Genomic DNA, 230,686 nt, shown 5'->3' with positions numbered 1-230,686 from the left:
CCATACACCTTCTATGCGCTGTCGACCCGTCCTACGCGTTGCCTCCCGGTTGCGAAAGCGGTGTCGCGCCCGATGGCCTGATCTATCCGCCAGCACATGTGCAGACATCTTTCGCGCAATCCGTCCTGGCTGCGGGCGCCGCACAGCTTGCCGGCCGGAATCTCACGGTGGAGCAGCACTTCTGCGCGGGAAATCTGGCCGACGTCGTCATCGAACAAGCCCAACTGCTGACTGCGGAGGTCATTGTGATGGGACATCACCATTTGTCACGCATACGCCGCTGGGCCAACCCGTCGACCTGCGGCGAAGTCATTGAACGGTCGCGCTGTGCGGTACTGATCGAAACCCGGGACAAGCGCTAACGGGCTAAGCGCACCGGCCATCCGGCCGCGGATGGCCTGGATTTAGCGGATTATTTCCTGAAGGAACGCGAGAAGATCCCGGTTCACCTCATTGCGGTCCGTGATGCCGATAGCGTGACCGCTCCCCGCATATTCGATGTAGCGGGCTGCCGGAATCATGCGCGCCGCGACATGCGCGGTGATCTCGGGCGGGACGTTGACATCGGCACTGCCGTGCATGATGAGGGTGGGCACCGTTATCGCGCTCATGTCCGGGCGGAAGTCCGTATCCGACCAGGCACGCGCGCAGGCTAAGGTTGCCCGCAGCGACGCCTGGCTCGCCACAATCAGATACCAGTCGAGCACACCGCGCGACACCGCCCGATCGGGCGAACTGCCGTTGAAAAAGCCTTCACGAAAGTCCGAGAGAAAGCCAACGCGATCGGTCTCGAGCGCCTTGATCAAGCCGTCGAAAACCGACTGGTCGATGCCGCCAGGATAGTCGTCTTTCTTCTTCAGCAAAGGTGTCACCGCTGACATCAAAACGGCCTGGGCCACCCGCGCGGTGCCATGCCTCGACAGATACCGCGCGACCTCGCCGCCGCCCATTGAAAATCCAGCTAGCGTCGCATCATGAAGGTCGAGATGCGTCATTAGCGCGTGGAGATCGTCGGTGAGCGTATCGTAGTCGTATCCCGACCAGGGTTGATCGGAGCGGCCAAATCCCCGACGGTCGTACGTAATCACGCGGAAACCGTTCGCGGCGAGAAAAGTGGATTGCGGCTCCCAGAAGTCTGCGTTAAGCGGCCAGCCGTGTATCAATACGACCGGTCTGCCCGTGCCCCAATCGTTGTAGAACAGCGATACGTCATCCGCTGTTTTGAAAAATGGCATGATGGGTGCTCCGTTATTGGCGCGCGACCGCGAACGGGTCATTCACGTCCGATACGCCTTGCAGATCGCGGAACATTTCGAAGGCCGAGCGCTCAACCCAGTTGCGTACGAAGCGTCCTTGCGGGCCGACATGCCAGATTGCATTGCCAGTGAATTCGATCGGGCGTTGATCGGCGGGGAAACCCATCATGCCATTGTTCAGGCCGCTAATCCGGAAGCGCGCGGACACACACTTGCCGTCCGCGGACTGGAACGTATGGACAATGTCGAATTTGAGCTCGCCAATCTGCGCCTGTAATTCCCGGACCCAGTGCTTGAATGCCTCGCGGCCGACGATCTCTCGCCCGCCAGTTGTGAGAACAAACTCCTCGGCGACAAACTTGTCGACTGCGTCGACGTTATTGGGTGTCTGCCAGACTTCTTTCCAGAAAGTCTCCATGAGTTCGACAGAATTTTGCATAACCATCTCCATTATTCGATGACGACGCCGTGCCGGTGTCGGTTTTTAGATAAAGACGAAAAGTGTAATTTGCGAAGGGAAAAAGAGCATTCGCATCCAGTAAACTGTATTTCTCGTTCAGGTAAAAGGTTGCGGTGAATGTTTTTCGCTGCTGGATTTCTCGACAGATCGACGATTGCATGCATCGGGACGGGCTCGCTGACCATGCATCAGTTTCGGTATCGTTCAGTCGATAGTGACCCGCGGTAAGCCTCGACCAGTTGCCGCAAGTCGGCATCGCGATTGTGGTCACCGGGGGGCGCAAACTGCGGCTCCGGATGAGCGGCAAGGTTGACCACGATGAGATTCTCGGCACGGTTGATATAGATGCGCTGGCCGCAATGACCCATGGCGATCATCGAACGGTCATCGGTCAGCCACCAGCTGTATCCATAGCCCGTCACGCGAAGAGCGTTGTGACCCTGGTGCATTTCTTCGGGCAGTTCGAACGCGCGGCGCTGGGCCTCGTCGACCCAGCCGTGCGGCAGGATTCGCCGCTCGCCGACGATGCCATCGTTCATGACGAACAGTGCGAAGCGGCCGATATCGCGCAGTGTCATTCCTGCGCGGCTGCCGCCGATTTCCTGGCCTTCGTCCGACTCGAGGGTATAAAAGGCGTCGAATTCCATCCCGCATGGCTTCCAGATCTTCTCCGACATATAGCTGGCGAGGGTTTGTCTGGTTGCCGCTGAGACGAGGGCGCCCAGCAGGTACGTATCACCCGTGTTGTAGTTCCAGACAGTCCCAGGCGCGTGCGCGCGGCGAAGCCCCTTCATCAGCTGCAATACCCCGCCTGGCACCTTGTTGGCGAGCGAACGGCTGTAGTGATTTACATGCGAATGAGGATCCGGATAAACCTCGACCCATTCAACGCCAGACGACATGGTGAGCAGATGGCGGACGGTTACGTGCTCATAACATGAGCCTTCGAGCATGCCTATGTAATCGGCGACCCTGTCGTCCAGGCTTTCGACGGCTCCGTCCTGTAGCGCGGCGCCGACGAGCATCGCGGTCATCGACTTCACTGTCGACATGGTGCTCCAGCGGTCGCCCGGTGCCAGACCAAGGCCGTACCGCTCGAGAATGACGTGTCCGTCCTTGATGACGAGAAGCCCGACGACGTTATTGCGATCCATATAGTCGCCGACGGAGTATCGCTGCCCGTCCACCTCGTAGTTGGGCTCCACTTCGGGTGCACGCGGCAGGTCAATGATCTTTTTCCCACGTTCAATGGTGCGGGTCGCAAACAATTGATCGACGATGCGATAACCATACGACTGAAGGCACGGCGGCCACATCAGGAAATGCTCGGGATTCGGTAGATGCACCTTCGGCTGGGCGAGGGGACGCTGCGCCTGGTCGTTAAACATAGTCATTGAGCAACGGGTAGTCGTTGTAGCCGCTTTCGTCGTCTGCGTAGATGGTTTCCGGATTGACCGCATTGAGCGGCGCATCGCGTCGAAAGCGCGTCACCAGATCGGGGTTGGCGATAAAAGGACGCCCAAACGCCGCCGCGTCCGCCTCGCCGCGTTCGATAGCCCGTTCCGCGCTCTCCCTCGTCAGCCCTTCGTTGAGAATGTAGGCCCCTTTGAAGATACGCCGCAGGTCACGGCCGATGCGATCGTCGCCGCGTTCCAGCGCCTCGCGCGCAAAGATGAAAGCGATGTTGCGCGCGTTCAGTTGCTCGACGACATACGTGAACAGGGCACGTGGATTCGAGTCGCGCATCGAGTGTGAACTCGACATCAGGTTCAGATGCACGCCAACCCGGCCCGCGGGCCAAACCGTAAGCAACGCATCGACTGCCTCCAGCATGAAGCGCGCGCGGTTCTCGATCGAGCCGCCGTAAGGGTCGGTTCGCTGATTCGATCCGTCATGCAGGAACTGATCGAACAGGTAGCCATTTGCCGCGTGAAGCTCGACGCCATCGAAGCCAGCGCGTTTTGCGTTGGCGGCGCCGACCCGGAAACTCTCGACGATGCCGGGAATTTCCTCGGTCTCCAGCGCCCGCGGTACGGTGTACGGACGCTGAGGCCGCACGCGGTTAACGTGGCCTTCCGGCGCAATGGCGCTGGGGGCGACCGGAAGCTGGCCGTCATGGTAGACCGGGTCGGAAACTCGCCCGACGTGCCACAACTGGGAGACGATCAGGCCACCCGCCTCGTGTACCGCCGAAGTCACCTCTTTCCAGCCGGCAATCTGCTTCTCGGTCCAGATGCCCGGCGTGTTGGGATAGCCAATGCCCTGCGGCGTGACCGAAGTGGCTTCGGTAATAACGAGTCCTGCGCTCGCACGCAGCGCGTAGTGCCGCGCGTTGAGCGCACCAGGGCTGCGCCCGGCGAACGCGCGCATGCGCGTGAGCGGCGCCATGACAATGCGGTTCGACAGCTTCAGCGCGCCAATCTGGATAGGGTCGAAGAGTGTGGACATCTGCCGGCCTCTCATTTCGGTCATGAAGATGGAAGGACGTGACGCTGTGAAAGGACTACAAGGTAGATAGTCGAAACGGTTGCCACGTATAAAAAGATGCGAACACCGAGAATAAGCTTGATAATTGTGTTCAACAATCCACCTGTAGCTACAAGGCCTTTTGAGAGAAATTCATCAATGGCGCGTCCCGGTATTTCAGAACTGTCGGCCTTCGTTGCCATTGCGCAGCATCGCAGCTTTAGCGCGGCCGCGCGCACGATGGGAGTGACGCCATCTGCGTTAAGTCATGCAATGCGCGGCCTGGAGGCGCGTCTCAACGTCCGGCTGTTTACCCGCACTACACGGTCCATGGCGCTGACCGACGCAGGTGAGCTCCTGCTGCGGCGCGTCGCCCCCGCCATCCGCGATCTTGAAGACGCGGTGGATGACGTCACGTCTGCGCAGCACCGGCCCTCGGGCTCAATTCGCATCAGTTGTTCGGAAAATGGTGCAAGACCGCTTATTCAGCATTTCTTGCCAAAGTTTCTCGAGACCTATCCAGACATCGATGTGGAGTTCGTCGCTGACACGCGGCTCGTCGACATCGTCGCGGGTGGATTTGACGCGGGCATCCGAGTCATGGAGGACGTACCGAGGGACATGATCGCTATCCGGTTCGGACCTGAAATGCGTTTCGCCGCTTTTGCCTCGCCGGCGTACATCGAGCGGCACGGCATGCCTCAAGTCCCGGATGACCTGCTGAGCCACCGCTGTATCCGGTTTCGCTTCGAGAGCGGTGCGCTATTCCGATGGGATTTCGAACATAAAGGCAGGCGTGTCTCGCTTGACGTCGACGGGCCCATGACCCTTGGCAATCTGAATCTGATGGTATGGGCCGCTCTGGCGGGAATCGGCATTGCGTGGGTACCTGAATCGCTCGTTAGCGAGCTGGTTGCAGCAGGCCTGCTGATTCACGTGCTGCCCGACGCGGGGCCGTCATTCGGAGAATGGTGTCTTTATTACCCGGCGAACCGGCATACTCCGCCGGCACTGCATCTTTTCGCGAACGCGGTGCGCGAGTGGTCCCGCAACCAGAATGAGCATGGCGCATCGGCCGAAGAGGCCGCGGCTCGATAAGCGTGCGGCCGGCGAAAGCGAACGCTGGTGTTGCTCAGTCTGCCGCAGCAAAATGCGCCAACTGGTCTGCGTGTGCCTTCACGAAGGCCGGACGGGCTGTGGCGCGCGCGAGATAGTCACGACAGGCGGGATATCCCGCCAGCCCATCGAACCGGTCGATAGCGTCTCCATCAGTTGGCGCCATTATATGGCCGCATTCCGGCATGCCGGAATGCGCGCCTGCTGACCGACATAGATCGTGTGCCGCACCGGTTCGCTTTCCGGCCCCCTTAGAAGCGCGTGCGCAACCCGACCGTGCCGACTACCTGGTTCGCCGTCGACGACGCGCCACCCGACGTATTGATGAAGGCGACCACGTTTTGGCCGATTGCGTGCTGATACATGCCTTCAGCGTAAACATCCGTACGCTTGGAAAGCGCATAGACAGCTTGCAAGTTGACCTGATTCCACTTCGGATCCATGCCGTACTGCGTACCGCCCGCATTGAACGCGCCTGACAGATGGGCATCGGTGTACGTGTCGGTGATACCCAGCGTAATCGCCGGCGTCAACGTGTACTTGGCGTTCAGTTCATAGTTGTTGAAGCGCTGCGAACCGTTGTTCAGGTTGAACGATTGCGTGCCCTGATAGAAGCTGTTTGTATACACGAAACCGACCACTGCCGGGCCGAAGGTGTAGTTCAGACCCGCGCCGATCGTGCGCTGAACGTTCGCCCCGAACCTGAAGCCAGCCGTCTGGGCAGGCGCTTCGCCGAGGTCAACTGCGCCGCCGGCGTTCGCCTGGGGGACGGCGCCGTTGCCGTTGATCTGCAGGTAGCCGGCGGCCATCCTGAACGGGCCATAGTCGAAGCTTGCGCCCGCGCTGTAAGCACGGTTCTGCGCGAAGTCGGTGTTGTTCGAGAACGCGTAGACGCCACCGAACTTCAGGCCTGAATAGTTGTTGCTCATGTACTTGACTGCATTGCTCAACCGCAGCGTGTGGTTCAGGTTGTCGTTGTCGAACGGGTGCGCGAAGCCCGTGTCGCCGAACGTGCCGGCCGTGCCGGACAGCGGTGCCACGAAGTCCACCAGCGAGTCATACTGGCGGCCCAGCGTCACCGTACCGAACTCGCTGCTGTTCAGGCCGACAAACGCCTGACGACCAAACAGCCGGCTATTCTGGCCGAGTTTGCCGCTCTGCACGTTAAAGCCGTCTTCCAGCACGAAAATGGCCTTCAGGCCGCCACCGAGGTCCTCGGCGCCGCGCAGACCGAACCGGCTGCCGTTAATGGTGCCGCTGGTCGCCTGAACAAGGCTGCCATGCGAAGTGGCGGAGGTCTTGACGTTGTTGGTATACATCAGGCCGGCGTCGATCAGGCCGTACAGCGTGACCGAACTCTGTGCATGGGCGGCCGATGCGGCGAGTGCAGCGGATACGGCGAGGGCTACGGGGATCTTCTTCATGAATTAACTCCAGCGGATCGGGATACAGGCGGAAAACAGCGGCGCGAGTATAGAAGGCCGATAGTGTCGTTATGGCGTTTACGAGCCGGATTACACTGTTCCGTTTTGCAGAGGTAATTCGTCACCAATTCGACATAATCGTGGGGAAGTCCCTGCCAGAAAAGGCGCGGCGCCGTCTTTCATCCGATTTGGGACGCATCCGGGACGCGCCGACGTTGCATGGAAGCGACGGCATGAGAACGGACGGCCAGATGCGGCCGCATCCAACGTTTGTTCTCAGCGAAGCAGGATCAGTTCTATCACCAGGATCACCGATGCCGCCATGGCGACGCGTGTCACGCTCGACTCGAACCGGTGGCGTTCTGTCTGGGTGAATGCGTATATCTTTCCCTCACAACAGGCGAGGAAATGTACGCGCTCTGAAGTCGCGCCGGGGGGCCGCTTACGATCGCGGAATTTGGCCATGATTCGAGCCTCTCCAATTCCGTACATCATCATACGAAGTGTGGCGCGTCCGGCGTCGCGGCGCGGAAAATAGCATTCACCAGGCGCGGGCCAGGAAGCCTTCAATCTGCGCCACCACGCCCGCGCCTTCACCCACTGCCGAAGCGACACGCTTGGTCGATCCGGAACGAACGTCGCCGATTGCAAAGACACCCTCGACGCTCGTCTGCAACGGCATCGATTGCACGCCGGCTGCCGCGGCGAGATCGGTGCCCGTCAATACGAAGCCTTTGCTGTCGAGCGCGACGCCGCACGTCCTGAGCCACGCAGTATTCGGTTCTGCGCCAATGAACACGAACAGGTGGTGGGTCGTCATGCTGCCTTCAATGCCGCCGGCACCGCGGTAATGCACACGCTCGAGACGCGTATTGCCTTCGAGCGCGGTCAGTTCGATGCGGGTATGGACCGTCACGTTCGGTAGCGATATGACGCGTTCGATCAGGTAATGCGACATGCTGTGCTCAAGGCTCGCGCCTCGAATGAACAGATGCACATGCTCGGCGTGCGACGCCAGAAACACCGCTGCCTGCCCTGCAGAATTGCCCCCGCCAATCAGCAACACTGGCTCCTTGCGGCACAGCCTTGCCTCGAGCGGTGTAGCCCAGTAGTAGACGCCGCAGCGTTCGAAACGCGCGAGGTCCTCGACGGCAGGTCGCAGATACTCTGCGCCGCTCGCAATGACCACCGTGCGCGCGGTGATGCGATGGCCGTCGGCAAGCTCCACGACATGCGGTTGCCTGTTGCAATACAAGGCCTTGACCTCGCACGGGATGCCGATATCCGCACCGAACTTCTGCGCCTGGATAAACGCGCGGGCCGCAAGATTGTGACCCGTGATGCCGGTGGGAAAACCCATATAGTTCTCGATGCGCGCGCTCGTACCGGCCTGGCCGCCGGGTGCGCGACAGTCGAGCACCGCCACCGACAATCCTTCGGAGGCAGCGTAGACGGCCGCAGCCAGTCCCGCGGGCCCCGCTCCGACGATGGTTACATCGTAGACATGCGCCGGGTCGAAGTCGGGAATCAGTCCGAGACACGCTGCGAGCTGTCCCGCATCGGGGTTGCGCAGCACAGTGCCATCCGGACAAACGGCGAGCGGAAAGTCGTCGGGTTGCGGCGTCAGGCGTTCGAGTAGCAAGGCAGCGTCAGCGTCCTTCTCCGCATCGAGCGTCGTGTTCGGAAAGTTGTTGCGGCGCAGGAAATTCTGCAACGCGAGAAGTTGAGCGTTGCCGGAGGAACCGACAAGCACAACGCCGGGCACGCGCTCGATCACCATGGCCCGCCTCAGAATCAGGGCGCGCATGATCTTTTCGCCAAGATCGGCTTCACTGATCATCATGGTGGTGAGATCGTCGGGCCGCACCAATAGCGCTTCGACATCTTCGAGGACATGCGCGTCCACGACCGCGGGCTTGGGCGAAAGCTGGCCGACATCCGAGGTGAACTCGCCACGCTGGGTGTAAGTGTGAATGATCCGTTCGAGGCCGAGACCATTGCGGGCGATTATCCGGATCTTGCCCGACAGCATGACGAACACACCCGGACTGCGGATTCCCGCACGATAAAGCATGGTGTCTTTGGCGTAACGGGACAGGCTTCCGAAGCGGCGCAGTCTGCCGAGTTCGGCCTCGGTGAGGACCGGAAACATGTGGTGGTAGCGTGGGTGGCCGATCACGTATGGGTCGTCGTCGGCCATGTCGTCGTCGACGCTATTCGCATCTTCTGCCGGCTGGGACGACGGCGTACTGCCGTCCGGTATTGACTCGTTGCTCATCGCTAATCTCCTCCAGCAACAAGGCGGCGCCACCACCGCCTGGTCGACTGTCGGCTTTACCGGCGCGGCGAGAAACCTTGTAGCGCTGGCCTAGCCCACGAGCTGGCCAATGTAATATCCGAGCCGATTTTCGACATCGCCAGGCTTGTGGAACCCTTGCGCGAGCAGCGCCTTGATATTCCCCTGCGCGGCGGGCCGCCCTAGCGACGCGATGCACGCATCCCATCCGGCGCCGAGTTCGACGTCCGGTGGCAGGCTGGTGTTGACGAGGCGCTTGGTGTTGGCGATGGCCCACTTGTCAAACCTGGAGATCCGCGTCGCGAGTGCATCCACGAATGCGTCGAGCTCGGCATCGGGCAGTGAGCGGTTCACGTAGCCGAAGGCCTCGGCCTGGTCGCCACGGATGTCTTCCGAACTCAGGAGCACCTCCAGCGCGCGGTTACGGCCAATCAGCTGGGGCAGCCGGGCCATCGGACCGCCGCCGGCGACCATGCCCACGCCCACCTCCCACTGCGAGATGATGGCCTTTTCCCTACTGGCGAAACTCATGTCGCAGGCGAGCGTGATCTCGCTGCCATTGCCCGTCGCGCGGCCGCGGATGAGGGCGATCGAAACAACGGGCGCACGTGTCAGTCGCACGAGGAAGTCCGGCCACTGCGGCAAGCCCGTGGGGCCGGGGGGCAGGGCGGTCAGATCATCGAGCCCGGCATCAAAATCCGCGTGATTCAGGAAGTAGCCGTCCACCATGCTGTCGAAGACCACGACCTTGACCTGTTCGTCGGTTTCGAGGGCGTTGATGAGATTGTGGAATTCGCTGACCATGGGCGGGCCCATCACATTGATCGGCGGGTGGTCGATCGTGACACGCCAACAGGCCGGGGAGTGCCGTGCAACCTTAAGCTGACTGGGGGTTGTCGTCGCATTCATGAGGGACTCCTATCGCCGACAATGCGCGCGGGCGTCTTGCCCGCGCCGGAAGAGAACTAGGCCTGCAGAACCTTGAGCAGTTCCCTGGCAGTGGGACCGGATGAGGCTGGGTTCTGGCCGGTGATCAGCCGCCCGTCGACAATGGTGAACACGCCCCAGTTTTCCACTTTTTCAAAGTGACCACCCAGGCGCTTGAGCTCATCCTCGACGAGGAAAGGCATGACCTTGGTCAGGCCCACGGCTTCTTCCTCGTCATTGGTAAAGCAGGTGACGCGCTTTCCCTTGACGAGAGGCTCTCCCTGGTAGGTCGCCTTGAGGAGAACACACGGGCCGTGACAGACAGCGGCGACCGGTTTGCCGGCGTTGTAGAAAGCCTCGATCAGGGCGATCGAGTTCTTGTCATTGGTCAGATCCCACATCGGGCCGTGGCCACCGGCGTAGAAGATCGTGTCGTAGTCGTCCGCCTTGACGTCAGTGAGCTTGACGCTATTGGCCAACACCTTCTGGGTTTCCGGGTCCTTCTTGAAGCGTTGCATCGTGTCGGTCTGATTGTCTGGATCGTCGCTCCTGGGATCGATCGGTGGGTGGCCACCCTTGGGTGAGACCACTGTGACCTCGGCCCCGGCATCGGTGAACGCATAGTAGGGAGCAGTGAACTCTTCCAGCCAGAAGCCGGTCGGCTTACCGGTGTCTCCAAGCACGTTGTGCGAAGTCAAAACCAGCAGAATTTTCATTGCAGTCTCCGTTCATTGAGGCACAAAACAAAATGGGGGCATTGCCGGGAGGGATTCTCGAAAGGCGGCGTTACTCAGATCAGATGTTTGCGGTCCTTACCTTGGGGCACGATGAAGAGGACGCTGTCATCGGGGCTCCTATCACCGGCACGTTCGATGACCACTCATATTTTCTTCCGGATGCCGTGCCGTGCCATAACACCATGGTATTGCCCTGACCATGCAATGGTATGCGCGGGGGTTCGCCGTTCGCTCTGGCGGCACTTCCACGCAACGCCGGCCGCGTCGCCCTCTTGTGCCGGAATCAATGCGGCGGATTGTGTCGTCAGGTGCTGTGTCTTCAGGGTGCGTTTTCACATATTGTGTTTTCACATACCCGAAGCGGTGAGCGGGAAACCTGTAGTCACGACATCGAGGGAGCCAGAAATGGGCAATATTCCTAAGCAAAGCGATCAGGCGGTTGAGCCCCTCGGTGCGCTCCCGTTCGACATGACGCTTGAGATCGTCATCGTTCCTGTCTCGGACGTGGATCGCGCCAAGCACTTTTATCGCGCGTTGGGTTGGCGGCTTGATCTGGACTTCAAGGGAGACGAATACCGGGTGATCCAGTTCACGCCGCCCGGCTCCGGATGCTCAATCATGTTCGGCTCGAACATGACGACGGCTGCGCCCGGCTCAGCGCAGGGGCTTCACCTGGTCGTCTCCGACCTGGAAGCCGCTCGCACCGAACTGCTCCGTCGCGGCATCGAGATCAGCGAACCATTCCACGACCCGGGCGGCGTGTTCCACCATGCCGACGGGAAAGGCGTCGTCAGCGGCATGAATCCGACCCGACAAAGTTATGCCTCGTACGCTTCGTTCAGCGATCCAGACGGCAATGGCTGGGTGTTGCAGGAGATCACCGCGCGATTGTCCGCAGACCTCAAGGTGGGCGATCCGAGGTTCACCACTGAGGTGTTGAAAGCGATCTTCAGTACGACCCCTGATTAGGCATCGCGGGATGGAAGACCGAAATCTAGAATGTCAGCGAGTGGAGTTTTCGCACCTGTTCAAGTAGCCATTGAAACGTGGACTGTTCAGAAGCAGGGGACTGCGGGACCTCTGAAGACAGCTTGCCCAGCGTCGTGTCCTGCTGCGACAACATCCGGCACATTCGTTCCGCGACCTCGGGGTTGTTCTGGAGGATGGGCGTCAGGTCATCTTTGTGGAGTTGATACGCGGCACATCTTGTGAGGGCGGTGATCTGCACTTTTGACGACAGACCAGCGAGCAATCCCGCTTCACCAATCGCGTCGCCCGGGCCGAGACGTGTCACTTCAACTTGGCCGGAGGTCTCGTCAGCTGTCACGGACAACACGCCCGAATCCACGATGCTCAACGTATGCGGCGCGGTGTCTGTCGCCGTGAGTACCTGGCCGCGATCGAGGTCCCGTCGCTTGAGCCGGGCTGCCAGTTGCCTGATGTCATCGTCCTCAAGCGCTGTGAAAAGATCGACATTGCGAAGGAGGCGCTCCCTGGAATCAGTCAGACTGCGGGACGGCCCTGTCACGCCGAGCGGATGTAGATCGATGCCCGCTGCCGCCAGATGTCGATAGCAAAGGTCGTATAGATCGTTGGAAACAGGGCGTTTCCTGGCCAGATCGTCGACATAGGCCGTGACCTCATACTGAATCGAATTGACACTTGTCTTTTTGACCTGAGCGTAGGGGGCCGGCGTCTGCAAAATGAAGCAGGTTGCCGCCAGCGCATTGTCGAGTGCAGCAAGAACGGTCCTGGGGCGCTCTTCAGGCGATATCTCCAGTAACACACTCACGGCATGCAACGCGGGCGGCCGGTTATGGTTCATGATCTTTGTCTTGGCAGCCAGCGCGTTTGGCACGATGACCACGTTGCCCTCTGCCGTCAGAACATGGGTTGCCCGCCAGTTCATCTCAAGCACCTTGCCTTCAACGCCGTCGACAGCAATCCAGTCGCCCACCTGATACGGCTCGGTCGTGTTAATGACAATACCCGCAAAGACATCACTCAACGTGCTCTGGATCGCAAGGCCAAGAACGATAGCCAACGCCCCTGAAGTTGCGACCACGCCCCTTATTGGCAAGTCCAGGACAAAGGCGAGGGCTGCGACAATCGCGGCAAGAAAAACAACCGCCCCGAACACATCCTGAAAGAGACGCTGCTTACGCCATCGCTTCGGTAACAGTAGTGCGTCGAGCGCGAGTGACAAGAGGCGCGCCCCATTGAGCCACCAGATTATTTCAAGAACCTGTTCCGCGACATGCTGAGCAGATGAAGGCGCATCGGGTGCTTGTGAAACGGGACTCAGGCCCGAGGTGAAAAGGAGCAGGGTCAGCAGAGCGAAAATAGATAGCCGAATGAAAAGCCGGACGTTTTCATTCTCTGGAAGCGTGAATCGCCAAAGTAGCATGTCAACTATTACGAGCGCGTACCCCGCGAGCAATGGATGGTTCATGGCTTTGGCTCTCTGCTTATGTGAAAGGCACCAGCTCACGACTTTTGCCGTGCGCGCATTGAGGTCCGTCGGAACATCCCAGCACCCGGGAACCGACGAACACCCATAGGTTAGCGTCGAAGTAAGCTACCACCTTCGTCATGAGCGAGCAAATCAGGAGGGGATTTGCCGTTCCCTGCCACCCTGCGAATCGTCTGCTACACTGAATTGGACCAGGGAGAAAAGGGCTTGGGATCGCTATGAAACAGTTAACCGACTCAACTATGTTGACGTTTTTTCTGTGCATGGACCTGGCACCGGAATCGCACGCGCAAGCGTCGGTGCCTCGCCGCCGGGCACGAGATAGTGTGGCGGTATCGCCATGATCGAGCCAGCCGATTTTCAGACCAGAAGGATCGCGCTTGATCACGGAGGCGGTCGTATCCCCGCGCTCGGATTTGGCACGCTGATTTCCGATGCAGCGACTACCATCAGTGCCACCAAAGACGCGTTGATAACTGGATATCGACACATCGATTGTGCCGAGCGTTATCAGAACGAGCGTGAGGTGGGCGAGGCCCTGAAAGTAGGGCTTGCTGCTGGTGGGATCGCGCGCGAAGACATCTTTGTGACCACAAAATTGTGGAACTCCAATCATCGTCCGGAGCGTGTCGAACCGGCTTTCGAGGCGAGTCTTGGCAGGCTCGGACTCGACTATCTGGATCTCTATCTCGTTCACACTCCGTTTGCGTTTCAGCCAGGAGATGAGCAGGATCCGCGCGATGAAAAAGGCGATGTCATCTACGACAACGGCGTGACTTTGCTCGACACGTGGAGGGCGATGGAAGATCTTCTCGAGCGTGGCAAGTGCCGCGCCATCGGATTGTCTGACATTACCCTGGACCGATTGCGGCCGCTCTACGAATCGGCACGCATCAAGCCGGCGGTGGTGGAGGTCGAAGCGCATCCATATCTTCCGGAAACGGAACTTCTGGAATTCTGCAAAGAGAACAGGATCGTGTTTTTGGCCTTTGCGCCATTAGGTCACGGAATAAGGCCAGGGCCGCTTCAGGACCCCGTCATTGCGCAGATTGCCGCGCGAACTGGCAGGACGCCCGCACAGGTACTGCTTGCCTGGGCGCTGCAGCGTGGCGGGGCTGTGCTTACCACGCCCAAGACTGCGGCCCGCGCGCAAGAAAATTTCGACGTTTCTCCGCTTCCAGCAGACGCGTTCGACGAGATCAATCGAATTCAGACCAGGCATAGGTTCAACGAGGTCGTCAAGACCGGCAGCGGGGGCTTCCTCCCGCAAAGCAAATGATTGCGAAACGCGAACTGCGTGCGGAGGCGGTCGATGCAGGAAGAAAAGATACGTGAAGCCCTGAATGCGCACTGGCATGCTTCGGCAGCCGGGGATCTCGACGCGGAACACGATATTTACGATGACAATGCCATCTGTGACTATCCTCAATCCGGTGAACGGATCCTCGGGCGCAGTAATTTGCAGGCATTGCGGGGTCATCATCCAGGCAAGCCATCGGGCTTCGATGTCAAGCGAATCCAGGGAAAAGATAATCTCTGGATCACGGAATACACGATCACCTATAACGGGCGCGTGGCATACACGGTGAGCATCATGGAGTTCCGCGACGGTAAGGTCGTTCACGAGACCCAGTATTTTGCGGACCCTTTTGAGGCACCGGGTTGGCGGAGTCAATGGGTGACGCGCATGACATGAGGTCGCGTTGCGGCGAGATACTCGCAGACCGCTTTGCGGGACTGATTGAGCCTTGCCTTGCAACCCCGCCACTCGCGTGTATTCAAGGCGCAGTTTGAGCCGGATAGATCAAGGTGCCGTCCGGTTGCGGCTGCGCGCCCGGTGTCATGGTGGCAGTAGTGGTGCGTTGCATGTTCATGATGTGCAGCACGGTCTCGCCACGCCATAACAGATAGTCCGTGATGATCCGCCGGTGGCATCGCCACCACACTGCTTCGGAGCACATGATCGCGCATGCGTGGCGATGCCCGAGCGCGAGCAGCTGCTCGAGGCCGTCGCGAAACGCATCGCTCATCGCGTAGTCCGCATAGCTGCGAAACGCGGGATGCGTCCAGTAAGCGTTGGGCGAGGGCGTATCGCCTTTGCGTGTGCTGCGGCGTCCGCCCAGTTCAGCCAGATGCACATAGCCGATATGAGCCGGCGCGAGCGACTGGGGCAGCGTGTCGCGATTAAACTGAGGATTGGTGCGCGAGCGCGGAATGCTGCGCACATCCACCAGGGTCTCGATCTCCGCCCCGTTCAGCAGACTGATGAATTCGGGCAGCGGGTGTGTCGAATGGCCGATCGTGAAAAACGGACGAGTCATGGTTCATTTCGCCCCGTGTAGCTGGCTGCGTGCTTCCGCCTCGGTCTCGAAGATGTAGGGCGCGAGCTTGCGGCGCGATAGTGCTTCGCCGAGCTTCGCCCTCATGAAGGCGCTCGTGGTAAAACGCGTCACACCCAGGTACCAGGTTTGCACAGCCTCGCTGGCCATCTCAACGAAACGTTCTTCCACATCGCTATCCAGCACGAAGCCTTCGTAGTTCACCACGGTATGCACGCGCTTTCCGAGCGGCTCGCAAATCGAGCGGACCTTCGCCAGTATCGCTTCGACCATATCGAGCGACTTGACCTCGAGGCGCTCGAAGTTCAGGTACAACACGTTCTTGTCCGGGTCGTAGGAAAAGCGCGTGTCGAATGGAAGGCACGTGAGGCGTTTGCGCAGATCCATCGTTTCGTCGCGGAAAATCCGCGCATCCATCAGCCGCGGCCCCTGAATACGCGGCCTGAATGTCATGTGCGCGAGTACGTCACGCTCCAGGTCGACGCCCGGCGCGATTTCTGTCAACACCAGTCCGTCCTTGCACAACTCGAACACGCAGCGCTCTGTCACATAGACCACTTCCTGACCACGCTGCGTGGCATATTGCCCGGAAAAAGTGCGATGCTCGACCTCGGTCACGAACTTCTGCGTGGCGCCGTCCGCCTTAATATTCAGCGCGCCGTCACGCACTTCGATATCGAAGCGCCCGGATGTGAATGTGCCGGCGAAGACCACCTTTTTCGCGCTCTGGCTGATGTTGATGAAGCCGCCCGCACCGGCTAGCCGTGGCCCGAACTTCGAGACGTTGACGTTGCCCTCGGCGTCTGCCTGCGCCAGGCCCAGAACGGCGACATCGAGACCGCCGCCGTCGTAAAAGTCGAACTGGTAGGGCTGATCGATGATGGCTTGCGCATTGATTGCCGCGCCAAAGTTCAGACCACCGGCCGGAATGCCGCCGATCACGCCGGGCTCCGCTGTCAAGGTGAAGAGGTCGGCAATCCGCTCTTCCGCCGCCACTGCAGCGACGCCTTCCGGCATGCCGATGCCGAGATTCACGACGCTATTCGCGCGCAACTCCATCGCCGCACGGCGAGCGATGATCTTGCGTACATCAAGCACCGTGGGATCGAAGATATCCGCCGGCACGCGCATTTCGCCTGCATAGGCGGCGTTATAAGCGGTAGCGAAGGTTTGCTGATGGTGTTCCGGCGGCGCGATCACCACGCAATCGACCAGGATGCCAGGAATCTTGACCTGGCGCGGACTCAAGGCGCCTCGCGCGGCGATCCGTTCGACCTGCGCGATCACGAGGCCGCCGCAATTGCGCGCGGCCATCGCAATCGACAGCGATTCGAGCGTCAAGGCTTCGCGCTCCATGGTGATGTTGCCGTCCGGATCAGCGGTTGTCCCACGGATAATCGCCACATTGACGGGGATCGTCTTGTAGAAGAGATATTCCTCGCCATCGATCGGCATGAGCCTGACGAGATCGTCGACGGTGCGCGCGTTGAGTTTGCCGCCGCCAAAGCGTGGATCGACGAACGTTCCGAGCCCGATGCGGGTCAGGTGGCCAGGTTTGCCCGCCGCGATATCGCGGAACAGATGGGCGATGACGCCCTGTGGCAAGTTGTAGGCCTCGATCTGATTCGTGACGGCGAGATGCTGCAACTTCGGCACGAGCCCCCAATGCCCGCCAATTGCGCGTTTGACGAGGCCGCTATGGGCGAGGTGATTCAGTCCGCGCAGCTTGCCGTCGCCCTGACCGCCGGCGTAGATCAGGGTGAGGTCGCGCGGCTTGTCAGCGGCGGGATAGGTGTCGTCGTCGGTCAGATACAGCGATTCGAGGGCCACCGCAATCGCCTCGGCGAACCCGATGCCGACGAAACCACCGGTTGCGATCGTATCGCCGGGGCGGATCAGGCGCACTGCGTCGATCGCGGAAACCACCTTATGGCGCTGCTCGTCGAGCAGCGAGTCCATTCTGGCATTCACATCCGTCTCCTCGTCAGCGCGGTCCGGCCGCGTCTTGTCGTACACATTGCGGGCCGGCAGCACGGTTGCGCGGCACTCTCCGAAACCAATCCGGCGGCAGCGTTCGCCTTCGCCTTCGTACCCGCTGCGCCGCGCCGCGCCGGAAATCAGCCATTTACGCTGCAGGTTGTCCGCAACCAGCATGGCAGGCATTGGACGGACCGTCAGGGCGATCACAATGACGAAAGGATACAGCAGGCTCCTTGCCACCGTAATACCGTGCCCGATCAGCAGCTTGGGCACCCAGTTGGCGAAGCCGTAGTCATCAGACGGGAGCGGTACGCGCCTGCGTTCGGGTATCGGACGACGCGACCGACGCAAGCTCCGTCGTCATGACGCGTTGCATCACTGTCTAGACCCGGTATGTCCCGTGGCCGTATTACTTTTCAGGCCGCTGCCCGGCCGGTCAGGCGAGCGAGGATTTCCTGCGTATGCTCGCCGACACGGGCCAGCGCCTGGCGCACACCTGGCCGGCGTCCGCCCATTAGCAGCGGCAGGAGCACGACCTCCGTCATACCGTCTTCGGTGTCCATCGGCGCGAGGCCGCCGCTGGCTTTCAGGTGAGGGTCGTCGAGCAACTGGTCCGGTCTCACGATCGGTGCGTAGGGAATCCCTGCCGCTTCAAGTTTCGGCGCGAGCTCACCGGCGCGGTGATGCTTGAGGATTTCGCCGAGGCGCACCAGCAGTTCGGGTCGCACCGCCACCCGCAGCGCATTGTTCGCGAACTGCGGTTCTGCGGCGAGATCGGGCCGTTCCAGCACGTCGCATAACGTAATGAACTGCTTGTCGCTTACCGCACCGATAAAGAGTTGTTCGTTGTCGGCAAGCGTGAAGACGTCGTAGACGCTCCAGGCCGAGACGCGAGAAGGCATCGGCGGCGGCGGTTCTCTGGTCATCGCGTATTGCTGCATGTGCTGAGCGCTGAGGAACACGCAGTTCTCGAACAGCGCGCTTTGCACCTCCTGACCACGGCCCGATGAGTCGCGCTCGCGCAGTGCCGCCAGCACGCCAATCGCGCCGAACATGCCGCCCATAATGTCGTTGACGGACGTGCCCGCGCGCAGCGGCCGGCCGGCCGGTCCCGTCATATATGAAAGGCCGCCCATCATCTGCACGACTTCGTCGAGTGCGAGGCGTTTTTCATACGGGCCGGGCAGAAACCCTTTGTGCGAGACGTAGATCAGCTTCGGATAGATCTTCGACAGCGCCTCATAGTCGAGACCGAGCTTCGTCATCAGACCCGGCCGGAAATTTTCCAGCATCACATCGCACTGACCGATCAGTTCGACGGCGGCCGCGTGTCCATCGGGGGTATTGATGTCGAGCACCACGCTCTTCTTGTTGCGGTTGAACGAGCGGAAGAAACCGATGCCGAGACCCGGCAGCTTGCGGGTCTTGTCGCCGCCCGGTGGCTCGATCTTGATGACTTCGGCGCCGAGATCGGCGAGGATCATGCCGCAGGTCGGGCCCATGACCATATGAGTGAACTCGATGACGCGCACACCTTCGAGGGGAAGCGGATTCGGGTTATTCATTGTGACCTCAGGCGTTGAGTGTTGCGGACGAAGCGTGCGCGAACGTGTCCGGCAAACCCGACGGCCACAAGGCGCCCTGAAGCGCTTCGCTGGACAGCCATTGCGCGACCTTTTCCCGCTGGCGATGTTCGCACTTTAGACTTTCCGCGTTCAACATAGAAGTATGTCGGAACCGATACGATTCCAATGTGGAAAGTGACAGGCAGGTGAGGAGACAGGAATGCGAGACATCAGTTTCAAGACGCTGCACCAGTTCGTGGTGTGGTTCCGCGATCTGGAGGCGTTGCAAGCGGCGGCCCGGCGCATGGTCGAGCATCTTGCGAGCCGGGCCGGGGGCCAGATTTTAGAGGTTGCCTGAGACTCTGGCCTTTGCCCTTACCTTTGCCCTTGCATGCGAGCGGACCCGTTGTCGATCTGGTCGAACATCCAGAGCAGACGCATCACGCGCCGGGCACCATCTGGAAGCAATGCCTGCTCTGTTTCCAGCGCTGCGATGCGGCGCTGCCAATAGACGAGTCCTAGCGCGCTGTCAGCGACGAGGTGCGGGACGATGCGTTCAAGATGACTAAGATCCTGTTCAAGCTGATGATGCGACACGTCGCTCCCATGTAGAACATCTGAAGCTCCTGATGCATGAAACTTCAGTCAATCTCGCGGCCAATCCGTCCGTCACCACATCGACGATTGTCAAGGGGCGCTGAGCGAGTTGCGTGTACCGACTGTATACCCATCGAGCCGTGCACGCACGCTTTCCTGCCGGTACGGCACCGTACCGACTTTCGGCCGGAGCGCGCGCATGGTCGTTGCAAGCCATTTATTTTTCATTGGACCGATTACGCGCATCGCATTGTCACGCAGAGCGCGGCACGGGCCCCGTCACTAACCGAAAAGTACTCGTCAAGCGCGTATGAAAGCGTGCAAGGGAGACGATATGTCAACCACTGATTCGATTCTGGAGGAACCGCAAGCCTTCCTTCCGCACGCCAGTGTCGCGGCTTTCGCCGCGATCTCAGGCATGGAGGCCTATCGTGCGCTGGTCGCCGAAGCCGAACACGACTACACGGGATTCTGGGCGCGGCGCGCGCGAGAGATGCTGCATTGGCACACGCCGTTCTCTTCAGTTCTCGATGAATCGCACGCACCGTTCTACGAATGGTTCAAGGACGGCACACTGAACGCGTCGTACAACTGCCTCGACCGTCACGTCGAAGCCGGCAACGGTGACCATGCTGCCGTGATCTTCGAAGCGGATGACGGTACCGTCACACGTGTGACCTATCGACAGTTGCTCGAGCGCGTGTGCCGGTTCGCTAACGCATTGCGAACCCGCGGCGTGAAGAAGGGCGACCGCGTGGTGATCTATATGCCGATGTCGATCGAGGGCATTGTGGCAATGCAGGCCTGCGCGCGGATCGGCGCCACGCATTCGGTCGTGTTTGGCGGCTTCTCGTCGAAGTCGCTCAACGAACGGATCGTCAACGTGGGCGCGATCGCGTTGGTCACCTGCGACGAACAGATGCGCGGCGGCAAAGCATTGCCGCTGAAGAACATCGCGGACGAAGCGCTCGCGATAGGCGGTTGCGACGCGGTGAAGAGCGTCATCGTCTATCGTCGCACGGGCGGCCACGTTGCGTGGCACGAAGGGCGCGACCTGTGGATGCACGAACTCGCGCAAGCCGAAGAAGGCATTTGCGAGCCGGAATGGGTCGGCGCGGAACACCCGCTTTTCATTCTCTATACGTCCGGCTCGACCGGCGTGCCGAAGGGGGTGCAGCACAGCACGGGCGGCTTCCTGATGTGGGCCGCGCAGACCATGAAATGGACTTTCGACGCGAAACGCAGCGACGTGTTCTGGTGCACCGCCGATATCGGCTGGATTACCGGCCACAGCTATATCGCGTACGGTCCGACCGCAATCGGCGCCACCCAGGTCGTATTCGAAGGTGTGCCGACGTATCCGAACGCAGGACGCTTCTGGGACATGATCGCGAAACACCGGGTGACGGTGTTCTATACGGCGCCGACCGCGATCCGCTCGCTGATCAAACTCGCTGAGTCCGATCCCGAGGTGCATCCGGACCGTTACGACCTGTCGACGTTGCGACTGCTCGGCACGGTTGGCGAGCCGATCAATCCAGCCGCGTGGACGTGGTTCTACGAACACGTCGGCCATAGCCATTGTCCTGTCATCGACACATGGTGGCAAACCGAAACCGGCGGCCACATGATTGCGCCGATGCCGGGCGCCACGCCGCTTGTGCCAGGATCGTGCACGTTGCCGCTGCCCGGCATCATGGCCGCGGTGGTCGACGAAACCGGGCAGGCTGTGCCGAACGGGCAGGGTGGCATTCTGGTCATCAAACGGCCATGGCCATCGATGCTGCGCAACGTATGGGGCGATCCGGACCGCTACAGGAAGAGTTATTTCCCCGAGGAGCTTGGCGGCACACTGTATCTCGCGGGTGACGGCGCGGTGCGTGATGAGGACACGGGCTACTTCACGATTACCGGACGGATTGACGACGTGTTGAACGTATCGGGCCACCGGCTCGGCACGATGGAGATCGAGTCGGCGCTGGTCGCGAATCCACTGGTCGCGGAGGCCGCGGTTGTCGGCCGCGCTGACGAAACGACCGGCGAAGTGGTGATCGCGTTCGTGGTGTTGAAGGGCGCGCGGCCAACCGGCGATGTGGCGATCAGAATCGCCAGCGAACTGCGCAACTGGGTCGGCAAGGAAATCGGGCCAATCGCAAAGCCGAAAGAAATCCGCTTCGGCGAAAATTTGCCGAAAACCCGCTCGGGCAAGATCATGCGCCGCCTGCTGCGCTCGCTTGCGGCCGGCGAAGAGATCACTCAGGACGTATCCACGCTGGAAAATCCGGCGATTCTCGATCAGCTCGGGTGATTTTTCGCGGAGGTTGCGAGGTCACCGGAACGCTTTTTATCTTCAGGAGCAGGCCATGGCCAGCGCACCGATCCGAACCACACTAGCGAACCCCGCGCCACTGGGTCTCGCTGGCTTTGCATTGACGACGTGGCTGCTGAGCATGATCAACGCCGGCTGGTTTTCGGGCGAGTCGATGGGGATGGTGCTCGCCTGCGCGCTGGCCTATGGCGGCACGGCGCAGGCGATAGCCGGCATCATGGAGTTGCCGCGCGGCAATACCTTTGGCGCCACCGCTTTCCTGAGCTACGGCGCGTTCTGGTGGTCGTTTGCGCTCTTCGTACTGTTTCTGCACGACAAGGTGCCACCGGCGTTCGTCGGCTGGTATCTGTTCCTTTGGGGTGTCTTCACGTTCTATATGTGGCTGGCCACCTTCCGTTCACCGCGCGCGTTGCAGTTCATCTTTCTGGCGCTGTGGATCACGTTTGGCCTGCTGGCTGGGGGAGAGTGGACTGGCTCGGTGCTGGTGCGGATGGCGGGCGGATATATGGGGCTCGTCACGGCGGCTCTCGCGTTCTATCTCTCCGCAGCCGATGTGATCAACGAAGTGCACGGGCGAGTTGTTCTGCCAGTGGGCGAACCGAGGGTTTTCAGCCGGCATGCCGTGGCGCTCTGATCGATCGCCACCATGCTCAAATACGCGCGCTGAAGGTGATCAGCGCGCGGCCCAACCTGCGCGGCGCGGCCTACGCGGCCCGGCCTACGCGGCGCGGCCAATCGCCACAAAATCATCGCGATGATGTCGCCGCTCTAGCGCGGCAGTTCGTACATCGCGGCGGCTATGTCGGCGTGCCCCGGCTTCGCGACGTGTGCATGCTCTGTCTGCGCCTGCCGGCCCGGAACCAGCAGTACCGGACAGCACGCACTCCGCACCACCCGCTCGGCGACGCTGCCGAGAAACAGGCGTCGGAAACCGCGCCGGCCATGCGTGCCGAGCACCAGCAGGTCCGCGTTGAATTCGGTCGCCGTGATCCGGATACGCTCCGAGATGTCTTCGCCGACCGGATCGACATCCACGATCCGTGGCGAGCCTGCGACGTTTTCGTGCTTCATTCGCGCCAACGCATCAGCGAGCAGCTTGCGGCCTTCTTCGACGAACGCGTCGCGCAGGATCGTCGGATCGTAGCCGAATGCGTCGTAAGCCATCAACGGGTTGTCGATGACATAAAGCGGCTGCAATTGGGCATCGTTGTCGTGTGCGAGTTGCAAGGCGGCGTCGAAGGCATGTTCTGACGTGTCGCTGCCGTCGATTGCTACCAGAATGCGCTTATACATGTCGGCCTCGTAGAGTGTGAAAAGTCTGCGTGTCTTCACTCGATCCTACGCCCTGGCACCGGGGTAAAGCCGTCCGCCACCGTACCGACTTCCACGAATTCGGCGCGCGCTGTGTGTCAGCGCGCGGATGGGATTCATATCGCTTTCAGATCGGGCAACAGGCGGTCGAATTCCCGCCTCACCACGTTGTAGCACTCGCATACACGCGCTTCCAGTCCGGGGCGATTCAATACCTGTATATGGCCGTGGCTGTAGCTAATCAGCCCCGCGTCCTGCAGTTTCAAGGCGGCTTCCGTGACCCCGGAGCGCCGCACGCCCAGCATGTTGGCGATCAGTTCCTGGGTCATCGTCAATTCGTTGGACGGCAGCCGGTCGATGCTGAGCAGCAGCCATCGGCAAAGTTGCTGGTCGATCGAGTGATGCCGGTTGCACACAGCCGTTTGCGCCATCTGCGTGATGAGCGCCTGGGTATAGCGGAGCAGCAGTCGTTGCACCGGGCCGGCACGGTGAAATTCTTCTTTCAGGATGCGCGCGTCGAGCCGGTACGCGTGGCCGGCGCTTTGTACGACCGCGCGGCTAGGCGTCGTTTCGCCGCCCATGAACAGCGCGATACCGATTAGCCCCTCGTTACCGACAATCGCGATTTCAGCGGATGCTCCGTCCTCCATGACGTAGAGCAGCGAGATGATTGCGGTGGTGGGGAAATAGACATGGTCCAGCCTGTCGCCCGACTCGTAGACAACTTGCCCCAGCGGCATATCGAGCGAGACGAGGTGAGACCCGATGCGGTCCCATTCAGACTGGGGCAGCACAGAAAGCAGATGATTGTCTTCCGGTTGACGTGTGATCGACATGAGTCATCTCCCGAAGTCCTGCAAGATAATGGGTTCTGGTTTCACAGAATTGACCCGAAGAAGACTCTCACCGTCCACGCGGGCCGAATGTGACATCGACGAAATTGGGGGCTCGGTGAGCATACGGGTTCGTCGACACCGCAAAGCGGACCATAGCACGAGTAAATTATAGTTCGTGCCAGCCCTGACATTGACCGCGACGCAGTGCGTTTTTTTAGTTTGAAAGCGCGGTGCGCAATCCGCCTGTGGCTCCGCGGCATCACGCTCACGGGGTCTGCAAAGCCGTACGGCACCGTACCGACTTTCACTATCCCCACGCGCACCGTGGTCATGGATGGGTCGAACCTCGACTGTCCACCACATCATGACCGCACCTCCACGGCCACTAAAGGCGCCGGGCGGTTGGCCCAGCATGTGCCTGACCACCGGTATCGGTTTTGCCAGGGCGCTGGACAGTTTCCTCGTGTCGTCCCATCGGCCTGTCTTCGAAATGAAATACAAGGACTATTACGTGACGCTGGGATTGTCGCGCAGCGCGACACAGGACGACATCAGGCGCGCCTATCGCAAGCTCGCCCGCAAATATCACCCGGATCTCAGCAAACTCGACGACGCAGAGGCACGCTTCAAGGAACTCGGCGAAGCGTACAGCGTGCTCAAGGACACGGAAAAACGCGCGGCCTACGACCGGATGGGTGATCAGTGGAGCAACGGTCAGGACTTCCAGCCGCCGCCACAGTGGGACGAGGGCTTCGAATTCAGCGGTGCGGACAATCAGGCAGGGGACGAAGCGCGTTTCAGCGAATTTTTCGACGCGCTATTCGGCGGAGCGCGTTCCGGCGGCGGCCATGCCTCGCCCGGACGAAAACGGCAGACCGCGAGTTCCGGCCACAGTGCGGGAATGGCGCAGGATCTGGAGGACGCTTACAGCGGTGGGCCCTATTCAGTGCCTGGCGATGACCACCACGCCAAGGTCGTCATCGATCTGGAGGACGCGTATTGTGGCGCCCAGCGTTCGATTTCTCTGGATACGCCGGTGCTCGACGCGAGCGGCCACGTCACGACGCAATCGCGGACGCTGAACGTCTCCATTCCGAAGGGCGTGTACGGCGGCCAGCATTTGCGGCTGGTCGGCCAGGGCGGGGCCGGGTTCGGCGACGGGCGCGCGGGAGACCTCTATCTCGAGATTCGCATTCGCGAACACGGACGTTTTCGCGTCGATGGCCGCGACGTAACAATCGACGTGCCGGTCGCCCCCTGGGAAGCCGCGTTGGGCGCCAGGATTACCGTGCCGACGCCCGACGGCGCGGTGGAATTGACGGTCCCTCAGAACTCCGTCGGCGGGCGGCGCTTGCGCCTCAGAGGCAAAGGCATCCCGGCAAGTGGTCCGACTGTCGTGCCGGGCGACCTCTATGCGCAACTGAACATCGTTCTGCCGTCGGCCGAGAGCGATCAGGCACGCGCTGCCTACGAGACGATGCGGCAAGCGTTCAGCTTCGATCCGCGAGCGCATCTTTAAGGTGATCCGTCATGAAAAAATCGAGCACTGCCTGGTTAGACGGCCTGATTGTTGAAGAGCAGGTGGAATTCACTGCGTTCGAGTTGTGCCGGGCCACCGGCACCTCCGAGCATCAGTTGGCCCTGTGGATCGACCAGGGGGCCATTGAGCCGAAACGCGTCAACGGGGACGTGGTGCCGTACTTTGACGGCGTATCGCTGCGCCGTGTCCGGACAGCCCGACGCCTCGCCCGCGATCTCCAGATCAATGCCGCGGGCATCGCGCTCGCGCTTGATCTGCTCGATGAACTCGAAGTCTTGCGCGCGCAACTACTCAGGCGATAGCGGCGGACTCAACGCGGTTATTTTTACCGACTTGAACGCCACCGTACAGACGTACTGCGTCGATCCGTGGGATCGTTCTCCTGGAACCTGCGCGTACCAGTGATTTTCGGCTCACTTTCGCGAGGCAGGTATCGGCGAACAGCCGCTTATGCATCCGTCGCGGCCGACAGGCCGCGATCTGGAGATTGACATGTCAGCTCAACCAGGGTCTTTCCGGTGGTCAATTGTTACGCACAAGGCACAGCGCATAAATGTGCCGGACGAGATGATGGAATTGCCGCAGCAACGGCCCTTCATCGCCTTTGCCAATCATCGCTCGTCTGTGCCTCGTGATATTGACGCGCTGCGACTCAAAGACGAAATTCTTGCGATGGTGGCGCACGAGCTTCGCGGACCGTTATCGCCGATGCAACTCGCCACTCATCTCATCCGCAGGGCGTCGTCAGATCGACCGGAAGTGCTGAGGTCGATCGACATGATTGACCGGCAAATCGCACAGATTGCCCGATTTGCCGAGGATCTGATGGACGCAATCCGCGTCGACCATGGTGCGCTGCGGGTGAACAAGGTCCCTGTCGATATCGTGGCGGTGCTTGCCGCTCCGCTGAGCGCGGCTGCACTGGCCGCAGCGCAGCGCAGCCAGGCCTTCAACATCCAGATCGCCGACAAGGCGCTGCGCGTTGAGGGCGATCCGGTGCGCCTCGCACAGGCCGTCAGCAACCTCCTGAATAACGCGGTGAAATACACGCCCGAATACGGTTGCATCAACGTGAATGTGCTCGCCGATCACAACACTCTTGTCGTATCCGTGAAAGACGATGGCCTGGGTATATCGGACGCGCTCCTGCCACATATCTTCGACCTGTTCGCTCAATCCAGCAGAACGATCGCGGCGAGTGCCGGCGGCCTGGGAGTCGGTCTCGCTGTCGTAAAAGCCGTTGCCGAGGCGCATGGCGGGACGGTGTCGGCAATCAGTGCCGGGCCAGGTGCCGGGAGCGAATTCATGCTTCGACTGCCCATCGTGGTGGAATAGTGCCCGGTGCGGGTTAGCGTGATGCCCGGCATGCTATCTGTTGAATGACGTAGGGCCGCTGATTGCAACTAACTCGCCACGCAGCCGCCGCAGCCAGGTCGCGCGTGGCTATTTTTTGTGGGTTGTGTGATCCTCGAATGCGGCGACGATGCCTTCGATCATTGCGGCGATGCGCGCGGTATGCCGAAGGTCCTGATGCGTGACGAGCCAGACTTCGTAGACCGCCCCACGGGCGGGTTCCGGCCATATCTGCACGAGGCCGTCGTGTTCCGCCAGATGGATCGGAAGCTCACCAATGCCGATGCCGGCCTTTACCGCGGTACGCAGCATGAGGCTGGAATTGAAGGTCGATACGATGCGCCCCGCGTGTACCGGTTCGCCAGCGAGAGTAGGTGATCGATTACCGGTCCAGTTTCCCTGATAGACGACCAGATCGTGGCCCGCGAATGCGGAGCCAGGTTCAGGCTTGCCGTACTGCTCGAGATAAGCATTCGATGCAAAGAGCGCCATGGGCCAGCGAGCCAGGCGCCGCGCGACAAGATCGGGATTGTCCGGTCTGACTGAGCGGACCGCGATATCCGCTTCGCGCTTTGCCAGATTCAGCATGCGTGTCGACGTGTCCAGCAGGACGCGCACTTCGGGATGCGCAGCATGCAGGCGTTCGATGGCGGGAAGCAGGAATTCGAGCGCAATCGAGTCGGTGCTGGTGACTCTTACATCCCCCGCAAGCCGAGTATCCGTGCCTTGAGTTCGTCTGACGAGTTCGTGCGCGGAATGTTCCATTTTCTCCGCCGATTTCAGCGCCGCCTCGCCTGCGGTGGTCAACGCATAACCCTCAGACGTGCGCAGGAAGAGCGTTGCGCGCAGCGCGTGCTCCAGTGCCGCAATCCGCCTGCCGACCGTTGCCTGATCGAGATTGAGCGTTCTGGCCGCTCCACGGAGCGTTTTCTCGCGCTCCACCGCGAGAAACACTCGCGCGTCGTCCCAGTTCATCGTGCCACCCTCCTGATGCAAATTTGCATTCATAAACGCGAATAATGCTGCACATATTCATCAGTGTCGAGACCTATACTTCAATGCAGGAGTTCCTCGTTCAACGGTCCGCCCGGATCCAGCGAGCCTCACCCATAGAAGGAGTGGTATCCATGTCTGCTTCAACTTATCGTGTGCCGTCGTCCATGACCGCCATTGAAATCACACAGCCCGGCGGTCCTGAGGTCCTGGTGCCGACTACGCGCCCGGTGCCGACGCCGGCCGCCGATCAGGTTCTGATCCGCATCCACGCAGCTGCCGTGAACGGCCCCGACGTTTTCCAGCGCAAAGGGCTGTATGATCCGCCCCCCGGCGCTTCGGACATTCCAGGGCTGGAAGTGGCAGGTCAAGTGGTTGCCGTCGGCGCCGACGTGTCCGAATTCCAGATCGGCGAACTGGTGTGTGCATTGATTCCTGGCGGTGGCTACGCAGAATATGCCGTCGCGCATGCCTGCAACACGATGCGTATCCCCAAAGGCCTGACGTTGGTGGAAGCGGGGGCCATGCCCGAAACGTTTATGACGGTATGGCTGAACCTGTTCCAGCGCGGCAAGCTGGTTGCCGGCGAATCGGTGTTGATCCATGGCGGTGCGTCAGGTATCGGTACCACGGCGACCATGCTGGCGAAGGCATTCGGCGCTGCGAAAATCATCACGACAGTTGGCTCGGAGGCGCATCGCGAAGCCAGTCTGGCGCTAGGCGCGGACGTCGCGATAAATTACCGCGACGACGATTTCGTCGCCGAGACAAAGCAGGCTACCGATGGAAAAGGGGCCGACGTGATCCTCGACATCATTGCCGGCGACTACGTGGCTAGAAACTACGACGCCGCAGCCATGGACGGACGGATCCTCCAGGTGGGCGTGATCAAGGGGCCGGCGAAGGATCTTAACCTCGTGCCGATGCTGACGAAACGTCTGACGCATATGGGTTCGACATTGCGATCGCGCACATCCGCGGACAAGGCAACCATCGTCAATGAACTGGAGCGGCAGGTCTGGCCGCACATCGAGAGCGGCAAGATCAAGCCCATTGTCTACAAGACCTTTGCGCTGGCCGACGCTCGCGGCGCGCACGAGCTGATCGATTCCGGCACCCACTTTGGCAAGATTGTCCTGACGACAGGTGCCGATCTGATTGACTGAAGCGTGGCCCTCGGTGGCACAAATTGTGCGCTGGAGACCCTTGCATCCGCCGATAAGCCAATTGGCCGCTCGGCGGTATGGACGCTGCGCACGCTGTGCTAGATCGCTACGGTGAGTATGGGCGCGGCGCTGATTGCGCGGTTTGCCTGCGAGGTGCTTTCGTGAGTCATGCTTGACGGCCGCACTACCACTTCCGGTGCAGGTCCTGGAATCCCGACACCAGGGCGTCAAGCAGATGCCGGACGGCCGGAACCATGCCGCGGCGCGTGGGGAAAATCGCGTGGACGAGGCCTGGCGCCGTGGCCAGACCTGCCAGCAAGTGCTGCAACCGGCCGGCCTCAATATCGGCGTCCACCAGCCCGTGGGGCAGCATGGCCACCCCTACGCCTTGCAAGGCGGCAACCCGCAGGCTGGCCAGGTCGTCCGTAGCCAGACGAGGCTGATGCGCCCATGACGTCGGGCCACCCTTTGCGTCCACCAGGTTCCAGACAAAGCGCTCACTGCTGCTGGACATGGCAAGGGTCGGCCACTCCTTGAGCGAGTCAAGGGAACTGGGCACAGGATGGCGCGACGCCAGCTCTGGACTGGCGACCAGAATCTGAACAGAGATGCCCAGTTGCCGGACTGCGAGGTCAGTGTTTTCAAGCGGAGGAAGCCTCACCCGGACGGCGAAGTCCAGACCTTCCTCGATCACATCCACGCGACGGTTGGTGGCATCGACCAGGACCTGCACTTGCGGATTGTCCTGGACATACTGCGCAATGATCGCGGCGATGCCGGAGTTCAGCAATCCTATGGGGCAGCTTATCCGGATGGTGCCCTGCGGTGTTGAACGCGTCTGGTCCACAAAGTCCCTGGCGGCCTTCGATTCCGCCACGAGAGCAAGGCAATGCTGGTGGAACCGCCGGCCGGTTTCCGTCAGGGACAGGCTCCGGCTGGTGCGATTGAGCAGACGAACGCCAAGCTCCTCCTCCAGTGCGCGTATCCGCCGGCTGAGTTTCGACGTCTGTACGCCCAGGCTGCGCGCCGCTGCCGTGAAGCTTCCGTGCTCGACGACTTCCGCGAAGAGCCGAAGATCATTGAGGTCTGTGATCTGGTCCATCGACTGGCCTCAGTTAGGTTTTATCTTTCTACCAGAAGCAACGATGCTTTGCAATTCTGGAGATATGCGCACGATCGTTGTGGATTTAGCATCGTTTCAAGGCCCAAACCATTGCTGATTTCTGTGGGCCGTTGATTTCCCGTCGTCCCATTCGGGGTGATCGGAAGCGAAGGCGGGCATGCTCATATTACTGGCCAGGTTCCAATATTGGCAGTCCACCTAACTAAATTCATTTCAGGAGTTCGTGATGGAAGGTTACAAGTTTCTGCCGCTGTTAGGTCGTATCCTGCTCGGCGCACCGTTTGTGATGAGCGGGCTGAGCAAGCTGGGCGCGTACGCCGCGACAGTCGGCTATATCGCGGCCGTTGGTCTGCCAGTGCCGCCGCTGGCGTTCATTATCGCGGTGGTCATCGAGCTGGGCGGTGGCCTGCTGCTGTTGTCGGGCTACCGGGTCCGCCTCGCATCGCTGGTAATGGCGGTGTTCTGTGTTGCGACGGCGGTGTTCTTCCACCACAACTTCGCCGACCAGAACCAGATGATTCACTTCCTCAAGAACGTGATGATGGCCGGTGGTCTCCTGCAGATCACCTACTTCGGTGCCGGCGCGTTCAGTCTGGACGGGCGGGCAGCCTCACGTGCGGGGTCTCTGGCAGCAAGTCTCTGACGGCGAGCTGGAGAAACGGATCCGTCGAGGCGACGACTCGCCTGACCGGATGGAGGATCGTCTCGTTCAGGTCGTTCCTCTGTCCGACGCCGGAGCCGATATGGCATTCCGTCATCTTGTCCGGGCTACCGTGTCGGTAGTCCGGAAACCTCATTTGTGGCGATAGCAAAAGGAAGTAGAGATGCTTGTACATCGGCGTTGGGATTCACTCGGTCGTGCGGATCTGGGCTGGCTGACCGCGAGACACCATTTTGCGGTCAGCGCCGCGGACGATCCTTCACATGAAGCGTTGGGCCCACTGATTGTGTGGAACGACGATGAAATCGCCATCGGCAGCGGTTTCCCCATGCACGGGCATCGCAACATGGAGATCATCACCTATGTCCGCCAGGGCATGGTGGGGCATCGCGACACTTTGGGATCCGAAGGAACGACTCACGCGGGCGATGTTCAGGTCATGAGCGCCGGGACAGGGATACGCCACATGGAGTTCAATAGCGGTGATGTCCCGCTGAAGCTCTACCAGATATGGTTGGTCCCTCGTGTTTCCGGTGGCGAGCCGCGCTGGGCTACCAGGCCGTTTCCCAAGGGCGATCGCTCCGGCCGCTTTGTGGTGCTTGCCAGTGGCTATGATTCCGATGAAGGTGCGCTTCCCATCCGTGCCGACGCGCGGCTGCTTGCAGCAACGCTTCAGGCGGGAGAGAGCATCCATCAGGAGTTAGGTCCATCACGGCGAGCCTATCTTGTAGTGGCATCGGGACGAATCGAAGTGAATGGCGAGCCCGTGGGACCCCTTGATGGCATTGCGATGACGAAAGTGGCGACCGCCCAGATATCGGCTCTCGAAGACGCTGAACTGGTGATGGTGGAAGTCAGTTAAGTTCCTGTTTCGCGGTCCACCGGGGCAATCACCGTAGTCGAGGTTCCGTACTATCCCAAAGCGGTGCGAGTCCGCGCGGATCGACGATCCGACTGTCTGGCTGCGCCAGCGCATGAACGGCTGCCATGTCCGTAGGGCTCAATTCAAAGTCGAAGATTGCCATGTTTTGCCGCAGTCGCTCCGCCTGCGAGGTTCTTGAAAGTGCCACGATGCCTTGCTGCTGAACGAGCCATCGCAGAACAACTTGAGCGATAGTCTTGCCGTAGCGGACCGCTATTTCTTTCAGTGTGTTGTCCGAGAAGACGCGGCCCACCGCCATGCCGCAATACGCGGTCACGGAGAGCCCGGTCTGACGCGCACTTTCGATAAGCAACGACTGATCAAGATACGGGTGGTATTCGAACTGATTGGTGACGAGCGGAGTCTGCGAGAGTCCGATAGCTTCCGCCATGAGTTCCCGGTTGAAGTTGCTGACACCGATATGACGAACCTTGCCGGCCTTCACCGCCGCGTTGAGTCCTTCGATCTGTTCGGATAAAGGAACGTCTGTGCTGGGCCAATGCAGCAAGAGGAGGTCAATGTAACTCGTCTTCAGCTTGCGGAGGCTCTCATCGACCGACGCTTCGAACTTCCGGGAATCGTAATTGGAGACCCAGACCTTTGTCGTGATGAAGACTTCCGCCCTCGGGATTCCCGAAGCAGCGACGCATTCGCCTACGCTGGCCTCATTCCCGTAAATTTGTGCGGTGTCGATATGACGGAAACCAGCCCGAAGTGCTGCGGGGAGCAACCGATTGATTTCACCGTGGCTCATGCCATAAGTGCCGTAACCCAAGGCCGGAATCACGGCGTCACCCACTTGTACGCTTCGCATTGAAAATTTCCAGGGAATCGGGTGTGTGGAAAAGTGAGCCGCCAGCTTTATTCCAGGGCTCACACGAGTTCGAAAAAGCGTTACCTGATACGACCGGCGCGTCGGAGTTGTTCTCCTATCTCCACAATTCTATTTTCGCCGGCACGCAAAGCCTCCTGCGAGGTATGCACGGAGTAGTATCCCAGCACGAGTTCGTGGCGGTGCGCGATCGCGGAGCCAAGGACAAACTCCGAGTCTTCGTGGGCGATGAAATCCAGAACGTCCTCCGATTCGCTGAATACGACAAGCTCGGCGCCAATGCGGTGGTCCGCGACCTGAAGCGCGCCGCGCTGAATGCCAAGCCATGCGATGACATGGCCGGCTGGTGGCGTATATCGCCAACGCTCGCCCGCCGAAAGCCGCACGTGCAGGTAGTTGATACCTTGAGGCGCCGATACAGGGCTCTGGAGATTTTCGTAGTGGCCCAGAATGATTCTGGCTGGACCGGTTTTGGGAATCGCGTGGGCAGACAGATACTGGCTGTTGGGTTCACCCAGCTCAAGCTCATCCGGCAACGCCGTCCATAACTGATAGCCGCGCACGCGCGCACGGCCTTCCGGGTAGCCGTCATGCCACACGCCACCACCCGCGTTCATCCATTCGACACTTCCAGCCGACATGACGCCGGATGCGCCGGTCGTGTCTTCATAGCGAACTTCACCTTCCAGCAGGATCGTTGTAGTCGCGATACCGGAATGCGGATGCATGGAGAAGCGCGTTCCTGAATGCGGCGAAACGTCGAAATAGTCGAGAAAGACGAAGGGCTTGAGCAGTCCGCCAAGATCACCGGGACTGAACAGGCGGTTAACCGGACCGTGTTGCCTGCCCGCTGTGCGGGTGACAATCGTTCGCGTGGCGCGAATCGGACTCGGGAGACGGTCCTCGCCATTCTCTGAAAAAGATTCCACGTGGTTTTCCGACGTGGCGGATTCGCCTGTACGATAAGACATGGTGCCGTGCGTTCCTCAAATCTATTGACGTGGAAGAAGATTAAGAGTTGGCATCGATCAGGGGAAGCCTATTTATTTCGATGCGATCCATCGTGAGGAGCGATATATGCTAGATGGGGTTTCCCTGGATCAATTGCGGACATTTATTGCGGCAGTCGATGAAGGAAGTTTCTCTGCTGCGGGCCGCAGTCTGCGCAGAACGCAGTCGGTGGTCAGTCAGACGCTTGCGAATCTCGAAGCGCAAACAGGAATACAACTGTTCGACCGTAGCGGGCGCTTTCCGCGGCTGACTGCCGGAGGGGCCGCTCTGGTCAGCGAGGCCCGCGCAGTGATGCGCGGCATGGACGGATTCAAGGCTCGAGCCCGTACCCTCGCAGGGGGACTCGAGCCCGAACTGGCAATTGCCGTCGACGCGTTCTATCCGATCGAGCGAATGACTGCCGCGATGCGGGAATTTTCTGTCGAGTTTCCAGATACGCCGTTGCGCCTCTATGTCGACGTATTGGGTGGAGCGACGAAACGGATATTGGACCGTGTCTGCCGACTCGGCATCATTGGTTCAATGCCCGTCGTTCCGGAGGGCATACATGCCGAAAAAGTCCTGGATGTCAGCATGGTCACTGTCGTCGCCCCGACGCATCCGTTAGCAGCTTTTGCGCGTGTCATCGGAATGCCGGAGCTGGAAAGACATGTTCAGCTGGTCTTGACTGACAGCACGGATTTGACGGAAGGGACAAACTTCGAAGTCTTTTCGCCGCTCACCTGGAAACTGGCAGACCTGCATGCGAAGCACGAGTTTCTGCGAGCCGGTTTTGGGTGGGGGCACATGCCGCTTGCGATGGTAAAGGGCGACATTGCTTCTGGCGCGCTGCACCGGCTTCGCCTTGATAAATTTGAACCGGCGACGCCTTCGATTCCGATGTTCGCCGCGTATAGAAAGGACACGCCGCCTGGTCCCGCCGGCAGCTGGTTCGTCAAGGCTCTGAAGGCAGGGCCTGCGGCTATGTAGATGTAGTTCCTGGCGTTCCGATCATTCGCGCTTGCGCGGCGAGCGCGGCGTGCTTTTGGCTCGCGGCTTCGGCAATGCATGGTCGGGTTCTTCAAGACCCGGAAGTACCAGTTCTTCCATTAACGCCAATGTCCGCAGGCAGAACTCATTGCCCGCAGCGCGCTCTGCTTCAGAAAAGTGTGCAATCGCCGGCGCGATCGACGACTCATTCGCAAGCTTGACTATGGCCTTCTCAACGATGTCGAGGCCTTTCCTGGTCAGATGAACGATGAATCCGCCGCCGTGGCCGGGGTCAGGCAGACGCTCCACCATGCCGAGGCTCGCGAGGCGGTCAATCTTTTTGGTAACCGCACCTGAGGTGACGAGAAGAGCCCGATACAGGTCAGTCGGGCGCTTCGCGTACGGGTGGCCGTTGCGGCGCAGTGCCAGCAGCACACGCATATCCGACCCGCTAATACCACATAGGCCCTGGCACATTTTGTCAAACGCCTGTTCCACGAGCGTGCCTAGCCGCATGAAATAGATCGCGAGCAGGAAGTTTGAGAGATCGAGTTCGCTGTGTTCACGTTGCCACTGCAGCGTGATGAATTCAATGTGGCTGCTACCAGGAAGAGTCGGTTTTCTCGCGGGCCCGGGCTGTTCGACTGCCGCGTTCTTGCGGGCTCGGGTAGGCGCGGGTCGCTTTGTGGCGGCGATGCTCATCTCGATGACTTCCCTGGAAGGATATTCGCTCCGGTCGATTGTAGCGGGAGTGAACGCCCCGAGTCCATACCGGCGCGCGGCCGGGGCGCGGCACGACGATATCGAAGGCCTGACGGAGGCATCGCCGGTTTCAGGGAGTCGGGGTTGCTGAGGGGGCGAACGTAATGGGCGGAATGGCAGCAAGGACGCTGAGGCCGCCATCGACGGTGATGATTTCACCGGTCATATGGGCACTCAGGTCGGAGGCAAGGAATAACAGGTGCCCCGCGATTTCTGCCGGCGTGGCGGCGCGTCCAATCGGAATCGCGTTCCCGCCAAGCACCACGAAGCCGCGACCGTCGAGTCGTAGCAGCGACAAGTAGTCCGTCACATTGCTATGGGTGTTGTTGGTCACGCGAGTACCCTCCTCAGGCTGCCACTGCCTGGCGATGCGCTGGCAGCAGGTCTTGCCAGGCTGCACCATCTTCGAGCTGCCGGTCGCAGGCGCTCACGCCCCGCAGGTCGAGACCGAGCGCCGGCGGTTGCTGGTTCTCCATCACACGCCTGATCGATGCCAGGAGCACACGGCGCACGCGCACGACGGCCTGGTCGGCGGGTACCAGATGCTCGCGCGAGCGGTCGTAGAGGGGCCCCTGCGACAGCCCGATCGTTGCATCCTCCACCTCGACGCCGCGCAAGCCGGTCCAGTTTTCCTTCATCAGTTGGCGGTTCTGGCCGAAGCTGTCCGTCCAGCTAGCGGTGAACGTGCAATTCTTGCGGTCATAGCAGGTGGGGTCGTTCAGTCCGAGCAGCTCGATGATCTTCTCTTCGGTCACCGGGGCGTCGCCATGCACGACGATGTAGGTGCTGGTGTGCGTGTCGTCTTCGGGGACTTCGAGGACGGTGAACTGAAACGCCGGGGCAGGGATGATGCGGCCGTATGGAACGATAAACGGGACCACACGTGCGTTGCGGACTCCCGGCTCATCCGTCTTGCGCAGAGCGACATAATGGAACCCGAAGGCTGTTTCTTCGATCTTCAGAGCCGGTTCCAGGTCATTGGATGCAAGCGCAGCGGGATTGACTACGTCAGGGTTGCGCGTGAACTCGTCGTCTTTCCAGCCGGGGCGCGCCATGTTGGTGTGCAGTACGCCGACATGCGAGCTGTCCTCGCCACCCTCGACCAGCTGCAGATAGTTGCAGGCGACGTTGACGCGCAGCACGACCCGATGGTTCGGTGCGGAGTCCATGAAGGCGTAGCGCGAAAACGCCGGAAGCAGTTCGAGGGGGCCGACGTACGTCCAGACGATGCCGCCTTCTTCGCGCACTGGAAAGGCGGGTGCCTTCATCCGTGCCGCGTACTTCGGATCGGCGTGGTTCGGCGTTTCCAGCACGGCACCAGAAGCACTGAACTTCCAGCCGTGATAGAGGCAGCGGATGCCGCCTTCTTCGACTCGCCCAAGCGCGAGCGATGCGCCCCGGTGCATGCACAGCTCTTCCAGAAAGCCGACCTTGCCCTCGGTATCGCGGAACGCGACATAGTTTTCTCCGAGCAGACGAACGCGCAGCGGCGCGCAGTCCGGCTGCGGCAACTGGGCGGAGGTGCACACGGGGTGCCAGAAGCGTCGCATCAGGGTCCCGCCCGGGGTGCCCGGGCCGACACGGCAAAGAATCTCGTTGTCTGCGTGGCTCAACATTTCATGCTCCTTTCCTGACTTGAGTTATTGACTGCGCTCTGCGCGTACACCGTGGGACGAAACGATTCGATGGTGGGGAACCAGGGTCCGCCAGTCCTCGCCGAGGCCGATCTCGCCGGACACGCCAATTGCGCTGCCGGCGTCGGCTCGCACAGCGGCTATCTCCTGCTGGTCACGGGCCGCCCGGGCGTATGCCAGCAGGCAGCGCTGAAGACGGCTGATCGCGATGTCGGCAGTGGATAGCAGCTCCTGCGAGCGGTCGCGAATCGCGCCGCTCGACACGCTGCACGCGGCGTCTTCCTGCGTGATGCTGTCAAACCCAGTGAAGTGGCCGTTGCGCTGCTGGCCGCGGTCCTGGCGGTAGCCATTGGCAACGGACATCGCCGCCGACGTGTCACAGGTGTCGGCCGTCATGCCGTACTTGCGCAGCGTCGGCTCATCGAGGCCCACGAACGTGAGTTGTTCACTGCGCAACGGCTCTTCGCCCACGCGCTTTTCGGCATCCCACCACACGTGGTACAGGTTGCAGCGTTCGTCACTAACAGGGACGATCGCAAGCCATACATCCCCGTTTGCATTGGCGACGAAGCAGGGTGCAATGAACGCTGTGACGCGAGCAATGCGCTTGCCGCCGCTCTGGCGGATTGCAACGTAGTGGAAGCCGAAATCCGTCTCGTCTGCTTCGATCTCCGGGGCTGCGTCGAATTGCATATGCGAAGTCTTCTTCGCATAGTCGAGATTGGAGTCATTCGTCCGGGCCAGTGCGGAACTATGCAGAACGGTCAGATGCGATGAGTCGACGAGTCCTTCGATTACCTGAACAAAATTGGCGTTGACGACAGCGCAGGCGTTGATTCGATTCGAGTCCGGCTGGTCCATAAAGGTCCAGTGCGGGAAGGGCGGCGTTTCACCCTTTGGCCCCAGATAAGCCCAGACAATGCCGCCCGCTTCCTGCACCGGGTAGGTTCGGCCCTTGATGCGCTGTTTGAATTTCGGATCCTCGATGTTTGGGGTGTCGAGCACCGTTCCGTCCACCGCAAACTTCCAGCCGTGATAGATACAGCGCAGGCCATCGCCCTCGGCGCGCGCCAACTGCATTGACGCGCCCCGGTGCAGGCAACCTTCTGCATAGACGCCGGGCCGACCCTGCTGGTCGCGCCACACAACAAAACGCTCACCCAGCAGCTCTATCGTGCGTGGTTCTCCATTCGCCTGTGGCATGTCCGAGGACTGGATCACGGGCAGCCAGAAGCGGCGCATCGCGTCGCCCATGGCTGTACCCGCTCCGGTACGGCACATCAGTTCGTTATCTTGCTTGCTCAACATGGTGATCCCCTCGCTACAGTCTTTGGCAGTGGGTAACCGGTGGCCTCAAAGATCGAGCACCAGCCGGGAAGTCTTGGCGCGCGAGCAGCACGGCATGAAGCTGTCGTTGCGTGTGCGCTCTTCGTCCGTCAGATAAAGGTCCCGATGGTCGGGTACGCCGTCCAGCACCTTCGTCATGCAGGTGCCGCACACACCCTGCTCGCAGGACAGGGGCAGGTCGAACCCGGCGTCGAGCAGGGCGTGCGCGGCACTTTGATCCGCGCCAACGGCGATGACCTGGCCGCTGCTGCGGATTTCAATGTCGAACCGTTCGTCTTCGGAGGAATCGATTGGCGCAGCCGCAAAATATTCGCGGTGCAGGTGTGCCTCGTCCCAGCCGAGTTCGCGTGCGGTCCGCAGGATGTGGTCCATGAAGCCGGTGGGTCCACAGACATACAGGTGCTTGTCGGGCGACGGCGCACCTATCGCGGAGCGGGCATCGAGTTGCTGACCCGGGGCGCCGTCGTCGACGTGCACGTGCACCTGCGACTCGTCGCCAAATTGCGCTGGTTGCAGGCGGTCGACGAACGCCATGCGCGACAGCGTTCGTCCGCAATAGTGCATCTCGAAGGGACGGTGCTCGTGCGCCAGTTGCTGCGCCATGCAGAGGATTGGCGTGATGCCGATGCCACCCGCGAACAGGATCGAACGGTCTGTTTGACCGTTGTGCAGCGCAAAGTGGTTGCGCGGGGCGCTGATCGTGAGCGTGTCGCCCGCATGAACGTTCTCGAGAAGCTTCACGGATCCGCCACGCGATTCGGGGTCCCGCAGCACGCCGATTCTGTAGCGCGGAGATTCGCCCGGCAAGTCATACAGGGAGTACTGGCGCACGGGACCACCCGGTACGTGCAGGTCGATGTGTGCGCCTGCTTCAAAGGCAGGCAGTTCGCCGCCCGACAGCGGCGACAGCTCGTAGCCGGCAATGTCGTCCGCGAGCCAGATCCTCGCGGAGACTTTGACCTGCAGCGAGGCGTTCATTGGGATCGAGTTGTTTTCCATGGGGATATATGCCAAAAGAGGGGAGCCTGTCACGCGGCGACGTGAAGCCGACGCCGGATGACCACTGGCGAGCCGCCCAACTGTCGCTGAACCAGCCAGCGCGCCAGACCCTGGTCCATCACGCGCACATGCTCCGGAAACCAGTCCATCAGCGCTCGGGCAAAAGAGCGGACGACATCAGTTCGTCCATCAACCAGCATGGCGCGTACATCGTCGAGGGAGCGGAGCACGGCAGCGTGCTCGTCGATATGGCAGCCCGCCGAGCCGTAGGCTGTGTCGCGCATCGACGCGTCTTCGTCGGCAAAATGGCGCTGCGCATGGTCGGCAAACGCTTCGAGTGCGTTCTCAAGATCGTCGTCTTCCGTCGTCAGCAGCGCATGTACGCATGCGACAAACTCCTGGTGGGTCTCGTCCATCGTGTGATGTCCGAGGGCATAGTCGTCGCGCCAGGCGAAACCAGGGAGGACACGATCCTTCTCCCTGACATGGTTCATCGACTCGTCCATTGACGACCCAACGGCTGGGCTCGGCGATGGTGCGGTACCGCGACCGTGAATTGTCCGTTGGACTTCCAAATCTCTCATTTGTCGACGCACTCCTGCTGAACTGATCACGTTGATTCATTAAATCTTCCATGGAAGATAAAAGTTTGCGCGCAGGGTGTCGAGTTAGGGCAAACGCCGATATATCTGAAAATCTGGAGATCTGCTGCGTTTTTCCGTCCGTCACGCTTGCGACACGGGGTGGTCATGAGATGCGCGGGGTTCGATCGGGGTAACTCCCAACCGTAAATTGTTTGACAAGGAAGATTATGAAAATTTATCTTCCATGGAAGCAACTAACCAACGGGAGACAGATACATGAGTTCGCGGTCGAATCGGTCGGGGTATGGCTTCTCGTGGCGTCAGGCGGTCTGGTGTGGGCTCTCGTCGCTTGCGGCATGTGCGTCGGGCGCAGCGCAGGCGCAAAGCTCTGTCACCCTCTATGGGATTATCGATACCGGCGTCGAGTATGTGACCAACGTCGGCCCTCACAAGTCCAGCGTGGTACGTATGCCGTCGCTCACTGGATCGATACCTTCAAGGTGGGGCTTGCGTGGCAAGGAGGATCTGGGTGGTGGTCTTAGCGCGGTCTTCGTACTGGAGTCGGGCTTCGCGCCGTCACAGGGCACACTGAATCAAGGTGGCCGTCTGTTTGGTCGGCAGGCATATGTCGGGCTGTCAGGACGATGGGGGACGTTATCGCTCGGCCGGCAATACTCCCAGATCTATTGGGCCATCCCGGGTGACACGATGGGACCGAATGTCTATGCCGCGGCCGATCTGGACCCGTACCTGGCCCAACCGCGACTCGACAACGCGATCGCCTATAGTTTCACGTCGTCGGGACTGACTGTCGGCGTCACGTATTCGCTCGGGCGTGACGCGGTGGATCCAGCGGAGGCCGGAGGGTGTGCCGGTCAGTCTCCGACCGACTGGCGCGCCTGCAAGTCAATGTCTGCCATGATGAAATACGATGCGACGGCCTGGGGCGCAGCGGCGGCTATCGACCGCAACTACGGTGGCGGCGGCACCGGCTCGCCGCTGCCGGTTAGCTCGCAAACCGATACCCGTGCCGTCATCGACGGCTACGTGAAGTGGGGTGCGGCGACTATCGGCGCGGGGTTCCTCCATCGGATCAATCACGGGGCACAGACGCCGACCGTTTTCGACGCAGTCAGCAACTACTGGTGGCTTGGCGGGACCTATCTGCCCATTCCGTTCATCGCACTCGACGCCCAGTTCGGCCATCTGTCAGTGAACGGCGGCAGCTCCGCGGGAGCCTCGGTGATCGCGGCACGCGTGACGTACCTGTTGTCCAAACGCAGTTCGGTGTACGTCACCGCGGGGCGTGTGTTCAACCAGCGCAACTCGGCGATCACAATTGATGGTGGCGTGATTCCACCCGCCTCTTCGCCATTGCCTGGGGTGAATCAAACGGGTGCGATGGTGGGTATTCGCCACCAGTTCTGAAGGGTCTGCGGCCACCCGATGTCACAGCGTGTCAGCTTGACATCTCATTGGAAGCTTGGTGGCTGGCCGCAGACCTCATGCGCTCACGTGCCGTTCGGGAATCATCTGCTTGTGCGAGGTGCTTGATCAATAAGGCAACGCAAGCGAGTCCTCCGGCAAAGGCAATGATGGTGAAGACACCTGCGAACGTAAAATGCCGGCGTACGAGTTCTGCCACAAGAAACGAGCCGGCGATTCCGCCAAAGCGGGCGATGCCAAGCATGCACGCGACACCCGTGGCACGTCCTGCAGTAGGATAAAACGCAGCCGCTAGCGCATTCATGGAAGCCTGTGCGGTGTTCATCAGCACGCCAGACACCAATACGATTGGCACTAGCAGCACGACATTTCCCACCGTCTGGCCGATACAGAAGAGGCTGATCGCGGCGAGCGCATAGCATCCGGCTATGACGAGATTCGCATTGAACCGATCCATCAGCGCGCCGCACACTACCGCGCCGACACCACCTAGCGGGAATAGGGCGGAGATCAGCGTTGCACTCTTCGCATTCAGGCCTGCGTCCGTCAGCAGAATCGGCATCCAGTTGATGGATGCGTAGAAGATGACGAGACCCATGAAAGCCGCGAGCCACAGCATCAACGAACCGACGATGTATGAGCGTGACACCACGAGACCCAGCCCTTTGTGGTCCGTCTGCGGCGTGCTCTCGGTCAGCGCGAATGCGCGCGCGTAGTTTGCTTGCTGAGAAATATGGCCGAGGACCGCGCGTATGCGCGAGACGGGCTTTCTGTTTGCAACCATGAACCGAACCGATTCCGGCATCTTGAGCAACAGCAGGGCGCTGTGAAGCAGCGGTATCGCCCCGCCCAGCACCAGAACGCTACGCCAGCCTGCGTGGGGAATCAACCAGGCGGCCAGCATGCCGCCCAACGCGGCACCGAGTGGAAAGCCGCAGCACATCAGGCTCGTCACCGTGGCGCGGCGTCGGGTCGGGCAGAACTCATCCATCATCGTGACGGCGTTAGCCATCGCTGCACCGAGGCCGACGCCCGTAATAAAGCGCAGCACGGTCAGCTGAGCCATACTCGTCGAGAAGCCCGATGCGAGACAGGCCATACCGAAGAGGAACACGGACCCGACGACGATGGCACGTCGCCCGAAGCGATCGGACATGGGGCCGGACACGAGTGCGCCGAACGCAAGGCCGAACAACGCGGCGCTCAGGACGGGGGCGAGGGCGGGTCTGCCGATATGCCACTCGGCAAGCAGCGACGGAGCGATGAAGCCGATCGCTGCCGTGTCGAAACCGTCCAGCAGGACAATCGCGAAGCACATGAAAAAAATGAGCCGCTGGAACCCGCCGAATGGATGCTCATTGATGAACGTCTGGACGTCGACGACTGAAGCACGTTTCATCGATTGTCTCCTGCCGGGTACGAGGCGGGCCAGTGGCCGCGCAAGTCAAAAGTGATCAGGCGAGTTTGAGGTTTTGTTCAGGCGATGAAGTCACCGCCGAATTCCCGGCGCCTTCGGCTTGACTGCGCTTCACGAGGGCCATGGCGGCAAGGTAGCCGAACGTCAATGCCGGTCCGAGCGTAATGCCCGCGCCGATGTAATGGCCCCCTACCGGCGAGTTCATGTCGTTGCCGCAGGCATATAGCCCTGGAATCGGGTGATTATCACGGTCGAGAACTTCACCGTGCGATCCGGTCACGAGTCCACGGCTAGTGCCGAAATCGCCTGGCACCAGCTTGACTGCATAGAAGGGGCCTTTCTCGATGGGCCCAAGGCAAGGATTGGGCGAATGGGTCGGGTCACCTTTGTAGACGTTGTACGCAGACGATCCCTTGCCAAAGTCCTCGTCGATACCGGTTGTCGAAAAGTGATTGTTGCGCTGGACGCTTCGCTCCAGTCCGCTCGGGTCGACGCCGATTTTGCTGGCAAGTTCAGCGAGCGTGCGGCCACTGGACAGGTAGCCGGTCTTTTCATAGCGACGCAATGACAGACTGCCGGGCAGGATGACGCCAATTCCGTACTTCTTTATGGTCGCAGCGTCTGCGATCAGATAGGCCGGAATGGCACCTGCGTCGAACATGCCAAGGGTAAAGGCATGATATGACGCTGCTTCATTCGTGAAGCGTTTTCCGTCCTTGCCTACGGCAATGAATCCGGGTTTGGGGCGGTCGAGCATGAAGTGCCCCCATAGGTCTTTCTCGCCTGCGTTTTTCGAATAGACGGACAGGGGAACGTAGAATCCGGTATCCCTGCCATTGCGGTCGAGTCGACCGCCGGCCGATTCACCCAGGTGGATGCCTTCGCCGACGTTGCTGGGGAGCCCGAGTCCGAGTTCGACCGTGGGTTTGCGTGAATGCTCGTCGCGCATGGCCTGGTTGCCGGGGTAGCCGCCGGTGGCAATGACCACACCGCGACGCGCGCGTACACGGATTGTGCGACCGTCCCGAACCACTTCAGCGCCCGTCACTTCACCGCCATCCGTGATCAGCTTCGTCGCGGACGCGCGCAGCCAGATGTCGATTTTCCGATCCAGCATGGTTTTGTACAGACGGCCTGTCAGGGCATTGCCACCGACGAGCCGGGTGCCGCGATGGTAGTTCAGCCGATCCACGCCATAGCGCGATAAGCGCTTGAGTACATGGAAGAACGACCGCGCCGATCGCGTGAAGGACAGGAAGTGGAGCAGGTCGACGAGATCGAGCATCATCCCGCCGAATGGCGCGAAGGCTGGAAGCGGCGCACGTAGATTCCTGAAGTGCTCGCCGAGCTTTCGCCCGTCGAATTCGAGCGGAGCATGAGCGCGGCCGAACATCCCACCCTCGAGTTCGGGGCTGTAGTCCGGATACTCGAGCGCCATGACCTCGAGTTCCGAGTGACGCAACAGATAATCGAGCGCGACACGGCCCTGCGAGATGTACGCTTCCTGCAGCGAGCGGTCGACACTGGTCCCAACCGTGGCAGCGAAATATTTTCGCGCCTTGTCGAACGAATCCTTGAAGCCGGCAGCCTGCATGGGTGCGCTGTCAACAAACCACATCATTCCCACCGACCACGCGGACGTGCCGCCAATCTGGTCGGTCTTCTCGAGAACGAGCGGCACAAGGCCCTCGTTCTTTGACACGATTGCCGCCGTCATGCCAGCCGCGCCTGCTCCAATGATGATGACGTCGACCTCGCGGTCCCAGTTCTCCGTCGTAGCGGTGTTCATGGCGTGTTTCCTGATGTAAGGGTTTCCGTCAGACTTTCCCGATATCGTTCTATATCGAATCATGTGTCTTGGAATGAACGTTGTCAAGAAACTCCAGGGAATCCCCTGGCAGGCGCGTCGCCAACGGGGATCGTCTCCGGAATTTCTTGACACAGATAATCCCATGCAAGATCATTCGATATAAATCGAATACGTCAATTTGCCGATGACGATGAAGGTTGGCTACGCAAGGCATCAACCTGCAAGGGTTGCATTTTCAGTCACGGTCAGGAGAAACAATGAGCAAGCTTCAGCTTTCCATCGCCGTAGGCAACTACGACCGGATTCGGCCATTGGTCGATGGCGAGGTGCAGATCGAGGGTGTCGATCCGGTTTTCATGCTGCAGGATCCCGAGGAGATATTTTTCCGCGCTTTCCGACATGCTGACTACGATATTTGCGAACTCTCGCTTAGCAGCTATTCGGTGAAGACCGCAGCGGGGACTTCACCGTACATCGCAATTCCGGTGTTTCCGTCGAGAGCGTTCCGGCACACTTCGATCTATGTGCGTGCGGACCGTGGCATCAACAGCCCGGAAGATCTGAAGGGCAAGCGCATCGGCGTGCCCGAGTATCAGCTCACCGCCAACGTCTGGGTTCGGCTCTTTCTTGAAGAGGAATATGGGCTGAAGGCTTCCGACGTGACGTGGGTGCGCGGCGGCTACGAGGACGCGACCCGAGTCGAGAAAATCACGCTGCAGCTGCCGGATGATGTGAAGCTGGAGAATGCGCCGGAAGGGGAAACCATTTCCAACCTGCTGGCAGAAGGGAAGATCGACGCGGTCATTGGTCCGCGCGCGCCGTCCTGTTTCGACCGTGGGCACCCTCAGGTCAAGTATCTTTTCGACGATCCGCACAAAGCGGCCGCCGAGTGGTATTCACGCACGAAGCTTTTCCCCATCATGCATACGCTGGGAATCCGCAAGACGCTCGCGGAGAGTCACCCGTGGCTGCCCGGCGCAGTGATGAAGGCGTTTGAGAAGTCCAAGACGCTTGCCTTGGCGCGCCTGAGCGATACGTCGGCCACCAAGATCACGTTGCCGTTCGTCGAGGATCAGTTGCGCGCTGCCCGGAAACTGATGGGCCACGACTTCTGGTCGTACGGTTTCGCGAACAACGAACATGTCGTCGATCGCTTTCTCGCACGTCACTATGCGGAGGGACTGTCGAGCCGCCGGCTGGAAGCGCGGGAGCTATTCCATCCGGCAAGTCTCGAGAGCTTCGCGATCTGATCGGGGCAGGGCAGTCGGCCGCGAGAACGCTCGCGGCCGATACGCGTGGTGGGATCCGCGGTGGGACCGCCAGCGGCAGCGGCCCCACCAGACGTCAGGCATTAGTACAGCAGCGTGCCGAGGTTAACGCTTCCTGAGCGCTCTCGCGTGGCGATGACTTTCTCGCTACCGTCCTTTCTGACCCGCAGCTCGATTGTCGACGTCTGCTCCGTCAGACCAGAAAACCGGAAGTCTCCAAAAGTATCTGTCGTTGTCGTGCGTTCTTCCCCGTCGGCGGAATCGTGCAGTACAACTTCAACGCCTTCCAGGTTTTGCAGTCGACCGTCACCGGTGGCTTCGCAGACATTGCCCGCGACGAGGTGGCTCAGCGCATCATCCAGGTGCCGGTAGAAAACGCGCGGCTTCGTGCCGAACTCCGGATGGATGACCGATAAGTTTTCCTTCCTGACCATCTCTTGCAGTGCCTCGTCCGGCATATCCAGCGCGCGAATTGCCCTGGTCGGGCAGGCCTGCGCGCAACGCGGCTCTTTCCATCCGGCGTCGAGCAGATGTGCATCAAAGTTCCAGTTCTGTGGCACCTGTTCCTGTTCGTTCCATTCGATCATGCCGTATGGGCACGTCTTGACCAGATCACGCCGGCCGCGTGACTTCACTGGATCAATCATGACGACGCCGTCCGGGCGCTTGTAGATCGATCCATCTGCTGCCGCCTTGACGCACGGCGCATTGTCACAGTGATTACACATCGTCGGAACGTAGGTGACATCCACGAGCGCACCCTCTCCCCGCACGTGACGTTCGACGCGGATCGTTTCCAGACCCTCCGGAGGGTGAGGGGCCGAGTAACCGGGGAACGCGTTGCCGGTGTACTCGTCTTTGGTCGAGAGCACACAATTTCTGCAGTTGATGCAGAGCGAAACGTCGACTACCAGTGCCCAGCCGGTCATGCTGCCTTCTCCATTGTGGTGTTCCATTTCTCTACCTCCACCCAGCAACTGTTGGGAACAATTCCGTCTGCGGTCGGGCTCATCTTTCGCCCGGGAGTCAGGAGGTTGAGACAACCTCCGCGATCGACGACACCGACTGAGGTCTGGATCAGATCGAGTTCGCCGCATGATTCGTTGCCACGCGCAACGCCATCCTTGACGAGTTGCGAGACATCGATTGCGCAGATGACCGACGCCTGGGCGTTGAAGACCCGGACCAGATCGCCCGACTGCAGGGCGCGCGCCGCAGCATCTTTGACGCCCATTCGCAGGACCCAGTACCGATAGCCCCCGACGTTCATCCGATGCTCATTGATCGTGCTGATGAGGCTATTCTTGCCATCAGCCTGGGTATGGAAGCTGTAGACCGGATGATTGGTCACGAGTTGTAGCGGGAACCTTTGCTTCACACCGCTCTGGCTGTTGATATATCGGTTGACCGCCGGCCGCGCGGGATCGATTTGCTCGATACGACGCAGGCTGGACGGAACAAACTCGAATTTGCCCGATTGCGTTGGAAGTCCCTGGCTGAATCCAGTCGAATAGACACCGGGGAGGGGATTCGCTTCCGGTAAGTCTTTGGTGCGGCCCTCGGCGAACCAGCGCATGTCCACCGGCTGCCTGTCATCGTCCTTGGGAGGCGGCACGACGTGATAGCCCTTCTTCAGGAATTTCTTCCAGGTGGTCTGTTTGGGTAGGTCCGTGGAGTTGAATATCCGCTCGCACCACGTCAGTTCCGATCCGCCGCCTTCCGAGTACATGCCGCCGTAGCCGAGTCTTGTGAGGATATCCAGGAAAATCTGATAGTCGGACCTGGATTCGCCGAGAGGCTCGATACATTTGTGCTGCATGATCATCATGCGGTGATTGAGCTGGCTCTGTGCATGCTGGATGTAGCCGCCGCAGTTTGCCCATTCGGAAATGTCGTCACGTTCGAGAGCGGTGCACGCCGGCAGAATGATGTCCGCGAACTGCGCTTCGTTCTCCATCCATACCGACTGATTGACGACGAACTCGAGCGATGCATGGCGATACGCTTCGATCAGCCTGTTCGAGCCCGGGACCGTGCCGAAAGAAGACGAGCCGTAGCGGTACAGCATGCGAACCCGCGAATGGCCCAGCTTGGGATACGAGTATTGACCAAATTGTCCTTCAGCCGAGAAGCCGTCCCACAAGTAGCCGTCCGCCGTGCCTTGAGTGATTGCCTCGGCAAACCGTTGGCGAGGGATGGACTGCTTCACCGGATTGATCGTGATGATGTGAGGCATGCGGCAATAGTTGTTGGCCGCACTCGCCGTGTAGTTCAGGTCGCCCGAGATGCCGCCCTCGGCGTAGCCGGGAAAGTAAAAGTTCAGGTCCTGGGGGGCGCCGATCTGCAGATTGCCAAAGTTGATCCCCGGCTTCCCCCATCCCTGCATGGCCATCATCATGACGAGGCTTCGTGTCCATTGGGCTCCCGCCTCGGTGCGGCATGCTCCGCCAAAGCCTGCGCCGAGGCCTCCTGCAGCGAGGTAGGTCTTCTTTGACGCCCACACCTTCGCGAGGCTGCGGACATCTTTCGCGGGAATACCGGTTTCGGCTTCCTGCCACTCTGGCGTCTTCGGCGTGCCGTCCTCTTCACCGAGAACATAAGCACGCCATTCGGCGAAGCCCGTCGTTTTTGATGCTACGTATTCCTGATCGTAGGTGTCGCTGATCATCCATTCATGCATGATGGCGATCGCGAGTGCCGAATCGGTGCCGGGCTTGATCGGTAGCCATTTTCCACCGAGCAACTGGGCGGATTGCGTCAGGTAGGGATCGATGTGAATGAACTGTATCCCGAGCTGCCGGGCCCACAAGCGGCGCTCGGTGCCCTCGAATCCGGCGTACACGCCATTGGTCGATTCCGGATCGCTCGACCAGAAGACGATCACCTCTGCGTGCTCAAGACAGTCCTGCGTCGTGCCGTAAAAGCTCGGCGTGCCCAGGCGCAGGCTGTTGCCGTAATGATGCATGGCACCCCAGTACCAGCCTTCCCAGCTAATCGGGCTCATTTCGACGCGGGTGTAGCCGATCAGGTTACCGAAGCGCTGCATGGCGCTCAGGTAGTAGTTGACGTTTCCCCACTGATGATGCGCACCCGTGGCCATCGCGATGGCACCGGGACCATGCTCCTGCTTCATACGGCGAATTTCGCCGACGACAATGTCGAGCGCTTCGTCCCAACTGATCCGCTCGTAGCCCGACTTGCCCCGGTTCTGGAGATTGCGTTCGCCCTTGGGGTCGAAATCGACCCGCTTCATAGGGTAAAGAATTCGCTTGTCGGAATAGACGAGGGATTTGAGCGAGAGTGCGTGCGGACTGACGGTTGCGCGTCGTGCAGGCGAAAACCGGTGACCGCGTGCGCTGATGGTCCAGCTGGGTCCGTCCTCCTCCGCCAGATCAATGGGTGTTGTGCGGATGATCTTGCCATCCTTGACGAAAACAAAGACCGGTCCGCCATTGGTGAGCGTGACGTAACGGGTGGTGCCATCCTTCATCGGGGTACCCGTGCGCCAGGAGGCCGTCTTCATCGTGTTCACCAGTTGCCCGAACCAGACCAGCGCCCGATCACTGCCGCCTTGCGTGATCTTGAAGTTCTTGAGCGCATCAATCAGGAACGCGTGATCGGTCGTGGGCGCAAGCATCTGACGTGCCGTGGCCACGTCCATGAAGACAAGCTCGGCATCGGGCTTGGGGTTTACGCCCCACCGCGCGGACACCGTGCCGTTTGCGAAATGGAGTTGCCTCGCGAGGCTATTGTCCCGTAGCCGAAGCTGGATGACCCAGTGTCCCGAGCCGAGATGTTCACGGACGGACGGAAACTTCCGCGCCGCCATGCGTAGCGCGAACGGCATCAGCCACAGTATGAGGACGAGAATGTGTCTTTGCATGGAGTCGCTCCTGAGCTCACATGCGCCCAGTGCTGGGCGCGATAACCGATCCGGGACGTTGACGCTGACGGAACCCGCCGGACTACCGAGCCCGGCTCATGGCTCGTGTTTGCCGTACCGCACCATAAGAGGCTTTGCGGATTTGGACGGATGCGTCAGCACCTGTTGTATGATCTTCCTCGCGACGGATTATCTGCGCAAAGATGATTCCATCTAAGATAGATTTATATCGAATGATGTGATTCAGGATGAACAAAGTCAAGGTCCCTTAGGGAATCCCCTGGCAGGATGCCTGCAATCGTCGTATTTTTGCCAATCGGCTCCGCTCCGACTGGCCACCTTTATGTCAAGGAATGAGCGAATGCCCAAGCCAAACTCTACTGCGGCCAAATCAGCGATGAACGTTGCTGTGCGACCGGGACCGGGAGCGAAAGAACCTTCTGACGTATTCGATGATCGCGGCAGGACGGTGCCGTGGATGGCGCGAACGGTGCACCGGCTCTACGACGCACAGGCGCAGAAGATCCTTGACAGGGAGAACCTCGCTATCGCGTACTGGTACTACCTTCGTGTACTGGCAGAGCGCGGTGAACTGAACCAGCTGGAGCTCAGCAAGCGGGTGGGCATTGCCTCCACCACGGCGGTGCCTGCGCTGGATAACCTTGAAAAGCGTGGCCTCGTGCAGCGAACCCGGGACCCGAATGACAGACGAAAGTACTTTGTCGCGCTGCAGGCGGAGGGCAAACGGCTGGTAGATGAGATGCTGCCTGAACTGACCGGCATGATTTCGGCGTCACTCGAGGGTATCACCCAGAAGGATATGCGCACTTTCTGGAAAGTGATGCATCAGATCGAAACGAACCTGAACCAGTCGGCCCAAAACGACTCAGTCGTGGATTGAACTGGCGGTAGCGTCTGAGGCTTTAAGCGGTGTGCCATTCTTTCATGTGGGGGTCCGCGAAAGCGCGGAGACTTTCCAATGCCATGGCCACCGCTGAGCGATTGATGTTCTCGGCGTGCCAGTAAACCGACACTGAGCCAAAGCCCTCGAGTTGAATGGGCAGAATACCCAGCGCCTTCAACTGCTCGAAGCGTAACGCGGCACGATGCGAGGCGACGCCCACCAGATCGGTGTTGTTCAGCAGCGTGAGATTGAGAATCGACGAATTCGATTCGACGCAGTGATCGGGCAGCGTGCGTCCCGCCGCCGCGAGTGCCGTCTCGAGCGCATTGCGCACGGGCGTGCCCTGCGGCCAGACGATCCACGAATACGCGAGCACGTCGTCCCAGCCGAGCTTCGCCTTTTCCGTAAGCGGATGATCGTGCCGTGCGACGAAATTGATCGGCTCCGTATACAGCGGCGCGGTCTGCAGTTGCGGATCGTCGTACTGCTGACCCGAACGGCCGACGACGATATCGAGTTCCCCGCGCGCAAGCTGCGGCATCAACAGATTCATCGTGCCTTCGACAAGCCGCACCTGCGCGCGCGGGATACGTTCGAGAAGCCGCGCCACGGCGAGCGGCACCGTGTCCGCCGCCGATACCCCCGACGTCCCAATACTGACCAGACCGCTGCCGCCCGCGCGCAGTGCCTGCATGTCATCGCGCGCAAGGTCGAGATGCGCTTCGATCCGGCGCGCGTGCTCGATCAGCGCCTCGCCGTACGACGTGGGCCGCAGACCGCGTGCGTGCCGCTCGAAGAGGGGCAGGCCGACGTCTTCTTCCAGTTCCTTTAGCCATTTCGACAGCGCCGGCTGGGTCGTGTTGAGCGCCGCTGCCGATTGGCTGAGGTTGCCCGTGCTCGCGAGGCTCAGCAGTACCTGCAAGTGCCTCAAACGCAGGCGGTAAGTCCAGTCCATGGCGAAGCCCTCCAGTCACGGTTTGTCGCACATCCCGCTCGCAGGTATATCCAAAACCGTATGGATCAGATGATTTCACCATTTTACTGGGCATAGCACTGTCGCATATAAATATCGTGCGGGATCCATCAAGGCGTCGCGATCAGCAATTAGCGCGTTCGGCCCGCGAGACACCACACAGGAGACGCGAATGTCGAATAACAATCCGGGCGGATCGCGCGCGGCTTATTACGAGCAGATTGCCCAGCAGCGTATGGCCCCGCTTTGGGAGTCGCTGCACAATCTCGTGCCGAAAGCGCCGCAACCGAAAGCGCAGCCCGCGATCTGGAAGTACGCGCAGGTGCGCGACCTGGTGATGCAGGCGGGTTCCGTGATCAGCGCGGAAGAAGCCGTGCGCCGCGTGCTGGTGCTCGAAAACCCAGGCCTGCCCGGCAAGTCGAGCATGACGCCGAACCTCTACGCCGGGCTTCAGTTGATCCTGCCCGGCGAAATCGCGCCGAGCCATCGTCATACGCAGTCAGCGCTGCGCTTCATCGTCGAAGGCAAGGGCGCGTGGACGGCCGTCAACGGCGAACGCACGACGATGCATCCGGGCGACTTCATCATCACGCCGTCGTGGACATGGCACGACCACGGTAATCCTGCCGCGGAAGAGGGCGGAGAGCCCGTGGTGTGGCTCGATGGCCTCGATATTCCGCTCGTCGCGCAGATGGACGCTGGTTTCGCCGAGAACTACCCGGAGATGACGCAGCCCGTGTCGCGCCGCGAGGGCGACAGTTTCGCGCGCTTTGGCCACAACATGGTGCCGGTGCGGCATCGCGTGTCCGATCCCACGTCGCCGATTTTCAGCTACCCGTACGCACGCAGCCGTGAAGCGCTCGACGCGCTGTACCGCAGAGGCGAACTCGACGAATGGGACGGCGTGAAGCTCCGTTACGTGAATCCGGCAACGGGCGGCTGGCCGATGCCGACCATTGCGACCTTCATGCAATACCTGCCTGCGGGCTTCAAGGGCCGCACGTATCGCAGCACCGATGCAACGATCTACTGCGTGGTCGAAGGCAAGGGCACGGTCAGGATCGGCAACGACGAATTCACGTTCGAGCCGCACGACCTGTTCGTCGCGCCGTCTTGGACGCCCGTGCAACTGGCGGCGTCGGCGGAAAGCGTGCTGTTCAGCTATTCGGATCGTCCTGTGCTCGCCGCGCTGAATCTGCTGCGCGAAGAGCGTAGCTAGACGCGTCACTTTGTTTCCTACGCACCGCGTTTGCGCTGCGTGATCAATCCTTTATCTATCGAGTCGAACTCATCATGGCTTTTGTTTTCCCGCCCGAAGCACCCGTCGCTATTCCCGTCGCCGGCAGCGACGCTCAATTCGCGGTGCGCCGCGTCTATTGCGTGGGCCGCAATTACGCGGCGCATGCGCGCGAAATGGGCTTCGATCCCGATCGCGAGCCGCCGTTCTTCTTCTGCAAGCCGACCGATGCCATCGTGCCCGTCGCGTATGGCGAAACGCTTGAGCTGGCTTACCCGTCGCAGACACAGAACTACCACTACGAAGCCGAACTCGTCGCCGTGATCGGCAAGAGCGGCGCGGATATCCCGCTCGAACAGGCACTCGATCACGTATGGGGTTACGCAGTCGGCCTCGATATGACGCGCCGCGATCTGCAGATGAAGATGCGCGAGATGGGCCGCCCCTGGGAGATTGGCAAGGCGTTTGACCGCTCGGCGCCGATCGGGCCGATTCATCCGGCAAGCGAGGCCGGTCACTTCGAGAACGCCGGCCTGTGGTTGACCGTTAACGGCGAGACCAAACAGAAGAGCGATGTGTCGCATCTGATCTGGTCGGTCGCGGAGACGGTTGCGTATCTGTCGAAGTTTTTCCGCCTCGAACCGGGCGATGTGATTTTCACGGGCACGCCCGAAGGCGTCGGAGCGGTGGTGAAGGGCGACACGATGAAGGTCGGCGTCGAGCATCTTGGGGAAGTCACGGTGCACGTGGTCTGAAATACGTAATCTGCATTGATCGGAGATCTACCCGTGCAACTTCATAGCTTCTTCAACAGTTCGACGTCGTACCGCGTGCGCATTGCGCTCGCGCTCAAGGGACTCGCGTATGAGACGCTGCCCGTCAACATCCGCGTCGGCGAACATCGCGAAGCGGACTATGTGGCGAGCGTGAATCCGTCCGCGACTGTGCCTGCGCTGGTCGACAGAGATTTCAGACTCGGCCAGTCGCTCGCGATCATCGATTACCTCGATCAGAAGTACCCCGAGCCGCGGCTGATTCCGCTCGAACCGGGACTGCGTGCGCGCGTACTCGAATTGGCTTCGCTGATCTCGTGCGACATCCATCCGGTGAATAACCTGCGGGTGTTGCGATATCTGGAAACGGAACTCAAGGTCACGCCGCAGCAGAAGAGCGCGTGGTATCGGCACTGGATCGCAGAGGGCATGGCAGGCGTCGAGCGCATGCTCGAACGCAGCAACGCAGGTGCGTGGTGCTTTGGCGCGCAACCGACGCTCGCCGACGTGTGCCTCGCGCCACAGATCGCCAACGCGCTGCGCATGGACTGCGATCTGAGTCCGTACCCGCGCAGTCTCGCCGTCTATGCACACGCATCGAAACACCCGGCGTTCGACGCCGCGCAGCCGCAGCGCCAGCCCGATTACATCGCCTGATTGCAGTATTGGAGAGTGGAGACAGTCATGAGTGAGACAAAAAGCAAAGACCGGCGCGTACTCGTGATCGGCGGCGGCATTGGCGGACTGGCCACCGCGCTGGCGCTCGCGCGTCAAGGCATTCGCGTGCAACTGCTCGAACAGGCGCCTGAGATCCAGGAAATCGGCGCGGGGATCCAGCTGGCCGCCAACGCGTTTAACGCACTCGACGCGCTGGGCGTCGGCGAGGCGGCGCGCAGCCGCGCCGTATTCACGGACTACCTGAAATTGATGGATGCGCTTGATGCAAAGGAAGTGATGCGGATCGATGTCGGCGCTCCGTATCGGGCGCGCTTTGGCAATCCGTACGCGGTGATTCATCGTGCCGACATTCATCTGTCGATTCTCGAAGCGGTGAAGGACCATGCGTTGATCCAGTTCCGCACCAACACGCAGGTCTGCGAGCTCGACCAGACTGCAGACGGCGTGACTGTCATTGATCAGAACGGCGAGCGGTACCACGCGGATGCCGTGATCGGTTGCGATGGCGTGAAGTCGGCGATACGCAAGGCGCTGATCGGCGACGAGCATCGCGTGACAGGGCATGTCGTGTATCGCGCCGTCGTTGAAGCCGAAAACATGCCGGAGGATTTGCAGATCAATGCGCCTGTGGTGTGGGCCGGTCCGCATTGCCACCTCGTGCACTATCCGCTGCGCGGCGGCCGCCAATATAACCTCGTCGTCACGTTCCACAGTCGCGAGAAGGAGGAATGGGGCGTGCGCGAAGGCAGCAAGCAGGAAGTGCTGTCCTATTTCGAAGGCATTCATCCGTTGCCGCATCAGATGCTCGATCGGCCGACCTCATGGAAGCGCTGGGCCACAGCAGACCGGGACCCCGTCGAGCACTGGAGCTTTGGACGCGCGACGGTGCTCGGTGACGCCGCGCATCCGATGACGCAATACCTGGCGCAAGGCGCCTGCCAGGCGCTCGAAGATGCCGTCACGCTGGGTGCGGCTGTCGCTGCGACGGACGGCGATTTCGAAGCGGCGTTCAGGCTCTACGAGACCGCACGCATTCCGCGCACGGCGCGCGTGCTGTATTCGGCACGTGAGATGGGCCGGATCTATCACGCGAAGGGCGTCGAGCGACAGGTTCGGAATTCCCTTTGGGTCGGCCGCAAGCAGGAGCAGTTCTATGACGCACTGCAATGGCTGCACGGCTGGCGCGCGGAAGAATGTCTGAAGGGTGCTGTCTGAGGTGCGACGGAGTACCAGGCGCAGGCGCAGCGAGATGGTACGGTCAGCTTCACAGCCTCACTCAACGAAGGACGCGTCCTGTCAGGCGGTGGAACACCACCCGGAGGACGCGCAGATTGAGGGTAGTCGTGACTCGCTACTGCTGGAGCACCGCTTTCAACTTTTCGGGCGGGAGTGGCGACGACAGGTCGGCATCAGGCGGCGCAGTGGGGTCGCACCTGGGATCAAGACCCTTGGCACTGTCCGCAAAAGGGAACGGCAGAACGGCTGAAGACTCGTGATCCGCCGTACCCTGGTAGGCAGCGATCGCGCGTCGCGCGGCGAACCGTATATAAGACGTCGTGCCGTCGAGCGTGAAATAGCGGAATCCTTTCCCAGACTTCTCTGCTGCGATGAAGCGGCAGTTAAGTTCGTTGTTGCTACCGATGGTTACGATCGCCGGCTCCGGAAGGTTCGCCTGCTCAAAGGCCTTGGCGGCGGCGAGCGCCGTGACACCATAGTCTGTCACGATCGCGTCGATGCGCGGATATTTTGCAATGAGTCCCGCGGTCGCCTTTTGCGCGTCTGCTGGATTCCAGTTCGTCGCGATGAACTGATCGTTCAATAGCTTAAGGTCAGGATATTTTTGCAGTCCGGCCTTGAGCCCGTCCATGAAGTTCTGCGACGTGCTGGCGCCTGCCGTTCCGCCCATGAAGATCACGTTGCCTTTCCTGACATTCGTGCCTAGCCAGTCGGCCCAAAGGAGTCCAACTCCGTGCGAGTCCTGCGTGACGTTGTCGACCCAGTCGTGGCCGGCGGTTCCCGGCACCCGTGCAATATACGGCACGACAGCCACGCCTGCCCTGGTGGCGGCTCTGATGGCAGGAAGCTGTGCGGCACCAAAGTCGGGAACCATGACCAGCACGTTCACGCCCTGCGCAACCATGCTGTTGATGTCGGAGTTGGCTTTCTGCTGATCGCCGTTGGCGTTGGTGTAAATGAATCGGGTCACGTTCCTGCAGTGGCTCAACTCGTCTTTGAGTTCGGCAAGCGCGGTCTTGCGCCATGTGTTGCCACCGTATCCATCCGCCAGACCGACCACCATCGGCTTCGTCCCGCACATTGCCCCAATATCCGCATGGTGGTTTGTCACTGAGTTCTCTGCCGGGAATGCGGATGCACAAACCAGGCTCGTCGACACGAGTAGTCCGGCACTTCGAATAGCTTTCCGGGCGCTTTTGCTTTCCATGTTGTCTCCTTGCTTTCGTTGAATACCCGCTGTGTGCGACCGTTCGCGCTTCGACGACGCCGCACTGTCTTCCGCATCATGCTGCATCGAATCGATTTATATCGAATGATGTGTTTAGGAATGCCTGATGTCAAGGAAACTTGGGGAATCTCCCTGGTGCCTTGACTAAAGTCATTCCTGGAAGCATTATTCGATATAGGACGATATGACATAGATCAATCATCAAATTCGTGATGGCTTTGATCAGGGTTTCTATCTGAACTGGGAGACACAAATTGGATTCGAAGAGTCAGGAACTTCAGGACAAGGCGGAGATTCGCGAGGTCCATACGCGCTACTGCCGGGGCATCGACCGCATGGACTTCGATCTGGTGCGGTCGTGCTACCACCCGGATGCAATCGACCGGCATGGGGCTTACGAAGGGGGAGTCGAAGGATTCATCAAATGGGCCGGAGAAGTTCTACCGCTCTTCGAGACCACGATGCATTTCACCGGCAACCAGTTTGTGAAAGTTGAAGGCAATGTGGCTTTCGCGGAGCATTACGCGCAAGCCTTTCACCGAACGAAACCGCTAGATGGCAAGCCCGCTGCGGACTGGATTGTGAACGTGCGATACGTGGATCGGCTGGAGAAGCGTAGCGACGAATGGCGTATTGCTGACCGTATTGTTGTGTACGACTCGGAGCGAACGATTCCAGTGAGCTCCGATGCGGCGCCGCTGGGCGACTGGAATTATGGGCGGCGCGACCGCGATGATCCGTCGTACAAGTACGGTCTCTGATACAGAATAGCGCTTCGGCGGCGCGGCTCGCCAAAGCGCATCACGCTCGAGGCAACTGACCATGGATAAGCGATTTCGCGTCGGTATCATCGGATTGAGCGCGGGCCGCGGCTGGGCAAGTGCGGCCCATATACCCGCGCTTCGTGCCTTACCTGACGAGTTCGAAATTGCAGGCGTTGCCAATACGAGCAAGGCGAGCGCCATGGTCGCTGCGGCGGCTTTTGAACTGCCACGAGCCTTCGCGAATGCATCGGAACTCATCAATTCTCCCGATGTTGATGTCGTCGCTGTGACGGTAAAGGTCCCACATCATCGGGAGTTGGTGCTTGAAGCGCTTCACGCGGGTAAGAGCGTCTATTGCGAATGGCCGCTCGGCAACGGGTTGACAGAAACTGTCGAACTCGCAGAGCTGGCAACTGCCAGCAAGCTACTCGGGGTGGTAGGCATCCAGGCGATTGCATCACCCGAAGTGGAACACGTCCGCAAGCTAGTCGCCGAGGGGTATGTTGGAGAGGTTCTTTCATCCACGTACATTGGATCCGGACTGACCTGGGGAATCGATGTTTCACAGGATGACGCTTATGTCATGGATTCAAAAAATGGCGCGACCATGCTTTCCGTGATCGGCGGTCATGCGATTGGCGCCGTGCAGAGTGTGCTCGGACCGATCGAAGCGGTCGGCGCGATGATGGCACGACGCCGGCAAACTGTGCGGGTAATCGAAACGGATGAAATGATCCCGATGAACACGCCGGACCAGTTAATGGTTAATGCCGTGCTTCAATCCGGTGTACCGCTATCGTTCCGACTTCGCGGCGGTCTGCCATGCGGAACACGTCTGCTATGGGAAATCAATGGAACGGAAGGGGATCTCCGCCTGACAGCCACAGCCAATGAGATCCCGGTGATCAATATTTCACCATTACGCGTGGAAGGAGGGCGTAAAGGCGAGGATGGTTATCGTGACCTCCTGCATCCGACAGCCCAACACGCAGGGCCCGAAGGCGCTGTCATGGCGCGCAATGTCGCGGGCATCTACAGGTTGATGGCCAACGATCTACGTCACGGAACTCGAACTGCGCCGAACTTCGACAATGCGGTCGATCTTCACAGGACGCTTCGAGCAATAGAGGAGTCGGCTGAAATCGGCAGACGTATACGAGTCGTTTGAAACACCAGCCCATTCAGGCCAGACATTGCGTTTGCCTGGCGGAGCCGCAGCGGTGCGCGACGGCGACTTGAATTTCCGTCGTGGTCGGCATGGTGCGGACCTAAGTGGGCAGTTGGTACGACATGAAGCGCTGCCCGTCTTCTGTTTCGATCTTGTCGATCCACTTCGGCTTGCCGGCGCCAATCGTACCGGACACCCATGTTTGAAGGTAATCCAGCGAGAACGTGACGCCTTGCTCGCAGAGCGCAGTCGCACAACCAAGCCCGGCAAGCGTCATACGCACGCTAGCGTCCATGTATCGATTGGGGTCGTCCACACCTTCCATGATTGCATGGATGCAACGCGCCGATGCTCCCCTCAGGAAATCGCTTACCGCGTCGATTCGCTCGTAGTGAAATTGACCGGATGCTTTGCCATTCTGAAGATCAAGTGCCATGTATCTCCCGACCAACGCGTCGTGAGGCCAGGCGTCAACTCGCGTGACGTACGCAGCCCAGGTCTGATCCAGAAGAGCTCGTAACAGGAAGAGCCGAAATCCTACCGAAATGCGTTGCCACGGCTCCGCCAGCACACTGTAGAGGGGGCAGATATCCGTAGTCATCTGATTGCTTAACTCTTCTCCGATAGCAGCCATCACTTCGTCAAGTGAGTTGAAATGGTTGTAGAACGTTGCTCGGGCTACTTTCGCCTCACGAATGACGTCATCAATCACGGGCCTCGGTCCGCCTCGCCGGACGTAAACACGCATCGCGGCATCCAGTAGCCTGGTTCGCATCAGAAAGCGCTTGCGATCAGATGTTCTGCTTCGAGGGTCCATGAATTTTCCTGGCCATATGGAGAGAGCGTTTGCCGTTTTGACATTTCGTCATAATGACAAAGACGATGATAGAAAACCCGTACATCATCCAGTTCAACTTGCTTGGTGCGCGGCGAGTATCCCACTCCGTTCAAGGAGGAAGTCGCGTATCGCGCCGCATTCGGACCGGTATCGTCTATCCTCCTGATAGGTCCGCAGTTGGGCATCGGCCACGCCGCGCTGAAATACGTGATCGAGAAAGCACCTCAACGAGCGATCGCGTACACCTCGTTCACCAGGCAGACTGATTCGACAGTATTCCAGGTGCAGGTAGCGGAGGCGGCGCTGAAGATCGACAGCGCACATTTACGGGCTTTTCGTGCTGCGGATGACATCGACGCTGCGGCCCGCCGCCGTGAGTTTCCAGACTACATCACACGCACTCGGGTTCGGGCCGACACCGGTGTCGTAGCGACTGACATCACTGACGCTCTGAACACGCTGATATTTGCTCACGGCGCGGGAAGCTTCGCCGAAGCGAGTCCGATGCAGCGCTGGTGGCGCGATTCGAATACTGCGGCGCGTCATGCGATTGTCCTCCCGGCAATTGGAGCAGAGCTCTACGGTAAAGCTTTACTGAACGTGGAGAATACGGTTACGCCGCTGGTATAGTGATGAACCTCCTGCTCCTTCCTGTCGACCTGCCCGGGTAACGACACGTCCCGGGGCGAATGCCAGCTCCGGGACTCAAACTCCGCTCTGATTGTGGACAACGCTATGTGCGAACGCCGGGAGTACGCGTGTGTGCGACGGGCACCATAGATGTGCAGGGCGCCTGTACTCCGTCAAGCCATCAGTTAGAAGAAGTGCATGATGCCAAAGTAGCCGCCTTGCTGATTATGGCCGGGCAACGGTTGCGAGTCGGCCGTTTCAACCGGGAACGCTGATGGCTTTCCATTGAACATGGCTCCGACCGTCAGGTAGAGGAATGTCCGTTTGGACAGGTTGTAGGTTGTGCCGAGGGCAGCTAGATTTCCGGTGCCGCCGCCATGGTTCACGTTGCCGTGATACCAGCCGGCTTGCAAGGCGAGGGCGGGGGTTGCCTGATAAGAGGCACCAATCCACTCCTGCTGGCTCCGCGTTGCCGCGTAGGGGTTAAAAGCGTCGGCAACCGTGTCCTGCCCTGACGAGACAAGTTGCTGATAACCCGCGTAGAACTTCAGCCCACCCAACTGGTAGGTGGCGCCCGCCATATATTCACGTGACGCGGTGTACAGGCCGGAGAACTTTCCGTTGGCGTCGCGGAGTTCTTCGTACACTCCGTACGCAGCAAAATTGACGAGGGTGTACTGTGCGCTCACACTGAACTGACGTCCGCCCCGGAAATTGCCTGCCTCGTTGCCAAAACCGTCTTGCACCCGGAACGAGAAGCCAGCCCAGGTAGGCGAATTGTAGGTGACAACATTTGATCGGGGACCCCACGCTCGCCCGAAGGCGAAGTTACCGACGCCTACGCCCACCTGTTCCCCTAACGGGTCAATGTACCAGCCGGTTTCATCGGTTAGGCTCATGGCCCGTCCGAACCAAATACTTCCATAGCTGTCGTAAGACAAACCCACATACGCATCACGGGTAAAAATCGTGTCAGGCGGAATCTGACCCGTTCCGGAAGTGAATAGGCTTTCAAGTTTAAAGACAGCGTGCAGACCTCCTCCGAGATCTTCGTCGCCTTTCAGGCCGAACCAGCTGTATCCATACTGGTTGCTGCCGAACCTGAAATTGTTTTTCGACTGGCCGTTCGGTGTCGCCACGTTGGTGACAAAGTCAATACCCGATGCGACGCGTCCATACAGGGTCACGGTGCTCTGCGCGTAACTATTGCAGACGCCGCATGCCATCAGGGCTGCGCAAGAAACTATCTTTTTCATTTCGGTATCCTCACTTTAAAAGAGTCTCCAGAGATCGCGTGGCGACCTCTTCCGGGTCGCTGCAATCGGCATGCAAAGTCAGGTCGGCCGCTTTGATGCAATTCGAACCGATCGGACGTTCGGTTCTGAATCCACTACGAGCGTTTGCGAAACGTTCTTACCGCTGTCGGCAGATGGCGCACGGTGGTGGCGAGCAGAATCGCGCACGCCTGCACCAGCAACTGAACGGCGGGCCCCGCACCAAGTGCCAGCACGAGTTGGCCGAGCTGCGCCATGAACAACGCCGCGACGGCGCTGGCAATAACGCTGCCTTTCCCGCCAGTGAATGGCGTGCCGCCTACAACTACCGCCGCAATGGCGGGAAGCAGGTAGTCGTTCCCGGACGTCGCTGAAGCGCTACCAATGAATCCTGCAAGGAGCATTCCGGCGGCAGAGAAGCACGCCGCAGACGCGACGTAAGCGCCGATCCTGTATTGCAGGACCCTCACCCCAGCAGCTTCCGCCGCGCGCGGATTGACACCCACAGCGACAAACCGGCGTCCGATCGCGGTTTTCCGGGTGATGAACCACGCCGTTACCACGAAAGCGAAGGCGAACAGTACATTCGCGGGCAAACCAATGAACTGGGCGTGTGAGATCGTCTCCATGATGGTCGGAACGTTGACTGGAACATTGCCGGTTAGCGAGCGGACGCCGCCAATGAGCAGCGCGTTGACTGCCAACGTTGCAACCAACGGTGTAATGGCGAACTTCGAGACCAATATTCCATTGCCGATTCCGATAATCGCCCCCACGCACATGGTGAATATCACGGCAAGGATGATGGAATCGAAACCAGATCCGGTCCGCGCCATCACCACGCCGGCAAGTGAGACCATTCCGATGGCGGACATGTCGAGCCCCCGTTGCTGGATGACGAGGGTCTGGCCCGTTGCGACAATGGCGAGGATGCCGGCGAACGGAAGCATGGCCAGAATCGAACCACGGGTCATGGTGCCTGGCGCGACCACTGAACTGACCGCGAAGAGAAGTATCAATCCGACCCAGATCCAGGAGAACTCACTGAATGCGGGGCCTCTAACTGACCTCGACTTCGCGGTCAGCGAGCGTAAGAGATCCAGAACCACGTCCGTTTGATTGTTCATGACCTTTCTCATTTTGCCACCGCCATTTCTCTGCTCTTGGAATAGAGGGCGACAGACGCGAGGATCATTCCGCCCAACAGATACGACTGCCACGAATCGCCAATGTCCAGAAATGAGGTGACCACATTCACCTGGATGATGAGAAGGGCGCCGAGCAGGGAGCCGACAAAGGACCCGCGTCCACCAAAGAGGCTTGCTCCGCCGATGACGACGGCAGCGATGCTAGCCAGCGTGTAGTTGATGCCCGCACTCGGGTCGCCGGATCCCACCTGCGCCATCATCGGCACAGCGGCGACGCCCGCGAGGAGTGAGCAACCCACATAAGCCGAAAGCAAGGTCAGTTGCGGGCGAACACCGGCCATGCGGGCAGCTTCGAGCCGTGAACCCACGCCACGAAACGTAAGACCAGGCCTGGTCCTGAATAGAGCAAACTCAAGCGTGACTGCGAGCAAGATGGCAATAATCGCGATAACCGGTATGAATCCGGCCTGCATACCGATTGTCTCGACCACCGAATCAGCGATCAGGCCGCCCGGAACGGGGCGTAACAGCAGGGAAACCGCTTGCAAGGCCATGTAGGTCGCCAGCGTCGCAACCATTGGGTGCAGTCGGAACGGCCCGACCAGGACCCAGTTCACCAGCCCGACGGCTATGGCGACGAGAAATACAATGACCCATCCCGACAGTTGATGTCCCAAAGGGGATCCATCGTTCAGGAAGAAGGACTGTATAACGACCATTAAGCCCATCAGAGGACCGACAGACAGATCGATACCCCCAACGAGCATTAGCGCCTGCTGCCCATATGCGACGATGGCTAGCGTCGCCACCAGTGCCAACATCCCGCTCAGGTTTCGTGTGGACAGATAGGTTTCGTTGACATGCGCTGCATAGAGACCCAGCGCGCAGATTGCCAGTGCAAGCATGAAAAGAGGGGCCCAGTCTCCCGCAGCCCACTTCCAGAATCGAGAGATGCTTGCCGACCCCCTCTCACGTTCGGTGGTCGCGGTCAGCACCGCAGAGGTGATGTTATTTTCGCTGACGGCCGCGTCGCGCAGTTCCTTTACGATGTGCCCACGAGAGAAAATCAACACGCGGTCGCACAGACCCGCTACTTCCATCGCGTCCGAGGAAACGACAATGACAGCGGTGCCGGTTGCAGCCGCCTGGCGAAGCACTTTGTAGATTTCCATCCGGGCGCCAATGTCGACACCTTGCGTCGGTTCGTCGACGAGGAGGACCTCGGGTTTGCTTGCGAGGACACTCGCCAGGACCAGCTTCTGCTGATTGCCTCCCGACAGGGAGCGGATTGGCGTCTCGACGGACGGCGTCTTGACGGCGAAACCGGCTACTGCCAGTTTGGTGCGCCTTGCTTCACTTCGCTGGCTGATCCAGCCTTTGATGGAGTCAAACGGAAGACTGCGAATCGAGAAGTTCTCGCGCACGGATAGGTCACCGAAGATGCCTTCCCTGTGCCGGTCACCCGGAAGGCAGCGAATACCTGAAGCGGCGGCAGCCCGAGAGTTCCGCAGCTTTGCAGGCTTCCCGTTCACGGTGACGTTGCCGCGGCTTCGGGCCAGACCGGCAAGGGCGCGCATGAACTCGCGCTGGCCATTGCCGTCTATGCCAGCCAGGCCCACGATTTCTCCCTCCCGGACCTGAAGCGATACATCGGTGAAACCCGCACCGCGTAGCGACGCCACATCGAGAACCATGCCGACGCCGTCATTTCCGGCTTTGGCGGGGAAATCCCGGTCAAGCGTCCCGCCGACGATGAGTTCGACGATCTGCTGCTCACTGAGGCCAGTCGCGTCGTAAGTCCCTTGCCCTTGTCCATCACGGAGCACGGTAAGACGATTGGCGATTTTTTGTACTTCGCGAATGCGGTGCGAGATATAGACGACCGAACAGCCTGACGCAGTGACTTTACGAATGCGTTCAAAGAGACGGTCGACGTCCTCCGCCAACAGATGTTCGGTCGGTTCATCCAGGACCAGAACCTTAGGTTTGGCGGCGAGTGCCTTAACGATCTCGACAATGAAGCGTTGTTCAGGGTTTAAGCTCAACACGCGCTCGCTCGCGTCAATCGAGACATCGTCACTCCATTGCTGAAGGAGTTGGTGTGCCCATTCGCCCGTTCGCATGAGCGACGGACGTTGCTCCGCAGGTACGCCGAGGTAGAGATTCTCTGCGACGGTCAGATCGGGCATTAAAGCCGGTTCCTGACGCACGATCGCCAATCCGAGTCGCCGCGCCTCGTCGGTATCGCCCCTGGTTTCCACACCATTGATAACGACGCGTCCCGTTTCGGGGACGAGCGCGCCGGACGCAACCGCCATGAGTGTGGACTTGCCCGCGCCGTTCTCGCCAACGAGACCGTGTACTTCGCCCGCGAGCACTGAGAACGTGACGTCGTCGAGCGCCCGCACACCGGGGAAGATTTTGGTGACGCCGTCAATCTGAAGCAATGTGTTCTGATCGTTCATGATTTATCTCGAGCTATTACTGCTCAAACACTGCCTTGAGCTTTTCTTGGGGGAGCGCTGAGGAAAGGTCGGCATCAGGCGGCGCTGTTGGGTCGCACCTGGGATCGAGACCCTTGGCGCTGTCGGCGTAGGCGGAAGGAAGGACGGCGGGCGACTCGTTGTCTGTCGTCCCCTGATAGGCCGCGACCCCATGGCGTACGGCAAAGCGCACGTATGTCGTCGTGCCGTCGAGCGTGTAGTAGGGGAAGGCGGCTCCAGACTTCCTGGCCGACAGGTAATGGCAGTTCAGCTCGTTGTCGCTTGCGATCGTTACGATGGCCGGCACCGGAAGATGTGCCTGTTCGAACGCTTTCGCTGCAGCGAGCGCTGTCACTCCATAGTCCGTGACGATGGCGTCAATCTGCGGGTACTGTGCAATGAGGCCTGCCGTCGCCTTTTGCGCGTCCACCGGGCTCCAGTTCGTAACAACGAACTGGTCGTTTAGCAGCTTCAGGTTCGGGTACTTCTTGAGACCGCCCTTCAGACCGTCCATGAAATTCTGGGATCCGGCTGCACCAGGCGAGCCGCCCAGGAACACTACGTTTCCTTTCTTGAGAGTTGTGCCGAGCCAATCGGCCCACAGCACACCAACCTGCTTTGTGTCACCCACTACGTTGACAACATAGTCGCGTCCAGTGACTCCCGGGATCTGGGCCGAATACGGCACAACCGCTACGCCAGCTTTCATGGCCGCCCGCATGGCCGGGAGTTGCACGGCACCAAAATCCGGCAGCATGATAAGGACGTTAACTCCCTGTGCGACCATGCTGTTGATGTCGGAATTTGCCTTCTGCGGGTCGCCATTTGCATTGCTGTAGATGACCCGTTTGACGTTCTTGCAGCGGCTTAGCTCATCCTTGACTTCGGCAAGGCCTGTTTTGCGCCAGGTATTGCCGCCGTAACCGTCAGACACGCCAACAATCATCGGTTTTGTACCGCAGAGCGGGGTGATGTCGCCCTGGCGGCTTGTGTGGGAGTCTTCTGCCGCAACCGCCGCAGTGCAGATCAGACCTGTTGAAATAAGCAATCCGAGCTTGCGAAGAAAATCCTGGACTACTTTTCGGTTCTGCATCTTTGACGCCGCAGCTTGCCGGACTCGGAACTTGTCGAACATGGCGATCCTCGAATTGGATGATGAGTTTGGATTCAATCGCAGCGCCTGGGCTGGACCCGGCCGGGGAATTGTTCGACCGGCAAACACGTGCTCTTGCCCGATACGATTTCGGTTCCAGAAGCGGTTTCTCATGACTTCACCTGCCTGTGGTTACATCGTCAGCTTGCGAGCGCAAGTGACGCATGGGGCCAATGTTCGAAATTCCTGATTCGGAAGCGTCGCTACGTAGTCCTTTGTTATTTGCGTGGTCCGATCAAATCATGCGAACTCGCTATAAGCGGAACGGGCAAGAATCGCCCGATCGCCACTCCTCTATGGTTCATTTGATGCGAGATCGTGCTACATCAAATCGATTTACATCGAATAATGTGTTTCGGGACGACCAAAGTCAAGAATCCTGGGGAATCTCCCTAGCGATGGGGAAGCGCGCCGCGTTTCAGACGGGCGTGGGATACGCAAAATGCGCAGTTCGACCGCTCCTGCGCCGGGAGCGAGGCGGCCGAACCCGTGCCGGCCGATTGTTGACGCATTTGCAACGGAGAATTGGAAAAAGTAGTACTTACCCTGGTGATTCTTACCCTTTAAACTGGGTTCAGTCGTGGCAAAGACGTTCCTTTATAGCGCCACTAACAAGAATCGTTGAGGTCTGTCATCATGAAGTCGTTCACCAAGATGGTGTTTGTTGCTGCCCTTATTGCAGCACCCGTTGCATCGTTCGCGCAGTCCGGTCAGGGGGCAAGTCGTGCACAGGTGCGCGCTGAACTGGCGCAGCTCGAGAAAGCTGGCTACGACCCGCACGACTGGATTCACTACCCCGAGAACATTCAGGCCGCTGAAGCAAAAGTCGCGGCACAGAACGCCACAGCCCAAGCTGCTGTTTCGGGATACGGCGGTGCTGTCAACGGAACGTCCCGTTCGGGCACGGAAAGCGGTATGTAATATTCGGCGTTGACTCGCCGGTTTCAAGAAGTACGCAGTTTTCGGCTGAGTGTTTCCCGCCTTTATCGGCAGGAAACCTCAGCCGTTTCGTTTTTATGTGCGTCTGGCAGCGTTATTCCTGATGCCAGGCCTCGCTCACGGCCGCCGCCGAGGCGTGCCGGTTCTTGTAGACCGTCTCTTGCACCGAAGCGTGCTCTCTTCAAAGCTCTGATGCGCTCGGCACAGACACTAGCCGGCTAATCGACGACGGTATCTTCGTTGGACTTCTCTGAGAGGTTCTGCGCGATCTGGTGCAAAACCTTCCAGAAAATGAGCATCTCGTCAGGGTCCACGCCATCAAAAGAGCCCGAGATCATGCGGATGATCTCGGGCATCATTTCATCGACCAGACGTTTGCCATCGTCAGTGAGGCTAACGTAGTACTTGCGCCGATCCTTCGGATCGCGAGTCCTCTTCACCAGACCGCGCTTTTCCATGCTGTCCAATGCCGGCACCGCGGTTGTCGAAGCGATGCCAACGCGTTTGCTCAACTCCAGTTGATTCAGTTCGCCGCGTTGGGCCAGCACCCGCAGGTAGTACCAATGCGCAATGGACACATTCTCCCGAGCGAGGACCCGCTGCGCTTGTGCGTCGTAGAGCCGGTGCAACGTTCGGGTCATCCACGGAACCGTTCTGCCCCGATCGTCGAAGATATCGGGCGCTTCCTTTCCCGCTGAGCCGCAAGACGGCTCAATGGCATCCAGGGTCGTATTGATTGCGGTGGGGTAGGAGTTAACCATTCGCTCATTCCTCGGCATATAGACCCGACTCGGCGGCTAGCCGCCGAGTCGGGTCGCTCAAACAAGGTGTGCACTCAAAGCGCTCCCTGGGGGATTCCCTGGTGTACTTGACTTTGTTCAATTCAAAACACATCATTCGATATAAATCGATTTTGCATGAAATCATCTTAGCACAAATGATCCAATTGCGAGAGCGATAGACCTGTCGTGTGTTACGACTTTGTTCCGAGGTGGGGGCAACCTCCGCGTCGTTTTGTATTGGAATAGCAGTGCCAACAAATGGATTGTGCTGGAAGCAATTCATCCATGAGATGCCAGCCCTGACGGGACACTTATTGCCAGTCTGATTGCCGTTGGTTCGGAGCCATTCGAACCCTTACTTCACCACCTGTGTCGAGGATTATCATGATTGAAAAACTACCACTTTGGGAAGCCGCCAAGCGCGAAATGGAGGAGTACCAGTTTCTCGCTGGCCCCGAGTTGCAGCCCAAATGGGACGTTCCGCAAAAGATCGCAATCAACGCGGCTGTGTCGGGCCGCTTTGAAACGACCACGTCATTTCAGGAATACGTGGATGCAGCGTCCAGCGTGATCGAGGCCGGCGCATGTGGCGTTCACATCGACTTTTCGTGGATGACCGACGCGCAGGGCCGACGACTCGACCGGGACATCCCGCCTGTCGAAGCCTATTCTGCTGTTCTGGAACCGCTCAAGGCGCGTTTTGGCAACGACTTCGTCCCGAACCTGAATGTGCTCCACGGAACGACCTTCGATATGTGCATGAGTCCGGCGCGCGAAGGGCTGACTGAGGTAGCGCCGTGCGCGCCAGGTCACCCGGAAGCCTTCATGGTGCCGGCGATCGAGGCGCTCGAGGCCGCTGGTGTCAAACCGGAACTCGCAATTCATAGCTCTGGAGAAATTGAACTTGCGAAGCGAAAGCTCATTGATACAGGCATTCTCAAGAAGCCCTACAACTGGCTGATTCTGTACGGGTTGCCGTTCAACGTTGGTCGCACCCTGGTGTCCGGCACCTGGGTCAGCAACGCTCAGGACATGACCCGCCACATGTTTCTGATGGTCGACCAGATTCGCCAGATTGACCCAACCTCCGTCATCAGTGTTTGTGCGGCGGGGCGCGCAAGTCTGTACATGACGACGCTTGCCACGATGATGGGGTTGCACATTCGTATCGGGACGGAAGACACGCCGTGGAAGTACCCGAACAGCGACGAACATCTCAAGGACAACCTTGAAATGTTCAATATGGCGCGCGACATCGCAGGCTTGCTCGGACGCACGCCGGCAACTGCGAACGAGTACCGGGCGCTGGTCGGAAAGCCGGCCCGCTAACAGCCCTTAACGGCGGTGATGCCGCTTTGGCGGCGTCACTTGCATACGCGGCTGTTCGTCCGACAAAATGTGCGGTTGTTCGTGTCGTGACAAAGGCTGAGCCGTTCGAGCAGAAGGACAGTAATGGGGCGGTCGAATCACCCAAGGGCAGGGCTAGGGATTTTGCATAAGATAGATCTCGTGAACGACAGGACTCGTTTGTGACCTTCCGGGGAGGCACACCTGTTTGTGTATGTTTGACGATGAAGGAGATTGACAAATGAGTGACAAGACAAATGGCGGAGAGCCTCCTGTGCAACTGTGGACCAGGGATGGGTTCATGGGCGCACTGTCTGTCGTTACCCGATCGACATACGCGCCAGACTACCTTGCTGTTGAAGGCCCGCATGCACCGCGACGAGCTGTTCTTGATCGATTGATCCCTGACGATCAGGACGATGCGCAAGCGCTTCCGACCACGGTGGCTACATCCAGGCTGGGTGTTAAGTTGCTTGTGTCCGGTCGCCGCAAGCCAATGCCGTATGTGGTTCGAAATGTGGAAGCAGACGAAATTCATTTCATTCAATCGGGCAATGTCAGATTCGAAACCGATGTGGGCTGTCTGACGGCCGAGGAAGGTGACTTTGTCTGTATCCCACGTGCGATAGCGTATCGATTCGCGCCGACCGGCGACGCTATGCGCAGCATCATCATCGAAAGTCCGTCGGCTTTGAAACTCTCGCCTCCAGCGGCTTCAGGAATGCTCAACGTCTCGCGAGATGTGAAGTATGCCAAAGTTAGTCCCGAGATTCCCGTGGGCGGACCGACGAAACTGATATTGAAGTCCTCCGACGGTGAGAACACGGTGTTCACCATGCCGCACGACCCGCTCTCTCTGGGTCTGCAACTGTCGGAGTCCGTTCCCGTGTGGAAGCTGAATCTGAACAGGATTCAGGTACTGACTTATCTGCCCGATGGCGGACCTCCGAGTCAATTTCTATCGTCCAGCACGGGAGACGTGCTGCTGTTCAACCTTAGTTCGCGCCTCTCGAGTCGACCGCCCATTCATATCAATGCGGACTTCGATGAGGTGATCTGTTATGTGCGCGGACCCGGTGTCTGGGGAGGGTGTTCGGAGCCTGGCACGCTGACCTGGGTGCCAAAAGGGGTCATTCACCACGGCCCTCCCGAGAACGTTCCAGAGACCTATCAGGCGTGGTTGCTGGAAACGCGTGCGACGCTTCGCTGGACGCCCAGGGCGATTGCGGCCTCGCAGTTGATGGAAACAGGCGAATACGGCCCGCACCCGAGCGTGAGCAAATGAATCCGGCGCACATGCGCTTTTGAAGGTGGCGTGCGGTGTGAATTATCAAAAGGAGACTACCGTGGAATCGCGGCTTCAACAGTTTCTCGACGAGGCAGAGATCAAGCGGGTTCATATCCGCTACTGCCGGGGTATTGACCGGATGGACTGGGATCTCGTGCGCTCGTGTTATCACCCGGATGCTATTGATCGTCATGGGGCCTATAACGGCGGGGTGGAAGGGTTCATTAAATGGGCTGCGGAGTTGTTGCCGGCCTTTGAATGCACACAGCACTTTACCGGCAATCAGTACGTGCAGGTCGATGGCGATGTGGCGTACGCAGAGCACTATGCGCAGGCATTCCACCGGACGAAGCCTGACCACGACAAGCCCGCCGTGGACTGGGTCGTGAATGTCCGGTACGTCGACCGGATGGAACGGCGAAACGGCGAGTGGCGCATCGCCGACCGGGTCGTCGTGCTCGATTCCCAGCGTTCGGACCCAGTCCCCGCCGATTTGGCGCCACTTGAGAACTCCAACGTTGGGCGGCGCGATAAGGAAGATCCATCGTATAAGTACGGGTTCGTCTGAAATACGAGGGCTTGACGTTCTTGCAGGTCCTGACGGTCAGGATGAAGTCACTAACAGTATTGAGGAAGCAATGGAAAAGCGTTTTCGTGTGGGCATCGTCGGTCTGAGCGCCGAGCGGGGTTGGGCCACTACGGCTCATATTCCAGCACTGCGTGCCCTGTCCGATGTCTTTGAAATCGTCGGCGTAGCAAACACCAGTCTGGCGAGTGCGCAGGCCGCCGCGGCTGCTTATGACATTCCGCACGCATTCGAAAACGTGGCGGAGCTCGTTGCTTCAGCCGAAGTCGATGTCGTGGTGGTAACAGTAAAAGTTCCATACCACAAGGAAGTAGTCACGGCCGCGCTTGAGGCCGGAAAAAGCGTTTATTGTGAGTGGCCGCTTGGAAATGGCCTTGCCGAAGCGACTGAGCTCGCTCAACTCGCAAACGGGAAGGGGGTACTGACCGTCACTGGAACCCAGGCGATTGCGTCACCTGAGGTGGAATTCGTGCGCAAGCTTGTTGCGGATGGGTACGTGGGAGATGTGTTGTCGTCAACGTACCTCAGCGCCGGGTTTAGCTGGGGCGAAGCAATACCGCGCGGCGACGCCTACGCCATGGACTCAAAAAACGGCGCGACTCTGCTTTCGGTCATCGGCGGACATGCGATTGCGGCGATTCAAAGTGTACTGGGCCCCGTCCGGGAAGTTGACGCCGTGTTGTCGCAACGTCGGCAAACTGTGAGCGTCATCGAAACGGGGGAGAGCGTCCCGATGAGAACGCCCGATCACGTGATGATCAACGCCATCCTTCAGTCTGGAGCGCCTTTGTCGTTGCAGCTTCGTGGAGGGTTGCCGCGTGGAACCCGCCTGTTGTGGGAAATCAATGGAACCGAAGGAGATTTGCGCATTACCGCGTCGATCGAGCAGGCACCCGTAATCAACATTTCCCCGTTACGCGTCGAGGCTGGACGTAAAGGGCAGGACGGTTACCATGAGCTTAAGGTTCCGCAGTCGTATTACTTCGGCCTCGAGGATGCCGTGACTGCCCGAAACGTCGCAGGAATCTACAGGTTGATGGCTAACGATTTGCGTCTTGGAACCCGCACGGCTCCCGACTTTGGCGATGCGCTCGCACTCCACAAGATTCTTCACGCTATTGAGCAGTCTGACGAGACGGGTCAACGGGTGCGAGTCGGCTGATTTCGTTCGCATCAAAGAGTTTGAATGACGACATGGTCGTTTTGAGATTGTTTGCCTGTTCCTCAAGCAGTCGGGCTGCAGACGCAGCCTGCTCGATGAGCGCCGCGTTAGCTTGCGTCATCCTGTCCATTTGAATCACGGTCTGATTGACCTGTTCCAGACCATGACTCTGTTCAACAGAGGCCGCCGTAATTTCGCCGACCATTTGTGACGCATGCGTAATGGCGGACTTGATGTCAACCATGGTGGTATGCACCTTGATGGCTTGCTCGGATCCTTCGTGAACGATAGCAACGGATGACGCAATCAGGCCGTCAATTTCTTTTGCGGCGGAGGCACATCGCTGAGCCAGACTACGCACTTCGGCCGCCACTACTGCAAAGCCTCTTCCGTTTTCGCCAGCTCGAGCGGCTTCCACTGCGGCGTTAAGGGCGAGGATGTTGGTCTGAAATGCAATACCCTGTATGACGCCCGTGATATCGGAGATTTGGCTCGAGCTTGACTTGATTCGCTCGATAATCGACACCATGGCCTGAACGATATCGTTGCCCGTGTCAGCGATATGCGTGGCATTCGAAACGAGTTCATTTGCGCGGCGCGCGTTGTCCGCATTCTGCCGCACGGTTTCGGTAATCTGCGTCATCGTGGAGGCGGTCTCCTCTAGTGAGGCGGCTTGCTCTTCCGTGCGCAGCGAAATGTCAAAGTTGCCGGCGGCGATTTCACGCGTGGCTGCCGAAACTGACTCTGTGGACGAGCGAACGGAAGCTACGGTCTCCTGGACGCGATCCATCAGCGTATCGAAAGCTAAAGCCGCACGGCCAAACTCGTCCTTGCGCGGGCTGGACGATCGCTTTGACAGATCAAGCGTATTCGCAACCGACTCGATGCCCCTGGTCATGCGGATCAAGCCGCCATACACGATGCGATGAATGTGGCGCCAAAAACAGATGGCGGCAAGGGCGCCGATAAGCGATAGGGCGATTTCGCTTAGCAGAAAGGCTCGATACGGTTGGAATACGTCTCTACTCCCAATGCTCAGAAAAATTTGCAACCCTGTTGCACCAAACATTAGCATCAGGGTGGTCCATGTTCCGAATGCCAGTGTGATTTTATGCTTGACCGTAATAGATGATTTCTTTTTCACATCAATTCCCCGGGGGCCAGCAAGAGCCTTCGTCATATTGCATTGCTAAAACAAATGCTGGATACCAACCGAAACGCCGGTCGTGGACCGGCCGGATGCCACGCCTGCGCCCGTGAGCGAGGCGAGACTATTGGCACCCGACGCGTGTTGGTAGGTCACCTGCTGGTAGACCGTAGTTCTTTTCGAAAAGAGGTAAGAGTTCGAGATGGTCAGGGTCTTCCAGTTTCCGCCGTCGAGATTTTCCACCCATCCGCCAATCGCGAGGACGTCATAGGGCTTGATCGTCCAGTTCACACCGGCGTCAACTGTGTTGGCGTTACCCTCGCCAGTCGCCAATGTGATGCGCGACTGCGTGAACGTGGCGTGCAGAAGCACATCTTTTAACTGATACGATGCCCCGAGCCCCCAATTGACAAGTTTCCTGGCAACTACGCCTTCGCTTTGAGGAAGTGGGGTCCCAAACAGCGACGGAAGACCAATAAAGCTGGAAAGTTCCAGGAAGCGATCGTTCTCATTCGCGTACGTGGCTGCCAGACTCAGCGGTCCTCCCTTGTACTGGACAAAGAAAGAGTAGTCCCTGCTTGCGCTGAAATTGCCGGGTACATTTCCAAATGCAAATTCTGCACCGGAGGAGAAACCGCCCAGGGTCGGGCTCACATATTTCACCGCATTGTTGAACTGGTAGAAGTTGGCAATCTCATCCAGGTTGCCTTCGTGAAGCGAGAGAATGTTGCCGAGGAGCAAAGGCGTTTGATAATTGGACAGAACGTCGTACATGAAACTAGGTTGGTGACCCAGCGTCAACGTGCCATAGGTGTCCGACTGCAGCCCAACATACGCCTTCCTGTTGAATAGCGTTCCGGGAACAAGTTGCCGGCCATTGTTTAACAGGTACTCGTTCTGCAGATCGAAGATGGTGCGTAGTCCGCCACCAAGATCCTCCACTCCCTTCAAGCCGAAAATGTCAGGGGAGTGCGTGTTTTCTTCCTGATACAGGGCGTGCCCCCCGACGTTGCTGATGTACTGTATCGCAGTGTCCGCAATTCCATATAAGGTAACGCTGGATTGCGCGTTGGCCGCACTGGTCACAGAAAGTGCGACGATCGTGCCTGCTACCGTACGTCCAAAAATCGCCATGCATTGTCTCCGATCCGGTTGTTACTCTTCCGAAGAAGTTTTATGAATAAAAGCAATAGAAAAATCCGTACTACTGATGAAATGAAACACTAGATTTAAAACGTTTGATCCGGTTGCTCGTCTCTCTCGGATCACTCCAGTTTGCTGCTGTTGCATTCAACAATAATGAATGGCACAATGTATGTTGAACACTATAGGGGCCACCCCCTGGACGTGTCAACATGGCAACCGTCCGTGGAAACCCGGGGCGGTGATTTTTTATGACTTCCATACGGCTGAAAAATGACCAATGTGACTGCGAGGCGCGGCATTCAGTCTGTCGAGATTGCGTTCCGAATCCTCTCGGCATTGCAGACGAGTGTGCGAGCACTGCCTCTCAAGGAGATTGCCGCCCTGTCCGAGTTGTCGCCGAGTGCGACGAGCAACTACATGATTAGCCTGGTGCGGACCGGGCTTGCGTCGACGGATGAAAAGCCAGGGTGCTACAAGCTCGGGCCCGCGTCGCTTGCTTTGGGTATGAGTGCGATCAACCAGTTGGACGGATTCGATATCGTTCGTCGGGAGGTGATCGCTTTGCGAGAAGCAACACTGAGTGGCGCGGCCGTGACCGCATGGACCGAAGATGGACCGGTTAGTCTCTTTAAGCAGGAGGGGCAGACGCGCAGTATTCTCGAGCTGAGAACAGGCCTGATTCCGCTGGTTACGACGGCGGCGGGAAAGCTGTTCATTGCCTGCCTTCAGCCTGACCGCACCGACGATCTCATCGGCCGCGAACTGCCTGCGGGACAGGAAGGGAGTGCGGCCTCCTTGCGGGAAGAAGCGATCACTGAATTGCGCAACTGTGGCTTCACAACGGTTCATCGCGGGGACATGGGTTACGTGTCTGTTGCGGCCCCCATCTGGGACAGGGACGGCGATCTCCGATTTGCCATCAGTCTGATCGGATCGCCCGCAACGCTGAACACGGAAATCGAAGGTGAACAAATAAAGGCGCTACTCGATAGCGCGGTTCGAGCTACGGTCGCACTGGGCGGGAAGGCACCCAGCAGGATTGGATAGAAGCCAGGCGCTCGATACCGACGCGCGCCATCCGTTTCGGCGAGCGATCGCAACAGGTTCTGATGGGAGGCCAGCGGCTTGCGCCGTGGCCTCCTCATGCATTCATCGTTCGGTCAGTCTTTCCCGGCTGTCGCAGCTGCCAACACGATCGAATTGAATGCCTCCGGTGCTTCAAGCTTCGGCATGTGGCCGATTGCATCGAGTACGTGGAGTGTCGAACCGTTAGCAGCTTCGTGAATCGGCCGGGCATGGTCGTCGATGGGTGCGACGCGATCCAGCTTGCCGACAATGACGGAGATCGGCGCCCGGATCGAAGCAACCACGGATGGCGTATACGTCGAGAAGAGCATGTCGACGGCGTGTTCCCAACCCGTAGGGGTCACCGCGTCTCTCAGCCGGGATACGATCGCGCGAACCGGAGGGCCGGCGTCCGGAGCGAGCAGAGCGTTCACTACAGCCGCGCGTGCCTCGACCGATTGTGCCGTTGCGCTTCGCATCAGAACTTCTCGCGCTGCGTCGCGCTCCACACCGGAGAGATGTCCTCGTGCGACATTGGGCGCGCTCAATACGAGGGCGCCTGTAACCGACGGGTACCGCGCCGCGAACGTACTGGCAATGACACTACCCCATGAACTGCCTACGACGGTTGCACGCGCTATGCCGAGCGCAGACAGCAGCGCCATGAGCGCATCCGCATAATCCGTGGCGGCTGGCGTGGCGGTCGTAAATGCGCTGCTTTGTCCATAGCCGGGGGCGTCCCAGGCAATCACCCGATGGTTCCTGCCCAGTGCGGCGAGCTGCGCGCGGTATCCCGCCGAACTCGAACCGATGCCATGCAGCAGCACGATGGCGGGCGCGCGCTCGTCGCCGGCAGTTCGATACGTGATGATCCCTTTGCCGCCGAATGTGGGGAGATTCAACGGTACCTGCTCGATAGCGGGCAACGAGGATTCAATGAGCTGGCGATCTGTTTCAGTCATGATTGGAGTTTGGCCGATACATCAGCCGCCTTAAGTTGGGCAATTGCCAATTCACGCTTCTCTCAATGCAGCGGAGATCTCATGCGCGGCGGCCCTGAGGGTCTCGGCACAAGGGCCGTCAGCCGCGGCATCGAAATGCTCTGCCGGGCCGATCGCCGTCAAGGCCAGCGCGGCGAGTCCGCGCGGGGAAAGAATGGGCACACTGATGGCGTTGGCGAGCTTGCGGTCGTCGTAAAACGGCGCGGGGCGCCTCGTCGCGGCATGCGACGCCCTGACGGATTCAAGCACGCTTGCGAGTGATTCCGCGGTGCGGAGCAGTTCGCCCGACGCCTGGCGTTCGTTGTCACGCAACTCCGCCGCCACGAATCGATCGACCGCTTCGGGTGGAAGGAATGCCGCCAACGCCAGGCCCGAAGCAGAGGAGGTCACGGGTAGCACGAGCCCCAGCGGCAGGTTGGCGGCCACAGGCGTTGTACCGGCTTGCCACGCGATCACCGTGGGACCGTGATTGCCCCACGCTACCAGCGCAAGCGTCTTGTCCAGTGTGCGCGCGAGCCGCAACATGGCGCGGCTTGCCAGCCGGACAGCGTGTGGCTGCGATTTCATCGCGCCCTCCGTTCCGACCGGCGCGAGGCCGAGGTCGTGCGGGTCGGCGACCAGATACTGCCCGCCGCCGAATACCAGTGGCCGCCGCGTGCTCTGGCGAATGCAATCCACCGACCCGACATAAATCACATGGTCTCCGCCGGGATAGCGGGAGACCACATTACACTCCAGCCACGCGCTGCAATCGCGCAGTAGCGGCAGCCCGTCGACCCCAAGGTCATAGTCGATGCCGGAGAATTTATCCGGCGACCGGGTAGCAAAATGATTGGCGAGCGCGTATTGGTGCTCAGCCAGGATGTTGATGGTGAATCTCCCGGCATCCTTGAACGCCGAATGGCTTCCCGCCGAGGTCGCCTGGCTCCATAAAACAAGCGGAGGATCCAGCGAGACCGAGGAAAACGAATTGGCGGTGAGGCCATGCATTTTTCCCTCGCCATCGAGCGTGGTAACCACGGTGACGCCGGTGACGAAGGACCCGAGTACGTCTCTCAATTGACGTTTGTCGAACGTTCTGATCGCGGGACGCTCCTGATCTAACGAAGTGCTTCCGGTCATGACAGAACCTTTTGCGCCTCGCTGAACGCGGGCATGATGGATTCGTGAAACAGACCGATCGACGTCTTTGCTTCGGAGACCGACATATCCCCGAACATGAACGTGCCGATCAGATAGTTGAAGCCGCCCTCGTGCGCCTGCTCGAGCAGCTTCTCACGAACGGTTTCCGGCCGGCCCACTACGGCGAGGCCCGATTCCACGAGCGGTGCGATCGTCGGCGGGAGCTTCTGGTTGACCGGTTCCGTCCCGTGCTTCTTCCAGAGCTTGAAAAAGTTCGGATAGAAGACGGACCATGCCCGTGAGGCAATTTCCATGGCCTCCTGATCCGTTTCCGCGACAACAATATAGCGATTCACGCCGATAAGCGGCTCAGGGGAGGAGGGGTGCCGTTTTGCGAATTCTTCGTGATATCGCTCGGCAATGGCTCTGACTCGCTGTATCGGGCCTCCGCATACGATGTTCATCTTTTCCTGGGCCGGCCATACCGTCGACTCTGGCGATGCCAACGCGTACCAGGTTGGAGGCGGCGTCTGCAGTGGCTTGAGTTCGATCGGCATGTCGTTGAATTGCCAGAACCTCCCCTGATAGTTGAGGATATCCGAGCTCAAATACCGCTTGATGATTTCATACGACTCGATGTATCTGGCCTGAGCCGTAGCCGGATCGATACCGAGTGCCTCGATTTCGTGGGGCGACGCGCCTCGGCCCACACCATACTCCAGGCGGCCGCCGCTTAGATTGTCGAGCATGCAGATTTCTTCAGCCAGACGGACGGGATGGTGGATCGGGAGGATGTAGACCAGCGGAGACAGGCGCAGTTTTTTGGTGCGCTGCGCGGCGGCGGCAAGAAACACGCTTTGCGACGGGCAAGCGCTCAGCGTGGTCGCATGGTGTTCCGACATGTGATAGGCATGGAAGCCGAGCCTGTCGTAAAGCTCGATAATTTCCATTCTGTCTTCGTACTGCTTATGAATTGGCAGCCCATTGCGATCGTTTTGGTCAAATATACCGAATTTCATCGATTTTCCAGTATGGTGTGAATTGATTGATCTTCTGACTTAGCGTGCCGAAGATTTGCTGAATACCTGAAAGATGTTTTCTTCCGGATCCTTGTAGGTGGCAACAACGCCGTGTGTACCCATATCACGCTGTGCGAGTAGCTGGCCGCCCGCGGACAGGATCTTCTGCCGGAGCTCGTCCTGGGTTTCGCCGGCAACCTGGAAGACGGGCACGGCCCCGACGGCTCCCTCTGCCGCTTCCTCTACCGAACTCAGTGCAAATGCGCTGCGCTGCCGACGGAATTGAGTCCACTTGTTCTCGTCGCGAAACTGGAGAGGCATTCCCAGCGCCGATACATAGAAATCTTCCAGGCGGGCAAGATCCTTCGCGACTAGATAGACGGTTTGTATGTCAACTTCTGCCATGACGGCACTCCGGTAAATTTTTGATAACGGCGTTCAGGTGATCTCGTCGCCGGGTAGCGTCACGCTGTGCGCTGCTCTTTCAGTCCAAGCTCGTCGCTCATGATTTGCCGAATCAGGTACTTCTGAATTTTTCCCGTCACGGTAGTTGGAAACGAGTCGACAAAGCGGATGTATTTCGGGACCTTGTAATGAGCTATCCGGCTCTTGCAAAAGTCGCGGACCGCGGCGTCGTCCAGGGCTGTCCCCGGATTGACGACGATCCATGCGCATAGTTCTTCGCCGAAATGTTTGTCCGGTACGCCGACCACCTGCACGTCACGAACACCCGGGCATGTGTACAGAAACTCTTCGATCTCGCGGGGATAAAGGTTTTCACCGCCGCGGATGACCATATCCTTGATTCGCCCGACGATATTGACGTAGCCGTCCGAATCCATCGTGGCGAGATCGCCCGAGTGCATCCAGCCTTCGGCGTCGATTGCCTCGCGCGTCCGGTCGTGCTGGTTCCAGTAGCCACGCATGACCGAGTAGCCACGGGTGCAGAGTTCACCGGTCTGACCGCGCTCCACAGTCCGCCCGGTGAGCGGGTCGATAACCTTTATCTCGAGGTGAGGCAACACCTGGCCGACCGTGGCTACCCGCCTCTCAATCGGGGTATCGGTCACGCTTTGGCAGCTCACGGGGCTCGTTTCCGTCATGCCGTAAGCGATCGTAATCTCGGGCAGATGCATTTCGCCGACAACCCGCTTCATGATTTCGATAGGGCAAGGCGAGCCGGCCATGATGCCGGTGCGCAAGCTGCTCATATCGAACTCTGCAAAGCGCGGGTGGTTAAGTGCAGCGATGAACATGGTCGGCACCCCGTACAGCGCCGTGCATTGCTCTGCCTGCACGGTCTCCAGAACGGCTTCGGCGTCGAAGCGCTCCGCAGGGTAGACGATTGTCGAGCCATGCGTCAGGCAAGCCAGATTGCCCATGACCATGCCGAAGCAGTGGTACATCGGAACCGGGACGCATACTCGATCCGCGTGGGTGAGCTTCATGCACTCGCCCACGAAAAAGCCGTTGTTCAGGATGTTGCGATGACTCAGCGTAGCGGCCTTGGGAAGCCCTGTCGTCCCGCTGGTGAACTGGATGTTGACGGCGTCGTCCGGGCGCACGGTACGGCGTACCCGCTGAAGCGCTGCGCTGTTTGCATTGGCGAAACGCAGCAGGTCGGAAAAGCGTTGCGCGCCAGCTTCGTCCGGGCAGTCAGCCTCGTCTATCCACCAGATCGTCTCGAGGCTCGGCAGCCTTGCTTTTCCCAACTCCCGCAACATGTTCAGATACTCGCTCGACCGGTATCGGACCATCGTCACGATGGCCTTGCACCCCACCAGGTTGAGTGCATGCTCCAGCTCCGAGGTCCGATAGGCCGGGTTGATGTTGACAAGTATCAATCCAGCTTTCGCGGTGGCTAGCTGCAATAGCAGCCAGGCGATGTTCGTGTGCGACCAGATGCCGATCCGATCGCCCGGTGAGAGCCCTGAGTCAAGAAGCGCAGCCGCAAGCCGGTCCGACTTTTCGCGAAGCTCGCCGTAGCTTAGCTGGACCCCTTCATGCCGGCTGACGACCGCAACGTGTTCGCCCATTTTGTGGGCGATCTCGTCGAATGAATCGCCGATGGTCTTGTCGATCAGTTCCGGGAAATGTGCTCCGCGCTCATATGAAAGTGTCTTCATCGGTATGTTCCACGCAATTGACTTGTCTGAAGGCTCATTTACCGAGAAAAACGACCGGCGCCGGCTCTTCGCCACGGGCGACGGCTTCAGCGCGTGCGGTTCGTCCTTTCCTGGCGTCTTCCGTCATGTGCAGCCCCATGGTGAGGTCGAGGACCAGCGCGTCGGCACCGGGCACGCCGCCGCCAGACCATGCCTTGAGGAGGGCGCGAATGGCGCCGTACGAGCGCGTAGGGCCGTTCGCAAGCTTGATCGCAAGATCCTCGGCGTCACGCTCGACCTGATCTTCGCCGACGACGAAGGCGGCAACGCCGAGCTGACCGGCGGTCGCGCCGGACATGGGTTCGCTCAGCATGACGTAGCGCGCGGCAAAGGCGCGTCCCGCTCGATCCGCCAGCCGCTGCACGCCCCCCGCGACAGGCGCCGAGCCAACGGACGCTTCAATGCATCGGAACGTTGCGTTCTCCGCTGCGACGATGAAGTCGCAAGCGAGAGCCAACTCGAATGCGCCACCGAATGCTGCGCCGCGCACGGCGGCAATCGTCGGGATCTGGAGAGCTTCGATTGACCGATACGTATGGTGAATCTGCGAAATGAACGTCCGCCAATCGTCGAAACCTTTGTCAATGAAATCGAGAACGTCGCCGCCCTTGCTGAAATCGGGGCCCTCTGCACGGATCAGGAGCGCCCGGATATCGGCCTTGCTGGCTTCCCGGACGGATTTCTCGAGGCAGTCAGCGAAATCAGCCGCGATGAGATTCGAGGGGGGATTGGCCAATACGATATGGCCCACGTTCTCACGACGTTCAAAATAGATGCTTTCCATTGAAAGAAATCCCTAATAAATGATGGCGGACCTGGAACCCCGGCGTCTCCTGCCGGATGTGATGCGTATATTCAACAATAGTGAATGCGTACATCATTGTTGTATATTAGGATGTCGGCAGAGGCGTGTCAACCTGTTCGCTGATGACGGCAAGCGCGGGCTCGGACCTCGGGCGCCCCTGAGGCGCGCAAGCAAAAGCGGCGCTCAAGTTCTTGCCGGACGTGCGTGCAGGGCGGAGTTGCTGGTTGCTAGCGATACGAACGCGATGCTCATGCGTGTAAATGAGCCAACGCTATCGCTTGAACGTAGAGGGGAATGATCGGGAGTCCGAACCGGCTTTCGAGCGCGATCCGGAGGTTCATTGAATCATGGCAGTAGGACAACACCCGCCTAAGGCAAATTCTTTCTGAAGCGCAACGGGGTTGTGCCTATCCGTTCGGAAAAGAGGGCCGTCATATGCTGTTGCGAGGAAAATCCGCAAGCCGCGGCGACTTCGCAAAGTGGCGCGGCAGTTGTGCGCAGCATCTGGGCGGCCGCGCTGATACGCTTCTCCAGCACAAAGCGATACAGCGAGTATCCGCTGCGGGCCTTCACGCCGTCGAAAACCACGCGAACAGGTAAATCGAGGGTTGCCGCGATATCCGCGCAGCTCAGGTTGTGCTCGAGATTGTCCGCGACATACTGTTCGAGGCGGGAAAACTCGGCGTCGGAAATTCCTGGTTTGCGCTTGTCCGCAGTGTTTTCCAGGTGCCGCGTCGTTTCGATCCATGCGAGCGTCGCGAGACACTCGATCTCCCAGGAATCGACCCGCCGAGCGCGTTCCGGAGGCACCTTCAGGCGCGCGTAGCGCACCAGATGCCGGATCGCATCGGCACCGAGGTTGCTACGGTTGCCCCTGCGGCGCAGTGCGTCCGTGCACCGGTCGGTGGTGCGGCGCTGAAATGTGTCGTCATAACGAAACGCGATGAAGCCGTGGCGAACCAGCTGCGCGTCGATTTGCATGCGACCGCCGCGCGGATGAAACGCCGCCGTCTCCGCCCGGAACGTGAGCGGGAGCATCGGACCATTGTCGTAACGCGTCTGCGAATCGATCGTGCCAAGCAGCAGGCAGATCATGTCGGACGGGGTGTGAATTTCGAGGGTATAGGGCTGCGCACCGGAGATGCAGTATTCGAGTCCGGGTGCACCGGCGACCGCACTGAATCGCTCGATCCGCGTGTTGGCGGATGGCTGGACAGTTCCGCTCATCATCGTCTCCAATTGCCTCGATGGCGCGCTTTTCCGCGCTCCGATGTCGTTCAGATGCCGCTTTTTTCGCAAGTATAGACGCGCGTGCCACAACCATGACGCTTCGATGGGTCGCCGTTCGCGAACGCTGCGTGCGCAAATTTCACCCTGGTACTCACCCTGATATCCGCGGAAGAGCAGGAATCTGTAAACCGCGAAACGTGAAAGACCCGCTCATTGCGTCACCGTACTGTGCGTCCATGCCCAAGCGGCACACGACACCAAAACACGGAGACGACGATGGGAACACAGCTGGCGCGGATCAGCATCCAGGGCTTGCGGCATCGATTTCGGCGGCGCGAAGCGATGATGCTCGCCTTGCTCGGTACAACCTGCACGCTGCTGCCAGCGGGTTCGGCGCACGCCTCTGGCATTCCGTTCGCCACCGACCGCCCTCAGACCTGGCAATTCAGCTCGGATTTCGAAGGGACATACGATTCGTTCGGCCAGAACATCGAATGGAATCACGACAACCGCGCGTTCGATTCGCACGGCGACCAGGTAGCCGGACCGGGCACGAACACGTTCGTTGGGCTTTCGACGTTCATCCATTACTGGAAGCTGCCGTCGTTGCCCCATGTTGGTTTCAACGCGAGCATCACCGTACCCGAGATCCGCACGCAGGGCTCGCACTTTTCGGCGAGTGGTATCGGGGATCCGTTGATCGGTGGACTGGTCTGGTACAACCCCGCGCCCGCGACGACGCTCGGCTTTCAGGCGTACGCACAGGTACCGATCGGACAGAACAGCGTTTCGACCAATACGTGGTCGTTCTGGCCTTCGGTCTTTTATGACGACTGGTACGGGCATGTGAACGTGGACCTGCTGGTTGGCGGCATTCTGCGCGGACGCACGCTGCGTTCGGGTCAGGACGACCTGAGCCCCGGCAACACGTTTCATCTCAACCTGCGTGTGGGCTACAGCATCGCCCCTCCCGACAACCCATTCGCCATCCCTTTCATCGGCTTTGACTGCCAGACGAGCGGCGGCGCCTTCAATCAGACGACGGACGCCGCAGTGGCGAACAGTGCGAGCCGCGAGACAACGGTGGGCGCTGGCGTGCTGTTCCAGTTCAAGCCGAACAGCCTGCCATTCGTGCATCAGAAGATGTACGACCAGCTTTCCATTCAATACCAGCACTCGGTGTCGGGCCGCAATACCACGCTGACCAACGGAATTCTGCTTCAGGCGTGGCACTACTGGTGAATGCCTTCCCTCGACGCATCGATCGAAAACGAAAACCCCGGAGACGAACATGACTGACGAGAACAGATCGCCCGCAGCATCGCGGCGCAACTTTATCAAGGCGGCGGGCGCCGGCACTGCTGCCGCGGCTTTTGGCGCTGTCACGCTGCCCGCGAAGGCCGCCGGCCAGCAGAAATTCGACGCCGAGTATGACATCGTCGTATGCGGTGGCGGAGGCGGCGGCCTGCCTTGCGCGCTCTTCTCGCGCTGGCTAGGGAACCGCGTCGCGATCCTGGAGAAGGCCGGCAGCGTCGGCGGCACGGCCGCGAAAGCCGCGTTCTGGTACTGGGTGCCGAACAACGAGCCGATGCGGCGCGCCGGCATCGCGGATCCGAAGGCGGACTATCTACGCTACGTCGCGCGTTTGTCGCGGCCGGAGCAATACGATCCGTCGCTGCCGAAGCTCGGCCTCTCGGATTGGGAGTACGAGATGTGCGAGGCGATCTACGACAGCGCGTCGCCTGCTGCCGAACTGCTTGCGAGCAAAGGCGCACTGCCGTACCGCCATGAGGCGTCGGTGCCCGACTACTGGGCTGAACTGCCAGAAGACAAGGCGCCGCGCGGCCGCGTGCTGTTTCCAAAGGACGGCCTGCCGAGCATGTCGGACGGCGGGCGCGTTGCGATTCGCACGATGAGTGCGGCGGCGCGCCGCGACGGTATCGATATCCGCACGGGCTATCGTGTGCAGAAGGTCCTGGTGGATGAAAACGGCGCGGTGATCGGTGTCGAGGCGCAGACCGAGGAAGGCACGCTGTTTCGCGCCCGGGCGAAAAAGGCCGTGGTGTTCGCGACCGGCGGCTTCACGCATGACCCGGAATTGCGCAAGAACTTCCTGCATGGCGCGGTCTACGGCGGTTGCGCGGCGCCGACCAACGAAGGCGATTTCGTGCGCATTTCGAGCGCGCTCGACGTGCAGCTGCGCAACATGAACTACTCGTGGATGGCACCGATCTCGCTCGACAAGGCGCTTGCGAAGGACGGTTCGCTTTCGGGCATTTTCACGCCGACCGGCGATTCGATGGTGTACGTCAACAAGTACGGCAGGCGTGTCGTCAACGAGAAGCTGGCCTACAACGAAGTCTGCGCGACGTTCTCTCAATGGGATGGCGCGAAGGGCGAATATCCGAATCTTGCGCTCATCTCGATCTGGGATCAGCAGGCGCAGGACCACTGTGCAAGCGACGATTACGGCAGCCTGATCGTGCCGGCCGGTTCGAACGATCGCCACGTGATGCGCGGCAACACGCTGGCGGAGCTTGCAGCGGCGATCCGCGAAAGGCTTGCGAAGGTCAGAAGCGCGGTCGGTGGACTGGATCTGAGCGACGACTTCCTGCACAACCTCGATGCGACCATCAAGCGCTTCAACGGCTTCGCAAAGACGGGAACGGATGGCGATTTCCATCGCGGCGAGCGCATCGTCGAAAAGCTGTTCAACGGGCCAATCGGGAAAAAGGCTGATCAGAAGAACGAAACGATGTACCCGATCAGCGCAAAGGGCCCGTACTATGCGGCGCTGATCGTCGCCGGCAACCTCGATACCAAGGGCGGACCCAGGACCAATTCGCATGGACAGGTGCTCGACGTAAGTGACGCGCCAATCAAGGGACTGTATGGCGTCGGCAATTGCGTGGCATCCGCCTCGGCGCGCGCGTATTGGGCCGGTGGCGGCACGCTCGGACCGATCCTCGCATTCGCGTATCGGACAGCGAACGCTGCACACGCGGAACCCGCTTCACGCACCTGACAGGAGCCAGACCATGAATCGCATTTGCACCCTTTCGAAGATCCTGGCGGCTGTACTGACGCTGGCGAGCAGCGCGGGCCACGCCCAGGACGCGCAGGACGCTATAGCGCTGGGCAAGAAGCTCACGACTAACAATTGCGCCGTGTGCCACACGTTCGGCAAGGGCGAGCCGAACGGGCAGGGGCCGAACCTGTTCGGCATTCTCGGCAGGCCGCTGGCCTCGGAGCCGGGCTTCAAATATTCGGCAGGGATGAAAGCCGCCGCGCCAGGCAAGGTGTGGGACGACAAGCTGCTCGACGCGTGGCTTACCGACACGCAGACGGTCGCACCCGGCAACGCGATGACCTACTTTGAAGCCGACGAGGCTCGGCGCCAGAAGATCATCGCCTATCTACGCACGTTGCATTGAACGACACCTTTCCGCCATTCACTCATGAGGCACGATATGGAAACCACTACGATGACCGACGAGCAACGCAAGACGCTAGCGCTCGAATATCTGCGCCGGCTCGACCGCGGTGCGCCTTTCTTCGATCTCTTCGACGACCACGCCGAAGTTTTCTTTCCCAAATGGGGCATTGCGTCGGGCCGCGCGTCGTTCGAGCAGCTGTTCGCCGATCTTGGATCGATCGTTTCGAAGTTCAAGCACGACCTTGCTTATCTCAACGTGATCCAGCAGGGTGACACGGTGGTCGTCGAGGGCACCAGCTACGGCACTAGCAAAGGGGGCGTGGAGTGGCGCGCAGGCGTGACCCATGCGGGACGCTGGTGCGATGTGTTCGAGATTCGCAACTTCAGGATCCAGCGCTGCTTCATCTATCTCGACCCCGACTACGAGGACTCGGATACAACGCGCTATCCCTGGCTTTCTCGGTAAAGACCCGGCGTCGGCGGCTTTAGTCGCCGACGCATGGTCGCGCGCGATACAAGGCTTGCGTAAAAGCCCATGCGCCTTGCGCTGCCGAACTTGCCGACGACTCGCACGCTAGCGCCAGCCACGTCCGTAAGCGCAGCCATCCGTTACCAGGGAAATCCTTACTGATCTTCGGTTTGACTTGATGGGAGCGCTAACAGATACTTATTGAAAGTAGCGCTACCATTGACGGGCGGATCAGGAGATACGAATGGGTGTTAAATCTGCAGTAAAAGTGGCAACGACAATCGCAATGTTCGGTGCCGCCGCATGGCACGGCTCTACCTACGCGGCAACCTATTACGTGAGTTCAATTGGCAACGATGCAAACAACGGGACCTCTGCAAACGCGCCATGGCAGACACTCGCAAAGGTAAGTGGCGCCACTTTCATTGCGGGAGATCAGATCCTTTTTCGCTGCGGCGATACGTTTTCGGGCCAACTGAAAATATCGAGTTCTGGTAGCCCCGGGAACCCCATTACCTTCTCGTCCTACAATCCCGGTACGTCCAGTTGCACGCTGCCTGTCCTGGCAGGTGCGACCGGGCAAACGACATGGCTCCAGGCAGCCGTCCTCGTGCAGGATCAGGACAACCTTTCGTTCTCGAATCTGCATATCAGCAACAACAACACGAATATCCCTGGGGCGAGCCTTACCAATGTATTTGGCATTCAGGTCTTGGGCACCGGGCAGGCGGGTCGGAATCTGTCTTATTACCGGTTCCAGAATCTACTGGTCGATCAGGTAACGACTTACAAGTGGAATGGCAATCTCGACGCTATCTATACGGCAGGCATCTCCGTAATGAACACGTCGACCAGTTACCCGATTAGTGACATCGTTGTGAGTAACAGTACCTTCACGAACAACGGCAGGTACGGGGCAATCTTTGCCGATAACTCTACAGTCCCCAACTACGATATAACTAATCCGATCCTTGGCGTCCAGAACGTCGGTGTTCTGAACAATACCTGCACCAATAACGGCGGAAGCTGTTTCATGGGGCAACGGGTTCAGAACCTGCTGATTCAGGGGAACAGCATTGTCAATTCCGGCGCTGCCACACCGATCAATACGACGGCGGCCGTCAACATGTACCACCGAGGTAGCGGTGCATGGTTCGTTGGGAGCCAGCACGTCGCGGTCGAAAGCAACTACGTCTCGGGTTCATACGGACCGGATGACTCATCGAATATTCACGTCGACGCAGCGAATAGTGATGTGGTCGTTGAATACAACACCTATTACGGCAATTTCGGTGCCGGCTTCGAAGTGCTGGGCGGAAATCATCATGTGATTTACCGGTTCAATTACAGCGCAAATGACGGGCAACGGAGTCAGCCCGCTAACTTTCACACGGGCGTGATATATTCGAGCACCTATGTTCCGGCGACGATGGGTAATTATACTAGCGGTGTCTACAGCGACGATGTATGGATTTATAACAACACGATCGTCGCGAGCAACAACACAAACAGTCAGGCGATCTCGCTTGCTGCTACCAATATGCATGTCTATAACAATATTTTTGGTTCTTTCGGTGGCCCAACGATTTTTCTTTACGCTCATTCCCTCCCGAGCGGCGGCGTTGCTCCCTCGTGGTCGAACAACGTCTTCTACGGCGCAGCCGCTTCTGCCTACCAGAACGACCACTATGCAATCCTTAAGGATCCAAAATTCGTCGACGAATCCGCTGCGGCGTTCACAGCTACGCCATCCTATGTGAACAACTTCAAGCTGCTTTCGGGTAGCCCGGCACTCTCGGCGGCGTATATGGGCTTTACTCAACCGGTGTTCGAGGCTGCGGGAACAGGTATCTTTGCCAACATTTCGCCAACAGCAACCAAGGGTTTCTTCGGGCAACCTATCCAGAGTACTACGTGGAACGTCGGCCCGTACCAGTGGACAGGCGAACAGTAAGTCCGAAATGGATTTGGGCAATCGAATCTGATTGCCACGGTCAGGTGTTGTGCGTAATTCATTCTGACATTCCGCAGGCGGGTGTGCGCGATGCGACGCATCGTGGCACCCGCCTTCCACCGCGCGTTACCGGACCTTTGGCGGCATCTCCATGTGTATCTCGCCGAAGCCATCGCACCCTCACCGAGTCATCACAACCCTCCCGCCTCTTGCCGGCAAAGCAGAATGAGCGAACAGTGGCCGCCTGCATGCCGGGAACAATGCGGGGTTAATGCTATTTGTCCAGCGCTGTGACGAGCAGATAATGGTCAATTTCGACTATGTCAGAGTTCGAGATGCGCGACCGAATCGACGAAGAGATCACTTTTCGCAAGCTGGAAGTCCTGCTGGCATTCATGGAAACCGGGAATCTGTCGAAGGCGGCGGAGGCCCTCGATGTGAGCACGGTCAGCGTGCATCGTGCGCTGCATTCGCTCGAGCAAGGCTTGCGATGTGCGCTCTTCCGACACGAGGGGCGCAACCTGAAGTCAACGGAAGCTGCGCAGATGCTCGCCGATGTCGCGCAGGAGGTGCTCACGCTGATGTCCGATGGCATTCGCGCAACGCGTGCGGCCGCGGGCTACTCGTCCGATCGTCTGAAGATAGGCTCGCTGTACTCATTGACCATCAAGACCGTGCCCGACATCGTCGTCGATATCAAGGTGCGGCGGCCGACGCTTCAGGTTGAGCTCGTGCTCGGGTCGAATGTGGAACTGCTGGAGAAGCTGAAGCAGGGCGTAGTCGATGCCGCCCTGATGGCATTGCCGGATGCCGAGTCCGAAGTTGAATCGCTTCCGCTTTTCGTGGATGACATCTACTTCGCGGCACCCGCCGGATCGCCCTACGCGAATCAGAAAGCCATCGATCTGAAGGACTGTCGCGACGAGACTTTCGTGTCGCTCGGCGAGGGCTTCGTCACGTTTCGCGGCTTTCTGGAGGCGTTTCGCGTCGCGGATTTCACGCCCAACGTCACCATGCGAGTCGGCGATATTTTTTCGCTGATGAACCTGGTCAGTGGCGGGGTCGGCTGCACACTGTTGCCGGGTCGGGTGCGCGGCGTGTTCGGTGACAAGGTTCAATTCATTCCGCTCAAGCCACAATACCGGATGCGGCAGAGCATCGGCGTCAGCTTTCTGCGGGCACGCGAGCGCGATCCGAACCTGCTCGCGCTCATGGCCGTGTGCCGTCTTCGTCAGAGAAGCGCCAGTTGATCTCCCTGCATCACTGGCGCGCCCGTTCGCGCTCAATGAGCGCGCCGAGGTCCGGCAGTGCGGTCTCGCTGCAACTCAGCGCGATCCCCTCCGTGAAAGTCGCGCTGCTCAACCTGGTCAGCACATTGCCGGGCGGCATCTCGATGGCGATGCGTGCGCCCCGTTCCCACGCGAGCCGCACGGTGTCGTGCCAGCGTATTTGCCGCGCCATGTTACCGGCGAGATCGGCCGCGATACGAGGACCATCGAAGAGCGGGCGGGCGACACTACCACTCAGATACACGATCCGAGGCGCGTGCACGGTGACCGCGTTGAAGGCATCGGCGAGCGCGGCCGCGGGTGCGTCGAGCAATGCGCAATGCGAAGGGACCGCCACGTCGAGCCGCTCGCAGCGTTGCGCCCCGTGTTCACTCGCTAGCGTTGCAAGACGTTGCATGGCCGGATCGCTACCTGCAACCACCATCTGCGTCGGGGCGTTGATGTTTGCCAGAAAGACCGGCATGGCCGTGCTATTCACTTCCGCTATCAATCGTTCGAGCGCGTGCTGCGTCAGGCCGACGATCGCAGTCATGCCGTAACCGCCTGGGTAGGCACGCTCCATCAACTGGCCGCGCAATGCAACGAGCCTCACGGCGTCGGCGTATTCAATTGCGCCGGCGATCACGGCGGCGGGATAGGCGCCGATCGACAACCCCGCGACCATGTCCGGCCCGTGGCCACCGGCACTCATCACCCGGGCTTGAGCGACACCCGCGATCAGCAAGCACAGTTGAACCGCGACCGTGGAGCGCAGCGCATGGCTATCGTCTAGTGACCGGACATCGTAGCCCAGCGCGTCGCTGGCCTCTTCAAGCGCGCGCGCCGCCTCGACGTGCTCCGGCAGCGCGTGCAGCATGCCGACGCGCTGTGCGCCCTGGCCGGGGAAGGTAAAGAATACGCTCATGATCCGTCGGCCGCCCATGGGTCAGCCACGAGCACAGGGCCGTGGTTCGTCTTCAGCAGAACGCGGTCTGCGTTGCCGGCCCACTCCGCGAGCGCGAAGCCGCCGCGCCCGGTGTCGACCTGCATGTCGATGCGAGCGGGCGCGGCCTGCAGCATCGAGAAAACCGTGCGCGCTTCATCGCGCGACAGGGGGCACTCGGCACGCAGCAGAAGATCCAGATCGCTGTCTGGACGTAGCGTGCTCACGCCGCTCGCAAGCGCAAAACCGACGCTGCCGGTAATGCCCCACGTCAGCCCAAGCCGGTCGAGTTCGGGCGCGACGCGGCTTAGTGCGCGCATGCAGGGCAGGGCCGAGAGTGCGGTGCTTGCGCGCCAGGCGCGCGCCTGCGCGAGTGCTTCGGGCGTGATGTGGCGCCGGATGCTGCCGCGCGCGACATAGGCGGCGAACCGCTCGCTGCGTGTGCGTCCGCGCAGCCCGACCGGCACCTTGCCGTGCGCCGTGATCGCTTCACGCCGCACGACCACCGGCGCGAGCACCAGCCACTCTCGTGACGCCCAGGCAGGTACTTCTGCTGTCGCATGCAGGTCGTCCGGTCCGCCTATCCACAGAAGATCGTGCGGGCGGACCAGCCCGCCGATGGTTTCAGTCTCTGGCAACGGATTCAGGGGATGCAAGGGATTCTCCTTCGCGCAGCGTATGCGGGAACGGCACGCTCAGCCGGTGGTCAGCGCTTTGGTCGCAAAGAACAGCACCGACGGTCCAAGCAGGCAGCCAACGCCGGTGTGAAACGTCGCGATCAGCGCACCATAGGGGACGAGACGGCGGTCGGTCGCGGCGAGCCCCGCACTGACGCCACTGACTGTGCCGGCGAGTCCGCCGAAGATCATCGCGGAGCGCGGCGTCTTCAGTCCCATGAAGCCGGCTGCGAGCGGCGTGCCGATCATGACGATGATCGCCTTGATGAGGCCCGTGGCGATGCTGAGGGCGATTACATCGGAGCTTGCGCCGATCGCCGCGCCCGTCACCGGTCCCACGATGTAAGTGATCGCGCCCGCGCCGATGGTCGTCATGCTGACGGCGTCCGTGTAACCGAACGCATGAGCGATGCTCGCGCCGACGATGAACGGCAATACGGTCCCGAGCAGCAGCGACACGACGCCGATGAGCCCTGCCTTGCGGGCTTCCGTTGCCTGCACCTCGAACGCGGTCGCGACGATCGCGAAGTCCCGCAACATCGCGCCGCCCATCAGGCCCACGCCGGTGAAGAGCGGAAGGTCGGCGAGTCCCTTTTCTCCACCCGTCAGCACACCGCCGAAATAGGCGAGGGCGAGTCCGATCACGATGGCGATGGCCGAGCCGTGCACGCGTCCGAACGTTAGCTTGCGCGAAATCAGCGACGACACCCACATGATGAGGCCCACCAGCGCGAACGAAGTGACGAGGCCATTCTGGATCAATATCTTATCGAGCATATGCAACATGACAGACCTCGGCTTCAGATTTCTTCAGGATGCGGAGCGTTCACGAACGACGTGCTGTCGCGACCGGTGCGGGAAAGAACAGCGATGCAGCATGCGCAGACCGCCGCGGCGGCGAATGCGGAGAGCAACGCGACGGGGCCGCCTTTGAGCGCGGCCACGACGTTCTGGTTGGCGGCCATCGCCACCACGACGGGGATGTACATCGCGCCCCAGAAGGCGACGCCTGCTTCCGTCTCCTTCGGCAGCAGGCCCTTTTTATGCAGATAGAGACGCAGGAAGATCAGCAGCAGCATCGCGATGCCGACGCCGCCAACATTCGTTTTGACGCCGATCGCAACCCCGAGCAGGTCGCCGAGAAAGAGTCCCGCCAGATGGCAGAACGCTAGCAGTGCAGTGCCGTAGATGATCATGTTGTGTCTCCTGTCATAGCTTTATCGGCATGGGGTCTGCCGGATTTTTCGCGCCGTGGGCAACGACGCGTCAAGGCTGATATCGCGGCGAGTTCACCTCCATTCTTCGCGCAGCTTCTGGCGCACTTTTACCGAGGCCGCGCGGTGCACGCTGCCGAGGCGGCTGCCCAGGCCGCGCGACGGGTCCGCGCGAATGTCATCCAGCGCGGCTTGCAGCGCCTTCTCGATGGTCGATTGATCGGCGTCGGTCGGCGCATCCGCGTTGTTCACGCTCAGAAGCTTCCAGAGCAACCCGAGCGACGCATAGCTGTCGATGTCGTAGGCCATCGGCGGCACCCTTGCGGCGAATGCTTCGAGATCGCTGACCGAGCGCAGCGTGACCCGCGCGGCGGACTCCTTGCCCATCGCGTGAACCATGACCTGCGAATCGGCGAGCGCGATCAGGCGGTTCGCCTGGTAGCCATGTCCGAGAAACGCACCCGACATCGCACGCCCGACGATCAGGCCGATCACCGGATGGCCGGCGAGGCGTGCGCTCGCATAGGCGTCAGCGGCGCCGGCCAGTGCCTGATGGATACCGTAGGCTTCCTCGTTGCGTCCATACGCCTGACTCGCGACATCGATGACCGCGACGATTGCGCGCTTTTCCTCACGTGCTGCATCGGCATCGACGACTTCACGCACCGCGCGCGCAACCTCCCATGCCTCGACGAGACCGACTTCGCCGCGGCGTACGCGCGGAAAAGGATTGTCCGGGTCCGGCACCACGGCAATAAAACGCGCCGGCGTGTCGCCGAGATGCGCATCGGCGACCCGCACCGAAGGCGGAAAGCCCGCCTGCAACGGCGCGCTGTATGTGAGCGCGTCGAGCCAGACGGCGCCGCGCTTCGAAAGCTGTTGTGTGCTCATGATTGAAATCCTTTGCCGTAGATCGCGACTGCCTTTTCCGGGGTGGCCTGCTCACCCGGATCGATTTCGGAGAGCCTTTGCAGAAAGGCTGTGGCACGTTCGCTGCGGCACGCTTCGGGACGTCCCGCGCGAAAGCGCTCGATCGTCGCGGCGCGGATCGCATCGGCGTCGTCGCTGGCATACACATCGACCAGTCCCGCCCGATACCGCTGTTCGCCGCCCGTGAAGCTCCAGATCATCGGACGGTCGCGTGAGTCGAATTCCGCGATGCCCGCTTCCTGCTCGATCACAGCCGGTCCGTTCAGACCGAGGCGCGCTTCGCGGGTCGCGATCAGATAGCTGCACAGGCCCGCTGCGATCGACATGCCGCCGTAGCAGCCGATCGGACCCGCCGTGATTCCGATCACCGGCTGGTAGCGCCGCAAATCGACGATGCCTGCGTGGATCTCCGCGATGGCCGCGAGCCCCAGGTTCGCCTCCTGCAACCGGACGCCACCCGTCTCGAAGAGAATCACGGCGCGCGTCGGGATGCCGTTGCGGTTGTCCTCGGCGGCGAGTTCAAGGGCGCCGGCGATCTTCGCCGCCGACACCTCGCCCATGCTGCCGCCCTGGAATCCGCCATCGATGCCGAGCACGACCGCGGGCTGTCCGTCGATTGTCCCCCTGGCGACCACGGCGCCGTCGTCGGCCTGGGTCACGATGCCCTGGCGCGCGAGCCACGGCGAGCTGATGCGCTCGAACGGATCGAGCAGTTCGGTGAAGGTGCCTTCGTCGAGCAGCTTCTTCGCACGGCTGCGCGCGCTGAGTTCGATGAAGCTTTCGCGCTCAAGCAGTTCCTGTGTATCCATGACTGTCACGCTCCGCGGGTTGATTTCAGTGCTTCGAACACTTGCCCGATGCGCATTCGCACGACACCCGGCGTCGCGCCGGAATCGTTGATTTCGAGCTTTGCCGCAGGCAGTGAGCCGTCGCCGAAGATGCGCTCGAGCACGGATTGCCAGACGCGGTCCATGCCATCGACGGAAGTCGTGATGTTCACCACGGTGCGTTCCGCCGTGTTCGATTCCAGCAGTACTTCGAGGTCTCCGGATGCAACCACGCCCGCCCGGGCGCGGCCTTGTGCGGGCTGCCCCGCCGGGAATTCAAGGAGGATGGTTTCCATTAGCTTTCCTATACGTTCATCGTTTGACAGGTTTCGTGTTGAAGCCTGTCGACAAAAAGGGCCGCGGCGAGCAGATCTGCCGCGCCGCCGGGCGATACGTGCAGCTCGACAAGGCAGCGGTCCAGTGTCTTCAGGTGACGACGGCCAGCCAGCGCCGCGGCGCCGCCGTGCTCCAGCACGCGCCGTGCGCCGTCCTGCGTCCTCGCGAGCGCGCTTCGTCCGCCGCGCGCGAGCACGCAGGTGTCATCGAGACTTGCCATGACCGCGAGCAGCGCGTTGAGGCGGGCCGCCGTTTCGGTGTCGCCGCGCAGGCGCGAGCGCGAGAGTTCCGGCAGCGCCACGTCGACCACGTGCGGAAAGCCGGCCTGCGCCTGGCCTCGCGCGCCGCCAACGTTGTAATCGAGGCGCGCCTGTTCGCCTTTGTGGCCGGTGAGGGCGGGTGCGAGGCGGTCGGGCAGACGCGCGATCGATCCCGCGCGCGAGGCTATGCCAGCCGGGCTGAGATCCTGCGGTTCCCGTGCTGCTGCGGTCACGAGCAGTCCGAGCGCCCAGATCGCACCGCGATGTGTGTTCACGCCGTGCGTAGCGTCCAGCATGCGAACTTCGCCGACCCGTCCGATTGCACCGATGCGCTCGCGCAGCGTCAGCAACGGGCTCGTTTCAAAGCCCGCGCGCGCCATCTCCGCGAAGGTCGGCCCGAGTACATAGGCGGACGTACACATCAGATTCCAGTCGAGATCGTGATGCGCGCCGCGGCTGCGGATATCGACGAGCCCTGGTTTCGGCGCGAGCGTGACTTCTTCGATCAGCGCCGCCACCACGTGTTCGCCGAGGCGATCGGCGAGGTCCGGTGCTTCGCGTCGCGCCTGCGACGCGGCTGTTGCGAGGTTCTCGCGCATCACCAGCTCCGGAAACGTGCGGGCGGCTCATACAGTCCGTCCGACCAGTCGACGAGATCAGCGACGCTTTTCGCGGCCAGCAGCGACCGGGTCGCTTCGCTGCGATGAATGCCGAGGTCTTCGGGCAACGCGACGAAGCCGTCGCGACGCAGCGCCGCGAGCTTGTCCGCGCTGCTCGTGAGGCCGATGGGCGTCACGCCCGCGACCGCCGCGATCATCTCCTTGCGATGTTCGAGCGAGCGCGCCTTGTACAGATAGGCGATGCCTTCCTCGGTTAGCACGTGCGTGGAGTCGTCGCCGTAGATCATGACCGGCGCGAGCGGCATGCCGGATTCCCGCCCGACCTCGACTGCATCGAGCGACTCGACAATGGTCGGCTGACCGCCCGCCTGAAACGTCTCGACCATCTGCACGACGAGCTTGCGGCCACGTTCGAGCGGGCTATCGGTTTGACGCAGATCGAGCCAGGCAGGCGTGGCGTGGCGGCGGCCGTGCGGATCGTGCCCCATGTTGGGTGCACCGCCGAAGCCGGTCAGGCGGCCGTGCGTCACAGTCGACGAATTGCCTTCGCCGTCCATCTGCAAGGTCGAACCGATGAACATGTCGACGCCGTATTGCCCAGCCATCTGGCTCATCGCGCGATTGGAGCGCATCGACCCGTCGCGGCCCGTGAAGAAGACGTCTGGCCGTTGCGCGACGTAGGCTTCCATACCGAGTTCGCCGCCGAAACAGTGCACGCTCTCGATCCAGCCGGTTTCGATCGCGGGGATCAGCGTCGGGTGCGGGTTGAGCGTCCAGTGCCTGGCGATCTTGCCCTTGAGGCCGAGCTTCTCGCCATAGGTCGGCAGGATCAGTTCAATCGCGGCCGTGTTGAAGCCGATGCCGTGATTGAGCGACTGCACCTGATGCCGCTCGTAGATGCCGCGAATCGCCATCATCGCCATCAGTACCTGGATCGGCGTGATAAGGCGCGGGTCGCGCGTGAAGAGCGGCTCGATGAAAAACGGCTTGTCCGACTGGACCACGAAGTCGATCCACGAGCCGGGGATGTCCACGCGCGGCAGGTCCTTGGGATCGTCGACGATCTCGTTGACCTGCGCGATCACGATGCCGTCACGAAACGCGGCGGCTTCGACGATCGCGGGTGTGTCTTCGGTGCTCGGGCCCGTGTACAGATTGCCTGCGCGATCGGCTTTGTATCCGGCGACCAGCACGACGTTGGGTGTCAGATCGACGTAGAGGCGCGCGTAGAGTTCGATGTAGGTGTGGATCGCGCCCATTTCGAGGATGCCGTCCTGCAGGAACTGGGAGATGCGCAGGCTTTGCGCTCCCGCGAAGGCGAAGTCGAGCTTTCTGGCGATGCCCCGCTCGAAGAGATCCAGATGTTCCGCGCGGCTGACGGCCGGAATGATCAGGTGCAGGTCGTGGACGATTTCCGGATCGACCTTCGCGAGGGAGCGCGACAGAAAATCAGCCTGCTTCTGGTTGTTACCTTCGACAACCACACGGTCTCCCGGTGCGATCAGGCTCTGCAGAACGTCTACGATGCGCTCGGTGGGCAGCACCACGCCATCCACGATCGATGCGACACGCGCGAGGCGGCGATGTTTTTCCGCGCGGCGCGTGGCCCAGCGGGATTGGGAGTGGCTTTGGCTTGACATGGGGGCTCTCGTTCAGGACGTGAGGCCAGTCTAGGGAGCGAGCGGCACCGGTTCAATCACGCCTGGAGCGAGTTCGTTATCCCAAGGGTAATGATCCTTCCGGCCGTTGCACCGCCGGAAACGGTCATCGCGTTGAGACCGGTCCGTCAAAAGCGGGCCGCGGCGTGGCGGATGACGGTCACTTGCATTTCATAGACGCTCGGTCTATTATTATTTTCATGAACACGCCAACCACCCAGCGCCGTCGAGGGCGCCCTCCTAAAGAGCTAGCCGGCTACAGCGAAACGCGGGAATCCCTGCTGCGCGCCGGAGTGGCTACGCTCACGGAAAAGGGCTTCTCGGCGACCGGAATTGACGAAATCCTGAAGAGTGTGAACGTACCAAAGGGCTCCTTCTACCACTATTTCGGCAGCAAAGAGGCTTTTGGAGCAGAGTTGATTGACCGATATGCGGCCTATTTCGCGAGGAAGCTGGACCGGATATTGGGCAATGCAAACCGCTCGCCGTTGCAGCGAATGCATGACTTCACCGCTGACGCGGAGGCCGGTATGCGTCGTTATGGGTTTCGGCGTGGTTGCCTGGTCGGTAATCTGGGCCAGGAAATGGGCGCGCTTCCCGAAGGCTACCGCGACAGGCTTCGTCGCGTGTTTGACGACTGGGAAGGACGTACCGCGAAGTGCCTGCAGGAAGCACAGCAGCTTGGTGAGATTTCTCCTGAAAAGGACTGCAAGGCATTGGCGACGTTTTTCTGGATTGGATGGGAAGGGGCCGTGCTTCGCGCCAAGCTTGATGGCGACCCAATGTCATTGCGTATGTTTGCAGAGGGTTTTTTTGCCAGCGTGAAAAAATAGCTCTTTTTTTTGCCCGGTTGTAGACAATCGGTCTAATTAAACGAAGGCAACGTAGTAACAGGAATTTTGATCGAGGGCGTCATGTTTTGCGCCGGTTTGTTCTTCGGAACCCGACTGGCGAACAACTGCCGGAAGAAATATGAACACATCTCAGTTTGACTACATCGTGATTGGCGCCGGATCCGCTGGCAGCCTGCTCGCAAACCGCCTCAGCGCAGACAGGACGAAGAATGTCCTTCTGGTTGAAGCCGGCGGTCCCGACAACTACATGTGGATTCACATACCGGTCGGCTACCTGCACTGCATTGATAACCCACGCACCGACTGGCGCTTTCGTACCGAGCCGGACAAGGGGCTCAACGGCCGGCAGCTGATCTATCCACGCGGCAAGACGCTGGGAGGCAGCTCAAGTATCAATGGAATGATCTACATGCGCGGGCAGGCGCGCGATTACGACCAGTGGGCAGCGATGGCTGACAGTCCGGAGTGGACGTGGGAGAACTCCCTCAAGGACTTTCTGGCTCATGAAAGTTATTACAAGCTCGATCCCGACATTCGAGCGTCGCTTGGCGGACGTGCCGATGCGATTGCCAAAGTGCACGCGAATGGAGGGGAGTGGCGCGTGGAGAAGCAACGGCTGCGGTGGGACATTCTTGATGCGTTCGCACAGGCGGCGGCACAGGAAGGCATTCCGCTCATTGACGACTTCAATACGGGCGACAATTTCGGCGTCAGCTACTTCGACGTCAATCAGAAGGATGGATGGCGTTGGAATACGTCCAAGGCATTCCTTCGACCCATCAAGGACGTGCGTCCTAATCTGACGATCTGGACGCATTCGCAGGTCAGGAAACTCATCATCGATAGCAATCCGGATGGTTCGCTGCGCTGTTCGGGTGCTGAGATTGTACGGGGCAGGGAGTGGGTCACCGTCCAGGCTACACGCGAAGTCATAGTGAGTGCCGGTTCAATCGGTTCGCCGGCGATTCTGCAACAGTCGGGCATCGGGCCTTCATCGCATCTGAAGAAGGCAGGTATCGATGTCGTGCAGCATACGCCGGGCGTCGGTGCGAATCTGCAGGATCATTTACAGATCCGGGCGGTCTGGAAAATTCAGAATACCAGGACACTGAACGATCTCGCCTCCAGCATGGTCGGTAAAGCGAAGATCGGGCTGGAATATGCGCTGCGTCGTTCCGGACCCATGAGCATGGCCCCATCGCAACTGGGTGCGTTTGCGAAAAGCGACCCGTCGCAGAAATACGCGAATCTGGAATATCACGTTCAGCCACTGAGCCTGGAAGCGTTCGGTCAGCCACTGCACACGTTTTCCGCTTTCACGGCGAGTGTCGCTAATATCAATCCCACTAGTCGGGGTACGGTTCTCGTCAAGAGTGCGAACTTTGAAGACGCACCGGCGATATCTACAAACTATCTCAGCACGTCCGAAGATCAGAAAGTGGCTGTGGATTCGCTGCGACTGACGAGACGCATCGCAAATCAGCCTGCGCTCGCCAAATATCTGCCGGACGAGTACAAGCCTGGCCGCCAGTTCGACTCGGATGCGGAGTTGACCAGGTTGGCGGGTGAGATAGGAACGACAATTTTCCATCCGGTCGGCACCGTCAGGATGGGAAGTCTCGCCGACCCCATGGTCGTGCTCGACAGCCACCTTCGCGTGCGCGGTATCGCCGGTCTGCGGGTTGTCGACGCAAGCGTGATGCCCACCATCACAAGTGGCAATACCAGTGCTCCCACCATGATGATCGCAGAAAAAGCTGCGCATTGGATTCGTGCGGGAATCTAACTTAAGTTTTATTGCAAGGAGTCGACTATGGGCGACAGCAAAGGCACGGTGAAGAAAGGGCCGCTTGACGGCATCACCGTGATCGATTTTTCACGCGTTCTTTCCGGACCGTATTGCACGATGGTGCTGGCAGACCTCGGCGCACGGGTGATCAAGGTGGAGCGGGTTGGTACAGGTGACGACACCCGAGCCTTCGGCCCTTTCGTCGATGATGAATCGGGCTACTTCATGTGCTTTAACCGCGGCAAGGAAAGCATTGCGCTCGACTTCAAATCCCCGCGTGACCGTGAATTGCTGGATCGTCTGCTGGATAAGGCGGACGTGCTGGTCGAAAATTTCAGACCCGGCGTGATGGACCGGATGGGGTACGGAGCGGAGCAACTGTCCCGCTCGCATCCTCACATCGTCTATGCATCCATCTCAGGCTTCGGGCATACCGGACCCTATAGCGACCTGCCGGGATACGACATCGTCGTTCAGGCAATGGGTGGGGTGATGAGCCTCACCGGCTGGCCCGATGGCCCGCCCTCTCGTGTAGGTCCGAGTTTCGGTGACCTGGGTGCGGGGCTCTTCGGCATCATCGGCATCCTGGCCGGCCTGTACAAACGATCGCGCGACGCGCAGGGCACTCACATCGATATCGGTATGCTCGATTGCCAGGCTGCATTGATGGAGACTGCGTTCGCGCGCTTCGACGTCGAGGGAAAAGTACCCAGCCGCACGGGAGACGCGCATCCGTCGCTGGCACCGTTCGAAAGCTTTCAGGCAAAGGACGGCCGATTCATTATCGCCGCGGGCAATGACCAGCTCTTCATGCTGATGGCCGATGCGATGGAGATTGCTCAAATCGCGTTGGACCCACGCTTTCTCACGAACGACTTGCGGGTGCAGAATCGACCGGAACTCATCAGGGAAATCGAAAGCGTGACTGGCACGCAGCCTGTCAGTGTGTGGCTGGATAAGCTTAATGAGGCCGGTGTGCCGTGCGGCCCCATCAACTCCATCGACGCAGTGATTGAAAACCCGCAACTGCATGCACGGAACATGATCATTCAGGTTGAGGGCAAAGCAGGTAAGAAGATCCGCACCGCAGGCAATCCGATCAAGATGAGCACGTCGCCGGCAGAAGACATTTCGATTGCGAAAAGGGCGCCTGCGGTGAGCGAACATAAAGAGGCCATCCTGGCAGAATTGATGTCCGCATCCGGCGCATACAGGTCGCAATCCGGGGCCGATCTGGACGGCAAGGACTCGTTCCACAGCGAACGGTCGGATCTGATTGCATGACGCAATAAACATTTGAATGGATGAGGTGACACCATGACAGCTGACGTAACAGTGGTACGCAATGCCGCCGGAAAACAGGGCAATTCCTCCGCAACCGAAACCGCAACCAGCTCGGCCTCGGCCACTCCCGTAGCCGCCGAGCGGAGTGCAGCCGCGCCGGAGTACGAGACGATCAAGATCGATCGTCGCGAGCGCGTGGGACTTATCACGCTTTATCGTCCGAAAACCCTCAATGCGCTCAACGTCCAGCTTTCCCGCGAAGTCCTGGCCGCGCTTAAGGATTTCGATCGCGACGATCGGATTGGCGCCATTGTTATCACTGGCAGTGCTCGCGCCTTTGCTGCCGGAGCCGATATCGAGGAGATGGTGGACAGGTCGTTTAATGACCTGAACACCCATGACATTTTTGCCGAGTGGGACGGCGTACGTTCGATTTCCAAGCCGATTATCGCCGCGGTGGGCGGGTACGCGCTCGGCGGCGGATGCGAGCTGGCAATGATGTGCGATTTCATTATTGCGGCAGAGGATGCCCAGTTCGGGCAGCCCGAAATCAAGCTGGGAATCTTGCCGGGCATCGGCGGTTCGCAGCGTCTCACTCGCGCGGTCGGTAAGTCTCTCGCCATGGACCTGATTCTGACGGGCCGTAACCTCAACGCGGCTGAGGCGCTGGCTGCAGGACTGGTGGCGCGCGTCGTGCCGCCTTCGGAACTGTTGCAAACGGCCCTTGAGACCGCACACACGATCGCGGGCTACAACGCTCCTGCTGTGCGACTTGCGAAGGAGGCCGTCAATCGCGCGTTCGAATCGACGCTGAGCGAAGGCGTTCTGCATGAACGACGACTCTTCCAGGCGGCGTTCGCAACGGAAGGCCAGAAGGAAGGCATGTTCGCCTTCCTGGCCAAGCGGGCACCGGTGTTCAGGCATCGCTAAGGGGAAGGAGGTCGCGAGCGCCGCTCGAGTCGTGTATGTTTGGTCTACTGTGTCAATCCTTCGGGGGCAAACTGATGGAGTGTTCCAACTACACACGTGAAGACATCGGCAATCTGGTGCTGCTCGAGCACGTCAATCTCACGATCCCGGACCAGCGTCTCGCAACCGCGTTCTATGTCAGCGCACTCGGTCTGACACGCGATCCCTTTCTGATGACGGGCCCGACCAACATGTGGGTGAACGTCGGCCGGTCGCAGATTCATTTGCCGCACGGCGACGCACAGCGCCTTCGCGGACATGTTGGGCTGATAGTGGGCAGGCGTGCGCCGCTGATCGAGCGGCTGCGCGCCGCTGGGCCTTTGCTGGAGCAGACCCGATTCGGATGGACCGAGCGGGACGACCGCGTGGAAGTGATCTGTCCATGGGGCAATCGTTACGACTGTCTCGATCCTGAAGCATGCGTGGCGAGCGACCCGTGGGCGGGTATCGATCTTGGTATCGTGTATGTGCAACTCGATGTGCCCGTCGGCTGCGCGACGTCAATTGCTGCGTTCTATAGCGAGATATTCCGTGCGTCTGTCGACGTACGTAAGCGCAACGGGTCGCTGCAAGCGGTGATCGCGGTCGGTAGGCATCAACAACTCGTCTACGCGGAAGCGCTCTCGACGAGCCAGGAATACGATGGCCATCACATCCAGATCTATGTGGCCGATTTTTCCGGACCTTACGAGCGACTCGTCGGGCGCGGTTTGAATTACGGCGAGGAACCTCACCAATATCGCTTCGCCGAACTCGTCGATCCTGTGAGTGGAACGCATTGCTTCACACTTGAACACGAAGTACGCAGTTTGCGTCATCCGTTGTACGCGAGGCCGTTGGTGAACCGGAATCCAGATCTGACTAACCGTAATTACAGAACGGGCGGCGAGGGGTTTGGCGGGGTGTTCTGATGTTGGATCCGGGCGTCGTCAGGGCTGCAATCTGCCTGCGGTCGCACCGACGGAGAGAACCGTCTTGCCATCACTGGCAAGGTCGCATTGGTAAATGATCGGCGTATAGGCGCCGACGTCGTTCTGGAACTCGGCCTTGTCGCCAATGTAGGTGATGGGGCCGCCCGGCTCATCGGTCCAGCGAAAGCGGCTGAACTTCATCTCGTAGGTGCCGCCCGTCCATTTCACGATGTGCGTCGCAAGCCGCTCGATCGGATTCTTGCAATAGATGCTGGCCGCAGCGGTTCCCTTGTCGCCGAGACATTGCAGATCGTCCTTGCTACACGACTGGGCCTGGTTCGCTGCGTCGCTGACGTTCTTAACGCTATTGTCCGAAACGCAACCCCAGGTGATCAACGCACCGACTATAAGCACCCCCGGGCCGCCCAACCTCTTTCCCGCGTCGGTCTGCAGCTTTGTCACGGGCGCGCCACACTTGACGCACGTCGTCGCCTTGTCGCTAACCTCGTTCCCGCATTCCTTGCATTTGACCAGCGCCATGAATTCCTCCGGTCAGTTTTCTGGTTTCGTCGGCTAAAGGCGAATAACACAGTCTTTCTAGTCTAGATTAGAGGCAACGCGTCTGGCCGCAAGAAAATTATTGTAGCGGTAAGCCCGCCGCCTAGCGACGCCCGCCGCGGCCCCACACGTAGCGCACCCAACGTTGCCACCTGCTGCGCTGCGGAGCGATAGCGTTGCGCGATGCCTGCTCTTCGCGGTCGCGCTCGACGCTCTTCTGCACCTGTTCGTGGATCTGACGCAACGTCAGCCCGCCTGGGCCTATCAGTTTGGATCGATCGTGGCTTTGCCGGGGGCGATCGGGCGCACATCGATCGTTATTTCCTCGCGCTATTCGTCGTTTCGCTGGTACTGGCCGCCGCCACGGCGTTGCGCTTTTACCTCGTGTCGTGGCTGGGCGAGCGGGTCACGGCCGACTTGCGACGTGCGGTCTACGGTCACGTGCTGGGGATGAGCCCGCAGTTCTTCGAGACCACGCAGACCGGCGAGGTGCTGTCACGGCTCAGCATCGGTGACGTCGGCGAGTATGCGCGCGCATCGCTCGTAAAAGGAGACACCATCGGCTCAGATTTTCTCCAGAGAACCACTGCGCGGGAACGCCTCTTGCTCCTGTCCCGTCACAGCGCGCTTGCTGGCAATAACCGCTTGAGCGGTTGAACCTAAGGAGTTGCAACTATGGACCCGGTCTCACATGGCATTATCTTTTGGCTGATTATTGGCGGCATCGCCGGCGCTCTGGCCGGTCGGATTGTTGACGGTGGCGGCTTTGGCATTCTTGTCGACATCATCGTGGGGATTGTTGGCGCGTTTATTGGTGGATGGCTTGGTGGCGTTCTAGGGCTGCACTTGGGAAGCGGCATCATAGGCTCACTGGTTACCGCCCTGATTGGTGCTGTCATCCTGCTTGCCCTCCTGCGCCTGTTCAGCGGAGGTCGCGCGCGCTCACTTTGATTCGACAGCGGGTTGGTTCTGGCGGCTGGTCCGCCAAAACCAACTTCCAAAGCTAAGGTGGTGACAAGTCTGTTAGCCTCAAAACGCGCAGTCGAACAGTGATCATTCCTGCCCCAACAGCGGAGGCGCTTTCGACTTTTGAATCACAGCCAGAAGCAGCAGCGTCGCAATATCACTTGCCGAAAACTTTGTCGCCAAGAACGATTTTGTGCACATTCGAGGGATAGACCCACTGGAGCGCCTGGCGTTCGATAAGCTTCATGAACGAAGGCGGTCCGCTGCAGATTACATGAGAGTTCGCGTGAGTGGGACTCACGGCGTGAGCCGCGGCGCTCGCAATCTGCTCCTCGCTTAGCCCGATCCGGTGATTGACCTGAGCATGGTCGCGAAGTTCGTCCAAATCCGTCCGAAACACAGCTCGCTCGGGTGTTCGAGCGAAGTTGTGAATTTCCAGGCAGCACCTGCTCACTGACGCGATATGCCTTGCGACGCCCGCGATAGCTTTGACTCCGACGCCAGCTGAGAACAGGATATAGCGCGCGCTTCGGTCTATGACAACAGAAGGGTCTCGCGGAACGCCCATATGAATTTCGTCCCCTCTGTTCCAGGAAGAGCCTGAACTGACTTGCTTTGTTTCTCTACCGGCCTCTTGCCGGACTCCCAGCACAAACGCGTCATTGCGCGATGGAATGCGCCACAGCGGGTGCGACCGCACGGTTCGGCTACCATTGTCCCGAACGAGGTCGACTATTGCTCCGTCTTCGAACGGTGGTAGTTCCATCTGGTGCTTCGTCTCCAATTCGACGGCGTGATATCCCTGAGCGAGCGGCCACTTCCGCGTCACAATTGCTGCAATCATCTTCTCGTCCATGTTTTCTCCACTATGGGCCTGCAAAAAGGATGGGAAGGTGCTCGGTGTGACAACGCGGAATCGCGGCCAACCCGAACCTTTATGTTCGATAGCCGGGTTCAGAGTAGGGCGCGTAAATGTTGACCGCAAGACGCGATGGTTGAATGCCGCGTATATGACATCCCGGATAATGAATTGCGTGAGTTCTCGTGGAGTGAGTTGCACCGCGCACACGGCCTATTTGCTATAGGTTCCGAATAATCGCGTCGGCAAGGCAGACAACCGTTCAACGGCGGCGACAGGCGCACTGCGTCGCCGGGAGCTTTGTCAGGGTCACACAGTACGAAGCGGATTTGAGCGTTCCGGTCGATGGGCCAAGCTCACTGGCGACAGGCGTATTCGTAGAAAGCTGCTTCATCAACATCCTGAAATCGGCCCCAGCGGCTTACGTCATAGACCAGTATTGTGGTGAATTTGTGCGCCGGATTTTCGACATCAACCAGAAGTTGTGTGAGGGCAGGGCGTTCGCGTAGTGTGAGTCCGCTGATACCAGCGTCGTCATAGTCCCGAACGATGCGGATATTGTGGGCCGCCGCGTACTCCGCAATCGCCTGCCTCTGGAAAATCGGGGAGCATTGCTGATGGTCGGTAGACATGCGCACATATTGCGCAGCGTGTACCGGCGAGTTGAAGCGAGACCGACGGTCCTGAGTGGATCTCACTGTTTACGGTCGTTTGATTGGTGACGATAGAAGCGGCATGCCTGGACATGCTCCTTTCCGTGACGTCCGCCAAAGTGGGCAATGCAGACCGAAAGCAGTGGGAAGAGGCAGTTCAAAAAGACCATTGCCTCGAACTTCACATAATCGAGCGCGAAGAAATCATCACGCTGTTGATGCCAGAGAATGCTTCGCTTCGTGCCAGCTTCCTCCACCGCGATTTCGATGTCGAACCGCAGGTCGCACACCTCCATGCGACGAACGGCTCATTGGCGCCGAAGTGGCATCAGGTCGAGAGATTCGGACGAAGCAACGATGCGAACTTATCTGCGAGGGCCGGCTTCGAACGGTGCGGCCAGATGGCACTCATCTCGAAGAACGGGAGCGCGGCGCCATCGCGGACCTCGCACAGTCTGACGCCAGCAAACTGAATGGCCTGCACGGACTGCGGCAACAAGGACGCGCCGCAGCCGGCGGCGACGCAGGCTAGCACCGTGAGCGAGCGGTTTGCGTGCTGGACGACGTTCGCTTCGCATGCTGCCTTCCTGAAGGCGCTCAGGATCCCCGCTCGAATCACGGGAAGCTGATCGTGCGGAAACCAGACGAGCCCCAGGTCGGCGAGCTCGCGCAGACTCACCTTGCCGTCTTCCGAAACCGGATGTGCGAGCGGCATCACCGCGAGCATCCGCTCCCGGGCGATCAGCTTCTCGCGCATCTTGCCTCCCACAGCCACCGGCGTATGGAGCAGGCCCAGATCGATGCTCCCCTCCTCGAGTGCGGCGGCCTGCTCGGCGTTGCTCATTTCTTTCAACACCAGCTCGACGCCGGGCACCTGGGCCCGCAGCTCTGCCATCGACCTCGGCAACACGTCGAACAACGCCGTGGAAGCGAACCCGACCGTCAGCCTGCCGCCGAGCTTGGCACCAATGTCCCGGGCCCGCTTTTCTGCGGCGTCGATACGCGAAACGCCGAGGCGAATGTCGTCCACGATCGCCGCGCCAGCGGTGGTCAGCGCGGCGCCACGCCGCGTGCGCTCGAATAGTTTGACGCCGAGTTCGCGCTCCATGCGGGTAATCGCCTGGCTCAGGGCCGGCTGAGCAATGCCCAGCGCCTGAGCGGCGCCCGTCACGCTTCCCGCGTCCGCGACCGCCAGGAAGTACTTGAGGTTTCGTGCAGATTCCATATTGTCGCGTTATGAATAAAGATCGTTTCCATAGTACCCGCGATCATCCACGCATCCTAGACTGCCGGAAACGATCGACACATCAAGGCGAAATACGCCCGACAAGGAGACAGACTATGCGTTGGTACGAGGAAATCTCCCGAGCGGAGAAGCGAGCGCTGTGGAGTTGTTTCGCTGGCTGGGGACTGGACGGCGTCGATACGCAGCTCTTTAGCCTCGTCATTCCGACGCTCCTGGCCACTTGGAGCATCGGCAAGGGTCAGGCCGGTTTGATCGGCGGCGCCACGCTGGTCGCGGGCGCGCTTGGGGGACTGTTGGCAGGCGCACTTTCCGACCGGATAGGGCGTGTCCGCGCCCTGCAGATTACGGTCATCTGGTTCTCGCTCTTTACGTTTCTGAGCGCTTTTGCGCAGAACTTCGAACAGCTCCTCGTACTGAAAGCCCTGCAAGGTCTGGGTTTCGGCGGTGAATGGACGGCTGGCGCCGTGCTGCTGAGCGAGACCATCAATGCCAGGCATCGTGGAAAAGCCATGGGCATCGTGCAAAGCGCGTGGGGATTTGGCTGGGCGGGAGCCGTCATCCTTTATACGGTCGTCTTCTCATGGGTTTCTCCCGAATGGGCGTGGCGCGTACTGTTTGCTGCCGGAGTGCTGCCAGCGCTGCTCGTCATCTATCTGCGCCGCAACGTCGAGGAGCCGGCACGAGACCGGAGTCATGCAAATGGCATCCGCGACAAGCAGGGTTCCGTCCGCACCGCAGCGGGCATCTTTCATCCATCCATCATTCGCACGACAGTCGTCGGCGCCTTGATTGGATTAGGCGCCCATGGCGGCTACCACGCAATCACGACCTGGTTGCCGACCTACCTCAAGACTGAGCGCCATCTGTCCGTGCTTGATACCGGCGGCTACCTGGCGGTCGTCATCGTTGCGTTCATTCTCGGCTGCTTCCTGAGCGCCTGGCTTCAGGATCGGATAGGCCGTCGCCGCAACGTCATTCTGTTCGCGATCTGTTGCGCCGTGACCGTCAACATGTACGTCTTTTTGCCGATCGGCGACACGGCCATGCTCATCCTGAGCTTTCCGCTCGGATTCTTCGCCGCCGGGATTCCTGCAACGCTTGGCGCGCTCTTCAACGAGCTGTACCCCCAAGCGATCCGGGGGACGGGTGTCGGATTCTGCTACAACTTCGGGCGCATCGTTTCCGCAACTTTCCCTGTGCTGATTGGGCACATGAGCAACTCCATGCCACTCGGCGCGGCGCTCGGTATCGACGCGGGAATCGCGTATGGACTGGTCGTGCTCGCCGCCTTGCTGCTGCCCGAGCCGACCAGGAAACGCACTACCGGACCTGCGGTCGTCGTCTCCGAAACGCCGGTGCCGTCGTCAAAGTAACGTGTATTCAACAAACGGAAAGCCAGAACCCATGAGCACTCTCGACCTCAGTACGACCGATGCGGCAATACACGCTGCCGATGCAGGGGCAGGCGTGTGCGAGTGGCTTCGTGACCCAACGCCTCGCGTTACAGCTGTCGATTCCCATGCGCACGTGTTCGTGCGAGGGTTGCCACTCGCGCCGCAGCGGCGCCACGCACCGGACTACGATGCAGCGCTGGATACATACGTTAGGCATCTCGCCGGGAATGATGTGTCACACGCGGTTCTCGTGCAACCCAGTTTTCTCGGAACCGATAACTCGTTCTTTGCGGCGATATGTCGAAAGTATCCGCAACGATTTCGCGGCGTCGCAGTAGTCGCCTCAGCCGTGTCAGACGAAGAACTTGAGTCACTTGCCGATGCTGGCGTAGTCGGCATGAGGCTGAACCTTCTGGGGCTGCCGCTTCCAGACCTTCGACGCGGCGATTGGCGGCGTCTTCTCGCGCGCGCCAATAGTCTGCGATGGCACGTCGAGGTGCACCGTGAGGCGAGAGATTTGCCCGTGGTCGTCAGCGAACTGCTCGCGCAGCGATGCACGGTGGTCGTCGATCACTTCGGCAGGCCCAATGCGGAAGCCGGGGTATCGGATCCTGGGTTCACATATCTGCTCTCGATTGCCGATACCGGCAAGGTGTGGGTGAAGCTGTCGGCCGCTTATCGAAGCTCGCGGGGCGACGGCGGGCTTGACCTTGGAGAGGAGCTTACCCCCCTGCTGCTGGAGGCTTTCAGTGCCGAGCGCCTCGTCTGGGGCAGCGATTGGCCGCATACCGAGCATCAGGACTTAATTGACTATGCAGCGTCGATTCGCGCGCTAGCGACCTGGGTTCCGCAGGAGTCGACCCGACTGGCGATTCTCAGCCGGTCAGCCAGAGAGTTGTTTCGTTTCGGTTAACGCGGCATGCGCCGTCAACCGATTCACTACCGATTGAGGACGGCCCGATGAACTCCACTACCGCTTCTCGGCGATTGGCATTTCGCCAACAGGTCGACGCGCGCAAGGGATTACGGATGCCGGAACATTCAATGCGATGAGCGTGCGCGTCATCGAGTATTTTGGCTTTGGCGCGGTCTATCTGACGGGGGCCGGCGTCACGAATATGTCGTTCGGTCTTCCCGACCTAGGTTTCGTCGGATTGAGCGACATGGCCGAACATGTTGCGCGGATTCGGGACACCGTCGACTTGCCGATGCACGATACAAGGACGCCGATTGACCGCGACGAATACCCACTTCCAAAAAACGAACGACGTAGGAGACATCGATATGGTAAGGATTCCAAATCACGTTTTGCAACAAGGCCCGGCGATCGCCGGTTCAGAGGCAGAGGAGAAACGCGCCGAGGCAGTGCGCCTGCGCTCATTGATCGGCGCGCTCATGGGCAACCTGATCGAGTGGTACGACTTTCTCGCTTACAGCGTATTCTCCATCTATTTCGCTTCGTCGTTCTTTCCGAGCGAAAACGCCACAGTGCAGCTGATGAACACTGCCGCAATCGCTGCGGTGGGGTATGTTGCCCGACCTCTTGGAAGCTGGTTGATCGGATTCTATGCGGACCGCCTGGGTCGCAAGCTGGCTCTAACGTGGTCGGTTGCAGGGGTGTGTTTCGGGTCGCTGATTGTCGCTGTAGCTCCGGGGTATCAAACCATCGGCGTATTTGCCCCTGCGCTGCTTATTGCGGCACGACTTCTCCAAGGTCTAAGCATGGGAGGTGAATACGGTACGAGCGCAACCTATCTGAGCGAGGTGGCGCCTGCCAATCGACGCGGGTTCTATCTCGGCTTTCTGCAGGTCAGCGTCGTCGCAGGACAGCTTCTCGCCCTAGGCCTTATGTTGCTCATGCAACGACTGCTTTTCACTGCGGATCAGATCGAGCGATGGGGGTGGCGCATTCCATTCGTCATCGGCGGTCTTCTCGCACTTTTCGCCATGTACATGAGGCGTCATGTCAGCGAAACACAGGCCTTCCAGGATGGCCGCCGGGAATTGTCACCGCCCGTGGTTCGTCAGCTGATTCAGCATTGGCGCAACATTCTGCTCGCGATCGGCATCACGGTAGGTGGGACGGTTGCCTTCTACACGTTCACCGTCTACATGCAGAAGTTCCTGGTCAACTCCGCCGGGTTGAGCAAGGAGAACTCGACGCTCATCACCACTGGCGCGCTGCTTTTGTACCTGCCGCTGCAACCGTTGTTCGGTCTGGTGTCGGACTTGATCGGGCGTCGACCCGTTCTGATCTTTTTCGGGTTGAGCTGCACGCTGTTCCCGGTTCCGCTTTTTGAGGCTCTCAGCCGCACGAAAAGTACGGTGATGATGTTCATGCTTTGTTTCGCGGGGCTGCTCATGTTGAGCGGTTTCACTTCCATCCACATGCTGGTGAAGACGGAACTTTTTCCGGCGCGGATCAGGGCACTTGCGGTTGGGCTCCCCTACGCGCTGACGACAGCGATCCTCGGTGGCACGACGGAACTTGTCGCGTTGCGGTTCAAGGCATCAGGCCACGAGTCGTATTTCTTCTGGTACGTCACAATCTGGGCCGCCATTTCCCTGCTCGTCTATCTATGGATGCCTGAAACCCATGTCAGGCGAGCGGCGGTGAGTCCGGCGCGCCGTGCTTCGTCGAACCAGGGCGAGTGCTGAAGCTGCCGCGCAAAAAAATGGCTGGCGTGAGTGGGTCGAACGTTTTCACCGGGATGCGCCGCGTTCAAACGGCTGTGAAAGCATCCAGGTGCATGCCGCCCGATGTGTTCGCCGCTCGGCGACGTGATGACGGGCAGGGCAGCAACAGCAGTCACGTCGACATGCCAGACTTGCCATTTTTCTTCGGAACGATGCTGTTGCCCGAAGCGGAACGCTCCTTGCGTGCGGCGCCTCGTTGCGCTGTGCCGGCATGTCCACCACGCCCGGATTCCATCACGTCCATGAGGTAGTGCTCTACCACGTGCTGGAACTCCAGCATCGCCGCGGGATGGTCAACCACGCTCTCATCGTGGCTCAGCGTGACGGCAGCTTTCATAAGGTGCTGGACGACGACGGCCCGGAACAAAGCTTCTTCCACGGAGAGTCGCGGCGCGAGGGCAGCCAGCACGGATGCGATTCCTTTGCGCAATCTTTCGCGCACTCCGGTGGCGCCGGGCAATACGACATCAAGAGCGTCGACCAGCCCCACGAAAGCGGGGTGCGTCGCGCGAAACGCTACGAATAACGTCGTCAGCCGGCCCGCAACGACCGATACGTCAAGCAAGGGCACCTTCTCGCTCAGCTGGCTGAACGCGGCGTCAAGCTCGATCACGTACTGCTCGATTAGCGTAACTGCGACCTGCTCTTTCGTTGGAAAGAACTGGTAAAGCGAACCGATCGACGCCCCCGCGCGCGCGGCGATCGCTGTCATCGTCGTTGCTTCGTACCCTTTTTCGGCGAATTCCGCACTTGCGGCTTCCAGTAACGACGCCACCCGCGCATGTCCGCGGGCGCGCCGCGGCGCCTTCGCTTCGCCCGTATTCGGCGTTGACTTTTGTGAGGCCATTCTCATATACTGTTTGTGAGCACCCCCTCACAATACACCAGCGGCTCGCCGCTTTCAACGGAAGACCATCATGTTGCAAAAACTTGACCCCAAGACGACCGCTCTCGTTCTGATCGATCTTCAGGAGGGCATTCTCGGATTCGGGAAAGCGCCCCGCCCAGCCGCAGCCGTGCTGGCTACCTCGGCAACGCTCGCAAAGCGCTTCCGGGAAGTGGACGCGCCGGTCGTCCTGGTCCGGGTGGGTTGGAGCGCCGACTTCGGCGATGCACTGAAGCAGCCCGTCGATCAGCCCATCGTGCTTCCCCCCGGCGGACTGCCCTCGAACTGGTGGGACTTTCCCGCCGAACTGGCGGTGGAGGAGCGCGACATCAAGATCACGAAACGCCAATGGAGCGCTTTCCACGGCACCGAGCTCGACCTGCAATTGCGGCGTCGCGGCATCGAAACCATTGTGCTCGGCGGGATTTCGACGAACATCGGCGTCGAGTCGACGGCTCGCGCCACGCACGAGCACGGGTACTCGCTGGTGCTCGTCGAGGACGCAATGAGCTGCGGCGCGCCCGAGCATCACCATGCGTCGCTGAATTTCGTCTTCCCGAGGCTCGGTCTCGTGCGGCAATCCGACGACGTACTCGAGGCGCTCGCAGGCTGATGACGCGACGCCCGATGGACAAGCACAGCGTGGCCGGAGAGCGACTATGAGCAGCGAACGTCTCTCCATGGTTTCGTCGCTCTCGCGCCGCGTCGAAACCGTGATTGATGGTCGGGCGTTGGGTCGCGCCATGTTTGCGCTCGTCCCGCTGCTCGTGCTCGCACTCGTATCAGGCAGACCCGGGTGGCTCGCCGCTGCAATCGTGCCGGTCGCGATGCTCATCGCACTCGACCACTCGCAGCTTGCGCCGCTCGGCGTCTTCGCGCACGCTTTGGCGATAAGCGCGGGCTTCGTGATCCTGATGGCGTCGCTCGCGCACCCACTGCTCTTTGTCGTAGCCACAGTCCTGTTGGGCATGGGATCCGTGCTGGTGACCGCGGGCGGCAGCGCCTTGCGCTCGCTCGGCAACTTCACGTTTATTCCCTCGCTGTATCTTGCTTGCGAAAGTGGGGAAGGGGTCACGCGGCAGGCGCTTATCAACCGGAGCGTTGAGATTCTGCCGTTCCTGTTGATAGCGGCGTTGCCGATCCTGCTCGTTGCGTCAGTCGAGCACTTCCGCTCGCGTGAAACTGGCCGGCCGACTCTTGCGCATTTTGCAAAGTGGACTCGCCTCTGCCCAAACAGCGAGCGCAACGCATATATCGAGTTGGTGATCACCGTCGCGCTCGCGGTCGCTTGTGCTGCCGTACTTGTCGAATGGCGACACGTCGACAATGGTCAATGGATGATCTGGTCGGCCGCCAGCGTCGTTACCGGAAATGCGGCAAGCGCCCGGCAGAAGTTTCGCAACCGGCTGACCGGGGCCGTCATCGGCGTGTCCTTCGGCGTGGTCGTCGGATTGATGATCCCTCATGCGTTGTTTATGCGTGTGTTAGTTGTGTTCGCCGCAATGCTGACGCTCGTTTGCATTCGTCCGTACACGCTCGCATTCGGGGTCCGGTGCGCCTGTGCGGCAATCGCGTTTGTGTTGGCGGGAAAACCGTGGATTTTTGGAGGCGAGCGCCTGCTGAACGTGGCAGTCGGTAGCGCCATTGGGCTGCTGTGTGCGCTCACGGCAGCCGCCATTGCGGCGCACATGAAAGACACGTGCCGCTCGACGTGTGACTCCCCATGATCCCGGCAAAACCGAGGGGGACTGCGCAGTCGCCTCTGATTAAGGGCGCACGAGGGTATTCGCAGATTCGGTGTTTTGGATAATTGTACCGGCGAATTTCGCTGGCTGAGGAAGCGCGACATGTCGAGAGTGCTTACGATCGAAGACGATGAAATTACCGCTAGGGATATCGCAGTTGAGTTGCGGAAACGCGGTTTCAGCGTCGATTGGGTCAACAACGGACGCGAAGGAATTGCGCGGGCAATGAGCGATGAGTACGACATCATCACGCTCGACCGCATGCTGCCCGGCGTGGACGGCCTGACCATTGTGACTGCCATGCGCAGCGTGGGCGCGCACACACCTGTGCTGATGCTCAGCGCGCCAGGCGACGTTGATGAACGCATTCGCGGCTTGCGTGCGGGTGGCGATGATTACCTGACGAAACCGTTCGATCTGGCCGAAATGGCGGCTCGTCTGGAGGTGCTGCTGCGTCGGCAGCAGGCGCCGGCAGGTCAGACGGAGACGACGCTGCGCGTTGGCACTCTCGAGCTCGACCTCATCGCCCGCAAGGTGAGGCGCGGCAACGAGGAAATTGCGCTGTTGCAGACCGAGTACCGCGTGCTGGAATGTCAGGTGTCAACGTCAGCGAACGCGTGCTCCCGACCCATAAGAGTCTTTGCTGTTCGGGATTCAAATGCCCGCTCCGACTACTACAGCGGACGCTTGCAACAGCGTCCGGTCTAGTGTCGAGTAGAAGAGCCTGGTGAACCTGCTTCGTTTTCCGGCAGATCTTCTCGATAGTTGAAATGCAATGCGGCGCCCACGGACCCGCCGCAGGCGCCACCATTCGCACTAGTCCGCAGCAGGGAAGTCGAGCGTAGTGTCGTTGATACGGTTAAACAGATTGGTGAATGCAATGCTGGCTACGGCCATCGCGACATCGACGATTTGTGCGTCAGTGACACCGGCCTGTTTGACCTCCGTTATCACATCGGTTTGAACTGTGCCGCTCGTTGTGATTATATGCAGCACAAACTTGGCCAACGCATCATTGCGCGCGTCGCCAGACGGCCGGGCCTGACGCAACGCCAGAATGGCTTCACGGTCAAGGCCCATCTTTTTGCTCAACAGCGTGTGTGCGGCGAGGCAATAGTCGCAGCCGGTTGTCTGGCTAACGACCAGTTTAACGACTTCGATATCCCGCGCGCTCAAGTTACTCTTTTTGAGCGATGCCTCGAGACTCAGTACTGCCTCCAGCGCGACCGGGCTATTACCGCCGATTCCAATGTATGAATTCGGGACCTTGCCGACAGTCGCTTTGACACCTTTAAACAATTCGGCCGTGTGGCCGGTGGCTTCAGACACTGAGATAGTATGGAGACGAGGCATGATGTATTCCTTTGAGGTGGGAAAAAATAGGCGTGTAGCGGGCGGCATGGCGCGTGAAGCCTAGTGAACCTGATTAGTCGTCCGCTGTGAGCGGTGCGCTTTGATTGAGCAATAGGGGACGAGTGAGCAGAAATGCGCCGACAAGCGCAGTGCTACCCAGTGCGACAGCGAGCACGAAACGCCAATCAGGGTGCAGCATGATCTGTGGCAGAAGACCCACCGTCAGGGCGGGTGGAAAGTGGAGTCGCAGCGCACGCAACGTCACGATTCCGACCAGCAACGAAATGACGACGGAAAGCGGGCCGGCGCCGAACCACAAAAGCGCGGCGAGCCCCACAGCGGCGGTGATCGTGCAGACAAGCGGCAAAGTGAGGGGCCGCTTCGCCCATGGACGGATGTTAGCGTTGGTGAATATCTCGAATGCGGTCATGACAAGTGGGGGAAACAGGATCAGCCGGAGACCGGTGACGTCCGCTAATCCGTACGCCACGAGAACAAACGCGAAGAAAATTAAAATGGGTAGCCACGTCCTGAGCTGGGGCGCACGCTCGATTTCATCGGCTTGGGCCACGGTGTCGAGCGCGGGCGCTTGACGAACATCGCCCGAAGCCAATATGCGGCCATAGATCGTGGAGACGAGAGCCAGAAGGGCCATCACGGCAGCGATGGAGACTGGATACCACCAGCTCGTGATACTGAACACGAGAGGCAGAAAGGCTGCGGAAATGGCTGGCATGATGGGCGAACGCATCAAACCGATGATCAATATCGCGCCGGCAATAGTCATCGCCACCGACCATAGGCTGTACACCATCGCTTGCGTGAGCGCAGTGCCCAGTGCCGCGGTCACAGAGGGCGTGATCGCCAGCATGACCGGCGAGCGTGCCCACGCTCCGGCGGGGCGCGTGAATACGTCATAGCTCAACGCGGCCAGTTCGGGAAAAAGAACGTAGAACGCGCCGGTCAGAAGCGCCGCCTTCGCGACGACAGCCAGAAGGACAACGCAAAGCACTGGCCCAAGGATCAATGCGTCGTTGAACGTGCCACGTCGGTCGCGGCGCATGGAGATGCTCATCAGAAATAAACCCTACCGGTTGGCATAGTCGGATGATAGGTATCTCCGACTTGTGCGAATATTCCCCATATATGCAAACCTACCTTGCGTTAATGCACCTATGTTCGATTGGGAAAACATTCGATATTTCTTGACTGTCGCTCGCATCGGGACACTGTCGGGCGCCGCCCGAAGCCTCAAGGTTGATCACGCGACGGTGAGTCGGCGTTTGAGCGCACTGGAGAGCGAAATCAAGACCTGCTTGGTCGAACGCCAGCCCAGGACTTGCAGGCTCACGCCGATCGGCCAGCGCGTGTTCGAATTGGCGCAGGAAATGGAAGAAGGCGCGTACGCTGTCGAACGATTCCTCGACGCCAGCCGTTCGCCGCTGAGCGGCAAGGTCACGCTCAGCGCACCGCCCGTCCTCGTGGCGAATTTTCTGGTGAAGCATCTAGCAGACTTTCGTCGTGCAAATCCAGGCGTGCAACTGTCCGTTTCGTGCGAAGCACGGCAGGTTTCCCTAAGCCGCAGGGAGGCAGATGTTGTCCTGAGACTGACTCGGCCTGAGGAACTCACGAGCGTCGTGCGGAAGCTGGGGCGCGTGTCGTTTGGCCTGTACGCGAGCAAGGACTATCCTCATCTGCACGATCCGTCCGCGTGGGAGTTCATCGCCTATGACGCTGGCTTCGTGGGCGTGCCACAGCAGAAGTGGTTGATGAGCGTTGCAGGGAAAAGGCCTATAGCCTGCGAAATCAGCGATATCAATGGCCATCTGGTAGCGGCGCAGGCAGGCGCGGGCGTGGCGGGTCTCCCTGATTTCCTGGCAGATACCGATGCGAAGCTGCAGCGCCTCACGTACGGTGGCGAAGCGTTTTCGCGAGATATCTGGATGGCTGTTCATCGAGACCTGCGCAGTTCGCCGCAAATACGGGCAGTCATGGACTTCCTGCTGAAAATCGTCGCCGAAAATCCCGCCTTTGCGGACCATCGACCCTAAGCGGACGTTCGTTGCATTGACGCGAACGTCCCTTCTTGGCCGGCAGTACTCGCTCGGTATCTGGTGAATTAGCGGCCGCACCGTCCCGATCGAACTGCGTCGACATGCGGCCGATGAGGGCTTTGCTAGATCTCAGTTTGCTCGGCGATTTCCAGCGCATCGTCAACTTCGATGCCAAGGTATCTCACTGTGCTCTCCAGCGTGGAATAACCAGGCAGGAGTTGAACGGCTCGGAGGTTCTTCGTACGCTTGTAAATCAGCGAATGAAAGGGACTTCCCCGTCCCGAGGCTGCGGCGGAAGCCGCGAATCGGCATCAAAGTACCATGATGAAGTCTCGACCTTCATCAACACCAACAAGAAGGGGAAGTCCATGCCAATTGTCACCGTCGGAATCGATCTTGCCAAGAATGTCTTTGCGGTTCATGGGGTGGATGAAGCCGGCAAAGCCGTGCTTGTCAAGCCGAAGGTCACGCGCGACCAACTGGTGGCACTGATCGCCCAGCTATCGCCATGTCTGATCGGTATGGAAGCATGCTCCGGCGCCCATCACTGGGCACGCATGTTCCAGCAATATGGTCATACGGTGAAGCTGATGGCGCCAAAGCTTGTGGCGCCGTACCGGATGTCTGGCAAGCGCGGCAAGAATGATGCGGCGGATGCGGCGGCGATCTGCGAGGCGGTGACACGTCCGAGCATGCGTTTCGTCCCGCTGAAGGACGAACACCAACAGGCGACGCTCTGCCTGCATCGGACACGGCAAGGTTTCGTCGCGGAACGGACCGCGATCTACAACCGGACGCGTGGCCTGCTCGCCGAATTCGGCGTGGTGTTGCCACAGAGCCCCGAGCGTTTGCGAAGGGAAATCGTGGCGCATCTGGATGCTCTGCCGGGCTGGGCCAGGCGGTGCATCAGCGATCTGCTTGAGCATGCCGGCAATATCGAGGGCCGGCTGGTCGAATACGATCGTGCAATCAGCGAAATCGCGCGTGAGGATGCGCGCAGTCGGCGGCTCATGCAATTGCGCGGCATCGGACCGACGACGGCCAGTGCCTTGCTTGCGAGCCTGGGTGCCGGACATGACTTCAGGAATGGACGCCAGGTGGCCGCATGGCTCGGTCTGACGCCGGGCCAGCACAGCAGCGGGGGCAAGGCACGGCTGGGCAGCATCACGAAGGCAGGCGACGCTTATCTGCGCAGTCTGCTGGTGCTCGGAGCTCGCGCCGTCATTGCGAATCTCGGCGAGAAGCAGGACCGCATCAGCCGCTGGGTACGAAACCTGGTCGAGCGGCGCGGATATTGGCGTGCGGCCGTCGCCATTGCGGCCAAGAATGCGCGAATGGCCTGGGCGATCCTGAAATACGGCGACGACTTCACGTACGAAACCATTGCAGCATGACCACCATGCGGCTCCATCGACCCGAACCTGCCAGCGCGACGGACATCATGAGCGAATAGACGATCACTTTGCACTGCCAGCGGTGATGTGAAGCGGGTTGGACCCGCGTGGGGCGTACCTGATAAGGCTACAGGGATTTCATTCCCGGTCAGCGAACGAGGCCCTCGCGCGCGTCTTTCATCAGGGTCCGGGCCACAGGCCCAACATGACCGGTTGTAGTACCGCAGTCCTTCACCTTCTCACACGCACCCGAACGGCATTGCAGCACATTAACAAAGAACCACGTTTGAGCTTGCGCTTAACGGGGAAGCCCTTGTAGTTGCCTTAGTTCGCCGCATCGTATGGGTGCCGTAAATCGGCACGGGGTCGAACGTTCAGTTCCACGCATTGACGTGGGTCGTTTCAGTCAAATGCCTGAAGGTATGCTTGTGCGGCACGATAGTGGCACCAGCCTCATGCAGCCAGGCATTGCCATCGGTATGGTCCCAGTGCCAATGCGTGTTGGCTACGTATTTCAATGGCCCCGGACCGGTCTGGTCCAGCGCAGCTTTCCCTGTGACTTGGCAATGCCCGCGTCGACCAGGAATTTTCCTTCCTTGCCCGACAGGACTGCGATGTTGCCGCCGGATCCCATCAACACCGTGATATTTCCGCGTAGCGGTACCACGACGAGATCCTCGTCGGCACGGCGCAGATATCGTGCACCTGCACCGGTGTGAAAATAATCGTCTGGAGTGACATCCGTGTTCGTCATGGCAGACAGTTCAGCAGTTTCGCCCGGCTGGATCGAGGAAAGGCGTGACATGATGAGTTCCTTACTGTGAGTGCCATCAGCGGGGGCGTGACTAGAATTTAGCAGCCGCAACGCGCAAGTTAATGTCCACCGTTCTCAACTTCATACTCAAACGTCTCATATGGATCGGGTCGCGGTGGTGGTTTTACTGACCACAAAAAAGCTAAAAAGCGCCAACCAGGTCCATTGGCTATCGCAGCAGATTTCCCCGCCGCTCGAGCGAAATCATTCTTCGGGGACACATCTCCGCCTCTTTTGATGCGGACGCAATTGCGCAGGCACAACTACCAGCCATACTTCATCTCGATTCCGACGTAGTCCGCATTGCTTCCACCGAGTCCGCGAACAGAATCGCCAACCACAAAATGCACGGCTTCGACGGAAGCGATCAGGTTTGGTCTGAGTGTCCAGTCAGCACGAAGCTGCGTATACATGCCCGTCCATAATGTGCCATGTCCGGCCGTGCCCGGCACCACAGCGGAGCCCTGCTGATACACCGCGTCCGCCGTCGTGACGCGCCACTGGAAGCCCACACCGGCGAACAGCGTAAGATTGCTGGTGGGCTTCAGGGTCAGGTTCGGCTTGACGTGGATGAGGTTTGCATACCCTGTGTAGCCCGCGAGCGCGAAGTAGTAACCGTTCGGAAACAGCGGATTGAAGGTTTCGACGCGGCCGTCACCCGGATGACGGTCACCCGAGGCCGCATCGACCTGCAGGCCGATTCGGGGTGCCCACGCCGTGTCGAAGGTATAACCGGCAATTGAGCCGAGTGCCCACGCGGCAATCGTCTTGTCTCCGACGTGTCCAGACTGGTACATCGTCTCGATATCCCAGTCCGCGCGCCCGGTCTTTCCGCTATAGCGCAAGTCAAAGACGTCGCGGTGCTCGTCACCGGTCGCGTCGAGGAATCGGGCGTTGCTGCGGTTGTAGCGCGAGTAGTATCCGGACACGTCGCCGGGCCCGGCGTCCTGGCGCTCGAAGCGCACGCCGCTGAATGTCAGATGCCGGTTCGACACATCGTCGAATGCGGAGATCGGCCGGTTCTGCACAGGTTGCGTCGCATACCCTATAAAGCGCCACTTCCCGTATTCATAGTCCGCCCAGATTGCGTCGAATGTCTGCCTGACATTGGGGCCGTCCCGCACCGCGATGAATCGCTGCAAGTCGAACGCCATTTCCTGCCGCCCGACCCGCAATTTTACGTTTCCCGGTCCAAGCGGACTGGTCCACGCGACGAAACCCTGTTCAAGGTCCAGCGGGTCTTTGTCGACCGGTGACACGGCGTCCTTGCCGAATGCGCGCGCGTCTTCGAACTGCACGAAGAACTGGAGTTGTCTGCCGATCCGCGCGTCTGCACTGATCTCCGCTCGTTGGATCACATAGGTATCGGAGCGCCCGGAGCCGAGACCGAACAGCGGTGCATCATTAAATTCCAGCCGTTCGCGCAAGTTTGCACCAAGCGACAGGTACGAATCCGGATCGCTGCCGAGCGGAATGTATTTCGATCCGTCGAGCGGTTCGCGAGGTACGCACGCGCTCGACAATACCGACCAGTCCTCCTGCCAACGATTGAACATCACGACCGGCCGCTTCGCGCTGCACGTGGACGTCGCAGCAACATCCGATGCCGCGTTGATGCCGGTGTCTGCGCGTGCCTTGCAACTGGTAACGGCCATCAACCCCGTAAGCAGGATCATCAGGTAAGCCGCAGCGTCCGCAACGGGAAAGGAACGCGGCCGCGGTGTGGCCTCAAACATCTACTCTCCTGCAGAAATACAGGCGCCATTCAGGCGCTTGACGCATGAGGGGCTGACCAGCCCTTTCAGCGGTGAACGTTGGCCGACGCCAAAGCGACGCGATGCTCGAGCCATGCTGCAATCGCCAGTCCGGCAAGCACGAGAAAAGGCAGCAGCAAAGCCCAGAACGCCGCGACGCGATAGCCGAGCGCGCCGCCCGCAGCGCCCGCTGCGAACGCGACGACGGCAGGCACCATCTTCACGAGACGCGCACGGGCGGCCGCTTTAGTGTCGGTCTGCGTATGCGCCGACAGCAGATCGACTGCATCGAGAATCAGCTGCGTGACATTGCCGGTCATGACTGTGTTTGGCAACCCTGCACGCGGGACGAGCCGGCCGTGCGCATTCTGCACACCCATCGCGGCAGCGCCCAGCATGCCGCACAAGACCACCGGCCATCTGTTGGCGTCCAAAGCACGGCCGATTTTGATTCCCGAAATGCAGAACGCGAGCAAAAGCACCGTCTGAACCGAATACAGCAAAGACGCCGCATGCAAAGGAGCTGCTACCTGTTGCCGGCGTACCAGCACGCTGGACACGGCTACTCCGGCGATAAAGGCGGGAAATGCCATCAGCTTCAAGAACACGCCCTGCCCGAATCCCGCGACGCTGGCACCAATCAACACGAAGTTGCCTGTCACGTGTGCGGTGAACAGACCAAACAGCGCAACGAAACCAAGCGTATCGACATAGCCGGCAACAGCGGCAAGCACGGTATCTTCCGACTTCATTCAACTGCCTCACTGCATTGATTCATCTGCGCGTTCGCTCAATGCGTCCCTTGAAGAACACACTCCTTTGAACCGGATTGCCATCAGCGTCGCACCGTGTCGGCGCCGGGGCCACTTTGTCTCGCATGAATTTCGGCGATATAGCCGCCGGGGAACTGCACCAGCGCGGCGTCGCGTTCGCCGGACGCGAAGGGCGGAACCAGCACGGTCGCGCCGGCCGCTTGCGCCTTCTGCAAAGTGCTCGCGAGGTCGCTCACCTCGTAGCCCGTCATCTCGTGGCCGAACGGGTAGGGCAAGTGGCCGTCGGTCACCAGCACGGTCAACTTGCCGAAACCCGATTCAACGCGGATGCGGCGATACGTATCGTGAGGCCGGCCGATCTCCACGCCCGGTGCATTGGGAACGTCCGACGTCACTTTCCCGTGCGCGAACTCGCTGAAATCGCGGACCAAGGCGTCTGCGCGGTCGGGCGAAACGTACACGCGGTTCTCCGGAACCGTCAGCAGCGCGTCGTAGTCAGGCGCCTGGTTGTGCCAGTAAAGCTGCATATGCACACCGCCCGGCCACGACACGATCGCATCCCGGCCAATCGGATCGGGGAACGTATCGACAATCACATCGGCGCCATGCGCCTTCGCCGCTTTCACTGCCGCGTCCATGTCGGTGACGAGGTAGCCGGTGCGCTCGCCGCCGAACGGATAGGGCACTGGCGTCTTGAAGCCGAATACCGACAGCGTGCCGACCGGCGTAAACACCAGTTGCGACATGGTCTGGCTTGGCGTCGGCGTCACCTGAAACACGCCTTGCTGCGACGTGTGGCCGCCGAACGTCGCGACGAAACTGTCGGTAAATTTTTTGAAGTCTTCCGGTGCGACGTACACGTGGGTTGTGTCGTATTGCGGGCCGACGGCGAGGGGCAGTGCCGTGGCCGTTTTTGCTTGCGCAAACGGTAAAGCGACAAGCATGGAACCCGCGAAAATTGCCGCAGCAACGAGAGAGCAAGAACTACGCATGATGAAAAAATTCCTTCAGATTTGATATCCATACAACCATCAAAAACGCGCTCAATAGCCCGAGATGCTCGAAAAAACTGTTCAGCGCGATGAAATGCTGTGCACCCGTACGATTCCAGAAGTCGTTTGCCACCAGCATCGCCACGGCCGTTAGCGTTCCGAGGCCACCCGCACCGAGCCATACGAACCGGTTAAAAACCACGCATAGCGATCCGCCGATCTCAACTGCGATTGCGATGGCTGCCCATATCGCGCCCGGGCGCAAGCCGAAGTGTTCCTGTTCCAGCATTGCGCCGTGAAAATCCATCAGCTTGTTCACACCGCCAACAACATAAGCCGATACCAGGGCTACTCGAAGCAGTGGCAGCACCCACCGCTGACCGAGCAGACTGGCAACCCAGGACGGGTTGTCTTGCATGTCTGGACTCCCGTTAGACGGCCCAGCAGGCACAACCCAGTGCGCCCCAAAACCCCTTGAGGTCTGACGTGGGCGCGGTGCCCGACCACGCGCGCATGTGGTCGTGACCATGCACGGCGCAGGAGGATGCGCAGCCACATGCCGCAGCGGCGACCTGTTGCAAAGGCACACCTTCGCCGCGAGCGGCACTCTTCCATCCGGCGAAGCCGCCAAAGCGGCGCACCGGCGACCAGTCCGGCATGGCCGGCGGCAGAGCGCCGTCGTCGAGCGATGCGAATTCGCCTCCGCTGTACACTACCTTGCCGCCGACGATCGTGAGCAGCGATGTCGTGTCCGCAATGTCGTCTTCCGCGCATGCGAAGAAATCGCGATCCGGTATGATCAGATCTGCGAACTGGCCCGCCTGAATCTGGCCTTTTTTGCCTTCCTCGTTCGAGAACCACGTGACCTTTTCGGTCCACATGCGCAACGCTGTCTCGCGATCTACACAGTTGCGCTGCGGATACATACGCAAGCCACCGACCGTCTTGCCGGTCACGAGCCACGCCAGCGCTACCCACGGGTTGTACGATGCAACGCGAGTCGCGTCGGTCCCGGCGGAGGTGCGCACGCCTTTTTCGAGCATGCGCGCCACCGGTGGCGTGGCTTCAGCCGCTTTCGCTCCGTAACGCTCGACGAAGTACTCGCCCTGATAGGCCATCCGGTGCTGCACGGCCACCCCGCCGCCAAGCGCCGCGATGCGGTCCATCGACTTTTCGCTGATCGTCTCGGCATGGTCGAAGAACCAGTTCAGGCCTTCGAGCGGGATGTCCTCGTTCACCTTCTCGAAGACATTGAGTGCGCGAGAGATCGTTTCGTCGTACGTCGCGTGCATCCGCCAGGGCCATCGGTTCTCGGCAAGCAAGCGCACCACGTCCTCGAGTTCTCCTTCCATCTGCGCAGGCATATCGGGGCGTTCGACCCGGAAGTCCTCGAAGTCCGCGGCCGAGAACACCAGCATTTCGCCCGCGCCGTTATGCCGGAAGTAGTCGTTGCCTTGCTTGTAGGTCGATGACTTCGTCCAGTTGATGAAGTCTTCTTTCTCCGCCTTCGGCTTTTGCGTAAAGAGGTTGTACGCAAGACGGATCGTCAGTTGCCCGGCGTCCGAAAGCTTCTGGATCACCTCATAGTCTTCCGGATAGTTCTGGAAGCCGCCGCCCGCATCGATGGCGCCGGTCACACCCAGGCGGTTCAATTCGCGCATGAAGTGGCGAGTGGAGTTGATCTGATAGTCCAGTGGAAGCTTCGGGCCTCTTGCGAGCGTCGCGTAGAGGATCGCTGCATTCGGTTTGGCCAGCAGCAGGCCGGTCGGATTGCCGGCACTGTCGTGCACGATCTGGCCGCCCGGCGGTTCCGGCGTGTCCTTCGTATAGCCAACCACGCGCAATGCCGCCGCATTCAGCAGTGCCCGGTCATACAGATGCAGAATGAACACCGGCGTATCGGGCGCGACTGCATTCAGTTCGTCAATGGTCGGCAGACGCTTCTCATCGAACTGATGTTCGGTGAAACCGCCCACCACGCGCACCCATTGCGGCGCGGGCGTATTCGCGACCTGCGCGCGCAGCATGTCCATCGCGACAGCGAGGGAGCGCACGCCATCCCAGCGGAGCTCCATATTGAAATTCAACCCGCCGCGGATGATGTGTATGTGGTTGTCAATCAGACCCGGCAACGCCGAGCGGCCTTTCAGATCGATCACGCGCGTGGCGGAACCAGCCAGGCGCATCACTTCGGCATCGCCGCCGACTGCGACGAACTTGCCATCCTTGATCGCAACCGCAGTTGCACTGGGATTCGCGCGATCAAGCGTGGTGAGCCGGCCGTTGTGCAGAACCAGATCCGGTGCATTGACAGAGGCGTTCATAGTTGAGTCTTATCCGTGTTGTCGGCCATGCGGGTTTCGGTTCGCGCATTGCCATGACGGCCAGGCAGCAGACCAAACATATGGCTCGAACATTGACTGTTTCGCCACGCAGCAGCGAGAGTGGAGCCGGCCAGCAGGTTCTTCGCGACCGGCATCACCTGCTCCCCACCTAGCATTCCGAGCAGCCCAAGCAGCGCGACGAGCGGAGGAGCCGGCGAACGCACATTGATCAGGCTATAGATGATGCCGACGAGGATGCCCGCGCCGAGCGACAGCAGGTAAAGTTTCATAGGTATCCTAATGTCGAGTCATCGGGTTGATCACGCCGGTCGCCCGGCTTCGTGGCATCAGGAATTGGGCTCAGTGTCCTTCCGAACCGCCAAACATCGTCTTCGCGTAGATCAGGCCGAGGCCGTAGCCGCCGCCGTGCGCGACCGAGATTTCGACAGTTTCGTTGTAAGTGTCGGTACGTGCCCAGTCGCGCTGCAGTTCGAGCAGATACTGGAGTGACGTCATGGGCCGTGCGCCCTGTTGCACCATGCGATCAAGCGCGCGGTCGTGAGCCTCGTCCGAGACATCGCCGCACGCATCTGCGATCACGTAAACCTCGAAACCCTGATCGAGCGCCGAAAGCGCCGGCCCGACGATGCATACGCTGGTCCAGAGACCGGCCAGCACGATGCGCGATTTGCCGATTTCGTTCACGCGTGCAGTGATGCGGGCGTCTTCCCACGTGTTCATCGAGGTGCGATCGATCGTCTGCTGGCCTGGGAATGTTGAGCTGATCTCTTCGAATATCGGACCGGAAAAGGTCTTTTCCGCAACCGTCGTCAGGATCGTCGACACGCCGAACTCGCGCGCGGTCTTTGCGACCAATGCTGCATTGTTACGCAGCAAAACCGCGTCGATCGACTTCGTCGCGAAAGCCATCTGCGATTGATGGTCGATCAGGATCAGCGTGTGATCTTTGGGCGACAACAGGGTTTTGCCAGGCTTCGATTGTGCTTGATTCAATTCACCGCTCCATTCAGTTAAAGGACGCGCGCAACTCGTTCGTTACGCGGGTTGTGAAATGTTGTGCCGCTGTGCTCCAGACGTTACATAGCTCGCGTTTAAGGCAAGCGCGGGATATCGTCCGCAACGGGAATTACAACGTCGGCACTTGCCCGCTAACGCAGCGAAACAGCACGTGGGTCTTCTGCCGCGAACATCTGCGGCAATAGCGTTTCCAGGTGCGACTGGAGCCATCGCGCCAGCGCCAAACGCAATGCCCGAGAAAAGGGGCGCGCGCTTGCGACGGTCATAGCCGGTCTGACCGGCCACGGCACTCCGATCGCCAATTCGCACTGTCACAGGAGGGTTCGGGAGCTGGAGGACAATGCTCCGTTCGGATCAACGTGTCGGCGAAGCTGCCACGTCGGTCGCGACGTATGGGGATGCTCACGAGTGTTAATCCTTATTCGCTGAGATGGCCCGATCATAGGAGTTTCGCAAGCGTGCGAATATCCCCAAATCTGCAACCCATCCTTGAGAAAGTGCACAGACGCCCGATTTGGAAAATATTCGCCGCGCTATTCGGATACTCGCTTCTTGCGGGCCAGGTCCTGTACCATCTGGTAATGGTGCTGGATAGTCGGAAGCGCTTTTGCAGCCGCCTCCCTGATCTGCGGGACCTGTCCATCGGCCGCTTCCCGCTGAAATGCAGTTAACGCTTCCTTGCGTCCCTGCAGCCCGACTTTCGCGATATAGGCCTCATCGAACTGCTTTCCCTTCAGTGGGCAATGGCTCTCCAGCACGGCGCGGTCGGGACTGTTTTCCGGGACTTTCACAGTCGACGGCAAGGCCGCTTTGAGCTCGCTCGATAGCCGCGTGTGATCGTCGATCATCTGGCGCGCGAAGGACCGGACGTCGTCATCCTTGCTGTTGCTCATTGCGAGTTTTCCCGAGTCGATCTCGGTCGCCGATGACATGGCCGCTATCGGATCGCTCGCGGATCCGGATTTCCGAGTTCTCAAAAGACAGGGACGAGGCGCCGCCATTTGATGGCAGCTCGTCCGCCCAGAAGGGCGGAACGACGTGCTGGTGAACATCAATGCGACGAGCCGCGCTCATAAATCGCTCCGTGTGCTTGAAGAATGATTGCGTGAGTGACGGAAAAAGCCAAGGGTGCGACTTCTCCGTCGACATGGATCAGAACGGATAGGTGGGGAGCTGCGAGTGCACCGTGATCCATTGCCACTCGCTGAACTGGTCGGCATTGCTGGACGCGCCGTGGCCGAAGCCGTTGCCGGAAATGCCGAGGCCGCCAATCGGGCCATAAATCCCATGCACCACGGTCTGATCGTTGATGTGGATCACTCCGGAATGCAGTGCATCGGCGACGCGTTGGGCGCGAACCAGGTCGGAGGAAACCACCGCCGCCGACAAGCCGTACTCGGTCGCGTTGGCCAGTGCAATAGCTTCCTCGTCGGTGCGGAAGGTCGTGATCGCCGCCACCGGTCCGAAGATTTCCTCGTCGAAGGCCGTCATACCAGCTGTCACTCCGGTGATAACGGTAGGCTCGAAGAACAGTCCATCGCGTGCGCCACCCGTCAGAAGCTTCGCTCCCTCGGCCACTGTCTTCGTGACGATCCGCTCGGCATTGGCGGCCTGGCGTTCGTTGACGATCGGCCCGACCTGGACCTTTGCGTCGAGGGGATTACCGACGACGAGCGCCTGGGCCTTTTTCACCAGGGCTTCGACGTAGGCTTCAGCAATGTCCTCGTGTACCAGGTGACGGCCGGTGGTGAGACAGATCTGGCCTTGGTGGAAGAAGGAGCCCCATGCGCCAGCACTCGCTGCCGCCTCGATATCTGCATCGTCGAGCACAATGAAGGGATTGTTTCCACCCAATTCCAGCGAGACGCGTTTAAACTGTCCGCTGGCGACCGAGCCGACCTCGCGGCCGACGCGGCTGGAACCCGTAAAGCTGACCATATTGATAAGCGGTTCTTTGACCAGCGCGGCACCAGTCTCCGCAGCGCCCGGCAGGACGTGGAACAATCCCTTGGGTAAGCCCGCTTCTTCAAGTACCCGGGCAAAGGCCACGCCGCCGATAATCGGCGATTGCACGTCGGGCTTTAGCAAGACGGCGTTGCCCATCGCCAGTGCCGGGGCGATCGCCCGCACGCCCAGGATGAAGGGCGAGTTCCACGGCGTAATAATGCCGACCACGCCGAGCGGAATACGCCGGGCGATGCTCTGAAAGCCCGCGGCCAGCACGTCATCCCACGACCATCCTTCGATGCCGCGTTTGGCCCAGCGCGCGAAATCGGCTTGTCGAGCGCGAATTGCGACGGCGGCATTGACCGCCGAGCTGCCGCCGACCACCCGGCCGCGGGGTACGGGTATGTTGTGGCCGAGACTGGGGACGTCATCGGTGTGGTAGTGCCAGTCATAGGCCGGCGAGCCCGCGACGATATTGGCGTCCTTCAGTACCTGAGGGTAGTCGTTCGGCGCGAAGTTCGGTCCCGCTTCCAGCAGCAGAACGCGGCGCCGCGAGTCTGCGCTCAGGCGTGTGGCGAGGACGGCACCAGCCGAGCCTCCGCCGACGATCAGGATATCGAAATGCTTCGTGGACTTTGACGGACGACCGGACTCGGTGCTGCCAGATTGCTTTTCCACCCCCAAGGCTGATGTGGTGCCGGTAACCGTACCGACTGCGGCAACTGCCGCTGCAGCGCCTGTAATGAGGACTTCACGTCTGGACATCTTCATTGTTGTACTCCTGAACACGTTTGCGGCGCTTCAAGCGCTCGGTGAACCGATCAATCGATATCGACCGGCGGTGTGCTCAGAATGGGCCCGCTTCAGCGAGACAACAAGATGACTTGCCTGGACCTCAGGTCCAATGAGATGGACGATCCGACTTTACGCGACGACCAGTGGGATGCGCTCAGCCAGGAAGTCGAGAAATGCGCGAACGGAGGGCAGCATGCCATGGCGAAACGGGATGACCGCCGTGATACTGGCTTCGCCGGCCAGCCAGTCGGGCAAGACCCGTTGGAGTGTGCCGGATCGCAGGTCTTCGGCGCAGACATAGGCGGGCAACGCAACAATACCGAGGCCGTTCTGCGCGGCCTGCTTGAGCGTAACGATGTCATTGCCGGCCAGACGGGGTTTGAGCGGCACGACTATTTCTCCGTGCGCTGGGTGCCTGAGCGTCCAGGTCATCGGACTGTTGTGCCTCAACATGACCAGCGTGTCATGTCCGGCGAGGCTTTCCGGCGCGAGCGGCATGCCGTGGTGCTCGACGTAGCTGGGGGAGGCGAACAGGAACCAGGGCGCCGGTGCCAACGTGCGCTGCACGAGTGTCGAGTCGGACAGCGGACCGGTGTGTGAGCGCAGCGCGAGATCATAGTTGCCGCCCGCGATATCGATCTGCTCGTCGCTGACGTGCTGGATCACATTGATCTTCTGATAGCGTTGAATGAAATCCGGGAGTATCTGGCGCATGGCGAATAGTGAGGTCGCCACCGCGGTGGTGAAGCGGATCGTACCGCTTGGCTCGGCAAGGCGCTCGCGCACGGCGCTTTCGGCGAAGTCCGCACGTTCCAGCATCGCAACCGCGTGCCGGTAGAACACGTCGCCTGCATCGGTCATGCTGATTCTGCGTGAGGAGCGGTTGACGAGCCGCACGCCGAGGGCTGCCTCGAGTTGCTGGAGACGATGGCTTACCGTCGACTTCGGCACGTTCAGATTGCGGCTGGCGGCGGTGAGGCCCCCGCACTCCACGATGCGAACGAAATAGCGAAAGTCGTTGAGATCAAGCATTGGCGCACCTTACGAGTCCGGTGTGATAGACGGCGTCACTGTATACCGTTTGACGATCCACTGGACTTTTATCAGATCAGGAAGTGTCTTTGTTCGAAATGAAGATTTTTACGGAGCAGGACGATAGCTAGACTGACGTCGTTCACCCCCGCATGTCGCGGACCCTGCAGAACGCCCAGCTATCCCGGAGGTATGTGTCGTGAGAACGAAGTCCGCGAATCGAATTGTTGCTGTTGCCCTCGCCGCTGTACTGCTTGTTCCAACGGTATCGTTCGCCGAGACGATGCCAGCCTTGACCCGCGATCAGGTCCGCGCAGAATTGCGTCAGCTCGAACAGGCGGGCTATGAACCGGCTGCCAGTCACGACGCCCGTTACCCTGCGGACCTGCAGATTGCTGAAGCCACGGTTGTCGGGCGTGACGCGTCTGTTCAGATTCCCGCCGCTGGCATGAGCTATGGCACATCGACGAGCGGTTCTTCGGAAGTGGGCGCCGCGCAGAAACCGTTGTCAGTATCGAAGTAGTTCTTTGTCGACCGTCGGGTCGGCTGGTTACGAGACGGTCGTGTGGTTTCTCTAGCCCGGGGTTTGTGCAATAACAGGCAAGGGCCCCTTTTGAACCAACAGCGCGGGAGCAGCGTGGTGGGCTTCGAAGAATACAGCCAGATTTTTTTGTCGAAAATTTGACGAAGTCGTCAAAAAAGCTATACTGACGTCAACGGATACGGAGACATTGATATGAGCAACACACCAGCCGGCGCGGTTCTCGAACGTCCTCATACGTTGACGATGGACTGGTTTCCCGACACTTTGCCGCCTGCCACACAACAGACCAGCGTGACGCTGCGCACCGAAGATGGTGCGGCCACGTGCGGGGTGTTGTACCGGGGCGCATCGACGAAAACCGTCGTTTGTCTGATGCACCCGCGCGAGAACTTTACATTCCACTATCTGATTCCCGGCCTGCTGCGCGCGGGCGCGTCGGTTTGGGCCCAAGCCGCCCGCTCGGTCGGCAACGACCTTCGACTCGAGCATGAACTTGCCCTGCACGATGTCGCGGCCGGCTTGCGCTACCTGCGCGAGGCAGGCTTCGAACGCATCGTATTGCTCGGCAATTCGGGCGGTTCGGGGCTCTATAGCTTCTACATCCAGCAATCGGCACTGCCCGCGCAAGACCGGATCACAAAGACGCCTGGTGGTCGCGCCACACATCTGGCGAGCGCGACCATGCCGATGGTGGACGGAATGATCTATCTGGCTCCGCATCCGGGGCAGGGGCGTTTGTTGATGGGCTGCATCGATCCTTCCGTTACTGACGAAGGTGATGCGCTATCGATTGACGATACGCTAAACCCCTTCAACCCCGAGAACGGCTATTCCCGCGAACCAGGGGCGACACGCTATAACGCTGAGTTCGTCTCCCGCTATCGCGATGCGCAGCGGGACCGCGTAGCGCGCCTTGACCGGATGGCCCGGCAGTTGATCGCCGTGCGCCAGGACGCAAGGCAAGCCGTGAAAGACAAGCTAGCGACCCGTCGGCAGAAGCTTGAGGCCAACCACACGCCGATCATGACCGTGTGGCGTACGGATGCCGACCTACGCTGTCTGGATCCGTCGCTTGATCCGTCCGACCGCAAACCCGGTTCGCTGTGGTCGCCGAATCCGGTTATCTCGAACTATGGTTCGGTTGGCTTTGGACGCTTGTGCTCTCCGGAGTCCTGGCTCTCGACATGGTCCGGTCTGTCGTCGAATGCAGCGCTGGAAGCAACCGCGCCTTCGGTCACCGTGCCCTCGTTGCTGGTCGAATACACCGGCGATCAAACGACTTTTCCTTTAGCCGTTGCCGACATTTTTTCCCGTTTCGGTTCTACCGACAAGACCCACGTTCGCGTGCGTGGCGATCATCACGGTCGGCCGCTGGATGACGGGGATGAACCCGGCCGGGCAATCGCCGCGCGCTCGGTCGGCGAATGGCTGCATCAACGGTCTTTCTTATAACTCGGGAGTTGACGAATGAATCAATCAGTACCGCTCAGACTGTCGGGGGTCGACCACACGGCGCGTCCGACGTGGAAGCTGCGCGAAACCATCGAATTCTATCGCGACACGTTGGGTCTGCCGCTCGTCCACACGATCTCCGCGCGAGGCTGGGGTCCGGAGAGTCATCCGGATTTCCTGCACTTTTTCTTCGATAGCGGCAACGGCAGCACGATTGCCTTTTTCTACTATCTGGGCGAACCGCGACCGCAAGAACGCCCTTTGATGCCGCCTACGCCAGATGACCATGTATTCGATGCGACGCACACCGCCTGGTTGACCGACAGCACGGAACAGCTGCTCGCGTGGAAGGAGATGCTCGAGGTCAAGGGTGTCGAGGTCTCATCGACGACCCAGCATGAAGTGATCGAATCGATCTATTTTCGCGACCCCAACGGCTACTTCATCGAGATCACGGTCAAGCTGCGCGAAATGCAATCGCTGGACGCACGGGATGCGGCGCTAACACTTGAGGCGGCGATCATGGCAGAGCAGATCGCCAGTGACCATGCGGGACAAGTCCGGGAGATTGATACTGTGTGGCAGGAAAAGGGCAGACTGTTGAGTGGGCAATGCGGCATAAAGTGCGAAGGCCCGGGCATTTTCGTGCCGGCACTGGTGGAATTCGCAAGCGTGGTTGATGCAGCGCGGCACAATTCGGAGTATCGCGTCTCGCAACCGTCGCCGGGTTACTTCCTGATTGAATCGAACGAGGCGCTCGAATTTAATCGCAGGGAACTGGGCTTGAAACCGGCCGTCTGGTATGGACTCTTCACCGGCGGGTTGTGTGGGCGTATTGACACGTTTGACAAAGACCGCGTTTGCATCGTCAAACAATAAAAGCGGGTCGACTGGAGAAGACAGACATGGCAGGTATCCATTATCCGCTCGAAGGCGTCGCGTATTGCGAGCCATCGATCGCCCGGCACTATTTTCAGGTAGGGGCATGGAAAGACAGGACGTTCGGCCAGGCGCTCGCCGAGACGGCGCAACACCTTCCAGACAAGCTGGCCCTGATCAGCGACGAACGCAGCATCACATTTCGTGTGCTGGATGAACAAAGCGACCGTCTGGCCGCGGCATTGCTCAAGCTCGGACTCGAACCCGGAGCACGCGCTGTGTTCCAGATGGGGACGACCATCGACACCGCACTAGCGCTGTGTGCGTGCTACAAGAGCGGCGTTGTTCCGGTTTGCGCGCTGCCGCAGTACCGCGAGGTCGAAATCGGCAAGCTGGCGAGCCTGTCGTTGCCGCAAGCGTATTTCGTGCAGGGCGACATTGGGCAGTTCGATCTGGTTGGCTTTGCGCAGAAGATGTGCGCCGAGCATCCGTCGTTCAAACACCTGGTCGTTGCGCGCGGCGACGTGCCGGCGGGGACGCATTCGATGTCCGCCTTGCTCGAATCGATGTCGGTGGCTGAGGCAAAGGCCGTCCTGAACAGTGTGCACATCGGATCGGAAGACGTCCTGAGCTTCCAGCTCTCAGGCGGCACGACTGGAGTTCCAAAAATCATCCCGCGTTTTCACGCGGAATACCTCGCGCATGCCGAAGCCTGGGCTAGGCACGTGGAGGCGGGTGAAAACGCCACGCTGATCTGGTCATTGCCGTTGCTGCACAATGCGGCGCATCTATACGCGCTCGTGCCCACGATATCCCTCGGGCAAACCACCGTACTGATGCCGAAAGTCGATATCGTACGGATGGCGGAACTGATCCACCAGCATCGCGTGACGCATGCTGTTTCGATTGGACCGGTTGCGCCGCAGATCATGGCGTGTGCTGAGGTACTTGAATATGACCTGTCGTCGCTCAAGCTGTTCTTTTGTCTGACTCGGGCCGATGCGCTCGAAGCATTCCTCGGCGTGACCAGTTCGAACATGTACGGTACGACCGAAGGATTGCTGATCGGCTCCGGCCCGGCAAGCGACGCATTCGTCCGTCATCACACGCACGGGCGCTCGGGCTGTGAGCATGACGAACTCGTTTTGCTCAATGCCGATAACGAATCGCCAGTTGCACCAGGCGAAATGGGCGAGCTGTGTTTTCGTGGTCCGTCCAGCCTGAGAGGCTACTACAACGCGCCGGAGGCGAACGCCACGGCGTTCACAGCGGATGGTTTCTTCCGGACCGGGGACATGATGCGTGCGCATGTCATCGACGGTGTGACGTACTTTTCGTTCGAAGGGCGCCTGCGCGACAACATCAATCGCGGAGGCGAGAAGATCGGCGCTGAAGAAGTCGAAGCATTCCTGAGCCGTCATCCCGCTGTGCTGGACGCAAAGCTGGTGGCCATGCCCGATCCGTTTTACGGAGAAAAGGGCTGCGCGTTTCTGATTCTTCGCGAAGGGCATGCCGCGCCTGATATCCCGCAGATGATCGAATTTCTCTCATCGCAGGGTCTCGCGAAGTTCAAATGTCCGGAGCGGATTGAAATAGTGGACGCGTTTCCGGTGACGCGGGTCGGCAAAGTCGACAAGCCGGCCATGCGCCGGATCATCGCGGACACTATTGAGGCCGCAACTGCGGCGAACATTTCTCCTTCCAGAGAGGATCAATGACATGAGCAAGAACGCTTACCGGATCGGCCAGATCGTGCCTAGTTCCAACACGACGATGGAAACGGAAGTACCCGTGTTGCTGCGGCGCCGCGAGACGCTCGCGCCGGAACGTTTCACGTTTCATTCGAGCCGCATGCGTATGCATAAAGTGACGAAGGAAGAACTCGTCGCCATGAACAAGGAAGGCTTGCGATGTGCCGCGGAACTCGCCGACGCCCGCATGGATGTGATGAGTACTGCCTGTCTTGTTGCGATCATGGCAATGGGCCCGGGATATCACCGCACGGTGGAGAGCGAACTGGCGGAGGTGGTCAAAGCCAATCAGTGCGATGCGGCGGTGATGACCTCAGCCGGTGCGCTCATTGAAGGGCTGAAGATCATGGGCGCGCGCCGAATTTCGTTGATGGCGCCCTACATGAAGCCGCTGACCAGGCTGGTGGTGGAGTACATCCAGAGCGAAGGGATCGAGGTTGTCGATGCGCTGTCATTCGAGATTCCCGATAACCTGGATGTGGGTCGGCGCGACCCCATGCAGCTTCTACAGGACGTGGAAAGGCTTTACGTGGCGAATGTCGACGTCGTTGTGGCGTCAGCGTGTGTGCAGATGCAATCGCTGCCAGCCATCGAGGCAATCCAGACCCGACTCGGAATCCCTGTCACGTCAACTGCGGTGTGCACGACGCGGCGGATGCTCGACAGGTTGGGACTGGACGCGGAGATCCCAGGCGGAGGCGCGTTGTTGACGGAAAAATTTGCAGTGCCTGTGGCGCCGGTTGAGGCCTGAAATGACCACCTTCGAGGGTTTCGACACAGGCCCGTCGGAATGGTTGATCAGCAGTCAACCCTTCGTGGTGCGTCGGCGCGTGAAATGGGCCGAGTGCGATCCAGCCGGAGTGGTCTACACGGTCAATTTCAGTGAATACGTGATTTCTGCGGCAAACCGGTTCTATGCTTTCCTGCTTGGCGCCCCGGTTGAGGCCGGCAAGGACGCACAATCGTTCGGGACGCCGGTCAAGGCGCTTAGCTTTGTGTTCAACAAGAGCCTGAGACCGGATGAACTGTTCGATTTAAGCGTGACCGTCATGGATGTGCGCGAACGATCTTTCGATCTCGCGATAACAGGAACCAGCGAAACCGGGGAGAACATTTTCTCGGCGACGCTGAGTCCAATCTGCATTGCCCGTCCCGAGCGCCGTTCGATCGCCATACCACCGGAATTTCGCAGCCTTTTGATGGAAGTCGCCGCGCAGCGCACGGCGCTCGAGCCAGACGCAGGAGACTGAAGATGAACATCAATATCGTAGGAGGAGGGCCCGGTGGGCTGTTTCTCTCATATCTGGTCAAACGACGCTTTCCGGAATGGACGGTCCGGGTCTATGAACAGAATGACGCCAGCGCAACTTACGGCTGGGGCGTGGTGTTTTCGGATGTCGCGCTGTCGTTTCTCGAGAAATCGGACCCCGAGTTCTTCCGTCGGTTCACGGCAGGCCACGTGCGTTCGGAGTACATGGAAATCGTCCACCGCGGCGTGCACGTCCCGATCCATGGCAACTGCTTTTCGCGGGTTGCCCGCATTGCCTTGCTGCAATTTCTGCATACCGAATGCAGATCGGCGGGCGTCGATCTACAGTTCAACGCTCGCGTGGACGACCTGGGCGTATTGCGTCAGGCCGATCTCGTGGTGGTGGCGGATGGCGTGAACAGTCGGACTCGCGCGCAATATGCGGATGCCTTCAAACCGTCGTTCGTGCAGCGTCGCAATAAATTCGCCTGGTACGGAACCAGCAAACCGTTTCATGCTGTCTCGCTGATCTTTCGCGAAACCGAGTTCGGTGTTTTCATCGCCCATAGTTACGAGTACGCCGACGGGATGAGTACGTTTCTGATCGAAACGGATCCGCAGACGTGGACACGCGCCGGATTGGGCGAAATGAGCGATGCGGACAGCCGTGCCTTCTGTGAGCAGGTTTTCGCCGACGACCTGGACGGACACGGGCTGTTATCGAACAAGTCCACATGGTTTGAAGCCGTGACCGTCAAAAACGAGAACTGGCATCACGAGAACATGATTCTGATCGGGGATGCGCTGCGTTCGGTGCATTTCTCGCTCGGCTCCGGTACACGGATGGCGATGGAAGATTCGATCGCGCTATACGAAGGCCTGTGTACCCACAGGTCTGATCTAAAGTCTGTGTTCGAGTATTTCGAGGCGTTGCGCCGCTCCGCTTCGGATCGCTTCCAGCTTGCCGCGGCAAAGAGTCTCGATTGGTATGAAAACGTCGGCGACAAGCTGCATCTCGATCCGATCGGCTTCACTTACGATTACATGCGCCGTACCGGTCGCGTGACGCATGATGATTTGCGCCAACGAGACCCGGGATTCGTTCGGCAATATGAACTACTCCACGGTGAGCCAGTGAACTGAGGTTCCGGCTGCGGCGGTGCTGTTTTTTTTGTTCGTTATTTGTCGATATCGTCAAATAAAAGATGTGAAAGTCAATTGAATGGCGACCCCGGTTGTCACGGGGACGACGGGTTCGTCCGGGTCTGCTCACGCGAATTCGCACCGAATATAGACATCAGGTTGGGAGACAGTTATGGCATTGCCTGGGCAAGAGACCGCTTTTTCGTTGTTCGACGACAGGCCTGTTAGCGCGATGCAGTGGCGCGTACTTGGCATATGTGCGTTGTGTATGGTGATCGACGGCTTTGATGTTCAGGCCATGGCCTATGCCGCTCCGGCGCTGATAAAAGCCTGGGGCACCAGCCGCTCCGTATTGGGGCCGGTGTTCGCGGCCGGGTTGCTGGGCATGTTCGCCGGATCGATGGTGCTCGCGGGATTTGCTGACCAGATCGGCCGCCGTCCGATGCTGATCGCGGCGACCGCCTGGATCGCGCTTTGCATGGCGCTTACCCCTTTCGCCAACTCGATTAGCGCCCTAATCGGCATTCGTTTTGCTGCAGGTATTGGAATGGGTGCGATCGTTCCGAATGCAATGGCTCTCGCAGGCGAATACAGCCCGGCACGCATCCGCGTGAGCCTGATGATGGCGGTATCGTCGGGCTACATCGTCGGTGGTGTGGTCGGCGGAGGGATAGCGGCGCTGGTGATTGCACCGTTCGGCTGGGGCGCTGTCTTTTACGCGGGCGCATTGCTCACAGCGCTGTTGTCCGTTTCAATGTTCGCGGCGCTTCCCGAGTCGCTGCAATTTTTCCTTCTGCGCCACCCGCAAACGCCACGAACCTTGCACCTGCTACACCGGGTGGCGCCCGGGGCCGCGATGCCCACGTTACCGTCAGCGAACGGCGTACTTAGTGGCAACACGCTGGCAATGCTGCTGGGGGAGGGCCGCCGGATCGTTACGCCTCTACTCTGGGCCGCGAACTTCGCCAACATGCTTTGCGCGTACTTCCTTGCCGCATGGATCCCCGTGCTGATGAGTGGCGCAGGCTATTCGTCGAGCAAAGCGGTGTTGGCGGGGACGGCACTTTGGCTTGGCGGGCTGGTGGGTAATTTCGCGTTGGGCATGCTGATCGATCGGCGCGGCTTTGCGGCGGTGTTGTTTGCCAATTTCACCCTCGGTGGCATAGCAATAGTCGGCATCAGCTACTTCCATAACGTGCAGCTGGCCGCCGGTCTATGCATCGCATTCGCCGGATTCAGCATTCTTGGCGGTCAATCCGGCCTGAATGCACTAGCGGTCACGATCTATCCGACAAGAGCGCGGGCTACCGGTGGGGGTTGGGCACTCGGTTTCGGCAGGCTCGGCGCTGTGCTTGGGCCGCTCGCCGGCGGCCAGTTGATGGCGCTCGCATGGAGCGTCGATCAAACGTTGCTTGTGTCAGCGGTGCCGACCGTGCTGGCGGCGGTGGCTGTCGGCAGTCTTGGCCGCCTGCATGAACGGCGCGTGAAACAGATCCCGGCTTCCGGGGAGAAGGTGCCAGTTCGGCAAGGCACGTCCAGTCAGTTGGGCAAAAAAGGCATAACCGACGATAGAGCGGTTCGCTGAACCTGAGAGGTTCGTTAGCGTTGTTATCCGATGTTTAACCAAAATAGAGGCACTGTTGAATACAAGCACTTCTTCGGCCGCAACCCTCGGTCGCATTCTGATGAGCTCGCTCTTCCTGATGAGCGGTGTCGGCAAGCTGGCCGACCCCGTTGGCACCCAAGCCTATATTGCCTCGAAGGCGCTGCCATGGCCCGAGGCCGCTTACGTCATCGCTGTTGTGATTGAACTCGGGTTCGGAACGGCACTCGTTCTCGGCTATCGCACCCGTATCGTGGCCGCAGTAATGGCGATCTTTACGTTGGCAACGGGGCTGACCTTTCACGACAACTTTGGTGATCCCAAGCAACTGATTAGTTTCATGAAGAACATTGCGATTACGGGCGGATTTCTACAGGTGATCGTATGGGGTGCCGGCTCTCTGAGTCTCGATGCATTCATTGTGGCAAACCGGCGACGTGCGCGAGCGTAACGGTCAGCAGTTCTTTGTGACGTGAGATTTTCTGATTGCTGTGACATGAAATGACCCGTTTGTAAACGGATAAATAATATGCATTACTAATAAATAATATTGGAGACGATTCGTGAAAAAGGCTTACATTTGCTATGTACTCGGTGGATTTGTTTGCGCGGCACATGCGCAGAGCACAATCACCCTCTATGGCATTGTGGATCTCGGCGTTACTTACGTGAACAATGCACAAACCGGCAAAACAGGCGGCGCGCTATCCGGCTCACATCAGTTTGCTCTGACCGATGGAACAGCCACGGGTATTAGCGGGAGTCGCTGGGGCCTGCGAGGAACGGAGGACCTCGGCGGAGGACTGAAATCACTATTCGTCATCGAAAACGGTTTCAACGCGAATAACGGCGTGCTGGCTCAAGGCGGAACGGAGTTCGGCCGGCAAGCCTACGTGGGGATTGCTGGCGGACCCGGAACAGTGACACTCGGCAGGCAATATGACACATTGGTCGACTTCTTGCAGCCGCTGGCTGTCGTGGGGCAGTGGGCGGGATTCATGGGCACGCATCCCGACGACGTCGACAATCTGGCCAATTCGAATCGCATCAACAATGCGGTCAAATTCGCGAGCGCTTCGTACCACGGTTTTAGCGCGGGGGCTGCCTATAGTTTCGGTGGCGCGTCAGGGAGCATCACACAGAACCAGATCTGGTCAATCGGCGCCGGCTATAACGGCGGTTCCTTGTCACTTGGCGCCGGTTATCTGAATGCTCGCGATCCGAACATCTCCTTCTACGGAAATACGCCGAACAAGGGCGGCGTGACAGCGGACAATATGGGGGCGCTGGGATCGGCGACGTCAGCCCAATCGAATCCTGTGTATGCCGGCTACGCGTCGGCTAAGACGACCGAGATTTTTGGTGTTGGTGCGGCGTACACGATCAGTTCCACTACGCTCGGATTCGTCGCTACCAATTCGCGTTTCGAGTCTCTCGGCTCCGCCTCGGGTCCCAATCCGATTGGCTATTCCGGAACAGCCCAGTTTACAAACCTTGAATTCAGCGTGAGATCCCGGCTGACCCCGGCGTTATTGATCGGTACCGCATTCGACTATATGCGGCGAAATTCGGTAAAGGGCGATGGCGGCGCCCGGTATCTTCAACTCGACTTCGGTGCCGATTACAACCTGTCCAAGAGAACGGACCTCTACGCGGTAACGGTCCTGCAGCGCGCGAGCGGTCGCGACTCGCTTAACCAATCGGCGGTCGCCTCGATCAGCGGCTTTAGCCCGTCCACCACCAGCAATCAGGTTGGTGTTCGCGTTGCGTTGCGGCACAAATTCTAGCGGTGAGGGAGCAGCTTGGGCAGCGCACGATGAACCTATTGCGAAACATGAGAGTCTTCGCGCGCGTGGCGGAGGCGGGCAGCTTCACCGCGGGCGCGGAGCAGTCGGACATGAGCACGGGGCAGGCTTCCCGGTTTATCTCGGATCTGGAAGCCCATTTGCGCACCCGGCTGTTTAATCGGACGACCCGGCGTATCGCGCTGACCGATGCGGGAAACCGGTATTTACATCGCTGCAAGGAGATCCTCGCGCTGATCGATGCGTCCGAAGCCGAAGCCGGAGAAGCGCGAACATCACCGGCAGGCGTGCTTCGTATTCATTCTCCGTTGAGCTTCGGGCAGATCTATGTCGTGCCGGCATTGACTCAATATCTGGACAGATATCCGTTGGTCCGTGCTGACCTCACGCTTTCGCAGCGATTTCCCGATCTGCTCGATGAGGGATTCGACGTTGCGTTTCAGGTCGCCACGGCCCATTTACCCGACTCCGCACTCGTGTCCGCCAGAATCTGCACGATGCCAACTGTGCTGTGCGCGTCGCCGAAATACATTCAACGGCACGGCGCGCCGAGGTCAGTGCCGGAGTTGCATCAGCATACGTGCCTGCACTTGGTGACCCCGCACTTTCCGGTTGATCGCTGGAGGTTTGAAGCAGGGGACGGCGCGTCCGAAATCGAACTGCTCCCGGGCAAGTTGCGTGTGAACTCAGCCGATGCATTGGCGGTCGCCCTTGTTGAGGGATTTGGCATCGGGCCGTTGCCGATGCTTTCTGCGTTATCGGCGCTACAGAGTGGCGCGTTGGTGCGTGTGCTGCCGGAGTACGAGCTGTCGGGTACAACCGTGTATGCCACGTATTTGTCGCGAGAATACCTGGACGCAAAAATCAGGACATGGATTGCTTTTCTACGAGAGTTTGTGACTGCGGCGCTTTCTACCAGCACCTTTGAACTCGACCAGCGACGCATGACGACGACGCATGAGTCAACACAGGCCGCGAGGGGTTGAACGGGACGGTCCGGGCGTTACAATCACGCAAACACAACACTACGGTATGACGGCAAGCTGGCCGTCGACCGCTATCAGGAGTGGTTTCGTGGCAAAGGTGAATGCTGATGGGCAAAAAGAACAGATCCTGAACGCCGCGGCCGCGCTCTTCATCGAGAAGGGTTTCGGCGGTGCGTCGATGCAGGAAATCGCCGAGGCGCTCGGCGTGACGCGTACCGCCGTCTATTATTACTTCAAGAACAAGGACGAGATACTCACGGCGCTGGTCGAGGAGGTCACGTTAAGAGCGAGGCGGCTGTCGAGCCAGGCGGTCGCCGAACCTGATGCGGATCCGAAAGAGCGTCTGCGTCTGTTGGTTCATCAGCATACGATGCTGATTCTGAGCCACTACAATGAATTTCGCGTGATCCATCGCACCGAGCAGCAGTTGCCCGAGCGCGCGTATCGTGCGAATGAAGATGCCAAGCGCGCTGTATTGAGCAACTTTACCTCTGCAATCGAAGCAGGGGTGAGTGCAGGGGTGTTCCGTGTCGTCGACGGCAAGGTCACGGCGTTCACGCTCATCGGCATGTGCAGCTGGCCCGCGTTCTGGTACAAGCCGGAGGGCGCGAGCAGCGCAATTGAGATCGCCGACACGATCGCGGAGCTTGCAGTGCAATCGGTCGTGCGACCGGCCAAGCGGCAATTGAAAGGCAACAGCGCCGTAAGCGAAGCGTTGGCGCTGTTGCGCGAGGATCTGGATCATCTGTCGCTGATGATCGACAAAACGCCGAAGGGCGGCTAGTTACTTATTCGCCTACGGTTTGACGCTCTCGCTGCCCATAACCGGTGTCCAGTTGGCGAGCGGTGTGAGGTAATGAAGGTCGAAGCGGCGTTCGACGAACGCCCAGCGGCCGTCGCGACGTTCAAAGCGGTCGTGGTAGAGGCCGCTGATTTGTACCGGACCCATCTCGACATGGGTGCACAGGAAGTCGACGGCAGCCCGGCCGATCGCTGCATCGCCGTCGATATTGATCAACGGGTTGGCCATCCAGTGATGCATGTGGGGCATCTTCTGCCAGTTCTGCCGTGCCGATCCGATAATCGCTTCGACGCCTTCAAAGTTGCCGAACGCGTCGCCGAGCGACAGCGATGCACCTTCGTGCCAAATGCTGCGCTGCAGGGTTTCATCATGGTTGTCGAAGGCCTGAGCGTATTCAGCGATCAGCCGTTCAAGAGCAAAGCGGCTTTCCAGTGCATCGAGCCGTGAGTCCAGAGTTTGAAGATTCATGAAATGTTTCCTGTGATAGATGATTTAAAAGTCGGTGGATCGGGACAATTCGCGCCAGCGTTCGACTTCACGGGCAACGTAGTCCAGCTTGTCGTCCACGACCTTGAGTGCATCGGCACCGGCGACGAAGCGCAACGGCGGGTCGGTTTCGTTTGCGATCTGGACTAGCGCAAGGCCAAGCTTGTCGGGGTCGCCGACCTGGTTGTGATTGCGGGCGTCAAACACTGCGTTTGCCCTGGCGCGAAAATCGTCATAGTCATTCAGAGCGTGCGTACCGCGTTTTAGCGAATGGTCGTCGAGGAAGTCGGTACGGAAGGCGCCTGGTTCGACTATGGTGAGCTTGAGGCCGAAGTCCGCGATTTCCTGTGCCAGAGCCTCTGAGAATCCCTCAATGGCGAACTTGGTGGCCGAATACATCGAGGCACCCCGCACGCCTTTGAAGCCACCATTGGAAGACATGTTGATGACGTGCCCTGCGCGTTGCCGACGCATCACCGGTAATACCGTGCGGGTGACGTTGAAAGTGCCAAACACGTTGGTGGCGAACTGGCGTTCGATCGCCTCGGGACCGATTTCCTCGAATGGGCCGAACTGACCGTATCCGGCGTTGTTGACGAGCACATCAATGCGGCCAAAACGGGTGAGGGCGGCTTCCACGGCGGCGTCAGCCTGCGCTGCGTCGCGAATGTCCAGCTGCGCTGTCAGAACTTGCATCGTATTCGCGGCATAAGCCTCCTGCAGTCGCTCACGATCGAGATCGGTGGCAACCACTACGTCGCCAGCGGTCAGCGCTGCCCGGGCGATGCCGGCGCCGATGCCACCGGCGCTGCCGGTGATGAACCAGACTTTGCTCATACCGGCATGTCCTCTTCAATCCAGGTCAACGCCGACGTGTGACGTGGCGTCCAACCGAGTTCCTAGCGTGCACGCTTCGCCCGGACACGGATATTGGAGCCGAAGGTGTAGTGCGCATGGACCTTACCCCAACGCTCGGTAGCTTGCTCCACCGTCAAGGATTCAACCGGTCCAAGGAGTAGACGACGTGCGATCGCATTGCCAATTTCACCGAACGATGCTTCTCCGTTCTCGATGAAATAGAACGCACCAGCCGGTGCTTTCTCGAACGCGAGCAGATAGAGTTCAGCAACATCTTCAATATGGACATTCGACCAGCGATTGACGCCTCGCCCTACAATGTGCACGACGCCATTTTTGCGAGCGTCGTCGACCAGAAACGGGATTTGCACACTGCGCGGATTGAGACCTGTGCCACTGCCGTAGATGTTGCTCGGACAGATCACCACGGCGCGCACGCCCTCAGCGGAGGCGGCGAGTACCTGCAGTTCTATGTCGCGACGTGGTTGCTTGACGGGCTCTACGACCATCGGCGTGTCTTCGTCGTAGATAGCTTCGGAAACGCGATTGCCTAATGCGTCATCACCGATCACACTCGAACCGCTGGTGTGGAGCAATGGTGGAGCAATGGCTTGCCGGAGCCCCGCAGTCCTTCGATAAGGGCTTCGATCGCCGGCCGATGGTCGCTGTCGGCAGCGTGAATCACGCCTTCCGATTGCTGGGGCTCACGCGTGAGCAGACTGCAGTCTTCGAGGCTCCCGATCACGGGCTCGATACCCAGTGCCTTCAGCGATTCGGCTTTGCTTGCGTCGCGGATCAATCCACGAACGCTGTGGCCTGCGGCGAGCAAGCTGCGGGCGACAGTGCCGCTGACGAAACCGCTGGCACCAGTAATAAAAATGGTCACGATCTGTCCTTTGGATAACGTATTTAGCTGCTCAAGCCGGCAGCAAGGTAGTCTGGTGCGCGACAAGCCGCCATGTTTCCTGCTCGCGGCGCCACACCACCATGAAGAGCGAATGGAGACTCCGTTCTGTTCCACGCACGGTCGCTTCCATTTTCAGAACGCCACTCGCGATAAACGATTCATTGCCAAGGGGTACGACTGTCTCGATGCGGCTATTGGCGCTTCGGTAGATCACCGCGCCCGCCCGGACGGCGTCGAGGTAGTTCGTCTTGTCGTCCTTCAGGCCACTCGAATGCACGAATTGCAGATGGGCCAAGCTCACTGGTTCTGATCGCGCATGGAAATGGCGTTTCCAGTATGAACTTTTCGCCGCCGATCTCGACGAGCGGAGCGCAAATCCTGCGCAACCTTGCCGGATGTGTAATTGCCGGCCAAGCATGTCAGCGGAATTACTACCCGCGACATCAGATCTCCCAGATGATCGCTCCGTACATCGAGCAGGTACGGCAACTTCGCCCTGTGCCTGGATGAAGGATTGTTGTACAGATCAAAACGGGCCATCAGAACATCCGGAGTTCGTCGAGCGGCAGGCCGTCGCTATCGTTGCATTTAATTTTACATAAGATAAATTATCAACAGTATGTCTGTCAGAGCTTTTTAGTAATGTCTGGTTCTGGCTCATTAGAAATGTCCGGTTCCCGGCTCCGGACCGGCGGCTGTGGCGCATGCTGCGGCATGAGCACAGCCCGGGAGCCGGACATGAACGGACGTGGATTGATCACGATCAGCATGCACGAGCTCGAGCGCGTGAAGATCATCGAAGCGGTCGTCCAGCATCGCCTGACGATCGTGCTGGCGGCGGAACGGCTGCAGCTGTGTGAGCGTCAGGTCAGCCGGCTGGTGCGGCGCTACGAGGCTGCCGGACCGGCCGGGCTCGTCTCGGCGCGGCGTGGGCAACCGGGCAACCGCGAACTGCCGGTGGATCTCCGTGCGCGGGCCATGGCGCTGGTGCGTGAGCGTTACGCCGATTTCGGGCCGACACTGGCGTGCGAGAAGCTCGCCGAGTGTCATGGCGTGGTGCTGGCGAAAGAAACCGTGCGGCGCTGGATGCGTGAGGCCGGGCTGTGGATTCCCCGCCGGCAGCGACCGCCGAAGCTGCATCAGCCGAGAAACCGCCGAGCATGCCTGGGCGAACTGGTGCAGATCGACGGCAGCGATCACCGCTGGTTCGAGGGCCGCGCGCCAGCCTGCACGCTGCTGGTGTTCATTGACGATGCGACCAGCCGGCTGATGGCGCTGCATTTCACGGCGACAGAGTCGACCTTCAGCTATTTCGAGGCGATGCGCGCGTACCTTGAACAGCATGGCAAGCCGGTCGCGCTGTACAGCGACAAGGCGAGCGTATTTCATTGCAACAGCCATTCGGTGACGCCTGGCAAGGGCGTGACGCAGTTTGGCCGCGCGCTGTACGAACTGAATGTGGATACGTTCTGTGCCAACAGCAGTCAGGCGAAGGGGCGCGTCGAGCGCGCCAATCTGACGTTGCAGGATCGCCTCGTGAAGGAATTGCGGCTACGCGGCATCAGCACGAAGGAGGCGGCCAACGCTTATGCGCCCCACTTCATCGCTGACTTCAATGGCCGGTTCGGCAAGGTGCCCAGGAGCGCGTTCGATGCACACCGGCCGTTACGGGCCGATGACGATCTCGACCTGATCCTGACGTGCCGGGTGCCGCGGCGCGTGTCGAAGGTGCTGACGGTGCAGTACGACCGGGTGATCTATCTGCTTGAAGACACGGCGGCAAACCGCAGCCTCATTCACAACTATCTGGACGTGTTCGAGTATCCGGACGGACGCATCGAGATCCGGGTCAATGGCGCTGCCCTGCCCTGTGTGCCGTATGACCGGCTCTCGGAGATCGACCAGGCGGCGGTGGTCGATAACAAGCGGCTGGGACACACGTTGCAGATGGCGCAGGTGATCCAGGCGCAGCGCGATGACCGGCGTGCGTCAGGCTCGCCGTCGAGAACGAATCAGGGCGAAGCGCCGCGGCCGAAGGAGCGCAAGGTGGGCACCTGCAAGCAGCGCGAACTGACGCTTGAAGACCTGAATGCAGCGGTCCTGGGAACTGCCGGAACGCGGGCAGGCTCGGTGCTTGAAAGCCCTCTAACATAGAGATTTCTGAACCTTAAAACCGGACATTTCTAAAAAGTCCAAACCCGGACATTTCAGAATGGCCTCGACAATGTCTGTCAGAGCTTTTTAGTAATGTCTGGTTCTGGCTCATTAGAAATGTCCGGTTCCCGGCTCCGGACCGGCGGCTGTGGCGCATGCTGCGGCATGAGCACAGCCCGGGAGCCGGACATGAACGGACGTGGATTGATCACGATCAGCATGCACGAGCTCGAGCGCGTGAAGATCATCGAAGCGGTCGTCCAGCATCGCCTGACGATCGTGCTGGCGGCGGAACGGCTGCAGCTGTGTGAGCGTCAGGTCAGCCGGCTGGTGCGGCGCTACGAGGCTGCCGGACCGGCCGGGCTCGTCTCGGCGCGGCGTGGGCAACCGGGCAACCGCGAACTGCCGGTGGATCTCCGTGCGCGGGCCATGGCGCTGGTGCGTGAGCGTTACGCCGATTTCGGGCCGACACTGGCGTGCGAGAAGCTCGCCGAGTGTCATGGCGTGGTGCTGGCGAAAGAAACCGTGCGGCGCTGGATGCGTGAGGCCGGGCTGTGGATTCCCCGCCGGCAGCGACCGCCGAAGCTGCATCAGCCGAGAAACCGCCGAGCATGCCTGGGCGAACTGGTGCAGATCGACGGCAGCGATCACCGCTGGTTCGAGGGCCGCGCGCCAGCCTGCACGCTGCTGGTGTTCATTGACGATGCGACCAGCCGGCTGATGGCGCTGCATTTCACGGCGACAGAGTCGACCTTCAGCTATTTCGAGGCGATGCGCGCGTACCTTGAACAGCATGGCAAGCCGGTCGCGCTGTACAGCGACAAGGCGAGCGTATTTCATTGCAACAGCCATTCGGTGACGCCTGGCAAGGGCGTGACGCAGTTTGGCCGCGCGCTGTACGAACTGAATGTGGATACGTTCTGTGCCAACAGCAGTCAGGCGAAGGGGCGCGTCGAGCGCGCCAATCTGACGTTGCAGGATCGCCTCGTGAAGGAATTGCGGCTACGCGGCATCAGCACGAAGGAGGCGGCCAACGCTTATGCGCCCCACTTCATCGCTGACTTCAATGGCCGGTTCGGCAAGGTGCCCAGGAGCGCGTTCGATGCACACCGGCCGTTACGGGCCGATGACGATCTCGACCTGATCCTGACGTGCCGGGTGCCGCGGCGCGTGTCGAAGGTGCTGACGGTGCAGTACGACCGGGTGATCTATCTGCTTGAAGACACGGCGGCAAACCGCAGCCTCATTCACAACTATCTGGACGTGTTCGAGTATCCGGACGGACGCATCGAGATCCGGGTCAATGGCGCTGCCCTGCCCTGTGTGCCGTATGACCGGCTCTCGGAGATCGACCAGGCGGCGGTGGTCGATAACAAGCGGCTGGGACACACGTTGCAGATGGCGCAGGTGATCCAGGCGCAGCGCGATGACCGGCGTGCGTCAGGCTCGCCGTCGAGAACGAATCAGGGCGAAGCGCCGCGGCCGAAGGAGCGCAAGGTGGGCACCTGCAAGCAGCGCGAACTGACGCTTGAAGACCTGAATGCAGCGGTCCTGGGAACTGCCGGAACGCGGGCAGGCTCGGTGCTTGAAAGCCCTCTAACATAGAGATTTCTGAACCTTAAAACCGGACATTTCTAAAAAGTCCAAACCCGGACATTTCAGAATGGCCTCGACAATGTAACAGCAATATGAGAATGTCGTGTTTCAGCAAGATACAGATGTCGTGTTTTGCAGCTGATGCCATGCTCGGCGTTTCCGGTCTGATCGCGGGAGCCCGCCATGCGTGCAGCCGAACTGGTGACACTGAACATGCGCGAACTCGACCGTTTAAAGGTGATCCAGGCGATTGTGGAGCTGGGGTTGAAGCCCGGGCGAGCTGCTGAACGGCTCGGGCTGAGCGTGCGCCAGGTCGAGCGGCTGGTGATCCGCTATCGGGCTTCAGGTGCCGCTGGTTTGTGCTCGGGCCGACGCGATCGCCCGGGCAACCGGAAACTGGATGAAGGACTGGCTGTGCGGGCGCTGACGGTCATCCGTGAACGCTACGCTGACTTCGGGCCGACACTCGCGTGCGAGAAGCTGCACGAATGCCACGGGATCACGCTGTCGAAGGAAACCGTGCGGCATCTGATGACGGATGCGGGCTTATGGATTCCGCGCCGGCAGCGTCCGCCGAAGGTCTACCAGCCGCGGGCGCGTTGTGCGTGTCTGGGCGAACTGGTGCAGATCGACGGCAGCGAGCATCCATGGTTCGAGGCGCGGGCGCCGCAGTGCACGCTGCTGGTGTATGTCGACGATGCGACGAGCCGGCTGATGGTGCTGCATTTCACGGCGACCGAGTCGACCTTCAGCTACTTCGAGGCGACGCGCGGATATCTGGAGCGCTACGGCAAGCCGGTGGCCTTCTACAGCGACAGGGCGAGCGTGTTCCGGCCGACGCATACGCAGACCGGTGACCGTGGTGTCACGCACTTTGGCCGCGCGATGTACGAGCTGAACATCGACACGTTCTGCGCGAACAGCAGTTCGGCGAAGGGCCGCGTCGAGCGCGCACGCCTGACGCTGCAGGACCGGCTGGTGAAGGAGCTGAGGCTGCGAGGCATCAGCACCATTGACGCCGCGAATGCGTATGCGCCCACCTTCATCGCGTCGTATAACGCGCACTTTGCGAAACCGCCGAAGAGCGCGTTCGATGCGCACCGGCCGTTGCGCGACGATGAGGATCTGGACGCGCTGCTGACCTGGCGCGAACTGCGGCGCGTGACAAAATCGCTGACGGTGCAGTACGACCGCGTGATGTACCTGCTTGACGACACGCCGGCGAACCGGAAACTGATCCACCGGTATATCGACGTGTGGGAGTATCCGGACGGCCGCATCGAGATCCGGGCGGACGGCACGGCCCTTCCCTGCGTGCCCTACGACCGGCTCTCCGAGATCGATCAGGGCGCGGTGATTGAACACAAGCGGCTGGGGCACGCGCTGCAGGTTGCGCAGGCGCTGCAGGCGCAGCGCGACGACCGGCGCGCTTCGGGCTCGCCGTCGCGCACGAATCGTGGGCTGGCAGCCGAACGTGATCAGCGCGAGCCGGGCACGAAGAAGCAGCGCGAGTTCACGCGTGAAGATGTCAATGCAGCGCTGACGCAGTTGTCGGCAAACCCGGTCACAATCGCAGTCAAGGCTCGCAAACCCAGGCCGCGGTCTGCAGGCACCCACTGAACGGACTGACACGCCCTGCCCGTTCACGCGCTGTCCTTCAGCGCTGTGTGAGATTCAAACCGTTAAAGACAGAGTCAAACCCAACGTCAAAACCCGACATTTCTATCTGGCCAGAGATACGACATTTCAGAATGGCCTCGACAATGTCTGTCAGCGCTTTTTAGTAATGTCGTGTTCCAGCATGGTGAAGGAGATGCGCTTGCGCGGCATCAGCACGGTGGCTGATGCCAATGCGTATGCGCCCTCCTTCATGGCCGCCTACAACGCGCGGTTTGCCAGGCCACCGAAGAGTGAGTTCGATGCACACCGGCCGCTGCGGGCTGACGAGAATCTCGACCTGCTGATGACGTGGCGTGAGACGCGACGCGTGACGAAGTCGCTGACGGTGCAGTACGACCTATAAGGACTTTCCTTTTTTTCAAGCTCGGGGTTCATTCATCCATTCGTTTGACTCCGATGTGATCGGGCAGACATCTGGCATTTAGCGGCGAGACAGACTGCATACCTATAAACGGCCTTGTTGAGCACTGTCATTGCGGTGCCCGGGCCAGGATAGTAACCGCGCAGCAGGACTCCATCCGGGTGACGGCGAATACATGCTATGTAGCGCCTTGTCGTACTTCGAGTTCGCCCGCTCTGCCGGTCTGACCTGTCGCTATCCATGCCTGTTGAGCCCTTACGTGCGAAGTCCTCGTTTTGAGTTGTACAACTGTACTCGTCATCACTTATGTATCAGGGTATGCGCCTGTGTCCTCATGGCCCCTTGGGGGTCGGGCGGGTCGGCATATACGCCGGATCGAAACGCTCGCCCTTGGCCAGAATCGCCCACAGGATCCGCGCGTGCTTGTTGGCCACGGCCACCAGCGTCCGATACCAGCCCACACGTGCTTGGAGCTGAACGATCCAGCGTGAGAGTCGGTCAGTTCGTCGATGGGCGGTCGTTACGGCCGAGCGTGCGCCTTGAAACAGCAGCGTGCGCAGATACGTGTTGCCCTGTTTGGTGATGCGACCCAGTCGGTTCTTGCCGCCGCTGCTCGCCTGCTTGGGGACCGAGCCAAGCCAGGCGGCAAATTGGCGACCATTTTTGAACACGCGCGCATCGCCAACAGTGGCCACCGCAGCCGACGCGGTGAGCGGGCCGATGCCGATGACCGTCATGGCGCGCTGCGCGTTGCCGTCGTGCTTCACCTGCGTGGCAACCTCCGCGTCGCACCAGACGATTTGCTGCTCGAGGGCCTGCAGGTGCTCCCAGCCTCGCAGCAACGCCGTGCGCGCAACACCGTTCAGTTCAGTGGCCCCGTCCTCCAGCGCCTCGACGAAGTGGGTGCGAAATGCGTCGATACCTTGCGGCAGGAACACGCCGAATTCGACCAGCTCACCAGGTATCCGTTCTCGATAACCGGCAGGCGACGTCCGTGCCTGTTATTTTTCAGGCGGCCGTTGTTGCAGACAGGTTTGAGTTTTGTGGTGTATGTCGTGCGGGTAGACGGTTAGTTGCGTATTAAATATCAACACGCCTCGTTATGGTGAGCTTTCCCGGGAGCGCGCGTGCCGCCATCTGACGAGTGGTCCGGCACTACAGTGTGAAAACACCAATAAGGATGATTTACCAGCGAGAACGCAATAGCCGTTTCTGAAGAAGCGTTTGTAAATCACGGCGCGTATCGGTGACGACGTGAATGTAAATCGTGTCGTCGCGTATCTCATATATGACCCGATTCTGGCCGCTCAACGCTTCCCGGAAATTCAGACCGCCGAAATCTGAAAGCTCCGGCGGGACATAACCGCTCTGCGGGAACTGCCTGATATTGTCAAACGTGACAGCCAGTTCCGCGGACGTTTGCTTCCACGTCTGAGTGCCGAAATTTTTGAGGATGTAGCGACGCAAATCCTTCGTATCCCCCTGCGCCTCGTCGAGAACCAGGAGCTTGAACTTCGTCTGCCCCATCAGCGGATTTGCTCCTTCCGGTCAAGGTCGTCGAGTTCGGCAAGAAACTCGTCGGCATCCTTGAATCTCCCCTGCTCGATGTCCTTCTGGCCCAAGGCCAGAATCTTGAGCAGCGCCAGCGTTTGCTGGGTGTCCTCATAGCTTTGCACGTCCTGAACGACGAGTTTCGCCTCGCCATTCTGCGTGATAAGCAGTGGCTCGCCAGAAGCCGTCAAATCCTTGACGATCTGCGCTGCGTCGCTTTTCAGGTAGCTGATTGGTTTTACGTGGTCTGCCAGGCGCATGTCTGATCCTCCGTTTGCCACCTCATTTAGACCGAATATAGACTAAATTCAGTTTTACGCAAAGTCCTGAATCAGGCTGGGCTGCTGTGATCTGTCATCGGAGGCTCGACTTGCCCACCCACAAAACACACCATTTCGCCAACATTCCTCGGTCGCCATGAATGCACCGCCTATTCCGCTTCGCTTGCTCAGCCCGTCACGGCGAAGCAGCGCGTAGGTCGGTGCCCCCACGTGTTCAAGTGGCGGAGCCAACAGGCAAGCTGATGTAAGCGACCGTGGACAATTTAAACTAAAACGTTCACGAAAAGTGCTCACTTAAATTATGTTAAGTTATTTCGCTGATAGCATTTATGTGACCCGGCATCCCGATCTACGATCTGCCTTCGATCAGTTGGCCGTCCCAGAGATATAGCGAGCTTGGTAACCGGTGTTTTCACAACTATATTGCAATTCGAACCGGATCGCATGTTCGAGTAATGTTCATATCTAATACGTGCCAGTCGTCAATGTCGAGCGGCGCTTCCATGCACAGGCGGATCTACCGTCAGGAGATGTCATGGCCGAAGTCGCCGCCGAGGATGTGACGCAGAGCCATCCAAAATCCTCCCTTCCCGCCGCCGCAGAGCCGGCGGCGAAGCACAAGGCGCCAGGGCGGTCGGCGAGTCTGCAATCGTTCCTGATCGTGGTCACTGCCACTGCCTCGGTCGCCTTCTCTCTGGCGTGCGCGATCTGGTGCTGCTTTCGAATTCTCCACTTTCCAGTTACACCGGAAGGCCCGCTCGTGCTGCTGCCGTTCCTGCCTCAGGAAACGATCCCCGGCTTGTTCCTTTCGCCAATCGCCTCCAATGCAGAACCCAACGATTCCCTCATCAAGAGTCTCGTATTGGGTTTTGCGGTCATCGCCCTGACAACGATTGCGTTTCTTGTCTTCCACGTGCGCGCGTATGCGCGCTCTTTGAAGGACGGCAGAACGATTCATTCGCATATCTGGAGGCTGCTCGTATTCTTCCATACCCGCTGGGGCGCGGTCTGCTTGGGGTTCCTGCCGGCCCTTCTGTTTTTCGTGGCGATGATTCTCGATGGCGAGCACGACGCCGCCGTCTTCGCGATGGCGCTTGCCGCGATCTATGTCGCTGCCGAACACTACACGTCGCTGGAAGAGCAGAAAGAAAACCTGCGTGACCAAGTCGGCGTGATGGAAGACTTGAGCCATCAACTTGACAGCAACGTGAAGAGCATCGTCTCGGCACTTGGTAAGTCGAATGCAGTCGTGGAGATGTACCGGGAGTACGGCACCACCGCGCGCGAACGCACGGAGAACGATGCCAGGGCCCGAAGCAGCAAGCAGCCGTCGTTACCTGCCCAAATGGAACTGACCGATGACGACCGACATATTCGTGCCATCTTTCGGGAATGTGCAATCGACCGGGACTGGTGGGACCAGGACTGGGCCACCTATTGCTCGCCAGCCAACGAAGTCGCGAACGAGCCGCGTACCTTCTTCAACGCGCTCGTCAAAGGCAACCGGACCGATGTCACGATCGTTGTTCCTTATTCGTTCAGAGGGCGACCCGGGGCGTATTCTCCCTTCAGCAATCTTATCGGTCTCATCTGGCACTGCGTCGTTCTGGCGAAAGCCGCCGAGCACTTCACGGGAAAGCAGGCCTCGCCGGAGAATCCGGACATGGTGGCCACGGATCGCACGTCCGCCGTCCCGACCGATGTGCAACTCTCACTCCACAAGAACGGGCAAGACGCGAGTCTAACGGGGCAGCGCGCTGCCGGACACGCTTCGGGCGTCGCTGGGCCCGAGTTGCCGAGACTGCGGCTGATGATGGCCGAAACCTCGTTATGGGTGCACGTGGTGGATCGGTACGTGCACCAGATTGTCGACCAGCCGAATGACGAATTGCTGGTTCGCAACCTGAGTTTGAACGTAGGACAACGTCTGAAACCGCTGGCTCGTTGGGCGATAGGAGAAATCGACCAGATTGCCGTTCACGGGCCCACAGCCGAGGAATACATCTGTTCGAGGTTATGCGCCGCGCAGCCGAACTTGTTCCAGCCGAATGACGTCGACAAAGCCTTCTTCGAATCAGTCCTGAAGTCGGACGACCTTCACTTCAATGATTGGCTCGATCTTTGGGAAGCTGGAGAAAGGCAGGTGCGCACCGACAAATGCGCGGAGCTTCTGTTCGACTTCGCGAAACTCCTGCATGCACGCCATGGACGGCCCGTCGCTGGCGGATCATGTAGTGCAACCTGCTTTCCCTGCGAGCTGCAATGACCCCCCTCGGAAACCAGTTCATTGAAACCCTTCGCGAAGTCGCCGACGTCGCCATAAAAGCCAGCATCGACTATGTAGAGTACGAAGGAGAGCAATGGGTTGGCGAGGAGACGGTATTCGGATCGGTTCGCAAGGGACGGAATGATCCGCGGATCAAGATCCTGCAGGTTTTTGTTGACGAGGCGCTGAACGCGGGCTCGGGCGAGCAATTTTGGCTTGAATGCGATGGCACGCTCGTTCCCGACGAAGTCAGGCAGTCCGACAGGCCCGCTTCGAATGGAAGCGCAAGGCTCATCGACATCCAACAGCAGAACGAGTGCTACGTCGAGCTCCTGACTGCCGCATGGCTAGGCCTGTACTATCTTGGCGTGCCGGACGGCCGCGCCTGGGACGCAGTGCTCAACTGGGCCGAGGAACAAGGGGGCGGACTTCCGAACGGCGTGTGTGTCGGTAAGGCGATCGGCGATATAGTCCGGGGCGCGCGCCGGGCCCATCGCGCGCACGCGGCTGGCCATGGCAGGCTGCCAAGTGAGCTGCTGATCCACTCTTTTCTGCCGATGGTCATCTTCCCGGAGCTGACCAGGGAGAAGGTCCGTTACTACGAGCCGTCCAACTCGCAAGTGCCGAAAGTTCCATCGTGGGTGCATGAACTCGCGCGCGCCTATGAAACCCTGCAGTTCCGCCTCTATGCCAACGCGGGGTATCCGTTTCTGTATTCGGTGCCGCGTCGCTTCGTTCATAAACACCTCGAGATTCGGGCGAAACGCAGATCACCCGGCAATCCCGAGTTGGCATACGACGACTACAGGCAGATGTGCGAGGAACTTCAGGATCGGCTGCAAAAGAACGGTCCACAAGATCCAATGCTTCGACAAGCACAACGCGTGGTCGTGCTTCACTACGATCGGGCACCCGCGTGTTTCGTGAACGATGACGTAGGCCTATTCACGTTCGAGGCTATCGATATCATGGACGATGTTCAGGCGATGCCCTTGCCCGCCACGTATATGCACGAACATCGCCGCAGACGCTACTATCAGAGAATCAAGGATGCGGAGCCGCAAGATCCGGCGAGAAACCTCCTGCTTCCCATCAAAGGAAACGAGCAAGCGCACAAGGATATGTTCGACTACATCGTCGACGGCAAGCCGAACCCCGTACCGCACGCGGCCGTCAGAGAAGATCAGGCGGGCACGGATGCCAATGCAAACCGGCAATGAATTCAACCTGGCTGCAGCCGTGATTGATCCCGATTCAACAACGCTCACAAAGACCACAAGATCGTCTGAATTGGCCTTCATCGACGAGTCCATTTCGAATATCGTTCGCGCGCAGTGCCTCAAACGCGGCTTGCCATTGCGACGGCAGAAAGCCGAAGCGCCCGAAGCCCGGATCGATCTCGAGGAACGCATCGACCGCCACGCCAGCATCGATAAATGCGCGCAGGCTTTCGTGGCTCTGGATCGTCACTGTCAGTCCCAACGCGGCAACCTGCGCCGCATCCTCCGGCAAGGTCGAGGCAAACAGCAGAATGTCGCGATCGATGCCTGCGTTGCGAATCGCGACGCCCTCTTCCGGACTACCGACGCAAAAGCCATCGACACCCGCTTGCGCCGCCAGCCGCGCAACCTTCGCGGCGCTGGCGGCCTCCGCCATGCCGGCGGAAGCGCTTCAGGTCGCGACGGGCCGACACTAATGGACCTCGCCAGAACCGGGATCAGGTCTTGCTGCGCAGTTCGTGCACGGAAGACTATCATGCTCAGACTTTTCCGGCATTCTGGCGTTGGCAGCGGCCGTCTCTGGATGTGTTGCTGCCCCGCCGTACGGTTACAGCGATCCTGCGTATGGTCCTGGCTACTACGCGCCGGGCCCCAGCATAGGCGTGGGCGTGGGAGGCGGCAGCCTCGGCGGTGGGGTCGGCGTCGGCATGGGTGTCGGGTTCTGAGCAACGCGCGTGAACTGCCGCAGCTTGCCCGGATCGCCCTGTCTTGCGCGATACCGCGGACGGCGTCGCAGCACGGCAATAGCGCAGAGCGGGTGGGCATCTTACGGCGGCAACGTCACGCCCCAGCGTGCCGGCCCGCGACGCGCGCAGTACCCTTGTGCGTCGCAGCGGCTGTAATATCGTGTGCTCATGCCCTCGCCCGCCAAGATCTGTGATGCGCCACCTTTCGTTCGATCTTGCGCAGGCCAGCGGCGACGCATTCCATCGCGAACCGGAAACGCGCGACGCCAACCTCGCGCAATTCGTGATCGCAAACGGCCGCCAACGACGCACGTTCCCCGACGCCGGTCACATGCGAACCTCGGCGAATGCAGGAAGTTATCCTGTTCGATCGATTCGGGAAAAATGCATTTTTCAATCCGACTCTATCGTTTTGAAGCTGAGCGGCGTGATGACTCGAGTCGAATTCTCCTTTTTCGCTTCCGCCACCCTCGTTCCATTCACGTGAAATCGCGTGCCATGGCCCAACTCGCCAGGACGCTCGGTATGCTCGTCCAGTACCCGTATTTCGCGTAAATCATCGACGAGGTTTCTTTTGTGGCGTCTGCGGGCATTTGTGGATCGCTGGCATTGCGAATCGCCAGCCACGCAATATTGCCACCTAATTCCTCGCACGCGAGCCCCAGCACAGCGTCGTCCATCTCCACCATCGCCCCTTTGTGTTGCAGGTGGAAGGTGTCCGCAGCGTCATCGTATTCGAATCTGTCAGTCGTAACGATTATCGCCGGCTCGCCGGTCTCCGCAATAGTATCCGGAAGGAAGATCTTCGGCGCGTTGCGCGTCGGCGGGATCGACGCAGATTTCAGCTGGGCTGCGTTGGGTACGACGAGCGAACTGTTGACAAGGTCAACCGTGGCGGTTACTTGAGGGGTGTAGGGTCCAGCAAAGGACTTGCTGTTGAAAGGCGCATTTTTGAAGGTCCCGTCAAGCTTGAAGACGGCATGGTTGGTGACAACCACATCGCCAAGCTGTAACTTCGGTCCGATCGCACCGGCGGTGCCGGTGGTGACCGCGAGGCGCGCGCCTGTCTGCTGGAGAACCTGCTTGAACATGTCCTTCACCGGAAGCGACCGATCATCGCGCGCGAGATGAAAATTGGATTTGAATAGCAATACCCTGCGCCCCCCGATCAACACCGGCATGTATTTGCCGATATAGTGATTGGTGGTGGCCGGCCCTCGCGCTGTAGACCGGCCCGCAAACTTCGAAGCCCACTGATTCGTGTATTCGTGCCACGAGGGGTCGCGTGAACCGGTGCGCGGCGCAGCCCAAATGCCCGGTGTGAGAACCGCGGCCATTGCGTTGGCCTCCGCATTGGTCCACGTGAAAAAGACGATGTCCGCCTTCGGCAGTTCCGCATCGCCTCCCTTGAAAACAAAGCTTGAATCGAGCACGGGCTTGCCGTCAGTGGGCCATTTGATGGGGCGTATCGCATGCTCGGTGACCGTCGCAATACCAAGCGCATCGGTCGGCGGATCGGCGTCGAGTGGATTGAAGTCGATGATCGCGGCAGCGTACGGATCGACCTCGACCTCGCGCTCCACACTCGTCCGGTACGCACCGAGGAACAGCTTGTCCGGCCGCGCCGACCCCCAGTACGGATCGGTGCTGAAGCTGTCGTCCAGCGCACTATTGGCAAGCATCGACAGGCTGTCGTACGCGTCCGGCGCTCGAAGCGCAGCAAGCGTTGTGGCCGCGAGTATCTGCGCATCGTCGCCGAGGCCGACGATCGAGACTCCACTCGCCAGTCTGCCCGCCATTGTCACGGCCGCATTCTCGTCCGCGTCATCCCAGGTTTCGATATCCTGGATAGAACTCCCGCCAAGCGCCTGCAGTCTTGCAGTGGCGATCATTGCCCCGACACTTCGCGCAGATTCCTGCAGAGTGGAGAGTGGCAAGAAACCGTCGAAACTCATCGATTCGCCGCTCGGCACCCGGGCATAGCCAGTCAGGTTCACTTCCCGGGCAGTCGGGGCCAACTCATGAGCGAGATTGGCAAGATGATCGCTGTAGGCCTGCCTCGTGGAGAGAGTAAGGCTCGTCAATGCCTCGACCGCCCCCTGGATTAGCGAAAGGCGAAGGATATCCGTTGGATGCGGATCGAGCACACCGCGGTCATCGGCCCCGCTATCCGTGCGCAGCGTCGGCGCATCGGCGGGACTGAGCCCGCGCATTTGACCGATGAAAATGGTCAGGAGCAGTGCGAGATTCAATCCAAACGATGGTCCAATGTTCAGGACACCGTATATGTCGGCAGCGGCTTCGTCCATCCAGTAGTCCCACAGCAGACCCAGCCCCTTTGCATGAGGACCGTCGAAAAGGTTGTGGGCGTTCGCGCGCAATTCGGTGAGCAATGTGCTGTCGGCATGGATTACGTCGTGCCCACCGGTCTCGTGTGCGAGGCTGCCGAACAGCAGCGGGTGTTTAGCGAAAGATCGCGGCAAGCTGACGACACCGACCGACGCATCTGTCAGGCGTGCCACCGTGTCGTTGGTTATGGTGAAAGGCCCGTTTTCGGAGCTGGACTGAAACATTGCCAGCGGCGGCAGTGTGCTGGTCAGCTCAATGCCTAGATGCGCACGCTTGGTCGAGTCCAGGAACGAGCGATACATGTTGGAGATCACCGCAAGAAAGCGGTGGAGTTCCGGCAACATGTCCTGATCGCCATGTTGGTACACCGCGCCGGCCAACGTCTCCATCGTCATCGCGTCCAACGTTGGAGAGCTGAGGCGTCGGATGACGGACGTCAGGTTGCGGTTCAACGGATCCGCGTAATGCTGTTGAAACGGATGTGGAAGAAAATCACGCCCCTTATCGAGCATGCCCGAAATTTCCTGCACGGTCGAATGATCCGATATAGGACTTTGGACACTTCCGAGAAACGGAAGTCCCATCATTCGACTATATAAGGCCTGAAAGTTGAGATCGTCCATAACGTGCTCTCCGGTGAACCGACGGTGTCAGGTTTGTCGCTGACGCTTCCTGCAGCTCGGCTGACTTCGTGACTCAGAGCTTGACAGGCTCCAGGATGTTGTATGCCTTGTGGGCCATGCGTCGTCCTGTACGGGAGCTCCAGTTTGGCTCGGCTCCTTTGCGCCGCGTGCCTTCAATCTGGAACTCACGTGCAGCGGCGGCAACCTGTTTGCTACCCGTAGCTTTGCTAACGATCTGGTAGTTGCCGCCGTGGCCTGGCGCAGTAGTAAGCGGGCCCGAAGGGGGGGCGGCGCCATGGAGTTTTGCCCTTGACATGTATTCGTACGGTCCGGCAGCACCGGGCACGAACCAGGCGCGAAGAAGCCAATTCGAAACCTGCACAACAGTGCGGTCCTTGCAGGTCTTGCCATAGGTTTGGATTTCGACGGCGTCACACATCTCGAGCGCGTGGAGCAAACCTTTGTTGTCGTTTGCAAACAGGTTGGCGCCTTCGTCGCCCGCGGTCTCGAGGATTTCATGCGAGACGTCAACGCTGACTCCATCAGGACCATAAAGGCTGCCGCATGTTTTTAACGCGCACAGGGCAAAAGGTACGCCCGTGACGCCGATGTCATGGTACGCGCTCGCTCCGGGCGCGTGCGGCAGCGAAGGAACGAAGATGTATGCCCACTCCCCCGCTTTGATGTCTGTCGCATTTGCGCCGACACGCAGGGTCACCTGTGCACCCCATTCGGCTGCAAACTCGTGGTTGACCTGATCGCTGACGGCCTCGGCCAGGTGGGAGAGCACATCGGCGGAAAGCCTCGACCCGTCCGTCGTCGTAGCACCTTTGGTTCGATCTATAAGAACCCACTTTACTGCGTTCATGCTAACTCCCCGTATCCAAGGATCAGTTGCTTGCAGCAGTGTGATGAGAACTTCATGTTCCGCCTGGCGTGTGAGAATCAGGCAATTGCACAATTCTGCACAAGCATGCTAGGAAATTATGACTGTTCAGGGAAGCTCGAATGAGGAGGAGTGTGAGATGACGAACATACTTTTCGGTTTGCGAACTCATTAAGTATGTCAACACATCAAGTCTGTTCTACGGCGTGAATGGAATTGACGTTTTCTGGAGATATCTATGTGCCGGCAACAACTTTCTATGCGAATGGAATGGGTCGATCATGTTGAAAACACATGCTGAATTCGGTGTTCTAAAAAAAGCGACTCTTGAGATTCCAATGCTCATTTAATCGCCTCAGACCGAGAGTCTTCGTGCGAAAGTCTATGCGCGAACGCACATATAGGCCTGGATTTCGTCCTTTGAATCTTCACACGGGAACCTAGACTGAGTTCATCCTCCGTGGACCATTGAGCCCCCTGGAAAGCTATCAACGCACTCGGGCCTATCCGCGTTCGCTATCCGTTCCCGGTTTTTTGCAACGTTTCTCGCAGTAAATAATCTCGGATCAGGTGCGAGGCGGCTTCGATCCACGATTCCGCTCTTGTGTACTGTCTATTTTTCTGTGCTGTTACTGGACGCGATCGCGGTACTGATTGCGATGCCGATTCGCATCTACTCAATCGATCGTAGCCGGAGGAGACGAAGATGGTTGATACTCACGTAGAACTGGCGGGTAGCCGCAGACCGCTGCCTCATAACGGAATCAGAGTTGGGGATGTGGATCCTCACGCCCCCGTCGAAGTTACGATCACGCTTAAGGGGCCCGCTCTTCCCTCGTCCGACCAGATGACGCCTCATCCGCTGACTCGCGACGAAATCGCAAAAAATTGGGGCGTTTCCTCCGATAACGTCAATAAAGTCGAGCAAGTGCTAAGGCCTTTCGGACTGACCGTTCTGGAAGTAATGCAAGGCGGTCGAAGTATCCGCGTTAAAGGTTCTGCTGCGGCGATGATCGCTGCGTTCAAGCCTAACCTCGGAATTTACCAGGTTCCCGGGCAAGGACAAATCCGCGCGCGCCACGGCATGCTCATGGTTCCAATCGAACTTGATGGCATCGTCGACGGAGTCTTCGGTCTGGATCAAAGGCGCATGGCAGACCGTCACGTGCAAGCGGCAGTTCATCCGGCCAAGCTGGCCCCGCTTAAACCCGCCGACCTTGTGAAACGATACAACTTCCCCGCTGGCGATGGCGCCGGCAAAACGATCGCCATCGCGGAATTCGGTCAAAACCTGGGGAACGGACAAGTGCTGCCGCCGGCGTACATCCCCTCGGATGTGTCATCGTTCTGCACGGACAACGGCCTGCCCATACCGACGGTCAGGATCGAAAGTGTCGGCCTGTCTCCCCTCAACGAGCAACAGTACAGGTCCGAGATACAGCAACTCTCCAAAGATCTCCAGAACCTGCTGTTCGCACAGACAGCCGAAACGATGATGGATGTACAGATCATCGCCGGGCTTTGTCCGAAAGCGGATATTGGCGTCTATTTCGCGACTTGGGGGGAGCGCGGATGGGTCAATCTGCTGGACGAGGTGACCTCGGGAAGCGGGCCAGTGCCAGTCGCCTTGTCGATTAGCTACGGTCTTGCTGAAGAGGCTGCGGATTGGAGCAATGGCGCAATGGACTCCATCAATCAGCGGCTTCAGATCGCCGCGATGCAAGGTATCACGGTCTGCGTTTCGTCCGGTGACGACGGCAGCGGATGCGACCAGTCGGGCAAGCGTTGCCACGTGGAGTTCCCGTCGAGCAGTCCGTATGTCTTGAGCGTTGGCGGCACGATGCTGACGACGCGGGCAGACGGCACGTCCAACGAGGTGGTCTGGTGGGAAGCCCCAGGACAGCGCCCAGGAGGCGGTGCCACCGGCGGCGGCGTGAGTACGCTGAACGCGCGTCCGGCGTGGCAAACGCCTAAGGTTGCATCCCTGAATCCGAATTCAATTGACGGGCGCGTGGTGCCGGACGTGTCCGCCCTGGCGGGCCCGCCGCTCTATGACCTCCTGCTTGACGGCCAACCACTGCCAGACGGTGGCACAAGCGCGTCGACGCCGCTGTGGGCTGCCTTGATAGCGCGAATCGACGCGTCTTTGCCGCCCGGCAAGCAGCAGCGGTTTCTGCCACCGCTTCTCTATCAGAACAACGTGATGCAAGCGGGGTTCCGCGATATCGACTCCGGTCAGAACGCGTCCCATCCGAGCCCCGGAAAGGGTTATTCCGCCACCAAGGGATTCGATGCCGTCAGCGGCTTGGGCGTTCCTGACGGACAGGCACTGCTGGGCGTCCTGAAGACCGTTTGATCGGCCTGGAGCGGGCCAGAAACTGGCCCGCTCCAGCATATGATCGATCGTACAGCTCACTGCCATCCCTATTCCGTCCAGAGCCGAAAGAGAGAGGTTCATGCCTGCCACTGATCAACCCCGCGACACGGTCATCGTCAAAGCGGCGATTTACCCGGCCATTGGCATTGCCCGTGTCGGGAATAGCCCGGAGGGCTTTTACTTCGCCCCGGAAGTAACAGATCCCTTGCCTGCCGCACCGGGCTTCTATCGGGACGAGACCGGCGCGATCAAACGCGAAGTGGTCCGCTTTCGCATTTATGGTTTTAATGCTACCGGAGAAGTCGTCGCCGAACTGAATGCGGACGCCGCCGATATTCAGTGGGCTGTCACGTTAGCAAATACCAAGGCCGCCTGGTACCAGTTTCAAATCGCGCTCGACATTCCGGAAGCCGCGACTGCGCCGTTCTCGTTCCTTCGCAATATGACCGTGGCGGACCGCTCGATTCTCCGCATCACGCCCGGCGAGCGCCAGATCAAAGGCCGCGACCAACGCGGCAAAGCTTACGTCTTCGATACAGGTTGCTTCATGGGCAAGAAGGTCTATTTAGGCGAACTACGTACAGACTCTCATGGCTGCCTGATCGTGCTTGGCGGCAGGGGCAAAGCCGCTTCCTGCAACGGTGCCCAGGCAATCACATTCGCCAACAACGAGGGCTGGCACGACGATGTGAGCGACGGGCCAGTTACTGCGACGGTTCGCTATCAAGGCCATGAACTCCCGGTCGATCCCGCGTGGGTCGTCGTCGCGCCTCCAAACTACGCGCCGCAGCAGAAATCCGTCCGCACCATGTGGGATTTGATGCGCGACCTGTTCGTGAGCGCGGGCGGCCTGAGCGCGCCTGACAAACCCTCTTTCCAAAACGACATTGGGCCGATTTTCGAGCGCCTGTGCCGCTTGCAATGGGTAAACGCCGGCTTCGCTGCCGCCTTTGGATGGCGCGGCACCACTGTATCCAGTCAGGTCGACTGGATGAACAAACTGGCCGCGCCGTCAGACAATCTGAAGGAGTGGCGGCTTACCGTGTTCAACCAGTTCCGCCAGTTCGAGCGCGATGCCTGGGCGCCGGCGCCGTGGCCCTGGCTCTATGGCGACGCGATGGCCAGTCCGCCGGACTCTACGCCACGCCAACATACCGCCCTCAGTGACCTGCAATTGAGATTCCTCAGGCAATGGGCGGACGGCGAATTCGTCGCCGACTATGATCCGGGCGCCATACGCCCGCGCAGCATCGAGGAAGTATCACTTGCCGACCAGCCAGACATGCTCAATCGGGCCGCTATGGAGTTCTGCCTGGCTGACGCATTCCACCCCGGCTGCGAAATGACGTGGCCCATGCGCAAGGCCAGCATGTACATGGCACCCTTTCGACTCGCCCATCGGCCGCCAGACTGGATCGAGCCGGACTACGGCGCAGTGCTGACGCCGGACGACATCGACGAGCCTTGCAGCGCTCAGACCGCGGGCGGTATTACCCGTTGGATGGCCGTACCGTGGCAGACCGATACCGCCAGTTGCCGATCCGGTTACCAGAAGAGTTACGACCCCTACCTCCCGACCTTCTGGCCTGCCCGCGTACCGAATCAGGTCATGAGCCAGCAAGCCTACGAAACTGTCACCAACGAGCACCTGTCCATCGACGAGCGTTTGCGGGCCTTCGCCAAACGGGCTGCCTGGATACGCCCGCTCGGGAACGTCAGCTACCAGGATCAGATCAACAACATGATCAAGGACATCGCCCAAATGGGCATCGTCGAAGTGCGCGATGGGCCGACAGATCAAGCCGGCTTCCCGTCGATCCTCGAAGTGGAGCAACTGCCCCCGCCTCGCGGCGAGATTCGCCAGCTCGCCGCCGCCATCGCTCCCGAAGATTTTGAAGATGTGGATTTGACAAAGGTGGAAAAGGCTCGCCATCTCAGCAGGCGTCATCGCAAATGAGCGTGCTCCACGCCGACGTCCTGATCCTGGGTGCGGGCCCGGCGGGCGCCACGGCGGCATTGAACCTGGCGCCTCACCACAGCGTGCTGATGGTAGACCGAACGGCGGCGCCTGCCCAACACATCGGGGAATCGCTCCCGCCAGCGGCTCGCCGCCTGCTGACGGATATGGGCCTGTGGGACGACTTCCTGCTTCAAGGTCACATCCGCTGTCATGGAATCCGCTCGGTTTGGGGTGGATCCGCTCCAGCCGAGCGGGATTTCCTGCGCGATCCGGATGGCCCTGGCTGGCACCTCGATCGGGCCTGCTTCGAATCCTGGTTACGCAACAAAGCCGCGGAGCGCGGCGCGGCACTTCTCACTTGCTCGACGCTCGCGTCCGTCGCCTCGTTCAATGGCGGATGGGAAGTCACACTGCTCACCCCAGCCGGGCTCTGCCAACTGCATGCCAGCGCGCTGATCGATGCTGGAGGCCGCAGTGCCATGCTCTCCAGGAGACTCGGTGCACGCCGGTCCCGCGAGGGCAAACTCATTTGCGGGTGGCTCTACGGTCGCGACCAGGAGCGCGCCGGAGACGGTCTTGCACATATCGAAGCCGCCAAGCACGGCTGGTGGTACAGCGCGCCCCTTCCCGGCCAGCGTCGCGTGCTGGCCTTTCATACTGACTCGGATCTACCCATCGCCCACGCGATGCGATCGACGAACTGGCTAATCGATACGGCGCGGCGACTGCCCGTCCTGGGTCAACAACTCGAATCCGTAGGCTTCTTTACTAACACGGATATGAAATTCGCTGCCGCGCACTCCGCTGTCTCGAGCCCCCCGGCTGGCCCTGACTGGTTCGCCATAGGCGACGCGGCAGTCAGTTTTGACCCGCTCTCATCGCAGGGGCTGTTCAATGCGCTATATACAGGTCTCGCCGGTTCAGAAGCCTGTGATCGAAATCTGGAAGGGGATGCGAACGCATATAATGGTTATGTAGGTGAACTGGATAGGATTACTGATACCTATCGGAGACATCTAGATTCCTGGTATAAGGAAAATACGTGCTGGCCCGATTCCACGTTCTGGCAGAGACGGATGGGATAGCGGCTGACCTGCCGCCCCTAGTCACGACACGGTGCACACGGAAACGGGTCCACGCGATGATTCTGGCCGCCCAAAGCTGCGGGCGTCGAGCCCATCGAACCATGATTTCCCGGAATTCGGCAATGTAAAGCGCGTGCTTGTCAGATCCATTCACACCATTCCCATACTTTTCCGCCAGGCTATTCAGGCTCATTCACACCGGGGCCATGAAGGACACCATGCCCAAGGGCCCACTTGATTGCGCTGCTGGCTTCTTCGGGCGTCAGTCCGGCATCGCATAGCCGTGCAATCACCTCGTTCACCGTTCGGTGTCCTCGGCAGATAGCGCGAAGAGTGAAAATGTCGAGCTTCCCAAGCCAGCGGACGACTGAGCCCCGGTTCGTCGATACCGCATCAGCAAAGGTGATGCGATCCGGCATGGCAATCGCACATCGCGTCTCCCGCGCGCACCAGTGTACGTGCGAGGGCATGTCCACAACTGCCGTCGATTCGATCTCGCTAGCGCCGGCTAGAAAGCGCAAGTGTCGACCGATTTCAGCCTGAACATAACCACGGTAGTAGTCCGCGGCGGCCGCGGTGTCGGCGGGCCAATCGCGCCAGGTCTGCAGCACTGCCCCCGCGGCAAATGCGGATCCGAGTGCAAACGCGATTCCTCGTCCGCCTATCGGGTCATGGCTAAAAGCAGCGTCGCCGATCGCGATCGTCCGGCCGTGCAACGGCGTGGCGGTGGCCTGTGGAAATGCAGGCCGTCGGCCAAGATGACGAAGCGCATCTTCCGGGTCCAGCCCTAATGCCCGCCTGAGCGCATGCTCGACCTCGACGCTACGGCACGGTGCGTAGCTGATGGCGCCCACGGTCGTGTGGGTTTCATCCGATGCAACATAGGCCCAGCCTCGCTCAATGGGCAACACTCGCGCAACCGGCCGCCCCCGCACATGCGGCAGCAAGAAGATATCCGCATGACTCCGGCCGTAGCGTACGACGGGACGCGACCATGCGGCAAACTGGCCGGTTGCGTCGATAGTCACGTTATACGTGTCGCGCGGTGGCAAGCGATCCACGCATCGGATCTTCGCGCCGCGCGAACGCGCTTCTTCGAGAACCGCGGCGCGAAGCGCAAGGCGATCAACATACAGCGCGCGCCCGAAGGTGAAATGTGGTTCGGAATCCGGAGAATACGACACCATGCAATTCGACAAGCCGGGGTGAACAGAGGCGATCGCTGGATCCAGACCGAGTTCTGCCAGCAAATTCCTCGCGCTCGCCGGAATGATCTCCACACCGCCAATTTCCGGCCGCGCGCACTTCAATAGCGTCGGTGTGAAACCGAGTTGCATCGCTCGCAAAGCCATCGCACAACCCGCGATACCACAGCCTGCAATCAGAATCTGCGACATAGGCACCTCGAGGCTAAGTCCGGGCTTGAATGCAACGGAGCTTGTCCTATACTTGCTTGCAATAATAAAGACGAGGGGGCAGTCGTGTCACGACTTCTTGGCATCTATCTGCTGCCGCCTTTCGCGATCGGCAGGATCGGGCCTGCTTCCACACCGGTCGACGCCTTCGAATGGGTCGAGGATCCGGCAACCCACGGTGCCGGCCGTACGGTGATTCGTCCCACATTGAGTTTCCGTGTACTACGCGACGGCTCGCTCAATCCTTTTCTTCCGCAAGCAATTTTTTTCAGAGACGGTCCTCTCGGTTTGATCCGGCCGACCGCTCCGTTCTTCGAGGTATGGGGCAAGTTTGAAGGGGCGCAGGAGTTGCAGCCCCTGACGGCGACGCGTCTCGAAGAACTGGGTGGAGCGCTCAGCGGTGTGTCGTATCGCGTCAGTGCAGCGAACCTCAAGGCCACGCGGCGCACAAAAGACCCTGCTTGCGGCTTCGGTGCGGAAATCGATCTTCGAGCCGATAATCACGATCCGCAAGCGTTACTGGCTACCAGTCCGCATGTGCCCGGACATGAGCCACTTGTTCTGGCGAGCGCCCCGATTCCCCTCGGGACAATTCAGGCGATTCGTCCGCGTCCGGGCGTTGTGACGGGGGCCGACCTCGACATATTGCGGCTGCGCTTTACACCGGCGTCAGGTGCGGTCTATGGCCCTCCCGATGCGACATTCGCAGCTGACCCCGGCGCCCCGTCTGGTTCTATCCGGCAGTATGAAATCGTCCCCGCACGTAACCGGATTCTCAATCCGGCGGCCAGTTGGCCGCGATTCCGGCCGACAAGCGATCTGGAACAACCGGAACCTACTGATACATTCGATGGCGTTGTCGATCTGCCATCGGGTGATCTGGGTGGCCGCAGTTGGGGAATCGTTGATGACACGTGCGACCTCGTTATCCGTGTCGTCGTGGAGATCGGACCGCAACGTTTCGTCGCCACTGGGCGTGCCACCGTCGCGCCACCGGATTTCGCCCCGGACAGGCGCCCTTTCATGTCGTTGGCAGACGACCTCGCGGATCGCGAACTCCCGGCCCTGAGCGCGGATGAGATCGCCTGCCCCATGACCGTTGCAGAAATCGCCGATCTGTTCCAGCGCGTGTTCGAGACGGTCAGCCTGACCAATCTGGACGCGCTGCGCAACAGCATGCTACGGAGCCAGGTCGCCGCCAGTCCCGATCCGGTGCCCCACACCGACACGCGCTCGATGACCGCAAACGATCGTCCTTTGGCGGAACAGATCCCACAGATCCTTGAATCCACCGCTGTCGACGAGCGCTTGCAATACACGCAGATCGCGCATGACGTACACAGTGAGATCGCCGACATCGACAATATGATCCTTCTATTTAGAACGCAGTCCGACCGAATTAACTGCTTGCTTCGGCCACCGTATGCACGCATTGCAGACCTGCCCGAAACACCCGTTTCTCCTCCGCACACCGTTGAGTTGGGCCCGGATCACACCGCTGTTCTCGCTGCGAACGATCGCGACCCGCGGGTCCCGCGCAGCCAGCTTCACGACATGCGCATGCCACCTTATATGCGGGACTCGGACGCCAGCCCGCTTTCGCTCACCTGGCGGCAACATCGGGAGGTGACCGCGCTGATTAACCATCTTGCGAAAATGGACGACGCAGCCTTCGCCGAATTGGGACCCGTTAGACAGCGTGTCGCACTGATAGTGGAGCGCCGCCGCGCCGCCGCAACCGAGGCCGCACAGCGCACAGGCGACGCAACACCGTGACTGCCACCCAACCCAACGACCCGCCCTGGTTCCATCTTCTCAACGGCACGCCACCAGCAGTGTTCGTCGTGCCGGGATCGATGCTCTTCGATATCGACATGGACACCTTCTCGGCCCTGGAACAAGGCGATCCAGTCGCGCTGGCGCAATTGCGCGCTTTGGCTCCGCCTGCGCCAATCGTGGGCGAGGTGCTTGCGCCGGTGACGGCCCTGTCACTCAACGTCGCGCAGGCTTGCAACCTCGCCTGCACCTATTGTTACGCGGACAAAGGCAAATTCGGCACTGTAGCGCGCCTGATGGACGATGAGACTGCCTTTCGCGGAATCGATCAGTTGATCGCGGGTGCGGCGGGGCGCCACGTCACCGTAGGCTTTATCGGAGGGGAGCCGTTTCTGAATCGCAGGCTCGTTCATGCCTGCGTTGCCCACGCACGCAATGCGGCTCGCGACAAAGGGATAGCCGCGCGCTTCGCCGTGACCACTAACGCCACGCTGCTGCATGCCGAGGACATCAGTTTGCTTCGCGAGAACGCGTTCGCAGTAACGGTGAGCATCGATGGCGGCCCGAACCAGAACCGGCATCGCCCGGCCGCGCGCGGCGCTCAATCTACCGAGGCTGTCCTGGCCGGGATCGCTCCGCTGCTCGGCGATCCTGGGCGAGCACGCGTCGCCGCGCGCGCGACAGTGACGCGCGACGACCTCGATATTGCCAATCGGGTCGAAGACCTGATTGCCGTTGGCTTTCAGGAGATCGGCGTGAGTCCTGCCCGCACCAGCGCGCGAGGCGACCTGGCACTCACGCAGGATGACTGGCCCGTGCTGCTTGAAAACATGATCGACGCGGCGCAACGCGAACTCGCTCGCATCGCCAGCGGCGAGCCACCACGCTTCTCCAATTTCTGGGTCGGCTTGCGATCGATCCATCGAGGCGCGGCACGTGCACTGCCTTGCGGGTCCGTCGCCACCTATCTTTCTCTGGATGCGGACGGTGCTTTTTATAGTTGCCATCGCACAGTCAACAAGCCAGGATTTCGCATGGGGTCGCTCGAGGACCGCGTTGATATGTCGGCTCGACAGACCTTCCTCGAGCAGGCATCCGTTGACAGGCAGACGCCCTGCAAGTCGTGCTGGGCACGCTATCTTTGCGGTGGTGGCTGCCACGCCGAGGTCGCCGCCACCGGTCGCCCGGGCTGCGACTTCATTCGCGGATGGCTGGAGTTTTGCCTGCGGTCCTACCGCCTCGTGGCCGACCGCTATCCGGCGCTTCTTCTCAGGGGGCACGCGTGACACAGAAGATATTTCCTCGCAATCTGACTGCGCGCGCGGCCGTGAGCATTGCCGGCAATCCCGCGACGACCCGCCTGGAAAGCGGTGTTGGAAATTGCTTCCCGGGACTCGAGTTCGACCACCGCAACCTCGACCGACGCTTCTTCCCAGGGCTCGTGTTCGATTTTGGCGTGAGACCGCCCGTGCTCGCCGCAGTCGATGGCGCGGATCCGGCACTCGCGGACACCACACACGAGGACGCAACAGAGCTCACTGCCGCCGTACGCAGCGCATTCGATAAATTGGGCACCGGCGAATGGCGAATGAGTTCAATCTCACAAGGCGATCGCCGTCTCGACCTGCAGGCATTGGCCTCCATACCTGCTCCTGACCAGCCCGACCCCGCGCTATTCTGGCGAATCGTGCGAAGCCTGGCACCCGGCAAGACGACGATCGTGTTGACACAGGTACGCAAGCCGCACACTGCACCCGGAACGCCTGCTGCCGCGAGCATGCCGGCGACGTTGACACTGACCCATTACCGGCGGAGTTTTGTCGGCGCGGATGATGGTGTCATTTCCACAGCCTACCTGCCTGGCGAGCTCACGCAAAGTCTGTGCTCACCGTGGATGCACGACTTCCGCGACTGCGCCTGCGACTACTGGGCCTCGAACCATCCGGATATCGCACTCGGTGCAGACGACGCCCTGAGCGCGAACACTCCGGCCGTGGGTGACCCTGATCTGGCGGTGCGCCCACTCGACTGGCTGCGCGCCGACCGGGAAAGCCGGGTGGCGGCAAGCACGTCGGCCGCGACGAACGACCTCTACCGGCTCCGGCACTATCAGATCAATTCAGAGTGGACGTCGCTTGCCTTCGTCATCGAGGGGCGCGAAAACCCGGGCGTCTATGTCCCCGCAATTGAGCCGGCGGCCGAACCTTTTGCCAGCGCGACAGAGCTGGCAAAAGAGCTCGTGAGGCTCTGTGGCCTGGAGCACGTGGTGATGCTCGAGTACCTCTACGCTTACTACTCGCTGCGAGCGGTCACAGGCACCACTCCAGCCGATACCGATCTCCTGTTCGTGCGCCACGAGTTGCTAGGTATTGCAGTAAGCGAGATGCGGCATTTGCGATGGGCGAACCAGTTGCTGTGGACACTCGGCCAGATGGGCCGGGTGCCTCCCTACCCACCCGCGCTGACACCCTGGCCCAAGGTGCCGGTAGAGAAGGGAGAACGCGACCGGGCGTTGCGCCCCCTCATTCAGGAAGTACTCGACGATTTCATTGCTGTCGAGCGGCCAAGCGGCATGCTCGATGGCCAGTATGCCCGGGTGGTCGCCACGCTGCGCCACGACTACCCTGAGCCGATGCTTCAGTTGGCCCGGCAGATCGTGGCCGACGGGATGGATCACTTCAACCGGTTTCGCGAGATATCTGTCGTGCTCAAGCCGTGGTCTCCGGCAAAGGGCGACCCTGCGCCCTGGCTACGTCCGGTGGAACCAGGAAGCCGTGCCAGCGCCGCTCACGCGCTGGCACTCTATCAGGACATCCTTAACAATCTCGCGGTCGCTTACCGCCATGGCGACATGGAGGACGCGGGCGCAATTCTCGCAGGCCGCCAGGCCATGATGGCCTTCGATGCCGAAAGTGAGCGGCTTGCGAAGCTCGGTATCGGCGTGCCCTTCTTTTAACGTTCGACACCCGTCCGATCGTCGCGGGTATAGCGTCCGTGCCTTTGTGAATTCACAACGTCGACCAGACTGGGGAAACAGTAATGGCTCTTCTGCAGGTATACGATCCGCCGGCCTGGATGGCCGATTTCGACGCGATCCCTGGCCAGAGAGACGCATGGCACCGGTTCGTCCTCGAATCGTTCGAGTCGAGCATCCAGACTGAAAACGGGAAACTGAAGGGTATCGCCGGGGATGACGCGTATCAAACACAGTTCTATTCGGCACACCTCGTCGATCCAGGGGCCACGGTGGAGCAGTCTGTGGTCTGGAATGCCTTTCCGAAGGAATTGCTGCGGCGTTTCGGTCGGGCTCGCGCGCTCATCGAGGCGGACCGGCTTTGGCCCATGTCCGCCTACGACCTTGACTGGCGTTACGTACCGGACGTTCCGGCGCACACCGGTGCGGGATCGCCTGGCGTCAGATATCCTGACACGATTTTCTACCGCCCCACGGTCGAATACTGCGAATGGCACGTGGATCGCGATTGGCGGTCCGGCGCGATCACACGCGTGACCTTCACCTCGGAGCCACCCGAATATTGGTTTGCCCTGTACGGCGGGACGATGGACGGATCGGCCGTCGACTTCCCCGGCAACAAAGACCTCTTGCTCGAGCTTTATCGCCGGCTCGTCAGTCCCGAAGTCAAACTGGAGGATCTGCAGGTGCAGGCACCGCTGAGGTCACCCTTTGGCCACCTGCGGCCTGGCGACTACAACCCGCACAATAAGTGGAACACCACGCACGGCATCGTGCATCTCTCCGCCCCGCCCAATGCACTCACGGCGGAGATCGGGCTCGGGGCAGACGCGACGCAGCGCTATTGCGACGCGAAAGGAAACCCGGTCGTGGATCCGGACGCCCTGATTGCCGGGGCTGCGATCGGTGGCCCGAACCGCAACAGCGACCCCACGATAGCGGCGACCGTGAACGCACTCGCCCGGCAAGGCGCGATGGTCACGCTGGTCAATCCGGTCGGCCTGTATATGGACCATATCGACCTGACCGGCTGGGAAGTGTCCGGCGCAATCGCACCCGAGGCGTGCGTCAAAGTGGTTCGCGGCCAGGCCAGATTCATCGAACGTCTCGTCGTCGAGGTTCCCGGCGGTGAGTTCGATGTCTCGGATATCCGGATCGCGGGCGAACCCATCGTCCACGGCGGCCAGATTGCCGAATGCATCACCGTCAAGCTGGTCGGCGCCGCAGCGGCTTTGGGCTCCGTGAACAACCCGAGCCTGCCATTGTCCACCGTGGGATTAATTGACCCTGCCAACGCTCGCGAGTTGTTCTCTGCAGGCCGGAGTGGCGTGCCCGCCGGGACGGTGCCGGCTTTCGTCTACGAGGCCGGAGAACTTGAGTCTCGCCTCGACTCGACGAAGGCTGCCGGCGCAACCCGGATATCGAGAGGGATGAGATGAGCACAGCAGAGGATCGCCACGGGCCGATCGAACCCGTGCTGGACATGGACGATATCCAGGGTATCTGCGTGCCGGGCTTTTTCAAACCGCACCAGGTGCTGCTGGGAATCCGCTATGCCCGTGAACGAGCCGACATCGTTCGACTGAGGCAGTTGTTGAGCGAACTGGCTGCGGACATCTCAACGGCTGCCCGAACGTTGACGGATCGGCGCGGACACCGGCAGGACGCGAAACCTGGCGCAACGCCGCGCGAATGGCCGCCGTTGGTAGCAATAGGATTCGGCTTCCAGGGTCTTTTCGATCTCACTCCTGGCGCCGCAGATATTCCGGGCATCGCGTTTCAAAATGGCCTGGTTCGTCGCTCTGCGTTGTTGGGCGATCCGACCGATCCTTCCAAACCAGGTCATCCCCAGAATTGGAGCGTTGGTGGTCCCGGTAAAGAACTCGACATACTGCTAATAGTCGCGGGCGACGACCCGGATAGCGTGGCGATGTCTGCAGCCAAACTGAAAGACCAGTTTCACAAGATCGGCGCCACGGTGGAGTGTCAGGTTGGACACGTCCGGGACGACGTCAGGGGCGAGGCGGGGCATGAGCATTTCGGCTTCAACGACGGTGTGTCGCAGCCGGGGATTCGCGGACGAGCCTCCAACGATCGGAGAGACCTGATTACCGACCGCCATGTCCACGATTCGCAATTCCCGGCGGCGGCGCTGTTTGGCTACCCGGGACAGGATCTCGTGTGGCCAGGCGAGTTCGTGATTGGATATCCGAAGTCCGGGCCGGATCCGCTTATACCCGGCCCCGTACTCGAGCCCGCACCCTCGTGGACGCGCAACGGCTCATTCCTGGTGTATCGACGATTGCTGCAGGACGTCGGCCTGTTTTGGCGGACAATGCGCGACGAGGCAGAGCGACTGTCACAACGCCCTGGTTTCGCCACGATGGATGACGTTGCGCTGGCCTCCCGGCTCGTCGGACGGTGGCCAAGCGGCGCACCCGTTGAACGCACACCTGGCGGCGACGACAAGCGTCTGGGCCGTGACCAGTTCGCCAATAACCATTTCCGGTTTGACTCCGATACGCCAGCCTTGAAAGTCATCGGACATCAGGACAATTTCGCGCAGGCCAAGGCTGACCCGATTGGCGCCACCTGTCCGCTGGCTGCACATATCAGGAAGGTCAACACCCGCGACGCGCCCTCTGACATGGGAGCCCGCAGCGCCACTTATGATCGGCGAATTCTTCGCGTTGGCGTCGCGTTCGGGCCATCGCTCGAAGATCGCTACGCGATTGCCCAGCCTGGTGATCCGGAGCGCGGACTTCTGTTCCTGAGCATTCAGAGTTCGATTGAAGATCAGTTCGAGTTCCTGCAAGCGCGCTGGATCAACGACGACACCCGGCCGAAATCTCCTGGCGGCCATGACATGATCGTGGGACAGAATGCGGCCACCGCAGATGGCGTTAGACGGTGCCTGCTGTTCGGCGATGGGTTTCGGCAAGCGAAAGTCGAAGCAACCGGCCAGTTCGTTACCGCGTCTGGCGGCGGGTACTTCTTCGTTCCTTCAATACACGCACTCAGGACGGTACTCGGCGGAATTGCAGGAGCGACATAGCGTTGCCCGGTTCATGTACTGACCCAAGCCTTTTAAAGAAGACAACCACCTTTTACACCGTCCCATCCGGTCCTTGACATCAGTCAGATGTACTCCTAGTGTGAATTCAGCGGCGAAACTCAATGCGCCAGTTCAAGAAGCACATCGCATTTTTTCGCGTTCAATACAGACACATTACGCAGCATCAAATTCGAGCACATGTACTGCTTCGCACTCCGAGAAGAGCCAGATCCGATGCGAGACGGAGACCGGACCTAATCGTTGGAGGACGTTAAGAGGAATTCATCGTGGCCGAAACCAAGCCTCTTGTTGATGCCGAGCGGACACGAATGTTCTTCGACCCGGCGCACCCTGATCCGAGCTTCTTCTCCACTGCTACAGAAATGGCGGCGTTCGTCGCTGACAGCGGTGTAGCCGCCCCGGTCGTTTGGCCCGTGGGCTACGCGCCTACCCTCGACACCCCGTCCTCGCCACCCGATCCATCTGCGCCGCTGCCCAAGGTTGACGTGGTTATCGTCACATGGACCTCGGCCGAAGCCTCGACCGTCGCCGCGCTGATGACACCCGGCATGACGACGCGTGAGTGGTATGAATACAAGTCAAACGTCGCAGCCTTCATCCCCGAGGTCACCGGCGTCAAGGCGCCGTTCAACGACAACAGCACGATGACGGCGCGCTACTATCACTCGCTGGGACTGTATTACCCGATCCAGCTCTCGGGCCGCAAAGTCCTGTGCCTGAAGAGCGGCCTGCACATGGACTACGATGGGCCCGCACTGCCCATCGTCGATTTCTGGAAACAGGTGATCCGCGAGACCGGCTGCCAGTTGATCATCACCACTGGCACCGGCGGGGCCGTGGGGGCGAACGTACTTCTGGGCGATGTGGTAATCGCCGACCACGTGGCGATTCTGTGCAAGAAGCAGTTCCAGCCGGCACAGTTTCCGGGCGCGCCCTACCCCACCAGTCCGCCGCCGGCAAACCTCACCGCCTTGCTCACCTCAGGACTGCTTACGCCTAATGCCCAGAAGGTGGCGCAGGCCAACCTGCCATTCCATCCGGACAAATTGCCGGCGTTTTTCACACACGGGTCCAGCATCCCCACGCCGACCATTGTCACCACGGATTTCTTTGGCTTCGACAACACCACCGACACCAACGGCCTGCAGGCGCTAGGCAATGCCTGCGAGATGGGGGACGTCTCTCTCGGCCTGGCGATCTCCCAGATCCAGAACCCGCCGAAGTGGGCTGCGATCCGCAACGCCTCCGACCCTCAGGTGCCTGGAGACATGACGCCGCAGGCGCAAGACACCTGGGCGGGCAATATATACAAGCACTATGGCGGCTACACCACGGCGGCGAGTGTGCTCGCCAGCTGGGCCTATATCTGCCAGACCTATCCCCGGCCGGCGGTTCCGCCAGCCGCTGTCGCCATGGCCGCTGTCGCGCCGGCGGCGATAGCGACGCAGGGCGTGCAACTGGCCAAACAAAGGGCGTTGCAGCTTGATCCCGCCGCGCGCCTGTTGCAGATCGCGGCCTCCAGGGGGTTCGTCAGCGCGTCGATCGCGGCGACCGACGCGCCCGAGGCCGTGGCAAGCCTGAACGCGCACCTGGCGTCCATGAACGTCGACCCAACGCGTGCGCTCACCGACCTTAACTCGCTGACCTATGAGGACGAGGCGGCTCGTACGCACTGCCTGGTTTTGGCTCATGTGGCCGTTGAAGGCACGCTGGCCTTCCGGGGCAGCTACCTGTTCGACCGCGGAGACATTGTGGCAAGGTCCGAATTCCTCGCGAGCTGAACGCAATCATCGGGGCTGCAGAGATTTGATCACGAGAAGGGACAGACGATGGCTGATCCGACGATCTATTCGATCTCCCAGGCCCCCCACCGCGGCACGATGGACGTTGCGCAGGTTTGGACCCAGGCGGCAGGCGAATTGCCCACCGGCCTCAACCAGCTCGTCTCTACGCCCTGGAAGGGTGGCGCGCTGTTGATCGGCTCCACGCCGGCCGGCGTGCTGTCGTTCTGGACACTGAATGCGACCGCGCCCTTCGTGATTTCCGCAGGCGCCGCGGTGGATCTGGCGACGCCGGTGGACCTGTTGCGCGCCTTCGTGCTCGGCGGGGTAACCTATCTGCTGGGCTATGGAGCCGTAAAGGGGGTTCTCCGCTTCGTCGCCTTGAAAGATGATCTGACGCTCTCCAGGCCGACCGATTATTCGCGCACGCGCCCCCCGGCGGTGACGCCCGGATGGACCGAAGCGTACCCAGTCACCTATTTGAGCAAGCAATATCTCGTGTCCTACGACTCCGTGAATGGCGGCGTCAATCTATTCTCACTGGTGATCGTTGGAAGCAACGCCGATCCAGCCCCGATCGAAGTCGACAATGTCTGGGCGTGGAGCTGGGCGAAGGGCTGGACGCGGTTCGCCTTCTTCACCTTGGGCGGCGAGAACTTCTTCCTTAAGACCAACACCGCCAGGCTCAACGTGAATATCGACCACCTCAACCTGGATCCGAACACGCGCTCGAGCGAGGTGCTCACCTTCGCCCAAAACGCGCTTCCGAATGCCGCCAGCCTTGAGATTGTCAGGCCGTTCACCCTGACCGGCGGTGCGCCGGGCTTCCTGGTTTACCAGTCCGGTCAGCCGATCCAGTTCTACAACATCTGGCCCAACTGCCAGGGCTGGGATAACGAGGCCCAGTTGCCGGCGACCACCGGCCTGACCCAGATCGTCATCTACGCCATCAACAACCAAAGCTACGCGCTGTTTTACTGACTTCGCACCAGCAAGGAGGAGGCAGACATGTTTCACATTCAGACTCCGGTAGCTCAGTTGGACGTCCAGGGCCGTGCTGCGATCTACCGCGAGTACGTCGCCAACCACCGCGCCGATCTGCAGGACGTGGTCCTCGGACCGCACAACGACATGATCATCCTGAGCGTCGACAAGGCCACACTGGCCAAATCGGCCGTGCTGTTCGCAGTCGGAAGCCCAGGTGACCTGGTCCAGTTTCCGTTGCATCTGCACACGAAGGGCGAGATCCAGATCTGCCTGGACGGAACCTATGGCGAGCTCCTGGCGCCTGACCAGAACATCGACGATCTGCTCCCCTGGGGCCAGACGTTCGACAGCTTCCAGACGCAGCACCCCGGCGTGGTGAGCTTGGGCCAGACGACTGCCCCGGGCCAAATGCTTCTGCTCGCCCCCGGCGCGGGCTGGAACTTCGTCAGCGGCAGCCAGCACGCACCCTGCGGCTGGATCGGCCAGAGCGGCTATCTGCTGGCGCAAATCTATTGGCCGGGCCCCAATGAGGTGCCGCCAGGCGCGCTGCCAAGCTGAAATGGATCGAAAACCATGAGCCCGCCCCCCTACTCCCCCCCCTCCGCCGACTCAGTGCGCGTCTGGCGCGGCTTTCGCCTGCCCTCCTTAGCGGCTGCCCAGTTCTATCTCGACCTGGGGACAATCTTTGTCCCGGTAACGGTTCAGATGCAGCGGCTGTTCCATCTGGCAGCCTATCTGCCGGCCGTCCTGCCGCCGGTGCGCCCGGACGGTCTGCCGGACGAAATCGCCCTGGTCTTCTACCGAACGCAACAGGACTATACGAACGCGGCCCTGGCCGCCGGTGGGCGGGCCTACAGCCTGCTCCACTCAGCGGTCTTCAACCTGGCGCCGGGCGGGAGTCTGAGCGGCTTTCCCACGGCATTCGCCGGCAGCCTGACGCGCGAAGCACCCGCCTGCCTGTTTGCTGAGCCGGTCGACTGGCAGTCCGGCTTCGCCCAGGTGTTCGTTGGGGCGCGGCGCCCCGCAACCGATCCGGATCTCTTCCTCAATGGCGCCCAGGCCTTCTGCCAATCGGTGAGCCAGAACCGTCCCCAGGGGTTGGAGGCGGCGATCATGGTCGTGGCCCGCGACTATCTGCTGTTCTGGGAGCATTGGCCTGATGCTACGGCGGCGCAGACCTCGCGCATCGGCGATCTGGTCCAGACCGCCAGCCAGGTGATGTTCGAGCCCTACGCCCCGATAGCGGTGCCGACGGGGCTCGACAGCGCCTGGCCGGGCCTCCAGGTGGCCGGCGGTGAAGCGCTCAACACCCAGTTTGATCGACTGGCCTGAACCACCTGCGGAGGGACCCATGCCTAATTTTCGAGCCGGCATCGACGACAACTGCGGGGACTTCAGTCTGATCGCCCGCCTGAACGCGCCCTTCGACGACCGCGCCACCATGATCGCTTCGCTGCAAGCCGTGGCGGCGGTGCAGGCTGAGAAACTGGATCCAAAGCGCACTTTAGGCTTCAGGCGCGGTAGCGACGGAGAAAGACTACCCCGCACGGTGGTGGGGGATTTGAAACTCAGCCTGGTCACGGCGTTTGGCCTGAGATTCTTTCTGGGACCGCTGGAGGCACGCGGACAGGAAGAGGCTGTGCAGAATTTCCCACCGGGCGGCGTGTTCAAGGCTCGCATCCCCAGCCGGTTCGGCATCAGCGACCGGCCGACGCCCTTATATCTGCGCACCATGGCCGCCAATGGCGACCGGGACTGTGTCAGCCAGAGGCTGACCGCTCAGAGCCCTGGCGCGCCGCCTACCGACGCGCAAGTGACGCAGACTTACCAGTCATGGCTATCGCAGGGTGAGAGCGATCTCATTCTTCAGGTCGACGCCAGGAATCAGTTCGCGGTTATCGACCTGTGGGACGCTCTGCGCGATCGGTTCGTCAAGCCATTCGGCTATCAGATCGTCTCGCTGGAGCGCGGCTTCACCCGCGGCGACGGCCGGGCTCATATCGGCTTCATCGACGGCGTCAGCAACCTCCAGCAGTTGATGACCGACAACCCCGAAGCCTATCGCCGCTTGATCTATCTGCCAACCCCGGCGCCGGCCTATCCGGGGTATCCAGTGGACCTGCGCGCCGATCCAAATCACCCGGGGGGCCTGACGCAGAACTGCGACGACATGCGCTTCGATGGCGGCACCTACATGGTCTACCGTAAATACGCCCTCAACCTGAAACTATGGTTCGGCGATGACTTCGAGGTAGCGGACTTCTGGGGCCATAGCTTCAAGGGCGACGAGGCGCGCCTGCACGCGATCGGCCGCGATCGCGACAGCGGCCTGGTGATCGACCGGGCTTCGAGGTGCCCGCTTCACCACGAGCCGGATCACACGGAGATCAACCGCGGCTTCAACGAAAGTCACGCACTGAAAGCTCGCGGCGGACGAACCGCACCATTTTCAGGTCCGTTCCCGCCGGTGCCGGTCGGGTTCGGCAACGTCTTCGACACCCAGGACATCCGGATCCGCCGAAGGTCCATCCCCTATGGCGACCTCGATCCGGCTACCGGCGAGATCGAATGGGGCCTGCATTTCATCTGCTACCAGAACAACATTCAACAAGCAGGCTTTGAATTCATCAACAACATCTGGCTATTCAATCCGGACTTCCGCCGCAGCGTCGATGGGCTGTTCAATCCGGCGGGTTCCGTCGCGACGCCGCTCCTCGGCGCCTATTACTTCGTTCCCCCGCCGCAACACGCCTATCCGGGCGATTGCTTATTCGAATAGGAGACCGAGACGATGAGCAACAATGCAGGCGCGAACATCACGCACTGCGGCACGGTGGCTTACGTGGACGGCATCTATCAGGCCGTGACCGGCACCGGCAACTGGAGCGTGGCGCCAATCATCCCGACTAGCGTGCCGGTCGGCCAGGTGCAGATCACTTTCAATACGGCGATCACAGGCCCCTATTCGGTGCTACTGACCGCGCGGCGCACGGCCGACGCCCCTTTGCTGACCGCCAACTGGGGCGACCAGACGCCCGATGGGTTCGTGGTGGTGCTCTATAACCCGGTGGGAACGCGAACCTATACCACGGTGCGCAACGGCGACTTCAGCTTCGCCGTCCTGGAGTAGATCATGGCCTACGATCCTCCGCGCAAGGCGTCGCCCGGCCCCGATGGCGCAGACCCGCTGGAGGTCGAACTGGTCTTCGGAGTGCGGCCATGCGGGACCTGTGGCTTCTTCTGGCCGGCGGATCCCGCAGACCAGCCCTATGGTCCCTATTCGACCTGGGACTTCGCCGCCTATCCGCCGGTCACGGCCGAACCGCCGGACGCGTCGGGCAAGCCGTTCGCCTGGACTGCGTGCGTCACCCGCCCCGCCGGCTTTCCCGACGCCGAGGTCGCCGATGGCTGTCGCAAGGCGCCGATCATGACTATCGGTATCAACCCGAACCTGACCGCCTTCGGCGGCGGTAAGGCGTCCACCGCCTGGTGCTATCCGAGTTTCGCCGATAGCCAGGGCGTGGATTCCTATACGAAGTACGCCTTCTACTATCGCTACCGTTCGCTATTTCAGGAAAGCCTCGGGTTCGAGTTCGCCAGGCAGTTTCTGGTCGAGGCCCAAGCCTTGCGAGCCCCCAGACCAGGAACGCTGCAATCCATCATCCGCACCAGCGATTCCCCCAATTACACGATCGGCGTGATCTATGACGGGGATACGGCGGTGACCACCATTCCCCTCTACGGTCATCTCGGCGCGCCACCGATGATGGTGGTGATCGACAAAGGCGCCGCATTTGCCGCCGGCAACATTCTGGCCGCGCCGATCGCACTCCCGAGCGGGCAGGCGACCGAGGTTTTCGCCAACACCGTCGGCTACTACGCTCGCATGACCCCGATCCTCGCCGACTTCTCGGCGTTCCTGCAGCGCCATGGGCACGCCGGCGCCGCCCTGGCCGTGGGCGAGGATGTCTGTCAGTTGGACATGGTGGGGTGCGCCTCACCGCATTGGGGCCCGGCCTGGCTGGGCGGCGCGCGGGCCCAGAGCGAGATCGTCGCCAACTGCGTGAGCCGCAACGGCTGGGCGCTGAAGCAACTCATCCAAACTCAGCCGGCCCTGCTGATCATCGTCAGCCACGACGCTTTCGAGATGTTCCACAATGCGTTCGCGCACTTGTTCGCTGCGCCTATCGCCCCGCCCGACGGATCGATCGATCCGTCGTTCGACCTGTTGCGCGCGACCACACATCCCCACAGTCCCGTGCGGCTCAATGTCGAGACGATGGTAGATGGGCAGGCCTATCGTCTCTCCACTCGCGTGGTGGTGACACCGCACTTCTCTTACGGTGAGTACTTCCTGCCGCAATACCGTTTCAGCCAACAGGACTGGGCCACCTTCGGAGCGCAGTTTCCTGACGCGGCGCGCTTCCTGCAGACCGATATTCGGCCGCAGGCGTCATCGTCCACGCCTGGCCTCGTGGCATTCCAGATCAAGGACCCAGCCACCGCCGACGCGGTCGAGGCCGACCTCGCCACGAACCCGCCCGTCGCTTTAGCCACCCTGCAAGAACATTTTTACGACGCTAACGCGGCGGTAGAGGCCATCCTGGAAGAGATGTATAGCGCAGGCGAACTCAATTGGACGCAGGGCGCGGCGACGGAAAAGGGCTATTTAGCTCGCAATGCCGGACCGTGCTCGTTCTGTGTCAATAGCCACTGGCAATTTCCCGCCGGCTGTCCGTATGACAAGCTTCCAAAGCCGACAGACCCTCCCCTGCCCGCGCAATTTCTGCAGCGCGTCGCGCGACAATGTCTTGGTCAGCCACCCGAAAATCCCGGCCACAAATGACATCGCTGGCCTGACCATGCTCCGACGGGGTGCGACACCATGCCTGAAAGAAGACGACAAATTCGTCAAAAAAATTAATCAGCACCTCGTATCAAGATCGAGGAATGTGAACGGTTAGGGCAACGCGCCAATCCGCACTTATGAAGGGAATGTTCCACGCAAGAAAAAATGAAAGGCGCGCCGACTGAAAAAATAAATCGGCGCGTACGACAGTTTTTGTGACAACACGACACAGTCTTTATCGTTGCCATGGACTACGGCGATTGTGACGACGTTGTATCAATACGGCGAGTCGTTGTGAGCACATTCATGCCGAGCCAAGTTGGAGAATTGGCCGTATAACACGGCCTGCTTGTGCGATCGACCCACGACCTTTCCAAGTTGGTCGATGGCCGGAAGATCGATATCGCGTTTAAAAAGAGAACATTGACATGATCGAATATCCGTCTAAAGTAAAGCAGTGGCAGACTAACGATAGAGATTCGGGTGGCACCAGAAAGAGTCAAAACCTTTTAGACAGCTGCGATTCCTGAAGGATCAGGCCGTATGCATGACTAAGGTTTGGTTCTTTTTTCTCCTCTCGAAGTAACAGTCGATTGCCACGCACAACGACTCGAAGTCTTTCTGGCGCTCTCATTGGAGACGCAGATCATGGCAATCGTCCTAATCGGTCCTTGCGGCCAGCCTGTCTATCTGCATGCCGAATCAATTCAATCATCAAGGTGGTTCGTTAGCGTTCGTTCGTTCATAGCGCCCGATCGCGAACGGCCCGCCAACACACTCGCCCCTCCCCGTTAGGCACGACGAAGCTTGCCAGGACGCGTCGACCGTTGTTGCGTGCTCGCCGATTCCGCTCATGGACAGTCGACGTCGATCGTGCGCACAGCGTAATCACGTCCTGTTTCAGGGTGCCGTCGCCTATGTCCTGAGCGCCACCTCGCAGCTTCCTCTTGCTGGATTCCCTCCTCGCAAGGCATACAGGGCCAGACGCGTGGCAGGCCAAACTCACGGCCATACGGAAATCGGATCCTGTGATCCTCCCAATATACATTTAGGATGACAAAACAGTGGCCCAACTCTCCTATCCCGGCGTCTATATTGAGGAAATTTCCAGCGGCGTACGCCCCATCACCGGCGTCGCCACCTCAATTGCCGCCTTTGTCGGTTGGGCACCTCAAGGGCCGACCGACGAAGCGATTCTCGTGCAAAGCTGGCCGGAGTTTCAGAACCGGTACGGCGGCCTCAATGCCCAGTCGCGCCTCGGCCATGTCGTCAACCAGTTTTTCGGCAACGGCGGCCAGCAGGCGTATATCGTGCGTCTCGCATGGCAGGCGAACCTTGCCGCCGCGCCGGGAACCCAGCCCGCAGCCTGTGCGACCGCGAGTTCGAGCGGAATCGGCAACGCGACAACCGTGGTCACGGCGACCTTTCACGGCGTGTCCGCCCAGACCACCGTCGCGGCAAGCGCGCCGACGCTGGCCTCGATCCAGGTGAGCGCGCCCAGCCCGACGATGCCGCAAACGCTCACGCAGCAATTGACCGCGGTCGGCAGCTATTCGGACGGCAGCACCCAGGACCTGACCAGCGACGCCAACATAAAGTGGAATTCCGACAATGCGGTCGTCGGGCTCAGTCTTACGGGTCTGGCCACTGCGGGCAATGCCGATGGGACAGCGAACATTACGGCGAAGATCGGCGCAGTGACGTCGGCGCCGATCGTGCTGACGGTCAACGATCCAGCGCTGAAATCGATCAACGTGACGCCTGCTGCCGTCACGGCGGTGGCCGGCACGCAACGGCAGTTTACGGCGACCGGCACCTACGCCGACAACAGCAGCTTCGACCTGACCGGCGCTGTGAAGTGGACCTCTTCGGATCCGAACGTCACCATCCCGCTTGCCGGTGGGTTGGCAAGCATCGTCACAGCCGACGGAACAGCGAAAATCACCGCCGCGCTCGGCGCGGCGAATCCCGCCGAGGCCAACGTGACGGTTCTGCCGGCGGTCCCGACCAGCCTTGCGATCACCCCGTCCGCGCCGACAGTGCCGCAAGGCGCAAGCGTGCAGCTGTCGGTCATCGGCACCTACGCGGGCGGTGTGACGTTCGACCTGACCCAGGTCGCGGGCTGGGCCTCGGTCAATGTGCCCATCGCAACGGTGGGCAAAACCGGGCTCGCGACCGCGGTCAGCGCCGGTACGGCGCAAATCACGGCGACCGTCGGAGCGGTCGTCGCCAAGGTGCAGCTTACCGTCAGCGCTGCTTTGCCGACATCGATCAGCGTGAGCCCCGCGAACCCGACCGTGGGCGTCAACAAGACGTTGCAGCTGAGCGTAACCGGCAACTACCCCGGCGGGACCACCCAGGACCTTACCGGCAGTGTTCAATGGCAGAGTGGCGCGCCCGGCATCGCCAACGTCAGCGCGAGCGGCCTCGTCACTGGCGGCGCACAGACCAATCCCGGCGCGCTGACGCTGTATGCGAACAGCCCCGGCATCTGGGGCAATGGCCTGCAAGTCGCCGTCGGCGCGTCGCGCGCGGCTGCGGATCGCTTCAGTGTCACGATTCAGGACGCCAAGGGCAATACGCTCGAATACTTCCCGAACCTGTCGACCAATCCGCTCGACCCGCTCGGCCATTACGCCGTCAACGTAATCGACAACGATTCGAATTACGTGACGTTCGTGAACCCCGCCACGCCGAACGCGAAACCCGCGGCGCCTAATGGCACGCCGTCCACAACCGCGGCTGCGGTGCCGCTCGTCGGCGGCCTCGACGGCACACCGCTCGTGCCCGCCACCGACGGCAACTTCGAAACGGCGCTGGGTATCGGCCAGGGCACCAACGCGACATTTGGCGTCGAGCTGCTCGACCGGGCCGACATTTTCAATCTGCTGTGCGTGCCGGGTGAAACCGATGTCGCCACCATCACCGCGCTGCAGACCTACTGCAAGCAAAAGCGTGCGTTCTACATCGTCGACTGTCCGCAGAACGTCACGATCAGCAGCATCATGAGTTCGGGGCCGGTCGGCACGACTCAAGGCGCGCCCGCCGCGCTCGCCGGCGGCCAGCCGACCTACGCCGCGTATTACTTCCCATGGGTGCTCGCGCCCGACCCGCTGATGGGCGGCCGGCCCACTCATTATCCGCCGTGCGGCTTCGTGGCGGGTCTATACGCCGCCACCGACGCATCGCGCGGCGTATGGAAAGCGCCTGCCGGCCTCGATGCCAGCCTCAGCAATACGCAAGGCCTGCAATTCAATCTGACCGATCTCGAGAACGGCACGCTTAATCAGCAGGCCGTCAATTGCCTACGGCAACTGCGACTGTACGGCAACGTCGTGTGGGGTGCGCGTACGCTGGACGGCAACGACGAAGTCGGTTCGGAATGGAAGTACGTGCCGATCCGGCGCCTCGCGCTCTTTATCGAGTCGAGCCTGTTCGACGGCACGCAATGGGTCGTGTTCGAACCCAACGACGAACCACTGTGGTCGCAGATCCGCATGAACGTCGGCGTCTTCATGCAAGGCCTGTTTCGCCAGGGCGCCTTTCAGGGCAGCACGCCGCAGCAGGCGTATTTCGTCAAATGCGATGCGGAGAGCAACCCGCAAGCGTCCATCGATCTCGGCGTCGTGAATATCCTCGTCGGCTTCGCGCCGCTTTACCCCGCCGAGTTTGTCGTGATCCGGATCCAGCAGATGGCTGGTCAACTGCAATCCTGAGGAGCAGTCCCATGGCCATTTTCCCCGTCAATCCGACCCGCCTCGACCCGTACAAGAACTTCAAGTTCCGCCTGAAGTGGGACGGCGCCTATGTCGCCGGCGTCAGCAAGGTGGGCGCGCTCAAACGCACCACGGAGGTGGTCGAATTCCGCGAGGGCGGCGATCCGTCGACCTCGCACAAGTCGCCGGGCCGCAACAAGTTCGACGCGATCACGGCCGAAGCCGGCCTGACGCAGGACCTGAATTTTCACAACTGGGCCGGTCTCGTGCACAACTACGGCGCGGGTCTCGGCGCGGAAATGTCGCTCGCTCACTTTCGCAAGGACATCTATCTGGAGCTTTACAACGAAGCGGGACAGCTCGTCATCGCGTACAACATCTATCGCTGCTGGGTCTCCGAATACCAGGCAATGCCCGACCTCGATGCGAATGCCAACGCGATTGCGATCGTCCACATCAAGCTGGAAAACGAGGGCTGGCAACGCGACATGAGCGTCGTCGAACCGAAGGAGACGACCTTGAGCAGCGTGGCGACCTGAATGCAGCCCCTGACGGACTCCGAGATCCTCGTTCTGTGGGAGCGCGGTGCGCGGCGCCATCCGCTCGACCGGGCGCTGCTGACGCTCCACGCCGCGCTTGCGCAGACAGCCGGCGAGACGCTCGCCGACTGGCCGCTCGGCCGGCGCAATCACGCGCTCATCGAGCTGCATTGCGCGTGTTTCGGCACGCAACTGCAAGGGTGGCTCGCCTGCGAGGATTGCCACGAAAAACTCGAGTTCACCCTCGACGGCCGTGCGCTCGCGCAGGCCGGCCGCGACTGGCGCGGCGGCGCGCCAACCGAAATCGCCGTGGGCGCGCGCACGTTCCGCTTGCCGACGAGCCGCGATCTCGCCCACGTGGCCGATGCAGCCGACTCGCTCGATGCTGCGCGCCAACTGCTCGACCGATGCTGTGTCGAGCCGGCCGCATCCGCTGCATGGTCGGATGCGGAACTCGACGAAATCGGCGACCGCATGGCGCAAGCCGACCCGCTTGCCGAAACGCAGCTCGCCCTCCACTGCCCAGCATGCGGTGCCGATTGGCACGAGACCTTCGACATCGCCGCGTTTCTCTGGACCCAAATCGAAGCACGCGCGAAGCGCCTGTTATGGGCGATCCACGCGCTCGCACGCGCGTACGGCTGGAGCGAGGCGGCCATTTTGTCGCTCGATGAAAACCGTCGTGCGTTCTACCTGAAGATGGTCCGGTCATGAGCGGCTACCTTCAACGCATCGTGCGCGCCGCGTCGCAATCCTCCCAGGCGATCCGGCCGACCCAGGGGTCGGTCTTCGCGCCGGCCGAGCCGGCGGCCCTGCCGGAATTCGACGAAACGCGCGACGACCTCAGCCAACCTGCGCCGCGCCCCCCAATCGATACGACGCCGCAGGTGTTGCCAACGCTGTTCCGACCGCTACGCAGTGCGACCGGCGAGCAAGCGGATCAGGTTGCCGATGCAACGATACCTCGTTCGACACCGGCCGCCGCGGATACGCCACCGGCGCAACGCAACCCGCACGGCGCATTCGTCACCGACCTCCATCCGCTGGACGCTTCGAAGCCCGCCACGGCGGCCGCCGACTGGATGCCGTCGGCGCCCCGCGCCGACCCGGACAACGACCCGACGCCCGCGCCCACACGTGCTACACCCACGAACGATGCGTATGCCCCGTTGCTCGACGGCGAATATGCGCGCCCTGCCTCGTTCGGTACGGAACAGCAGCATGCCGGCACGCTGGCCGCTGTCGTGCGAGCAGCGCGCGCGCAGGCCTCGCTCGCCCTACCCGCGGCGCGCGAGGCGGACGAAGTCCGGATTCATATCGGCCGCATCGAAGTGACGGCGGTCGCGGCCGCTCCAGCGCGGCCAGCCGCGCCCGCGTCCCGCCACAAGGCGCCGTCGCTCGACGACTATCTGAAACGCCGCGACGGGGAACGTTCGTGAGCACCGCGCTGGGTATCGCGGCCGTCACGGCAGCGTTCAAATCCTGTCTGCACAACCTCTATACGGCGTCCGGCCTCGGCACGGTGGATGTCACCGCGACCGCGCCGGACATCGTTCAGAGCACCATCAATGCCGCCGATGACGGCCATTCGCGCGTCAACCTGTTCCTGCATCAGGTCACGCCGAACGCCGCGTGGCGCAATGTCGGTCTGCCGTCGCTCGCGTCGGACGGCGTCACGCGCCTGACCAGCCCGCCGCTGGCGCTCGACCTGCACTATCTGCTGACCGTCTACGCTTCCGCGGATTGTCTCGCCGAGGCGCTGCTGGGCTACGCAGTCCAGTTCATCCACGAAACACCTGTTCTGCCGCGCGCCCAGATTCGCGCGGCGCTGGAAAACAGTACGCAGATCGCCGGCAAACTGGCGGCGAGCGGTCTCGCCGATCAGATCGAAATGCTCAGGATCACGCCGTCCACATTGGGCCGCGAAGAAATGGCGTGGCTCTGGACCGCGCTCAAGGCAGACTATCGGCCGACCTTTCCGTTGCAGATCTCGGTGGTGCTGATCGAGCGGCAGTTGCCGACCCAGTCCGCGTTGCCAGTCCTGACACGCGGCGTGACCGCGGTGCCGGCGCTGGCGATGCAGATATTCACGGTGCTGGCGACGAGCGGCCAGGCGGGTGCGGCACCCGGCGACGAAGTCACGATCGCCGGCCAGTCCCTCGGTGCGACGAGTTTCGTCAAGCTGTCGAATGCGCGCATTAACATCGACTTCGCGCCGTTCGCGCCGACCGCGGTGGCAGATGACCACGTGACGTTCAAGGTCCCCGACCTTCCCGCCGACTTGCCGGCGGGGGCGTACGAACTGTCGTTGCTCGTCAAAGACAGCACCACGCAACTGATCACGCAAAGCTCCCGGAACGTGCCGTTCGCGCTTGCGCCGAAGATCCTCGACGCGCCCGCGCCCATCGTCGCCGCAAACGGCGCCAATACGACTGTGACCATTGCCTGCAAACCGCAAATCCGTTCGAACCAGAGCGCCATGCTGCTGCTGAATGGCAACGCGGTACCGCGCCAGGCTCCCGATCCCGCCAATGCCGACCCCACCGCGACGCCGAGCTTCAAGTTCCCGCGACTTCCTGCAGCTCGCTATCTGGCGCGTCTGCGGGTGGACGGCGTGGAAAGTCCAGTGTCGATAGTCTTGCAGGGCGGCAACCCCGTCTTCGACGGACCATGGGTGCAGGTATGAGCGACACCGCGTCGACGGACGTGTGGACCGCCGCCAATCAGGCCTGGCTCGGAACCGAATTCGCACGGCTCAAAGACCTGCTGGCTGGCAAGTCTGCCGACCGGCAGGTTGCCGATTCGGAGCAGACGGTCAGCATAGCACTGTACCCGCCGCCCGCGCTCGAACAGCTTGCGGCGCTGTTCGGGCTCAGTCCGTTTGAACGCAGCCTGCTGCTGCTGTGCGCCGGTGTCGAGATGGATTCCGGCCTTGCGGCGCTGGCCGGCGAAGCGCAAGGCCATGCGCTGCGCACCTACGTGACGTTCGGTCTTGCAGTCGCCGCATTGCCGGAACCGCACTGGAGCGCGCTCGCGCCGTCGCGACCGCTGCGGCGCTTCCGGCTCGTCGACGTGGAAACCGGCCAAGGTCTGACCTGCGCGCCGCTGCGCATCGACGAGCGCATCCTGCACTATCTAGTTGGCGTCAATGCGCTCGACGTCCGGCTTCATGGCTATCTCGACGCGTGCCCACTGCCCGAACTCGTGGCCGACGCGCATCGCGATCTGGCCGGCCGCGCGGCGCGGCTGCTCGCGGTTGCAAGCGCCGCCGCGCCGGTGCTGCAACTCTGCGGAGACGACAGGCATGGCCAGGAAGACGTCGCCGCCTTGATCGCCGACGCGCACGGTTGGCCGCTTTTCGCGCTGCGCGTCGACGATCTGCCGCAGGCTGGCCCGGAGCTGAATCAACTGGCGCTGCTGTGGGAGCGCGAGGCGCTGCTGTTGCCCGGCGCGCTGCTGTTGCGCTATGCGGACGAGATTCCGACGCCTGCGGTCCGTCATCTCGCGGAACGCCTGCCGGCGCCGTTGCTGCTCGCAGGCCGCGAGCCGCTGTCGCTGAACCGCGCGTCGGCGCGGTTCGATATCGACCGGCCGCCGCCGGCCGAACAAAAGCGCCTCTGGAAACAGGCTCTTGGACCGGCGGCGTCGAAACTGGACGGCATGCTCGATACGTTATCCGAACAATTCCACCTCAGCTCGCGCTCGATCTACACGACGAGTTCGTTGCTGACGGCAGCCGTGGCGCCCGCCGTCGCGGACGACCTGTGGAATGCATGCCGGTCGCTCGCGCGCCCGCGGCTCGAAGACCTCGCGCAACGCATCGTGCCCGCCGCCGACTGGAACGATCTCGTGCTGCCCGAGCCGCAAATCCGCCTGCTGCACCAGTTGGCCGATCAGGTACGCGATCGGCTGAAGGTCTACGAAACGTGGGGATTCGCCGCGCAGAGCGCGCGTGGGCTCGGCATCAACGCGCTGTTCGCGGGGCCGAGCGGCACCGGCAAGACCCTCGCCGCGGAGGTGCTCGCGCAGCAACTGAAGCTCGACCTGTACCGCATCGACCTCTCGGCGGTCGTCAGCAAATACATCGGCGAGACTGAAAAGAACCTCGCCAAAGTGTTCAATGCTGCCGAGGAAGGCGGCGTGCTGCTGCTGTTCGACGAGGCCGACGCCCTGTTCGGCAAGCGCGGCGACGTGAAGGACAGTCACGACCGTTACGCGAACATCGAGGTCAGCTATCTGCTGCAACGGATAGAAGCCTATTGCGGGCTCTCGATACTGACCACGAATCTGAAAACGTCGATGGACAAGGCGTTCCAGCGGCGCTTGCGGTTTGTCGTCGATTTTCCGTTTCCCGACATGAGCCAGCGCGAGGCCATCTGGCGCCGCGTCTTTCCGCATGACACGCCGACCCGCAGCCTGCTGCCAGAACGCCTGTCGCAACTGAACGTCGCGGGCGGCAATATCCGCAACATCGCGTTGAACGCGGCGTTTCTCGCCGCCGCGGCGAACCAGCCGGTGGGCATGGAGCATCTGCTGGAGGCCGCGCGGCTCGAAGCGCAGAAGCTCGAACGGCCGCTCGCCGACGCTGAAGTACGGGGGTGGGCATGAGCCGCATCACATTGACAATCGACCGTCTGGTGCTGGCGGGCTTTACGCCGGCGGAGCGCGAGGCGCTGACGCAAGCGCTGCGTACGGAACTGGCACGGGTGCTGGCCGACCCCGCGCGGCGCGGCGCAGGGGGACCGTGCCGCGCGGGGTCGGTGGTTCGGCTCGGCATGCGGTACGAGCCGGGAGTGGCCGGCGGCAGGCAGTTGGGCCAGCGCGTGGCGCGCGCGCTCGGCAAGCAGGTGAAGTCATGAGCGACGCACACTTTCGCGACTGAGGTTGCAATGCCGACCGGTTTCCCCAATTCTCCGCGCCTCGTCAAAGGCGGCCTCGTATTGATGGACCCCGACACGTCGGTGGTTCGAAGCGTGATCGCGCTGCAGTACAACCCCGACTCGCTCAGCCGCACCCTGCAAATCCAGGCGATGCCGGGCGGCCAGGACGGCGTGCGCGTCGACGTTCTGCGGCTGCGCGGCCCCGCTGTCGAAACGATCAAGCTCGAAGCGCAGCTTGACGCGACCGATCAGCTCGAATTTCCGAAGCAGTTTCCCGACACTGCGAAGTACGGCTTGCAGCCGCAGCTCGCGCAACTGGAAATGCTGGTCAATCCGACCGTGGAAACGCTCACAGCCGACGACGCGATGGCCGAAGCAGGCATGCTCGAAATCATCCCGCTCGAACAGCCGCTCACGCTGTTCGTGTGGAGCATGAGCCGCGTCGTGCCGGTGCGGCTCACCGATTTCTCGATCACCGAGGAAGCGTTCGACCCGTCGCTCAATCCGGTGCGCGCGAAAGTCAGTCTCGGGCTGCGCGTCCTGAGCGTCGACGACCTCGGCTTCGCGCATCCCGGCGGCCGCATGTTCATGACGTATCTCGGCAACAAGGAGCAACTTGCGTCGAAAGCGACATCCGCTGCGATCTCGGTGCTCGGACTAGGAGGTCTGCCATGAAATCCCCGCTGGACACCCTGCTCGCACTTGGCGTGATTCCGCCGGTCACGTTCGCGCCCGATAGCCGCTACTACGGTTCGGCAACGCTGACCTGCACGCTGCCCGACGGCCAAAGCGTCAGCTACCTCGCGCGCCGTTTCGTGCCGCAGCCCTATGCGCCGAATTTTTCGAGCGTAGCGACGCATACAGTCGTGCGAGGCGACCGTCTCGACCTTCTGGCCGCGCGCTATCTCGGCGACCCGCTGCTGTTCTGGCTACTGTGCGACGCGAACGGTGCGATCCAGCCCAACGAACTCGTCGCCACGCCGGGCAGCGTACTGAACATCACGACGCCGCAGGGCGTGCCGGGAGTGCCCCATGCTTAAGAGCGTGCAACTGACGTTGCTGATCGGCCCGCTATTGCCCCTCACGCCGCCGCGTCCGGTGCTCGACGCGCTCGCCGACGTGCAGGTCACCGTCACCGATGTCGGCACGAGCGGCTTTCAGCTGAACTTCAGCATCGACAAGCAGTCGCCGCTGCAACTGCTGTTCCTGTTGACGGGCGGCTCGCCGGTCCTGTTCATGCGCGTGGTGCTGGTTGCGACCGTCAATGGCGTCGCGAACGTGCTGATCGACGGGGTCATCACGAACAATCACATCAAGCCCGGCGACAAAGGTTCCAATTCGACGCTCACGCTGATCGGCGAGGACCTGACGGCGCTGATGAATCAGACCAACTGGAGCGGGTTCCCATTTCCGGCATGCCCCGCCGAAGCGCGTGTCGCACTGCTGCTTGCCAAGTACGCAATGTTCGGCGTGGTGCCGCTCGTCGTGCCCAGCATCATGATCGACGAGCCGCTACCGATCGAGCAGATTCCGAGTCAGCAAGGCACCGACCTCGATTACATCCGCGCGCTTGCGGACCAGGTCGGCTACGTGTTCTATCTCGACCCCGGCCCTGCGCCCGGCGTCAGCAAGGCGTACTGGGGACCGCAGATCAAGGTCGGGCCGGTGCAGCCGGCGTTGAGCGTCGACATGGATGCGTACACCAATGTCGAAAGCCTGCAATTCGCGTTCGACCAGCAGCAGAACAAAATCCCGACCGTATTCATTAACAACGAGGATACCGGCTTCTCGTTTCCGATTCCGCTGCCGCCGATCACGCCGCTGAATCCGCCGCTCGGCGCGATCCCGCCGCTGCCGACGAATCTTCCGGGTGACCTGCAGCCGGTGCGCGACGACCTCTCCAAACGGCCGATCCCGCAGGCGCTGATGATCGGACTCGCCAGCGCGGCGCAATGGGCCGACGCGGTGACGGGCGAAGGCAGTCTCGACGTGACGCGCTACGGCGGTGTACTGAAGGCGCGCCAGCTGGTCGGCGTGCGTGGCGCGGGACTCGCGTTCGACGGTCTCTATTACGTGAAAAGCGTCACGCACCGCATCAAGCGCGGCGAGTACAAGCAGGACTTCAAGCTGAGCCGCAACGGTCTGGTTTCCACAATGCCAAGGGTCGCGCCATGAGCACTCAAACGTCGAAGCCGGGAAGCAGCCCCAACCGCTATTTCGGTAAATACCGCGGCACGGTGCTGGTCAACGTCGATCCGGAGCAACGCGGCCGCGTGCTCCTCAGCGTCGCAGACGTGCTGGGGCTCACGCCGTCCAGCTGGGCGCTGCCCTGCGTGCCGGTGGCCGGCATCCAGTCGGGTCTGTTCGCGGTGCCGCCGATCGGCTCGCGGGTATGGGTCGAATTCGAGCAGGGCGACCCTGATTACCCGATCTGGACGGGCGGCTTCTGGGGTCCCGATGCGGAGGTTCCAGTGCTGGCCGTCGCACCTCCGGCGATACCGCCCGGCCAGAATTTCGTGCTGCAAACGACCGGCCAGAACACGCTGCTGGTCAGCGACGCGCCGCCCACGCCGATCTCCGGCGGCATCGTGCTGAAGAGCGCGGGCGGCGCGATGATCGTGGTCAACGACAGCGGGATCTATATCGACAACGGCAAAGGCGCGAGCATCACGCTTGTCGCCAACATCGTCGATGTCAATCTGAGCGGCCTGACCGTCCTGTGAGGATCGCACACGATGCCCGGACCCATACTCCACACCGGCGCGACCGTGCTGTGCGCCCACGGCGGCCAGGCGACACCGACTGCGCCGAGCGGGCGCGTGCAGGTGTCCGGCATGCCCGTCGCCACGCTCGCGGCGCCATACGCGGTCGCTGGCTGCGCGTTCGCGCCGCCAGCCGGCAACGGCCCGTGCGCGACGGCGCAATGGGTGGCGGGTGCGTCAAGGGTGCTGTCGGAAGGCCAGCCGGTGGCGATCCTGTCGGGCATCGCGGTCTGCGTGCCGACCGGCACGCCGCTCGTGCCCGTCTCGGCACAAACGCGCGCCATAGCGAGTTGAGGCACCGATGAACCTGAACTTCCCGTATCAGTTCGACGGCCGCGGACGCACCTCCGCGGCAGCGCCACAAGACCATGTCCGGCAGTTGATCGAGCAGGTGTTGTTCACGTCGCCGGGCGAGCGCGTGAACCTGCCGGACTTCGGCAGTGGCCTGCTGCAATTGCCGTTCGCGCCGAACAGTGTCGACATGGCGGCGGCCACGCAGTTCTCCGTGCAGGCCGCGTTGCAGAAGTGGCTCAGCCAGTACGTCACGGTTCAGTCCGTGCAAGCGAGCGCCGACGACGCGGTGCTGAACGTCAAGGTGAGCTACTCGCTGCCCGGCAGCGATGTCACTGAAGTGCAAACCTTCGTGTTCGGCGGCAACTCATGAACTACCTGTGCTGCAACGAGCGCCGCAGAAGCGCGGTGCTGGCAAACCCCGCGATGAACGGCATCGACTATCTCGAAGTCGTCGATCATGCGGCTGGCGCCGGCGTGCCGCGCCAATGCACGCTGCTCGTGCACTGCCTGAATCCGCTCGCGGCCGTACCGGTGTTCGGGCCCGCGCCCGACGGCGCCGGCACGCCTTACGCGGCGACCGCGATCGTCGAAGGCGGCGAAAGCATCACCGCTATCACGGTCGACTGGATCGTCGCCGCCAGCGCCATCAACAACACGTCGCCGCCCGACATCAGGGCGCTGCTGCCGCTCGTCGCCGCGCTGGCGGATCCCGACTGCGTGCTCGTGGTGAGAACCCACGAGGCCGGCGATTTCTCGCCGTACCGGCTGCGGTTGGTCACGAGCGCGGCGCAGGCCGCCGACTCGGTGTTCGACGCATCCGCCGTACCCGCGCCATTCGACCTGCAACTGGCTGAGGTGACCTTTTCGTTCAAGGTGGAGTGCGGACCCGACTTCGACTGCGCGCCGCTCGCGCCCGACTGCGCGCCGGCGGCGCTGGCGCCGCCGCCGATCAACTATCTCGCGAAAGATTACGCGTCGTTTCGCACGCTGATAATCGACCGGATGAGCCAGCTGTTACCGGGATGGAATGCCGGCAGCGAGGCCGACGCGGGCATCGCGCTCGCCGAACTGATCGCGTACGCCGGCGATCACCTGAGCTATCAGCAGGATGCGGTGGCGACCGAAGCCTATCTGGAAACCGCACGACGGCGCGTCTCGCTGCGGCGGCACGCGCTGCTCGTCGACTATCACGTGCACGACGGCTGCAACGCGCGCGCATGGATCGCCCTGCAAACGGACGCGAATGCGGGCGTGGCGGTCTTTGTCGACCGGGACCGCAGCCGCTTCTACACCTTTGCGCCCGGCATGCCGAAGCCGCTCGCCGGCAACGAAGAGGCCGCGTTGCTAAGCGGCGTGCAGGTATTCGAGCCGATGCACGACACGCTGATCTATGCCGAACACAATCAGATGCGGTTTTACACATGGGGCGATACCGGCTGTTGCCTGCCCCGCAATGCGACCGAAGCCACGCTGCTCGGCGCGTATCCGAATCTCAAGCCCGGCGACGTGCTCATCTTCGCCGAAGTGAAAGGCCCTCAGACCAGCAATCCCGCCGATGCCGATATCCGCCACCGTTGCGCGGTGCGGCTAACCCACGTCGGCCCATTCGTCGACGCCCTGTTGCGCGACAGCAGCGGCAACCCGTTGCAGGTCACCGAAATTCAGTGGGCACAGGCGGATGCGTTGCCGTTTCCCGTCTGCATCTCGTCGACCTGGACCGATGCGTCCGGTGACACGCAGAGCGCACTCGACGTGAGCGTCGCCTACGGCAACATCGTGCTGGCTGACCACGGCCTGTCGTTCACGGGCCGTGCGCCGACGCCCTCGGTGGTACCGCCGCCGCGCCTGTATTATCCGCGCGATCCAGCCGCCGATCGCTGCAACCGCGTTCGGCCGGTGCCGCTGCAGGCGCGTTTCGCACCACGACTCGCCGATAGTCCGTTAACCCAGGCCGTGCCGCTCGCCATCGTGCCGTTGCCGGCGGCGGGCACACCGGTGACGAACGCACCGGTGCCGCTCGACGCGGCAGGCGGCGTCGAACTGCAGGATGCCAACGGCTACGCGTGCCTGGCGTTGCAGGCCACCGATCCGCTGACGTGGCCGCCCAATTTCAGCGTCGTCGCGCAGGCGAACGCGGCCGACCCGACCCACTTCGATCTCACCGTGCAGTACAGCCCGCCTGGTGGCCCAGCGGGGATCGCGTCACCGGTAGCGCTCGAGAAGTTCGCGAATCTGTCGCCGATACCTGGCAATCCGGACTATGCGGCAACCCGGATCAACGCGCAGTCCCGGTTGATCAACGTGCCGGCCGGCAGCGCGCCGCCGGCCGGGCCGGTGTCCGGTTTTGCCGCGAGCGCGGTGCCACTGTCGAACACCGTCCCGCTGACCCTGTACAGCACCGACACGCCGCCTACTCCGTACCTGCAACTGCGACCCGCCAATCCGTCGGGCTGGCCCCGGTTTTTCGCGGTAACGGCACAACCCGACGCCGTCGCTGGACATTTCGATCTTTCGCTCGTCTATGACCCACCTGCGGGCGGCCTCGGTGTCGCCGTGCCGGTGGTGGCCGAAGCGTTTGCACGGCTGTTGCTGTCGGGCGCGAGCGGCGCGCTTGCCGCTTACTCGACGCTTGTCCGCGTAGAGGGCTTTGCGCAGGCGCCCGACCCCGCCATGTCCGCCGCCGACCTGATGAACACCGATGCCCGCGCAGCCGTGCCGGCAATCACGCTGGCCGGCACGACCCCCGACGGCGCTGCCAGCCGTTGGTATCCGTTGCAGGAATTGCTCGAAAGCGGCGAGTCCGACACGGTATTCGTGGTCGAGGTTGAAGCGGACGGAACCGCGAGCCTGCGCTTTGGCGACGACGTCAACGGCCGTGTGCCGGAAACCGGCACGGTCTTCACGGCCGCTTACCGGATCGGCAATGCGAGCGCCGGCAACGTAGGCCCGAACAGTCTCATCCATCTCGAAGCGGCCGACGCGCGTATCGTGTCGTGCCGCAATCCGCTGCCGGCCGCGGGCGGTGTCGAACCGGAGACCACCGAGCAGATTCGCCGCCGCGCGCCGCAGGCGTTCCTGATCCAGGAACGCGCGGTCACGATGGCGGACTATGCGGCGACGACCGAGCGCGATCCGCAGGTGGATCGCGCGGCCGCATCGCTGCGCTGGACCGGCAGCTGGTACACAGCATTCGTCGCGGTCGACCCGAAAGGCGGCGGCAACCTGACACCGGCACTGCGTCGCACGCTCATCGGTGAACTCGAACGCTACCGGCTCGCCGGCCAGGACCTCGACTTCGACTCGCCGCAGTATGTGTCGCTCGACATCGAGCTGACAGTCTGCGTGAACCCGAATTACTTCCAGGCCGATGTACTCAGCGGGCTGAAGAAGGCGCTCGCCAGCACGCTGCAGTGCGACGGCCAGAAGGGGCTGTTTCATCCGGATAACTTCACGTTCGGGCAGACCGTCTATCTCGGCCCGGTCTACGCGGCGGCACGCAAGGTGCCGGGCGTCCTGTCGGTCACCGCGACGGTATTCCAGCCACAAGGTGCGAGCACGCCCCAGCACCTCGAAGCCGGCGAAATCAAGCTCCGCTCGCTGCAGGTCGCAAGACTCGACAACGATCCGAGCTATCCGGACCACGGACAACTGACGCTCGTGATGGAAGGCCGCAAATAAACGAGCCCGATTACATTGCACGCTTGAAGACGGGAGTGGTGAGACATGACCTGCTCTGGAACCGCCAACTGCCAATGCGGCTGCTGCGCCGGCACGAGCGTGCAGACGCCGCAGCGGGAAAACTATTTGCCGGGCCTGTCGGCGCTGTCGTATCGCGTGGGCACCTGGAGCAGTTTCAAGGAATCGATGCTCGCGCGCCTCTCGAGCACGGACTACCCGGCGCTGCAGGCGCTCACGACCCGCGCCGACGACGATTTCACCGTCGCATTGCTCGACTCCACCGCGATCGTGCTGGACATCCTGACGTTCTACCAGGAGCGCCTTGCGAACGAAAACTATCTGCGCACCGCGGGGCAACTGCGTTCGCTCGTCGAACTGTCGCGGCTAATCGGCTATCAGCCCGCGCCGGGTGTGGCGGCCGCGACGTGGGTGGCTTTCTCGCTGACGCAAGCGCCCGGCCAGCCGGCCGATCCAGACGCCGCCGCGATCGTGATTCCGCAGGGCACCCAGGTGCAGAGCGTGCCGGCTCAAGGCCAGCAGTCGCAAACTTTCAAAACCTCCAGCGATATCGCGGCCAAGCCCGACTGGAACGCACTGCCGGTGCAGACCGGCGTAGCCTGGACGCCCAAGGCGAGCGACACTTCGGTGTATCTGGCGGGCACCTCGACCCAGTTGCAGCCGGGGGATCTGGTTCTGTTCGTCGGTAGCGAACGCGTCAACGACCCGACCGATACCAAACACTGGAGCGTAGTGTCGACCTTGACGGCGACGGCAGACACCCACAACAACCGCACGCTGCTGAGCTGGCACGCGCTCGACAATACCAACCCGCTTCCCACGAATAGCCCGCAACTCTTCACATTCCGGCAACGCGCGGCGCTGTTCGGCTACAACGCGGTCAGTCCGGTGCTCCTCGACCAGACTCATTTGACGAACCTCGGCAAGTACCTGAACAAATCCGCGCAAGACTGGAACTTTGACCTGAGCCAATCCCCGGTCAATACGGATCTCGCGCAACACGCGCTGATCGATCTGGACGCGGTCTATCCGAAAATCACCCTGAACGGCTGGATCGTTCTGATCGTGCCGTACTCGGAATCCGTCGTGTCGCATCAGGCCGTGGCCAGGAAGGTGATCAAGGGCGGATTCCCAGTCGTGCATCCGCTCGCCACCGCGCTTTCAACCAATCTCTACCTGTACGGTGTCGCAGCGGCCACGACGATCACCCGGGCCGATTTCGGCATGGGTGCCAAGATCAGCCGCGTCACGGTGGATACCGGGCTGGGTCTCGCCGACGCATATCCGGCCACGCGCAGCGCGTATGCACTCGTGCAAAGCGACCCGCTGCCGCTCGCCGAACAGCCGCTGAACGGTGCGCTATACGGCAGCGCCGTATCGCTGGAAGGCCTGCGCGCCGACCTCGTTGGCGTTCAATGGATCGCGATCTCCGGCACCCGGCAGAAGATCGCGTTAAAGGCTGGCGTGAGCAGCCCGCCGCAGTTCGTCCCGCTCGACACCACAGTCGCCACGCGCGGCGTGCAGCCGGGCGAAGTCTTCTCCCTCACCGATCCGGCGACACTGCCGCCGCTGTCGAGCACTCAGCCCGGCACCGCCGGAGCGCTGCCGGACTGGAGGGCGGCGGCCGGCACCTTCAATCTGGCCGTTGAGGACAGCAACGGCCGCCCCGGCAGCATCGAACACGCCAGCATCGCGGATTTCGCGCTCGTGCCGGCCGACAGGAACGATCCGCTGGTCAGCGAATGCGCGCGAATCGCAAGCGTCGACAACACGTCGGACAGCGCCCATACGTGGTTCGAACTCGAGACGAGTCTCACGCATTGCTACGACCGCGCCACCGCGCGGGTCAATGCGAACGTCGGACCGGCGAGCCAGGGGCAATCGGTCACCGAACTGCTCGGCAGCGGCAGCGCCGCCACGCCGAATCAAACCTTCACGCTCAAGCAGATTCCGCTCACCTTCACCCAGGCCGCGACCCCGACGGGTCGCGTGACGACGCTCACGGTGCAGGTCGACGGCGTCGCATGGACCGAAGTGCCGACGCTGTACGGCCAAGGCGCGACACGCCGCGTGTACGCGACGCTGAACCAGGCGGACGGCAGCACCGACGTGCTGTTCGGCGACGGCGTCGAAGGCGCGCTGCTGTCCACCGGCCAGAACAACGTTCAGGCGAAGCATCACGTCGGCTCGGGGTCGGCGGGTAACGTCGCAGCGGGCACGTTGACTACGCTGCTCGACCGGCCGCTCGGCGTGAGCGGCGTCACCAATCCGCAGGCCGCGACAGGCGGCCAGAACCCGCAAACGGTCGACGAGATCCGTGCGTGCGCGCCGCAAACCGTGCTGACGCTCGGCCGCGCGGTGTCGATCACCGATTATCAGAACTTCGCCAGCACCTTCGCGGGAATCGGCAAGGCGTACGCGATCTGGATTCCGAGCGGGCCGGGGCGTGGTGTTTTCGTGACTGCGGCTGGCATCGACGGGGCCGAGCTGAGCGCCGGCAGCAACGCGATCTCAGACCTCGTCACGGCGCTGCACGACTACGGCAATCCGCTGATCCCGATCACCGTGCGTAGCTACGTCGAAACGCTGTTTGGCCTGTCCGCCGACCTGCAGTACGACCCGCGCTACGACATGAAGACGGTGCGCGGTAACGTGCGGCTCGCACTCTCGACAGCGTTCAGCTTCGCGGCACGCAGCTTCGGCCAGGCGGTGTCGGCCGACGAAGTCGCGGCAGTCATTCAGGGCGTGCCCGGCGTGGTGGCGGTCAACGTGACGGCGCTGCGGCGCGGCGGCTCCAGCACCGGCGGCGATATCGCGACGCGCTTCAGGCGCGCGACGCTCTTGCGACCTGGCAACTGGTTGCTCCATTCGATCTCCATCGCGCGGCCGACGACGGACTCGCTGACGCGCCTATGCGCGTCGCTGCCGATGGCAAGCCCGACGGCGCTGCCGCAGGCCGCCGAAATCATCGTGCTCGATCCGACGCCTGGCGCGGTCATCCTCGGGGCAATGTCATGAGCTTCGATGCGCAAACGCTGTTTGACCTGCTGCCGGCGCTCTACCGTCTGCGCGATGCGCAGCTCGCGCAGACCCTGCCGCTTCTGAGCGCCGACGAAACAGCCAGGCTCGCCGCGCTGAAAGCGTCGCCGCAGCCGTTACCGGCGGCCCAGCAGGCCGAGGCCGACCGGCTCAACGCGAAGGCAGCGTGCGGACCACTGCAATGCCTGACGATGCTGATCGCCGACCAGCTTGCTGCCGTCGAGGCCGATCTAGATCAGCTGTACGACGATCAGTTCATCGAAACCTGCGCACCGTGGGTCATTCCTTACATCGGCGATCTGATCGGCTATCGGGCGACGCTGCCGGGCGCCGGCGGCGCGAATCTGAGTTCGCGTGCCGACGTCGCCCATACGATCTCGTTTCGCCGGCGCAAGGGCACGGTGCTGGTGCTCGAGCAGCTGGCCCGCGATGTCACCGGCTGGGGCGCGCACGCAGTCGAGTTCTTCAAGGTGCTGGCCGATACGCAATACATGAACCATGTCCGGCCGGACAATCACTACGCGCCCGATCTGCGCCGCTGGCAGCCGCGCGCGTACATGAACAGCGGCTTCGATGCGACCGCGCACAGGATCGACGTGCGCCGCATCGCGATTCAGCGCGGCCGCTACAACATCCAGAACATCGGCATTTTCCTGTGGTCGCTCAATGCGTACAGCCTTACGCGCGTGCCCGCGACCGCAGTGGCCGGCGCCGCAGGCTGTTTTCGCGTCAGCACGCTCGCGCGCGACCTGCCGCTCTTCACGCATCCGGTGAGCCAGGGCACCGACATTACCGCGCCGGCGCAGCCGGTCAACGTACCGAACCGGCTGCTGCGCCATGTGCTGTGCGAAGACATCCGCACGATCCAGAACGGCGGTGCCGCGCTGTATTACGGCGACGGCGCGAGCCTGACGAACAGTCTCGCGCTATACGTGATCGAACCCGGTGCCGATCCCAGCAAGGCGGCGCTGCTCGACGCGCAGCAGCTCGCCGTGTGCGATCTGTCCGGCGCGGACGGCAACTGGACCAACCTGCCGGATGCGGACAGCCCATACCGCGCCGTGCTCGATCCGCACCTTGGCCGCGTGGCGCTGCGCCCGCCCAAACCCGGCCAGCCAGGCGGCGCACGGGTTCAGGTGTCCTGCTTCTACGGCTTCACCGGCGACATGGGCGGCGGTGAATATCCGCGCTCGCAGAGCTTCGTCGGTTCGGCGCAGCAGTCGATCGTGCATGTGCCTGGGCCCGCGCCCGGCATCGCCATCCAGGACGCGCTCGACCTGCTTGGCGGCGACGGCATCGTCGAAATCACCGACAGCGGCATCTATCGCGAAGCCGGCGGGCTCACCGTCAACGTGCGCGCCGGCGGCCACATCGAATTGCGCGCGCGTGACGGTGCCCGGCCAACGCTTGTGCTCGGCGGCGAGCTGAGCGTCAACGGCGACGCCGACAGCGCGTTCGACCTCAACGGACTCGTGGTGGCGTCGTCTGCGACGCCGGCGCTACCCGATCCGGCCGCCCTGCTGCGCGCGCCGGCCCCGGGCGCGGCGGCGGGGCTGACGCGTCTTGGCCTGACCCACTGCACGCTGGTGCCCGGCTGGTCGCTGACGCCCGCAGGCGCACCGCGCCTGAGCGGCGCACCGGTAGTGATCGCCCAGAACCCAGGCCTCGCGATCAACATCGACCGAGCGATTGTCGGCGCGCTGCAGGTGGACCGCTCGGTGAACGTCAGCCTGACCGACAGTATCGTCGATGCATGCGCGCGCAACAGTGTCGCCTACGCCGCGCCCGCCGGCCCGGGCACCGGCGCGGGCGGCGCGCTGACGATGACAGGCTGCACGGTGATCGGAAAAATCCACGCAACGCTGCTAAGCCTCGTGTCCGACTGCATCGTGCTCGCCGCGCCCGCCGACAACGACACGTGGCCCGCGCCGCTATGGGCCGACCGCAAGCAGGAGGGCTGCGTGCGTTTCAGCTACGTGCCGGGTGGTGCGGTCATTCCACGCCACTACGAATGCATCGAGGCGGCGCCCGGTGTGCCTGGGCCGCTGTTCGATTCGCTGCGCTACGGCGACCCCGGCTACGGCAAGCTGCTCGCCTCGACCGATGCCGCGCTTCGTCGCGGCGCGAGCGATGGCGGCGAGATGGGCGTATTTCACTTTGTGCAGGCGAGTGCACGCGAAACCAATCTGCGCATCAGGCTGGAGGAATACATGCCGGTGGGGCTCGAATACGGCGTCTTCTACCAGACATAACGAGGGAATCGAACATGAGCTTTGATTGCAGCCGGTTTCCATTTGATCACTGGAAAGACTATGCCGGCGTCGTGATGCAGCAGGGCCGGGTGCAGCTCGACTCGGACTGGAACGAATGGCTCGCCATTCTGATGCGGCGGCTGCAGGCCGGCACGATGGACACGCTCGGCGCGGCCGACAACCGCGCGGTCTATCCGTCGACGACGCCGTACGCGTTTCAGATTGGCGTCAATACCGGCGTCAACCCGAATACGATCACCATCGGCTACGGCCGCATTTATGTCGATGGGCTACTGGTCGAGAACCACCCGACCTTCCCCGCGCAGCCATGGACGTGGGACCCGGGCCTTGCCGAACTGTCCGCTTCGCTGCAGCCGCCGCCCGCGCCGAAGCCGGCGCCACCGGCGCTCGCGCTCGCCGACCAGCCCTATGTTCCGGTCATGCCGGCGTTGCCGGCCGCCGGGTCCGCATTGTTTTATCTCGACGTCTGGCAACGGCCGGTGACGTGGCTCGAAGACCGCGATCTGATCGAGATCGCGGTCGGCGTGGATACGACCGCGCGGCTGCAAACCGTGTGGCAGGTGAAGTGGCTTCCCGTCGATGCCAACGCGACCTGCGGCTCCGACATTCCCGACTACGATGCGGCGACCCAGCCATCGGGAGCGCGCCTGAGCAGCGATGTCGTGCCGTCGCCGGCGAGCGGCCCTTGCTGTCTCGCGCCCAATACCGGCTACACCGGAATGGAGAATCAGCTCTACCGTGTCGAGCTCCATCAGGGCGGCCCCTTCAACAAGGACCCGAGCGTCGCATCGGTGAACGGGCCCTCGTTTAAATGGTCGCGCGACAACGCGTCCGTGATCACCGCCGTCACCGCGATCGGGCCGATGCTCCTGACGGTCGAGAGTATCGGCCGCGATGACGTGCTGTGCTTCAAACCCAACGACTGGATCGAAGTCACCGACGACGTGCGGGAGATGGCCGGTCGGACGGGCGACCTGTTGCGGATCGCCGTCGACGGCGTGGACAAGGTCAACCGGACCATCAAGCTGACCTGGGCGGTCTCCAACGACCTGATCGACAATCTGAATAAGGCGCCCGCGACCTACCCGGATTGCCATACGCGCGTGTGCCGCTGGGACCAGGCCGGCAAGGTGCGGCGCAGCGACGACAACTCGGTCTGGTTCGACCTCGATGGCCTCGCCAGTCGCGGCGACATTCCGGTGCCGGGCCCCGGCGTCTCGCTGATCCTCGAAAACGGGGTGACGGTTTCGTTCGACCTCGCCCCGGCCACCGCGTCATTTTCGCCAGGCGATTTCTGGACCTTCGCCGCGCGCGCCGCCGACGGTCAGGTCGAGAAGCTCAAGGCGGCACCGCCGATGGGCCCGCACCATCACTACGCGCGCCTTGCGCTCGTCCCGTTGCCTGCTGGTCCCGCGATGGACTGCCGGGTCGCATGGCCACCGACCGCTTCGGGCGGCGCCGACTGCAACTGCGACGTGTGCATTGAATCGGCCACTTTCCGCAGCTCGGCGGATCTCGTCGCGGTAGTCGAAAAATTGAGCGCCAGCGGCGGCGGCCGCGTCTGTTTCGGCCCAGGGCTGTTCGTGCTCGACAGGACCGTGCAGCTCAAGGGAATCGCCAACGTGACGCTATGCGGACACGGACCCTCGACCCGCCTCGTCTACGAAGGGACTGGCGCGGCCATTGTCGTCGAACAATGTCTGCAGTTGCGCATCCACGACCTCGCTATCGAGGCGAGCTTGCCGGTTGCGCAGGCCGGTGCGGTCGGCGCGGAGGTGGAGGAGCCGCTCGTCGCGTTGCTACTCGGCAATTGCGCCGGGGTCGTGGTGGAACGCTGCGGCATCTCAGCGTTACAGCCGGGCGCGGGTGAACCCGCTGGTGGCGCTGGCGCGCCGCCGGCTGGCGCCGATATTACGGGGAACAGCCGATTCTTCGACGCGCGTGGCGCCGCGAACGGAAAGATCGACAAGCTGCCGGCACCGGCCATCCAGGCGGGCTTCGCCACAGCAAGCACGACCGCATTGGCACAGCTGCGCAGTATCGCGGTCGCGCTCAGCGGCTTTGAGATCGATGTCGCCGTGCGCAATAACACGCTGATCGCCGATATCGGCATCGGCAAGCTCGAAGCGCTTGCCAGCCTCGCAGGATGGGCCACGCTGAGCGTCGAGCAGAATCCATGGCTGGTTCTGGAAGGCTTTACGGCCCGCGAGAATTTCATCGCCTGTGCGGTTGCGGGCATTGCACTGGGCGAATGGACCGACAAGACAGGCGCGTGCTTTCACTTGCTCGAAACCGCGCTCGAAAACAATTTCGTGCTGGCCGGATTCATCGGCATCTACGTCGAAGGGTTGACCTACCCGGGGGCGACGGTGAGGCTCGACGCAAACCAGGTCGAGACCGGCGCTTACGGGATCCTGAGCCGGCTTGACGCCGCGGCGGTCACCGACAACACGGTCACGCAACTCGATCTGCGCCTGTTGACGAGCGGCGCCGCCGCGGCCACGACTGGAGCGGGCATCGTCATCTTCGACACCGCCGCTTACACCACGCCGTTGTACGACGTACGCGTGCTGCGCAACCGGATCGTCGGCGTAGCCGGGCCGGGCATCGTATTCGATGCCCACGCGGTCACGCTAACCATCGCCGACAACACAATACAGGGCGTGACTGGTGCGGGGATCACGATTGGCGATACCGCGTTTGCCGGCGACCTCGTGGTGCGCGGCAACGATATCCTGCAAGTCGCTGGACCGGCGCTGCCCAATGGGCCGGGAGTTTATGGCATCGGCGTATGGGCGTCGCTGAACGCCACCGTGCGGGACAATGTCGTCGGAACGATCGATGTCGCCGCCGATACCGCGCGCCACGCGACCGGCATCGTGCTATTCAATGTCGGCAATGCGAGCGTCGGCAATAATCAGACCTCCGACATCGGCACGGCGGCGACGACACCCATCGCGTGCGGCATCGTCGCGGCGGCGGTGCAGTTCGACCTCAACCTGTCCGCCAATGTGATTCGCGCGACCACTGGGGCCAGTGCTGACGCGGGCGCGTTCGTTGGTCTGATGACGGTCGTCACGGAGCCGAAGTCAGTTCCCGTGTCGCTGCAGGATAACCATGTTGAAGGCGTGAGTTCGAATCCGCTGGTGATCGTCGGCGGGACGTCCGAGTGTGTCTTCTCGGCCAATCGGTGCCGGCTCTCCGGGAGCGGCAAATTCGACTTCCTTAAAAAAATTGGCGGGGTCGTGTATATCGGAGCGACGACAGCCGTGGTCGGCAACAATCGTATTCAGGGACCCGCAACGGTCACGGGGCTATGCATCGATGTGACTGAAATTTCTTCGGACAAGAACGGAATGCTTGCTATGACCGTTCTCGGCAATATTGTCAGCGAGACGATCGCGCTTGGTACGCAGATACCGATCAAACCGTTGCCTCAACCGTGGAACGGCCTGAACGTCATCGTCAAAGGCACTTAGGGAGACGCAGATGCTAACTGTCACATTGCAAGGTGCGAAAAACCTGACCAGACTCGCGCAACGGATTTATGGACTCGACGCCGCCGATCCGCGTGTCGCCGCAGCGGTCAGGGCGATCACGACCGCCAATCCGAAGTTGCCCGCGGCACTCGACAAGGCGCCAGCCGAAACGACGGTCATGGTGCCGACCGTCCCCGGTCTTGCCTTCGCAGCTGGCGCGATACCTGCGCCAGGCACGGACGATCTTGTCAGGATGGCGAGCCAGATTCCTCAAGCGATCCAGCAACTGGTCTCGGCGGCGCAGTCAAAAAAACCGAAGCAATCGGACCCGACTCGCGTAGCGATGCTCAAACGCTTTGCAGATGCGCAATCAGCAATGAATATTAATTCCGTTGCAGTCACCAAGGTCGATGGAACGTCAAAGGCTGGGCGGCAAGCGCTCCATGAAAATGTCACGGCATTTGCAAAGACGCATCGAGGCGGGTGATCGCGGTGGCAACGACAGTGATCAGGCCTCGTTCAGGCTAGCAGAAAGCCCGAAACCGCACGACGTCAAGTACAATTGAAAGCGTTTTTCGCTCGCCGGCGAGGACTTTCGTCATGCTCACATGCAAAGCAACACGACCACATGAGAAGTCAGACAGTGGATTGACGAAGAGACCAGGAACAAATCCCGTGGCACCCTCGTCGCATCCATCCCAACACATGACTCATGGACGTGACGAGCAATTGCAGCCCGTGCCCGATACAGTGCGCCATACCAGAGCCATTCCTTTGTCGGATTTCAGCAAAATTCCGGTCCATCCCTCCCACCGGACCGGTGAGTCTCAAATGCAGTCCGCGTCGGACCACTTTTTTGATAGCCGAGAATACGTCAGCGACGGGAAAAACAACGTCGGCAAACAAGCACCTCTTGCAGGATTATCCAGAACAGAATCCTTCGACATACCTGATCTCGTGCACGAGGCGCTTCGATCTCCAGGTCTTCCACTCGATTCAGCTGTTCGGAGGTTTTTTGAACCGCGTTTCGGCCACGATTTCAGCAGGGTTCGCGTCCACGCCGACGAGAATGCGAGAGAGTCGGCCGCAGCAGTACATGCCCATGCGTACACAGTCGGCTCACACATTGTCCTCGGGCACTCCGGGAAAACGTCAGCAATTGAGAATCAACCACTTCTCGCGCATGAGCTTGCCCACGTGACGCAGGACGCTTCATCCGCGACGCCTGACATAGGTTCAATGCATATTGAGCCACCCAGCGGTGAGCGCGAAGTGTCAGCACGCGGGGCGGCCAATGCTGTTCTATCTGGGCACACTCCTGCAATCATGCAAACAGCGTCGCCCGTTCCACTTCTATTCCGCCAGGAGATTGACGCGCCTGATCTCGAAGTGGTGCCGCCTGATGCGAAAATACGACTACCATCAGCATCAACCCATGGTGCCGACCCGCGCAACAACGGCGACTATATCGACAGGAATGTAACGGAAGTCGCATATGGGATATACGTTGGAGGATTCCTTATATTCTGTAAGGGGGTACCGCAGCCATTCCTCGTTCCCGAAAGGCTGGTCGACTTCGGCACTCAAAATTACGAAAGTGTCAGTGCGGAGATTTATGCAGATCAGCCGGCAGCCCTTCAGGCGTTACCTATCGGTCCCTGGCAGCCACGTCAGGCGCTACCGTACACCTTTTTTCGGGCGCCAAAGAGTCCCATCATCGCCCCCACCGTGTTTTCGCCGAATACAGCACCGCGCATCGTGGAAACTGCACGCGATGCGGTTTCGAAATTGAAAGACCATGTTCAGACCGAACTCACTAAAATGGCTATTTCTCTGGCAGGCCAATTGTTGACGCAAGTTGTCATCGCCGGCTTATCGAAAGTTGGAAAACTAAAAAGCGGTACAAATAGTAAAGCGAACGTGACGGGCAACGATACCCCACCACCATCCTCGGCGCGTGGCGCGGGGAAAGAACCGCCAACGCCACCTACGTCTGCAGAGCCTCCTCAATTGCCAGCAAGAGGAGAATCGACCAGGACGGAACCGGGCTTCGATCGAACGAGGGAGTGGCGTAACCCGTCCGCTAAAGACGGGGAGAACCTCGCTGGGCTGGACCATCTGTCGGAAGAACATGCTCCTTGGAGCCGGACATCCCCTAACAAGTCAAAATTTACGCAAGACGCGTGGAATGACCTCAAGGCCCTGATCAAGGAGACAGTCAAACAAGGTCAATCAACCAAATTCAAACCGTCGGAGGGCGGACCACAATCTGGTTCGACTTACGATTACAGGTTCCAGAACAGACAAACGGGTCTCGATGGTAAAGGAAAACCTTTGTTCGGCATGCGAGTCGTGGTGGACGCAAATAATCAGATTGTCACTGCATTTCCAATCAAATAGCCGGCCGTGTTAGTTGTAAGCGGCCGTTAATTTTTGACTAATTCAAAAGGCAGTTCAAGCCAAAGTTACGTGATCACGACTTGTCCGCTCATTCTCGAAAGAGAGGTGGTCAAATCCAGCGAAAGTGCCCAGCATTTGTACGAATGCGACGGCATCCAGATCGCGTTTTGACAGGCTCTCCCGGTCGGCCGGAACAACGGCGATCGTTACCGAAATGCAACTACATCGGTTTCTGAGGACACACGATTATAAAGAATTGGTGCCCTTCCGCTACGCCTTACCAGCGACGAAGCTGAGAGTTGTCGTAGCGACAATCCGATCTCATCTATATGCGCTCGGCGCAGGGCCAAGTGAAGCATGAAGCGAAGGTGTCGGCAGAAGTAGGTGAGATAGTAGGAGCGCTCCGGTTGTTCAGCATTGACGTTTCAATGATCGGATTCGAAGCGACGGCAGGTGCGAACCGTAGATCAATGATTTCCGCGAGGAACGCCTGAAGTGCGGACGGCGGTCTGGAAGAAGCCACAAATGACTGCTGCGCGTGGACCCAGGATGCCTAGGTTCTTTATTCCTGTCTGACCAATGCGGGCGGCGTGCCGTGACTTACGAGCCGACTGCTGAAAGAAGGCTCGACGCCGCCAGCTTCAGCAATCCGCCGAATTGCTGACGTAGAATCTACATCACCCCAACATAGGCCATGCCGAAGAAGGAACGTTGGTCTGCCACAATCGGATAGTGACTTATGAGGCGAAGCCGGCACCCGAACATCCGACCGACGACGCGTGTGAGCGGCGGCTTGTGGCCGAGGGCGTGTGGAAACGGCTTGCTGATCGCTTGAGGACAGCTAGCTAACCGGTATCGATGCGAAGGTACTGCAGGGCTTGTTTCACGTCGACGTGGCCGTCCGGGCAATCATCAGTTGCCCGTCAGTCTGTGCCCTCAGGCCCTCGCGCTGATCCGCGAGCGCTACGCCGATTTCGGGCCGACGCTGGCCTGCGAGAAGCTGCACGAATGCCATGGAGTCACGCTGTCGAAGGAAACCGTGCGGCATCTGATGACCGATGCCGGGCTGTGGATTCCGCGCCGGCAGCGGCACGCGTGCGTGCCATGGCCCAGATTATTGCTTGCGACATCCACCCTACCGACAATTTTCGTGTTCTGGCCTACCCACGTGACAGGCTAGCCCAGAGCGGCACGTCCAATGAATCAACCTGACGCCGAGTGATCTACCGACGACAGCGAGCTTTAAAGAATCGCTTGATTCCGTGAGTATCCGCGCAACAGGCATGCATAGAGCAGACGTCATCACAGGACGAACAGACCGATCATCGGGGAAGAGGTTCCGGTTCCTTCAGGTCTCATCTCCGTCGAATCCTTGTACATACGAGCTCTAATCGTGCCGGTCGTGCGGGACGCGATTCGCGTGTAGCTAGTGCTCAATCTGTCGGGCAATCAAACTCGGCAGATCACTAATTGTTATCGAAAGATCAGATTGAATTAATGGACATGATCAATGGTGGATGCTTTGATTATGAATATCGCACAGGTGCACGACTACCTGTAAGCGCCTGAGGCAGCGCCCTCACCCCAACCATATTGGAGAGACATATGTCTGAAGCGTTAGACGCAAAAGCGTCGACGACCGAAGTTGTCCCGGCAAGCAGCGCCACTGTTTCCCGTACGGGTGCGACAGCAATTGTCGAAGCCATGCACGCAGCAAATATCGAAGTCGTTTTTGGCTACAGCGGCGGTGGAACCGGTAATCTGATCCACGAAATCGCCACCACGGGCATGCGTAACATGAACGCCCGGACTGAGATTGCAGGTGCGCGGATGTCGTACGGCTATAACCGCATCAAGGGCCGTGCAGCGTTGGCATTCTCCACGCCAGCCCCGTTGCACTCGCCGCCAAGACAGACGGCACACCGTTGGCTCTGACCTATATCAGCCTGGATAGCGCGCTATTGTTGACAAGGGCCTCTTTGAGGCCACTTTCCTAAACGAAAAATAGAGGTTGGAGCCGGCGGTCAGGTAGAGTTCCGAAAGCCGCGGAACGATATCGCTCAAAGCATAGTCGCGGGAGACCAAGCCGCCGTGATTATGACGCTATGGTCTCTGCATTGCGGGACGAAAAGACCAAAAAGAACGGAACTGGGCTGGGTCTATACCTCACGGCTGGTGGCATTACATGGGTGACGCATGCCAGCCCTTGCACACCTCGTACCTGTCCCAGGGCGACCCTGCCCAGGTAGTCAAGCGGCCGCGCTCCGAAAAGATGATGCTTGCTGCGGACGGCGTTCACAGCGGCTATGAAGACGAGATGATCGGGTATGGCTACCAGCAGGGGAAATTGGCCAATCTCATCGCAGCTGAGATCACTCGTCAGAATACAGTCGCGACAGAGCGGATTCAACCTATTCAATCCGGGTTTGATGCTTCAAAGCGGGTGATCGAACTTATCGGTGCTACACAAAGCGAGATCGCACCTCGAGAAATCGTGGACAAGTGGATCGAGCTCAAGGGGCAGTCCCGACCTGACAAGTCGGCTGCAATGTGGGAAACCTTCGGGACGCGGACGGTTTCGTGCATGGCACGAGGCACACGCTACCTGGCTGCGATGTGGCAAGCAGCATGGACACAAGGCGGTGGCGATCAGCTAACGAAGGCGAGCGTCGCGAAGGCGAAACTGAAGGTTGATGAGAACATCATCATGGCGCTATACAATGATGCGAATGTCGTTAGATCCATTGCTCTTAACAAGTATCCGGACGATCCGAGCGTCGATTGGTCTAGCCTTTGACCTACGCCGATGGCGCGAGTCGCCGAGAAGCGAACTTTGCGGCGAGGCTGTCACGAATCGCCGCCATCGACTGTTCAGCCTCCGCACTGGGCGGCCGCCGTCGCGGGTCTCGGCTATGACCGAGCCCGGCCGAATGCTCCCTTGTTGAAAGACCCTCACCGATTGCATTTGCCCGGCCACGCACTTCGAGAATATCGATGTCGCTCTGGCCATTATGTCGAGTCCGGCAATCCTGCCACCAGGTCCAGCAGGCCCAATCGTAGGAAGTAGCCAGAACACGCTCCTGCCCGATTCGAGCTTTTTTTTGGGCTTACGTGTGCATGTGTTCGGCCACTCCATCAACTACGGCCAGCTCCAAGGCTTCGTTCGCCTGCGCGGACTCCCATACCGAGCGAGCGGCTTCCCTGTCCCCTCCTTACAACTTAAAGAGCATTACGGCTTTCAGGTGTGCCATCCGTCGGAAGCAACGGTGGTGAGCCAAGTGACCCCTTAAATTGTCCAATCCGCGCGCCGCATGCCCGGCGGAGGCAGTTCAAATCGCTGTCACACAGATGGCGCGCCGTGACCCAACCGGATTCGGATTGCTGAAGCGCCTGCGGGTCCGATATCGATTTGAGAGCCGCTTCATATAGCTCAGCTAGCTCAGTATCCATGGCAGCAAGTCCAGGATCGCCGCAAATGACGATCTCATCTTCATGTGCCGCGTTGCTGCAATCGAAGCTCGTCGCATAGATAGTTTTTGAGCTCGCGGTTGAAATCGGCAGTGACGCACCATCCGGCGCAATGTCGGCCTGACTGGTTGATGCAGCAGCATCGCTCGCAGCGCCAGGTATAGGAGGTCTAGCTGACGCCGCCGTCGCTCCTAGGGGAATCGATTCAGCGTCGACTTCAGAGGCTGGTTGCTGCCCTGCCTGGACGTTTGCCTCCGCGGCGCTCGCCCCTAACGGTTCGGACGCAGCAATCGGCGGTTCAGAAGCACTCCCACCGGAACGCGCAGTCGCCCAGATTATTCCAACCACAATCAGAATTGCTACCAGTACGACCGGGCCGCAGCCGGACGATGAGCGCGGCGGAGGCTGTACGACTTCAATATCTCTGCTGCCGCACCCCGGGCATCGTAACGAGAGGTGTTTCCCTCGCGGAAACCAGGTGTAAGCGCATCTATTGCATTGGTTTTGTGGACGCAGACTCATAGATTGTTGACAACTATTCGGTTTCTTTTCTTTTCGGGGATGAACGCCGTGAAACATGCTGCCTTAAGCCAGGCTGCCTGATGGCCCCCGGACCCGGAAATCCATCTAGTTCGCTGACGTTTAGCGCAGGCTAGTGATGCGCGAAGGTGCTGCCGCCGCTTTCACCGTCCGGGGCACTAGCTGCACCGATGCGGATGGCGTTCGGAGTATCTCGAACTTCAGCCGCGACAAGCGGCGCATTCGCCGTGGACTCCGCCGTCGACGCGGGGACAGTAACGGTTTGCGGCTTTCCGGCAGGTGCATCCGTGATGCCTTGTGCCAGCAATGCCCGTTCATCTTCGGCTTTTGCAGAGTCTGTCAATTGTGCAGATGACGGCGTGTCGCTGCCCGATTGAATCGAACCGCTGTTTGAAGGTGTGATTGAAGCATCATTTCTGCGGTCGGGGTGACCTCCCATAACCAGCATTAAAAACAACGCCCCCAGGGTGCCGACGATTCCGAGACCTGCGAGCTTTGTCTTCCCGCTTCCGCATTTAGGGCAGCGACTCGACAGATTGCTTCCGCGTGGATACCACGTCTTTCCACAACTCGCGCATCTGTTCAGCGGTCGCTTTGTATTGCGCGCAGTCGCAACCATCACCCCCCGGCAGTATTCTTCAATTTCCTTGTTGTTTACGGGAGATATTAGAAAATCTTTAATGAAATCGCTAATACCGTAGCGCATGACAAAGCCGCGTACCGGCTCTGATCGCGCTACGGCTGTGGTAACGTTCTAGCCTGATTCTCGACCTCTCTATTGGCATCGAAGCGGTGCGGGCCAAGGAGGCCGCCTTGGCGCAACTCACCGAAGTGTCGGACGAACTCAATACGGTTGACTTTGCTGCATCCGCAGCGTTACGAGAAGCAATTGCTACATGCGATGCCTCTACCCCCACAAATCGGTTGGTCGCGTTGGCGGACGAGGGCCGCGCACTGTTCGTCATCGAACTGCAGAGCAAAGCTGCTCAGTCCCGACGGGATGTCGTTCTGCAGGGGCTGGCCAAGCTCGGTTATGAAGTCCACGAAGGCATGACGACGGCTTGGGCGAAAGATGGGCGCGTTGTCCTCCGAAAGCCCTCGTTACCCGGCTATGGCGTCGAAGTGGGCGGACAAGCCGAATTGAGCCGGTTGCAGGTTCGTGCAGTCGCGCTCAGTGAGGACCGGGATGCGAGTCGGGATAAAGACGTCGAGACACTCTGGTGTGGGGAATTCGCGCGTCTTCAGCAAATCGTCGCTGAGAACGGCAATAACCTGCTTATCGAACGTGCATTGGCGGTTGGCCAGGTGCCACTCAAGGTGATTGCAGGCGACCATCAGACGAGTGACGCCTTGACTGTAAAGCGCACAGCAGGCTGATCTCACTGAGCCAGTGAAAAATGTCTGCCGCAGGGACGTTTGCATGAGACATGTGGGCCCGGCTGATGCAGCGTTGAGAGCGCATGCGGGCGCATTGGAAGTCAGAAGAAGTCGCCGAAAATTTCGCACCGTTATGTCGCAAAACCGGCACCGAGCTGGGGAGTTTCAAGCATCGGCTAAAGAATATAATTTAAGTGGCCGATAGCAGCGGCACAGCCTTCTCCTGGCGAACGCGCCGTCGTTCTTCAGGCCGGTCTTCGTCCTGCCATTGCCCGGCGCGAGCACCGGCAGCGGGGTGTCGTCGAGGCGACAGGCCGGACCACTTCACACGGAGGATGGCTTCATGCTTAAGAACATTGCAACCGGGCTGCTCGACGTTGTCCATGACGAACAGGGCGATCCCCACGGATGGCCGGTCGTGCTGCTACACGGTTTCCCCTACGACATCCACGCGTACGACGAAGTGTCGCCGCGCCTGACGTCACAAGGTGCCCGCGTCATCACACCCTATCTCCGGGGATATGGGCCAACGCGTTTCCTCGCACCAGCAACCCCTCGTTCGGGTCAGCAGGCGGCGCTTGGGGCCGACCTGTTAGCGCTGCTCGACGCGCTTCAGATTGAGCGGGCCGTGCTCGGTGGCTATGACTGGGGCGGCCGGGCAGCATGCATCGTGGCGGCGCTGTACCCGTCACGAGCGCGGGGGCTCGTCTCGGTTAACGGCTATAACATCCAGAACATAGCCACCGCCATGCGGCCGGCCAGCCCCGAAAAAGAACATCGGCTCTGGTACCAATATTATCTCCATGGTGAGCGCGGCCGGGCTGGGCTGACCGAAAACCGGCGCGCGTTCTGCCGGCTCTTATGGTCGTTATGGTCGCCCACCTGGCGCTTTGACGACGCCACCTACGCGCGCTCGGCAGAGGCGTTTGACAATCCGGATTTCGTCGACGTGGTAGTCCATTCCTACCGGCATCGTTTTGGACTGGTCGAGGGCGATCCTCAGTTCGACGATATGGAGCGGCGCCTCGCCGCCATGCCGTCGATCACCGTGCCGACGATCACACTCGAGGGGGACGCGGACGGCGTCTCGCCACTGTCGGGAACAAAGACAGACGCAAAGCACTTCACTGGACGCCATGAGAACCGCATCGTGCCGAATGCAGGCCACAATCTTCCGCAGGAGGCACCACAAGCGTTCGCCAGCGCGATTCTTGACATCAACGCCTGGGCCGATTGATGCTCCGGCATGACGCGATTGGAATCGGCTCGCTCGCTGTTCCTGGTGCGTGAGCCGCGCGCGATCGAGTCACGCGCTAAAAAAGCGATTCTCGGGTCACGCCAGTGTAGTCCCGCTGCGTCACGTCTGCTTGCGGTGCAGACACCCGTGGGTTAATCGACCTTCTGCTTCTGCATACAACCGCTCCCCTAGCCGCCCTCTACCTGATCCGCGGCCGTGCTCAGGGTGTGTCCGCCAGCATCGACTGACGGCAGCCTGCAGCGGCACACCGGCACGCGTATTGGGCTCGGACGTACTCATCCAGTGGATCGTCAGTGGCCAGCAGGTATTCAATAAAGAGTTCTTCACCCGCCTCGATTGGCCGGAGCGCGTGGATGAAGATGCGACCGGCGTCTTCGATGGTCTCGCAGTTCGGTGCGCATGCGTGGTTCAGCCAACGCGCGCTGTTGCCGCCGCGACTGCCGTCGATCACGCGGCCATCCGACAGGCCAAAAAGAAACGTGTGCCCGGCGACTCCTTCACGTCGATGCCGACGCACGGCCTCCCGCCAGCTCGTCAATTCACCCCTGTACTCGAGCACGCGCTCACCCGCTGTAAGCGGTCGCATCGCGAACACGCCCTTTCCGTGAACTGATGATTGCCGGACGATCACGCGTCGCATACTGTTCCTTCGACTCAGATATACGCCAGTATAGAAGCGACAAATTTCCGCTACCACTGCTTCGTCATGTGCGAATCGGGGCTGGGTTCAGAGGAACGGAGTCCTTCTCGGCCGATTGGCGGGCGCGAAGGTGCAGATGCACTGCATCGGCTCGGACGCACCGAAGTTGCCTGTGCTCTACATAAAAACACTCTGCGGGACGCTTCAGGAAGGTGCTGCAAGGAGCGCTCCGAGCCACGCGCGCAGCGCCGATATCTCCTCTGCGCACACTGCGTGCGGCATCGGATACGCACTCCAGTCGACCTTGCAACCTCGCGCGATCGCAAAGTTGCGCGCGGCCTCGCCTAACTGGATCGGCAACACGTCGTCGTATATGCCGTGCGCGGCAAAGATCGGCGTGCTACGGTTCGCGGCGCTCAAGCGGCTGACAATATAGCCCGGCGACGGGACATAACCTGACATCACGATCAAGCCCGCAAGTGCCTCAGGGTGCGTCAGTCCTGCTGAATAGGTCATTGCCGCGCCTTGCGAAAAACCCGCCAGAAAGATGTTCGAAGTCGGAATGCCGCGCCGGTTCTGCGCTTCGATCAATTGCCGCACAACTGCACAAGACAATTCGATACCGGCTTCGTCGACTTGCTGATTAATGCTCTGAAACGACCGGATGTCATACCAGGCACGCATCACGTAGCCGTTGTTTGCGGTAACGGCAATCTCCGGCGCATTGGGAAAAACGAAGCGCACAGCGGGCGCATCGGTGAAACGCAGCTCGGGCACGAGCGACACGAAGTCGTTGGCGTCTGCGCCGAGACCGTGCATCAGGATGACGGCGAACCCGGGATTCGGCGCAGTTTCAATTTCGATGGTTGGTGATGGCTCGGACATGTATCGCAACTCCTCGGTTTCAGGAAACGTTCAGATAATCGGGATCAATACGAGCAATATACCGCCGAGGTGCTGGCGTCGTCCGGGCTGTCGCACCACCTGAAAAGCGCCGCCGCGCCGCAGCCTCAGGCACGCAAAGCGTTTTACGCATCGGAGTACATTGGTATACACTTGTACTCGAAACAACGCCTGACAACGGCGCCTGGCCAGACGTGGAGAAGCGTCGCGACAACGCCTGGCGCGGCGTCAATCGAAGCGGCATCAGCACTGGTGGAGGATTGAGGCTCATGACCAACCTTGCGCGGGATTTCGCTGAACTCATCCTCGGCTGGCCCGCGGACGATCCTGCATTGATCGAGCGCTGCCAGTTGCTGCTGATGGACGGCGTCGCAGTAGCCGCAGCCGGCGCGCCGGAGCCGGGGCCCACGCATATGGCCCAGTTGTCGCAAGAGGAATTCCCATGTGCCGGCGCGGCCACCGTCATTGGCCACGGGTTTAGCGCGCCGCCCATCATCGCCGCGCGCATCAACGGTATGTCGATGCACGTGCTCGACTACGAGCCGATGTGGAATCCGCCAAATCACGCCGTATCGCCGCTGCTGCCCGCGTTGCTGGCACTTGCCGAACAACGCGAACAGGCCTCGGGCGAGCCGCAGGGCGCGGCGCTGTTACGCGCGTTCGCGAAGGGTATCGAAGCGCAGGGACGTCTGCGGCTGTCGTCCGCGCAGCTCGAGGCGGCGCAGCTGAGCCTGCATCCGCCGGGTATCGTGGGCCCGTTGGCGACAGCGCTCGCGTGCGCCGATCTGCTCGAACTCGATCCATCATCGGCTGCGGCGGCACTCTGCATCGCCGCGTCGCGCAGCAGCGGACTGCTGGCTAATATCGGCTCGCAGACCAAAGCGCTGCATTGCGGCGATGCTGCCGCACACGGTCTCGAAGCCGCGCTGCTCGCGCGGCGCGGCTTCACTGCGAATCCCGACGCGCTCAGCGGACCGCGCGGCTGGGGTCACGCCTACTTCGGCGAACGCTTCACCAGCGCTCCTCTGCTGGCTCCGCTCGGCGCTGGCCGTGCGTTGGTGCCGGGTCCTTCGTGGAAGCTGTTCCCGTCGCAATTCGCCACCCACTTCGGTATCGCAGCCGCGCTCGACGCCCGCGCGCAAATCGCGACTTCCGCCCCTTTCAGCTTTCACGACGTCACGCGGATCGAACTGCATACGCCGGCCATGCCGTACATCGACCGACCCCATCCGGAGACCGGACTCGACGGCAAGTTCTCCTGGCAATACACGGCGACGATTGCCCTGCTGGACGGCAAAGTCGAGCCGGCCTCGTTCACCGACCGCCGCCGTTTCGCCGGCGACGTGGAAGCGCTGCTCGATCGCTTCACCCTGTCTGCCGACCCGGGCATTTCCGGCGCGTTCGACAAGATGGTCGTCGGGATCGCCGTGCATCTGAAAGACGGCCGCACCGTCACTGCAAGCTGCGACGCGCCGCCCGGAAGCTGGAACCGGCCGGTGGGCGCTGAAGCGGTAACGCAAAAGGCGCGCGACCTGTTGGAAAGCGCGCTCGGTCGCGAACGCGCGGATAACACGCTGAAGTCGGTCATGCAGCCACCGCGGCAGCTGAGCGTATGCGCGCTCATGGCGTGTCTGCGCTGAACGCCGTCCCCGCCGATTTATACTTACCGTACCGCCTGCCATGCGGCAATCCGTACGGCAAGCCATCCGGACACAACGATATCGAAGGTTAGACCTGTGAGTGAAAAGTCCAGTGCCACGATCGGCGACGCCGAACTAACGACGGATTTCGGGCAAGGCTCGCTTGCGCAATACGTGTATGCGCAGTTGCGTCAGGAGATTCGCGACCGTCAACTCGCGTCCGGAGACCGGCTGCGCGAAACGGATATCGCCGAGCGCCTCGCCGTCAGCCGCACGCCGGTGCGTGAAGCGCTGAAACGGCTTGAAAGCGAGGGGGTTGTGCGCTTCGCGCCGCCGCGCGGTTTCGTCGTCGTGCAACTGTCGCCGAAACAGGTGATGGAGCTCTACGCGATGCGCAAAGTGCTGGTCGGCGCGGCCGCCCGCTTCGCGGCGGAGCAGGCATCGCCCATCGAGATCCTGTCAATGCAGCAGGTCATCGCGCAACTCGAGCGCCTGAAGGTTCCCGACGAGGTCGCCTCGGTCAATCGCCGACTGCATGAAATCATCGTAGCGGCGGCGCACAACGAGTATTTATACAAGACTTCGAATGTGCTGATCGATGCGCTAGGTCTGCTTGGCTCGACCACCTATTCGGTGCCCGGGAGAATCAGGAGCGGGTTAAAAGAGAACAAGGAAATCGTCGCGTGCATCGCGCGGCACGATGCCGATGGTGCGGAGCGTGCTGCGCACCAACACGTGGCCGCGGCAACGGAACTCCGTTTGCAGATGCTATTTGGCGCTGAAATGGACACGAGCAGTGCGCGCCCAGGCGGCGGTGCCTGAAGGTGTCAAAGGTACTAAAGGTGCTGACGTAAGCCCGGCGCTGCCTGCTGGGCTTGCTCAGGCTTGCTCAGGCTTGCTCAGGCTTGCTCAGGCTTGCTCAGGCTTGCTCAGGCGCCACGTAATAGACGCGTCAGCGATCGCACCTTGCGCCGACCGGGCGCGAGCAGCACGTCGAGCAGCGCATCCACTCTGTCCTGCGACAGACGCAGCCCAGCGGTACCGCGGAACTTGGCGGCAATCGCATTTTCGTCCAGCGCGCGGGCGCCGCTGCCGAGATTGACAGGCACATGCTGGGTCCGCTCGGTGCCATCGTTCAGCCGAACCGTCACCAACCCCGAAAAATACTTCGGAAACTCCGTATCCGGATCGACGATGCAACGCACCTTGCTCGCCAGTTGAAGAATCTGAGGATCAGCGAGACTGCCAGTTTCGAGTTCTGCGAGACCAAAGCGGCCGCGCAACAGGCACGTCGCGACAACGAACTGCGTGCTGAATTTCGCTTCATAGTCGTTGCGGGGCACGATCTTCGAAGCGGCCGGTTCGGCGACGATCGGCATGGTCGGCGCCGGCAACATGCAGATCACTTCGTCGATGCCGACGGCGTTCGGCAAGCCAGCTTGCAGCAACAGCGCGGCCTCCGCGCAGCCGTGAATGAAGTGGCACACGGGGTACGGTTTGATTGCCGTACCGAGCATGGCCCAACGTTCGCCCAGACCCGCGCTGATCGAAGCGGCATCGACCTCGGCCACGTGCTGCTGCAAGTGCGAATCGAACAGGCCGAAACGGCCTTCATAGGGCCGCGACGGTCCGGCAAAACCATTCTGCGCAAGATGCGCTGCGGTGATGCCCGCGAGCGCGCCCCAGCCGGGATGCATGCGTTTGGTCCACGCGCCCTCCTCGAGAAACACCTGCACGCCCGCTGCGGTGCTCGCCGCAATGCCTTGCGCGGCGACTAGTTGTGCGGCGTCGAGACCCATTAGCTTGCCGGCGACAATCGTCGAACTGAAGTGGGACACAATGCCGGTCGCGTGAAAGCCCGCGTGATGAAATCCGCCTTTCACGGCCGCGCCGATCCGGATTGCCGTCTCCATCCCGGCCACGTATGCAGCGAGCAATTCGTCCCATTCCGCATCGACGGCTTCCCCAATCGCGAGTGCCGCCGGCAGGCAGGCAACCGTCGGATGCACGATGCTGAGCGGATGCGTGTCGTCGAAATCCAACCCATGAATCAGGAAGCCATTCGCGAGCGCCGCATCGCGTGGCGCGAGCGTCTGCGAACTGCCGATCACTGTCGCATCGCCACGCGAGCCGGCCGCTTCGAACCCACGCAGCGCTGGCGCGGCGAACGGAAAGTGATGGGACGCGAACGCGAGACCGATCGCATCGGTGATGTGATGCGTCGCCTTGCGCCGAAGTTCAGCGGGCAATGCGGATGGCTGGAGTGCGCAGGCGAATTCCGCCAATGCGCGCGCAATCCCCATTTCGTTCTGGGCGCGAGAGTCGGCCGTCGTCATAGGTTCAACGTCCTGGTCTGAAGTCGAAGTGGGCGTCATCAACGGTCGCCTGGCCGGAGAATGGGTGTATCGAGCGGGTTATCGGGCGTTTGCGCGAGCACGGGGTTGATCGATTCGAGCCGGCGCCCTGTCGTTCTCGCGCCGAACAGCACGGTGATGACAGCCGTCGCGAGCCACGCGCCTGCGATGTACACGAACACCCACACGTAGCCGAAGTTCACGAAGATCGCCGCGACGATGAACGAGTTGCCGACGTTCGCGAGCCGCCCCATCCCGTATGCGAAGCCGGCGCCTGTGTTGCGGATATCGGTCGGATACTGTTCCGGCGTGTACGCATAGCAGAGGGCCGCGAAGGTCTGGATCAACATGCCGACCAGAAACCCGAACGACACGATCAGCACAGGCTGGAAGCTCAATCCGTACAACAGCCCGAACACGGCGATCAGCGCGGCTGCCGCGGCGATGCTGAACTTGCGTTCGAAACGGTCCGCGAGAAACACGGCGATCAGCGCGCCGGGCACCGCGCCGATGTTGATCAGCGTGATGTAGGTGAGGCTGTGAACGATCGTGATGCCGTGTTGCACGAGGAGGGTCGGCACCCACGCCTGGAAGCCGTAAAAGCCGAGTGTCTGGAAGATCCAGATCGCCCACAGCGTCATCGTGCGGCCGATGTACTGGCCTTTGAACATCGAGGTCCAGTGCGCGCGCACTTCAACCGGCCGGTTAATCGTGACCGCTTCGGGCAACGGCCCGGTCGTCAGCTCGACCTCCGCTTCGATCAGCTTCAGCGTGCGGTCCGCTTCTTCCATGCGGCCCTGGCGCGCGAGCCAACGCGGCGATTCCGGGAAATGCTTCGTGAACAGCAGGAAAACGATCCCGAGCGCGCCCCATACGAAAATCCAGCGCCATCCGTTCGGCCCGGACGGCACGACCAGCCGGGCGACCCAACTCGTGATCGGAATGCCCATCAGCGCAATGACCATCGCCCAGCCCTGCCAGGTGCCGCGGGTTTTCGCTGGGAAGAGTTCGGCAATGTACGCCATCACAACCGCCGTCGCCGACGAAATGCCGACGCCCGTCAGCACGCGCGTGATCATCAGCATCGGGATGTCCGGTGCAAGCGCATTGGCGAGCGAGAACACCGAGTAGGCGATCACGTAGTAGATCAGCGCGCGCTTGCGGCCGATCTTGTCGGACAGCATGCCGCCCAGCGTCGCGCCGAGAAACATGCCGAAGAAGCCCGCCGACGTCAGCATCGCAATACTCGACATCGTGAGCCCCCACTCCTTGACGAGCGCCGGCGCGGCGTACGAAAAAGTGAAGATATCGCTGATGTCGAAAAAGAACGGCAGGCTGACGAGAAGCAGCAGACGCCGGTGAAAACGCGACACCGGCAAGCGGTCGATCCGCGCGGCAATCAGTTCGTCATTCACGGGACACCCCCCGCGCCGCGGCCCATTCGCGACCACTACGAAGTGCGCCTGCTACATCAAACGCAAAGGAAGCGTTCAGCATATCTGTCTCCATCCGTAGTTTTAGTGTCGCCTGCGGTCCTGCCTGGTGCAATACAGACCTTACGCCCCAGCCATCACGGTACCCACGACGTCTCCACGAGGGTATTGCCCGGCGCCGCCGCGATCTTCAGGTCGCGCCCGGGTTCAGCGCCGCCAGGCAAGGTGCGCCTCGTCATCAGCCGCGCGAGCTGGCTGATGTCCGTGACCGCTTCCAGCGATTCGAGTCTCTCGTAAAGCGAGAGCGCTTCCGACGAGCCGATCGCCCGCTTGCTGCAATCGGAAAACTTCTCCCACAGTTCTTCATCTGACATCGGGTGATCGCCGCCGCGACCGATCAGATCGTCGATGCGGCGTGACAGCACACGGCCATCGCGCATCGTCACCGTCACTTCCGCGCCGAACTGGTGCGGAGAATCCTCCGGCATCCCGGGATGCGGGTCTGTGCGCGTGATCGCAAGCAGACGCCGGATGCGCGGATCGCGATGTGCGTCCCCCTCGAAATGCTCGAGGCGCACGACACCGTCCAGCAACGCTCGCGCCACCGCGTACTGCACGCTGAATTTCGCGTTGAGCGAGGTCTGCGGTTCGGGATTGTCCGTATGCGGCAGACGACGGGGATGCGACTGGATATGAATCGCTTCGATGTCGTCAGCCTTGACGTTGTCTTCCCGAACCAGCGTCAGCGCCATCGCGATCGCGGGATGCGTGCTGCCGCAGCAGGGAAACTGCTTGAGGCCCAGCGTCGAACTTTCGATTTCGAGCGGCGCGCACCAGTTGTCGAAAATCCGCTCGGCGTCGTAAGTTCCTGGACCGTTGAACGCGTTAAAGAAGCCCTGCTTGTGCTCGAGCGCCGCGGCATTCGCGCTGAACCCGCGTTGCGCGAGCAGCACGGCGAGCAAGCCGTCGCGGCAGCAATGCCCGACATGCAAAGGCTTGACCATCGTGCCAAAGTTCGCCTTCAACCCTGCCGCCAGCGACGCCGCGATCGCCAGCGCGGTGGCGGTTCTGTCCACGTCGAGTTTGAGCAGATGGCTGGCTGCGGCCGCTGCGCCAAACACGCCAAGCGTCGAAGTCGGATGCCATCCCTTGTCGTAATGATGGAAATTGACCGCGCGGGCGACGCGGATTTCTGTCTCGATGCCGATCACGTAGGCCGCAATGACCGCGTCGCCTCGCAGCTGCCGCTCCTCGGCGAGTGCGAGCAACGGCGCGATGAGTGGCACGGACTGGTGGCCGCCCATCGGCTGACTGAAGTCATCGTAGTCGAGCGCGTGCGAGGCGGTGCCGTTCACGAGCGCCGCGTCGAGCGCGGACGTCTTGCGGGCGGTGCCGAATACCGAGCACTTGCCCGGTGCTTCGGCAACGCCTGGCGTATCCAGCAAAATGCGCACGCACAACTCGGCCGAACCGGCGAGCGTGACGCCGATCGTGTCGATGAATGCCGTACGTGCCGCCACCAGCGCACGCGGCGTGACGTCCCTCGTGCCGAACGCGTGGATCCTGCGCGCCAGACGCAGCGTGACCGGCATGTCGCATTCGTCGGTACTGTCGGGAATTTCAGAGGCTGTGCGTGATGTCATGGTCATCTCATTCGCCTGATCTTTTGCTGCGGATTGGCCGATCTTGCACTAAATGCGCGCTGACGTGCGTCCCGCAATCCGTCCGAAGGTCGCCCCCGAGACGAGGCCGGTGCCGGCCGGGTAGTTGTCGTAGAAGAGGCCGCCGACCATCTCGCCGCAGGCCGTGAGGCCGGGAATCGGACGCCAGTCAGTGCCGATCACGCGGGCCTCTTCGTCGACTTTGACGCCGCCGAATGTGAACGTGATGCCGCCCGTCGCCGTGTATGCATAGAACGGCGGCGCGTCGAGCTTCAATGCCCAGTTTGTCTTGTCTGGGCTGAGTCCTTGCGTGCTCAACCCGTCCTTGCCCGTGGGATCGAAGCCGTCCGCAGCATCATGAGCCGCGGCGTTGTATTCCTGAAGTGTCTTCAGCGCGCGCGGCTTGTCGTCGATATCGAGTTGCTCGACTAACGCTTCGAGCGTGTCGGCCTGCAACGGATCGCTGGTGGAGTAACGTGGCTCGAGCAGATGGACCGTCTTCGAATCGAACAGCTGATAAGCCTTCGCGCCGGGCTCGGCGAGAATCGCACGGCCGTATTTGGCGTAGGTGAACATCGCGCCGTCCTCGCCTTCGTCGACGAAACGGTTGCCCTTGCGGTTGATCATCACGCCGTACAGGTAGCTCAGCCGGTTGCTGCGATCCGTCAATTCCCGCGGCGCGAAATTACCCCAGTCGGCGCTGATCGGGGTTGCGTGGCAACCGCTCCATTGTCCCCATGGCATGGCGCCGATCGCCATCGCCATCCGCAGGCCATCGCCCTGATTGTGAGGCGTGCCGCGCACTTTCGCGCCGCCGACTAGCGGACCGATATGCTGCGTGCGCATCTGCACATTCGCCTCGAAGCCACCGCAACCGAGCACGACGGCGCGACTGCTCAAGTCGCGCATGCCTTCGTCGTCACGGATGCGCACGCCGCAGACGCGCCCTGTTTCGTCCTGCAGCAAGGCCGTCACCGCCGTGCCGTAGCGCACCTCGATGCCCATCCGCTCGGCCGCCGCAAACCAGCCGCGCGACAAGCCGACGCCCTCATGTTCCGCGCGCACCACCAGCCCGCGCGCCCAGATGATCTGATTGCCCTTGCGCACGCCGGTCAGGCTGACGGCCGGCTCCATCTTGATCTGGCCAGTTTCGTGCATCCAGAACACGGTGTCTTTCGAATTGTCCACGAGCACGTGCGACAGCACCGGATCCGTCTGACCACTCGTCACGCGCATCAGGTCGCCATGAAAGTCGTCCCGGGTGTAAGGCTGAATGCCCGCATAGAAATCGTCGAATTCCTTCTCGACGCCGGGCAATAGCGGCCCGATTTCGCGTGGATCGTCGAACGCGAAGCGCAATACGCCGCCGCTCCAGTGCGTATTGCCGCCGCGCATGGCGCGTGGTGCTTTTTCCAGAACCACGACGCGTGCAGCGCCGTTTTCGCGTGCGGACACTGCCGCCGCCAGCGCAGCATTGCCCGCCCCTACTACGATCACGTCATAGCCTGCCATTGTGAAACTCCTGTCGTCGACATCCTGCAGAGCAAATGGGCGCACAAGCCGTTCACATCGGCGCGGGAAGAACGTCCGCGGCTCCCGGGCGGGAAATCCAGTCGCGGCATGGATCTTCCCTCAATGTTCGATTTCAGGATACTTCTGTATACACAAGTACTCTAATAAGTACATTCCCTGATAGGGTTGGGAAAGGATTGCACCGGCGTCACACCGACGCCGTAACACATAGCAAGCCGGGCCGCGTTCAGTTGCCTCGCCTCGTTGCTCACGCCCGCGTACGGCAAGCTGCTCGCCCACCTCGGGCGCGTGCAGGACCTCTACATTCGAGTTCCTCTTCCCGTTCAAACCCGGATGCACTCCACATTCATGTAGTAGCGGCCCGCAAGCTCGCTACCTATGATCAAGTCGAGGTCGAGCATTGGCGCAAATCCGGCTCTCTTGTCAACGCCGCCGCGCCTGCTTCGTATGAGGATGCGCGAAAACGTGCAGGCCACCCCATGTTTCGCGAAAAGCGGCAAACGCCCGCTTCCTTTAGCTTTTTCTATTCGCGGCGTCATTCGTACACGCACCGGGAGGTCTCGATGGACTGGAATCCTGTCTACAAGTGGCAGAGCATGCATTTCCAGTCTGCCGTCCACGATAAGCATGCAGAGCGTCACGTGCCCGATAGGAACGCTGTGCCCCACTGCCCGTCGCTGTTCGACATGACGCTCGTTCTCACCGTTGGCTTTTCGCTTTTTGAACTCGCGGTCGAGCTGCTTCGCATCGAGAGCCTGAACGATGCAATGGCTTTCGTTGCGGCTACCGCGATGTGGACCACGCTTGCCTGCAGCGCAGAGATTTTTATCCGCAGCTTCCTTCTTCAATTCTATGTTCTCTTCGGGGCCGGATCCATTGCAAGCGTCCTTATGCTGGTCTCGCATATCACGCTTACACCGTTGGGTATGTGTCTTTACACGATCGACACTCTAGGCAAGTGCGCCGTTGTCATGCTGGCATTTCTGATTCGGTCAAGCCGTTGCATAGAATGCTTTGACCAGAAAATAGATATGCGTTGAACGGTGGCTCCGGCAAACCAGCAACGTTTGTCGATCGCAGTTCAGGCGACTCGAATCACCGCTATAGCGCTACACCAGAGTTCCAGCTTTATGTAATAGCCACCCTGTGTCGCGCTGACTACTATCAAAGCGTAGTGAGTAGCGCTGATGGTGGCGCCGCGGTCAGAGGAGTGCAAGATGGGTTCCGGCGAGAAGTGCTTGCGAACGCTGGTCGGCAAGTGGTTTGGACCTCCCGCGGTGGTGACAATACACGTGATGGAGTTCAGTCGAACACGAACGGATGGAAGGCGCTACGTGCGCATCGGGGCGGCGCGTGCGGACGGAAGTTTGACCATCGTTTTCTTCCGGCACGATGACGGTTCGTGGAATGTGTTCCCGGCAAAGGCGAACCGGCCAACGATGCTCGCCTACGCGCTTGCGGCGTGAGCGATCGGTCGATGGTCGCGCGATCCGCGAAGAACGCGACGACTCCGAAATCGTCCCGGCCGAGCCGCCAGGCATAGACATGGGCAAAGTCCTCGCCGTCCAGACGTCGCCGCCATCTTCCAGATGCGCAATCGCTCGTCGCGTTTTGCCCCTGTATGGTGCTGGTTCCCGGCCCGCATATCCTCAACGGCGCGATAGATCTTGCGCGCACACGGATTACGCTGGACGTCGCACGCCTCCCCTTCGCCGCAGTCGGCTTCTCTGCGGTCGTCTCAATGATGCCGGGCTTCTTCCTGTTCCGTGCCGCAAGCACGCTGCTTGAGCCGGTCGCCTTCGGACCGCGCGCGTCGGCCGACCTTGTCCCGGCCGTCGTGGCGAACAGCGCCACGGCGTTCCTGATCCTCCTGGCCATGACCGTTGGACTGATCCTGCCGCGCATGCTGTTTGAACGGTTTGCGACGGCGCGCTCGGCCCCTTGACTGACTTTCAGGCGAACCGTGCCCGACGCAGACCGTACGCGTGGAAACCTGAGCGGCACATCGCGCAGACGACGATAGTCGAAGCTCAGCAACCCGTCGACTGGACCTGGCTCGACGACGGCTCTGACAGCAGCCGGTCTTCTGCAAAAGAGGCCTACATTTGCGGCGCGTCACTAACCTGGGTCACATCCTCAACCTCGAGATCCAACAGCGCCGAACTCATGGATTTGCCGTGCGCATCGAGCGCGAGCGAGCGTGTTACTCCTCCGCCCAGTGCATTGCCAAGCACGAAGTTGAACGCGGCAAGACGCGGCAACTCATAGCGGACCACATCCCCGAGCACGACATCGCCTAAAAACATCTTGACGCGCTCAGCAGTCAACGCGGCGCGCAAATGATCGTAGTTCCGCGCGTCATGACAGATGACCGATATGTTCAGCGTATTGCCCTTATCGCCCGTGCGCGAATGCGCGATTTCGCGTAGTTTCATGTCACGCCTCCACAAATGAAAATGCCGGCTTCGCGTGCTCGCGCGGCAACAGTATCGACTGCACCGCAAGCACCTCGCGCGTCGACTTCGTCACCCCGCCACCGCCCGCCGGGCCGTTCGTATATAGCGTCTCGACCTCGTTGCCGATCAGCACGGCCTGTGCCGCCGTCGCAGTGCGCCCCGCCACGCGTGCGCGCACCTCGTACGGTTCCGCGGCACGCGTCCCCGCCGTTTCGCCGTGCAATGCGTTCACACCGATCAGGTCGAAGCGCAACTCGCTTGTCTGCACGCCTGTCAGCGCCAGCCGTTCGCGAACGATATCGAGTGCGAGCCGGGCACGCGCGACCGCACCCGGGCCGCCATACGAGATCTGCCCTTCGCCGATGAATCCGTCGACGTACGCAACCGATACCTTCAGCGTGCCGGTGCGTGGCGTGCCGCATCCGCCTGTGACACGGACCCGGTCAGGCGCTTCTTCAGCGACGCATACCTGCGAGAAGTCAGCGACGACATCGGGTTGCAAATAGCGCTGCGGGTCATGGATTTCGTACAGCAGCTGTTCCTTGCATGTCGCTTCCGTCACGCGTCCGCCCGCGTGCGGCACCTTGGTAACGACAACCGAACCGTCGGCCCCGACTTCGCCAATCGGAAAGCCGAGTCGCGCGAGATCAGGAATGTCCTTGAAGCCTGGATCGGCGAAGTAACCACCCGTCACCTGCCCCGCGCATTCCAGCAGATGCCCGACGACGGTCGCCTGTCCCAGCGTGTTCCAGTCATCCATGCTCCAGCCGAAAGCATGGATCAGCGGAGCCGCGAAAAGCGATGGATCGGCGACGCGGCCTGTCAACACGATCTGCGCGCCCGCCGCGAGCGCATCGACGATGGCGGACGCCCCCAGATAAGCGTTCGCCGACACGATGCGGTCCTTGTACGATGCCACGCGGTCGCCCGATTCTTCGAAACGGAAGTCGCCCTGCAGCACGACATCGAGTACATCATCGCCCGTGACCGCCGCTATCCTGACGTCCTCCAGACCGAGCGCGCGCGCGATTTGCGCGGTCTTTTGCGCGGCCGCGAGCGGATTGGCCGCGCCCATGTTCGAGATAATCCGC

Annotated in this window: 207 protein-coding genes and 7 pseudogenes (2 of these 214 only partly in view); 115 read left to right on the top strand and 99 right to left on the bottom strand. The window is 60.7% G+C overall.

Going from position 1 to position 230,686, the window contains the following annotated elements:
• A protein-coding gene (locus PQR27_RS10970; RefSeq protein ID WP_408523676.1) for a universal stress protein crosses the window boundary here: on the top strand, nucleotides 1-362 show its 3' portion. 94 nt of this gene lie to the left of the window's left edge; only the last 362 of its 456 coding nucleotides appear in the window; its start codon lies off the left edge, out of view; the stop codon is at nucleotides 360-362.
• A 42-nt stretch (nucleotides 363-404) separates the two neighbouring features.
• On the opposite strand, the gene PQR27_RS10965 is transcribed toward PQR27_RS10970, so the two are convergent.
• The 4 genes from PQR27_RS10965 to PQR27_RS10950 all read right to left on the bottom strand — a co-directional run bounded on the left by PQR27_RS10965 (nucleotide 405) and on the right by PQR27_RS10950 (nucleotide 4,164).
• Nucleotides 405-1,235: an alpha/beta fold hydrolase gene (locus tag PQR27_RS10965; RefSeq protein ID WP_408523675.1), complete on the bottom strand. Its 831-nt coding sequence runs from the start codon at nucleotides 1,233-1,235 to the stop codon at nucleotides 405-407.
• Between the two features lie 13 nt (nucleotides 1,236-1,248).
• Nucleotides 1,249-1,695 carry an ester cyclase gene (locus PQR27_RS10960; RefSeq protein ID WP_408523674.1) on the bottom strand — a complete coding sequence of 149 codons (447 nt, stop codon included), beginning with the start codon at nucleotides 1,693-1,695 and terminating at the stop codon, nucleotides 1,249-1,251.
• Between the two features lie 209 nt (nucleotides 1,696-1,904).
• Nucleotides 1,905-3,104 carry a serine hydrolase domain-containing protein gene (locus PQR27_RS10955; protein ID WP_408523673.1) on the bottom strand — a complete coding sequence of 400 codons (1,200 nt, stop codon included), beginning with the start codon at nucleotides 3,102-3,104 and terminating at the stop codon, nucleotides 1,905-1,907.
• A complete protein-coding gene (locus tag PQR27_RS10950; RefSeq protein ID WP_408523672.1) occupies nucleotides 3,097-4,164 on the bottom strand; it encodes an alkene reductase in 1,068 nt (355 codons plus the stop codon). The genes PQR27_RS10955 and PQR27_RS10950 overlap by 8 nt, the downstream gene beginning before the upstream one ends.
• A 177-nt stretch (nucleotides 4,165-4,341) precedes the next feature.
• Here PQR27_RS10950 and PQR27_RS10945 point away from each other — a divergent pair, with 177 nt between their 5' ends.
• Nucleotides 4,342-5,280 carry a LysR family transcriptional regulator gene (locus PQR27_RS10945; RefSeq protein WP_408523671.1) on the top strand — a complete coding sequence of 313 codons (939 nt, stop codon included), beginning with the start codon at nucleotides 4,342-4,344 and terminating at the stop codon, nucleotides 5,278-5,280.
• 269 nt (nucleotides 5,281-5,549) lie between these two features.
• Here the strand turns inward: PQR27_RS10945 and PQR27_RS10940 are convergent, their stop codons facing one another.
• The 5 genes from PQR27_RS10940 to PQR27_RS10920 form a co-directional block, all read right to left on the bottom strand.
• Complete coding sequence (locus PQR27_RS10940) at nucleotides 5,550-6,722, bottom strand: porin (RefSeq protein ID WP_408523670.1); 1,173 nt, start codon at nucleotides 6,720-6,722, stop codon at nucleotides 5,550-5,552.
• A gap of 276 nt (nucleotides 6,723-6,998) precedes the next feature.
• Nucleotides 6,999-7,187: a hypothetical protein gene (locus tag PQR27_RS10935; protein ID WP_408523669.1), complete on the bottom strand. Its 189-nt coding sequence runs from the start codon at nucleotides 7,185-7,187 to the stop codon at nucleotides 6,999-7,001.
• A gap of 76 nt (nucleotides 7,188-7,263) precedes the next feature.
• Nucleotides 7,264-9,000 (bottom strand): FAD-dependent oxidoreductase, encoded by a 1,737-nt coding sequence (locus PQR27_RS10930; RefSeq protein ID WP_408523668.1) that lies wholly within the window; start codon nucleotides 8,998-9,000, stop codon nucleotides 7,264-7,266.
• Between the two features lie 90 nt (nucleotides 9,001-9,090).
• Complete coding sequence (locus PQR27_RS10925; protein WP_408523667.1) at nucleotides 9,091-9,927, bottom strand: enoyl-CoA hydratase/isomerase family protein; 837 nt, start codon at nucleotides 9,925-9,927, stop codon at nucleotides 9,091-9,093.
• A gap of 56 nt (nucleotides 9,928-9,983) precedes the next feature.
• Nucleotides 9,984-10,661: a type 1 glutamine amidotransferase domain-containing protein gene (locus tag PQR27_RS10920; protein WP_408523666.1), complete on the bottom strand. Its 678-nt coding sequence runs from the start codon at nucleotides 10,659-10,661 to the stop codon at nucleotides 9,984-9,986.
• Nucleotides 10,662-11,087: 426 nt separating this feature from the next.
• Here PQR27_RS10920 and PQR27_RS10915 point away from each other — a divergent pair, with 426 nt between their 5' ends.
• Complete coding sequence (locus PQR27_RS10915) at nucleotides 11,088-11,651, top strand: VOC family protein (RefSeq protein WP_408523665.1); 564 nt, start codon at nucleotides 11,088-11,090, stop codon at nucleotides 11,649-11,651.
• Nucleotides 11,652-11,676: 25 nt separating this feature from the next.
• On the opposite strand, the gene PQR27_RS10910 is transcribed toward PQR27_RS10915, so the two are convergent.
• Nucleotides 11,677-13,134: a mechanosensitive ion channel domain-containing protein gene (locus PQR27_RS10910; RefSeq protein WP_408523664.1), complete on the bottom strand. Its 1,458-nt coding sequence runs from the start codon at nucleotides 13,132-13,134 to the stop codon at nucleotides 11,677-11,679.
• Between the two features lie 361 nt (nucleotides 13,135-13,495).
• Between PQR27_RS10910 and PQR27_RS10905 the strand changes: the two genes are divergently transcribed.
• Together PQR27_RS10905 and PQR27_RS10900 are read left to right on the top strand one after the other, a co-directional pair.
• Nucleotides 13,496-14,434 carry an aldo/keto reductase gene (locus tag PQR27_RS10905; RefSeq protein ID WP_408523663.1) on the top strand — a complete coding sequence of 313 codons (939 nt, stop codon included), beginning with the start codon at nucleotides 13,496-13,498 and terminating at the stop codon, nucleotides 14,432-14,434.
• A gap of 33 nt (nucleotides 14,435-14,467) precedes the next feature.
• Nucleotides 14,468-14,851 carry a nuclear transport factor 2 family protein gene (locus tag PQR27_RS10900; RefSeq protein WP_408523662.1) on the top strand — a complete coding sequence of 128 codons (384 nt, stop codon included), beginning with the start codon at nucleotides 14,468-14,470 and terminating at the stop codon, nucleotides 14,849-14,851.
• Nucleotides 14,852-14,933: 82 nt separating this feature from the next.
• Here PQR27_RS10900 and PQR27_RS10895 read toward each other — a convergent pair whose 3' ends face one another.
• The 3 genes from PQR27_RS10895 to PQR27_RS10885 form a co-directional block, all read right to left on the bottom strand.
• The gene (locus tag PQR27_RS10895; RefSeq protein ID WP_408523661.1) at nucleotides 14,934-15,476 is read right to left on the bottom strand and encodes a DUF488 domain-containing protein; all 543 of its coding nucleotides are present in this window, start codon (nucleotides 15,474-15,476) and stop codon (nucleotides 14,934-14,936) included.
• 3 nt (nucleotides 15,477-15,479) lie between these two features.
• Complete coding sequence (locus PQR27_RS10890; protein WP_408525460.1) at nucleotides 15,480-17,453, bottom strand: acyl CoA:acetate/3-ketoacid CoA transferase; 1,974 nt, start codon at nucleotides 17,451-17,453, stop codon at nucleotides 15,480-15,482.
• A 437-nt stretch (nucleotides 17,454-17,890) separates the two neighbouring features.
• Nucleotides 17,891-19,039: a CaiB/BaiF CoA transferase family protein gene (locus PQR27_RS10885; protein WP_408523660.1), complete on the bottom strand. Its 1,149-nt coding sequence runs from the start codon at nucleotides 19,037-19,039 to the stop codon at nucleotides 17,891-17,893.
• Between the two features lie 220 nt (nucleotides 19,040-19,259).
• Between PQR27_RS10885 and PQR27_RS10880 the strand changes: the two genes are divergently transcribed.
• On the top strand, nucleotides 19,260-19,397 hold the full coding sequence (locus PQR27_RS10880; RefSeq protein ID WP_408523659.1) for a hypothetical protein: 138 nt from the start codon (nucleotides 19,260-19,262) through the stop codon (nucleotides 19,395-19,397).
• A 17-nt stretch (nucleotides 19,398-19,414) separates the two neighbouring features.
• Here the strand turns inward: PQR27_RS10880 and PQR27_RS10875 are convergent, their stop codons facing one another.
• The gene (locus tag PQR27_RS10875; RefSeq protein WP_408523658.1) at nucleotides 19,415-19,636 is read right to left on the bottom strand and encodes a hypothetical protein; all 222 of its coding nucleotides are present in this window, start codon (nucleotides 19,634-19,636) and stop codon (nucleotides 19,415-19,417) included.
• Nucleotides 19,637-19,970: 334 nt separating this feature from the next.
• Here PQR27_RS10875 and acs point away from each other — a divergent pair, with 334 nt between their 5' ends.
• Nucleotides 19,971-21,944 carry an acetate--CoA ligase gene (gene acs / locus PQR27_RS10870; protein WP_408523657.1) on the top strand — a complete coding sequence of 658 codons (1,974 nt, stop codon included), beginning with the start codon at nucleotides 19,971-19,973 and terminating at the stop codon, nucleotides 21,942-21,944.
• A gap of 55 nt (nucleotides 21,945-21,999) precedes the next feature.
• Nucleotides 22,000-22,599 carry an acetate uptake transporter gene (locus PQR27_RS10865; RefSeq protein ID WP_408523656.1) on the top strand — a complete coding sequence of 200 codons (600 nt, stop codon included), beginning with the start codon at nucleotides 22,000-22,002 and terminating at the stop codon, nucleotides 22,597-22,599.
• A 134-nt stretch (nucleotides 22,600-22,733) separates the two neighbouring features.
• On the opposite strand, the gene PQR27_RS10860 is transcribed toward PQR27_RS10865, so the two are convergent.
• A complete protein-coding gene (locus tag PQR27_RS10860) occupies nucleotides 22,734-23,258 on the bottom strand; it encodes a universal stress protein (protein ID WP_408523655.1) in 525 nt (174 codons plus the stop codon).
• Between the two features lie 134 nt (nucleotides 23,259-23,392).
• Nucleotides 23,393-24,112: a Crp/Fnr family transcriptional regulator gene (locus tag PQR27_RS10855; RefSeq protein ID WP_408523654.1), complete on the bottom strand. Its 720-nt coding sequence runs from the start codon at nucleotides 24,110-24,112 to the stop codon at nucleotides 23,393-23,395.
• Between the two features lie 490 nt (nucleotides 24,113-24,602).
• Between PQR27_RS10855 and PQR27_RS10850 the strand changes: the two genes are divergently transcribed.
• From PQR27_RS10850 to PQR27_RS10840, 3 genes are all read left to right on the top strand, one after another.
• Nucleotides 24,603-25,631: a DnaJ C-terminal domain-containing protein gene (locus PQR27_RS10850; protein WP_408525459.1), complete on the top strand. Its 1,029-nt coding sequence runs from the start codon at nucleotides 24,603-24,605 to the stop codon at nucleotides 25,629-25,631.
• 11 nt (nucleotides 25,632-25,642) lie between these two features.
• Nucleotides 25,643-25,954: a chaperone modulator CbpM gene (locus PQR27_RS10845; RefSeq protein ID WP_408523653.1), complete on the top strand. Its 312-nt coding sequence runs from the start codon at nucleotides 25,643-25,645 to the stop codon at nucleotides 25,952-25,954.
• Between the two features lie 268 nt (nucleotides 25,955-26,222).
• A complete protein-coding gene (locus PQR27_RS10840; RefSeq protein WP_408523652.1) occupies nucleotides 26,223-26,987 on the top strand; it encodes a sensor histidine kinase in 765 nt (254 codons plus the stop codon).
• 108 nt (nucleotides 26,988-27,095) lie between these two features.
• Here the strand turns inward: PQR27_RS10840 and PQR27_RS10835 are convergent, their stop codons facing one another.
• Nucleotides 27,096-27,980, bottom strand: coding sequence for a LysR family transcriptional regulator (locus PQR27_RS10835; protein ID WP_408523651.1), 885 nt, complete (start codon nucleotides 27,978-27,980; stop codon nucleotides 27,096-27,098).
• 185 nt (nucleotides 27,981-28,165) lie between these two features.
• On the opposite strand from PQR27_RS10835, the gene PQR27_RS10830 reads away from it, so the two are divergent.
• The gene (locus PQR27_RS10830; protein ID WP_527250873.1) at nucleotides 28,166-29,164 is read left to right on the top strand and encodes an NAD(P)H-quinone oxidoreductase; all 999 of its coding nucleotides are present in this window, start codon (nucleotides 28,166-28,168) and stop codon (nucleotides 29,162-29,164) included.
• A 184-nt stretch (nucleotides 29,165-29,348) separates the two neighbouring features.
• Here PQR27_RS10830 and PQR27_RS10825 read toward each other — a convergent pair whose 3' ends face one another.
• A complete protein-coding gene (locus PQR27_RS10825) occupies nucleotides 29,349-30,266 on the bottom strand; it encodes a LysR substrate-binding domain-containing protein (protein ID WP_408523649.1) in 918 nt (305 codons plus the stop codon).
• A 247-nt stretch (nucleotides 30,267-30,513) separates the two neighbouring features.
• Here PQR27_RS10825 and PQR27_RS10820 point away from each other — a divergent pair, with 247 nt between their 5' ends.
• On the top strand, nucleotides 30,514-30,930 hold the full coding sequence (locus PQR27_RS10820; RefSeq protein ID WP_408523648.1) for a DoxX family protein: 417 nt from the start codon (nucleotides 30,514-30,516) through the stop codon (nucleotides 30,928-30,930).
• Between the two features lie 181 nt (nucleotides 30,931-31,111).
• Nucleotides 31,112-31,810, top strand: a complete 699-nt coding sequence (locus tag PQR27_RS10815; RefSeq protein WP_408523647.1) for a pirin family protein — start codon at nucleotides 31,112-31,114, stop codon at nucleotides 31,808-31,810.
• 28 nt (nucleotides 31,811-31,838) lie between these two features.
• On the opposite strand, the gene PQR27_RS10810 is transcribed toward PQR27_RS10815, so the two are convergent.
• Entirely contained in the window at nucleotides 31,839-32,684 is an 846-nt protein-coding gene (locus PQR27_RS10810) for an aldo/keto reductase (protein WP_408523646.1), read from the bottom strand.
• Nucleotides 32,685-32,764: 80 nt separating this feature from the next.
• Complete coding sequence (locus PQR27_RS10805) at nucleotides 32,765-33,631, bottom strand: pirin family protein (protein ID WP_408523645.1); 867 nt, start codon at nucleotides 33,629-33,631, stop codon at nucleotides 32,765-32,767.
• 148 nt (nucleotides 33,632-33,779) lie between these two features.
• On the opposite strand from PQR27_RS10805, the gene PQR27_RS10800 reads away from it, so the two are divergent.
• Nucleotides 33,780-34,682, top strand: coding sequence for a LysR family transcriptional regulator (locus tag PQR27_RS10800; protein WP_408523644.1), 903 nt, complete (start codon nucleotides 33,780-33,782; stop codon nucleotides 34,680-34,682).
• 21 nt (nucleotides 34,683-34,703) lie between these two features.
• On the opposite strand, the gene PQR27_RS10795 is transcribed toward PQR27_RS10800, so the two are convergent.
• From PQR27_RS10795 to PQR27_RS10770, 6 genes are all read right to left on the bottom strand, one after another.
• A complete protein-coding gene (locus PQR27_RS10795; RefSeq protein ID WP_408525458.1) occupies nucleotides 34,704-35,159 on the bottom strand; it encodes a MarR family winged helix-turn-helix transcriptional regulator in 456 nt (151 codons plus the stop codon).
• A 355-nt stretch (nucleotides 35,160-35,514) separates the two neighbouring features.
• On the bottom strand, nucleotides 35,515-35,778 hold the full coding sequence (locus PQR27_RS10790) for an SDR family oxidoreductase (protein WP_408523643.1): 264 nt from the start codon (nucleotides 35,776-35,778) through the stop codon (nucleotides 35,515-35,517).
• A 13-nt stretch (nucleotides 35,779-35,791) separates the two neighbouring features.
• A complete protein-coding gene (locus PQR27_RS10785) occupies nucleotides 35,792-37,060 on the bottom strand; it encodes a Rieske 2Fe-2S domain-containing protein (RefSeq protein WP_408523642.1) in 1,269 nt (422 codons plus the stop codon).
• Nucleotides 37,061-37,084: 24 nt separating this feature from the next.
• Complete coding sequence (locus tag PQR27_RS10780; RefSeq protein WP_408523641.1) at nucleotides 37,085-38,332, bottom strand: Rieske 2Fe-2S domain-containing protein; 1,248 nt, start codon at nucleotides 38,330-38,332, stop codon at nucleotides 37,085-37,087.
• 99 nt (nucleotides 38,333-38,431) lie between these two features.
• The gene (locus tag PQR27_RS10775) at nucleotides 38,432-39,403 is read right to left on the bottom strand and encodes a PDR/VanB family oxidoreductase (protein WP_408523640.1); all 972 of its coding nucleotides are present in this window, start codon (nucleotides 39,401-39,403) and stop codon (nucleotides 38,432-38,434) included.
• Nucleotides 39,404-39,453: 50 nt separating this feature from the next.
• Nucleotides 39,454-39,930: a bacteriohemerythrin gene (locus tag PQR27_RS10770; protein WP_408523639.1), complete on the bottom strand. Its 477-nt coding sequence runs from the start codon at nucleotides 39,928-39,930 to the stop codon at nucleotides 39,454-39,456.
• A 354-nt stretch (nucleotides 39,931-40,284) separates the two neighbouring features.
• On the opposite strand from PQR27_RS10770, the gene PQR27_RS10765 reads away from it, so the two are divergent.
• Nucleotides 40,285-41,436 (top strand): porin, encoded by a 1,152-nt coding sequence (locus PQR27_RS10765; protein WP_408523638.1) that lies wholly within the window; start codon nucleotides 40,285-40,287, stop codon nucleotides 41,434-41,436.
• A 31-nt stretch (nucleotides 41,437-41,467) separates the two neighbouring features.
• On the opposite strand, the gene PQR27_RS10760 is transcribed toward PQR27_RS10765, so the two are convergent.
• Both PQR27_RS10760 and PQR27_RS10755 read right to left on the bottom strand, forming a co-directional pair.
• Entirely contained in the window at nucleotides 41,468-42,853 is a 1,386-nt protein-coding gene (locus PQR27_RS10760; protein ID WP_408523637.1) for an MFS transporter, read from the bottom strand.
• A 55-nt stretch (nucleotides 42,854-42,908) separates the two neighbouring features.
• Nucleotides 42,909-44,660 carry an FAD-binding protein gene (locus PQR27_RS10755; RefSeq protein ID WP_408523636.1) on the bottom strand — a complete coding sequence of 584 codons (1,752 nt, stop codon included), beginning with the start codon at nucleotides 44,658-44,660 and terminating at the stop codon, nucleotides 42,909-42,911.
• Between the two features lie 278 nt (nucleotides 44,661-44,938).
• Between PQR27_RS10755 and PQR27_RS10750 the strand changes: the two genes are divergently transcribed.
• The gene (locus PQR27_RS10750; protein WP_408523635.1) at nucleotides 44,939-45,931 is read left to right on the top strand and encodes an ABC transporter substrate-binding protein; all 993 of its coding nucleotides are present in this window, start codon (nucleotides 44,939-44,941) and stop codon (nucleotides 45,929-45,931) included.
• 101 nt (nucleotides 45,932-46,032) lie between these two features.
• Here PQR27_RS10750 and PQR27_RS10745 read toward each other — a convergent pair whose 3' ends face one another.
• On the bottom strand, nucleotides 46,033-46,905 hold the full coding sequence (locus PQR27_RS10745) for a 4Fe-4S dicluster domain-containing protein (protein ID WP_408523634.1): 873 nt from the start codon (nucleotides 46,903-46,905) through the stop codon (nucleotides 46,033-46,035).
• On the bottom strand, nucleotides 46,875-49,832 hold the full coding sequence (locus PQR27_RS10740) for a molybdopterin-dependent oxidoreductase (RefSeq protein WP_408523633.1): 2,958 nt from the start codon (nucleotides 49,830-49,832) through the stop codon (nucleotides 46,875-46,877). Before PQR27_RS10740 ends, PQR27_RS10745 begins: the two co-directional genes overlap by 31 nt.
• Nucleotides 49,833-50,193: 361 nt before the next feature.
• On the opposite strand from PQR27_RS10740, the gene PQR27_RS10735 reads away from it, so the two are divergent.
• Complete coding sequence (locus tag PQR27_RS10735; protein ID WP_408523632.1) at nucleotides 50,194-50,733, top strand: MarR family winged helix-turn-helix transcriptional regulator; 540 nt, start codon at nucleotides 50,194-50,196, stop codon at nucleotides 50,731-50,733.
• A 22-nt stretch (nucleotides 50,734-50,755) separates the two neighbouring features.
• On the opposite strand, the gene PQR27_RS10730 is transcribed toward PQR27_RS10735, so the two are convergent.
• Nucleotides 50,756-51,691, bottom strand: coding sequence for a LysR substrate-binding domain-containing protein (locus PQR27_RS10730; protein ID WP_408523631.1), 936 nt, complete (start codon nucleotides 51,689-51,691; stop codon nucleotides 50,756-50,758).
• A gap of 190 nt (nucleotides 51,692-51,881) precedes the next feature.
• On the opposite strand from PQR27_RS10730, the gene gtdA reads away from it, so the two are divergent.
• From gtdA to PQR27_RS10710, 4 genes are all read left to right on the top strand, one after another.
• Entirely contained in the window at nucleotides 51,882-52,928 is a 1,047-nt protein-coding gene (gtdA, locus tag PQR27_RS10725) for a gentisate 1,2-dioxygenase (protein ID WP_408523630.1), read from the top strand.
• Between the two features lie 74 nt (nucleotides 52,929-53,002).
• A complete protein-coding gene (locus PQR27_RS10720; RefSeq protein WP_408523629.1) occupies nucleotides 53,003-53,701 on the top strand; it encodes a fumarylacetoacetate hydrolase family protein in 699 nt (232 codons plus the stop codon).
• Nucleotides 53,702-53,734: 33 nt separating this feature from the next.
• On the top strand, nucleotides 53,735-54,376 hold the full coding sequence (maiA, locus tag PQR27_RS10715) for a maleylacetoacetate isomerase (protein ID WP_408523628.1): 642 nt from the start codon (nucleotides 53,735-53,737) through the stop codon (nucleotides 54,374-54,376).
• A gap of 27 nt (nucleotides 54,377-54,403) precedes the next feature.
• Nucleotides 54,404-55,612 (top strand): 3-hydroxybenzoate 6-monooxygenase, encoded by a 1,209-nt coding sequence (locus PQR27_RS10710; RefSeq protein WP_408523627.1) that lies wholly within the window; start codon nucleotides 54,404-54,406, stop codon nucleotides 55,610-55,612.
• A 136-nt stretch (nucleotides 55,613-55,748) separates the two neighbouring features.
• Here the strand turns inward: PQR27_RS10710 and PQR27_RS10705 are convergent, their stop codons facing one another.
• Entirely contained in the window at nucleotides 55,749-56,840 is a 1,092-nt protein-coding gene (locus PQR27_RS10705) for a substrate-binding domain-containing protein (protein WP_408523626.1), read from the bottom strand.
• A 275-nt stretch (nucleotides 56,841-57,115) separates the two neighbouring features.
• Between PQR27_RS10705 and PQR27_RS10700 the strand changes: the two genes are divergently transcribed.
• Both PQR27_RS10700 and PQR27_RS10695 read left to right on the top strand, forming a co-directional pair.
• Nucleotides 57,116-57,622: a nuclear transport factor 2 family protein gene (locus PQR27_RS10700; protein ID WP_408523625.1), complete on the top strand. Its 507-nt coding sequence runs from the start codon at nucleotides 57,116-57,118 to the stop codon at nucleotides 57,620-57,622.
• 61 nt (nucleotides 57,623-57,683) lie between these two features.
• Nucleotides 57,684-58,793, top strand: a complete 1,110-nt coding sequence (locus tag PQR27_RS10695; RefSeq protein ID WP_408523624.1) for a Gfo/Idh/MocA family protein — start codon at nucleotides 57,684-57,686, stop codon at nucleotides 58,791-58,793.
• A gap of 100 nt (nucleotides 58,794-58,893) precedes the next feature.
• Here the strand turns inward: PQR27_RS10695 and PQR27_RS10690 are convergent, their stop codons facing one another.
• Entirely contained in the window at nucleotides 58,894-59,568 is a 675-nt protein-coding gene (locus tag PQR27_RS10690) for a TetR/AcrR family transcriptional regulator (protein ID WP_408525457.1), read from the bottom strand.
• A 240-nt stretch (nucleotides 59,569-59,808) separates the two neighbouring features.
• Between PQR27_RS10690 and PQR27_RS10685 the strand changes: the two genes are divergently transcribed.
• Complete coding sequence (locus PQR27_RS10685) at nucleotides 59,809-60,261, top strand: acyl-CoA dehydrogenase family protein (protein WP_408523623.1); 453 nt, start codon at nucleotides 59,809-59,811, stop codon at nucleotides 60,259-60,261.
• 185 nt (nucleotides 60,262-60,446) lie between these two features.
• Here the strand turns inward: PQR27_RS10685 and PQR27_RS10680 are convergent, their stop codons facing one another.
• From PQR27_RS10680 to PQR27_RS10665, 4 genes are all read right to left on the bottom strand, one after another.
• A complete protein-coding gene (locus PQR27_RS10680) occupies nucleotides 60,447-61,517 on the bottom strand; it encodes a porin (protein WP_408523622.1) in 1,071 nt (356 codons plus the stop codon).
• Nucleotides 61,518-61,651: 134 nt separating this feature from the next.
• Nucleotides 61,652-62,662, bottom strand: a complete 1,011-nt coding sequence (locus tag PQR27_RS10675; RefSeq protein ID WP_408523621.1) for an ABC transporter permease — start codon at nucleotides 62,660-62,662, stop codon at nucleotides 61,652-61,654.
• Nucleotides 62,663-62,670: 8 nt separating this feature from the next.
• Nucleotides 62,671-65,148, bottom strand: a complete 2,478-nt coding sequence (locus PQR27_RS10670) for an ATP-binding cassette domain-containing protein (RefSeq protein ID WP_408523620.1) — start codon at nucleotides 65,146-65,148, stop codon at nucleotides 62,671-62,673.
• Nucleotides 65,149-65,164: 16 nt separating this feature from the next.
• Nucleotides 65,165-66,301: a substrate-binding domain-containing protein gene (locus PQR27_RS10665; protein ID WP_408523619.1), complete on the bottom strand. Its 1,137-nt coding sequence runs from the start codon at nucleotides 66,299-66,301 to the stop codon at nucleotides 65,165-65,167.
• A gap of 654 nt (nucleotides 66,302-66,955) precedes the next feature.
• Between PQR27_RS10665 and PQR27_RS10660 the strand changes: the two genes are divergently transcribed.
• Complete coding sequence (locus tag PQR27_RS10660) at nucleotides 66,956-67,240, top strand: DUF4148 domain-containing protein (protein ID WP_408523618.1); 285 nt, start codon at nucleotides 66,956-66,958, stop codon at nucleotides 67,238-67,240.
• Nucleotides 67,241-67,476: 236 nt separating this feature from the next.
• On the opposite strand, the gene PQR27_RS10655 is transcribed toward PQR27_RS10660, so the two are convergent.
• Nucleotides 67,477-68,019, bottom strand: coding sequence for a MarR family winged helix-turn-helix transcriptional regulator (locus PQR27_RS10655; RefSeq protein WP_408525456.1), 543 nt, complete (start codon nucleotides 68,017-68,019; stop codon nucleotides 67,477-67,479).
• A 405-nt stretch (nucleotides 68,020-68,424) separates the two neighbouring features.
• Between PQR27_RS10655 and PQR27_RS10650 the strand changes: the two genes are divergently transcribed.
• The 4 genes from PQR27_RS10650 to PQR27_RS10635 all read left to right on the top strand — a co-directional run bounded on the left by PQR27_RS10650 (nucleotide 68,425) and on the right by PQR27_RS10635 (nucleotide 72,423).
• Entirely contained in the window at nucleotides 68,425-69,369 is a 945-nt protein-coding gene (locus PQR27_RS10650) for a 3-keto-5-aminohexanoate cleavage protein (RefSeq protein WP_408523617.1), read from the top strand.
• A gap of 259 nt (nucleotides 69,370-69,628) precedes the next feature.
• A complete protein-coding gene (locus tag PQR27_RS10645) occupies nucleotides 69,629-70,672 on the top strand; it encodes a homogentisate 1,2-dioxygenase (protein WP_408523616.1) in 1,044 nt (347 codons plus the stop codon).
• 61 nt (nucleotides 70,673-70,733) lie between these two features.
• Nucleotides 70,734-71,243 (top strand): nuclear transport factor 2 family protein, encoded by a 510-nt coding sequence (locus PQR27_RS10640; RefSeq protein WP_408523615.1) that lies wholly within the window; start codon nucleotides 70,734-70,736, stop codon nucleotides 71,241-71,243.
• A gap of 70 nt (nucleotides 71,244-71,313) precedes the next feature.
• Nucleotides 71,314-72,423 carry a Gfo/Idh/MocA family protein gene (locus PQR27_RS10635; protein ID WP_408523614.1) on the top strand — a complete coding sequence of 370 codons (1,110 nt, stop codon included), beginning with the start codon at nucleotides 71,314-71,316 and terminating at the stop codon, nucleotides 72,421-72,423.
• Here PQR27_RS10635 and PQR27_RS10630 read toward each other — a convergent pair.
• Nucleotides 72,377-73,603, bottom strand: a complete 1,227-nt coding sequence (locus PQR27_RS10630; RefSeq protein ID WP_408523613.1) for a methyl-accepting chemotaxis protein — start codon at nucleotides 73,601-73,603, stop codon at nucleotides 72,377-72,379. The genes PQR27_RS10635 and PQR27_RS10630 overlap by 47 nt on opposite strands.
• Before the next feature lie 9 nt (nucleotides 73,604-73,612).
• Entirely contained in the window at nucleotides 73,613-74,704 is a 1,092-nt protein-coding gene (locus PQR27_RS10625; RefSeq protein WP_408523612.1) for a porin, read from the bottom strand.
• Nucleotides 74,705-74,986: 282 nt separating this feature from the next.
• Between PQR27_RS10625 and PQR27_RS10620 the strand changes: the two genes are divergently transcribed.
• The gene (locus tag PQR27_RS10620) at nucleotides 74,987-75,763 is read left to right on the top strand and encodes an IclR family transcriptional regulator (RefSeq protein WP_408523611.1); all 777 of its coding nucleotides are present in this window, start codon (nucleotides 74,987-74,989) and stop codon (nucleotides 75,761-75,763) included.
• A 113-nt stretch (nucleotides 75,764-75,876) separates the two neighbouring features.
• Here the strand turns inward: PQR27_RS10620 and PQR27_RS10615 are convergent, their stop codons facing one another.
• The 7 genes from PQR27_RS10615 to PQR27_RS10585 form a co-directional block, all read right to left on the bottom strand.
• Entirely contained in the window at nucleotides 75,877-76,743 is an 867-nt protein-coding gene (locus PQR27_RS10615) for an alpha/beta fold hydrolase (protein ID WP_408523610.1), read from the bottom strand.
• Nucleotides 76,744-76,794: 51 nt separating this feature from the next.
• Nucleotides 76,795-77,904, bottom strand: a complete 1,110-nt coding sequence (locus tag PQR27_RS10610) for a flavin reductase (protein WP_408523609.1) — start codon at nucleotides 77,902-77,904, stop codon at nucleotides 76,795-76,797.
• Nucleotides 77,901-78,923 carry an LLM class flavin-dependent oxidoreductase gene (locus PQR27_RS10605; RefSeq protein ID WP_408523608.1) on the bottom strand — a complete coding sequence of 341 codons (1,023 nt, stop codon included), beginning with the start codon at nucleotides 78,921-78,923 and terminating at the stop codon, nucleotides 77,901-77,903. Before PQR27_RS10605 ends, PQR27_RS10610 begins: the two co-directional genes overlap by 4 nt.
• Nucleotides 78,924-78,962: 39 nt before the next feature.
• Entirely contained in the window at nucleotides 78,963-79,328 is a 366-nt protein-coding gene (locus PQR27_RS10600; protein ID WP_408523607.1) for a VOC family protein, read from the bottom strand.
• A gap of 59 nt (nucleotides 79,329-79,387) precedes the next feature.
• Entirely contained in the window at nucleotides 79,388-81,049 is a 1,662-nt protein-coding gene (locus PQR27_RS10595; protein ID WP_408525455.1) for an AMP-binding protein, read from the bottom strand.
• Nucleotides 81,050-81,083: 34 nt separating this feature from the next.
• Nucleotides 81,084-81,872, bottom strand: a complete 789-nt coding sequence (locus PQR27_RS10590; RefSeq protein WP_408523606.1) for an enoyl-CoA hydratase/isomerase family protein — start codon at nucleotides 81,870-81,872, stop codon at nucleotides 81,084-81,086.
• Between the two features lie 390 nt (nucleotides 81,873-82,262).
• On the bottom strand, nucleotides 82,263-83,120 hold the full coding sequence (locus PQR27_RS10585) for a helix-turn-helix domain-containing protein (RefSeq protein ID WP_408523605.1): 858 nt from the start codon (nucleotides 83,118-83,120) through the stop codon (nucleotides 82,263-82,265).
• Nucleotides 83,121-83,399: 279 nt separating this feature from the next.
• Between PQR27_RS10585 and PQR27_RS10580 the strand changes: the two genes are divergently transcribed.
• The 6 genes from PQR27_RS10580 (at nucleotide 83,400) to PQR27_RS10555 (ending at nucleotide 90,232) form a co-directional block, all read left to right on the top strand.
• Nucleotides 83,400-84,365, top strand: coding sequence for a transporter (locus tag PQR27_RS10580; RefSeq protein ID WP_408523604.1), 966 nt, complete (start codon nucleotides 83,400-83,402; stop codon nucleotides 84,363-84,365).
• Nucleotides 84,366-84,414: 49 nt separating this feature from the next.
• Nucleotides 84,415-86,148 carry an FAD-dependent oxidoreductase gene (locus PQR27_RS10575; protein WP_408523603.1) on the top strand — a complete coding sequence of 578 codons (1,734 nt, stop codon included), beginning with the start codon at nucleotides 84,415-84,417 and terminating at the stop codon, nucleotides 86,146-86,148.
• 13 nt (nucleotides 86,149-86,161) lie between these two features.
• Entirely contained in the window at nucleotides 86,162-86,557 is a 396-nt protein-coding gene (locus PQR27_RS10570) for a c-type cytochrome (RefSeq protein WP_408523602.1), read from the top strand.
• A 36-nt stretch (nucleotides 86,558-86,593) separates the two neighbouring features.
• A complete protein-coding gene (locus PQR27_RS10565; RefSeq protein ID WP_408523601.1) occupies nucleotides 86,594-87,025 on the top strand; it encodes a nuclear transport factor 2 family protein in 432 nt (143 codons plus the stop codon).
• Between the two features lie 247 nt (nucleotides 87,026-87,272).
• Nucleotides 87,273-88,982: a right-handed parallel beta-helix repeat-containing protein gene (locus tag PQR27_RS10560; RefSeq protein WP_408523600.1), complete on the top strand. Its 1,710-nt coding sequence runs from the start codon at nucleotides 87,273-87,275 to the stop codon at nucleotides 88,980-88,982.
• A 335-nt stretch (nucleotides 88,983-89,317) separates the two neighbouring features.
• Nucleotides 89,318-90,232: a LysR family transcriptional regulator gene (locus tag PQR27_RS10555; RefSeq protein ID WP_408523599.1), complete on the top strand. Its 915-nt coding sequence runs from the start codon at nucleotides 89,318-89,320 to the stop codon at nucleotides 90,230-90,232.
• Between the two features lie 10 nt (nucleotides 90,233-90,242).
• On the opposite strand, the gene mdcH is transcribed toward PQR27_RS10555, so the two are convergent.
• The 9 genes from mdcH to mdcA form a co-directional block, all read right to left on the bottom strand.
• Nucleotides 90,243-91,175 (bottom strand): malonate decarboxylase subunit epsilon, encoded by a 933-nt coding sequence (gene mdcH, locus PQR27_RS10550; RefSeq protein WP_408523598.1) that lies wholly within the window; start codon nucleotides 91,173-91,175, stop codon nucleotides 90,243-90,245.
• The gene (locus PQR27_RS10545) at nucleotides 91,172-91,849 is read right to left on the bottom strand and encodes a malonate decarboxylase holo-ACP synthase (RefSeq protein WP_408523597.1); all 678 of its coding nucleotides are present in this window, start codon (nucleotides 91,847-91,849) and stop codon (nucleotides 91,172-91,174) included. The genes mdcH and PQR27_RS10545 overlap by 4 nt, the downstream gene beginning before the upstream one ends.
• Before the next feature lie 39 nt (nucleotides 91,850-91,888).
• Nucleotides 91,889-92,656 carry a malonate transporter subunit MadM gene (gene madM, locus PQR27_RS10540; RefSeq protein ID WP_408523596.1) on the bottom strand — a complete coding sequence of 256 codons (768 nt, stop codon included), beginning with the start codon at nucleotides 92,654-92,656 and terminating at the stop codon, nucleotides 91,889-91,891.
• Nucleotides 92,657-92,670: 14 nt separating this feature from the next.
• On the bottom strand, nucleotides 92,671-93,066 hold the full coding sequence (madL, locus tag PQR27_RS10535; RefSeq protein WP_408523595.1) for a malonate transporter subunit MadL: 396 nt from the start codon (nucleotides 93,064-93,066) through the stop codon (nucleotides 92,671-92,673).
• A gap of 93 nt (nucleotides 93,067-93,159) precedes the next feature.
• Nucleotides 93,160-93,975, bottom strand: coding sequence for a biotin-independent malonate decarboxylase subunit gamma (gene mdcE, locus PQR27_RS10530; RefSeq protein WP_408523594.1), 816 nt, complete (start codon nucleotides 93,973-93,975; stop codon nucleotides 93,160-93,162).
• The gene (locus tag PQR27_RS10525; RefSeq protein ID WP_408523593.1) at nucleotides 93,972-94,823 is read right to left on the bottom strand and encodes a biotin-independent malonate decarboxylase subunit beta; all 852 of its coding nucleotides are present in this window, start codon (nucleotides 94,821-94,823) and stop codon (nucleotides 93,972-93,974) included. The genes mdcE and PQR27_RS10525 overlap by 4 nt, the downstream gene beginning before the upstream one ends.
• Nucleotides 94,824-94,828: 5 nt before the next feature.
• Nucleotides 94,829-95,137, bottom strand: coding sequence for a malonate decarboxylase subunit delta (locus PQR27_RS10520; protein ID WP_408523592.1), 309 nt, complete (start codon nucleotides 95,135-95,137; stop codon nucleotides 94,829-94,831).
• Between the two features lie 8 nt (nucleotides 95,138-95,145).
• Nucleotides 95,146-96,036 carry a triphosphoribosyl-dephospho-CoA synthase gene (locus PQR27_RS10515; RefSeq protein ID WP_408523591.1) on the bottom strand — a complete coding sequence of 297 codons (891 nt, stop codon included), beginning with the start codon at nucleotides 96,034-96,036 and terminating at the stop codon, nucleotides 95,146-95,148.
• On the bottom strand, nucleotides 96,036-97,697 hold the full coding sequence (mdcA, locus tag PQR27_RS10510; protein ID WP_408523590.1) for a malonate decarboxylase subunit alpha: 1,662 nt from the start codon (nucleotides 97,695-97,697) through the stop codon (nucleotides 96,036-96,038). The genes PQR27_RS10515 and mdcA overlap by 1 nt, the downstream gene beginning before the upstream one ends.
• A gap of 218 nt (nucleotides 97,698-97,915) precedes the next feature.
• On the opposite strand from mdcA, the gene acuR reads away from it, so the two are divergent.
• The 5 genes from acuR (at nucleotide 97,916) to PQR27_RS10485 (ending at nucleotide 103,522) form a co-directional block, all read left to right on the top strand.
• Nucleotides 97,916-98,548 (top strand): acrylate utilization transcriptional regulator AcuR, encoded by a 633-nt coding sequence (acuR, locus tag PQR27_RS10505; protein WP_408523589.1) that lies wholly within the window; start codon nucleotides 97,916-97,918, stop codon nucleotides 98,546-98,548.
• Between the two features lie 139 nt (nucleotides 98,549-98,687).
• Nucleotides 98,688-100,355 carry a GMC family oxidoreductase gene (locus tag PQR27_RS10500; protein ID WP_408523588.1) on the top strand — a complete coding sequence of 556 codons (1,668 nt, stop codon included), beginning with the start codon at nucleotides 98,688-98,690 and terminating at the stop codon, nucleotides 100,353-100,355.
• Nucleotides 100,356-100,382: 27 nt separating this feature from the next.
• Complete coding sequence (locus tag PQR27_RS10495; RefSeq protein ID WP_408523587.1) at nucleotides 100,383-101,642, top strand: CaiB/BaiF CoA transferase family protein; 1,260 nt, start codon at nucleotides 100,383-100,385, stop codon at nucleotides 101,640-101,642.
• 171 nt (nucleotides 101,643-101,813) lie between these two features.
• Nucleotides 101,814-102,572 carry an enoyl-CoA hydratase-related protein gene (locus tag PQR27_RS10490; RefSeq protein ID WP_408525454.1) on the top strand — a complete coding sequence of 253 codons (759 nt, stop codon included), beginning with the start codon at nucleotides 101,814-101,816 and terminating at the stop codon, nucleotides 102,570-102,572.
• Between the two features lie 35 nt (nucleotides 102,573-102,607).
• Nucleotides 102,608-103,522, top strand: coding sequence for a VOC family protein (locus tag PQR27_RS10485; protein ID WP_408523586.1), 915 nt, complete (start codon nucleotides 102,608-102,610; stop codon nucleotides 103,520-103,522).
• An 18-nt stretch (nucleotides 103,523-103,540) separates the two neighbouring features.
• Here the strand turns inward: PQR27_RS10485 and PQR27_RS10480 are convergent, their stop codons facing one another.
• The gene (locus tag PQR27_RS10480) at nucleotides 103,541-104,062 is read right to left on the bottom strand and encodes a zinc-ribbon domain-containing protein (RefSeq protein WP_408523585.1); all 522 of its coding nucleotides are present in this window, start codon (nucleotides 104,060-104,062) and stop codon (nucleotides 103,541-103,543) included.
• A 291-nt stretch (nucleotides 104,063-104,353) separates the two neighbouring features.
• On the opposite strand from PQR27_RS10480, the pseudogene PQR27_RS10475 reads away from it, so the two are divergent.
• Both PQR27_RS10475 and PQR27_RS10470 read left to right on the top strand, forming a co-directional pair.
• Nucleotides 104,354-104,587, top strand: a pseudogene (locus tag PQR27_RS10475) (ABC transporter transmembrane domain-containing protein); the annotation flags it as partial.
• A 168-nt stretch (nucleotides 104,588-104,755) separates the two neighbouring features.
• Nucleotides 104,756-105,031: a GlsB/YeaQ/YmgE family stress response membrane protein gene (locus PQR27_RS10470; protein WP_408523584.1), complete on the top strand. Its 276-nt coding sequence runs from the start codon at nucleotides 104,756-104,758 to the stop codon at nucleotides 105,029-105,031.
• Between the two features lie 172 nt (nucleotides 105,032-105,203).
• Here PQR27_RS10470 and PQR27_RS10465 read toward each other — a convergent pair whose 3' ends face one another.
• The 4 genes from PQR27_RS10465 to PQR27_RS10450 form a co-directional block, all read right to left on the bottom strand.
• Nucleotides 105,204-105,902, bottom strand: a complete 699-nt coding sequence (locus tag PQR27_RS10465; RefSeq protein ID WP_408523583.1) for a ferredoxin reductase domain-containing protein — start codon at nucleotides 105,900-105,902, stop codon at nucleotides 105,204-105,206.
• 359 nt (nucleotides 105,903-106,261) lie between these two features.
• The gene (locus tag PQR27_RS10460) at nucleotides 106,262-106,543 is read right to left on the bottom strand and encodes a recombinase family protein (protein WP_408525453.1); all 282 of its coding nucleotides are present in this window, start codon (nucleotides 106,541-106,543) and stop codon (nucleotides 106,262-106,264) included.
• Between the two features lie 56 nt (nucleotides 106,544-106,599).
• Entirely contained in the window at nucleotides 106,600-106,854 is a 255-nt protein-coding gene (locus PQR27_RS10455; protein WP_408523582.1) for a hypothetical protein, read from the bottom strand.
• A gap of 32 nt (nucleotides 106,855-106,886) precedes the next feature.
• Nucleotides 106,887-107,783, bottom strand: coding sequence for a LysR family transcriptional regulator (locus tag PQR27_RS10450; protein WP_408523581.1), 897 nt, complete (start codon nucleotides 107,781-107,783; stop codon nucleotides 106,887-106,889).
• 116 nt (nucleotides 107,784-107,899) lie between these two features.
• On the opposite strand from PQR27_RS10450, the gene PQR27_RS10445 reads away from it, so the two are divergent.
• From PQR27_RS10445 to PQR27_RS10430, 4 genes and pseudogenes are all read left to right on the top strand, one after another.
• The gene (locus PQR27_RS10445; RefSeq protein WP_408523580.1) at nucleotides 107,900-109,177 is read left to right on the top strand and encodes an MFS transporter; all 1,278 of its coding nucleotides are present in this window, start codon (nucleotides 107,900-107,902) and stop codon (nucleotides 109,175-109,177) included.
• Nucleotides 109,178-109,208: 31 nt separating this feature from the next.
• On the top strand, nucleotides 109,209-110,111 hold the full coding sequence (locus tag PQR27_RS10440; protein ID WP_408523579.1) for an amidohydrolase family protein: 903 nt from the start codon (nucleotides 109,209-109,211) through the stop codon (nucleotides 110,109-110,111).
• Between the two features lie 47 nt (nucleotides 110,112-110,158).
• Nucleotides 110,159-110,409 (top strand): annotated as a pseudogene (locus tag PQR27_RS10435) (isocitrate lyase/phosphoenolpyruvate mutase family protein); the annotation flags it as partial.
• A gap of 19 nt (nucleotides 110,410-110,428) precedes the next feature.
• Nucleotides 110,429-111,856, top strand: coding sequence for an MFS transporter (locus PQR27_RS10430; protein WP_408523578.1), 1,428 nt, complete (start codon nucleotides 110,429-110,431; stop codon nucleotides 111,854-111,856).
• A 151-nt stretch (nucleotides 111,857-112,007) separates the two neighbouring features.
• On the opposite strand, the gene PQR27_RS10425 is transcribed toward PQR27_RS10430, so the two are convergent.
• On the bottom strand, nucleotides 112,008-112,742 hold the full coding sequence (locus PQR27_RS10425) for a TetR/AcrR family transcriptional regulator (RefSeq protein WP_408523577.1): 735 nt from the start codon (nucleotides 112,740-112,742) through the stop codon (nucleotides 112,008-112,010).
• A gap of 70 nt (nucleotides 112,743-112,812) precedes the next feature.
• On the opposite strand from PQR27_RS10425, the gene PQR27_RS10420 reads away from it, so the two are divergent.
• The 3 genes from PQR27_RS10420 (at nucleotide 112,813) to PQR27_RS10410 (ending at nucleotide 115,234) form a co-directional block, all read left to right on the top strand.
• Nucleotides 112,813-113,394: a hydrolase gene (locus PQR27_RS10420; protein ID WP_408523576.1), complete on the top strand. Its 582-nt coding sequence runs from the start codon at nucleotides 112,813-112,815 to the stop codon at nucleotides 113,392-113,394.
• Between the two features lie 46 nt (nucleotides 113,395-113,440).
• Nucleotides 113,441-114,508: an FUSC family protein gene (locus PQR27_RS10415; RefSeq protein ID WP_408523575.1), complete on the top strand. Its 1,068-nt coding sequence runs from the start codon at nucleotides 113,441-113,443 to the stop codon at nucleotides 114,506-114,508.
• Between the two features lie 120 nt (nucleotides 114,509-114,628).
• Nucleotides 114,629-115,234 carry a response regulator transcription factor gene (locus PQR27_RS10410; RefSeq protein ID WP_408523574.1) on the top strand — a complete coding sequence of 202 codons (606 nt, stop codon included), beginning with the start codon at nucleotides 114,629-114,631 and terminating at the stop codon, nucleotides 115,232-115,234.
• Between the two features lie 108 nt (nucleotides 115,235-115,342).
• On the opposite strand, the gene PQR27_RS10405 is transcribed toward PQR27_RS10410, so the two are convergent.
• Both PQR27_RS10405 and PQR27_RS10400 read right to left on the bottom strand, forming a co-directional pair.
• A complete protein-coding gene (locus tag PQR27_RS10405; RefSeq protein WP_408523573.1) occupies nucleotides 115,343-115,879 on the bottom strand; it encodes a carboxymuconolactone decarboxylase family protein in 537 nt (178 codons plus the stop codon).
• A 73-nt stretch (nucleotides 115,880-115,952) separates the two neighbouring features.
• The gene (locus PQR27_RS10400; protein ID WP_408523572.1) at nucleotides 115,953-116,750 is read right to left on the bottom strand and encodes an HPP family protein; all 798 of its coding nucleotides are present in this window, start codon (nucleotides 116,748-116,750) and stop codon (nucleotides 115,953-115,955) included.
• A 304-nt stretch (nucleotides 116,751-117,054) separates the two neighbouring features.
• Here PQR27_RS10400 and PQR27_RS10395 point away from each other — a divergent pair, with 304 nt between their 5' ends.
• Nucleotides 117,055-117,930 (top strand): LysR family transcriptional regulator, encoded by an 876-nt coding sequence (locus PQR27_RS10395; RefSeq protein ID WP_408523571.1) that lies wholly within the window; start codon nucleotides 117,055-117,057, stop codon nucleotides 117,928-117,930.
• Between the two features lie 125 nt (nucleotides 117,931-118,055).
• On the opposite strand, the pseudogene PQR27_RS10390 reads toward PQR27_RS10395, so the two are convergent.
• A pseudogene (locus tag PQR27_RS10390) lies at nucleotides 118,056-118,193 on the bottom strand (integrase); the annotation flags it as partial.
• Between the two features lie 108 nt (nucleotides 118,194-118,301).
• Here PQR27_RS10390 and PQR27_RS10385 point away from each other — a divergent pair.
• Entirely contained in the window at nucleotides 118,302-119,327 is a 1,026-nt protein-coding gene (locus PQR27_RS10385) for an IS110 family RNA-guided transposase (protein ID WP_408523570.1), read from the top strand.
• Nucleotides 119,328-119,701: 374 nt separating this feature from the next.
• Here the strand turns inward: PQR27_RS10385 and PQR27_RS10380 are convergent, their stop codons facing one another.
• From PQR27_RS10380 to PQR27_RS10320, 13 genes are all read right to left on the bottom strand, one after another.
• Nucleotides 119,702-119,845, bottom strand: a complete 144-nt coding sequence (locus PQR27_RS10380) for a hypothetical protein (RefSeq protein ID WP_408523569.1) — start codon at nucleotides 119,843-119,845, stop codon at nucleotides 119,702-119,704.
• On the bottom strand, nucleotides 119,842-120,132 hold the full coding sequence (locus tag PQR27_RS10375; protein ID WP_408523568.1) for a hypothetical protein: 291 nt from the start codon (nucleotides 120,130-120,132) through the stop codon (nucleotides 119,842-119,844). Before PQR27_RS10375 ends, PQR27_RS10380 begins: the two co-directional genes overlap by 4 nt.
• Before the next feature lie 272 nt (nucleotides 120,133-120,404).
• Nucleotides 120,405-121,817 (bottom strand): alginate export family protein, encoded by a 1,413-nt coding sequence (locus PQR27_RS10370; protein WP_408525452.1) that lies wholly within the window; start codon nucleotides 121,815-121,817, stop codon nucleotides 120,405-120,407.
• Between the two features lie 125 nt (nucleotides 121,818-121,942).
• Entirely contained in the window at nucleotides 121,943-122,647 is a 705-nt protein-coding gene (locus PQR27_RS10365) for a YoaK family protein (RefSeq protein ID WP_408523567.1), read from the bottom strand.
• A gap of 83 nt (nucleotides 122,648-122,730) precedes the next feature.
• The gene (locus PQR27_RS10360) at nucleotides 122,731-123,660 is read right to left on the bottom strand and encodes a glyoxalase (RefSeq protein WP_408523566.1); all 930 of its coding nucleotides are present in this window, start codon (nucleotides 123,658-123,660) and stop codon (nucleotides 122,731-122,733) included.
• Nucleotides 123,653-124,078, bottom strand: coding sequence for a DoxX family protein (locus PQR27_RS10355; RefSeq protein ID WP_408523565.1), 426 nt, complete (start codon nucleotides 124,076-124,078; stop codon nucleotides 123,653-123,655). Before PQR27_RS10355 ends, PQR27_RS10360 begins: the two co-directional genes overlap by 8 nt.
• 13 nt (nucleotides 124,079-124,091) lie before the next feature.
• Nucleotides 124,092-125,984, bottom strand: a complete 1,893-nt coding sequence (locus PQR27_RS10350; protein ID WP_408523564.1) for an amidohydrolase — start codon at nucleotides 125,982-125,984, stop codon at nucleotides 124,092-124,094.
• Nucleotides 125,981-126,274 carry a XapX domain-containing protein gene (locus PQR27_RS10345; RefSeq protein ID WP_408430598.1) on the bottom strand — a complete coding sequence of 98 codons (294 nt, stop codon included), beginning with the start codon at nucleotides 126,272-126,274 and terminating at the stop codon, nucleotides 125,981-125,983. The genes PQR27_RS10350 and PQR27_RS10345 overlap by 4 nt, the downstream gene beginning before the upstream one ends.
• Before the next feature lie 70 nt (nucleotides 126,275-126,344).
• A complete protein-coding gene (locus PQR27_RS10340; protein ID WP_408523563.1) occupies nucleotides 126,345-126,998 on the bottom strand; it encodes a hydrolase in 654 nt (217 codons plus the stop codon).
• Between the two features lie 557 nt (nucleotides 126,999-127,555).
• Complete coding sequence (locus PQR27_RS10335; protein ID WP_408523562.1) at nucleotides 127,556-127,915, bottom strand: DUF4142 domain-containing protein; 360 nt, start codon at nucleotides 127,913-127,915, stop codon at nucleotides 127,556-127,558.
• Entirely contained in the window at nucleotides 127,896-128,096 is a 201-nt protein-coding gene (locus tag PQR27_RS10330) for a hypothetical protein (protein WP_408523561.1), read from the bottom strand. Before PQR27_RS10330 ends, PQR27_RS10335 begins: the two co-directional genes overlap by 20 nt.
• 78 nt (nucleotides 128,097-128,174) lie before the next feature.
• Nucleotides 128,175-129,740 (bottom strand): aldehyde dehydrogenase family protein, encoded by a 1,566-nt coding sequence (locus tag PQR27_RS10325; RefSeq protein WP_408523560.1) that lies wholly within the window; start codon nucleotides 129,738-129,740, stop codon nucleotides 128,175-128,177.
• Between the two features lie 153 nt (nucleotides 129,741-129,893).
• The gene (locus PQR27_RS10320; protein ID WP_408523559.1) at nucleotides 129,894-130,796 is read right to left on the bottom strand and encodes a LysR substrate-binding domain-containing protein; all 903 of its coding nucleotides are present in this window, start codon (nucleotides 130,794-130,796) and stop codon (nucleotides 129,894-129,896) included.
• A 199-nt stretch (nucleotides 130,797-130,995) separates the two neighbouring features.
• On the opposite strand from PQR27_RS10320, the gene PQR27_RS10315 reads away from it, so the two are divergent.
• From PQR27_RS10315 to PQR27_RS10260, 12 genes are all read left to right on the top strand, one after another.
• Nucleotides 130,996-131,319 carry a DUF4148 domain-containing protein gene (locus PQR27_RS10315; RefSeq protein WP_408523558.1) on the top strand — a complete coding sequence of 108 codons (324 nt, stop codon included), beginning with the start codon at nucleotides 130,996-130,998 and terminating at the stop codon, nucleotides 131,317-131,319.
• A gap of 213 nt (nucleotides 131,320-131,532) precedes the next feature.
• Nucleotides 131,533-132,792: an alpha/beta fold hydrolase gene (locus PQR27_RS10310; protein WP_408523557.1), complete on the top strand. Its 1,260-nt coding sequence runs from the start codon at nucleotides 131,533-131,535 to the stop codon at nucleotides 132,790-132,792.
• Between the two features lie 15 nt (nucleotides 132,793-132,807).
• Nucleotides 132,808-133,671 carry a VOC family protein gene (locus PQR27_RS10305; RefSeq protein ID WP_408523556.1) on the top strand — a complete coding sequence of 288 codons (864 nt, stop codon included), beginning with the start codon at nucleotides 132,808-132,810 and terminating at the stop codon, nucleotides 133,669-133,671.
• Between the two features lie 26 nt (nucleotides 133,672-133,697).
• Nucleotides 133,698-135,389 (top strand): AMP-binding protein, encoded by a 1,692-nt coding sequence (locus PQR27_RS10300; RefSeq protein ID WP_408523555.1) that lies wholly within the window; start codon nucleotides 133,698-133,700, stop codon nucleotides 135,387-135,389.
• Between the two features lies 1 nt (nucleotide 135,390).
• Nucleotides 135,391-136,173: a maleate cis-trans isomerase family protein gene (locus tag PQR27_RS10295; protein ID WP_408523554.1), complete on the top strand. Its 783-nt coding sequence runs from the start codon at nucleotides 135,391-135,393 to the stop codon at nucleotides 136,171-136,173.
• A 1-nt stretch (nucleotide 136,174) separates the two neighbouring features.
• Nucleotides 136,175-136,672, top strand: a complete 498-nt coding sequence (locus PQR27_RS10290) for an acyl-CoA thioesterase (protein ID WP_408523553.1) — start codon at nucleotides 136,175-136,177, stop codon at nucleotides 136,670-136,672.
• 2 nt (nucleotides 136,673-136,674) lie between these two features.
• Complete coding sequence (locus PQR27_RS10285; protein ID WP_408523552.1) at nucleotides 136,675-137,814, top strand: FAD-dependent monooxygenase; 1,140 nt, start codon at nucleotides 136,675-136,677, stop codon at nucleotides 137,812-137,814.
• A gap of 172 nt (nucleotides 137,815-137,986) precedes the next feature.
• Nucleotides 137,987-139,399 carry an MFS transporter gene (locus PQR27_RS10280; RefSeq protein ID WP_408523551.1) on the top strand — a complete coding sequence of 471 codons (1,413 nt, stop codon included), beginning with the start codon at nucleotides 137,987-137,989 and terminating at the stop codon, nucleotides 139,397-139,399.
• A 55-nt stretch (nucleotides 139,400-139,454) separates the two neighbouring features.
• Nucleotides 139,455-139,868 (top strand): DoxX family protein, encoded by a 414-nt coding sequence (locus tag PQR27_RS10275; RefSeq protein ID WP_408523550.1) that lies wholly within the window; start codon nucleotides 139,455-139,457, stop codon nucleotides 139,866-139,868.
• A gap of 112 nt (nucleotides 139,869-139,980) precedes the next feature.
• Complete coding sequence (locus PQR27_RS10270; RefSeq protein WP_408523549.1) at nucleotides 139,981-141,204, top strand: porin; 1,224 nt, start codon at nucleotides 139,981-139,983, stop codon at nucleotides 141,202-141,204.
• A 29-nt stretch (nucleotides 141,205-141,233) separates the two neighbouring features.
• Complete coding sequence (locus tag PQR27_RS10265; RefSeq protein WP_408523548.1) at nucleotides 141,234-142,208, top strand: LysR family transcriptional regulator; 975 nt, start codon at nucleotides 141,234-141,236, stop codon at nucleotides 142,206-142,208.
• A gap of 88 nt (nucleotides 142,209-142,296) precedes the next feature.
• Nucleotides 142,297-142,992 carry a TetR/AcrR family transcriptional regulator gene (locus PQR27_RS10260; RefSeq protein WP_408523547.1) on the top strand — a complete coding sequence of 232 codons (696 nt, stop codon included), beginning with the start codon at nucleotides 142,297-142,299 and terminating at the stop codon, nucleotides 142,990-142,992.
• A 12-nt stretch (nucleotides 142,993-143,004) separates the two neighbouring features.
• On the opposite strand, the gene PQR27_RS10255 is transcribed toward PQR27_RS10260, so the two are convergent.
• The 5 genes and pseudogenes from PQR27_RS10255 to PQR27_RS10235 form a co-directional block, all read right to left on the bottom strand.
• Nucleotides 143,005-143,478, bottom strand: a complete 474-nt coding sequence (locus PQR27_RS10255) for a nuclear transport factor 2 family protein (protein WP_408523546.1) — start codon at nucleotides 143,476-143,478, stop codon at nucleotides 143,005-143,007.
• Nucleotides 143,479-143,502: 24 nt separating this feature from the next.
• On the bottom strand, nucleotides 143,503-144,333 hold the full coding sequence (locus tag PQR27_RS10250) for an SDR family NAD(P)-dependent oxidoreductase (protein WP_408523545.1): 831 nt from the start codon (nucleotides 144,331-144,333) through the stop codon (nucleotides 143,503-143,505).
• A pseudogene (locus PQR27_RS10245) lies at nucleotides 144,330-145,240 on the bottom strand (NAD-dependent epimerase/dehydratase family protein). The gene PQR27_RS10250 and the pseudogene PQR27_RS10245 overlap by 4 nt, the downstream one beginning before the upstream one ends.
• Nucleotides 145,241-145,271: 31 nt before the next feature.
• Complete coding sequence (locus tag PQR27_RS10240; RefSeq protein ID WP_408523544.1) at nucleotides 145,272-145,562, bottom strand: nuclear transport factor 2 family protein; 291 nt, start codon at nucleotides 145,560-145,562, stop codon at nucleotides 145,272-145,274.
• Nucleotides 145,559-145,801: a CcdB family protein gene (locus PQR27_RS10235; protein ID WP_408523543.1), complete on the bottom strand. Its 243-nt coding sequence runs from the start codon at nucleotides 145,799-145,801 to the stop codon at nucleotides 145,559-145,561. Before PQR27_RS10235 ends, PQR27_RS10240 begins: the two co-directional genes overlap by 4 nt.
• Before the next feature lie 198 nt (nucleotides 145,802-145,999).
• On the opposite strand from PQR27_RS10235, the gene PQR27_RS10230 reads away from it, so the two are divergent.
• The 4 genes and pseudogenes from PQR27_RS10230 to PQR27_RS10215 form a co-directional block, all read left to right on the top strand.
• Entirely contained in the window at nucleotides 146,000-147,415 is a 1,416-nt protein-coding gene (locus tag PQR27_RS10230; protein ID WP_408525451.1) for an ISNCY family transposase, read from the top strand.
• Between the two features lie 189 nt (nucleotides 147,416-147,604).
• On the top strand, nucleotides 147,605-149,020 hold the full coding sequence (locus tag PQR27_RS10225) for an ISNCY family transposase (RefSeq protein WP_408525451.1): 1,416 nt from the start codon (nucleotides 147,605-147,607) through the stop codon (nucleotides 149,018-149,020).
• A gap of 174 nt (nucleotides 149,021-149,194) precedes the next feature.
• Nucleotides 149,195-150,631 carry an ISNCY family transposase gene (locus PQR27_RS10220; protein ID WP_408523542.1) on the top strand — a complete coding sequence of 479 codons (1,437 nt, stop codon included), beginning with the start codon at nucleotides 149,195-149,197 and terminating at the stop codon, nucleotides 150,629-150,631.
• Nucleotides 150,632-150,812: 181 nt separating this feature from the next.
• Nucleotides 150,813-151,028: pseudogene (locus PQR27_RS10215) on the top strand (ISNCY family transposase); the annotation flags it as partial.
• A gap of 356 nt (nucleotides 151,029-151,384) precedes the next feature.
• Here PQR27_RS10215 and PQR27_RS10210 read toward each other — a convergent pair.
• From PQR27_RS10210 to PQR27_RS10200, 3 genes and pseudogenes are all read right to left on the bottom strand, one after another.
• A pseudogene (locus PQR27_RS10210) lies at nucleotides 151,385-152,020 on the bottom strand (IS110 family RNA-guided transposase); the annotation flags it as partial.
• Nucleotides 152,021-152,237: 217 nt separating this feature from the next.
• On the bottom strand, nucleotides 152,238-152,579 hold the full coding sequence (locus PQR27_RS10205) for a type II toxin-antitoxin system RelE/ParE family toxin (protein ID WP_408523541.1): 342 nt from the start codon (nucleotides 152,577-152,579) through the stop codon (nucleotides 152,238-152,240).
• A complete protein-coding gene (locus tag PQR27_RS10200) occupies nucleotides 152,579-152,863 on the bottom strand; it encodes a type II toxin-antitoxin system Phd/YefM family antitoxin (protein WP_408523540.1) in 285 nt (94 codons plus the stop codon). Before PQR27_RS10200 ends, PQR27_RS10205 begins: the two co-directional genes overlap by 1 nt.
• 556 nt (nucleotides 152,864-153,419) lie before the next feature.
• On the opposite strand from PQR27_RS10200, the gene PQR27_RS10195 reads away from it, so the two are divergent.
• Both PQR27_RS10195 and PQR27_RS10190 read left to right on the top strand, forming a co-directional pair.
• Nucleotides 153,420-155,150: a hypothetical protein gene (locus PQR27_RS10195; RefSeq protein WP_408523539.1), complete on the top strand. Its 1,731-nt coding sequence runs from the start codon at nucleotides 153,420-153,422 to the stop codon at nucleotides 155,148-155,150.
• Nucleotides 155,147-156,370 carry a hypothetical protein gene (locus PQR27_RS10190; RefSeq protein WP_408523538.1) on the top strand — a complete coding sequence of 408 codons (1,224 nt, stop codon included), beginning with the start codon at nucleotides 155,147-155,149 and terminating at the stop codon, nucleotides 156,368-156,370. Before PQR27_RS10195 ends, PQR27_RS10190 begins: the two co-directional genes overlap by 4 nt.
• A gap of 34 nt (nucleotides 156,371-156,404) precedes the next feature.
• On the opposite strand, the gene PQR27_RS10185 is transcribed toward PQR27_RS10190, so the two are convergent.
• The 3 genes from PQR27_RS10185 to PQR27_RS10175 all read right to left on the bottom strand — a co-directional run bounded on the left by PQR27_RS10185 (nucleotide 156,405) and on the right by PQR27_RS10175 (nucleotide 160,956).
• Entirely contained in the window at nucleotides 156,405-156,806 is a 402-nt protein-coding gene (locus PQR27_RS10185; RefSeq protein ID WP_408523537.1) for an alanine racemase, read from the bottom strand.
• A 789-nt stretch (nucleotides 156,807-157,595) separates the two neighbouring features.
• Nucleotides 157,596-160,088 carry a phosphorylase family protein gene (locus PQR27_RS10180; RefSeq protein ID WP_408523536.1) on the bottom strand — a complete coding sequence of 831 codons (2,493 nt, stop codon included), beginning with the start codon at nucleotides 160,086-160,088 and terminating at the stop codon, nucleotides 157,596-157,598.
• Nucleotides 160,089-160,161: 73 nt separating this feature from the next.
• The gene (locus PQR27_RS10175) at nucleotides 160,162-160,956 is read right to left on the bottom strand and encodes a hypothetical protein (protein ID WP_408523535.1); all 795 of its coding nucleotides are present in this window, start codon (nucleotides 160,954-160,956) and stop codon (nucleotides 160,162-160,164) included.
• 724 nt (nucleotides 160,957-161,680) lie between these two features.
• Here PQR27_RS10175 and PQR27_RS10170 point away from each other — a divergent pair.
• The 3 genes from PQR27_RS10170 (at nucleotide 161,681) to PQR27_RS10160 (ending at nucleotide 166,396) form a co-directional block, all read left to right on the top strand.
• A complete protein-coding gene (locus tag PQR27_RS10170) occupies nucleotides 161,681-163,330 on the top strand; it encodes a S53 family peptidase (RefSeq protein WP_408523534.1) in 1,650 nt (549 codons plus the stop codon).
• Nucleotides 163,331-163,430: 100 nt separating this feature from the next.
• The gene (locus PQR27_RS10165) at nucleotides 163,431-165,308 is read left to right on the top strand and encodes a LodA/GoxA family CTQ-dependent oxidase (protein ID WP_408523533.1); all 1,878 of its coding nucleotides are present in this window, start codon (nucleotides 163,431-163,433) and stop codon (nucleotides 165,306-165,308) included.
• Complete coding sequence (locus PQR27_RS10160) at nucleotides 165,305-166,396, top strand: NAD(P)/FAD-dependent oxidoreductase (protein WP_408523532.1); 1,092 nt, start codon at nucleotides 165,305-165,307, stop codon at nucleotides 166,394-166,396. The genes PQR27_RS10165 and PQR27_RS10160 overlap by 4 nt, the downstream gene beginning before the upstream one ends.
• Nucleotides 166,397-166,575: 179 nt before the next feature.
• Here PQR27_RS10160 and PQR27_RS10155 read toward each other — a convergent pair whose 3' ends face one another.
• Nucleotides 166,576-167,793, bottom strand: coding sequence for an FAD-dependent oxidoreductase (locus tag PQR27_RS10155; protein WP_408523531.1), 1,218 nt, complete (start codon nucleotides 167,791-167,793; stop codon nucleotides 166,576-166,578).
• Between the two features lie 210 nt (nucleotides 167,794-168,003).
• Between PQR27_RS10155 and PQR27_RS10150 the strand changes: the two genes are divergently transcribed.
• From PQR27_RS10150 to PQR27_RS09985, 34 genes and pseudogenes are all read left to right on the top strand, one after another.
• Nucleotides 168,004-169,587, top strand: a complete 1,584-nt coding sequence (locus PQR27_RS10150) for a hypothetical protein (protein WP_408523530.1) — start codon at nucleotides 168,004-168,006, stop codon at nucleotides 169,585-169,587.
• On the top strand, nucleotides 169,584-170,873 hold the full coding sequence (locus PQR27_RS10145; protein ID WP_408523529.1) for a radical SAM protein: 1,290 nt from the start codon (nucleotides 169,584-169,586) through the stop codon (nucleotides 170,871-170,873). The genes PQR27_RS10150 and PQR27_RS10145 overlap by 4 nt, the downstream gene beginning before the upstream one ends.
• Nucleotides 170,874-170,914: 41 nt before the next feature.
• A complete protein-coding gene (locus PQR27_RS10140; protein WP_408523528.1) occupies nucleotides 170,915-172,543 on the top strand; it encodes a ferritin-like domain-containing protein in 1,629 nt (542 codons plus the stop codon).
• An 83-nt stretch (nucleotides 172,544-172,626) separates the two neighbouring features.
• Complete coding sequence (locus PQR27_RS10135) at nucleotides 172,627-174,000, top strand: DUF8225 domain-containing protein (protein ID WP_408523527.1); 1,374 nt, start codon at nucleotides 172,627-172,629, stop codon at nucleotides 173,998-174,000.
• Between the two features lie 44 nt (nucleotides 174,001-174,044).
• Nucleotides 174,045-175,616 carry a Dyp-type peroxidase gene (locus PQR27_RS10130; protein ID WP_408523526.1) on the top strand — a complete coding sequence of 524 codons (1,572 nt, stop codon included), beginning with the start codon at nucleotides 174,045-174,047 and terminating at the stop codon, nucleotides 175,614-175,616.
• A gap of 287 nt (nucleotides 175,617-175,903) precedes the next feature.
• Nucleotides 175,904-177,418 (top strand): phosphorylase family protein, encoded by a 1,515-nt coding sequence (locus PQR27_RS10125; protein WP_408523525.1) that lies wholly within the window; start codon nucleotides 175,904-175,906, stop codon nucleotides 177,416-177,418.
• Between the two features lie 48 nt (nucleotides 177,419-177,466).
• Nucleotides 177,467-178,399: a hypothetical protein gene (locus PQR27_RS10120; RefSeq protein ID WP_408523524.1), complete on the top strand. Its 933-nt coding sequence runs from the start codon at nucleotides 177,467-177,469 to the stop codon at nucleotides 178,397-178,399.
• A gap of 27 nt (nucleotides 178,400-178,426) precedes the next feature.
• Nucleotides 178,427-178,963, top strand: a complete 537-nt coding sequence (locus PQR27_RS10115; protein WP_408523523.1) for a hypothetical protein — start codon at nucleotides 178,427-178,429, stop codon at nucleotides 178,961-178,963.
• Nucleotides 178,964-178,978: 15 nt separating this feature from the next.
• Nucleotides 178,979-179,737, top strand: a complete 759-nt coding sequence (locus PQR27_RS10110) for a hypothetical protein (RefSeq protein WP_408523522.1) — start codon at nucleotides 178,979-178,981, stop codon at nucleotides 179,735-179,737.
• Nucleotides 179,738-179,756: 19 nt separating this feature from the next.
• A complete protein-coding gene (locus PQR27_RS10105) occupies nucleotides 179,757-181,184 on the top strand; it encodes a Dyp-type peroxidase (RefSeq protein WP_408523521.1) in 1,428 nt (475 codons plus the stop codon).
• A gap of 12 nt (nucleotides 181,185-181,196) precedes the next feature.
• On the top strand, nucleotides 181,197-181,535 hold the full coding sequence (locus PQR27_RS10100; protein ID WP_408523520.1) for a hypothetical protein: 339 nt from the start codon (nucleotides 181,197-181,199) through the stop codon (nucleotides 181,533-181,535).
• Between the two features lie 3 nt (nucleotides 181,536-181,538).
• On the top strand, nucleotides 181,539-183,251 hold the full coding sequence (locus tag PQR27_RS10095; protein ID WP_408523519.1) for a hypothetical protein: 1,713 nt from the start codon (nucleotides 181,539-181,541) through the stop codon (nucleotides 183,249-183,251).
• Between the two features lie 1,067 nt (nucleotides 183,252-184,318).
• A complete protein-coding gene (locus tag PQR27_RS10090) occupies nucleotides 184,319-186,970 on the top strand; it encodes an Ig-like domain-containing protein (protein WP_408523518.1) in 2,652 nt (883 codons plus the stop codon).
• 11 nt (nucleotides 186,971-186,981) lie between these two features.
• Nucleotides 186,982-187,509, top strand: a complete 528-nt coding sequence (locus PQR27_RS10085; RefSeq protein WP_408523517.1) for a phage tail protein — start codon at nucleotides 186,982-186,984, stop codon at nucleotides 187,507-187,509.
• Entirely contained in the window at nucleotides 187,510-188,223 is a 714-nt protein-coding gene (locus tag PQR27_RS10080; protein WP_408523516.1) for a hypothetical protein, read from the top strand. It begins immediately after the preceding gene.
• Entirely contained in the window at nucleotides 188,220-188,948 is a 729-nt protein-coding gene (locus PQR27_RS10075; protein WP_408523515.1) for a hypothetical protein, read from the top strand. The genes PQR27_RS10080 and PQR27_RS10075 overlap by 4 nt, the downstream gene beginning before the upstream one ends.
• Nucleotides 188,945-190,195 carry a Pvc16 family protein gene (locus tag PQR27_RS10070; RefSeq protein ID WP_408523514.1) on the top strand — a complete coding sequence of 417 codons (1,251 nt, stop codon included), beginning with the start codon at nucleotides 188,945-188,947 and terminating at the stop codon, nucleotides 190,193-190,195. The genes PQR27_RS10075 and PQR27_RS10070 overlap by 4 nt, the downstream gene beginning before the upstream one ends.
• Entirely contained in the window at nucleotides 190,192-192,117 is a 1,926-nt protein-coding gene (locus PQR27_RS10065) for an ATP-binding protein (RefSeq protein WP_408523513.1), read from the top strand. The genes PQR27_RS10070 and PQR27_RS10065 overlap by 4 nt, the downstream gene beginning before the upstream one ends.
• Nucleotides 192,114-192,368 carry a hypothetical protein gene (locus PQR27_RS10060; protein WP_408523512.1) on the top strand — a complete coding sequence of 85 codons (255 nt, stop codon included), beginning with the start codon at nucleotides 192,114-192,116 and terminating at the stop codon, nucleotides 192,366-192,368. Before PQR27_RS10065 ends, PQR27_RS10060 begins: the two co-directional genes overlap by 4 nt.
• Nucleotides 192,369-192,398: 30 nt before the next feature.
• Nucleotides 192,399-193,064, top strand: a complete 666-nt coding sequence (locus tag PQR27_RS10055; RefSeq protein WP_408523511.1) for a hypothetical protein — start codon at nucleotides 192,399-192,401, stop codon at nucleotides 193,062-193,064.
• A complete protein-coding gene (locus tag PQR27_RS10050) occupies nucleotides 193,061-193,429 on the top strand; it encodes a LysM peptidoglycan-binding domain-containing protein (protein WP_408523510.1) in 369 nt (122 codons plus the stop codon). The genes PQR27_RS10055 and PQR27_RS10050 overlap by 4 nt, the downstream gene beginning before the upstream one ends.
• Nucleotides 193,422-194,564: a contractile injection system protein, VgrG/Pvc8 family gene (locus PQR27_RS10045; protein WP_408523509.1), complete on the top strand. Its 1,143-nt coding sequence runs from the start codon at nucleotides 193,422-193,424 to the stop codon at nucleotides 194,562-194,564. Before PQR27_RS10050 ends, PQR27_RS10045 begins: the two co-directional genes overlap by 8 nt.
• Nucleotides 194,561-195,112, top strand: coding sequence for a phage baseplate assembly protein V (locus PQR27_RS10040; RefSeq protein ID WP_408523508.1), 552 nt, complete (start codon nucleotides 194,561-194,563; stop codon nucleotides 195,110-195,112). Before PQR27_RS10045 ends, PQR27_RS10040 begins: the two co-directional genes overlap by 4 nt.
• Nucleotides 195,113-195,124: 12 nt before the next feature.
• Nucleotides 195,125-195,445, top strand: a complete 321-nt coding sequence (locus tag PQR27_RS10035) for a hypothetical protein (protein WP_408523507.1) — start codon at nucleotides 195,125-195,127, stop codon at nucleotides 195,443-195,445.
• A gap of 7 nt (nucleotides 195,446-195,452) precedes the next feature.
• Nucleotides 195,453-195,815 carry a GPW/gp25 family protein gene (locus tag PQR27_RS10030; RefSeq protein WP_408523506.1) on the top strand — a complete coding sequence of 121 codons (363 nt, stop codon included), beginning with the start codon at nucleotides 195,453-195,455 and terminating at the stop codon, nucleotides 195,813-195,815.
• Entirely contained in the window at nucleotides 195,812-199,123 is a 3,312-nt protein-coding gene (locus PQR27_RS10025; protein WP_408523505.1) for a putative baseplate assembly protein, read from the top strand. The genes PQR27_RS10030 and PQR27_RS10025 overlap by 4 nt, the downstream gene beginning before the upstream one ends.
• Before the next feature lie 45 nt (nucleotides 199,124-199,168).
• Nucleotides 199,169-202,159 carry a baseplate J/gp47 family protein gene (locus PQR27_RS10020; RefSeq protein ID WP_408523504.1) on the top strand — a complete coding sequence of 997 codons (2,991 nt, stop codon included), beginning with the start codon at nucleotides 199,169-199,171 and terminating at the stop codon, nucleotides 202,157-202,159.
• Nucleotides 202,156-204,432, top strand: a complete 2,277-nt coding sequence (locus PQR27_RS10015; RefSeq protein ID WP_408523503.1) for a hypothetical protein — start codon at nucleotides 202,156-202,158, stop codon at nucleotides 204,430-204,432. The genes PQR27_RS10020 and PQR27_RS10015 overlap by 4 nt, the downstream gene beginning before the upstream one ends.
• 14 nt (nucleotides 204,433-204,446) lie before the next feature.
• Nucleotides 204,447-207,932, top strand: a complete 3,486-nt coding sequence (locus PQR27_RS10010) for a DUF6519 domain-containing protein (RefSeq protein ID WP_408523502.1) — start codon at nucleotides 204,447-204,449, stop codon at nucleotides 207,930-207,932.
• Between the two features lie 10 nt (nucleotides 207,933-207,942).
• Entirely contained in the window at nucleotides 207,943-208,419 is a 477-nt protein-coding gene (locus tag PQR27_RS10005; protein WP_408523501.1) for a hypothetical protein, read from the top strand.
• Nucleotides 208,420-208,607: 188 nt separating this feature from the next.
• Nucleotides 208,608-210,332, top strand: a complete 1,725-nt coding sequence (locus PQR27_RS10000; RefSeq protein WP_408523500.1) for an eCIS core domain-containing protein — start codon at nucleotides 208,608-208,610, stop codon at nucleotides 210,330-210,332.
• An 838-nt stretch (nucleotides 210,333-211,170) separates the two neighbouring features.
• Nucleotides 211,171-211,446: pseudogene (locus PQR27_RS09995) on the top strand (helix-turn-helix domain-containing protein); the annotation flags it as partial.
• 491 nt (nucleotides 211,447-211,937) lie between these two features.
• Entirely contained in the window at nucleotides 211,938-212,267 is a 330-nt protein-coding gene (locus tag PQR27_RS09990) for a thiamine pyrophosphate-binding protein (protein WP_408523499.1), read from the top strand.
• 250 nt (nucleotides 212,268-212,517) lie between these two features.
• The gene (locus PQR27_RS09985; RefSeq protein WP_408523498.1) at nucleotides 212,518-213,129 is read left to right on the top strand and encodes a hypothetical protein; all 612 of its coding nucleotides are present in this window, start codon (nucleotides 212,518-212,520) and stop codon (nucleotides 213,127-213,129) included.
• A gap of 1,323 nt (nucleotides 213,130-214,452) precedes the next feature.
• On the opposite strand, the gene PQR27_RS09980 is transcribed toward PQR27_RS09985, so the two are convergent.
• Nucleotides 214,453-215,046 (bottom strand): hypothetical protein, encoded by a 594-nt coding sequence (locus tag PQR27_RS09980; protein WP_408523497.1) that lies wholly within the window; start codon nucleotides 215,044-215,046, stop codon nucleotides 214,453-214,455.
• A gap of 107 nt (nucleotides 215,047-215,153) precedes the next feature.
• Between PQR27_RS09980 and PQR27_RS09975 the strand changes: the two genes are divergently transcribed.
• Together PQR27_RS09975 and PQR27_RS09970 are read left to right on the top strand one after the other, a co-directional pair.
• The gene (locus PQR27_RS09975) at nucleotides 215,154-215,717 is read left to right on the top strand and encodes a hypothetical protein (protein WP_408523496.1); all 564 of its coding nucleotides are present in this window, start codon (nucleotides 215,154-215,156) and stop codon (nucleotides 215,715-215,717) included.
• 343 nt (nucleotides 215,718-216,060) lie between these two features.
• Complete coding sequence (locus tag PQR27_RS09970; protein ID WP_408523495.1) at nucleotides 216,061-216,954, top strand: alpha/beta fold hydrolase; 894 nt, start codon at nucleotides 216,061-216,063, stop codon at nucleotides 216,952-216,954.
• A gap of 220 nt (nucleotides 216,955-217,174) precedes the next feature.
• On the opposite strand, the gene PQR27_RS09965 is transcribed toward PQR27_RS09970, so the two are convergent.
• Nucleotides 217,175-217,615, bottom strand: a complete 441-nt coding sequence (locus PQR27_RS09965; protein ID WP_408523494.1) for an SET domain-containing protein — start codon at nucleotides 217,613-217,615, stop codon at nucleotides 217,175-217,177.
• A gap of 204 nt (nucleotides 217,616-217,819) precedes the next feature.
• On the bottom strand, nucleotides 217,820-218,500 hold the full coding sequence (locus tag PQR27_RS09960; protein ID WP_408523493.1) for an alpha/beta hydrolase: 681 nt from the start codon (nucleotides 218,498-218,500) through the stop codon (nucleotides 217,820-217,822).
• Between the two features lie 287 nt (nucleotides 218,501-218,787).
• Between PQR27_RS09960 and PQR27_RS09955 the strand changes: the two genes are divergently transcribed.
• The gene (locus PQR27_RS09955) at nucleotides 218,788-220,158 is read left to right on the top strand and encodes an MmgE/PrpD family protein (protein ID WP_408523492.1); all 1,371 of its coding nucleotides are present in this window, start codon (nucleotides 218,788-218,790) and stop codon (nucleotides 220,156-220,158) included.
• A gap of 96 nt (nucleotides 220,159-220,254) precedes the next feature.
• On the top strand, nucleotides 220,255-220,980 hold the full coding sequence (locus PQR27_RS09950; protein ID WP_408523491.1) for a GntR family transcriptional regulator: 726 nt from the start codon (nucleotides 220,255-220,257) through the stop codon (nucleotides 220,978-220,980).
• A 107-nt stretch (nucleotides 220,981-221,087) separates the two neighbouring features.
• Here the strand turns inward: PQR27_RS09950 and PQR27_RS09945 are convergent, their stop codons facing one another.
• From PQR27_RS09945 to tcuA, 4 genes are all read right to left on the bottom strand, one after another.
• Nucleotides 221,088-222,494 (bottom strand): MmgE/PrpD family protein, encoded by a 1,407-nt coding sequence (locus PQR27_RS09945; protein ID WP_408523490.1) that lies wholly within the window; start codon nucleotides 222,492-222,494, stop codon nucleotides 221,088-221,090.
• Between the two features lie 38 nt (nucleotides 222,495-222,532).
• The gene (locus PQR27_RS09940) at nucleotides 222,533-223,927 is read right to left on the bottom strand and encodes an MFS transporter (protein ID WP_408523489.1); all 1,395 of its coding nucleotides are present in this window, start codon (nucleotides 223,925-223,927) and stop codon (nucleotides 222,533-222,535) included.
• 155 nt (nucleotides 223,928-224,082) lie between these two features.
• On the bottom strand, nucleotides 224,083-225,588 hold the full coding sequence (locus PQR27_RS09935) for an MmgE/PrpD family protein (protein ID WP_408523488.1): 1,506 nt from the start codon (nucleotides 225,586-225,588) through the stop codon (nucleotides 224,083-224,085).
• 48 nt (nucleotides 225,589-225,636) lie between these two features.
• Entirely contained in the window at nucleotides 225,637-227,118 is a 1,482-nt protein-coding gene (gene tcuA, locus PQR27_RS09930; RefSeq protein ID WP_408523487.1) for an FAD-dependent tricarballylate dehydrogenase TcuA, read from the bottom strand.
• A 584-nt stretch (nucleotides 227,119-227,702) separates the two neighbouring features.
• Between tcuA and PQR27_RS09925 the strand changes: the two genes are divergently transcribed.
• From PQR27_RS09925 to PQR27_RS09915, 3 genes are all read left to right on the top strand, one after another.
• Nucleotides 227,703-228,179 carry a hypothetical protein gene (locus PQR27_RS09925; protein WP_408523486.1) on the top strand — a complete coding sequence of 159 codons (477 nt, stop codon included), beginning with the start codon at nucleotides 227,703-227,705 and terminating at the stop codon, nucleotides 228,177-228,179.
• 177 nt (nucleotides 228,180-228,356) lie between these two features.
• Nucleotides 228,357-228,605: a hypothetical protein gene (locus PQR27_RS09920; RefSeq protein WP_408523485.1), complete on the top strand. Its 249-nt coding sequence runs from the start codon at nucleotides 228,357-228,359 to the stop codon at nucleotides 228,603-228,605.
• A gap of 155 nt (nucleotides 228,606-228,760) precedes the next feature.
• Entirely contained in the window at nucleotides 228,761-229,084 is a 324-nt protein-coding gene (locus PQR27_RS09915; protein WP_408523484.1) for a hypothetical protein, read from the top strand.
• Between the two features lie 154 nt (nucleotides 229,085-229,238).
• On the opposite strand, the gene PQR27_RS09910 is transcribed toward PQR27_RS09915, so the two are convergent.
• Together PQR27_RS09910 and PQR27_RS09905 are read right to left on the bottom strand one after the other, a co-directional pair.
• A complete protein-coding gene (locus PQR27_RS09910; protein ID WP_408523483.1) occupies nucleotides 229,239-229,574 on the bottom strand; it encodes an AtuA-related protein in 336 nt (111 codons plus the stop codon).
• Nucleotide 229,575: 1 nt separating this feature from the next.
• A protein-coding gene (locus PQR27_RS09905; protein ID WP_408523482.1) for an acyclic terpene utilization AtuA family protein crosses the window boundary here: on the bottom strand, nucleotides 229,576-230,686 show its 3' portion. 248 nt of this gene lie beyond the right edge of the window; only the last 1,111 of its 1,359 coding nucleotides appear in the window; the start codon falls outside the window, past its right edge — the gene reads right to left on this strand; its stop codon occupies nucleotides 229,576-229,578.

This window comes from Paraburkholderia fungorum (genome assembly GCF_046027215.1).
GTDB lineage: Bacteria > Pseudomonadota > Gammaproteobacteria > Burkholderiales > Burkholderiaceae > Paraburkholderia > Paraburkholderia fungorum_D.
This window is presented reverse-complemented; position numbering and strand designations above follow the sequence as displayed.

Coding starts and splice junctions, on each gene's coding strand:
- PQR27_RS10965 (WP_408523675.1), bottom strand. CDS start 1,235: ATGCCATTTTTCAAAACAGCGGATGACGTATCGCTGTTCTACAACGAT.
- PQR27_RS10960 (WP_408523674.1), bottom strand. CDS start 1,695: ATGCAAAATTCTGTCGAACTCATGGAGACTTTCTGGAAAGAAGTCTGG.
- PQR27_RS10955 (WP_408523673.1), bottom strand. CDS start 3,104: ATGTTTAACGACCAGGCGCAGCGTCCCCTCGCCCAGCCGAAGGTGCAT.
- PQR27_RS10950 (WP_408523672.1), bottom strand. CDS start 4,164: ATGTCCACACTCTTCGACCCTATCCAGATTGGCGCGCTGAAGCTGTCG.
- PQR27_RS10945 (WP_408523671.1), top strand. CDS start 4,342: ATGGCGCGTCCCGGTATTTCAGAACTGTCGGCCTTCGTTGCCATTGCG.
- PQR27_RS10940 (WP_408523670.1), bottom strand. CDS start 6,722: ATGAAGAAGATCCCCGTAGCCCTCGCCGTATCCGCTGCACTCGCCGCA.
- PQR27_RS10935 (WP_408523669.1), bottom strand. CDS start 7,187: ATGGCCAAATTCCGCGATCGTAAGCGGCCCCCCGGCGCGACTTCAGAG.
- PQR27_RS10930 (WP_408523668.1), bottom strand. CDS start 9,000: ATGAGCAACGAGTCAATACCGGACGGCAGTACGCCGTCGTCCCAGCCG.
- PQR27_RS10925 (WP_408523667.1), bottom strand. CDS start 9,927: ATGAATGCGACGACAACCCCCAGTCAGCTTAAGGTTGCACGGCACTCC.
- PQR27_RS10920 (WP_408523666.1), bottom strand. CDS start 10,661: ATGAAAATTCTGCTGGTTTTGACTTCGCACAACGTGCTTGGAGACACC.
- PQR27_RS10915 (WP_408523665.1), top strand. CDS start 11,088: ATGGGCAATATTCCTAAGCAAAGCGATCAGGCGGTTGAGCCCCTCGGT.
- PQR27_RS10910 (WP_408523664.1), bottom strand. CDS start 13,134: ATGAACCATCCATTGCTCGCGGGGTACGCGCTCGTAATAGTTGACATG.
- PQR27_RS10905 (WP_408523663.1), top strand. CDS start 13,496: ATGATCGAGCCAGCCGATTTTCAGACCAGAAGGATCGCGCTTGATCAC.
- PQR27_RS10900 (WP_408523662.1), top strand. CDS start 14,468: ATGCAGGAAGAAAAGATACGTGAAGCCCTGAATGCGCACTGGCATGCT.
- PQR27_RS10895 (WP_408523661.1), bottom strand. CDS start 15,476: ATGACTCGTCCGTTTTTCACGATCGGCCATTCGACACACCCGCTGCCC.
- PQR27_RS10890 (WP_408525460.1), bottom strand. CDS start 17,453: ATGGACTCGCTGCTCGACGAGCAGCGCCATAAGGTGGTTTCCGCGATC.
- PQR27_RS10885 (WP_408523660.1), bottom strand. CDS start 19,039: ATGAATAACCCGAATCCGCTTCCCCTCGAAGGTGTGCGCGTCATCGAG.
- PQR27_RS10880 (WP_408523659.1), top strand. CDS start 19,260: ATGCGAGACATCAGTTTCAAGACGCTGCACCAGTTCGTGGTGTGGTTC.
- acs (WP_408523657.1), top strand. CDS start 19,971: ATGTCAACCACTGATTCGATTCTGGAGGAACCGCAAGCCTTCCTTCCG.
- PQR27_RS10865 (WP_408523656.1), top strand. CDS start 22,000: ATGGCCAGCGCACCGATCCGAACCACACTAGCGAACCCCGCGCCACTG.
- PQR27_RS10860 (WP_408523655.1), bottom strand. CDS start 23,258: ATGTATAAGCGCATTCTGGTAGCAATCGACGGCAGCGACACGTCAGAA.
- PQR27_RS10855 (WP_408523654.1), bottom strand. CDS start 24,112: ATGTCGATCACACGTCAACCGGAAGACAATCATCTGCTTTCTGTGCTG.
- PQR27_RS10850 (WP_408525459.1), top strand. CDS start 24,603: ATGAAATACAAGGACTATTACGTGACGCTGGGATTGTCGCGCAGCGCG.
- PQR27_RS10845 (WP_408523653.1), top strand. CDS start 25,643: ATGAAAAAATCGAGCACTGCCTGGTTAGACGGCCTGATTGTTGAAGAG.
- PQR27_RS10840 (WP_408523652.1), top strand. CDS start 26,223: ATGGAATTGCCGCAGCAACGGCCCTTCATCGCCTTTGCCAATCATCGC.
- PQR27_RS10835 (WP_408523651.1), bottom strand. CDS start 27,980: ATGAACTGGGACGACGCGCGAGTGTTTCTCGCGGTGGAGCGCGAGAAA.
- PQR27_RS10830 (WP_527250873.1), top strand. CDS start 28,166: ATGACCGCCATTGAAATCACACAGCCCGGCGGTCCTGAGGTCCTGGTG.
- PQR27_RS10825 (WP_408523649.1), bottom strand. CDS start 30,266: ATGGACCAGATCACAGACCTCAATGATCTTCGGCTCTTCGCGGAAGTC.
- PQR27_RS10820 (WP_408523648.1), top strand. CDS start 30,514: ATGGAAGGTTACAAGTTTCTGCCGCTGTTAGGTCGTATCCTGCTCGGC.
- PQR27_RS10815 (WP_408523647.1), top strand. CDS start 31,112: ATGCTTGTACATCGGCGTTGGGATTCACTCGGTCGTGCGGATCTGGGC.
- PQR27_RS10810 (WP_408523646.1), bottom strand. CDS start 32,684: ATGCGAAGCGTACAAGTGGGTGACGCCGTGATTCCGGCCTTGGGTTAC.
- PQR27_RS10800 (WP_408523644.1), top strand. CDS start 33,780: ATGCTAGATGGGGTTTCCCTGGATCAATTGCGGACATTTATTGCGGCA.
- PQR27_RS10795 (WP_408525458.1), bottom strand. CDS start 35,159: ATGTGCCAGGGCCTATGTGGTATTAGCGGGTCGGATATGCGTGTGCTG.
- PQR27_RS10785 (WP_408523642.1), bottom strand. CDS start 37,060: ATGTTGAGCCACGCAGACAACGAGATTCTTTGCCGTGTCGGCCCGGGC.
- PQR27_RS10780 (WP_408523641.1), bottom strand. CDS start 38,332: ATGGGCGACGCGATGCGCCGCTTCTGGCTGCCCGTGATCCAGTCCTCG.
- PQR27_RS10775 (WP_408523640.1), bottom strand. CDS start 39,403: ATGAACGCCTCGCTGCAGGTCAAAGTCTCCGCGAGGATCTGGCTCGCG.
- PQR27_RS10770 (WP_408523639.1), bottom strand. CDS start 39,930: ATGGACGAGTCGATGAACCATGTCAGGGAGAAGGATCGTGTCCTCCCT.
- PQR27_RS10765 (WP_408523638.1), top strand. CDS start 40,285: ATGAGTTCGCGGTCGAATCGGTCGGGGTATGGCTTCTCGTGGCGTCAG.
- PQR27_RS10760 (WP_408523637.1), bottom strand. CDS start 42,853: ATGAAACGTGCTTCAGTCGTCGACGTCCAGACGTTCATCAATGAGCAT.
- PQR27_RS10755 (WP_408523636.1), bottom strand. CDS start 44,660: ATGAACACCGCTACGACGGAGAACTGGGACCGCGAGGTCGACGTCATC.
- PQR27_RS10750 (WP_408523635.1), top strand. CDS start 44,939: ATGAGCAAGCTTCAGCTTTCCATCGCCGTAGGCAACTACGACCGGATT.
- PQR27_RS10745 (WP_408523634.1), bottom strand. CDS start 46,905: ATGGAACACCACAATGGAGAAGGCAGCATGACCGGCTGGGCACTGGTA.
- PQR27_RS10740 (WP_408523633.1), bottom strand. CDS start 49,832: ATGCAAAGACACATTCTCGTCCTCATACTGTGGCTGATGCCGTTCGCG.
- PQR27_RS10735 (WP_408523632.1), top strand. CDS start 50,194: ATGCCCAAGCCAAACTCTACTGCGGCCAAATCAGCGATGAACGTTGCT.
- PQR27_RS10730 (WP_408523631.1), bottom strand. CDS start 51,691: ATGGACTGGACTTACCGCCTGCGTTTGAGGCACTTGCAGGTACTGCTG.
- gtdA (WP_408523630.1), top strand. CDS start 51,882: ATGTCGAATAACAATCCGGGCGGATCGCGCGCGGCTTATTACGAGCAG.
- PQR27_RS10720 (WP_408523629.1), top strand. CDS start 53,003: ATGGCTTTTGTTTTCCCGCCCGAAGCACCCGTCGCTATTCCCGTCGCC.
- PQR27_RS10710 (WP_408523627.1), top strand. CDS start 54,404: ATGAGTGAGACAAAAAGCAAAGACCGGCGCGTACTCGTGATCGGCGGC.
- PQR27_RS10705 (WP_408523626.1), bottom strand. CDS start 56,840: ATGGAAAGCAAAAGCGCCCGGAAAGCTATTCGAAGTGCCGGACTACTC.
- PQR27_RS10695 (WP_408523624.1), top strand. CDS start 57,684: ATGGATAAGCGATTTCGCGTCGGTATCATCGGATTGAGCGCGGGCCGC.
- PQR27_RS10690 (WP_408525457.1), bottom strand. CDS start 59,568: ATGCGAACCAGGCTACTGGATGCCGCGATGCGTGTTTACGTCCGGCGA.
- PQR27_RS10680 (WP_408523622.1), bottom strand. CDS start 61,517: ATGAAAAAGATAGTTTCTTGCGCAGCCCTGATGGCATGCGGCGTCTGC.
- PQR27_RS10675 (WP_408523621.1), bottom strand. CDS start 62,662: ATGAACAATCAAACGGACGTGGTTCTGGATCTCTTACGCTCGCTGACC.
- PQR27_RS10670 (WP_408523620.1), bottom strand. CDS start 65,148: ATGAACGATCAGAACACATTGCTTCAGATTGACGGCGTCACCAAAATC.
- PQR27_RS10665 (WP_408523619.1), bottom strand. CDS start 66,301: ATGTTCGACAAGTTCCGAGTCCGGCAAGCTGCGGCGTCAAAGATGCAG.
- PQR27_RS10660 (WP_408523618.1), top strand. CDS start 66,956: ATGAAGTCGTTCACCAAGATGGTGTTTGTTGCTGCCCTTATTGCAGCA.
- PQR27_RS10655 (WP_408525456.1), bottom strand. CDS start 68,019: ATGGTTAACTCCTACCCCACCGCAATCAATACGACCCTGGATGCCATT.
- PQR27_RS10650 (WP_408523617.1), top strand. CDS start 68,425: ATGATTGAAAAACTACCACTTTGGGAAGCCGCCAAGCGCGAAATGGAG.
- PQR27_RS10645 (WP_408523616.1), top strand. CDS start 69,629: ATGAGTGACAAGACAAATGGCGGAGAGCCTCCTGTGCAACTGTGGACC.
- PQR27_RS10635 (WP_408523614.1), top strand. CDS start 71,314: ATGGAAAAGCGTTTTCGTGTGGGCATCGTCGGTCTGAGCGCCGAGCGG.
- PQR27_RS10630 (WP_408523613.1), bottom strand. CDS start 73,603: ATGACGAAGGCTCTTGCTGGCCCCCGGGGAATTGATGTGAAAAAGAAA.
- PQR27_RS10625 (WP_408523612.1), bottom strand. CDS start 74,704: ATGGCGATTTTTGGACGTACGGTAGCAGGCACGATCGTCGCACTTTCT.
- PQR27_RS10620 (WP_408523611.1), top strand. CDS start 74,987: ATGACCAATGTGACTGCGAGGCGCGGCATTCAGTCTGTCGAGATTGCG.
- PQR27_RS10615 (WP_408523610.1), bottom strand. CDS start 76,743: ATGACTGAAACAGATCGCCAGCTCATTGAATCCTCGTTGCCCGCTATC.
- PQR27_RS10610 (WP_408523609.1), bottom strand. CDS start 77,904: ATGACCGGAAGCACTTCGTTAGATCAGGAGCGTCCCGCGATCAGAACG.
- PQR27_RS10605 (WP_408523608.1), bottom strand. CDS start 78,923: ATGAAATTCGGTATATTTGACCAAAACGATCGCAATGGGCTGCCAATT.
- PQR27_RS10600 (WP_408523607.1), bottom strand. CDS start 79,328: ATGGCAGAAGTTGACATACAAACCGTCTATCTAGTCGCGAAGGATCTT.
- PQR27_RS10595 (WP_408525455.1), bottom strand. CDS start 81,049: ATGAAGACACTTTCATATGAGCGCGGAGCACATTTCCCGGAACTGATC.
- PQR27_RS10590 (WP_408523606.1), bottom strand. CDS start 81,872: ATGGAAAGCATCTATTTTGAACGTCGTGAGAACGTGGGCCATATCGTA.
- PQR27_RS10585 (WP_408523605.1), bottom strand. CDS start 83,120: ATGAGCGGAACTGTCCAGCCATCCGCCAACACGCGGATCGAGCGATTC.
- PQR27_RS10580 (WP_408523604.1), top strand. CDS start 83,400: ATGGGAACACAGCTGGCGCGGATCAGCATCCAGGGCTTGCGGCATCGA.
- PQR27_RS10575 (WP_408523603.1), top strand. CDS start 84,415: ATGACTGACGAGAACAGATCGCCCGCAGCATCGCGGCGCAACTTTATC.
- PQR27_RS10570 (WP_408523602.1), top strand. CDS start 86,162: ATGAATCGCATTTGCACCCTTTCGAAGATCCTGGCGGCTGTACTGACG.
- PQR27_RS10565 (WP_408523601.1), top strand. CDS start 86,594: ATGGAAACCACTACGATGACCGACGAGCAACGCAAGACGCTAGCGCTC.
- PQR27_RS10560 (WP_408523600.1), top strand. CDS start 87,273: ATGGGTGTTAAATCTGCAGTAAAAGTGGCAACGACAATCGCAATGTTC.
- PQR27_RS10555 (WP_408523599.1), top strand. CDS start 89,318: ATGCGCGACCGAATCGACGAAGAGATCACTTTTCGCAAGCTGGAAGTC.
- mdcH (WP_408523598.1), bottom strand. CDS start 91,175: ATGAGCGTATTCTTTACCTTCCCCGGCCAGGGCGCACAGCGCGTCGGC.
- madM (WP_408523596.1), bottom strand. CDS start 92,656: ATGTTGCATATGCTCGATAAGATATTGATCCAGAATGGCCTCGTCACT.
- madL (WP_408523595.1), bottom strand. CDS start 93,066: ATGATCATCTACGGCACTGCACTGCTAGCGTTCTGCCATCTGGCGGGA.
- mdcE (WP_408523594.1), bottom strand. CDS start 93,975: ATGAGCACACAACAGCTTTCGAAGCGCGGCGCCGTCTGGCTCGACGCG.
- PQR27_RS10525 (WP_408523593.1), bottom strand. CDS start 94,823: ATGGATACACAGGAACTGCTTGAGCGCGAAAGCTTCATCGAACTCAGC.
- PQR27_RS10520 (WP_408523592.1), bottom strand. CDS start 95,137: ATGGAAACCATCCTCCTTGAATTCCCGGCGGGGCAGCCCGCACAAGGC.
- PQR27_RS10515 (WP_408523591.1), bottom strand. CDS start 96,036: ATGCGCGAGAACCTCGCAACAGCCGCGTCGCAGGCGCGACGCGAAGCA.
- mdcA (WP_408523590.1), bottom strand. CDS start 97,697: ATGTCAAGCCAAAGCCACTCCCAATCCCGCTGGGCCACGCGCCGCGCG.
- acuR (WP_408523589.1), top strand. CDS start 97,916: ATGAACACGCCAACCACCCAGCGCCGTCGAGGGCGCCCTCCTAAAGAG.
- PQR27_RS10500 (WP_408523588.1), top strand. CDS start 98,688: ATGAACACATCTCAGTTTGACTACATCGTGATTGGCGCCGGATCCGCT.
- PQR27_RS10495 (WP_408523587.1), top strand. CDS start 100,383: ATGGGCGACAGCAAAGGCACGGTGAAGAAAGGGCCGCTTGACGGCATC.
- PQR27_RS10485 (WP_408523586.1), top strand. CDS start 102,608: ATGTTTGGTCTACTGTGTCAATCCTTCGGGGGCAAACTGATGGAGTGT.
- PQR27_RS10480 (WP_408523585.1), bottom strand. CDS start 104,062: ATGGCGCTGGTCAAATGCAAGGAATGCGGGAACGAGGTTAGCGACAAG.
- PQR27_RS10470 (WP_408523584.1), top strand. CDS start 104,756: ATGGACCCGGTCTCACATGGCATTATCTTTTGGCTGATTATTGGCGGC.
- PQR27_RS10465 (WP_408523583.1), bottom strand. CDS start 105,902: ATGGACGAGAAGATGATTGCAGCAATTGTGACGCGGAAGTGGCCGCTC.
- PQR27_RS10455 (WP_408523582.1), bottom strand. CDS start 106,854: ATGGAGGTGTGCGACCTGCGGTTCGACATCGAAATCGCGGTGGAGGAA.
- PQR27_RS10450 (WP_408523581.1), bottom strand. CDS start 107,783: ATGGAATCTGCACGAAACCTCAAGTACTTCCTGGCGGTCGCGGACGCG.
- PQR27_RS10445 (WP_408523580.1), top strand. CDS start 107,900: ATGCGTTGGTACGAGGAAATCTCCCGAGCGGAGAAGCGAGCGCTGTGG.
- PQR27_RS10440 (WP_408523579.1), top strand. CDS start 109,209: ATGAGCACTCTCGACCTCAGTACGACCGATGCGGCAATACACGCTGCC.
- PQR27_RS10425 (WP_408523577.1), bottom strand. CDS start 112,742: ATGGCCTCACAAAAGTCAACGCCGAATACGGGCGAAGCGAAGGCGCCG.
- PQR27_RS10420 (WP_408523576.1), top strand. CDS start 112,813: ATGTTGCAAAAACTTGACCCCAAGACGACCGCTCTCGTTCTGATCGAT.
- PQR27_RS10415 (WP_408523575.1), top strand. CDS start 113,441: ATGAGCAGCGAACGTCTCTCCATGGTTTCGTCGCTCTCGCGCCGCGTC.
- PQR27_RS10410 (WP_408523574.1), top strand. CDS start 114,629: ATGTCGAGAGTGCTTACGATCGAAGACGATGAAATTACCGCTAGGGAT.
- PQR27_RS10405 (WP_408523573.1), bottom strand. CDS start 115,879: ATGCCTCGTCTCCATACTATCTCAGTGTCTGAAGCCACCGGCCACACG.
- PQR27_RS10400 (WP_408523572.1), bottom strand. CDS start 116,750: ATGCTGGCGATCACGCCCTCTGTGACCGCGGCACTGGGCACTGCGCTC.
- PQR27_RS10395 (WP_408523571.1), top strand. CDS start 117,055: ATGTTCGATTGGGAAAACATTCGATATTTCTTGACTGTCGCTCGCATC.
- PQR27_RS10385 (WP_408523570.1), top strand. CDS start 118,302: ATGCCAATTGTCACCGTCGGAATCGATCTTGCCAAGAATGTCTTTGCG.
- PQR27_RS10375 (WP_408523568.1), bottom strand. CDS start 120,132: ATGTCACGCCTTTCCTCGATCCAGCCGGGCGAAACTGCTGAACTGTCT.
- PQR27_RS10370 (WP_408525452.1), bottom strand. CDS start 121,817: ATGATCCTGCTTACGGGGTTGATGGCCGTTACCAGTTGCAAGGCACGC.
- PQR27_RS10365 (WP_408523567.1), bottom strand. CDS start 122,647: ATGAAGTCGGAAGATACCGTGCTTGCCGCTGTTGCCGGCTATGTCGAT.
- PQR27_RS10360 (WP_408523566.1), bottom strand. CDS start 123,660: ATGCGTAGTTCTTGCTCTCTCGTTGCTGCGGCAATTTTCGCGGGTTCC.
- PQR27_RS10355 (WP_408523565.1), bottom strand. CDS start 124,078: ATGCAAGACAACCCGTCCTGGGTTGCCAGTCTGCTCGGTCAGCGGTGG.
- PQR27_RS10350 (WP_408523564.1), bottom strand. CDS start 125,984: ATGAACGCCTCTGTCAATGCACCGGATCTGGTTCTGCACAACGGCCGG.
- PQR27_RS10345 (WP_408430598.1), bottom strand. CDS start 126,274: ATGAAACTTTACCTGCTGTCGCTCGGCGCGGGCATCCTCGTCGGCATC.
- PQR27_RS10335 (WP_408523562.1), bottom strand. CDS start 127,915: ATGAGCAACAGCAAGGATGACGACGTCCGGTCCTTCGCGCGCCAGATG.
- PQR27_RS10330 (WP_408523561.1), bottom strand. CDS start 128,096: ATGAGCGCGGCTCGTCGCATTGATGTTCACCAGCACGTCGTTCCGCCC.
- PQR27_RS10325 (WP_408523560.1), bottom strand. CDS start 129,740: ATGAAGATGTCCAGACGTGAAGTCCTCATTACAGGCGCTGCAGCGGCA.
- PQR27_RS10320 (WP_408523559.1), bottom strand. CDS start 130,796: ATGCTTGATCTCAACGACTTTCGCTATTTCGTTCGCATCGTGGAGTGC.
- PQR27_RS10310 (WP_408523557.1), top strand. CDS start 131,533: ATGAGCAACACACCAGCCGGCGCGGTTCTCGAACGTCCTCATACGTTG.
- PQR27_RS10305 (WP_408523556.1), top strand. CDS start 132,808: ATGAATCAATCAGTACCGCTCAGACTGTCGGGGGTCGACCACACGGCG.
- PQR27_RS10300 (WP_408523555.1), top strand. CDS start 133,698: ATGGCAGGTATCCATTATCCGCTCGAAGGCGTCGCGTATTGCGAGCCA.
- PQR27_RS10295 (WP_408523554.1), top strand. CDS start 135,391: ATGAGCAAGAACGCTTACCGGATCGGCCAGATCGTGCCTAGTTCCAAC.
- PQR27_RS10290 (WP_408523553.1), top strand. CDS start 136,175: ATGACCACCTTCGAGGGTTTCGACACAGGCCCGTCGGAATGGTTGATC.
- PQR27_RS10285 (WP_408523552.1), top strand. CDS start 136,675: ATGAACATCAATATCGTAGGAGGAGGGCCCGGTGGGCTGTTTCTCTCA.
- PQR27_RS10280 (WP_408523551.1), top strand. CDS start 137,987: ATGGCATTGCCTGGGCAAGAGACCGCTTTTTCGTTGTTCGACGACAGG.
- PQR27_RS10265 (WP_408523548.1), top strand. CDS start 141,234: ATGAACCTATTGCGAAACATGAGAGTCTTCGCGCGCGTGGCGGAGGCG.
- PQR27_RS10255 (WP_408523546.1), bottom strand. CDS start 143,478: ATGAATCTTCAAACTCTGGACTCACGGCTCGATGCACTGGAAAGCCGC.
- PQR27_RS10250 (WP_408523545.1), bottom strand. CDS start 144,333: ATGAGCAAAGTCTGGTTCATCACCGGCAGCGCCGGTGGCATCGGCGCC.
- PQR27_RS10235 (WP_408523543.1), bottom strand. CDS start 145,801: ATGGCCCGTTTTGATCTGTACAACAATCCTTCATCCAGGCACAGGGCG.
- PQR27_RS10230 (WP_408525451.1), top strand. CDS start 146,000: ATGAACGGACGTGGATTGATCACGATCAGCATGCACGAGCTCGAGCGC.
- PQR27_RS10225 (WP_408525451.1), top strand. CDS start 147,605: ATGAACGGACGTGGATTGATCACGATCAGCATGCACGAGCTCGAGCGC.
- PQR27_RS10220 (WP_408523542.1), top strand. CDS start 149,195: ATGCGTGCAGCCGAACTGGTGACACTGAACATGCGCGAACTCGACCGT.
- PQR27_RS10205 (WP_408523541.1), bottom strand. CDS start 152,579: ATGGGGCAGACGAAGTTCAAGCTCCTGGTTCTCGACGAGGCGCAGGGG.
- PQR27_RS10200 (WP_408523540.1), bottom strand. CDS start 152,863: ATGCGCCTGGCAGACCACGTAAAACCAATCAGCTACCTGAAAAGCGAC.
- PQR27_RS10195 (WP_408523539.1), top strand. CDS start 153,420: ATGGCCGAAGTCGCCGCCGAGGATGTGACGCAGAGCCATCCAAAATCC.
- PQR27_RS10190 (WP_408523538.1), top strand. CDS start 155,147: ATGACCCCCCTCGGAAACCAGTTCATTGAAACCCTTCGCGAAGTCGCC.
- PQR27_RS10185 (WP_408523537.1), bottom strand. CDS start 156,806: ATGGCGGAGGCCGCCAGCGCCGCGAAGGTTGCGCGGCTGGCGGCGCAA.
- PQR27_RS10180 (WP_408523536.1), bottom strand. CDS start 160,088: ATGGACGATCTCAACTTTCAGGCCTTATATAGTCGAATGATGGGACTT.
- PQR27_RS10175 (WP_408523535.1), bottom strand. CDS start 160,956: ATGAACGCAGTAAAGTGGGTTCTTATAGATCGAACCAAAGGTGCTACG.
- PQR27_RS10170 (WP_408523534.1), top strand. CDS start 161,681: ATGGTTGATACTCACGTAGAACTGGCGGGTAGCCGCAGACCGCTGCCT.
- PQR27_RS10165 (WP_408523533.1), top strand. CDS start 163,431: ATGCCTGCCACTGATCAACCCCGCGACACGGTCATCGTCAAAGCGGCG.
- PQR27_RS10160 (WP_408523532.1), top strand. CDS start 165,305: ATGAGCGTGCTCCACGCCGACGTCCTGATCCTGGGTGCGGGCCCGGCG.
- PQR27_RS10155 (WP_408523531.1), bottom strand. CDS start 167,793: ATGTCGCAGATTCTGATTGCAGGCTGTGGTATCGCGGGTTGTGCGATG.
- PQR27_RS10135 (WP_408523527.1), top strand. CDS start 172,627: ATGGCTCTTCTGCAGGTATACGATCCGCCGGCCTGGATGGCCGATTTC.
- PQR27_RS10130 (WP_408523526.1), top strand. CDS start 174,045: ATGGACGATATCCAGGGTATCTGCGTGCCGGGCTTTTTCAAACCGCAC.
- PQR27_RS10120 (WP_408523524.1), top strand. CDS start 177,467: ATGGCTGATCCGACGATCTATTCGATCTCCCAGGCCCCCCACCGCGGC.
- PQR27_RS10115 (WP_408523523.1), top strand. CDS start 178,427: ATGTTTCACATTCAGACTCCGGTAGCTCAGTTGGACGTCCAGGGCCGT.
- PQR27_RS10110 (WP_408523522.1), top strand. CDS start 178,979: ATGAGCCCGCCCCCCTACTCCCCCCCCTCCGCCGACTCAGTGCGCGTC.
- PQR27_RS10105 (WP_408523521.1), top strand. CDS start 179,757: ATGCCTAATTTTCGAGCCGGCATCGACGACAACTGCGGGGACTTCAGT.
- PQR27_RS10100 (WP_408523520.1), top strand. CDS start 181,197: ATGAGCAACAATGCAGGCGCGAACATCACGCACTGCGGCACGGTGGCT.
- PQR27_RS10095 (WP_408523519.1), top strand. CDS start 181,539: ATGGCCTACGATCCTCCGCGCAAGGCGTCGCCCGGCCCCGATGGCGCA.
- PQR27_RS10085 (WP_408523517.1), top strand. CDS start 186,982: ATGGCCATTTTCCCCGTCAATCCGACCCGCCTCGACCCGTACAAGAAC.
- PQR27_RS10080 (WP_408523516.1), top strand. CDS start 187,510: ATGCAGCCCCTGACGGACTCCGAGATCCTCGTTCTGTGGGAGCGCGGT.
- PQR27_RS10075 (WP_408523515.1), top strand. CDS start 188,220: ATGAGCGGCTACCTTCAACGCATCGTGCGCGCCGCGTCGCAATCCTCC.
- PQR27_RS10065 (WP_408523513.1), top strand. CDS start 190,192: ATGAGCGACACCGCGTCGACGGACGTGTGGACCGCCGCCAATCAGGCC.
- PQR27_RS10060 (WP_408523512.1), top strand. CDS start 192,114: ATGAGCCGCATCACATTGACAATCGACCGTCTGGTGCTGGCGGGCTTT.
- PQR27_RS10055 (WP_408523511.1), top strand. CDS start 192,399: ATGCCGACCGGTTTCCCCAATTCTCCGCGCCTCGTCAAAGGCGGCCTC.
- PQR27_RS10050 (WP_408523510.1), top strand. CDS start 193,061: ATGAAATCCCCGCTGGACACCCTGCTCGCACTTGGCGTGATTCCGCCG.
- PQR27_RS10045 (WP_408523509.1), top strand. CDS start 193,422: ATGCTTAAGAGCGTGCAACTGACGTTGCTGATCGGCCCGCTATTGCCC.
- PQR27_RS10040 (WP_408523508.1), top strand. CDS start 194,561: ATGAGCACTCAAACGTCGAAGCCGGGAAGCAGCCCCAACCGCTATTTC.
- PQR27_RS10035 (WP_408523507.1), top strand. CDS start 195,125: ATGCCCGGACCCATACTCCACACCGGCGCGACCGTGCTGTGCGCCCAC.
- PQR27_RS10030 (WP_408523506.1), top strand. CDS start 195,453: ATGAACCTGAACTTCCCGTATCAGTTCGACGGCCGCGGACGCACCTCC.
- PQR27_RS10025 (WP_408523505.1), top strand. CDS start 195,812: ATGAACTACCTGTGCTGCAACGAGCGCCGCAGAAGCGCGGTGCTGGCA.
- PQR27_RS10020 (WP_408523504.1), top strand. CDS start 199,169: ATGACCTGCTCTGGAACCGCCAACTGCCAATGCGGCTGCTGCGCCGGC.
- PQR27_RS10015 (WP_408523503.1), top strand. CDS start 202,156: ATGAGCTTCGATGCGCAAACGCTGTTTGACCTGCTGCCGGCGCTCTAC.
- PQR27_RS10010 (WP_408523502.1), top strand. CDS start 204,447: ATGAGCTTTGATTGCAGCCGGTTTCCATTTGATCACTGGAAAGACTAT.
- PQR27_RS10005 (WP_408523501.1), top strand. CDS start 207,943: ATGCTAACTGTCACATTGCAAGGTGCGAAAAACCTGACCAGACTCGCG.
- PQR27_RS09990 (WP_408523499.1), top strand. CDS start 211,938: ATGTCTGAAGCGTTAGACGCAAAAGCGTCGACGACCGAAGTTGTCCCG.
- PQR27_RS09985 (WP_408523498.1), top strand. CDS start 212,518: ATGGGTGACGCATGCCAGCCCTTGCACACCTCGTACCTGTCCCAGGGC.
- PQR27_RS09980 (WP_408523497.1), bottom strand. CDS start 215,046: ATGCGCTACGGTATTAGCGATTTCATTAAAGATTTTCTAATATCTCCC.
- PQR27_RS09970 (WP_408523495.1), top strand. CDS start 216,061: ATGCTTAAGAACATTGCAACCGGGCTGCTCGACGTTGTCCATGACGAA.
- PQR27_RS09965 (WP_408523494.1), bottom strand. CDS start 217,615: ATGCGACGCGTGATCGTCCGGCAATCATCAGTTCACGGAAAGGGCGTG.
- PQR27_RS09960 (WP_408523493.1), bottom strand. CDS start 218,500: ATGTCCGAGCCATCACCAACCATCGAAATTGAAACTGCGCCGAATCCC.
- PQR27_RS09955 (WP_408523492.1), top strand. CDS start 218,788: ATGACCAACCTTGCGCGGGATTTCGCTGAACTCATCCTCGGCTGGCCC.
- PQR27_RS09945 (WP_408523490.1), bottom strand. CDS start 222,494: ATGACGACGGCCGACTCTCGCGCCCAGAACGAAATGGGGATTGCGCGC.
- PQR27_RS09935 (WP_408523488.1), bottom strand. CDS start 225,588: ATGACATCACGCACAGCCTCTGAAATTCCCGACAGTACCGACGAATGC.
- tcuA (WP_408523487.1), bottom strand. CDS start 227,118: ATGGCAGGCTATGACGTGATCGTAGTAGGGGCGGGCAATGCTGCGCTG.
- PQR27_RS09925 (WP_408523486.1), top strand. CDS start 227,703: ATGGACTGGAATCCTGTCTACAAGTGGCAGAGCATGCATTTCCAGTCT.
- PQR27_RS09920 (WP_408523485.1), top strand. CDS start 228,357: ATGGGTTCCGGCGAGAAGTGCTTGCGAACGCTGGTCGGCAAGTGGTTT.
- PQR27_RS09915 (WP_408523484.1), top strand. CDS start 228,761: ATGGTGCTGGTTCCCGGCCCGCATATCCTCAACGGCGCGATAGATCTT.
- PQR27_RS09910 (WP_408523483.1), bottom strand. CDS start 229,574: ATGAAACTACGCGAAATCGCGCATTCGCGCACGGGCGATAAGGGCAAT.